This is a genomic window from Bradyrhizobium sp. AZCC 1678 (assembly GCF_036924765.1).
GTDB lineage: Bacteria > Pseudomonadota > Alphaproteobacteria > Rhizobiales > Xanthobacteraceae > Bradyrhizobium > Bradyrhizobium algeriense.
Map to the genome: position 1 here is coordinate 2,038,492 of NZ_JAZHSE010000001.1, position 225,142 is coordinate 2,263,633.

Annotated in this window: 219 protein-coding genes, 1 tRNA gene and 3 pseudogenes (1 of these 223 cut by a window edge); 121 read left to right on the forward strand and 102 right to left on the reverse strand. The window is 62.5% G+C overall.

Annotated elements, in window-relative coordinates:
- Positions 1 to 91: 91 nt before the first annotated feature.
- A complete protein-coding gene (locus V1294_RS09690; RefSeq protein WP_334496636.1) occupies positions 92 to 901 on the reverse strand; it encodes a DUF2927 domain-containing protein in 810 nt (269 codons plus the stop codon).
- 87 nt (positions 902 to 988) lie between these two features.
- Positions 989 to 1,585: a L,D-transpeptidase gene (locus V1294_RS09695; protein ID WP_334496639.1), complete on the reverse strand. Its 597-nt coding sequence runs from the start codon at positions 1,583 to 1,585 to the stop codon at positions 989 to 991.
- A 227-nt stretch (positions 1,586 to 1,812) separates the two neighbouring features.
- Here V1294_RS09695 and V1294_RS09700 point away from each other — a divergent pair, with 227 nt between their 5' ends.
- The 6 genes from V1294_RS09700 (at position 1,813) to V1294_RS09725 (ending at position 6,297) form a co-directional block, all read left to right on the forward strand.
- Positions 1,813 to 3,360 (forward strand): acetolactate synthase large subunit, encoded by a 1,548-nt coding sequence (locus tag V1294_RS09700; protein ID WP_334496641.1) that lies wholly within the window; start codon positions 1,813 to 1,815, stop codon positions 3,358 to 3,360.
- 131 nt (positions 3,361 to 3,491) lie between these two features.
- A complete protein-coding gene (locus tag V1294_RS09705; RefSeq protein WP_334496643.1) occupies positions 3,492 to 4,007 on the forward strand; it encodes a hypothetical protein in 516 nt (171 codons plus the stop codon).
- A gap of 23 nt (positions 4,008 to 4,030) precedes the next feature.
- Positions 4,031 to 5,353: a M20/M25/M40 family metallo-hydrolase gene (locus V1294_RS09710; protein WP_334496645.1), complete on the forward strand. Its 1,323-nt coding sequence runs from the start codon at positions 4,031 to 4,033 to the stop codon at positions 5,351 to 5,353.
- Between the two features lie 146 nt (positions 5,354 to 5,499).
- On the forward strand, positions 5,500 to 5,679 hold the full coding sequence (locus V1294_RS09715; RefSeq protein ID WP_108522933.1) for a hypothetical protein: 180 nt from the start codon (positions 5,500 to 5,502) through the stop codon (positions 5,677 to 5,679).
- Between the two features lie 102 nt (positions 5,680 to 5,781).
- Complete coding sequence (locus tag V1294_RS09720; RefSeq protein ID WP_334504999.1) at positions 5,782 to 5,922, forward strand: hypothetical protein; 141 nt, start codon at positions 5,782 to 5,784, stop codon at positions 5,920 to 5,922.
- A gap of 195 nt (positions 5,923 to 6,117) precedes the next feature.
- A complete protein-coding gene (locus V1294_RS09725) occupies positions 6,118 to 6,297 on the forward strand; it encodes a hypothetical protein (protein WP_334496647.1) in 180 nt (59 codons plus the stop codon).
- 737 nt (positions 6,298 to 7,034) lie between these two features.
- Here the strand turns inward: V1294_RS09725 and V1294_RS09730 are convergent.
- The 8 genes from V1294_RS09730 to V1294_RS09765 all read right to left on the reverse strand — a co-directional run bounded on the left by V1294_RS09730 (position 7,035) and on the right by V1294_RS09765 (position 15,683).
- A complete protein-coding gene (locus V1294_RS09730; protein WP_334496649.1) occupies positions 7,035 to 8,303 on the reverse strand; it encodes an alkaline phosphatase family protein in 1,269 nt (422 codons plus the stop codon).
- 25 nt (positions 8,304 to 8,328) lie between these two features.
- Positions 8,329 to 9,192, reverse strand: a complete 864-nt coding sequence (locus tag V1294_RS09735) for an ABC transporter permease (protein WP_334496651.1) — start codon at positions 9,190 to 9,192, stop codon at positions 8,329 to 8,331.
- Position 9,193: 1 nt separating this feature from the next.
- Positions 9,194 to 10,129, reverse strand: coding sequence for an ABC transporter permease (locus V1294_RS09740; protein ID WP_334496653.1), 936 nt, complete (start codon positions 10,127 to 10,129; stop codon positions 9,194 to 9,196).
- Entirely contained in the window at positions 10,129 to 11,130 is a 1,002-nt protein-coding gene (locus V1294_RS09745) for an ABC transporter ATP-binding protein (protein ID WP_334496655.1), read from the reverse strand. The genes V1294_RS09740 and V1294_RS09745 overlap by 1 nt, the downstream gene beginning before the upstream one ends.
- Positions 11,127 to 12,116 carry an ABC transporter ATP-binding protein gene (locus V1294_RS09750; protein ID WP_334496658.1) on the reverse strand — a complete coding sequence of 330 codons (990 nt, stop codon included), beginning with the start codon at positions 12,114 to 12,116 and terminating at the stop codon, positions 11,127 to 11,129. Before V1294_RS09750 ends, V1294_RS09745 begins: the two co-directional genes overlap by 4 nt.
- Positions 12,117 to 12,121: 5 nt before the next feature.
- Positions 12,122 to 13,759 carry an ABC transporter substrate-binding protein gene (locus V1294_RS09755; protein ID WP_334496661.1) on the reverse strand — a complete coding sequence of 546 codons (1,638 nt, stop codon included), beginning with the start codon at positions 13,757 to 13,759 and terminating at the stop codon, positions 12,122 to 12,124.
- 84 nt (positions 13,760 to 13,843) lie between these two features.
- On the reverse strand, positions 13,844 to 14,662 hold the full coding sequence (locus V1294_RS09760; RefSeq protein ID WP_334489511.1) for a sugar phosphate isomerase/epimerase family protein: 819 nt from the start codon (positions 14,660 to 14,662) through the stop codon (positions 13,844 to 13,846).
- Between the two features lie 418 nt (positions 14,663 to 15,080).
- Positions 15,081 to 15,683: a TetR/AcrR family transcriptional regulator gene (locus V1294_RS09765; protein ID WP_334496663.1), complete on the reverse strand. Its 603-nt coding sequence runs from the start codon at positions 15,681 to 15,683 to the stop codon at positions 15,081 to 15,083.
- A 200-nt stretch (positions 15,684 to 15,883) separates the two neighbouring features.
- On the opposite strand from V1294_RS09765, the gene V1294_RS09770 reads away from it, so the two are divergent.
- Together V1294_RS09770 and V1294_RS09775 are read left to right on the forward strand one after the other, a co-directional pair.
- Positions 15,884 to 17,131 (forward strand): efflux RND transporter periplasmic adaptor subunit, encoded by a 1,248-nt coding sequence (locus tag V1294_RS09770; protein ID WP_334496665.1) that lies wholly within the window; start codon positions 15,884 to 15,886, stop codon positions 17,129 to 17,131.
- A 23-nt stretch (positions 17,132 to 17,154) separates the two neighbouring features.
- Positions 17,155 to 20,346 (forward strand): efflux RND transporter permease subunit, encoded by a 3,192-nt coding sequence (locus tag V1294_RS09775; protein WP_334496667.1) that lies wholly within the window; start codon positions 17,155 to 17,157, stop codon positions 20,344 to 20,346.
- 411 nt (positions 20,347 to 20,757) lie between these two features.
- On the opposite strand, the gene V1294_RS09780 is transcribed toward V1294_RS09775, so the two are convergent.
- The 3 genes from V1294_RS09780 to V1294_RS09790 form a co-directional block, all read right to left on the reverse strand.
- Positions 20,758 to 20,832: transfer RNA gene (locus V1294_RS09780), tRNA-Val, on the reverse strand.
- Positions 20,833 to 20,984: 152 nt separating this feature from the next.
- On the reverse strand, positions 20,985 to 22,259 hold the full coding sequence (locus tag V1294_RS09785) for a hypothetical protein (protein ID WP_334496669.1): 1,275 nt from the start codon (positions 22,257 to 22,259) through the stop codon (positions 20,985 to 20,987).
- A 128-nt stretch (positions 22,260 to 22,387) separates the two neighbouring features.
- Positions 22,388 to 23,023 carry a DUF1134 domain-containing protein gene (locus tag V1294_RS09790; RefSeq protein ID WP_334496672.1) on the reverse strand — a complete coding sequence of 212 codons (636 nt, stop codon included), beginning with the start codon at positions 23,021 to 23,023 and terminating at the stop codon, positions 22,388 to 22,390.
- A 111-nt stretch (positions 23,024 to 23,134) separates the two neighbouring features.
- On the opposite strand from V1294_RS09790, the gene V1294_RS09795 reads away from it, so the two are divergent.
- Positions 23,135 to 23,641: a YHS domain-containing (seleno)protein gene (locus V1294_RS09795; RefSeq protein ID WP_334496674.1), complete on the forward strand. Its 507-nt coding sequence runs from the start codon at positions 23,135 to 23,137 to the stop codon at positions 23,639 to 23,641.
- 119 nt (positions 23,642 to 23,760) lie between these two features.
- On the opposite strand, the gene cysQ is transcribed toward V1294_RS09795, so the two are convergent.
- Positions 23,761 to 24,576 (reverse strand): 3'(2'),5'-bisphosphate nucleotidase CysQ, encoded by an 816-nt coding sequence (gene cysQ / locus V1294_RS09800; RefSeq protein WP_334496676.1) that lies wholly within the window; start codon positions 24,574 to 24,576, stop codon positions 23,761 to 23,763.
- A 150-nt stretch (positions 24,577 to 24,726) separates the two neighbouring features.
- Here cysQ and chpT point away from each other — a divergent pair, with 150 nt between their 5' ends.
- The 6 genes from chpT to V1294_RS09830 all read left to right on the forward strand — a co-directional run bounded on the left by chpT (position 24,727) and on the right by V1294_RS09830 (position 31,409).
- Positions 24,727 to 25,374 carry a histidine phosphotransferase ChpT gene (gene chpT, locus V1294_RS09805; protein ID WP_108522925.1) on the forward strand — a complete coding sequence of 216 codons (648 nt, stop codon included), beginning with the start codon at positions 24,727 to 24,729 and terminating at the stop codon, positions 25,372 to 25,374.
- Between the two features lie 217 nt (positions 25,375 to 25,591).
- A complete protein-coding gene (locus tag V1294_RS09810; protein ID WP_334496678.1) occupies positions 25,592 to 28,375 on the forward strand; it encodes a hybrid sensor histidine kinase/response regulator in 2,784 nt (927 codons plus the stop codon).
- Positions 28,376 to 28,387: 12 nt separating this feature from the next.
- Positions 28,388 to 28,858 (forward strand): chemotaxis protein CheW, encoded by a 471-nt coding sequence (locus V1294_RS09815; protein WP_334390203.1) that lies wholly within the window; start codon positions 28,388 to 28,390, stop codon positions 28,856 to 28,858.
- 57 nt (positions 28,859 to 28,915) lie between these two features.
- Positions 28,916 to 29,281: a response regulator gene (locus tag V1294_RS09820; protein WP_108517399.1), complete on the forward strand. Its 366-nt coding sequence runs from the start codon at positions 28,916 to 28,918 to the stop codon at positions 29,279 to 29,281.
- Positions 29,282 to 29,364: 83 nt separating this feature from the next.
- Positions 29,365 to 30,534, forward strand: a complete 1,170-nt coding sequence (locus V1294_RS09825) for a protein-glutamate methylesterase/protein-glutamine glutaminase (RefSeq protein ID WP_334496680.1) — start codon at positions 29,365 to 29,367, stop codon at positions 30,532 to 30,534.
- Complete coding sequence (locus V1294_RS09830; RefSeq protein WP_334477443.1) at positions 30,531 to 31,409, forward strand: CheR family methyltransferase; 879 nt, start codon at positions 30,531 to 30,533, stop codon at positions 31,407 to 31,409. Before V1294_RS09825 ends, V1294_RS09830 begins: the two co-directional genes overlap by 4 nt.
- Positions 31,410 to 31,444: 35 nt before the next feature.
- Here V1294_RS09830 and V1294_RS09835 read toward each other — a convergent pair whose 3' ends face one another.
- The 4 genes from V1294_RS09835 to V1294_RS09850 all read right to left on the reverse strand — a co-directional run bounded on the left by V1294_RS09835 (position 31,445) and on the right by V1294_RS09850 (position 34,071).
- Positions 31,445 to 32,602, reverse strand: a complete 1,158-nt coding sequence (locus tag V1294_RS09835; protein WP_334496682.1) for a glutathionylspermidine synthase family protein — start codon at positions 32,600 to 32,602, stop codon at positions 31,445 to 31,447.
- 4 nt (positions 32,603 to 32,606) lie between these two features.
- On the reverse strand, positions 32,607 to 33,011 hold the full coding sequence (locus tag V1294_RS09840; RefSeq protein WP_334496683.1) for a hypothetical protein: 405 nt from the start codon (positions 33,009 to 33,011) through the stop codon (positions 32,607 to 32,609).
- A 2-nt stretch (positions 33,012 to 33,013) separates the two neighbouring features.
- A complete protein-coding gene (locus V1294_RS09845; RefSeq protein WP_334496684.1) occupies positions 33,014 to 33,418 on the reverse strand; it encodes a DUF350 domain-containing protein in 405 nt (134 codons plus the stop codon).
- Positions 33,419 to 33,675: 257 nt separating this feature from the next.
- Positions 33,676 to 34,071, reverse strand: a complete 396-nt coding sequence (locus V1294_RS09850) for a plastocyanin/azurin family copper-binding protein (RefSeq protein WP_334496686.1) — start codon at positions 34,069 to 34,071, stop codon at positions 33,676 to 33,678.
- 165 nt (positions 34,072 to 34,236) lie between these two features.
- Between V1294_RS09850 and V1294_RS09855 the strand changes: the two genes are divergently transcribed.
- The 4 genes from V1294_RS09855 to V1294_RS09870 all read left to right on the forward strand — a co-directional run bounded on the left by V1294_RS09855 (position 34,237) and on the right by V1294_RS09870 (position 36,982).
- Positions 34,237 to 35,388 (forward strand): DUF937 domain-containing protein, encoded by a 1,152-nt coding sequence (locus V1294_RS09855; protein WP_334496688.1) that lies wholly within the window; start codon positions 34,237 to 34,239, stop codon positions 35,386 to 35,388.
- 252 nt (positions 35,389 to 35,640) lie between these two features.
- A complete protein-coding gene (locus V1294_RS09860) occupies positions 35,641 to 35,955 on the forward strand; it encodes an ArsR/SmtB family transcription factor (RefSeq protein WP_108517384.1) in 315 nt (104 codons plus the stop codon).
- On the forward strand, positions 35,952 to 36,311 hold the full coding sequence (locus V1294_RS09865; protein WP_334496690.1) for an SRPBCC family protein: 360 nt from the start codon (positions 35,952 to 35,954) through the stop codon (positions 36,309 to 36,311). The genes V1294_RS09860 and V1294_RS09865 overlap by 4 nt, the downstream gene beginning before the upstream one ends.
- Positions 36,312 to 36,358: 47 nt before the next feature.
- Positions 36,359 to 36,982, forward strand: coding sequence for an ATP-dependent Clp protease proteolytic subunit (locus V1294_RS09870; protein ID WP_334496692.1), 624 nt, complete (start codon positions 36,359 to 36,361; stop codon positions 36,980 to 36,982).
- A 154-nt stretch (positions 36,983 to 37,136) separates the two neighbouring features.
- Here the strand turns inward: V1294_RS09870 and ctrA are convergent, their stop codons facing one another.
- Positions 37,137 to 37,838 (reverse strand): response regulator transcription factor CtrA, encoded by a 702-nt coding sequence (ctrA, locus tag V1294_RS09875; protein WP_016848562.1) that lies wholly within the window; start codon positions 37,836 to 37,838, stop codon positions 37,137 to 37,139.
- A gap of 360 nt (positions 37,839 to 38,198) precedes the next feature.
- On the opposite strand from ctrA, the gene fliI reads away from it, so the two are divergent.
- The 4 genes from fliI (at position 38,199) to V1294_RS09895 (ending at position 41,699) form a co-directional block, all read left to right on the forward strand.
- Positions 38,199 to 39,524, forward strand: a complete 1,326-nt coding sequence (gene fliI / locus V1294_RS09880; RefSeq protein WP_334496694.1) for a flagellar protein export ATPase FliI — start codon at positions 38,199 to 38,201, stop codon at positions 39,522 to 39,524.
- Between the two features lie 109 nt (positions 39,525 to 39,633).
- Positions 39,634 to 40,050 (forward strand): flagellar export protein FliJ, encoded by a 417-nt coding sequence (gene fliJ, locus V1294_RS09885; RefSeq protein ID WP_028347246.1) that lies wholly within the window; start codon positions 39,634 to 39,636, stop codon positions 40,048 to 40,050.
- A 183-nt stretch (positions 40,051 to 40,233) separates the two neighbouring features.
- Entirely contained in the window at positions 40,234 to 40,779 is a 546-nt protein-coding gene (locus V1294_RS09890) for a sigma-70 family RNA polymerase sigma factor (protein ID WP_108517376.1), read from the forward strand.
- Positions 40,780 to 40,796: 17 nt separating this feature from the next.
- Positions 40,797 to 41,699, forward strand: a complete 903-nt coding sequence (locus tag V1294_RS09895) for an anti-sigma factor (RefSeq protein ID WP_334496697.1) — start codon at positions 40,797 to 40,799, stop codon at positions 41,697 to 41,699.
- 288 nt (positions 41,700 to 41,987) lie between these two features.
- Here the strand turns inward: V1294_RS09895 and V1294_RS09900 are convergent, their stop codons facing one another.
- Positions 41,988 to 42,194, reverse strand: coding sequence for a hypothetical protein (locus V1294_RS09900; protein ID WP_108517371.1), 207 nt, complete (start codon positions 42,192 to 42,194; stop codon positions 41,988 to 41,990).
- 330 nt (positions 42,195 to 42,524) lie between these two features.
- The gene (gene flhA / locus V1294_RS09905; RefSeq protein WP_334477460.1) at positions 42,525 to 44,762 is read right to left on the reverse strand and encodes a flagellar biosynthesis protein FlhA; all 2,238 of its coding nucleotides are present in this window, start codon (positions 44,760 to 44,762) and stop codon (positions 42,525 to 42,527) included.
- Positions 44,763 to 45,734: 972 nt separating this feature from the next.
- Here flhA and V1294_RS09910 point away from each other — a divergent pair.
- Positions 45,735 to 46,196: a GNAT family N-acetyltransferase gene (locus tag V1294_RS09910; protein WP_334496699.1), complete on the forward strand. Its 462-nt coding sequence runs from the start codon at positions 45,735 to 45,737 to the stop codon at positions 46,194 to 46,196.
- 76 nt (positions 46,197 to 46,272) lie between these two features.
- On the opposite strand, the gene V1294_RS09915 is transcribed toward V1294_RS09910, so the two are convergent.
- From V1294_RS09915 to V1294_RS09940, 6 genes are all read right to left on the reverse strand, one after another.
- Complete coding sequence (locus V1294_RS09915) at positions 46,273 to 46,578, reverse strand: DUF3551 domain-containing protein (protein ID WP_334496701.1); 306 nt, start codon at positions 46,576 to 46,578, stop codon at positions 46,273 to 46,275.
- A 168-nt stretch (positions 46,579 to 46,746) separates the two neighbouring features.
- On the reverse strand, positions 46,747 to 47,136 hold the full coding sequence (locus V1294_RS09920) for a VOC family protein (RefSeq protein WP_334496703.1): 390 nt from the start codon (positions 47,134 to 47,136) through the stop codon (positions 46,747 to 46,749).
- A gap of 147 nt (positions 47,137 to 47,283) precedes the next feature.
- Positions 47,284 to 48,288 carry a tripartite tricarboxylate transporter substrate binding protein gene (locus tag V1294_RS09925; protein ID WP_334496705.1) on the reverse strand — a complete coding sequence of 335 codons (1,005 nt, stop codon included), beginning with the start codon at positions 48,286 to 48,288 and terminating at the stop codon, positions 47,284 to 47,286.
- Positions 48,289 to 48,343: 55 nt separating this feature from the next.
- Positions 48,344 to 49,261 carry a VOC family protein gene (locus V1294_RS09930; protein ID WP_334496707.1) on the reverse strand — a complete coding sequence of 306 codons (918 nt, stop codon included), beginning with the start codon at positions 49,259 to 49,261 and terminating at the stop codon, positions 48,344 to 48,346.
- Positions 49,262 to 49,315: 54 nt separating this feature from the next.
- Entirely contained in the window at positions 49,316 to 49,897 is a 582-nt protein-coding gene (locus V1294_RS09935) for an amino acid synthesis family protein (RefSeq protein WP_334477467.1), read from the reverse strand.
- A 7-nt stretch (positions 49,898 to 49,904) separates the two neighbouring features.
- On the reverse strand, positions 49,905 to 50,765 hold the full coding sequence (locus V1294_RS09940) for a fumarylacetoacetate hydrolase family protein (protein ID WP_334496709.1): 861 nt from the start codon (positions 50,763 to 50,765) through the stop codon (positions 49,905 to 49,907).
- Positions 50,766 to 51,115: 350 nt separating this feature from the next.
- Here V1294_RS09940 and V1294_RS09945 point away from each other — a divergent pair, with 350 nt between their 5' ends.
- Positions 51,116 to 52,120, forward strand: coding sequence for a zinc-dependent alcohol dehydrogenase family protein (locus V1294_RS09945; RefSeq protein ID WP_334496711.1), 1,005 nt, complete (start codon positions 51,116 to 51,118; stop codon positions 52,118 to 52,120).
- 159 nt (positions 52,121 to 52,279) lie between these two features.
- Here the strand turns inward: V1294_RS09945 and V1294_RS09950 are convergent, their stop codons facing one another.
- Positions 52,280 to 52,726 (reverse strand): hypothetical protein, encoded by a 447-nt coding sequence (locus V1294_RS09950; RefSeq protein WP_334496713.1) that lies wholly within the window; start codon positions 52,724 to 52,726, stop codon positions 52,280 to 52,282.
- Positions 52,727 to 52,970: 244 nt separating this feature from the next.
- Between V1294_RS09950 and V1294_RS09955 the strand changes: the two genes are divergently transcribed.
- The gene (locus tag V1294_RS09955; RefSeq protein WP_334496715.1) at positions 52,971 to 53,813 is read left to right on the forward strand and encodes a GNAT family N-acetyltransferase; all 843 of its coding nucleotides are present in this window, start codon (positions 52,971 to 52,973) and stop codon (positions 53,811 to 53,813) included.
- Positions 53,814 to 53,930: 117 nt separating this feature from the next.
- Here V1294_RS09955 and V1294_RS09960 read toward each other — a convergent pair whose 3' ends face one another.
- The 3 genes from V1294_RS09960 to V1294_RS09970 all read right to left on the reverse strand — a co-directional run bounded on the left by V1294_RS09960 (position 53,931) and on the right by V1294_RS09970 (position 56,169).
- Positions 53,931 to 54,998, reverse strand: coding sequence for an AI-2E family transporter (locus tag V1294_RS09960; RefSeq protein ID WP_334496717.1), 1,068 nt, complete (start codon positions 54,996 to 54,998; stop codon positions 53,931 to 53,933).
- A gap of 137 nt (positions 54,999 to 55,135) precedes the next feature.
- Positions 55,136 to 55,597, reverse strand: coding sequence for a cupredoxin domain-containing protein (locus V1294_RS09965; protein ID WP_334496719.1), 462 nt, complete (start codon positions 55,595 to 55,597; stop codon positions 55,136 to 55,138).
- A gap of 140 nt (positions 55,598 to 55,737) precedes the next feature.
- Complete coding sequence (locus V1294_RS09970; RefSeq protein ID WP_334496721.1) at positions 55,738 to 56,169, reverse strand: hypothetical protein; 432 nt, start codon at positions 56,167 to 56,169, stop codon at positions 55,738 to 55,740.
- Positions 56,170 to 56,324: 155 nt separating this feature from the next.
- Between V1294_RS09970 and V1294_RS09975 the strand changes: the two genes are divergently transcribed.
- Together V1294_RS09975 and V1294_RS09980 are read left to right on the forward strand one after the other, a co-directional pair.
- Entirely contained in the window at positions 56,325 to 57,560 is a 1,236-nt protein-coding gene (locus V1294_RS09975) for an MFS transporter (RefSeq protein WP_334477477.1), read from the forward strand.
- A gap of 30 nt (positions 57,561 to 57,590) precedes the next feature.
- Positions 57,591 to 58,001 (forward strand): hypothetical protein, encoded by a 411-nt coding sequence (locus V1294_RS09980; protein WP_334496724.1) that lies wholly within the window; start codon positions 57,591 to 57,593, stop codon positions 57,999 to 58,001.
- A gap of 12 nt (positions 58,002 to 58,013) precedes the next feature.
- Here the strand turns inward: V1294_RS09980 and V1294_RS09985 are convergent, their stop codons facing one another.
- The 4 genes from V1294_RS09985 to V1294_RS10000 all read right to left on the reverse strand — a co-directional run bounded on the left by V1294_RS09985 (position 58,014) and on the right by V1294_RS10000 (position 60,740).
- On the reverse strand, positions 58,014 to 58,418 hold the full coding sequence (locus V1294_RS09985) for a DUF4864 domain-containing protein (RefSeq protein ID WP_334496726.1): 405 nt from the start codon (positions 58,416 to 58,418) through the stop codon (positions 58,014 to 58,016).
- Between the two features lie 215 nt (positions 58,419 to 58,633).
- Positions 58,634 to 59,419, reverse strand: coding sequence for a 2-keto-4-pentenoate hydratase (locus tag V1294_RS09990; protein ID WP_334496728.1), 786 nt, complete (start codon positions 59,417 to 59,419; stop codon positions 58,634 to 58,636).
- 7 nt (positions 59,420 to 59,426) lie between these two features.
- Positions 59,427 to 60,206 (reverse strand): crotonase/enoyl-CoA hydratase family protein, encoded by a 780-nt coding sequence (locus tag V1294_RS09995; protein ID WP_334496730.1) that lies wholly within the window; start codon positions 60,204 to 60,206, stop codon positions 59,427 to 59,429.
- Between the two features lie 45 nt (positions 60,207 to 60,251).
- A complete protein-coding gene (locus V1294_RS10000; protein ID WP_334496732.1) occupies positions 60,252 to 60,740 on the reverse strand; it encodes a tautomerase family protein in 489 nt (162 codons plus the stop codon).
- Positions 60,741 to 60,842: 102 nt separating this feature from the next.
- Here V1294_RS10000 and V1294_RS10005 point away from each other — a divergent pair, with 102 nt between their 5' ends.
- The gene (locus tag V1294_RS10005; protein ID WP_334496734.1) at positions 60,843 to 61,454 is read left to right on the forward strand and encodes a TetR/AcrR family transcriptional regulator; all 612 of its coding nucleotides are present in this window, start codon (positions 60,843 to 60,845) and stop codon (positions 61,452 to 61,454) included.
- A 62-nt stretch (positions 61,455 to 61,516) separates the two neighbouring features.
- Here the strand turns inward: V1294_RS10005 and V1294_RS10010 are convergent, their stop codons facing one another.
- Both V1294_RS10010 and V1294_RS10015 read right to left on the reverse strand, forming a co-directional pair.
- A complete protein-coding gene (locus V1294_RS10010) occupies positions 61,517 to 63,112 on the reverse strand; it encodes an ATP-binding protein (protein WP_334496736.1) in 1,596 nt (531 codons plus the stop codon).
- Positions 63,113 to 63,275: 163 nt separating this feature from the next.
- On the reverse strand, positions 63,276 to 63,824 hold the full coding sequence (locus V1294_RS10015) for a cupin domain-containing protein (RefSeq protein ID WP_334496738.1): 549 nt from the start codon (positions 63,822 to 63,824) through the stop codon (positions 63,276 to 63,278).
- Positions 63,825 to 63,977: 153 nt separating this feature from the next.
- On the opposite strand from V1294_RS10015, the gene V1294_RS10020 reads away from it, so the two are divergent.
- Both V1294_RS10020 and V1294_RS10025 read left to right on the forward strand, forming a co-directional pair.
- Positions 63,978 to 65,306 (forward strand): aspartate aminotransferase family protein, encoded by a 1,329-nt coding sequence (locus V1294_RS10020; protein WP_334496740.1) that lies wholly within the window; start codon positions 63,978 to 63,980, stop codon positions 65,304 to 65,306.
- Positions 65,307 to 65,470: 164 nt separating this feature from the next.
- Entirely contained in the window at positions 65,471 to 66,736 is a 1,266-nt protein-coding gene (locus tag V1294_RS10025; RefSeq protein ID WP_334496742.1) for a D-amino acid dehydrogenase, read from the forward strand.
- Between the two features lie 50 nt (positions 66,737 to 66,786).
- Here V1294_RS10025 and V1294_RS10030 read toward each other — a convergent pair whose 3' ends face one another.
- From V1294_RS10030 to V1294_RS10040, 3 genes are all read right to left on the reverse strand, one after another.
- Complete coding sequence (locus V1294_RS10030) at positions 66,787 to 67,068, reverse strand: hypothetical protein (RefSeq protein WP_334496743.1); 282 nt, start codon at positions 67,066 to 67,068, stop codon at positions 66,787 to 66,789.
- Positions 67,069 to 67,311: 243 nt separating this feature from the next.
- Positions 67,312 to 69,609: a molybdopterin-dependent oxidoreductase gene (locus V1294_RS10035; protein ID WP_334496745.1), complete on the reverse strand. Its 2,298-nt coding sequence runs from the start codon at positions 69,607 to 69,609 to the stop codon at positions 67,312 to 67,314.
- 20 nt (positions 69,610 to 69,629) lie between these two features.
- Positions 69,630 to 70,313: a cupin domain-containing protein gene (locus V1294_RS10040; protein ID WP_334496747.1), complete on the reverse strand. Its 684-nt coding sequence runs from the start codon at positions 70,311 to 70,313 to the stop codon at positions 69,630 to 69,632.
- A 153-nt stretch (positions 70,314 to 70,466) separates the two neighbouring features.
- Between V1294_RS10040 and V1294_RS10045 the strand changes: the two genes are divergently transcribed.
- The 5 genes from V1294_RS10045 to V1294_RS10065 all read left to right on the forward strand — a co-directional run bounded on the left by V1294_RS10045 (position 70,467) and on the right by V1294_RS10065 (position 75,233).
- Positions 70,467 to 71,234, forward strand: coding sequence for an ABC transporter substrate-binding protein (locus V1294_RS10045; protein ID WP_334496749.1), 768 nt, complete (start codon positions 70,467 to 70,469; stop codon positions 71,232 to 71,234).
- Positions 71,234 to 71,887, forward strand: coding sequence for an amino acid ABC transporter permease (locus tag V1294_RS10050; protein ID WP_334504578.1), 654 nt, complete (start codon positions 71,234 to 71,236; stop codon positions 71,885 to 71,887). Before V1294_RS10045 ends, V1294_RS10050 begins: the two co-directional genes overlap by 1 nt.
- Positions 71,884 to 72,615 (forward strand): amino acid ABC transporter ATP-binding protein, encoded by a 732-nt coding sequence (locus V1294_RS10055; protein ID WP_334496752.1) that lies wholly within the window; start codon positions 71,884 to 71,886, stop codon positions 72,613 to 72,615. Before V1294_RS10050 ends, V1294_RS10055 begins: the two co-directional genes overlap by 4 nt.
- 17 nt (positions 72,616 to 72,632) lie before the next feature.
- On the forward strand, positions 72,633 to 73,925 hold the full coding sequence (locus V1294_RS10060; RefSeq protein WP_334496754.1) for an NAD(P)/FAD-dependent oxidoreductase: 1,293 nt from the start codon (positions 72,633 to 72,635) through the stop codon (positions 73,923 to 73,925).
- Between the two features lie 111 nt (positions 73,926 to 74,036).
- The gene (locus V1294_RS10065) at positions 74,037 to 75,233 is read left to right on the forward strand and encodes a DUF1236 domain-containing protein (RefSeq protein WP_334496756.1); all 1,197 of its coding nucleotides are present in this window, start codon (positions 74,037 to 74,039) and stop codon (positions 75,231 to 75,233) included.
- 84 nt (positions 75,234 to 75,317) lie between these two features.
- Here the strand turns inward: V1294_RS10065 and V1294_RS10070 are convergent, their stop codons facing one another.
- Entirely contained in the window at positions 75,318 to 76,910 is a 1,593-nt protein-coding gene (locus tag V1294_RS10070) for a gamma-glutamyltransferase family protein (RefSeq protein WP_334504580.1), read from the reverse strand.
- A 198-nt stretch (positions 76,911 to 77,108) separates the two neighbouring features.
- On the opposite strand from V1294_RS10070, the gene V1294_RS10075 reads away from it, so the two are divergent.
- Together V1294_RS10075 and V1294_RS10080 are read left to right on the forward strand one after the other, a co-directional pair.
- The gene (locus V1294_RS10075) at positions 77,109 to 77,840 is read left to right on the forward strand and encodes a gamma-glutamylcyclotransferase (RefSeq protein WP_334496758.1); all 732 of its coding nucleotides are present in this window, start codon (positions 77,109 to 77,111) and stop codon (positions 77,838 to 77,840) included.
- A gap of 160 nt (positions 77,841 to 78,000) precedes the next feature.
- Positions 78,001 to 79,665: a flavin-containing monooxygenase gene (locus V1294_RS10080; RefSeq protein ID WP_334496759.1), complete on the forward strand. Its 1,665-nt coding sequence runs from the start codon at positions 78,001 to 78,003 to the stop codon at positions 79,663 to 79,665.
- 34 nt (positions 79,666 to 79,699) lie between these two features.
- On the opposite strand, the gene V1294_RS10085 is transcribed toward V1294_RS10080, so the two are convergent.
- The 3 genes from V1294_RS10085 to V1294_RS10095 all read right to left on the reverse strand — a co-directional run bounded on the left by V1294_RS10085 (position 79,700) and on the right by V1294_RS10095 (position 81,713).
- Positions 79,700 to 80,551 (reverse strand): phytanoyl-CoA dioxygenase family protein, encoded by an 852-nt coding sequence (locus tag V1294_RS10085; RefSeq protein WP_334496761.1) that lies wholly within the window; start codon positions 80,549 to 80,551, stop codon positions 79,700 to 79,702.
- A gap of 82 nt (positions 80,552 to 80,633) precedes the next feature.
- Positions 80,634 to 81,134: an L-2-amino-thiazoline-4-carboxylic acid hydrolase gene (locus V1294_RS10090; RefSeq protein ID WP_334496762.1), complete on the reverse strand. Its 501-nt coding sequence runs from the start codon at positions 81,132 to 81,134 to the stop codon at positions 80,634 to 80,636.
- 195 nt (positions 81,135 to 81,329) lie between these two features.
- Positions 81,330 to 81,713, reverse strand: a complete 384-nt coding sequence (locus tag V1294_RS10095) for a nuclear transport factor 2 family protein (protein ID WP_334496764.1) — start codon at positions 81,711 to 81,713, stop codon at positions 81,330 to 81,332.
- 184 nt (positions 81,714 to 81,897) lie between these two features.
- Here V1294_RS10095 and V1294_RS10100 point away from each other — a divergent pair, with 184 nt between their 5' ends.
- On the forward strand, positions 81,898 to 82,284 hold the full coding sequence (locus tag V1294_RS10100; protein ID WP_334496766.1) for a TfoX/Sxy family protein: 387 nt from the start codon (positions 81,898 to 81,900) through the stop codon (positions 82,282 to 82,284).
- Between the two features lie 55 nt (positions 82,285 to 82,339).
- On the opposite strand, the gene V1294_RS10105 is transcribed toward V1294_RS10100, so the two are convergent.
- The gene (locus V1294_RS10105) at positions 82,340 to 85,018 is read right to left on the reverse strand and encodes a flavin-containing monooxygenase (protein WP_334496768.1); all 2,679 of its coding nucleotides are present in this window, start codon (positions 85,016 to 85,018) and stop codon (positions 82,340 to 82,342) included.
- A 290-nt stretch (positions 85,019 to 85,308) separates the two neighbouring features.
- Entirely contained in the window at positions 85,309 to 86,253 is a 945-nt protein-coding gene (locus tag V1294_RS10110; protein ID WP_334496770.1) for a LysR family transcriptional regulator, read from the reverse strand.
- Between the two features lie 216 nt (positions 86,254 to 86,469).
- On the opposite strand from V1294_RS10110, the gene V1294_RS10115 reads away from it, so the two are divergent.
- Entirely contained in the window at positions 86,470 to 87,447 is a 978-nt protein-coding gene (locus V1294_RS10115) for a Bug family tripartite tricarboxylate transporter substrate binding protein (protein WP_334496772.1), read from the forward strand.
- A 3-nt stretch (positions 87,448 to 87,450) separates the two neighbouring features.
- Here the strand turns inward: V1294_RS10115 and V1294_RS10120 are convergent, their stop codons facing one another.
- The 25 genes from V1294_RS10120 to V1294_RS10240 all read right to left on the reverse strand — a co-directional run bounded on the left by V1294_RS10120 (position 87,451) and on the right by V1294_RS10240 (position 115,123).
- Positions 87,451 to 88,641, reverse strand: a complete 1,191-nt coding sequence (locus V1294_RS10120; protein WP_334496773.1) for an ABC transporter permease — start codon at positions 88,639 to 88,641, stop codon at positions 87,451 to 87,453.
- Between the two features lie 2 nt (positions 88,642 to 88,643).
- Positions 88,644 to 89,804, reverse strand: coding sequence for an ABC transporter permease (locus V1294_RS10125; RefSeq protein ID WP_334477517.1), 1,161 nt, complete (start codon positions 89,802 to 89,804; stop codon positions 88,644 to 88,646).
- A complete protein-coding gene (locus tag V1294_RS10130; RefSeq protein ID WP_334489516.1) occupies positions 89,801 to 90,481 on the reverse strand; it encodes an ABC transporter ATP-binding protein in 681 nt (226 codons plus the stop codon). The genes V1294_RS10125 and V1294_RS10130 overlap by 4 nt, the downstream gene beginning before the upstream one ends.
- Positions 90,482 to 90,530: 49 nt before the next feature.
- Positions 90,531 to 91,592 (reverse strand): efflux RND transporter periplasmic adaptor subunit, encoded by a 1,062-nt coding sequence (locus V1294_RS10135; RefSeq protein WP_334496774.1) that lies wholly within the window; start codon positions 91,590 to 91,592, stop codon positions 90,531 to 90,533.
- A 409-nt stretch (positions 91,593 to 92,001) separates the two neighbouring features.
- Positions 92,002 to 93,015 (reverse strand): zinc-dependent alcohol dehydrogenase family protein, encoded by a 1,014-nt coding sequence (locus V1294_RS10140; protein ID WP_334496775.1) that lies wholly within the window; start codon positions 93,013 to 93,015, stop codon positions 92,002 to 92,004.
- A 72-nt stretch (positions 93,016 to 93,087) separates the two neighbouring features.
- A complete protein-coding gene (locus tag V1294_RS10145; RefSeq protein WP_334496777.1) occupies positions 93,088 to 93,714 on the reverse strand; it encodes an FMN-dependent NADH-azoreductase in 627 nt (208 codons plus the stop codon).
- Positions 93,715 to 93,727: 13 nt separating this feature from the next.
- Positions 93,728 to 95,305: an isochorismatase family protein gene (locus tag V1294_RS10150; protein WP_334496779.1), complete on the reverse strand. Its 1,578-nt coding sequence runs from the start codon at positions 95,303 to 95,305 to the stop codon at positions 93,728 to 93,730.
- A 19-nt stretch (positions 95,306 to 95,324) separates the two neighbouring features.
- Positions 95,325 to 96,173, reverse strand: coding sequence for an MBL fold metallo-hydrolase (locus tag V1294_RS10155; RefSeq protein WP_334496781.1), 849 nt, complete (start codon positions 96,171 to 96,173; stop codon positions 95,325 to 95,327).
- Positions 96,174 to 96,203: 30 nt separating this feature from the next.
- Entirely contained in the window at positions 96,204 to 97,094 is an 891-nt protein-coding gene (locus V1294_RS10160) for an amidohydrolase family protein (protein ID WP_334496783.1), read from the reverse strand.
- Positions 97,091 to 98,209 carry a vWA domain-containing protein gene (locus tag V1294_RS10165; protein ID WP_334496785.1) on the reverse strand — a complete coding sequence of 373 codons (1,119 nt, stop codon included), beginning with the start codon at positions 98,207 to 98,209 and terminating at the stop codon, positions 97,091 to 97,093. Before V1294_RS10165 ends, V1294_RS10160 begins: the two co-directional genes overlap by 4 nt.
- Positions 98,206 to 99,087 (reverse strand): AAA family ATPase, encoded by an 882-nt coding sequence (locus V1294_RS10170; RefSeq protein ID WP_334496787.1) that lies wholly within the window; start codon positions 99,085 to 99,087, stop codon positions 98,206 to 98,208. The genes V1294_RS10165 and V1294_RS10170 overlap by 4 nt, the downstream gene beginning before the upstream one ends.
- An 8-nt stretch (positions 99,088 to 99,095) precedes the next feature.
- Positions 99,096 to 100,118, reverse strand: a complete 1,023-nt coding sequence (locus V1294_RS10175; RefSeq protein ID WP_334496790.1) for a xanthine dehydrogenase family protein molybdopterin-binding subunit — start codon at positions 100,116 to 100,118, stop codon at positions 99,096 to 99,098.
- A 2-nt stretch (positions 100,119 to 100,120) separates the two neighbouring features.
- Complete coding sequence (locus tag V1294_RS10180; protein ID WP_334496792.1) at positions 100,121 to 101,704, reverse strand: xanthine dehydrogenase family protein molybdopterin-binding subunit; 1,584 nt, start codon at positions 101,702 to 101,704, stop codon at positions 100,121 to 100,123.
- An 11-nt stretch (positions 101,705 to 101,715) separates the two neighbouring features.
- Positions 101,716 to 102,195 carry a (2Fe-2S)-binding protein gene (locus tag V1294_RS10185; protein ID WP_334477532.1) on the reverse strand — a complete coding sequence of 160 codons (480 nt, stop codon included), beginning with the start codon at positions 102,193 to 102,195 and terminating at the stop codon, positions 101,716 to 101,718.
- Positions 102,196 to 102,200: 5 nt separating this feature from the next.
- Positions 102,201 to 103,019: an FAD binding domain-containing protein gene (locus V1294_RS10190; RefSeq protein WP_334496794.1), complete on the reverse strand. Its 819-nt coding sequence runs from the start codon at positions 103,017 to 103,019 to the stop codon at positions 102,201 to 102,203.
- Positions 103,020 to 103,035: 16 nt separating this feature from the next.
- Complete coding sequence (locus V1294_RS10195; protein ID WP_334477535.1) at positions 103,036 to 103,479, reverse strand: SRPBCC family protein; 444 nt, start codon at positions 103,477 to 103,479, stop codon at positions 103,036 to 103,038.
- A gap of 1 nt (position 103,480) precedes the next feature.
- A complete protein-coding gene (locus V1294_RS10200; protein WP_108517242.1) occupies positions 103,481 to 103,918 on the reverse strand; it encodes an SRPBCC family protein in 438 nt (145 codons plus the stop codon).
- 9 nt (positions 103,919 to 103,927) lie between these two features.
- Positions 103,928 to 106,822, reverse strand: a complete 2,895-nt coding sequence (locus tag V1294_RS10205) for a flotillin family protein (RefSeq protein ID WP_334496796.1) — start codon at positions 106,820 to 106,822, stop codon at positions 103,928 to 103,930.
- 25 nt (positions 106,823 to 106,847) lie between these two features.
- Entirely contained in the window at positions 106,848 to 107,681 is an 834-nt protein-coding gene (locus V1294_RS10210) for a phosphoenolpyruvate hydrolase family protein (RefSeq protein ID WP_334496798.1), read from the reverse strand.
- A 2-nt stretch (positions 107,682 to 107,683) separates the two neighbouring features.
- Positions 107,684 to 109,921: an ABC transporter permease gene (locus tag V1294_RS10215; RefSeq protein ID WP_334496800.1), complete on the reverse strand. Its 2,238-nt coding sequence runs from the start codon at positions 109,919 to 109,921 to the stop codon at positions 107,684 to 107,686.
- Positions 109,914 to 110,696, reverse strand: coding sequence for an ABC transporter ATP-binding protein (locus V1294_RS10220; protein WP_334496802.1), 783 nt, complete (start codon positions 110,694 to 110,696; stop codon positions 109,914 to 109,916). The genes V1294_RS10215 and V1294_RS10220 overlap by 8 nt, the downstream gene beginning before the upstream one ends.
- Positions 110,689 to 111,771, reverse strand: coding sequence for a branched-chain amino acid ABC transporter permease (locus tag V1294_RS10225; protein WP_334496804.1), 1,083 nt, complete (start codon positions 111,769 to 111,771; stop codon positions 110,689 to 110,691). Before V1294_RS10225 ends, V1294_RS10220 begins: the two co-directional genes overlap by 8 nt.
- Before the next feature lies 1 nt (position 111,772).
- Entirely contained in the window at positions 111,773 to 112,783 is a 1,011-nt protein-coding gene (locus tag V1294_RS10230; protein WP_334496806.1) for a branched-chain amino acid ABC transporter permease, read from the reverse strand.
- Positions 112,784 to 112,913: 130 nt separating this feature from the next.
- Entirely contained in the window at positions 112,914 to 113,741 is an 828-nt protein-coding gene (locus V1294_RS10235) for a helix-turn-helix domain-containing protein (protein ID WP_334496808.1), read from the reverse strand.
- 131 nt (positions 113,742 to 113,872) lie between these two features.
- Positions 113,873 to 115,123 (reverse strand): ABC transporter substrate-binding protein, encoded by a 1,251-nt coding sequence (locus tag V1294_RS10240; RefSeq protein WP_334477549.1) that lies wholly within the window; start codon positions 115,121 to 115,123, stop codon positions 113,873 to 113,875.
- Between the two features lie 607 nt (positions 115,124 to 115,730).
- On the opposite strand from V1294_RS10240, the gene V1294_RS10245 reads away from it, so the two are divergent.
- Positions 115,731 to 116,558 (forward strand): DUF2066 domain-containing protein, encoded by an 828-nt coding sequence (locus V1294_RS10245; RefSeq protein ID WP_334496810.1) that lies wholly within the window; start codon positions 115,731 to 115,733, stop codon positions 116,556 to 116,558.
- Between the two features lie 119 nt (positions 116,559 to 116,677).
- Here the strand turns inward: V1294_RS10245 and V1294_RS10250 are convergent, their stop codons facing one another.
- A complete protein-coding gene (locus tag V1294_RS10250; protein WP_334496812.1) occupies positions 116,678 to 117,412 on the reverse strand; it encodes an SDR family NAD(P)-dependent oxidoreductase in 735 nt (244 codons plus the stop codon).
- Positions 117,409 to 118,464 carry a LacI family DNA-binding transcriptional regulator gene (locus tag V1294_RS10255; RefSeq protein ID WP_334496814.1) on the reverse strand — a complete coding sequence of 352 codons (1,056 nt, stop codon included), beginning with the start codon at positions 118,462 to 118,464 and terminating at the stop codon, positions 117,409 to 117,411. Before V1294_RS10255 ends, V1294_RS10250 begins: the two co-directional genes overlap by 4 nt.
- 182 nt (positions 118,465 to 118,646) lie before the next feature.
- Here V1294_RS10255 and V1294_RS10260 point away from each other — a divergent pair, with 182 nt between their 5' ends.
- From V1294_RS10260 to V1294_RS10300, 9 genes are all read left to right on the forward strand, one after another.
- Positions 118,647 to 119,948: an ABC transporter substrate-binding protein gene (locus tag V1294_RS10260; RefSeq protein WP_334496816.1), complete on the forward strand. Its 1,302-nt coding sequence runs from the start codon at positions 118,647 to 118,649 to the stop codon at positions 119,946 to 119,948.
- 120 nt (positions 119,949 to 120,068) lie between these two features.
- On the forward strand, positions 120,069 to 120,884 hold the full coding sequence (locus tag V1294_RS10265; RefSeq protein ID WP_334496819.1) for a carbohydrate ABC transporter permease: 816 nt from the start codon (positions 120,069 to 120,071) through the stop codon (positions 120,882 to 120,884).
- Positions 120,885 to 120,892: 8 nt separating this feature from the next.
- Positions 120,893 to 121,720: a carbohydrate ABC transporter permease gene (locus V1294_RS10270; RefSeq protein WP_334477556.1), complete on the forward strand. Its 828-nt coding sequence runs from the start codon at positions 120,893 to 120,895 to the stop codon at positions 121,718 to 121,720.
- Positions 121,721 to 121,728: 8 nt separating this feature from the next.
- A complete protein-coding gene (locus V1294_RS10275; RefSeq protein WP_334496821.1) occupies positions 121,729 to 122,733 on the forward strand; it encodes an alcohol dehydrogenase catalytic domain-containing protein in 1,005 nt (334 codons plus the stop codon).
- Between the two features lie 5 nt (positions 122,734 to 122,738).
- Positions 122,739 to 123,812 (forward strand): ABC transporter ATP-binding protein, encoded by a 1,074-nt coding sequence (locus V1294_RS10280; RefSeq protein WP_334496823.1) that lies wholly within the window; start codon positions 122,739 to 122,741, stop codon positions 123,810 to 123,812.
- Positions 123,809 to 124,768, forward strand: a complete 960-nt coding sequence (locus V1294_RS10285) for a sugar kinase (protein ID WP_334496825.1) — start codon at positions 123,809 to 123,811, stop codon at positions 124,766 to 124,768. Before V1294_RS10280 ends, V1294_RS10285 begins: the two co-directional genes overlap by 4 nt.
- Positions 124,765 to 125,802: a tagatose 1,6-diphosphate aldolase gene (locus tag V1294_RS10290; RefSeq protein WP_334496827.1), complete on the forward strand. Its 1,038-nt coding sequence runs from the start codon at positions 124,765 to 124,767 to the stop codon at positions 125,800 to 125,802. The genes V1294_RS10285 and V1294_RS10290 overlap by 4 nt, the downstream gene beginning before the upstream one ends.
- Before the next feature lie 47 nt (positions 125,803 to 125,849).
- Complete coding sequence (locus V1294_RS10295; protein WP_334496829.1) at positions 125,850 to 126,968, forward strand: mandelate racemase/muconate lactonizing enzyme family protein; 1,119 nt, start codon at positions 125,850 to 125,852, stop codon at positions 126,966 to 126,968.
- Between the two features lie 186 nt (positions 126,969 to 127,154).
- Positions 127,155 to 127,442, forward strand: coding sequence for a hypothetical protein (locus V1294_RS10300; protein ID WP_108517196.1), 288 nt, complete (start codon positions 127,155 to 127,157; stop codon positions 127,440 to 127,442).
- Positions 127,443 to 127,575: 133 nt separating this feature from the next.
- On the opposite strand, the gene V1294_RS10305 is transcribed toward V1294_RS10300, so the two are convergent.
- The 3 genes from V1294_RS10305 to V1294_RS10315 are packed head-to-tail and all read right to left on the reverse strand — an operon-like array spanning position 127,576 to position 130,485.
- Positions 127,576 to 128,589 (reverse strand): SIS domain-containing protein, encoded by a 1,014-nt coding sequence (locus tag V1294_RS10305; protein WP_334496835.1) that lies wholly within the window; start codon positions 128,587 to 128,589, stop codon positions 127,576 to 127,578.
- The gene (locus tag V1294_RS10310) at positions 128,586 to 129,542 is read right to left on the reverse strand and encodes an N-acetylmuramic acid 6-phosphate etherase (RefSeq protein ID WP_334496837.1); all 957 of its coding nucleotides are present in this window, start codon (positions 129,540 to 129,542) and stop codon (positions 128,586 to 128,588) included. The genes V1294_RS10305 and V1294_RS10310 overlap by 4 nt, the downstream gene beginning before the upstream one ends.
- Before the next feature lie 19 nt (positions 129,543 to 129,561).
- Complete coding sequence (locus tag V1294_RS10315; RefSeq protein ID WP_334496839.1) at positions 129,562 to 130,485, reverse strand: BadF/BadG/BcrA/BcrD ATPase family protein; 924 nt, start codon at positions 130,483 to 130,485, stop codon at positions 129,562 to 129,564.
- 117 nt (positions 130,486 to 130,602) lie between these two features.
- Between V1294_RS10315 and nagA the strand changes: the two genes are divergently transcribed.
- The gene (gene nagA, locus V1294_RS10320) at positions 130,603 to 131,784 is read left to right on the forward strand and encodes an N-acetylglucosamine-6-phosphate deacetylase (RefSeq protein ID WP_334496841.1); all 1,182 of its coding nucleotides are present in this window, start codon (positions 130,603 to 130,605) and stop codon (positions 131,782 to 131,784) included.
- Entirely contained in the window at positions 131,785 to 132,987 is a 1,203-nt protein-coding gene (locus tag V1294_RS10325; protein ID WP_334496843.1) for an aspartate kinase, read from the forward strand. It begins immediately after the preceding gene.
- Between the two features lie 143 nt (positions 132,988 to 133,130).
- Here V1294_RS10325 and V1294_RS10330 read toward each other — a convergent pair whose 3' ends face one another.
- Positions 133,131 to 137,183 carry a BTAD domain-containing putative transcriptional regulator gene (locus V1294_RS10330; protein WP_334496846.1) on the reverse strand — a complete coding sequence of 1,351 codons (4,053 nt, stop codon included), beginning with the start codon at positions 137,181 to 137,183 and terminating at the stop codon, positions 133,131 to 133,133.
- A 224-nt stretch (positions 137,184 to 137,407) separates the two neighbouring features.
- Here V1294_RS10330 and V1294_RS10335 point away from each other — a divergent pair, with 224 nt between their 5' ends.
- The 7 genes from V1294_RS10335 to V1294_RS10365 all read left to right on the forward strand — a co-directional run bounded on the left by V1294_RS10335 (position 137,408) and on the right by V1294_RS10365 (position 142,076).
- Positions 137,408 to 138,553: a helix-turn-helix transcriptional regulator gene (locus V1294_RS10335; protein WP_334496848.1), complete on the forward strand. Its 1,146-nt coding sequence runs from the start codon at positions 137,408 to 137,410 to the stop codon at positions 138,551 to 138,553.
- 232 nt (positions 138,554 to 138,785) lie between these two features.
- On the forward strand, positions 138,786 to 139,007 hold the full coding sequence (locus V1294_RS10340) for a hypothetical protein (RefSeq protein ID WP_334496850.1): 222 nt from the start codon (positions 138,786 to 138,788) through the stop codon (positions 139,005 to 139,007).
- A 130-nt stretch (positions 139,008 to 139,137) separates the two neighbouring features.
- Positions 139,138 to 139,404, forward strand: a complete 267-nt coding sequence (locus V1294_RS10345) for a hypothetical protein (RefSeq protein WP_334496852.1) — start codon at positions 139,138 to 139,140, stop codon at positions 139,402 to 139,404.
- 189 nt (positions 139,405 to 139,593) lie between these two features.
- Positions 139,594 to 139,998 carry a hypothetical protein gene (locus tag V1294_RS10350; protein WP_334496854.1) on the forward strand — a complete coding sequence of 135 codons (405 nt, stop codon included), beginning with the start codon at positions 139,594 to 139,596 and terminating at the stop codon, positions 139,996 to 139,998.
- A gap of 16 nt (positions 139,999 to 140,014) precedes the next feature.
- The gene (locus tag V1294_RS10355; RefSeq protein ID WP_334496857.1) at positions 140,015 to 140,548 is read left to right on the forward strand and encodes a DUF6647 family protein; all 534 of its coding nucleotides are present in this window, start codon (positions 140,015 to 140,017) and stop codon (positions 140,546 to 140,548) included.
- 905 nt (positions 140,549 to 141,453) lie between these two features.
- Positions 141,454 to 141,633 carry a hypothetical protein gene (locus V1294_RS10360; RefSeq protein ID WP_334496859.1) on the forward strand — a complete coding sequence of 60 codons (180 nt, stop codon included), beginning with the start codon at positions 141,454 to 141,456 and terminating at the stop codon, positions 141,631 to 141,633.
- Positions 141,633 to 142,076 carry a class I SAM-dependent methyltransferase gene (locus V1294_RS10365; RefSeq protein WP_334496860.1) on the forward strand — a complete coding sequence of 148 codons (444 nt, stop codon included), beginning with the start codon at positions 141,633 to 141,635 and terminating at the stop codon, positions 142,074 to 142,076. Before V1294_RS10360 ends, V1294_RS10365 begins: the two co-directional genes overlap by 1 nt.
- A 17-nt stretch (positions 142,077 to 142,093) precedes the next feature.
- On the opposite strand, the gene V1294_RS10370 is transcribed toward V1294_RS10365, so the two are convergent.
- The 5 genes from V1294_RS10370 to V1294_RS10390 are packed head-to-tail and all read right to left on the reverse strand — an operon-like array spanning position 142,094 to position 145,611.
- Complete coding sequence (locus V1294_RS10370; protein ID WP_334496861.1) at positions 142,094 to 142,543, reverse strand: aminotransferase class V-fold PLP-dependent enzyme; 450 nt, start codon at positions 142,541 to 142,543, stop codon at positions 142,094 to 142,096.
- Entirely contained in the window at positions 142,452 to 143,228 is a 777-nt protein-coding gene (locus V1294_RS10375) for a cysteine desulfurase family protein (RefSeq protein WP_334496863.1), read from the reverse strand. Before V1294_RS10375 ends, V1294_RS10370 begins: the two co-directional genes overlap by 92 nt.
- Complete coding sequence (locus V1294_RS10380; RefSeq protein ID WP_334496865.1) at positions 143,225 to 143,611, reverse strand: GFA family protein; 387 nt, start codon at positions 143,609 to 143,611, stop codon at positions 143,225 to 143,227. Before V1294_RS10380 ends, V1294_RS10375 begins: the two co-directional genes overlap by 4 nt.
- The gene (locus tag V1294_RS10385) at positions 143,608 to 144,867 is read right to left on the reverse strand and encodes an MFS transporter (protein ID WP_334496867.1); all 1,260 of its coding nucleotides are present in this window, start codon (positions 144,865 to 144,867) and stop codon (positions 143,608 to 143,610) included. The genes V1294_RS10380 and V1294_RS10385 overlap by 4 nt, the downstream gene beginning before the upstream one ends.
- A 3-nt stretch (positions 144,868 to 144,870) precedes the next feature.
- A complete protein-coding gene (locus V1294_RS10390; RefSeq protein WP_334496869.1) occupies positions 144,871 to 145,611 on the reverse strand; it encodes an MBL fold metallo-hydrolase in 741 nt (246 codons plus the stop codon).
- Positions 145,612 to 145,684: 73 nt separating this feature from the next.
- On the opposite strand from V1294_RS10390, the gene V1294_RS10395 reads away from it, so the two are divergent.
- The 5 genes from V1294_RS10395 to V1294_RS10415 all read left to right on the forward strand — a co-directional run bounded on the left by V1294_RS10395 (position 145,685) and on the right by V1294_RS10415 (position 148,623).
- Complete coding sequence (locus V1294_RS10395; RefSeq protein ID WP_334477586.1) at positions 145,685 to 146,353, forward strand: ArsR/SmtB family transcription factor; 669 nt, start codon at positions 145,685 to 145,687, stop codon at positions 146,351 to 146,353.
- A 21-nt stretch (positions 146,354 to 146,374) separates the two neighbouring features.
- Positions 146,375 to 147,199: a nucleoside phosphorylase gene (locus V1294_RS10400; RefSeq protein WP_442895331.1), complete on the forward strand. Its 825-nt coding sequence runs from the start codon at positions 146,375 to 146,377 to the stop codon at positions 147,197 to 147,199.
- 165 nt (positions 147,200 to 147,364) lie between these two features.
- On the forward strand, positions 147,365 to 147,682 hold the full coding sequence (locus V1294_RS10405) for an ArsR/SmtB family transcription factor (protein WP_334504582.1): 318 nt from the start codon (positions 147,365 to 147,367) through the stop codon (positions 147,680 to 147,682).
- Positions 147,679 to 148,164 carry an SRPBCC family protein gene (locus tag V1294_RS10410; RefSeq protein ID WP_334496872.1) on the forward strand — a complete coding sequence of 162 codons (486 nt, stop codon included), beginning with the start codon at positions 147,679 to 147,681 and terminating at the stop codon, positions 148,162 to 148,164. The genes V1294_RS10405 and V1294_RS10410 overlap by 4 nt, the downstream gene beginning before the upstream one ends.
- Positions 148,165 to 148,209: 45 nt before the next feature.
- On the forward strand, positions 148,210 to 148,623 hold the full coding sequence (locus V1294_RS10415; RefSeq protein ID WP_334496874.1) for an MAPEG family protein: 414 nt from the start codon (positions 148,210 to 148,212) through the stop codon (positions 148,621 to 148,623).
- A 281-nt stretch (positions 148,624 to 148,904) separates the two neighbouring features.
- Here V1294_RS10415 and V1294_RS10420 read toward each other — a convergent pair whose 3' ends face one another.
- A complete protein-coding gene (locus V1294_RS10420; RefSeq protein ID WP_334484776.1) occupies positions 148,905 to 149,183 on the reverse strand; it encodes a tyrosine-type recombinase/integrase in 279 nt (92 codons plus the stop codon).
- A gap of 145 nt (positions 149,184 to 149,328) precedes the next feature.
- Between V1294_RS10420 and V1294_RS10425 the strand changes: the two genes are divergently transcribed.
- Positions 149,329 to 149,748, forward strand: coding sequence for a hypothetical protein (locus V1294_RS10425; RefSeq protein WP_334496876.1), 420 nt, complete (start codon positions 149,329 to 149,331; stop codon positions 149,746 to 149,748).
- A 161-nt stretch (positions 149,749 to 149,909) separates the two neighbouring features.
- Here V1294_RS10425 and V1294_RS10430 read toward each other — a convergent pair.
- The 7 genes and pseudogenes from V1294_RS10430 to V1294_RS10460 all read right to left on the reverse strand — a co-directional run.
- Positions 149,910 to 150,016 (reverse strand): annotated as a pseudogene (locus V1294_RS10430) (cytochrome c); the annotation flags it as partial.
- Positions 150,017 to 150,092: 76 nt separating this feature from the next.
- Entirely contained in the window at positions 150,093 to 151,271 is a 1,179-nt protein-coding gene (gene pobA / locus V1294_RS10435; RefSeq protein WP_334496878.1) for a 4-hydroxybenzoate 3-monooxygenase, read from the reverse strand.
- A gap of 150 nt (positions 151,272 to 151,421) precedes the next feature.
- The gene (locus V1294_RS10440) at positions 151,422 to 152,546 is read right to left on the reverse strand and encodes a methyltransferase (protein WP_334496880.1); all 1,125 of its coding nucleotides are present in this window, start codon (positions 152,544 to 152,546) and stop codon (positions 151,422 to 151,424) included.
- Positions 152,547 to 152,708: 162 nt separating this feature from the next.
- Positions 152,709 to 153,341: a LysE family translocator gene (locus tag V1294_RS10445; protein ID WP_334496882.1), complete on the reverse strand. Its 633-nt coding sequence runs from the start codon at positions 153,339 to 153,341 to the stop codon at positions 152,709 to 152,711.
- Positions 153,338 to 153,475 carry a DUF1127 domain-containing protein gene (locus V1294_RS10450; protein WP_244608369.1) on the reverse strand — a complete coding sequence of 46 codons (138 nt, stop codon included), beginning with the start codon at positions 153,473 to 153,475 and terminating at the stop codon, positions 153,338 to 153,340. The genes V1294_RS10445 and V1294_RS10450 overlap by 4 nt, the downstream gene beginning before the upstream one ends.
- Before the next feature lie 534 nt (positions 153,476 to 154,009).
- The gene (pdxR, locus tag V1294_RS10455; protein WP_334496884.1) at positions 154,010 to 155,464 is read right to left on the reverse strand and encodes a MocR-like pyridoxine biosynthesis transcription factor PdxR; all 1,455 of its coding nucleotides are present in this window, start codon (positions 155,462 to 155,464) and stop codon (positions 154,010 to 154,012) included.
- Positions 155,465 to 155,684: 220 nt separating this feature from the next.
- Positions 155,685 to 156,509, reverse strand: a complete 825-nt coding sequence (locus V1294_RS10460) for an IclR family transcriptional regulator (RefSeq protein WP_334504585.1) — start codon at positions 156,507 to 156,509, stop codon at positions 155,685 to 155,687.
- Between the two features lie 214 nt (positions 156,510 to 156,723).
- Here V1294_RS10460 and V1294_RS10465 point away from each other — a divergent pair, with 214 nt between their 5' ends.
- The 5 genes from V1294_RS10465 (at position 156,724) to V1294_RS10485 (ending at position 161,174) form a co-directional block, all read left to right on the forward strand.
- Positions 156,724 to 157,884: an aminotransferase class V-fold PLP-dependent enzyme gene (locus V1294_RS10465; protein ID WP_334496885.1), complete on the forward strand. Its 1,161-nt coding sequence runs from the start codon at positions 156,724 to 156,726 to the stop codon at positions 157,882 to 157,884.
- A gap of 28 nt (positions 157,885 to 157,912) precedes the next feature.
- Entirely contained in the window at positions 157,913 to 158,815 is a 903-nt protein-coding gene (locus V1294_RS10470; RefSeq protein ID WP_334496886.1) for an amino acid ABC transporter substrate-binding protein, read from the forward strand.
- A gap of 67 nt (positions 158,816 to 158,882) precedes the next feature.
- Entirely contained in the window at positions 158,883 to 159,674 is a 792-nt protein-coding gene (locus tag V1294_RS10475; protein ID WP_334504588.1) for an amino acid ABC transporter permease, read from the forward strand.
- The gene (locus V1294_RS10480; protein ID WP_334496887.1) at positions 159,671 to 160,369 is read left to right on the forward strand and encodes an amino acid ABC transporter permease; all 699 of its coding nucleotides are present in this window, start codon (positions 159,671 to 159,673) and stop codon (positions 160,367 to 160,369) included. The genes V1294_RS10475 and V1294_RS10480 overlap by 4 nt, the downstream gene beginning before the upstream one ends.
- 34 nt (positions 160,370 to 160,403) lie before the next feature.
- A complete protein-coding gene (locus V1294_RS10485) occupies positions 160,404 to 161,174 on the forward strand; it encodes an amino acid ABC transporter ATP-binding protein (protein ID WP_334477608.1) in 771 nt (256 codons plus the stop codon).
- Between the two features lie 269 nt (positions 161,175 to 161,443).
- On the opposite strand, the pseudogene V1294_RS10490 reads toward V1294_RS10485, so the two are convergent.
- Positions 161,444 to 162,044 (reverse strand): annotated as a pseudogene (locus V1294_RS10490) (amidase family protein); the annotation flags it as partial.
- Here V1294_RS10490 and V1294_RS10495 point away from each other — a divergent pair.
- The 13 genes from V1294_RS10495 to dhaK all read left to right on the forward strand — a co-directional run bounded on the left by V1294_RS10495 (position 161,973) and on the right by dhaK (position 172,577).
- Entirely contained in the window at positions 161,973 to 162,230 is a 258-nt protein-coding gene (locus V1294_RS10495) for a hypothetical protein (protein WP_334505001.1), read from the forward strand. The pseudogene V1294_RS10490 and the gene V1294_RS10495 sit on opposite strands and share 72 nt — an antisense overlap.
- 299 nt (positions 162,231 to 162,529) lie before the next feature.
- Positions 162,530 to 163,861 (forward strand): ABC transporter substrate-binding protein, encoded by a 1,332-nt coding sequence (locus tag V1294_RS10500; RefSeq protein ID WP_334504590.1) that lies wholly within the window; start codon positions 162,530 to 162,532, stop codon positions 163,859 to 163,861.
- A gap of 109 nt (positions 163,862 to 163,970) precedes the next feature.
- Complete coding sequence (locus V1294_RS10505; RefSeq protein ID WP_334496888.1) at positions 163,971 to 164,930, forward strand: carbohydrate ABC transporter permease; 960 nt, start codon at positions 163,971 to 163,973, stop codon at positions 164,928 to 164,930.
- Positions 164,927 to 165,880, forward strand: coding sequence for a carbohydrate ABC transporter permease (locus tag V1294_RS10510; RefSeq protein WP_334496889.1), 954 nt, complete (start codon positions 164,927 to 164,929; stop codon positions 165,878 to 165,880). Before V1294_RS10505 ends, V1294_RS10510 begins: the two co-directional genes overlap by 4 nt.
- On the forward strand, positions 165,877 to 166,089 hold the full coding sequence (locus tag V1294_RS10515) for a hypothetical protein (RefSeq protein ID WP_334477613.1): 213 nt from the start codon (positions 165,877 to 165,879) through the stop codon (positions 166,087 to 166,089). The genes V1294_RS10510 and V1294_RS10515 overlap by 4 nt, the downstream gene beginning before the upstream one ends.
- Before the next feature lie 6 nt (positions 166,090 to 166,095).
- The gene (locus tag V1294_RS10520) at positions 166,096 to 167,193 is read left to right on the forward strand and encodes an ABC transporter ATP-binding protein (protein ID WP_334496890.1); all 1,098 of its coding nucleotides are present in this window, start codon (positions 166,096 to 166,098) and stop codon (positions 167,191 to 167,193) included.
- Positions 167,186 to 168,193, forward strand: a complete 1,008-nt coding sequence (locus tag V1294_RS10525; RefSeq protein ID WP_334496891.1) for an ABC transporter ATP-binding protein — start codon at positions 167,186 to 167,188, stop codon at positions 168,191 to 168,193. Before V1294_RS10520 ends, V1294_RS10525 begins: the two co-directional genes overlap by 8 nt.
- Entirely contained in the window at positions 168,190 to 168,804 is a 615-nt protein-coding gene (gene dhaL, locus V1294_RS10530) for a dihydroxyacetone kinase subunit DhaL (RefSeq protein WP_334477617.1), read from the forward strand. The genes V1294_RS10525 and dhaL overlap by 4 nt, the downstream gene beginning before the upstream one ends.
- Positions 168,801 to 169,202: a dihydroxyacetone kinase phosphoryl donor subunit DhaM gene (gene dhaM / locus V1294_RS10535; protein WP_334496892.1), complete on the forward strand. Its 402-nt coding sequence runs from the start codon at positions 168,801 to 168,803 to the stop codon at positions 169,200 to 169,202. The genes dhaL and dhaM overlap by 4 nt, the downstream gene beginning before the upstream one ends.
- Positions 169,195 to 169,509 (forward strand): HPr family phosphocarrier protein, encoded by a 315-nt coding sequence (locus V1294_RS10540; protein WP_334496893.1) that lies wholly within the window; start codon positions 169,195 to 169,197, stop codon positions 169,507 to 169,509. The genes dhaM and V1294_RS10540 overlap by 8 nt, the downstream gene beginning before the upstream one ends.
- A gap of 5 nt (positions 169,510 to 169,514) precedes the next feature.
- Positions 169,515 to 171,116 carry a phosphoenolpyruvate--protein phosphotransferase gene (gene ptsP, locus V1294_RS10545; RefSeq protein ID WP_334496894.1) on the forward strand — a complete coding sequence of 534 codons (1,602 nt, stop codon included), beginning with the start codon at positions 169,515 to 169,517 and terminating at the stop codon, positions 171,114 to 171,116.
- Positions 171,113 to 171,544, forward strand: a complete 432-nt coding sequence (locus tag V1294_RS10550; RefSeq protein WP_334496895.1) for a hypothetical protein — start codon at positions 171,113 to 171,115, stop codon at positions 171,542 to 171,544. Before ptsP ends, V1294_RS10550 begins: the two co-directional genes overlap by 4 nt.
- A gap of 43 nt (positions 171,545 to 171,587) precedes the next feature.
- Positions 171,588 to 172,577 (forward strand): dihydroxyacetone kinase subunit DhaK, encoded by a 990-nt coding sequence (dhaK, locus tag V1294_RS10555; RefSeq protein WP_334496896.1) that lies wholly within the window; start codon positions 171,588 to 171,590, stop codon positions 172,575 to 172,577.
- Between the two features lie 30 nt (positions 172,578 to 172,607).
- Here the strand turns inward: dhaK and V1294_RS10560 are convergent, their stop codons facing one another.
- The 5 genes from V1294_RS10560 to V1294_RS10580 all read right to left on the reverse strand — a co-directional run bounded on the left by V1294_RS10560 (position 172,608) and on the right by V1294_RS10580 (position 178,089).
- Complete coding sequence (locus V1294_RS10560; RefSeq protein ID WP_334496897.1) at positions 172,608 to 173,747, reverse strand: Gfo/Idh/MocA family protein; 1,140 nt, start codon at positions 173,745 to 173,747, stop codon at positions 172,608 to 172,610.
- Entirely contained in the window at positions 173,744 to 174,817 is a 1,074-nt protein-coding gene (locus V1294_RS10565) for a sugar phosphate isomerase/epimerase family protein (protein WP_334496898.1), read from the reverse strand. The genes V1294_RS10560 and V1294_RS10565 overlap by 4 nt, the downstream gene beginning before the upstream one ends.
- A gap of 130 nt (positions 174,818 to 174,947) precedes the next feature.
- Positions 174,948 to 176,429, reverse strand: a complete 1,482-nt coding sequence (locus tag V1294_RS10570; RefSeq protein ID WP_442895436.1) for an NAD-dependent succinate-semialdehyde dehydrogenase — start codon at positions 176,427 to 176,429, stop codon at positions 174,948 to 174,950.
- A gap of 23 nt (positions 176,430 to 176,452) precedes the next feature.
- Positions 176,453 to 177,679, reverse strand: a complete 1,227-nt coding sequence (locus V1294_RS10575; RefSeq protein ID WP_334496900.1) for an iron-containing alcohol dehydrogenase — start codon at positions 177,677 to 177,679, stop codon at positions 176,453 to 176,455.
- Complete coding sequence (locus V1294_RS10580; RefSeq protein ID WP_334496901.1) at positions 177,676 to 178,089, reverse strand: hypothetical protein; 414 nt, start codon at positions 178,087 to 178,089, stop codon at positions 177,676 to 177,678. The genes V1294_RS10575 and V1294_RS10580 overlap by 4 nt, the downstream gene beginning before the upstream one ends.
- 130 nt (positions 178,090 to 178,219) lie before the next feature.
- Here V1294_RS10580 and V1294_RS10585 point away from each other — a divergent pair, with 130 nt between their 5' ends.
- From V1294_RS10585 to V1294_RS10665, 17 genes are all read left to right on the forward strand, one after another.
- On the forward strand, positions 178,220 to 178,912 hold the full coding sequence (locus V1294_RS10585; RefSeq protein ID WP_334496902.1) for a GntR family transcriptional regulator: 693 nt from the start codon (positions 178,220 to 178,222) through the stop codon (positions 178,910 to 178,912).
- A gap of 176 nt (positions 178,913 to 179,088) precedes the next feature.
- On the forward strand, positions 179,089 to 180,180 hold the full coding sequence (locus V1294_RS10590) for an ABC transporter ATP-binding protein (RefSeq protein WP_334496903.1): 1,092 nt from the start codon (positions 179,089 to 179,091) through the stop codon (positions 180,178 to 180,180).
- 48 nt (positions 180,181 to 180,228) lie between these two features.
- Positions 180,229 to 181,131: an ABC transporter substrate-binding protein gene (locus tag V1294_RS10595; RefSeq protein WP_334496904.1), complete on the forward strand. Its 903-nt coding sequence runs from the start codon at positions 180,229 to 180,231 to the stop codon at positions 181,129 to 181,131.
- Positions 181,082 to 181,660 carry an ABC transporter substrate-binding protein gene (locus tag V1294_RS10600; RefSeq protein ID WP_334496905.1) on the forward strand — a complete coding sequence of 193 codons (579 nt, stop codon included), beginning with the start codon at positions 181,082 to 181,084 and terminating at the stop codon, positions 181,658 to 181,660. The genes V1294_RS10595 and V1294_RS10600 overlap by 50 nt, the downstream gene beginning before the upstream one ends.
- Before the next feature lie 160 nt (positions 181,661 to 181,820).
- Positions 181,821 to 182,891: a carbohydrate ABC transporter permease gene (locus tag V1294_RS10605; protein ID WP_334496906.1), complete on the forward strand. Its 1,071-nt coding sequence runs from the start codon at positions 181,821 to 181,823 to the stop codon at positions 182,889 to 182,891.
- Between the two features lie 3 nt (positions 182,892 to 182,894).
- The gene (locus V1294_RS10610) at positions 182,895 to 183,839 is read left to right on the forward strand and encodes a carbohydrate ABC transporter permease (RefSeq protein WP_334496907.1); all 945 of its coding nucleotides are present in this window, start codon (positions 182,895 to 182,897) and stop codon (positions 183,837 to 183,839) included.
- 2 nt (positions 183,840 to 183,841) lie between these two features.
- Positions 183,842 to 184,930, forward strand: coding sequence for an ABC transporter ATP-binding protein (locus tag V1294_RS10615; RefSeq protein WP_334496908.1), 1,089 nt, complete (start codon positions 183,842 to 183,844; stop codon positions 184,928 to 184,930).
- A complete protein-coding gene (locus V1294_RS10620) occupies positions 184,927 to 185,376 on the forward strand; it encodes a hypothetical protein (protein WP_334496909.1) in 450 nt (149 codons plus the stop codon). Before V1294_RS10615 ends, V1294_RS10620 begins: the two co-directional genes overlap by 4 nt.
- 141 nt (positions 185,377 to 185,517) lie before the next feature.
- Positions 185,518 to 186,264: a type 1 glutamine amidotransferase domain-containing protein gene (locus V1294_RS10625; RefSeq protein WP_334496910.1), complete on the forward strand. Its 747-nt coding sequence runs from the start codon at positions 185,518 to 185,520 to the stop codon at positions 186,262 to 186,264.
- 55 nt (positions 186,265 to 186,319) lie between these two features.
- Positions 186,320 to 187,171: a sugar phosphate isomerase/epimerase family protein gene (locus tag V1294_RS10630; RefSeq protein ID WP_334496911.1), complete on the forward strand. Its 852-nt coding sequence runs from the start codon at positions 186,320 to 186,322 to the stop codon at positions 187,169 to 187,171.
- 687 nt (positions 187,172 to 187,858) lie between these two features.
- The gene (locus tag V1294_RS10635; RefSeq protein ID WP_334504592.1) at positions 187,859 to 188,767 is read left to right on the forward strand and encodes an AraC family transcriptional regulator; all 909 of its coding nucleotides are present in this window, start codon (positions 187,859 to 187,861) and stop codon (positions 188,765 to 188,767) included.
- Between the two features lie 72 nt (positions 188,768 to 188,839).
- A complete protein-coding gene (locus tag V1294_RS10640) occupies positions 188,840 to 189,817 on the forward strand; it encodes a Bug family tripartite tricarboxylate transporter substrate binding protein (protein ID WP_334496912.1) in 978 nt (325 codons plus the stop codon).
- A complete protein-coding gene (locus tag V1294_RS10645; RefSeq protein ID WP_334496913.1) occupies positions 189,814 to 191,178 on the forward strand; it encodes an MmgE/PrpD family protein in 1,365 nt (454 codons plus the stop codon). Before V1294_RS10640 ends, V1294_RS10645 begins: the two co-directional genes overlap by 4 nt.
- Positions 191,175 to 191,891 (forward strand): aspartate/glutamate racemase family protein, encoded by a 717-nt coding sequence (locus V1294_RS10650; protein ID WP_334496914.1) that lies wholly within the window; start codon positions 191,175 to 191,177, stop codon positions 191,889 to 191,891. Before V1294_RS10645 ends, V1294_RS10650 begins: the two co-directional genes overlap by 4 nt.
- On the forward strand, positions 191,869 to 192,690 hold the full coding sequence (locus tag V1294_RS10655) for a VOC family protein (protein ID WP_334496915.1): 822 nt from the start codon (positions 191,869 to 191,871) through the stop codon (positions 192,688 to 192,690). Before V1294_RS10650 ends, V1294_RS10655 begins: the two co-directional genes overlap by 23 nt.
- Before the next feature lie 678 nt (positions 192,691 to 193,368).
- Positions 193,369 to 193,824, forward strand: coding sequence for a type II 3-dehydroquinate dehydratase (locus tag V1294_RS10660; protein ID WP_334496916.1), 456 nt, complete (start codon positions 193,369 to 193,371; stop codon positions 193,822 to 193,824).
- Positions 193,821 to 194,750, forward strand: coding sequence for a 2-hydroxyacid dehydrogenase (locus tag V1294_RS10665; protein ID WP_334496917.1), 930 nt, complete (start codon positions 193,821 to 193,823; stop codon positions 194,748 to 194,750). Before V1294_RS10660 ends, V1294_RS10665 begins: the two co-directional genes overlap by 4 nt.
- On the opposite strand, the gene V1294_RS10670 is transcribed toward V1294_RS10665, so the two are convergent.
- The gene (locus V1294_RS10670) at positions 194,718 to 195,665 is read right to left on the reverse strand and encodes a LysR family transcriptional regulator (RefSeq protein WP_334496918.1); all 948 of its coding nucleotides are present in this window, start codon (positions 195,663 to 195,665) and stop codon (positions 194,718 to 194,720) included. The two genes, V1294_RS10665 and V1294_RS10670, sit on opposite strands and share 33 nt — an antisense overlap.
- Before the next feature lie 91 nt (positions 195,666 to 195,756).
- Between V1294_RS10670 and V1294_RS10675 the strand changes: the two genes are divergently transcribed.
- From V1294_RS10675 to V1294_RS10705, 7 genes are all read left to right on the forward strand, one after another.
- Positions 195,757 to 197,211 carry a 4-hydroxyphenylacetate 3-hydroxylase family protein gene (locus V1294_RS10675; protein ID WP_334496919.1) on the forward strand — a complete coding sequence of 485 codons (1,455 nt, stop codon included), beginning with the start codon at positions 195,757 to 195,759 and terminating at the stop codon, positions 197,209 to 197,211.
- Positions 197,208 to 197,711, forward strand: coding sequence for a flavin reductase family protein (locus tag V1294_RS10680; RefSeq protein ID WP_334496920.1), 504 nt, complete (start codon positions 197,208 to 197,210; stop codon positions 197,709 to 197,711). Before V1294_RS10675 ends, V1294_RS10680 begins: the two co-directional genes overlap by 4 nt.
- An 11-nt stretch (positions 197,712 to 197,722) precedes the next feature.
- Complete coding sequence (locus tag V1294_RS10685; protein ID WP_108517129.1) at positions 197,723 to 198,133, forward strand: RidA family protein; 411 nt, start codon at positions 197,723 to 197,725, stop codon at positions 198,131 to 198,133.
- A 189-nt stretch (positions 198,134 to 198,322) separates the two neighbouring features.
- Entirely contained in the window at positions 198,323 to 199,348 is a 1,026-nt protein-coding gene (locus tag V1294_RS10690; RefSeq protein ID WP_334496921.1) for an ABC transporter substrate-binding protein, read from the forward strand.
- A gap of 78 nt (positions 199,349 to 199,426) precedes the next feature.
- Positions 199,427 to 200,281 carry an ABC transporter permease gene (locus tag V1294_RS10695; protein ID WP_334496922.1) on the forward strand — a complete coding sequence of 285 codons (855 nt, stop codon included), beginning with the start codon at positions 199,427 to 199,429 and terminating at the stop codon, positions 200,279 to 200,281.
- The gene (locus V1294_RS10700) at positions 200,278 to 201,093 is read left to right on the forward strand and encodes an ABC transporter permease (protein ID WP_334477658.1); all 816 of its coding nucleotides are present in this window, start codon (positions 200,278 to 200,280) and stop codon (positions 201,091 to 201,093) included. Before V1294_RS10695 ends, V1294_RS10700 begins: the two co-directional genes overlap by 4 nt.
- Complete coding sequence (locus tag V1294_RS10705) at positions 201,077 to 202,225, forward strand: ABC transporter ATP-binding protein (protein ID WP_334496923.1); 1,149 nt, start codon at positions 201,077 to 201,079, stop codon at positions 202,223 to 202,225. Before V1294_RS10700 ends, V1294_RS10705 begins: the two co-directional genes overlap by 17 nt.
- 11 nt (positions 202,226 to 202,236) lie before the next feature.
- Here V1294_RS10705 and V1294_RS10710 read toward each other — a convergent pair whose 3' ends face one another.
- On the reverse strand, positions 202,237 to 202,890 hold the full coding sequence (locus V1294_RS10710) for a DUF1028 domain-containing protein (RefSeq protein WP_334496924.1): 654 nt from the start codon (positions 202,888 to 202,890) through the stop codon (positions 202,237 to 202,239).
- A 40-nt stretch (positions 202,891 to 202,930) separates the two neighbouring features.
- On the opposite strand from V1294_RS10710, the gene V1294_RS10715 reads away from it, so the two are divergent.
- The 8 genes from V1294_RS10715 to V1294_RS10750 all read left to right on the forward strand — a co-directional run bounded on the left by V1294_RS10715 (position 202,931) and on the right by V1294_RS10750 (position 211,686).
- The gene (locus tag V1294_RS10715) at positions 202,931 to 203,605 is read left to right on the forward strand and encodes a M20/M25/M40 family metallo-hydrolase (RefSeq protein ID WP_334496925.1); all 675 of its coding nucleotides are present in this window, start codon (positions 202,931 to 202,933) and stop codon (positions 203,603 to 203,605) included.
- A gap of 48 nt (positions 203,606 to 203,653) precedes the next feature.
- Positions 203,654 to 204,079 (forward strand): GlcG/HbpS family heme-binding protein, encoded by a 426-nt coding sequence (locus V1294_RS10720; RefSeq protein ID WP_334496926.1) that lies wholly within the window; start codon positions 203,654 to 203,656, stop codon positions 204,077 to 204,079.
- Entirely contained in the window at positions 204,076 to 204,438 is a 363-nt protein-coding gene (locus V1294_RS10725; RefSeq protein ID WP_334496927.1) for a glutathione S-transferase N-terminal domain-containing protein, read from the forward strand. The genes V1294_RS10720 and V1294_RS10725 overlap by 4 nt, the downstream gene beginning before the upstream one ends.
- Positions 204,439 to 204,887: 449 nt before the next feature.
- Positions 204,888 to 206,969 carry a TonB-dependent receptor family protein gene (locus V1294_RS10730; RefSeq protein ID WP_334496928.1) on the forward strand — a complete coding sequence of 694 codons (2,082 nt, stop codon included), beginning with the start codon at positions 204,888 to 204,890 and terminating at the stop codon, positions 206,967 to 206,969.
- On the forward strand, positions 206,854 to 210,621 hold the full coding sequence (gene cobN, locus V1294_RS10735; RefSeq protein WP_334504594.1) for a cobaltochelatase subunit CobN: 3,768 nt from the start codon (positions 206,854 to 206,856) through the stop codon (positions 210,619 to 210,621). The genes V1294_RS10730 and cobN overlap by 116 nt, the downstream gene beginning before the upstream one ends.
- Positions 210,606 to 210,887, forward strand: a complete 282-nt coding sequence (locus V1294_RS10740) for a hypothetical protein (protein WP_334496929.1) — start codon at positions 210,606 to 210,608, stop codon at positions 210,885 to 210,887. Before cobN ends, V1294_RS10740 begins: the two co-directional genes overlap by 16 nt.
- Positions 210,848 to 211,363, forward strand: a complete 516-nt coding sequence (locus tag V1294_RS10745) for a MotA/TolQ/ExbB proton channel family protein (protein ID WP_334477674.1) — start codon at positions 210,848 to 210,850, stop codon at positions 211,361 to 211,363. Before V1294_RS10740 ends, V1294_RS10745 begins: the two co-directional genes overlap by 40 nt.
- A complete protein-coding gene (locus tag V1294_RS10750) occupies positions 211,363 to 211,686 on the forward strand; it encodes a DUF2149 domain-containing protein (RefSeq protein ID WP_247831473.1) in 324 nt (107 codons plus the stop codon). The genes V1294_RS10745 and V1294_RS10750 overlap by 1 nt, the downstream gene beginning before the upstream one ends.
- Positions 211,687 to 211,914: 228 nt before the next feature.
- Here the strand turns inward: V1294_RS10750 and fabF are convergent, their stop codons facing one another.
- The 3 genes from fabF to V1294_RS10765 form a co-directional block, all read right to left on the reverse strand.
- Positions 211,915 to 213,171, reverse strand: a complete 1,257-nt coding sequence (gene fabF, locus V1294_RS10755; RefSeq protein WP_334496930.1) for a beta-ketoacyl-ACP synthase II — start codon at positions 213,169 to 213,171, stop codon at positions 211,915 to 211,917.
- A gap of 227 nt (positions 213,172 to 213,398) precedes the next feature.
- On the reverse strand, positions 213,399 to 214,250 hold the full coding sequence (locus V1294_RS10760) for an alpha/beta fold hydrolase (protein ID WP_334496931.1): 852 nt from the start codon (positions 214,248 to 214,250) through the stop codon (positions 213,399 to 213,401).
- Positions 214,251 to 214,285: 35 nt separating this feature from the next.
- On the reverse strand, positions 214,286 to 214,864 hold the full coding sequence (locus V1294_RS10765) for a TetR/AcrR family transcriptional regulator (protein WP_334496932.1): 579 nt from the start codon (positions 214,862 to 214,864) through the stop codon (positions 214,286 to 214,288).
- A gap of 216 nt (positions 214,865 to 215,080) precedes the next feature.
- On the opposite strand from V1294_RS10765, the pseudogene V1294_RS10770 reads away from it, so the two are divergent.
- From V1294_RS10770 to V1294_RS10785, 4 genes and pseudogenes are all read left to right on the forward strand, one after another.
- Positions 215,081 to 216,194: pseudogene (locus V1294_RS10770) on the forward strand (efflux RND transporter periplasmic adaptor subunit).
- Complete coding sequence (locus tag V1294_RS10775; protein ID WP_334496933.1) at positions 216,194 to 219,304, forward strand: efflux RND transporter permease subunit; 3,111 nt, start codon at positions 216,194 to 216,196, stop codon at positions 219,302 to 219,304. Before V1294_RS10770 ends, V1294_RS10775 begins: the two are co-directional and overlap by 1 nt.
- 343 nt (positions 219,305 to 219,647) lie before the next feature.
- Entirely contained in the window at positions 219,648 to 220,847 is a 1,200-nt protein-coding gene (locus V1294_RS10780) for an ABC transporter substrate-binding protein (protein WP_334496934.1), read from the forward strand.
- A gap of 147 nt (positions 220,848 to 220,994) precedes the next feature.
- Positions 220,995 to 222,797, forward strand: a complete 1,803-nt coding sequence (locus V1294_RS10785) for an AMP-binding protein (protein ID WP_334496935.1) — start codon at positions 220,995 to 220,997, stop codon at positions 222,795 to 222,797.
- A 129-nt stretch (positions 222,798 to 222,926) separates the two neighbouring features.
- On the opposite strand, the gene V1294_RS10790 is transcribed toward V1294_RS10785, so the two are convergent.
- Complete coding sequence (locus V1294_RS10790; RefSeq protein WP_334496936.1) at positions 222,927 to 223,439, reverse strand: winged helix-turn-helix transcriptional regulator; 513 nt, start codon at positions 223,437 to 223,439, stop codon at positions 222,927 to 222,929.
- 243 nt (positions 223,440 to 223,682) lie between these two features.
- Here V1294_RS10790 and V1294_RS10795 point away from each other — a divergent pair, with 243 nt between their 5' ends.
- Both V1294_RS10795 and V1294_RS10800 read left to right on the forward strand, forming a co-directional pair.
- Positions 223,683 to 224,315 carry a 2-hydroxychromene-2-carboxylate isomerase gene (locus tag V1294_RS10795; RefSeq protein WP_334477686.1) on the forward strand — a complete coding sequence of 211 codons (633 nt, stop codon included), beginning with the start codon at positions 223,683 to 223,685 and terminating at the stop codon, positions 224,313 to 224,315.
- An 80-nt stretch (positions 224,316 to 224,395) separates the two neighbouring features.
- Positions 224,396 to 225,142: the 5' portion of a CaiB/BaiF CoA transferase family protein gene (locus V1294_RS10800; RefSeq protein ID WP_334496937.1), read on the forward strand. The gene runs 453 nt beyond the window's last position; 747 of the gene's 1,200 nt are visible here — the first part of the coding sequence; it begins with the start codon at positions 224,396 to 224,398; its stop codon lies off the right edge, out of view.

Sequence of the window (225,142 nt, forward strand, 5' to 3'; positions counted from 1 at the left end):
AAACATGGATTGCTTCGCTTCGCTCGCAATGACGGGGAGAGAGCGGTGGATGGCCCGAGGCCGCGTAGCAGCCGTCGCGGCGGCCCGCCACTTACGGCAGGTTGTTGACCTTGCGCACCCAGGCACGCACGTCGGCCAGCACGTCCGGCAGCACCGCCTTGACCTCCTGCACGGTCATGCCGGGCTTGATCCTGGGATCATAGAGAAGGTTGAGGAGATACTGGTCGTAGACGTCGAAATAGCCCATCGACACATTGTCGTTGAACATGGTCCAGGGCACGCTCGATGTATCGTTGATCGGTCCCAGCGATTGCAGCAATTCCTCATAGGCGCAGTCGAAGAAGACGAAGTCGCCATTGTCGACGGTGAGGATCACGTCGGAATGCTCGATTTCGAACTTCTCGTTCTTGCGAAAGCCCGACAGGCATTGCGGGTCGAGCGAGGAGCGAATCTCTTTCGCGCGTTCGTTGCCGTAGAAGGTCGCGATGGTGCGGCCGAGATCGCGGTCGCGCACCAGCTTGACCTGCACATTGGCGTCTTCGAGGCTGCCGGCCATGGCGATGTCGAGATGCTGAACGCGCGCGGCGATGTCGGCCACGATCTTCGCAAGCTGCGCCTTGCGGTCGGCCCGGTTGCCGTCGGCAAACACCCGCACCGGCCCGTCGTACTTGCGGATGCGGTCGACGCGGCCGGCGAGATGGTATTCGGCGCCGAACGCGATCTTGAGAAAGCCTTCGATGATCTCGTTGTCGGTGAAGATCTTTTTCTCGGTGCGCTGGCGCTGCGCGATGGCCGGTATGTCCGCGAAGGCCGCGCACGGCGTCAGGATTTCGCCGAGCGCTGCGGCGCTCAGGGCCGCCGCGAGCGTCCATCGGTACAGGAATCGGCGGGGCGTGCGCATTCAAATGACGCTGCAGCAATCGGCGCGCGCGTGCAAGGCTTGAAAGCCTCGATCACGCGCTTGCGTGCATGGTCACGCCGGTTCGGCCTAATTCCTGACGATGACCGGGGTGCCGACGCGGACGCGGCTGTAGAGATCGGTGACGTCCTCATTGGTCATGCGGAAGCATCCGGAGGAAACCGCCTGTCCGATCGTCTCGGGCTCGTTGGAGCCGTGGATGCGGTAGAGTGTCGATCCCAGATACATCGCCCGCGCGCCGAGCGGATTGTCGATGCCGCCCGACATGTGGCGCGGCAGGTCGGGCCGCCGCCGCAGCATCTGGGCCGGCGGCGTCCAACTCGGCCATTCCTTCTTCGCGGAAATGCGGTGGGTTCCACTCCAGCGGAAGCCGTCGCGGCCGACGCCGATGCCGTAGCGGATCGCCTGGCCATTGGAAAGCACGAGATAGAGCCGGCGCTCGGCGGTGTTGATGTAGATCGTGCCGGGCGCGTAACCGCCGTTAAACATCACGGTGGTGCGCGGGATCGGGCTCGTTCCGCTGGGCATGCCGGGCCGGAAGAAACCGGGGCCACCGCCCATGATGTCGCGTGAGTCGAAGTCTTGGAAGAAGCCTTGGGCCTGCGCCTGACTGGCCCCCGCCAGCAGGGTGAGCGCCGCAAACAGCAAAGCAAAAGCCCTGATCATCTTTTTCTTCCTCGCGAAAAAATCTCAATATGCAGGAGACAGGCCATAATTGCGGCGATCGTGCAAGCAACGAGCCCGTGACCACAGCCATTTTCAAACACTGCGGTTAAAAAAGGCAACATGCCCCAGGCGATGGCTGCATTGTGCGGCTAAACCTTTGACGAAACGTGTGAAGAATGATTGATCGTGAGCGGCTCACGAAAAGCGTCGCAAAGGGGAACGAGACCATGAACGGTGCGGAAAGTCTGGTGCGGACATTGGTCGCGGGCGGCGTGGATGTCTGCTTTACCAATCCCGGCACCTCGGAAATGCATTTCGTCGCCGCACTGGACCGGGTCGAGGGGATGCGCTGCGTACTCGGCCTGTTCGAGGGCGTGGTGACGGGCGCCGCCGACGGCTATTACCGCATGAAGGGCACGCCGGCTTCGACCCTGCTGCATCTCGGGCCCGGCCTCGCCAACGGCCTGGCCAATCTGCACAACGCCAAGAAGGCCAACTCCGGCATCGTCAACATCGTTGGCCAGCACGCGACCTATCACATCGGCTATAACGCCCCGCTGACATCAGACATCGAAGGGCTGGCGCGGCCGATGTCGTCCTGGGTGCGGACCTCGCCGGATGCGAAATCCGTTTCCGCCGACGGCGCCGCCGCGATCGCCGCGGCCAAAAGCGCACCGGCGCAGATCGCTACCCTGATCCTGCCCGCCGATACCGCCTGGAACGAGGCCGACGGTATTGCGCCGATGCCCGCGGAAAGCCAGCGCGCCAATTATTCCGCGCAGGCCGTGGACCATGCCGCGAAGGTGCTGCGCAACGGCGGCGCGTCAACGCTGCTGCTGATGACCGGCAGCGCGCTCACCGAGCACGGGCTGGCGCTGGCCACCCAGATCGCGGGCAAGACCGGCTGCAAGGTGATGGGCCAGACCTACAATCCGCGCATGGCGCGCGGCAAGGGCCGGTTCGCGATCGACCGCATCCCTTACGTGATCGAGCAGGCGCTGCCGATCCTGAAGGACTTCAAGAACATCGTGCTGGTCGAGGCCAACGATCCCGTCGCGTTCTTCGCCTATCCGAACAAGCCGAGCATGCTCAAACCCCAGGGCTGCGAAGTGCATCGCATGACCTCGGGCGCCGAAAACTCCGTAGCTGCGCTGGAAGCGCTGGCGGGCGCGCTTCACGCGCAGCCAGCCGACCGGCAGCCGCAGAAGCTGGTTGAACTCGCCAAGCCGACCGGCGCGCTGACGCATGCCTCGATCGCGCAGGCAATCGCGATGGCGATCCCGGAAAACGCTATCGTGGTCGACGAATCCGTCACCACCGGCCGCGGCTTCTTTCCGCCGACGGCTGCCGCCGCCCCGCACGACTGGCTGCAGAACATGGGCGGTTCGATCGGCTTCTCGACCCCGGTCGCGACCGGTGCTGCGGTAGCGTGTCCCGACCGTAAAGTCATCTGCATGGTCGGCGACGGCAGCGCGATGTACACGCTGCAATCGCTGTGGACGCAGGCGCGCGAAGGCCTCAACGTCGTCACGATTGTATTTGCCAATCGGATCTACCAGATCTTGCGTGGTGAGTTCGACGGCGTCGGCGCCGGCGAACCAGGCCAGCGGGCGCTCGACATGCTCAGGATCGACCGCCCGACCATCGACTTTGTTTCGCTCGCCAAGGGCATGGGCGTGCCGGGCCGCGCGGTCGACAATGTCGACGATTTCGTCAAGGCGCTGGCGGATGCCGTTGCCGAACCGGGACCGCGGCTGATCGAAGTGCAGATGTAAGGGAATCATTGTTCGACGTTTGAGCTAGCCGGAAATTCCGCTAACAATGAGATCGTTATTGCGAGCCAACGGGTCGGCGCGAAGCGCCGCCCCGTTGGCTCGCAATGACGGCGGGACTTGTGGGAGGCGTCATGCAGACCGAACTGAACAAGGTCATCACCGCACTTCACGAGTTTTACGCGTGCGAAGCCTTTCTGCTCGAAAAGGAGGCCGGCGAGCGCGCGCTGACGCACCGGCTGGCGGTGCATTTCGAAAAGCAGTTTCCGGGCTGGGAGATCGACTGCGAATACGACCGGCTGGGAGATCGCACGCTGCGGCTGCCGCACGGAACGATCGTCTCGACCGACGATCACCTCGCCAAATCCATCTATCCCGACATCGTGGTGCACCAGCGCGCCATTCCCAACAATCTGCTCGCGGTCGAGGTGCGGAAATCGGCCAATCATCAGCCGCTCGAGCATGACCAGCACAAGCTGCGGGCGCTGACCGATCCGCATCTGTGGTTCGCCTACTGGATCGGCGTGCTGCTGACGCTCGGCAAGACGCAGGTCACAACGTCGGAAGTCTATACCAGCGGCGTCTTCGACCAGGCCTTGTCCATCTGGTTCGCAGGCCGGCTGAAGGATGCGGGCTTAAGCGCAGGATGAATCCTGCAAACGGAGATTTTTTGATGACACTCACTCGATCGATCCTGGCCATCGCCTTTGCCGCCGTCGCGCAGCATGCGCTGGTGCAGCAGGCTCTCGCTCAGCCGGCTTCCGCGCCCGACCTGGAAGCCATTCTCGCCCATCCCAAAATCGTCAAGACGCTCGACGACATCAAGGCCGACGACGAGCGGGCCTTTGCCGAGCAGAAGCGCATCACCGAAATTCCGGCGCCGCCGTTCAAGGAAAAAATCCGCGCCGAATATTATCAGAAGCGGATGCAGGAACTCGGCTTCAAGGATGCGTCGATCGACAGCGAAGGCAATGTGATCGCGCTGCGCAAGGGCAGCGGCGGCGGCCGGCCGAAGCTCGTGGTGTCGGCGCATCTCGACACGGTGTTTCCCGAAGGCACCGACGTCACCGTGAAGGAAAAGGACGGCGCGATTGTAGCGCCAGGCATCGGCGACGATTCGCGCGGGCTTGCCACGATGCTGTCGCTGATCAAGGTGATGAACGAAAACCAGATCGCGACCGTCGGCGACATCATGTTCGTCGGCACGGTCGGCGAGGAAGAACTCGGCAATCTGCGCGGCGTCAAGGCGCTGTTCCGCGATCACACTGACATTGACGGCTTCATCTCGATCGACGGGCTCGGCATCACCCGCGTCGTCAACCAGGCGACCGGCAGCCATCGTTACGAATTTATCTTCAAGGGACCCGGCGGGCACTCGTTCCAGGAGTTCGGATTGCCGAGCGCGACGCACGCGATGGGCCGGGCGATCGCGAAAATCTCGGAACTGCAGCCGCCATCCAATCCCAAGACCACCTTTACCGTCGGCACCGTGACCGGCGGCACCTCGGTCAACGCCATCGCCGCCGAGGCGCGGATGGCCGTCGACATGCGCTCGAACTCGACCGACGAACTGCTCAAGCTCGAGGCGCGGCTGCTCGATCTCGTCAAGGAGGCGGTGGCGGATGAAAACGCGCGCTGGAAATCGGACAAGATGACGGTGGAGGCCAAGCTGATCGGCGACCGGCCAGCGGGCATCGTGGCGATGGATTCGCCGATCGTGCTGGCGACCCAGCGCGCGGTCTCGGCCGTCACCCGCGGGCCGCGGCCGACTTTTGCCGGCTCCTCGACCGACTCCAACATCGCGATGTCGCTCGGCATCCCGGCCGTCACCATCGGCGGCGGCGGGGAGGGCGGCAACTGGCACTCGCGCAACGAATGGTACAAGCCGGTTAACGCCTGGTACGGCCCGCAGAACGCGCTTTTGACCGTCCTGATCCTGACCGGGCTGGATGGAGTGACAAAACCGGCGCTTGACGTTCGAAAAGCCGCCAAATAGGGGCCAAAGAGGGCCCCCAAAGCCGCTTTTGCACCCTTAACCCGGCGTTAACCATGCCCCCGATTGGACAAATTGTCGGCCAATTGCGGACAAAGCGGTAACCGAACATCGTTCCCCAGTAGTTCTACGTGCGTAGGGGGTGTGGCATGGCGTACAGAATCGTGGCGGAACGCAAGGACGAGACCGTCAGGATGGAACGAAGCAGCATGCTGGTGGCGGTTGCCAAAGCTCGGGTCTGGGCCAGCGAGGGGTGGAAAGTCACCATCATTGTCGGCGACGAAAACGAAATTGCGCCTTCCGACGCACGCCGGCTTTCCTTCGCCTGATCGCACAAGAGAGCGCAGTCTCTCCGACGGCCGCCAAAATAGAACGGAACCGGGAACCCGGACCGGCGTTATCCCTGCAGGCAGGCTTCGTGGAGCAATGCCATGCAGTGGCGGTCAGCAAGCACCGGCCCCGACGCGATGCGCGGCACCGGCGACGACGACATCTCCTACGCAACCGGATGGACCATCAGCGGGCTAGCGACGCTCGGCACCATCGTCGCAATCTGGGTGTTTGGGATCTGACTTAATTTTTTTCTGCGCGACCCGCTTGCCGCCGGTCACGACAAATTACTTTGCGAACAAGGTTCACCAGCTATTGGCGGTCTACTCACAAAGAAGCCGCGCTCGTTTCACAAGTTTGCGCTGAAATCGTCTTTTTACGCTCATATCGATCTGCGATCAGGCGCGATGGCGATTGCGCGCCTTCGAGATTTTCCCGTGAACAATATTGATCCAGAGATCTCAGAGCTACTTGAGCTGCTCAATGCTCGCGAGCAGTTTGACGAGTTAGCCCAGCTGTTTGAGCACTCGTTACGACCATGGGATCAATATTCGGAGGAAGAGCGAAAGTGGCTCATTGCCAAAGCGGCCTCAATGATGTCCCAGCGACCGTCCTGAAATCTATTCGGTGTCCGTACGCCTGCTTAGGGTGGCGGGATGGCTGCGCGTTACCACAGCGGCTAGCTCGCTCCTCGGCGGCGTGGAGCACTCTCTCACGCAGAAGCCTTGGCGACCGAGGAGGCCTTCACCTGGAATCGATCCACATCCCAAACTCATTTCCGGTCCTAAAGACAGCAGGACGTGTCGCAACGACGCCCGCAAGCATAGCAGCTCGCGGACTATAGATCGTGCCGAATCTCACCGCATGGCGCCGGTAACAGTTGCGATAGGGCCGCACGGTTCCTCGCGAGGTGCGGTCTCACGATCATGATGCGAGACGATCAGCCCGCCCCAGATTTGCTTGTGCAGCTTCTGCGGCAGGACGCAATGCGGGAGCGGCGGCATTCTGAACGCAGAAAATTCCTCACCACTGTCAATGGGTGAACGGAAGAGGAAAATTCAGGAGGGCCATTGATTTTATTAGAGCATGATCCGGAAAAGTGGCCCCTCCGGCCGCAACCAGTCCTCATCGTAGAACAGGGTATTACTGCGAGTAAATCGGACAACCAATCGAAATGATGCGTTGTGCTTCGAAACAACGAGCACCGAGATTTGGTCGCGGCTACATATCTGACACGATGCCGCTAGCGAAAGCTGGTTGATCTAGGTCGGGCTAACGTGCGTTTGCGTTGGCGCAATTTGGGGGGAGCGCGCGCTTAACGGTGGCGCGAGCGTGTGCACGATGTGTGCACCGGCTACGGCCACTTCTGCAGCGCAGTTCCGTCGAGCTCGTCAAGAGGAAGATCGAGATGGGCCAGTGCTGTCGGAGCAATGTCGATGATGCGGCTCGTTTTCGTGATCGACGCACCGGCCTCAAAGCCACGTCCTACCGCGATCAGCGTCGGCTGCGTTTCGTAAGCGCCCAGGCCGCCATGCATACCGCAATCTCGACGGATCGCGTCCTCCTGCTCGGAAAACCGCACCGCCATGGCGGTCAGGCCGGGAATGCCGTTGCGGTTTGAGCCCGAGCTCTTCGCCATATCGACGGCAAGCAGATCTTCGCCGGGGATCTGGCCCAGTTCGGCAAGGTCTTCGCCGATGATGATGCGGCCTGCCCAAGGCTGTCCGCTGAGCCAGGAGGCGACCTCGGCGCGGCGCGACAGTGAGCTGCCGCCAAAATGAATGAAGGCGGATGAGCCCTGCGGCGCGACGACAATTTCGGAACTTTCGAGCGAGGTCTTGAATCCGGCCTCGAACAGTCGGCGCTCTACCGGAATTGTTTCCGTCACGGATTCATGTCCGTGATCGGAACCTATCAAAAAGAGAACGTCGTGGCCGTTGTCCCGTAGCCGTTCGACGGCTCGGGCAACCGCGCCGACATGATCATCGACCGCACGCAGGGCGAGGAAATGCTCCGGCGAACCAAGTGGGAACGCGTGCATCGTCTTGTCGGGTTCGGATAACCACAAAGTTGCGGTCGAAGGCGGATTCGAAGCGAGAACGGCAACAAAGCGATCTGCCAGCAAGGCATCGCCGATGCTTCCGGGCGGCGCATCGATTGTCTCCTTGAGAGGCTGGCGTCCCGGAGCATAAGACAGCTCACGATGCAGCAAGGTTCCATGACCGTATGAATCATGGAAGTACGCCGCTCCGGGCGAGACGTTGGAGCACAGGACGGCGCCGTTGAGAGGTGCCACGCGTTCGGCCAATGATCGGCGCGCCAACAGGCGGCCGAAGTGATCGCGATAGGCATCGTAGAACTCTGGTTTGCCGGCGTCATGGACCTCATGACCGCCGGCCATGGGCAGGGCGACGGTGTTTCCGCGCAGGCCATGCGACCGAGGCCATGAGCCGGTGGCGATCGAGGCAGACGAGGCGCGGGTGGCCGATGGAAAAATTCCTCGGTGATTCGCAAACCACGTTCCCGCACGCTTGAGGCGCGCCATGTGCGGCGTCGTCTCGTCAGAGACAAAATCTGGCCTGTGGCCGTCGCAAATGACGGTGACGACGATGGGATGGGGCATGACGATATCCGAAATGGGAGCGGGGCTATTTCATGGTTGGATCAAGCTTGTCGCGCAGCCAGTCGCCGATGATCGAGACGGCGAGGGTGGTCAGGACGATGGTCGTGGCCGGGGCAAGCATGATCCACGGCGCGCGGCCAAGATATTCGCGGGCATAGCCGACCATGTTGCCGAGGCTGGTCATCGGAGGCTGCACGCCGAGGCCCAGAAACGACAGGCCGGACTCGAGCAGAATCACTTCGGGGAATACGAGCGTCATGGAGACGATCAGGGTCGAGGCGATGTTGGGGAGAATGTGCCGGAAATAGATCCTGGAAGGCGTCGCGCCGAGTTGCCGGATCGCTCCCGCATAGCCCTGCGCCGCAGCCGAGATGGCAAGGCCGCGCGCAATCCGCGCGTACCGCTCCCAACCATAGAGCCCCATGAGACACACGAGGAGCTGCAACGAACTGCCGAAGAAGGCCAGCACGGCCAGCGCCAGGATCAGGAACGGCATGCTGGCCTGAAAGTCAGCCAGCATGAGCACGATCTGTTCGATCAGGCCGCGGAAATGCGCTGCCAGGAAGCCGAGCAATGTGCCCAGCACGGCGGAAATCGTCGTCGCGCCGAAGGCGATCAGCAACGAAATCCGAATCGAGAATAGCAGGCGCGAGAGCACGTCGCGGCCGAGTTCGTCGGTTCCAAGCCAATGCGCCGCATTGCCGGGCATCGACAGCCGGTTCTTCAGGTCCATGCGGGTCAGGCTGTAGGGCGCGATCTGGTCCGCAAGCAGTGCGACGACAAGGATTGCGAGAATCCAGACAACCGCCACCACCACCGAAGTCGGGATTTTCGGCAGCGAGAGACGTCGACGGGCGGCGCGCTGCTGCGGAAGCGACAGGTCGGCCATCTCAATGCGCTCCCGCCGGTGTTCCGGTCCGCAGCCTCGGATCGAGGAATCCGTAGAGGAAGTCGACGACGAGGTTCGAGGCGACCATCGTCGCAGCTACCAGCAGCAGAACACATTGGACCACCGCGAGATCACGGTTGGCCACCGCGACCACCAGCAGCCTGCCAACGCCGGGCCAGGAAAATACGCTTTCGACGACGACGGCTCCGGCGATCAACGTCCCCACCATGAAGCCGACGATCGTCACGGTTGGGATCGCCGCATTTGGCAGCGCATGCCGGGTGACGACCGCGCGCCATGCGACGCCCTTGGCCGACGCGGTCCGCACGTAGGGCTGACCAAGCACTTCCAGCATCGCGCTGCGGGTAAATCGCGCCAGTACCGCAGCGCCGCCGATACCGAGCGTGATGATGGGCAGGATGGCATGTCGCCAGCTGTCCTGACCGCCAGAGGGTAACCAGCCAAGCTGTACGGCGAAGATGAGAACGAGCACGAGGCCGAGAACGAAGCTCGGGACGGTGAAGCCGGCGACAGCCGCCGCCATCACCGCGCGGTCGATGACGCTGCCGCGGTGAAGCGCGGCCAGGATGCCGGCGGGAATGCCGATGCCAAGCTTGAGGAGCAGCGCTGGGATTGTGAGAACCAGCGTCGCCGGAATCCGCTCCGCGACCAGCTGGATCGCCGGTCGTCCGTCCCGCATCGAGCGGCCGAGTTCGCCTCGCGCGATCGCGCCGAAATAGTCGAGATATTGTATCCAGATCGGGTCATCTAATCCCCAGGCCTTGCGGAAGGCGGCGATCACCTCCGGCGGCGCTTCCGGTCCCATGATGATCAGCGCCGGATCACCGGAGAGGCGCAGCACGACAAAGGCAAAGGTGACGACCAGCGCGATGGTGAGCATTGCGCGGGCAACACGGACGGCGAAAAATCGTAGCATCAGGCCGCGGCCTCCGAAGCGGCGGCCGGGACGGTCCCGGCATCGATCAGATGGCAGGCGACGCTGCGATCGGGCGTGATCTCGACGAGCGTCGGCGATTCTACGCGGCAGCGCGCGAAGGCGTGAGAACAGCGCGGGTGAAAGGCACAGCCTGCTGGCCGGGCGGCGGGATTTGGCGGATCGCCGGTCAGAACGATCCGCTCGGTGCTGCGCCGTCCTGGTGCCGGCGATGCGGAGACCAGCGCGCGCGTATAGGGGTGCTGCGGGGCGGCGAAGAGGTGGTCCGCATCGCCGAGCTCAACGATACGGCCAAGATACATCACCGCGACCCGCCGGCTGATCTGTCGCACGACGCGCAAATCGTGGCTGATGAACAGCATGGTGAGCCCGAGTTCCGCCTGCAGGTCGATCAGCAGGTTGATGACCTGAGCCTGGATCGATACATCGAGCGCGCTGACTGGTTCATCGCAGACCAGGAAGTCCGGCCGCGTTGCCAGCGCTCGGGCAATCACCGCCCGTTGCCGCTGCCCGCCGGAGAGCTCGTGCGGATAGCGCAGGCCTTGATCGTGCGAGAGGCCGACCGAACGGAGCAGTTCGTCGGTGTGCGCTGCGCGGGAGGCATCGTCGCCGATGGCGTGGATGTCGAACGGCTCGCGCACTTGTCTCGCGATCGTCCAGCGGCGATCGAGTGCCCCGAGCGGGTCCTGAAATATCATTTGCATGCGGGCACGCTGTGAACGCCATGCCGGAGAGCCGGTCGTCGGCATTGCCGCCTGGTCGAAGGCGACCGAGCCGCTGTCGGGCGCTTCGAGCCCGAGAACCATCCGTCCGGTGGTCGATTTACCGGAGCCGGACTCGCCGACGAGACCCAGCGTTTCGCCGCGCCGGATGTCGAGCGAGACGCCGTCGACCGCGCGCAGGTCGGTGACACGCCCGAACATGCCGGTTCGCATCCGATAGCTGCGGACGATGGCGTCGACCTTGACGAGAGGCGCCGTCATTCCGCCGCAGCCTCCAACGGAGGCGAATACAGCGGCGCACCGCTCTCCAGCACGCAGGCGAGCCGTCGCCGTTCGCCGATTGCGCGCAAAAGCGGCGGCTTGTTTTCGCAGAGCCGGTCGGACGAAGCGCAGCGCGGCGCGAATGCGCAGCCGGGCGGCATCGCCTTCGGATTCGGTACCATGCCGGATATCGCGGTCAGTCGGCGGCGCGGACCATCGATCGGCGGCAGCGCGCCCGTCAGGCCCCGCGTATACGGATGACGCGGATCGGCGAACAGTTCGTCCGCCGCGGCTTCCTCGACGATGCGGCCCGCATACATCACGGCGACCCGGTCGCAATTTTCGGCAACGACGCCGAGGTCGTGACTGATGAGCACGAGCGCCATGCCGGTTTCCCGCCGGACACGGCCGATCAGTTCGAGAATCTGGGACTGAATTGTCGCGTCGAGCGCCGTCGTCGGTTCGTCGGCGACCAGCAGGTCCGGATTTCCGGCGAGCGCCATGGCGATCATGATGCGCTGATTCTGGCCGCCCGAGAATTCGTGCGGGTAGGCGGAGAGACGTCGCTCCGGGTCGGGAATGCCGACAAGATCGAGCAGATGCCGGGCTTCGGACCGGATCGACGCGCCGGAGACGCCCCGATGCAGCGCGAGGCTTTCACCGATCTGTCTGCCAATGGACAGCACCGGATTGAGCGCGCTTGCCGGATCCTGAAAGATCATGGCGATCTGCCCGCCGCGAACCCGGTCGAGGTCGGCCGGCGCGGCGCCGAGGATGTCGGCGCCTTCCAGCCTGACGCGGCCGCCAATCGACGCGGCCTTTGGCAGAAGACCAAGGGCGGCGAGCCAGGTGACGGACTTGCCGGATCCGGACTCGCCGACCAGGCCAAGCGCTTCGCCGCGCTCGACCTGCAGATCGATCCCGTGCAACACCGTTACGCCATCGAAGGCGACCGTGAGGCTTTCGATCGAGACCAGCGGCGCCATCGGCTTCAGACCTCGAAATTGCCGGCGCGGAAATCCATCGCGAAGGCTGGCGCAGCCTTCCATTTGATTGACTTCGGCTTGGCGGTGAATACCGCGTTCTGATGCAGCACCGTGTAAGCGGGGTCTTCGCGCTCGCAGATTTCCAGCATGCGGCGGAAGGCCTTCCTGCGTGCGGGGCGATCGGTCGAGGTTTCCAGGAATTCCGAGAGCGTATTGACTTCGGCGTTGGCGTATTCGCCGATCTGCTGCTGCTGGCCGTTCGGTCCGTGCTGCGCGACGATGGAAGAAACCGGATCGTTGAACGGCGCGGAGTTGGACCAGTCACGCACCGCGCGTGTGTTGGAGCGCTCCATGATCTGGGTCCAGTTCTCCTTGGTCTCGATCTGGACGTTGAGTCCGACGGCCTTCCACATCTCAACGAGGATCTGCGCAGTCGCCACCTGGTTGGTGTAGTAGTTGTTGAGCAACCGGTATGGAATCGCGTCGCCCTTGTAGTTCGCCTGCTTCAGGAGACCCTGTGCCAGGGCCGGATCGTATTCCGGAACCGTCCAGTCGGCCTGGAACATGTCGGCGTAGTACTCCCATTGCAGGCCACGCGGCACACGCGTGCGTCCGGACCAAAGGCTGTCGACGATTGCCTGGCGGTCGATCGCGTGGGTGAAGGCGCGGCGCACCAGCGGATTGGCGAGCTGCGGATGATTCTTGTCGAACACGGTCAGGCGGTGGTTGAGGATCGTGCCGCCCTGAACCTCGAAGCCAGCATTCTTCTCGATGTCGACAATCTGGTCCGGCGGAATGTCGCAGGCGAACTGATAGTCGCCGGAAATGAGTCCGTTGACGCGGCTCGAGACTTCCGGAACCTCGACGAACCGGATGCGCTTCAGCGGCGGCCGGCCGCCCCAGTATTCGTCGTGGGCCTCCAGCGTCAGCGACACGTCGGGTTTGAACTCGACAACCTTGTAAGGACCTGCCGTGACCGGCTTGCGCGCCCAGTCGAGGTAGCTCGCGGCCGCTTCCCAGCCGCGCCGGCTCAGGATGTTGGAGCCGTAACGGGACAGGCGGCCTTCCAGCGTTACATCCGGCGTCGCATTGACGAAGCGCACCGTGTATTTATCCACGGCGTCGACGCGCAGGAGATCCGGCCAGATGCGGCGGGCCGCGGCAGAGACTTCAGGCGGCAGTTCTTTACCGGGCCGGGGCGTCGGGATCTGTTCGAACGCCTTGATCGTTGTTCGATTCTTGGCCTCGGTGCTGCCGAACATGCGCTCACGGCCGAAGCTGAACACGACGTCCTCGGCCGTCATCTCGTCGCCATTGTGAAACTTCACGCCTGGACGCAGCTTCAACTCGACGGTCTGGTCGTCGATGCGGCGCCATTCGGTGGCGAGGCCCGGAACTGTTTCCAGGCTGCCGCGCCAGTTCTTTCCGATCAGCGCTTCCCACAGCGAGGAGAAGAACACGCGTTCCCCGACGTTGGACTGTTCGCGCAGCACATCGAGGGTGTTCGAATTGGTGACCTTCTGCACCGCGATCGTGATCGTCGGCCGGCTGTCAGTCTGGCCAATCGCGAAGCGCGGCAGCAACAGCGTGCCGGCTGCGGCGGCGCCGAGGCCGACGATCGAACGGCGGGAGGGGCGTATCATGGACTTCTCCTTCTCAGACAAAGCGAGCGGATATTCCGCGCACGAGACCCGGGTGCAACGCGCCCGGGCCGCGCGGCCGTCGCGTCAGACCACCAGTCCCAACGCTTCGAGATGCGCCGCGCCTGCGCGGATGTTGGTCTGGTCCTTCACCTCAATGATCAGGCGCGGACGGGATGAAAGACGGCCCAGCGCGCGAAAGACCGCCGGCCAGCCGATGTTGCCTTCACCGGGAAGCCAGTGCCGATCCGCATAGCCATCGGTGTCCTGGAGATGGACATGGGCAAGTGCGTCGCCGGCGGCATCGACGTAGAAATCGGCAGGCGGAGCGCCGGTGGAGCCGTGGGCGTAGTTTGCGTGGCCGGTATCCAGCGAGACGCGCACGGCCGGACTTGCGAAACTATTCGCAAGCTGAACGCGGTCCATTGGATCCTTATCCTCGATGTTTTCAATGACGAGTTCGCAGCCGAAGCCTTCGGCGCGTTTCACAACATCCCCGAGCGTCGCGTGGACCCGCTCGATGACGCGCGTGCGGGCGCCCGGATTAATATCGAGATTGTTGTAATCCCAGGTCGAGTAGGGCGAATGGATGACCATCTGTGTTGCGCCGAGTGCCTCGCAAACCTCGAGCCCCTGAAGCAAACGCTTGGTGACGACCGCGCGGATCAGCGGATCCTGGCTGTCGATCTTGAAGCCCCAGAAAGGCCCGTGAATGCCGAGCCGGCCTTCATAGCCATCGAGAAGCTTGCGGATCAACTCAACGCGTGCGCGCCAGTCGCCGTCGAGCGTCTCCGCCTCGAAGAAATCCTGGATCTCGAGGTCGCGTTGTCGTTCGAGAATCCAATTGCGGTGCAAGGCGAGAGTCGTGCTGGTCAACGCGGCGCCAACTACCGGGAGATCGGACAAGGCGGGCATCGTAAACTCCACAAGCGGCGCAATCTGCTGTCAATATGACCGGCTATAAGCAAAGCATGACGTGCGCATGACTAAATGGAGTGCTTGGGCTCTATCGGAATTCTGCGTGCGGGAGTGTCTCTTCGCAGTCGGCACGCGCGCAACGTTGCCCCCGTGTGCCTTTCGCAACTGAGCCTTCCGAGAAGGCTGCCTTCCTCATTTGGAAACAACCGCCAAGCTATTGAAATTGCTAGATGGCGTTTAATCAGCGGGTTGCCCCGTCGCAGTCGAATTAATTGCGGCGGTTCGCAAAGTTAGCCCACAGGCGAGCCTGCGGTCTGCCATCGCCGAAGCGGCTTCCGCCAACCCCAACGATAAGCGCTCGCCATCGGTGCTGTTACGTCGATAGCGCCCCGCAATCGGCCTTCCTTCAGGAGTTGGTCGACTGCTGTTCAATCGCGTTGATGGACACGGTCGCCACTTGTCGCAACGCCTCGCGATCGACGCCTGATGATGCCATCACGCCCATGCCTACGGATACTGCGGAAAGATAGCGCGCCAAGGCTACTGGATCGGCGGTTTCCTTGAGGTCACCCTCGCGCTTCGCTCGGATGAAACGCTCGCGTACCTGATCCTCGGTCAATGCGCGGCGCGCGGCGAGTTCGAAGGGGACATTCTCCGAGCCCGTCCCGCAAGCAAGACCTCCTTGCACCAGCAGACAACCGGGTGGGTTGGCAGGATCAGTTTGGGTGTCCGCGATGCCCATCAGCATCCTTTCCGCGACGTCGCGAGCGGACGGCGCCGCCAAGACCTCGTCCATCCAAGCAGCGCGTTTGGCCGAGTATCGGTCGAGGGCAGCTTTCAGCAACCCCTCCTTGTTGCCGAATGCGGCATAGAGACTTGGAGGATTGATGCCCATGGCATCGGTGAGTTGCGCGATGGTCGCGCCTTCGTAGCCGTGCCGCCAAAACACTTCCATCGCTTGATCCAACGCAGATCCGGCGTCGAACTCGCGGGGACGTCCCATGGCCATTTCGTTACTCCCTCGAACCGGACGTCTGTCTGAATCGGCGTCCTGTGGCTCTATCTATTTGTTTTTATTTGATTTATTTAAGATTTTCCACACTTCTCGAATTTAGGCTACAGTTTTCGTAGTGTCTGATACATAAGTATCTTGCGAAACCGCGTCCAGCTCCACATCTGTAGCGAACACTACAATTATGGAGCGCGCAAATGCCCCCCTTTTCCGACATCCGCCGTCCAGGTCGATTCCGAAGCATCGTCTTCGGCGTTGTGATCCTGGGCGCCGCTGTTGCTGCCGGCTCGACGCTGACCGGTCGCTACTTTCAAAATCCCGCCCAGGCGACCCAAAACGTTGCCGCGGCTGAACCCGCGGTTGCGGTCACGGTGGCAGTGGTCGAGCCGCGCCAGACCAGCCTGTGGGACGATTTCTCCGGGCGCCTGGAAGCTGTCAACCGGGTCGAGCTCCGCCCACGGGTTGCAGGTGCGATCCAATCGACCAATTTCACCGAGGGGGAACTGGTGAAGGCGGGCGATTTGCTGTTCAAGATCGATCCCGCGCCTTACGCGGCGGAGGTCGACAAGGCTCAGGCCCAGCTTGAAGCCGCCAAGGCGCGTGTGGTCTTCACCGCTGGCGAGCTCGAACGCGCCGCGCAGCTTGTCGGCAATAACGTCGTGACCCGGCGGGACTACGATCAGCGCGACAACGCAAATCGCGAAGCCATCGCCAATGTGAAGGCGGCCGAAGCGACGCTGCAAACCGCCAAGCTCAATTTTGGCTACACCGATGTGCGCGCGCCCGTCGACGGACGGGTCGGCAAGATCGAGGTGACGGTCGGCAATCTCGTTGCGGCCGGGACCTCATCGCCGGTGTTGACATCGCTGGTTTCGGTCAATCCGATCTACGCCAGTTTCGATGCCGACGAAGACGTCGTGTTGCGCGCTATCGGTTCAATCGCTGATGCCGGCGGCAAGCGCGGCAAACTCGATCAAATTCCGGTAGAGATGTCGACGTCTTCGGGCGCCACCCTCAAGGGGCGCATCCAGCTGATCGACAACCAGGTCAACGGCCAGAGCGGCACCATCCGCGTTCGCGCCACCTTCGACAATGACGATGGCCGGCTGATCCCGGGCCAGTTCGCGCGGGTGCGGATGGGCCAGCCGAAGCAGCAGACGCTTGTCATGGTCGACGAGCGCGCGATCGGCACCGATCAGGACAAGAAATTCGTGATGGTCATAAGCTCGGACAATCGTGCGCTCTATCGCCCGATCACGCTCGGCGGCAGCGTCGAAGGGCTTCGCGTCGTCACCTCAGGCCTGAAATCGGGAGATCGCGTCGTGGTCAATGGCCTGCAACGGCTGCGTCCTGGCGCGCTCGTGAAAACGGAAGTGGCCGAGATGGGCGTGCGTGGTTCGCAGCGCGCCTCCACGGACGATAACCAACACGTCGCGCAGCGCTAAACGCTTGCGCAGGGGCACAATTCATGAATTTCTCCAAATTCTTCATCGACCGGCCGATCTTCGCGGGCGTCTTGTCGGTATTGATTTTTCTTGCCGGCCTGATTTCGCTGATGGCGATGCCGATCTCGGAATATCCCGACGTCGTGCCGCCCTCGGTGGTGGTGCGCGCGACCTATCCCGGCGCCAATCCAAAAGTTATCGCCGAGACGGTTGCGACACCGATCGAGGAGCAGATCAACGGTGTCGAGGGCATGCTCTATATGGCAAGCCAGGCGACGACCGACGGCGCGATGACGCTGACGGTGACCTTCCGGCTCGGCACCGACCCGGACAAGGCCCAGCAACTGGTGCAAAACCGCGTGCAGCAGGCTGAGCCGCGGCTACCGGCCGTGGTCCGGCAGCTCGGCATCATCACCAAGAAGAGCTCGCCCGACCTGACTATGGTCGTGCATCTGCTGTCGCCGAACAACCGTTACGACATGACGTATTTGCGGAACTACGCCGTGCTCAACGTCAAGGACCGGCTGGCGCGCATCGATGGCGTCGGCGACGTCCAGCTTTACGGCGCCGGCGATTATTCGATGCGGGTCTGGGTCGACCCGCAAAAAGCTTCCGAGCACGGCCTGACTGCCAACGACATCGTCAAGGCGATCCAGGCGCAGAACGTCGAGGCGGCGGCCGGCGTGGTCGGCGGCTCGCCCAGCGTCAAGGGCCTTGATCTCCAGCTTTCTGTCAATGCCGAAGGCCGCCTCAACACCGAAGAGCAGTTCGGCGACATCGTCGTCAAAACGGGGGGGCGCGGCGAGGTGACGCGGTTGCGCGAAGTCGCGCGCATCGAACTCGGCGCATCGGAATATGGCCTGCGCTCGCTGCTTGACAACAAGCAGGCGGTGGCGATCCCAATCTTCCAGGCGCCGGGATCCAACGCGCTTCAGATATCGGACAACGTCCGCGCGACAATGGCCGAGATCAAGAAGAACATGCCGGAAGGCGTCGAATACCAGATCGTCTACGACCCGACCCAGTTCGTGCGCTCGTCGATCGAAGCGGTGATTCACACGCTGCTCGAGGCGGTCGCGCTGGTCGTGCTTGTCGTGATCCTGTTCCTGCAAACCTGGCGGGCGTCGATCATCCCGCTATTGGCGGTGCCGGTGTCGATCGTCGGCACGTTTGCGGTCATGCACGTGTTCGGCTTCTCGATCAATGCGCTCAGTCTGTTCGGCCTGGTGCTCGCGATCGGCATCGTGGTCGACGATGCCATCGTCGTGGTCGAGAACGTTGAGCGCAACATCGAAGGCGGCCTGTCGCCGCGGGACGCGACGTATCAGGCCATGAAAGAAGTGTCGGGGCCGATCATCGCAATCGCAATGGTCTTGATCGCGGTATTCGTGCCGCTGGCCTTTATCAGTGGTCTGACTGGACAGTTCTACAAGCAATTCGCGCTGACGATTGCGATCTCGACCGTGATCTCGGCGGTCAATTCGCTGACCTTGTCTCCGGCGCTTGCGGCGCTGCTCTTGAAGGGGCACAACGATCCCAAAGACAAGCTCACCCTCGTCCTCGACAAGGCGCTCGGCTGGTTCTTCCGCGGCTTCAACAAGGTCTTCACGCGTTCGTCCGACAGCTACAGTCGCAGCGTGACAAAGGTGATCTTCGGCAAGTCCGTTGTCATCGGTGTCTATATTCTGCTGGTCGGCGCCACCGCTGTGCTGTTCAAACAGGTGCCGAGCGGCTTCGTACCCGGGCAGGACAAGCAATATCTGGTCGGCTTTGCGCGGCTGCCGGACGGCGCGACGCTGGACCGGACCGAGGAAGTGATCCGCAAGATGAGCGACATCGCGCTGACCCAGCCCGGCGTGCAAAGCTCGGTGGCGTTTCCGGGACTGTCGATCTCCGGCTTCACCAACTCCTCCAATGCGGGCATCGTATTCTCGACGCTGAAGCCGTTCGAGGAGCGCAAGGATCCCTCGCTCAGCGGTAATGCGATTGCTGCCGAGCTTAATAAGAAATACGCGGGAATTCAGGAGGCGTTCATCGCCATATTCCCACCGCCGCCGGTCAACGGTCTTGGCACCATCGGTGGCTTCAAGCTCCAGATCGAGGATCGCGCGGGGCTCGGCTATGAGGCACTCAATGAGACGACCAAGGCCTTCATGGCGGCGCTCTCCAAAGCGCCCGAGATTGCCGGAGCGTTCTCAAGCTTCCAGGTCAACGTGCCGCAACTGTTCGCCGACGTTGACCGCACCAAGGCGCTGCAGCTCGGCGTTCCCGTGACGGAAGTATTCAACACCCTGCAGATCTATCTGGGCTCGTTCTACGTCAACGACTTCAACAAGTTCGGCCGGACCTATTCGGTCTATGTCCAGGCCGACGCGCCGTTCCGCGCGCGGGCGGACGACATCCGCCAATTGAAGGTTCGCTCCGCATCCGGCGACATGGTGCCATTATCGGCGCTCCTGAAGATTCGCCAAAGCGCAGGTCCTGAACGCGCCATCCGCTACAACGGCTTCCTGTCGTCGGACGTCAACGCTGCCGCGGCGCCTGGTTTTTCGTCCGGACAGGCCCAGGAAGCGGCCACGCGCATTGCGGCCGAAACGCTACCGCCCGGATTCGCCTTCGAATGGACCGACCTGACCTACCAGGAGTTCATCGCGGGCAATTCCGGCCTGTGGGTATTTCCGCTGGCGATCCTGCTGGTGTTCCTGGTGCTGGCCGCGCTCTATGAAAGCCTCACGCTGCCGCTGTCGATCCTCATGATCGTGCCGATGGGTTTGCTGGCCGCGATGTTCGGCGTCTGGCTGTCCAAGGGCGACAATAACGTGTTTACCCAGATCGGCCTGATCGTGCTGGTAGGCCTGTCGGCCAAGAACGCGATTCTGATTGTCGAATTCGCGCGCGAGCTCGAATTTGCCGGCCGTTCGCCGATCCGCGCCGCAATCGAGGCCAGCCGCCTGCGGCTGCGTCCGATCCTGATGACTTCGATGGCGTTCATCATGGGCGTGCTGCCGCTGGTGCTGTCTACCGGTGCGGGCTCGGAGATGCGACGTGCCATGGGCGTCGCTGTGTTCTCGGGCATGATCGGCGTCACTATCTTCGGCCTGTTCTTGACGCCGGTGTTCTACGTGCTGCTGCGTACCCTTACGGGCATGAAGCCACTGACTCATCACGGCGCCGAAGCAAGCGGTGCACACGCCGAGGGATTGGGGCACGGGTAGCCCAGCGCCTCCTCGTTGGGCGAGCCGTGGTCATAGAGGAGGGAAGGGATCAAGAGGAGCCGAAGCTCACCGTGCCTTTGTCTTCATGGCTTCGGCTGGTTGAAATCCATAACGCGACAGAAACCTTCCAATGGTCTCCGACAACGAGATTCTCGGAGGCAATTTCGAAGTGGCCGAACCGATCGCCGTCAGGTGGAGCGAACTCTCCAGTTCTATTAGTCGTGTCGCATTACGATGTTGCCGAAACGGATGTCGCCGTAATGGATCAGCCAAGTTTCTTAAGTGGCGTCGGGATCGCATCGGCGGTGAGCGATTTTTGGCGACCGTGCTGAAGTGCCCCCATTGTGCCCCAGGTTGTTCGGGGCACACCCTAGGGAGTTGATCCATTACATCGTTGATTATAAAGGAGAATGGTGGACGCACAAGGGATCGAACCTTGGACCTCTCCCGTGTGAAGGGAACGCTCTCCCGCTGAGCTATGCGTCCGGGAACGGCGAAAACGAGGGCCGTCAGAGCCCGCGATTTACGAAGGGCGGGCCCTCAGTGTCAAGCGATAGTCAGGCCGCGCCGTAGCGTTTTCAAGCGAAGTGGGCACCGGTTCGCGACAAGAAAACGCGTCAGAACAAAAATTGGGCGAATTACGCCCCCTGCTGGCGGGCCCGCGAAGCGTGTGACTGTAGCGCGCGGATGCGCTCTGCCAGCGTCCCGCCGCCTTCCGAGGCGGCTGCGGCCCCGGTGACGTCGTTGGCGGGCTTGGCCGGGGTTTTTGGCGGTTCCGCGGCCAGCATGGCCTCGATCGCCGAATTCGGGCCCTCGAGCTGCATGGCGAGTTTTGCGACCTCGGCGGCGATGTCGTTGATGCGCTCACGCAGCAGCGCGTTTTCCATCCGCTCGGTCTGCCACGAGCTTTCGGCCTGCTGCTGGATGGCGTTGATGTCACGCTGCAGTTTGGCGCGCTCGTCGCGGGCGATACGAAGCTGCTCCTCGACGGCGGCCTTCTCGCTGCGCAATTTCTCGACGACCGGCGACTTGCCGCCATTCGTCGCCGCGATCTCCGCGCGCAGTTCGCGTGCCGCGCGTTCGGCGTTTTCGTTCGTCTGCCTGAGCTGATTGTTTTCGTATTCCCGTTCGGCCAGGATCTTGCCTTGCGTCGCCAGCCGCGCTTCGAGGTCGTTGACGCGGTTGCCGAGCATCTCGGCTTCCTTGATCTGGACGATCAATTGCCGGTCGAGGTCGGTGACGCGCTGGCTCAAATTTTCGACGCGGCTGCGCGCTTCGCTCAGTTCGTGCGTCGCGCGCTCGGAGTCGGCGCGCTCCTGGGCGAGGCGGGTCTGCGTCGTCGAAAATTCCTTTTCGGCGTCGCCGACGCGGCCCTTCAGTTGCTCGATCTGCGTGCGCACCGCGACCAACTCGACCTGGCGGCTGTCCGCCGTCATCGCACGATCATTCAATTCGTGATTGATCCTGGCGAGCTCGGCCTGCTTGTCGGTCAGCGCCTGTTCGGCGCTGCGCAAGAGCTCGGTCTTGGCCGCGAATTCCTCTTCGGTGGCGCGCAACTGCTCCTTCACCGCCTTCTCGCGCGCTTCGAGCGAAAAGATCGTGGCGTTCTTTTCGCCGAGCTCGATCTTCATGCGGTTGATCGCGTCGCTCTTCTTGCCGAGTTCGGCGAGCTGGCTCGTGGTCTTGTTCTTGAGCTGCTCGACGTTCATTTCGAGCCGTCGCGCCGACATCGCGAATTCCGCGCGCAGCTGATCCTTGTCGGCCTGGATCTCGGCCATCGACAGCGGGGTTGCCGCCTCGAGCCGCCGCGTCGTCAGGCGCACCGCACGGTTATGCACCAGCGGCACGATCATCAGACCGAACAGCATGGAGACCAGAAAACCGATCGCCAGATACATGATCGGCTCGATCATGGATGGTCACTCCACACAGACAAGGATTCGTTAATCACAATGCCACGCCGCGCCGGGGCAACACCAGCCCATTGCCGCGTTAACCTGAATCGGCAGGACGAGTTGCGTGTGGATATCCGGCAACCGGCTCAGAATGGGTTCCAGGTCGCGCGCGGGGTATATTTGAGATAGCCGACGTTGGCGCCGAGCCTAAGGCCGATGCCAGAGCGGATCGGCACCAGCACGATGTTGTTGGCGGTGAGCGCGGTCATGCCGAAGCCGCCGACGATATAGGCGGAGCCGTCGATGCCGACGAAGCGCTGATAGATCGCGTTGGTGGCGGGCAGGTTGTAGACCAGCGTCATGGTGCGCGCGCCGTCGCCACCCCAGTCGAAGCCGACCGACGGCCCCTGCCAGTAGACCCGCAGATCGCCGGCGTTCTTGGTGTAGAGCGTGCCTTCGCCATACCGCAGGCCTGCCACAAAAGCGCCCGAGCCTTCCTCGCCGAGCACATAGCCGTTGGGAAGGCCCCATTGGCTGACCGCGCGCTCGATGACCGAGGCAAGCCCGCGCGAGACGTTGCCGAAGAACTTGTGCCCGGCCGAAACCAGTTCGTCGGGTCCAAAGGTCTCGGGCCCCGCCTGGCGTTGCGGCGGCGGATAGGATCCCGGCGGCGGCTGCTGTTGCGGATATGGTGCCTGCTGCGGCTGCTGTGCGGAAGCCTGCACGGTCCAGCACATCAGCGCGGCGAACGTCACCGCGGCAAGGCGTGAAGCAAACGTCATGAAAGAACCCCTGGCATCGAAATTCTGGCCGCCGCCTTAACCTGACGCCAACAGCATGGCTCTAGGTTGCGCCCAGTGTCCCCTCGACTCGCAATGTTATCGGCACCAACTATGACGGCACAACGGCAGGAAAGATACGGTTCACGCCTCGGAATAGCCCTTTTTGCCTTATTGGCAGGCTTTTTTGCTGCGCTCAGCCTTGATTCCGCCGTGTGGGCCGCGACCACCGAGCGGGTGGTCGTAAACCGCTATTCCGGACTCGCCATCGAGGGCTTCGATCCCGTCGCCTATTTCACCGAATCCATGGCAGCCCAGGGGGTGCCCGATTTCGAGGCCCGCGAAGCCGGCGCCGTCTGGCGTTTCCGCAACGAGGGCAATCGCGCTTCTTTCGTGGCGCATCCGGAAATCTACGGGCCCCAGTTCGGCGGCTATGACCCGGTCGATCTGGGACGAGGGGTCACCTATGCGGGCAACCCGCGCTTTTGGGTGGTCGCGGGCCAGCGGCTCTATCTATTCGGCCGCGAGGAGAACCGCGATGCGTTCGCCGCCGAGCCGGCGCGCTTCCTGAAAGACGCCACGGCGCGCTGGCCAGCGCTGGAGCGCGGGCTCGCGCAGTAGCGAGCTGCCGTAGCCCGGGCGAGCGCAGCGACCCCGGGGCGGTGCCGGCCAAATCGAATATCCGTTGGTTTTTGTTACCACCGCTCCCGGGGTCGCTTCGCTCGCCCGGGCTACGAAACTCAAACCGCCTTCGGATCGCCCCAGGCGATGAATTCCGGAACGATAAAGCCCTTTCGCGCCGTGCCGAATACCAGCGCCGCACCGTTTGAATCCGTGATCCTGCCGCCGGCCGCCGTAACGACCGCATGGCCCGCCGCCACGTCCCATTCCGAAGTCGGCGACAGCCGGGGATAGATATCGACGCAGCCTTCGGCGACCCGGCCGAATTTGACCGCCGAGCCAAGCTCGCACCGTACTGCACCCGGCCTTGCCGCAATGAAGGATTCGGTCCTGGCATCGCCATGCGAGCGGCTGACCGCGACCGTCCATGGCTGGCCGCGCGGCGGGCAGAGGCGGGTGCGAACCGGCTCGATCAGCGGCTTGCCCTTGCCAACCGTCAGCCGTTCCGCGCCACGGCCGACAATGCCGCGCCAGATCAGCCCGAGCGCGGGCGCGCTGATGATGCCGAGCAGCGGCGTCCCGTGGGTTACCAGCGCCAGATTGACGGTGAATTCGTTGCGACCGGCGACGAATTCCTTGGTGCCGTCCAGCGGGTCGATCAGGAAGAAACCTTCCTGATAGGGCAAGGTGGCCTGCTCGGCGCGCTCTTCCGACAGCGACGGTATGTCGGGCGCCACCTGGGCAAGGCCTTCGGCGATGATTCGGTCGGCCGCCAGATCGGCCTCCGTTACCGGCGAGCCGTCGGTCTTGCCGTCGACCTTCATGGCGGAACGGTTGACGGCGAGGATGGCCGCACCCGCCCGGATCACGATGTCGGTCAGCGGCTCGATCAGCGTCGCGGCGGTATCGCGGTCGTGTGGACGTGCCTCATTCATGGCTTAAGCCTATTTGCCGTTCGTCCTGCCTTACCATTGCCGCCCCGTGCTGGCAGCACGGGCCTGCGCAGTGTATCAAATCGATAAGCACGCGTGATTCGTAACTGCCCGCCAGCAATTTGCGACCAGGCGGCTTTCCAGGAACCCATGATGTCTGGCACTTCGTCTCCCGGTCCTGCTCCCGATGCCCTCGAACTTGCGGCGCTGTTGTGTTCGCGAGTCTGTCACGATCTCATCAGCCCGGTTGGCGCCATCGTCAATGGGCTTGAGGTGCTGGACGACAACCCGAAGCCCGAAGACCGCGATTTCGCGCTCGATCTGATCCGCAAGAGCGCCAAGACCGCCTCCGCACGGTTGCAGTTCTGCCGCCTGGCGTTTGGAGCGGCGGGATCGGCGGGCGCGCAGATCGATCTCGGCGATGCCCAGACCATGGCGCGCGGCCACATCGAGGACGGCAAGATCACCATCACATGGAATCTGCCGCGGCTGTTGCTGCCGAAGAACCGCGTCAAGCTGCTGTTGAACATGCTGATCATTGCGCAGCAGACGATCCCGCGCGGCGGTACGCTGACGATCGATCCGATCGGCGACGGCGAGACGATGAGTTTTCGCGTGACCTCGGCCGGCCTGAACGCCCGCCTGCCGCAGAACATCGCCGATCTCTTGAGCGTGAATTCGACGGCATCCGTCGATGCGCATGCGGTGCAGCCTTACTATACGCGGCTGCTGGCGCAGGCCTGCGGGCTCAGCGTGACGCTTGCGCCCGACGGGGAAAAAGTGGTCGTCACCGCGGCCTGAAGCGTGGCCTAGGCGCAAACCCTGAACGCGTTTAGGCGCGATCATGGTTAACCAAGTGTTGAAATCAGGCGGCAGATTTCATTTCTGCCGCCTTATCTCTTTGTTGATCCCGTTCTTTTCCATTTGAGCAACCAATATTAAACGCTTTGCATAGAAGCTGGCCTTGTTCCGTAAGGCACGTCGATGTCGCGTGCCGGTGCGTACGAAGGCCAGTTTCATGGATGACTTGTTGCGGGAGTTTTTGACCGAGACCAGCGAGAGCCTGGATACGGTCGATAATCAGTTGGTACGGTTCGAGCAGGACCCGAGCGACGCGAAGATCCTCGATAACATCTTCCGGCTGGTCCACACCATCAAGGGCACCTGCGGCTTCCTGGGTCTGCCGCGGCTGGAAGCGCTGGCCCATGCCGGCGAAACGCTGATGGGCAAATTCCGCGACGGCATGCCGGTCAAGGCCGAAGCCGTGACGCTGATCCTGTCCTCGATCGACCGCATCAAGGAAATCCTCGCTGGCCTCGAGGCCACCGAGACCGAACCCGAAGGCACCGACGAAGACCTGATCGAGAAGCTGCATGCGATGGCCGAAGGCGCCAAGCATGCGGCGGCCGAAGCGCCCGCTCAACCCGCACCTGTCCCCGTGGTCGCCGCACCGCCGGTGCAGCCCGCAATGACGGCGGGCACCCTGGTGGACCAGGTGCTGGAGCGCCCCTTGCGTCCCGGCGAGGTCTCGCTCGACGACCTCGAACGCGCCTTCCGCGAGACCGAGATCGAGGCCGCGCCCGCGCCCAAACCCGCGCCGGCCCCCGTCGCCAAGCCGGCCGCACCGGCGCCCACCGCCGCCAAGCCGGCCGCGCCGGAAGCCAAGGAAGTTGCCAAGGAAACCGCCAAGGAAGCCACGAAGGCAAAGCCGGCCAAGCGCGCCGCTGTCGCCGACACCGACGTCCAGGAAGCCGACAAGATCGCCAACCAGTCGATCCGCGTCAACGTCGACACGCTCGAACATCTGATGACCATGGTCTCCGAGCTGGTGTTGACCCGCAACCAGCTTTTGGAAATCTCCCGCCGCAACGAGGACACCGAGTTCAAGGTGCCGCTGCAGCGTTTGTCGAACGTCACCGCCGAGCTGCAGGAAGGCGTCATGAAGACGCGGATGCAGCCGATCGGCAATGCCTGGCAGAAGCTGCCGCGCATCGTCCGCGACCTCTCCGGCGAACTCGGCAAGCAGATCGAACTCGAGATGCACGGCGCCGATACCGAACTCGATCGCCAGGTGCTCGACCTGATCAAGGATCCGTTGACGCACATGGTGCGCAACTCCGCCGACCACGGCCTGGAGACCCCGGCCGAGCGGCTCGCCTCAGGCAAGGGCGAGCAGGGCACCATCAGGCTTTCCGCCTATCACGAGGGCGGCCACATCATCATCTGCATCGCCGATAATGGCCGCGGGTTGAACACCGAGCGGATCAAGGCCAAGGCGCTGCAGAACGGTCTCGTCACCGAGACCGAGCTGGAGAAGATGACCGAAGCCCAGATCCACAAGTTCATCTTTGCGCCGGGCTTCTCCACCGCGGCCGCCGTCACCTCGGTCTCCGGCCGCGGCGTCGGCATGGACGTGGTGCGCACCAATATCGACCAGATCGGCGGCACCATCGACATCAAGAGCGTGGCCGGCGAGGGCTCAAGTGTCACCATCAAGATCCCGCTGACGCTGGCCATCGTCTCGGCCCTGATCGTGGAAGCCGCCGGCGACCGCTTTGCGATCCCGCAATTGTCCGTGGTCGAGCTGGTGCGGGCGCGCGCCAACTCCGAACACCGCATCGAGCGCATCAAGGACACCGCGGTCCTCAGGTTGCGCAACAAGCTGTTGCCGCTGATGCACCTGAAGAAGCTCTTGAAGATCGACGACGGCTCGTCGTCCGATCCCGAGAACGGTTTCATCGTGGTGACGCAGGTCGGCAGCCAGACCTTTGGCATCGTGGTCGACGGCGTGTTCCACACCGAAGAAATCGTGGTCAAGCCGATGTCCACAAAACTGCGGCACATCGACATGTTCTCCGGCAACACCATCCTGGGCGATGGCGCCGTGATCATGATCATCGACCCCAACGGCATTGCGAAAGCGCTCGGCGCCTCCGGCTCCTCGGCCCATGAGCTGGCCGACGAGGCCTCGGCCGCGCATGCGATCGGCGGCGAACAGCTGACCTCGCTGCTGGTGTTCCGCGCCGGCTCGAGCCAGCCCAAGGCGGTGCCGCTCGGGCTCGTCACCCGGCTGGAGGAGATCGCCACCGACAAGATCGAGCTCTCCAACGGCCGCCACATGGTGCAATACCGCGACCAGCTGATGCCGCTGGTGCAGATGGTCGGGGTCACCGTCCAGACCCAAGGCTCGCAGCCGATCCTGGTGTTCGCCGACGACGGCCGCTCGATGGGGCTCGTGGTCGACGAGATCATCGACATCGTCGAGGAGCGGCTGCACATCGAGGTCGCCGGCCAGCAGGACGGCATTCTGGGTTCGGCCGTGATCAAGGGCCAGGCGACGGAAGTGATCGACGTCGGCCACTTCCTGCCGATGGCGTTTGCCGACTGGTTCTCGCGCAAGGAGATGCGGGAGTCATCGACGGCGCGATCGGTGCTGCTGGTCGACGACTCAGCGTTCTTCCGCAACATGCTGGCCCCGGTGCTGAAGGCCGCCGGCTACAAGGTGCGGGTCGCCGTCAACGCGCAGGAGGGGCTGTCGGCGCTGCGCTCGGGCCACACCTACGACGTGGTGCTGACCGACATCGAAATGCCGGACATGAACGGCTTCGAGTTCGCCGAAGTGATCCGCGCCGACCACAATCTGAGCACGATGCCGATCATCGCTTTGTCCTCGCTGGTGTCGCCGGCGGCGATCGAGCGCGGGCGGCAGGCCGGCTTCCACGATTACGTCGCCAAGTTCGACCGTCCCGGCCTGATCGCGGCGCTCAAGGAACAGACCGCCGAGACCAGTCGCGCGGCCTAGGGGTAAACAGTGATGACAACCAAGACCGAGACCATCGAGGGCACCGTGGCCGAATACGTCACCGCCGTGATCGGCGGGCAATTGTTCGGCCTGCCGATCTCGCGGGTGCAGGACGTGTTCATGCCGGAACGGCTGACGCGCGTTCCCCTGTCGTCGGCCGAGATCGCCGGCGTGCTCAACCTGCGCGGCCGCATCGTCACCGTGGTCGACATGCGCGCTCGCTTAGGCCTACCCAAGAACGACGACGGCAAGCCGCCGATGGCGGTCGGCGTCGATCTGCGCGGCGAATCCTACGGCCTCTTGATCGACCAGATCGGCGAGGTCTTGAAACTCCACGATAACGGCCGCGAGGAAAACCCCGTCAACCTCGACCCCCGCATGGCCAAGCTCGCCGGCGGTGTTCACCGTCTCGACGGCCAGCTCATGGTCGTCCTCGACGTCGATCGCGTTCTCGAAATCGTGCCGGACCTGATGGCGGCATGAAGACCGAAGCTGGAATGAAAACATCCCTCTTGGGATCTGGTGTAAGTGGAGCCTAAAATGAAAACATGTCTGGTGGTCGATGACTCGAGCGTCATCCGAAAAGTCGCACGCCGCATCCTCGAAGGTCTCGACTTTCAGATCGTCGAAGCCGAGGACGGCCAAAAGGCGCTTGAAGTCTGCAAGCGCGCCATGCCCGAAGCGGTTCTGCTCGACTGGAACATGCCGGTCATGGACGGCTACGAATTCCTCGGCAATCTGCGCCGCATGCCCGGCGGCGACGCGCCCAAGGTGGTGTTCTGCACCACTGAAAACGACGTTGCACACATTGCGCGTGCGCTGCATGCCGGCGCCAATGAGTACATCATGAAGCCGTTCGACAAGGACATCGTCACCGCGAAGTTCCAGGAAGTCGGCCTGCTCTGATTTCGAGTAGGTGATCCCGGCGGCTCGACGGCCTTCGGCGTTGTTTTGTAAGTGTGCCGCTTGAGTTGGGGTCGGGTGAATTAATGAGTGTTGCGTTAACGAGGTCTCCACCGCCAATCTCGACACGGCAAGACAAGCTGCGCGTCATGGTGGTCGACGACTCCGTCGTGATCCGCGGGATGATCTCCCGCTGGATCGGCGCCGAGCCGGACATGGAGGTCTCGGCCTCCCTGCGCACCGGTCTCGACGCCGTCAACCAGATCGAACGCATCAAGCCCGACGTTGCCGTGCTTGATATCGAAATGCCGGAGCTCGACGGCATTTCGGCGCTGCCGCAACTCCTGGCGAAAAAACGCGACCTCGTCATCATCATGGCGTCGACGCTGACCCGCCGCAATGCGGAGATCAGCTTCAAGGCGCTTTCGCTCGGCGCGTCCGACTACATTCCAAAGCCGGAGAGCACGCGCGAGGCCACCGCGGCCGAGACCTTCCACCACGATCTGATTCAGAAGATTCGTCATCTGGGCGCCAGGGCCCGCCGGCGCGCGCAGCCTGCCGCGAGCCCGTCGATGGCGCCGGCCCCTGAGCGGGCACGCGGAGTATTGGCCCAGCCGGTCGCCGCGCCGGTTGCGCAGCTGCAGCTGGCGCGCCAGCCCTTCAGCATGCTGGCGCCGCGGGTGCTCCTGATCGGCTCGTCGACCGGTGGCCCGCAGGCCCTGATGACGCTGGTTGCCGACATCGGCCCGGTGATCGATCGTTTTCCGGTGCTGATCACCCAGCACATGCCGCCGACCTTCACCACGATTCTCGCCGAGCATCTGGCGCGCGCGAGCCGCCGGCCGGCGCATGAAGCCGTCGATGGCGAGATCGTCAAGCCCGGCCGGATCTATCTTGCGCCGGGCGGCCGCCACATGCGCGTGGTGCGCCATGGCGCCGAGACTGCAATCGCGCTTGACGACGGGCCGCCGGTGAATTTCTGCAAACCCGCGGTGGACCCGCTGTTCAACTCCGCCATCGACGTCTGGCAGGGCGGCATCATGTCGGTGATTCTGACCGGCATGGGCTCCGACGGCATGCGCGGCGGCAAGGACATCGTCGCCGCCGGCGGCAGCGTGATTGCTCAGGACGAAGCGACCAGCGTGGTGTGGGGTATGCCGGGCGCGGCCACCAATGCAGGTATTTGTGCGGCAGTTCTGCCGCTCAATCAGATCGCGCCAAAACTGGTTCGGTTGTTTTCGGGAGATCGTTCGTGACGCCTTCAGACTATGAGTATCTGCGTAAGCTTCTGAAAGAGCGCTCCGGGCTCGATCTTTCGGCCGACAAGCAATATCTGGTCGAAAGCCGGTTGTTGCCGCTGGCGCGCAAGTCCAGCCTGCCGGGCATTTCCGAACTCGTCGAGAAGATGAAGGGCGGAGCCAACGTGCTGACGGCGGAGGTGGTCGAAGCGATGACCACCAACGAGACGTTCTTCTTCCGCGACAAGATTCCGTTCGATCATTTGCGGGAGACGGTCATCCCGGCGATGGCGCAGGCGCGCGCGGCCCGCCGCTCCTTGCGCATCTGGTGCGCCGCTTCCTCCACCGGGCAGGAGCCGTATTCGATCGCGATGTGCCTGAAGGAAGCAGGTTCCCTGCTGTCGGGCTGGCGCACCGAGATCGTCGCGACCGACCTGTCGCAGGCGGTGCTGGAAAAATCGAAGGCCGGAATCTTCAGCCAGTTCGAGGTGCAGCGCGGATTGCCGATCGGGTTGCTGGTGAAATATTTCACCCAGAACGGCGAACTCTGGCAGATCAATGCCGAGCTCCGCAGCATGGTGCAGCATCGTCAGCTCAACCTTCTGCAGGACTTCTCCCATCTCGGCGTGTTCGACATCGTCTTCTGCCGCAACGTGCTGATCTATTTCGATCAGAATACCAAGACCAACATCTTCGAGCGGCTCTCCCGGATGCTGGAGCCCGATGGCGTGCTGGCGCTGGGCGCGGCCGAATCCGTTGTCGGCATCACCAACACCTTCAAGCCCTATCCGGAGCGCCGCGGACTTTATCGTCCGAACATCGCGCCGGTGATACGGGTGGGGGCGTCGACACTGGTGCCGCAAACCCTGCGGGCCGTCGCCGCGGCGCGCTGAGCCTGGTCTTCACCTCGTCCGCTTGCCATGCCGCGCTATACGATCGCGTGCGGCAGGAAGCGTGACGTGTTGCCGGTGATCGGGTTCGCGTCCTCGCGGATCGACAGGCCGCATGGCGTGTGATCGACCAGCCAGCTTCCAAGCACCGGGTATTGGTCGGTGAAGCTCGGCAGCGGCGCTAAAGCCTGCCGGATGAATCCTTCCGCCCCGTACGGGCCTTGCTGTTCCATCAGCGTGGTGCCGGCGCTGACGAGCGCGACATTGGCGCCTTCGCGCGAATAGAGCGGCTTGCGCACGAACGAGGAGCCGAGCATCGACGCCTTCGGATCGTCCTCGAAATAGGCAGGCAGCAAATTGGGGTGCTTCGGAAACATCTCCCAGAGCAGCGGAAGTATGCCCTTGTTGGAGAGGATCGCCTTCCAGGGCGGCTCGATCCAGCGTGTCGGCGCGCTCGACAGTTTTGCGCCGAACGCGTCTTGAAACATCCATTCCCAGGGATAGAGTTTGAAGGCGAGCTCAATTCCGCGATCGTCGACATCGACGAAGCGGCCATCGCCGCCCAGTCCGACATCCCTGATATCCATCAGCGTCGTCTTCAATCCGGCCTGGCTCGCGGTGTCCTGCAGATAGGCCAGCGTGCCGGCATCCTCGGTATTGTCGGTCATCCCGGCGAGATGCAGATGCTTGGCGCCGCCGTGTTTCTTCCAGGCGTCGATCAGGCGCTCATGGATTGAATTGAACTGGTCGGCGCGCTTCGGGATGATGTTGCGCTCCATCGCCTGTTCGAGCCAGGTCCACTGAAAAACCGCCGCTTCGAAAATCGAGGTCGGTGTATCCGCGTTGTACTCCAGGAGTTTCGCCGGGCTCCAGCCGTCGTAGCTCAGGTCCAGCCGGCCATAGAGGCTGGCGTCGCGGCGCCGCCAGCTCTCGGACAGCAGCGGCCAGAAGGCTTCGGGTATTTTCAACCGGCGCAGATATTTTTCGTCCTTGATCGCGCGGCCGACCAGTTCGAGGCACATCGCATCGATCTCGCCGGTAGGCGCCTCGATCCGCCGTTCGATCTCGTTCAGCGTGAAGGCGTAATAGGCGCTTTCGTCCCAATAGCGCTCGCCGTTGATGGTGTGAAAAGTGAACCCGACGCCTTCGGCGGTGGCACGCCAGTCGTCGCGTTCTGGGCAGGGGATGCGCTGCATGAATTCAGCCGCCTGAGAAGCCGACGGCGTGGCCGAATGAGCCGAAGCCGCCGCGCTGCGCGCTGTGCGAGCCGGAATCGGAAGTGCCCGAGGACGAATGGCTCGATGACGAATCGCTCGAGTAGTAGCTGCTGCGCGACGAGCTGCCGCTGGAGCCGCTACTGGATGAAGAGCTGCGCGACGAGCACTCGGTATTGCTTTGCTGGTATGGCGGCGAAGCCGCATTCGGCAATGGCTCGCAATTGCGGCTCGGCATCAACGTGTAGGCGGCGCTGCCGACCGCGAAGGTGCCCATCAGCAGCAGCGCAACGTGGCCCGAACGTTTCGCCGGTGCCTGAGCGGGGCGCGGCGATGCCGGCACCGAGACCGGTTTGCGCGTGCGGAAATCCTGGTCTGATTTGTTCGCCATGGTCAGTAGATCATCGAGGCGGCGTTCAGTGCGCCGGCGGCCAGCGAGGCCAGCCCGAGCCAGATCGCGGCGGCGAGTTCGCCGGTCGCAATCCGCTTCGACAGGTTCGGCACCGGAACCCTGACGAGGAAATAGACTGTTATCTGCACGACCAGGGCGATCGCGGCCCAGATCATGCAATCCCAGACATTGGCGGAATGGGCGATGGCGCTGACCAGCGGCAGCACAAAGCCGAGCAGGCTCAGGCCCAGCGCGATCGCGGCTGCCGGCTCGTTGGCGCGGATCAGGTCGAACTCATTGTGCGCCGTGACGCGGGTGTAGACGAAGAGGTAGGCGACTACGGCTACGATCGCCGTACAGAAATACACCAGGAACGCCGGAAGCCCGGCAAGGGATTGCAGAACCATTTAATTCGCCCCGACTCGTGCGCTCGATAAGGTTCGCACGATCTGTCAGTCGGCGCATAGGCGCGGCGGGTTCAATCCCAATAAAAACTCCGCCTGGAGCCCGGTTCTGATTGGATCAGAACCGGGCTCCAGATTCTTGTTTTGACGCGTTTTCTTGACGCGAGCTGGTGTCCACTTCGCTGGAAAACGCTGTAAACAAAACCCCGCCATTTGCGGCGGGGGTCGCAGATCTTCCATCGCGGCCTTGACGCAGTCGGTTATTCCCTGACCTCAATCTTGCCCTTCATCGCCGGGTGCAGGCCGCAGATGTAATCGTAGATTCCTGCATCGGCGAGGGTCAGCTGGGTGGTCTGGCCTTTCAGCGCGATCGACGAGCGCTGCGCCTTGGGGCCGGTGATTGTCACCTGGTGCGGCGAGGAATCAGTATTGTGCCAGGTGATGGTCTGGCCCTTGCTGACCACGACGGTCTCCGGCCCGAACTTGAAGTCGGAGATCGAGACCACGCCGGGGCCCGGCGTGGGCTTTGCCATGGCGCCTTCGGGCGTGCCCTTCAGGCCCGCTAGTGAGATAACAAAATCCTGTCCGGCATGCGGCTTGTGGCAGGTGAAGTCTCGACGGCGGCGATGCTTCCTCGATACGACATCGCCTGCCATGAACGCCGTTTCAAGTCGTTCGCCGGCTCCCAAATCGTAGCAGCTTTTGTGGAACTCGGATTAATCCGGGGAGGTAGTAATATAAGGTGATTAAACTTTGGAGACGTAATCCGGATTGCGGACCTACCTGAGTAAGCAACTGCACCCTTGCTTGGGAGGATCGCCATGGCGACGAATTTGATCTCTCTAGTGATGCAATGCCTCACGCCGGACATGATAGCGAAGATCGCTTCTGCTCTGGACCTTGATCGCAATGTTGCGCAAAAAGCCATCGCGGGTGCGATTCCTGCGCTTCTTGCAAGCTTCGCTGACGTTGCCTCCACGCCCAATGGGGCACGCCAGCTCACCAACACGCTGACACAGCAATCCGGGTCGCTTGAGAGCCTCAAGAATCTCATCGGCGGTTCCGGCCAGAACTCGCTGGCGGAAACGGGGTCGAACATGCTTTCGGGCCTGTTCGGTGGCGGAACGCTGGACACAATGGCGCAGACGATAGGCAAGTTCGCGGGGATCGGCGAGGGTACCAGCAAGTCGATGCTCAGCATGCTTGGCCCTGTGGTCCTTGGTGCGTTGGCTCAGCAGCAACGCAGCACGGGTCTCGACGCAAGCGGGCTGGTGTCTCTTCTCACTTCACAGAAGGATCAGATCGCCGCGGCAATACCGTCGGGTCTCGCCGGTCAGTTGAGTGCCGCCGGTCTCATCGACAGAGCGACTGGAGGCTTGCGCAGCGGCGCGGAGGCGGCCAGCGCGGCTGGCCGAATTGCAGAGGCTTCTGAGCGGACCGTTTACCAGGCTGGTCAGGCGGCCTCTACGGCGGCCCGTTCAACCGCGGTTTCACAATGGCCGTACTGGCTGGTCGCCGCGGCGGTATTGGGTGGTCTCGCCTGGTTCGCCTTTGGTCGTTCAGGGGAGGACACGGTCGCTCAGGTGTCGCCTCCCACCACGACGCCGAACGCGACCGGAACCGTGGGCCTGGCGCCGACGGATTTGACGGTCGGAGGGATGAATTTGGCGAACCAGATCAACTCGTCGGTTGGTTCCATCAGGACCGTGCTTCCCGGTATCACCGATGCCGCTTCAGCCGAGGCTGCCCTGCCCAAACTAAGGGAAGCAACGGCTCAATTGAATGAGGTGCGTTCCCGCGCAACGCAGCTCTCTCCGGAAGGAAGGAGCACCCTCGTAAAGCTGATTGTGGTCGCGACACCCACGATCAACCAGATGTGTGACAAGGTACTGGCGACGCCCGGCGCCGGCGATGTTGCGAAGCCGGCGATTGAAGAGCTTCGCGGCAAGCTCGACGCGCTCGCACGCTCCTGAATTTCAGAACGTCGTGCCGTCCGGCCTGTGGGGCCGCGCGTGATGGCCTGAAAACAAAATTCGCGAACAGCAAACCGGCTGAAATGAAAGGCATCGCCTCCGATCGGGGAGGCGATCGCATCCGTATTAACGGGCGTGGGCACCGCGCGAATGGCGGTCGAGGCGCAGGCGGTCAAAGCGTGCTCATCAGTCAATCCAACCGACCATTTCTTGGTGCTTGCGAATTAGATAAGTGTGTGCTTATGTGTTGGCATGATCCAGAACGACATCTTCAAGGCTCTGGCCGATCCGACCCGCTGCGCAATCTTCGAGAAACTGGCGAATGGCAGCATGAACGCCAGTGCCTTGCGGGAGGGTATGACGATCAGCCAACCAGCCATGTCCCAACACCTCTCGGTTCTGCGCAACGCAAGGCTGGTGCGGGAACAACGGCAGGGCCGTTTCGTGAACTACGAGGTCGATCCAGACGGCTTGGCGCTCATAGCCGGATGGCTGGCGAAGTATCGCTCCTACTGGCCCGCGCGCATCGACGCTTTGAAAGCCTTGCTGAAGGATATGGACCAATGAACGACATGGAGGCCGAGGCGCAGACGAAAGACCTGGTGCTCGAATACGAACTCGACGCGCCACCTGAAAAAGTCTGGCGGGCGATTAGCATTCCCGCGTTTCGTGAGAAATGGCTGCCGAAAGGACAACTGGCTGATACCGAACCAGTCTCTTCGGCGCCGGGTGAGGAAATTTGCTACATAATGCGGGACGACGAACCGCCCTTTCTCGAAAGCGTGGTGACGTTTCAGGTCACGCCTAATGCCGTGGGCGGCACCAGGCTGAAAATTATTCACGGGCTGGCAGACGCACGACTGGAGCGTCATCTGCCAAGGGCGGCGAACAACAACTGGACCCGCCTCATGCTCGCCGCCTGACGCCTCCGCCCCGCCAAAGACATTTCTGGAAGAAAAGGAATTCGCCGATGCGCGAAGCGATGCAACTCGTCCCTATGGTTATCGAGCAATCCAGCCGTGGCGAGCGTTCTTTCGATATCTATTCTCGCCTGCTTCGCGAGAGGATCATCTTCGTGAACGGTGAGGTGAACGACACTGTGTCTGCTCTGGTCTGCGCGCAGTTGTTGTTCTTGGAGGCCGAAAATCCCAAGAAACCGATCCAACTCTATATCAATTCGCCCGGTGGTGTCGTTACCAGCGGGCTCGCGATGTATGATACTATGCAATATATCCGCGCGCCGGTTCATACGCTCTGCATGGGGACGGCCCGCTCAATGGGGTCGTTCCTGTTGATGGCAGGCGAACCCGGCGAGCGTGCCGCCTTGCCCAACGCCAGCATCCTTGTCCACCAACCGTCGGGCGGTTTCCAGGGGCAGGCGTCGGACATGCTCATCCATGCCGAAGAAATCCTGCGAACCAAGCAGCGTATGACGCGGCTCTACGCCGAGCATTGCGGACGGACCTATGAGGAGTTCGAGCGTGCGATGGACCGCGACCGTTTCATGACGGCGGAAGAAGCTTTGGAATGGGGTCTGATCGACCGGCTTCTCACGGAGCGGGAGGCCAGCACGGAGCGCGAGGTCAGCGCTTGAGTCCCCGGTTGCGCCGCAGGGCCAACAACGCAACGGCCTTCGCGGGATCATTCCCGCCAGGCCACAGAGCCAACTGCCCAAACAAAACCCCGCCGTTTCGGGCGGGGTTCGGTCGGGATGAGTGAGCCTGTCGACTCGCTGTAAAACCCTGGTGTCAGGCGGGGATGCGCTCGTCCGCCTCGTGCGGCTCGCGCAGCACGTAGCCGCGGCCCCACACGGTTTCGATAAAGTTGCGGCCTTCGGAGGCGTTGGCGAGCTTCTTGCGCAGCTTGCAGATGAAGACGTCGATGATCTTCAGCTCGGGCTCGTCCATGCCGCCATAGAGATGGTTGAGGAACATTTCCTTGGTCAGGGTGGTTCCCTTGCGGAGCGAGAGCAGCTCCAGCATCTGGTATTCCTTGCCCGTCAGGTGTACGCGCTGGCCGCCGACTTCGACCGTCTTGGTGTCGAGATTGACGACGAGATCGCCGGTCTGGATGACCGACTGGGCGTGGCCCTTGGAACGGCGCACGATCGCATGGATGCGGGCAACCAGTTCGTCCTTGTGGAAGGGCTTGGTCATGTAGTCATCGGCACCGACGCCGAGGCCCTTGACCTTATCCTCGATGCCGGCGAGGCCGGAGAGGATCAGAATAGGGGTCTTGATCTTCGAAACCCGGAGCTGCTTGAGCACGTCGTAGCCGGACATGTCGGGCAGGTTAAGGTCGAGAAGGATAATGTCGTAGTCATAGAGCTTACCGAGATCGACGCCTTCTTCCCCGAGGTCCGTCGTATAGACGTTGAAACTCTCGGATTTGAGCATCAGCTCGATCGACTGCGCGACAGCGCTGTCATCTTCAATCAGCAGAACGCGCATGCCAGTCCCCTTTAGTCCGCCGCTCCGGGCGTCAGGTCGGCCGCACTTGCGGCACTCAAAACGCCTTTAACAACTGATTCGGATCCTGACAGACACATGGTTAACAAATCCTGATTCCGGTTCGCAAGCTCTTTAAGTGCAATTTTTAGCGAATCGCCCTAAGATATTGCTCAGAAGCAGCTTTTCTCAACCGTGCCTACTCAAACTCCAGATTAAGAGACGGACCTAACCGACTCCAACGTTTCGCCCTTCTGGGCGAGCGCTCTCAGTCACCAAAGACAGTGACGCAATGATTAATGATGCGGGTAAACACGAGGTTAAGCGCCGGGCGCAAATGCGCGGAAACTTAAGGTTTTCGCAATGAAAGCGCTCGCGGAACAGATCGGCGATATCGACGGCGTCAATATATATGGCCGTGTTGTGGGCGTGCGCGGACTGATGGTCGAGATCGCGGGGCCCATTCATGCGATGTCGGTCGGTGCGAGGATCGTCATCGATACCGGCGGGGGCCGCTTCATCCCGGCCGAGGTGATCGGCTTTTCCGGCAGCAATGCGGTCGTGATGCCATTCGGTGGGCTCGACGGTGTCAGGCGTGGTTGCCGCGCGGTCATTGCCACCGCGGCCAGCCAGGTGCGGCCGTCACCGGCCTGGCTCGGCCGCGTCATCAACGCCATGGGGGAACCGATCGACGGCAAGGGGCCGCTGTTGCAGGGGCCGTCGCCGATGCCCTACCGCAATTCGCCGCCGCCGGCGCATTCGCGCAAGCGCGTGGGCGCGCCGCTCGATCTGGGCGTCCGTGCGCTCAATACATTCCTGACCTGCTGCCGCGGCCAGCGGCTCGGCATCTTTGCAGGTTCCGGCGTCGGCAAATCGGTGCTGCTGTCGATGCTGGCGCGCAATGTCGATGCCGACATCACCGTCATCGGCCTGATCGGCGAACGCGGCCGCGAGGTGCAGGAATTTCTGCAGGAGGATCTCGGCGACGAGGGTCTTGCGCGCTCGGTCGTGGTGGTGGCGACATCGGATGAGCCCGCCCTGATGCGGCGGCAGGCGGCCTATCTGACGCTGGCGATTGCGGAGTATTTCCGCGATGAGGAAAAGGACGTGCTGTGCCTGATGGACTCGGTCACGCGCTTTGCGATGGCGCAACGCGAGATCGGGTTGTCGGCCGGCGAGCCGCCGACGGCCAAGGGCTATACGCCGACCGTGTTCACCGAATTGCCGAAACTTCTGGAGCGGGCAGGGCCGGGCACCGGCATTGGCACTATCACCGGCATTTTTACCGTGCTGGTCGACGGCGACGATCATAACGAGCCGATTGCGGACGCGGTCCGCGGCATTCTGGACGGCCACGTCGTGATGCAACGCTCGATTGCGGAACGTGGGCGGTTTCCCGCGATCAATATCCTCAAATCGGTCTCCCGCACCATGCCGAGATCGGCCAACCCGGACTATCTGTCCGTGATCATGCGAGGCCGCCAGGTGATGGCGACCTACGCCGACATGGAGGAACTGATCCGGCTCGGCGCCTATCGGGCGGGTTCAAGCCCCGAAGTCGACGAGGCGATCCGCCTGCACGAGCCGCTGGAAGCCTTCCTGCGCCAGGCCAAGGACGAAAAATCGAGCCTCGATGACGGCTATCGCCAGTTGGCGCAAATCCTCGCCAATTTGGAAACGGAACGCTAACTTTGTCAGGCCATCATCTCCGGCACATGATTAATGAGGCCGGTGGGGCCCCCCGGGGGAGCCGGCTCCGTCCCGCGTTCAGATTGGGACTTCTGGGGAGTATGAGTCGATGAAGTCACGCGAAACGCTGATCCGCCTGAAGAAATTTCAGGTCGACGAGAAGCGCCGAAGGGTTACCCAGATCGAAGGCATGATCGCCGACTTCCAGCGCATGTCGGTCGATCTCGAGCGCGAAATCCAGACCGAGCAGGAGCGGGCCGGGATCAACGATCCCTCCCATTTCGCCTACCCAACCTACGCCAAGGCCGCGATCCAGCGCCGGGAGAACCTGACCCGTTCCGCCGACGAACTGCGCATCCAGCTCGAGGACGCCAAGGGCCTGCTCAGCGAAGCGTTCGAGGAGCTGAAGAAGGTGGAACTGCTCGACGAGCGCGACCAGGCGCGCGAGCGCGCCGAGGAGAGCGCCCGGGAGCAGGCCGACATGGACTCCATCGGCCTGATGCGCGCCCGGCTTGGCGTCGCCTGACGCCGCTCACCCTCATCGGTTGCACGATCAAAAACCCCGGGCGGCAAGGCCCGGGTTTTTTCTGTTCCAGAATCCCCGAAACCGGCGACTTGGTGGCCCCCTTATCGCAGGGTATGCTACGAAACTTCTCGATTGCTCCGGCGTAAGACGCGATGGAGAAAATCGCGATTTGGGGGACGCTGAATGCTGACGCCAGCGGAGCTGGTCTGGCTGATTGCCGCGGTTGCGAAGGGGGATGAGGCTGCTTTTGAGCGCCTTTACGCCGCCACGCGCGCGAAACTCTTCGGCGTCGTGCTCCGTATCTTGCGCCGTCAGGACCTCGCGGAGGAGGTCATTCAGGAGGCTTACGTCAAGATCTGGAAAAGCGCCGGACAGTTCAACCCGGCGCTCGCTTCGCCGATTACCTGGATGGCGTCGATCGCGCGCAACCGGGCGATCGACGTGGTGCGCAAGAAGAGCGAAATCTCGATCGAGGAGGAGCCGACCGCGATGGAAGTCGCGGCCGATTCGCCCGACCCGCTGGCGCGGCGCGAGATGACGGAAGAGTTGAAGCGGTTGCTGGAATGCGTCGGCCGTCTCGAGCCGGATCGGCAGAAGCTGGTGCTCTTGGCCTATTACAACGGCTGGAGCCGCGAGCAGCTCGCCGCCAAGTTCGAGACGCCGGTGAATACAGTGAAGACGTGGCTGCGCCGCAGCATGATGGACATAAGGGAGTGTCTCGGGCTTTGATGCCCGGATCTTGAACGATGGCCCATAGCGAAGACCATATCGCGCTCGCCGCGGAATATGCGCTCGGCACCCTCGATGCCGATGAGCGCGCGCAGGTCGAGACCATGATGGCCGTCGACGCCGAATACACCGCGCTGGTCCATGCCTGGGAATACCGGCTCGGCGTCTTGAACCAGATGGTCGGCTCGGTCGAGCCGCGGCCGATCGTGTGGGAGAACATCAAGGCCGCGATCGGACATTCCACCGAACAGCAGGCGCCGCTGGTGCTGCCCGAGGCGTCGCCGCCTCCGGAGCCTGCACCACCACCGGCCGAGGAGCCTGTGGTCGCCGCGGCTCCTCCCGTCGCCGTCGACCATGTGAGCGACAATTCGAACGTCATCCAGTTGGCGGGCCGGGTCCGGCGCTTGCGCAGCGTCGCGTCGATGGCCACCGCGCTTGCCGCAGCCCTGGTCGCGATGCTGGCGGTGCAGGTCTATCGGCCGGAACTGCTGCCGGAAGCGCTGCGGCCGAAGCCGCGCATCCAGACGGTCGAGGTCAAGACGCCGGCGCCATCGCCTGTGCCCTCGGCGCAATATGTTGCGCTATTGCAGCGTGACGGCGGCTCGCCCGCCTTCATCCTGACGGTCGACGCCGCGACCAAAAATTTCACCGTCCGCAAAGTTGGCGCCGATGCCGAGCCCGGCAAGAGTTTTGAGCTCTGGCTGATCTCCGACAAGCTGCCGCAGCCGCGCTCGCTCGGCGTGATCGGCGGCAGCGATTTCACCGCGCGTCCGGTGCTCGCCGGCTACGACGCCGGTACGATCAATGCAGCGACCTACGCGGTGACCGTGGAGCCGGCCGGCGGATCTCCGACCGGCCAGCCGACCTCGGCGCCGATCTATGTCGGCAAACTGATCGAGACGGTGCCGGCTACTCGCTAGCAGCTCCTCATGGTGAGGAGGCGCGAAAGCCCGTAGCCTGGGTGAAGCGAAAGCGAAACCCGGGACCGTCGCCGAATGTCGCAAGAATCCCGGATTACGCTTCGCTCCATCCCGGCTACGAACTGAGGTCTGTGGGTGCGGTGGCGGACTCCGCGACAGCCCCGACAAAAAGAAAACGCCCGTGGGGAGCGGGCGTTTTCGTAGTCAACTTGGGGGTAGTTGGGGTCTTAATTATCCACGTGGCCTTTGGGGGCTGTAAAGAGCCGCGTGAATTCCGTGAATTCTCCTTTAGCGTACGACAGAGTTGCCTGAACTCGTAATCACAACCGGCTTACCGGCCTTCATGACGCGCGTGCTCGCGGTCTGGGTCAGGCCTTCATCCGAGGTTGTGCGCGCGGAGATGCTGAAACCGGCGACCACGACACCCGCAACCAAAGCCACGACCACGATCTTGAGATGGGTCGTGCGATCTGCGCTGTAGATCGAGTGGTTCATGGAAGTCTCCTGCCGCCTTCCGTCCTGTAAATTCGTCGATGCCGTTCACAGGGCGGTTCAACGTCTCGCGTCGGGAAACGTAGGAATCCGCAGATTAGTTCCCAAGTGGCGATCACAAGGCGGTGAAAAGACTTGAACGGCCGCGATCAAAAGGTCGCTCCGCGAGGGCAAAAATAGAAGATTTCCTAAATTTTACAATGGTTTAAAATATCCCCCGCGACGCGCGCGGCAAATGCCTGCCGATTGGTGCGATGTTAACAAATTGTTTGCATGTGACGAAAAAGCTTCGCCTTTTTCGCCGCTGATTTGCGCCGCGCGCAGGCTTCCGACCTACACGCTTCCCACCGTCTTCAGCCGCGCGCGCGGGTGAATTTCGGCCTGAGATAATACGGTGGTCTGCGAGCGGAAGCGCTCGACCAGCGAGCGGACGAACGGGCGGATCGCAGCCGAGGTGACCAGCACCGGCGCCTCGCCTTCGCGGGCGGCCTGCTCGAAGGCGTTGCGGACCGAGGTCATGAACTCCGATAGCTTTGAGGGCTGCATGGCAAGGCTGCGGTCCTCGCCGGTGCCCACGATCGATTCCGCAAACGCCATCTCCCAGCGCGCCGACAGCGCGATCAGCGGCAGGTAGCCGTTGTAGGTGGTGTTCTGCGCGCAGATCTGCCGCGCCAGCCGGGCGCGGACGTGCTCGACCATGGTGGCGGGGTGGCGCGAGAAGGCGAGCGCGTCGGCGATGCCTTCGAGAATGGTGGAGAGATCGCGGATCGAGATCCGCTCGGCCAGCAGCAACTGCAGCACGCGCTGGATGCCCGAGACCGTGACCGAACTCGGCACGATGTCCTTGACCAGCTCGCCCTGTTCCTTCGGCAGGTCCTTCAACAGCTTCTGCACCTCGCCGTAGGACAAAAGATCGCTCATGTTGTTCTTGAGCAGCTCGGTCAGATGCGTCGACAGCACGGTGGCGGCATCGACCACCGTGTAGCCCTTCAGCGATGCTTCTTCCTTGAGCGCGGCGTCGACCCAGGTCGCAGGGAGACCAAAGGTCGGCTCGACGGTGTGGATGCCGGGCACGCCGACCTGGTTGCCGGCGGGATCCATGACCATGAACTGGTTCGGCCAGATCTTGCCGGAGCCGGCGTCCACTTCCTTGATCTTGATGACATAGGTGTTGGCCTCGAGCTGGACGTTGTCGAGGATGCGCACCGCCGGCATCACAAAGCCCATTTCGATCGCAAGCGAGCGGCGCAGCGCCTTGATCTGCTCGGTCAAACGGTCGGTGCCGTCGGGGCCGTTGACCAGCGGCAGCAGCGCGTAGCCGAGTTCGATCTTGAGGTCGTCGATCTTGAGCGCGGTCGCGATCGGCTCTTCGGCTGAGGCCTGGGCGGCTGCGGCCGCCAGTTCGGGCGCCGCGGCTGCGGCCGCTTCCGCCGCCTTGGCGACGCCGTTGCGGTTCTTCGCCTTCCAGGCCAGCACGGCGGCGCCGCCGCCGAGCGCGAGGAAGGGCAGCATTGGAATGCCCGGCAACAGCGCCAGCACCAGCATCACGCCGGCCGACATGCCGAGCGCCTGCGGATAACCCGAGAGTTGCTTCATCATCGCCTTGTCGGCCGAACCGGTGATGCCGGCTTTCGAGACCAGCAGGCCCGCCGCGGTCGAGACGATCAGCGCCGGCACCTGCGTTACCAGGCCGTCGCCGACCGTCAGGATGGTGTAGGTGCGGGCGGCGTCGCCAAAGCTCATGCCCTGCTGCGCCACGCCGATGATGATGCCGCCGATCACGTTGATGAAGACGATCAAAAGCCCCGCGATGGCGTCGCCGCGGACGAATTTCGAGGCGCCGTCCATCGCGCCGAAGAAGCCGCTTTCGTCCTCCAGCGCCTTGCGGCGTGCCTTGGCGGTGGCTTCGTCGATCAGGCCGGCGGAAAGATCAGCGTCGATCGCCATCTGCTTGCCGGGCATCGAGTCCAACTGGAAGCGCGCGGCGACTTCGGCGATGCGGCCCGAACCCTTGGTGATGACGACGAAGTTCACGATCACCAGGATCGCGAACACGATAATTCCGATGACGAAATTACCGCTCATCACGAAATTGCCGAACGCCTCGATGACGTGGCCGGCCGCGGCCGTGCCCTCATGGCCGTGCGACAGGATCAGCCGGGTGGAGGCCATGTTCAGCGACAGCCGCAGCATGGTCGAGATCAGTAGCACGGTCGGAAACGCCGAGAATTCCAGCGGCGCCTGGATGAACAGCGCCGTCATCAGGATCAGGATCGACACCGTGATCGAGATCGCCAGGAACAGATCCAGCACGATCGCGGGCAGCGGCAGGATCAGCACCACCAGGATGGTGAGGACGCCGAACGCGAGCGCCAGATCGCCGCGCCTCAGCATATCTCCGATTTCGCTTAAGGATGGAAACTTGCCGCTGGCGCCTGCGCCGCCCTGACCCGCCGTGACATCGACCATGGTAGCCGCATCCCCCCGCGATTGACGCCCGCGGGCGCCAAACGTCTGCGCGGCGGCCGAAGGGCCGCCGGTCCGAAAGTGAGGTACCGCACTGGCGTCCACGGGGTTCCTCCCGTTCTACGCGGCCGACGACACTCGACTTCACTCGGCAATTCTTGCCTGGTGTATGGTTAGCAAAGGGTTAACGGGGGCTCAGACCGTCATTCCGGGCACCAACGGCCACCCGCTACCACCCGCCGGCAGAGCCGTCATTGCGAGCGAAGCGAAGCAATCCATCGTGCCGCAAAGAAAGTATGGATTGCTTCGCTGCGCTCGCAATGACGGGGAGAGAGCATGCCTCCGCATTCCCGCAGCGCGTTTTCGCCCGGGCTTGCCAACCGTTTCGCCCAAAGAGAAGAGGGCGCAGGGAATGCCGAGTGCTTGCTGCACCCGCGGTCCCGTTTGCAAGAGTTGGGGTAGAGGCGCACACGAGCATACAGGTACAGCCGGAGCACTCCGGCATCCCCTGCGCAATGGTTTTACGATGTCCGGGCCGGAGAACTACGGGGGTTCTCGTCGCCTACTTGGCACCCGCTTTGCTCTACGCAGGAATGGGCGTGAGCGCGTCCCAAAACTGACCGGCGCAGAGGTACCAATGGCAAACTCATCTCTAATTGAAACGCTCCGGGGAACCGCAGCGGCGAACAGGTTTCAAATCGCGACACTGATCGAAAGCCTATCGCGATCGGTCGAGTTGCTCACCGTCGACATCGAGCACGAAGAGACGCGCGCGGGTGTTCGCGACCTGTCTGAACCAACGTACCCGGTGTTGGCGCGGAGCCTCAGGTCGCGGAGAGATAACATTCGGGCTACCTTGGCATCGTTGGGGGCGGTGGTTCATGTATCCGAGGCGGCCTAAGACTGCGTAACGGCAGTCGCTGAAGCAGTTTGTAGGATGGGTAGCGCCAACGGGTCCGGCCTTCGGCCGGCCCGATGATAAACTCCGCGAAACCCATCATCTTTTGTTGATTGGAATGTAGAGGACGGGTTTCGTTTTCGCTTCACCGATCGTACGCGCTACCTGGGACTGCGCTCATGGCCATCACGGCAAGACCCGTTGCAACGCATGATCTCACGCTGATTTGCGAGCACCGCGAGCGGATGTTTGCCGAGTCCGGCCGCACGCGCGAAGCCTTGCGGCCGATGACTTCGGCTTTCGAGCAATGGCTTTCGCCGCGACTGGCAGACGGGAGCTATTTTGGATGGATGCTCGAGGAGGCCGGCGTCGTGATCGCGGGCCTCGGCATGATGGTGATCGACTGGCCGCCGCATCCGAGCCATCCGGCCGACCATCGCCGCGCCTACATCCTCAACGTGTTCGTGGAGCCTGAGCACCGGAGCAAGGGACTGGCCAAGCGGTTGATGGCGCTGGCCGAAGAGAGGGCCCGCGAACTCGGCATTTCCTATGCAATCCTTCATTCGACCCGGCAGGGCCGCCCGCTGTATGAAAAGCTTGTGTGGCAGCCGACGAGCGAGATGGCGATCCGCTGGGAGTAGCCCGTAGGCGATATTCTTGTGCGTCGAAGCGGTCGCTCGGCGGGTTCGCCGGCAGGTGTGCTGCCGCGGCGGTCCTTTATGGTCTGGGGGTTGCTTTGCTTCCGCGTGGATGCGCGCGGTTCTTTGGGTGAGGTGGGTTTGGTTGATAGGCGAAGGCGTTGTGGTTGTCCTTCAGGAACGGATCGCGGAAGCAGTCGCCGCCGATACCCGCCGACATCGCCTTGCATTGATCCATCGTGTCAAATCCGCAGCTGGTCATGTGGCCGGTGACATCCTGCCGGCAAAACTCCTTTGCGTTTGCCGGATTTCCGGTCATCGCGCCGAGTGCAGCAACGGCGATGGCTACCGCAGCGGGCGCGCCGACTTTCAAGAATGCTTTCATCATCGTCTCTTCATGCTGTTGGTTTGGCGTAGCCCCTGGCCGCGAGCTATGTCGTCAGAGACGGCTGTGCGAGTGCGTTCAACGGGTCTTGAAGGCATGACAGTCATGTGAAGCGTCGCTCGCAATGACGCAAAGATCCGGGCTACGAAGAGGCGTGTCTCGCCGCCTTCACGGATTCCATCCGCCGCTGCCGTACGGGCGGGTGATGATTTCGAGGAGGTGACCGTTGAGATCCTCGAAGTAGACGCCGCGTCCGCCGTCGTGGTGATTGATCTCGCCCGGTTGCTTCCGCGCCGGATCGGCCCACCAGGCCAGCTTGCGTTGCCGAACGCGGCCAAAAATCTCGTCGAATTCAGCTTCGCTGACCAGAAAGGCGTAATGCTGCGGCGCGATTTTGTCGGTGTCCATGTAATCGAGATAGGCCCCGTTCTCGGTGACGACCATCTCGAATGGCCCCCAGTGCTTCGGGGCCGGAAGGTTCAATATCTCGGTCAGGAATTTCGCCGAGGCCTTGCTGTCGCGTGCCGACAGGATCGTGTGGTTGAAATGGACCGCCATGTCGCTTCTCCCTGGATAAGCGTTCTCGCCCAACGGCTCCAACGCTTAACCAGCGCCACTTCGGTTGAGTTCCATTTTTTGGAAATGCACTCAAATCGCTTTCGGCTGCCGGGGCAGTCGCGGAATTTCCGGGACGCGATCAGAGACTCACTCGATCCGCGCGATCTTCGCCTCGTCGATCACCTTCGACCATTTCGCGATCTCGGAGCGGATCAGGACACGCATTTGCTCCGGCGTGCTGCCGCGCACTTCGCCGCCGGTTGCGGTTTCCAGCGCCTTCTTGACCGCGGGATCGGCGAGCATCGAGGCGGTTTCCGCGTTCAGCTTTTGCACGATGTCGGCCGGCGTGCCTTTCGGGGCGACAAGTCCGGCCCAGGTGCGGACGTCGTATCCCTTGAGTCCGGCTTCCTCGGCCGAAGGCACGTTCGGCAGCAAGGGCGTGCGGGTGGGCGAGGTCACCGCGAGGCCGCGGATGGCGCCGCTTTCGATCTGGCCTGCGAGCAGCACCGTGGTGCCGACGATCACAGGTACGTCGCCGCCGAGCAGCGAGGTGACGCTCGGCGCGTCGCCGCGGTAGGGGACGTGGACCATCTTGATCCCGGCGGTAGTGGTTAACAATTCGCCGGCGAGATGATGGGTGCTGCCGAAACCGACCGAGCCGAAAGACAGCTCGTTCGGCTTCGCCTTCGCCATCGCGATCAGGTCAGGCAGCGTCTTCGCAGGCGAATCTGCGCGCACGGCAATGACGAGGGCGTAATAGACCAGCGTCGAAACCATCTCGAAACTGTCGGTCGGCTCGTAAGCCAGTTTCTTGTAGAGCGTGCCCGAGATCGCGTGTGCGCCGGTCACGAGTCCCAACGTATAGCCGTCGGACGCCGCATTGGCGATCGCTGCGGCGGCGATGTTTCCGCCGGCGCCCGGCTTGGCTTCCACGATGACCGGTTGTCCCAATCGCTTCGAAAGGCCGTCGGAAACAATGCGGGCGAGCGCGTCGGCGGCGCCTCCGGGCGAAAATCCGTGCAGCAAACGTATCGGGCGGTTCGGATAGGTTTGCGCATCCGCCGGCGACGGCGCGAGAGCGAACAGGGCTGCGATTGCAAACAGCGCCGATCGCCCCCATCGACCTCTCGATTGACCGGAAATCCCAGGCATCGTGTTTCTCTCCCTCTGTTTTGTTTTTTGCGCGTGTTTTTTATGAGCGCCGCGCTCAGGGCGGCTTCACCGCGCCGCGCATTTCCGGCGAAAATTCCAGCGCTGCCTTGTCGGGCCCGACGCCCCAGACGTCGCGCGGCAGGCCGACCCATGTCTTGGGCCGCTGCGGACGGTCACGGTGCCAGGGTCTTGGTTCGAAATAGCCGAGCTCTTCGTCAGCCATCATGTCCATGTCGTAGAACAATTCGATCAGGCAGCCGTCCGGACTGCGGTGATAGACCGCGACGTTGTGGCCCGGACCATGCCGCACCGGTCCCCACAGGATCGGAATCTTTCGGCGGCCGAGCAGGTCGCAGGCCTGGTGCATGTGCGAGGCATCGCGCAGCTCGAACGCCAGATGATGCAGCCGGCCGTCGGTGCCGCGGGCGAAATTCATCGAATGGTGCTCGAAGCCGCAGCGCATGAAGACGAAATTCTCCTCGATGCGGTCGGAGACCCGAAAGCCGAGGACGTCCTGATAGAACCGCGCGATCGCTTGCGGGTCGGGCGCGCGCAGCGCGACGTGGCCGAGCTTGTTGACGACCAGGCCACGGAGCGGATCGATCGATTTGCAGAACTGCCACTGTGCAAACAGGTCGATGCGATGTCCGTCCGGATCGTTGAAGGTCAGCGTCTCTGGAACACCGGGCAGGCTGTCGCTTCTGATTTCCGATGCGATACCGCGATCGGCCAGCGAGCGCTGCAATTCGGCGAGGTCGGAATCGGGAGCAATTTCGAATGCGATCGCGCCGAGATGATTGTCGGTGCCCTGCTCGATGACCGTGGTGAGCTGGTCGGAGTCGCTGCCGAGATAGACACGCTCGCCGTCGCGGTTGATGACGCCGAGCCCGATCACGGATTGATAATATTCCAGCAGGTGCTCCAGATCGGAGGTTGCCAGCGCCGTGTGCCTGACCCGCTTCACCCTGATCATCGCGTCCCCCTATCGAATTGAAACGACTGCTTGTCGGCTGGAGCAGCAATGCTATCAGCGCTGGCCGTCGTGCACGGAGATATCTGAGGCGGCCAATCCGCCGATGCGCGCATGCGGACGCCCGCCGGTCGCCATCACAAGCCCGAACGCGATCTCGTCGCGCCGCGGCGCGTCCCACACCGTCATCTCGGCGGTGCCAAAATGGCTGCGCACATAGGCCGCGTGGACGTGGCCGAGCGGAACCATCAGCCGCGTGCCGGGTCCGCCGATGGTTTTTGACGCCGGCACGATGGCCTTGGGATTGCCGAGCGCCTCGCGCGCCGCCCAGCCGCCGGCTTCGTGCCACACCGCGCCATGCTCGAGCTCGCCATCCTCGCCGACCACGATGCCCTTGCCGTAGGCTTCGATCCTCTCGGCGCCACCCAGCCGCGCAATGAGCGCGGCCGCGAGTTCGCGCCCAAGCTCGCGCAACGAAGCCTGGAACGGCATCAAGTCTGCCTCGTAGCGTCCCGCAAAGGGGTTGCGGATCACGGCGATGGACGTGCCGACGAGCAGGGGAGTAGCCAGCCGCGGCCCGCGCTCGTGCCAGACCGTCTCGACGGTCAGCGCGGTCTTGCGAATGTCGTAAGCGGACATCGGCGCCTCACTCGTCGACGACGGGATTGCGCAGCACGCCGATATTCTCGATCTCGACCTCGACGACGTCGCCGGGCTTGAGAAACTCCGGCGGCTTGCGCGTGAAGCCAACACCGGCCGGCGTTCCCGTCGCGATCACGTCGCCCGGCACCAGGTCGAAAATGGTCGAGCAGTAATTGATCAGCCGCGGGATCGAGAAAATCAGCATCGAGGTGTCGGACTTCTGCTCGACCTTGCCGTTGACGCGGGTCTCGAGCCTGAGTTTCGTCGGATCGCCGATCTCGTCCGGCGTCACCAGCCACGGACCGAACGGACCAGTGCCGACGAAATTCTTGCCGGAAGCGATCTGCTGGGCGTGGCGCTGCCAGTCGCGAACGCTGACGTCGTTGTAGATCGAATAGCCGGCGACGTGGTCGAACGCTGCCGCTTCCGGAATATGCCGGCCGCCTTTTCCGATCACGACCGCGAGTTCGCCTTCCCAATCAAGATTATCGGAAACTTTCGGCCGCACCACCGGCGCGTTGTGGGCGACCTGGGACCGCCACACGCGCAGGAAGATCGGCGGAAATTCGGTGATCTCGCGCTTCATGCCGAACGCCACCGCCTCGTTGTGGTGGTCGAGATAGTTGCGCACCGCGCAGACGATCTTTTCCGGCCGTGGAATGACGGGGAGAAAAGTTATGTCGGCCAGCTTCGGGCCCGGCTTTTCGCTAGCTGCGAGCGCATCCCGGCGGGCGAAATCGGCACTCCCGACGAAGTCCGCCAGCGACGGATATTGCGGCAAGGCGCGGCCGAGGTCGGCGACGCGGTCGCCGACCACCGCCCCCCAGCTTTCCCGACCATCCATGGCGAACGACAACAGCTTCATTGGCGGGCTCCCTCCGGAACGTTGGATCTTTTTCGATAAAACTACTATTTTCGAAAATTGATGAAAATGCAAGCCGCCTGTTCAGGGGAAACGGTCAGGATTCGGAAAGGCCGGCCGGAGGGAGGCGTTGCTGCCGTCAATCGTTGACGCGCGGATGGGCCGTGTTCGCGTTCGGTGTTGGTGCGGATGTGCCGCGCGATCGATTTCGCAGCGAGATCGCTGTTGCGCGCGACGCCGCCGGCATGATCGCGCGGTGTTCACAGGCCTTGTCGCGCGAACAGGGCGAACCAACTCCGCTATTGCAATAAATTTCGCAAACAATAATATTTTCGAAAATATGGAGGAATCGCGTGACCGCGCTAATGAAAACCGTTCTCGTTCGCCAGGTCGGCGGCCCCGAAGCCCTTGAATATGTCGACGTGCCGCGTCCGGATCCGGGCCCGCACGACGTCGTGATCCGCGCCGAGGCGTTCGGCGTCGGCCAGCCGGATGTCCTGATCCGCCGCGGCGTCTACAAATGGATGCCGCCGCTGCCCGTGAACCCCGGCAATGATGTCGCCGGCATCGTGCACGCGGTCGGATCCGAGGTGAGCGGGATCGCAACCGGCCGGAAGGTGTTGCTGAGCGCCCGCGACCTCGCTCAGCGTGGCGGCTGTTACTCCGAGTTCGTCGCGGCGCCGGCCGACGCGGTGCATCTGCTCGCCGACAGCGTCGATCTGCAGGAAGCGGTGTGCCTCGCCAACTACCAGGTCGCCTGGGCGTTGCTGCATCAATGCGCGTCGACGCAGCGGCCGGACAGCGCGCTGGTGATCGGCGCGGCCGGCGGTGTCGGCACGGCACTGGTGCAACTCGGAAAGCTGGCCGGGATGACCATCATCGGCACGGTCAGCTCTGAAGAGAAAGCGGAGTTCGCGCGCCGCAATGGCGCCGACCACGTCATCCATTATCGCAACGAGGACGTCATCGCCCGCACCCGCGAGCTGACGGAGGGGCGCGGCGTCGGTCTCGTTCTCGACCATGTCGGCGGGCCCGATTTCGTCGGCTATATCCGCGCGCTCGGCAAGTGGGGCACGCTGGTGTCCTACAATGCCTTCGCCGGCCTGCCGCAGGAGAACCTCGTGGCGGCGATGCGCGATCATCTCGACACCTGCCCGGCGGTGCGCTGCTTCTCGTTCCACATTTATGACCACGACCGCGAAGGCCGCCGCGCGCTGATGCGCGAAGTGATCGGCGCGCTCGAGCGCGGCGCGATCCGCCCGGCCATCTCGGCGCGGTTGAAGCTTTCCGACGTCCGCAACGCCCATTCCCTGCTCGAACAGGGATCGGCGCTGGGCAAGATCGTGATGACGCCGTGAGACAGGGATTGGACGCGTCGGGATCCTCGCAACGGCAGCAATCGCCGCGCCCTGTCCGTACTGCGCGCTGATCGAGCACAGCGCGCAGCGCTTCGTCAAATGCGCGGTCGCCTCAATACCGCAATCAGCGGCAACGAGAACCGCGCCATGCCGGCGGCTTTAATCGCAGTAGACCGACCTGCCATAGCCGTCGTCGCATCGCGCCCGCGCGCGATAGGGCACCGGCAGAGGCGGCCTCGGCGCATATTCCGGCGCGTAGTCGTATTCCTGCGCGTAATAGCGCTCCCGAGCGTAGTAACGTTCGGGATAGGCGGGCGCGCGTTCGACATAGGCCGGCTGCGCGGGGTAGGGCGATCCGTACTCGCCATAGACCACTGCCGGTGCACGGTAAGCAGGGGCCGGCGTTCCGTAATAGGAGGGTTGCCGATATCCGTAACCGGGTTCCGCGTAGGGCGGTTGCCGATAGGCCGGTCCCGGACGCACATAGACATCTGCGGAAGGCGCGTAGATTCCGCCCGGCGCCACGTAAACGGATGACAGATCGCTGGCCGCGCCGGCTGCCGAGTACAGCACAACAAAGGCCAGCGTGAGTGATGATCGGTACATGTGTGTCGCCTCCAACAATGCAGCCCCGCACCCAGCATATGATTAATTTTCGCTAAACAAATCGCGAGGTGCAATGATATTCTGCGCGAAGAAGTGTGCCATTTCTGGACTGCTCACAGCGCAGTTCGTATCGTGAGTTGAGGAACTGCGCAGCGCGATCGAGTGCGCAGTCCAGCAATCGTCGTGATTGTAATTTCCGTCATTGCTGTCGAATGACGGTCGAACATCTGCAGGATCGCCCACGATGAGTGACTTCAGCATCCGCAGCATGCGGGCGGACGAAATTCGGTTGGCCGTGGATTGGGCCGCGGCTGAAGGCTGGAATCCGGGGCTTGCCGACGACGCGTGCTTTGCTTCCGTCGATCCGGACGGCTTCTTCATCGCAGAGATCGATGGGCTGCCTGCCGCGACGGTCTCCTGCGTCAATTACGGCGCGAGCTTTTCCTTTCTCGGCTTTTACATGGTGCGGGCGGATCTGCGCGGCCATGGCTACGGCCTGCGCATATGGAATGCAGCCATCGCGCACGCCGGCCCGCGCGTGATCGGGCTCGATGGCGTGACGGCGCAGCAGGATAACTACCGAAAGTCCGGCTTTCAGCTTGCTTACGCCAATGTCCGTTACGGCGGCACAGTTGTCGCGCCCGCCGCGCCGCGGGCTGAAATCATAGCGTTGTCCGATGTCCCGATAGCGGCAGTGGAAGCGGACGACGCCACCGTGTTTCCGGCGCGGCGGCCCGCGTTCCTGCGGGCCTGGATCGGCGCGCCCGGCCATATCGGTTGCGCGGTCGTGCGGGATGGCAGGCCCGCCGGCTGGGGCGTGATCCGTCCCTGCCGGAAGGGTTTCAAGATCGGTCCGCTGGTGGCCGACGACCGCGCCACCGCCGAAGCGGTGCTGTCCGCCTTGCTCGCCAGGGTGGGCGGCGGCGAGATTTTTCTGGATGTGCCCGGCATCAACCGCGAGGCCGTCGCTCTCGCGCAGGATTTTGGACTCGCGCCGGTGTTCGAGACGGCCCGCATGTATACCGGCGCGATTCCGCAGCTGCGGCTGGAGCGGGTGTTCGGCGTCACCAGCTTTGAGCTGGGGTAGGTGAGCAGGATGGGTATAGCCAACGGGTCCGGCCTTCGGCCGGCCCGATGATAAACTCCGCGAAACCCATCATCTTTGTTGACGGCGGTTGATGGGTTTCGCTTCGCTCTACCCGTCCTACGGATTTGCGTCTCCAGCCGGGTCGTCCCGCCGTGATACGGCGAATATCTCCCAGCTCACCATGAACATCGCGGCAATCAACGGGCCGATGACAAAGCCGTTGAGGCCGAACGCTTCGATGCCGCCGAGCGTCGAGATCAGCACGATGTAGTCCGGCAGCTTGGAGCCCTTGCCGACCAGGAAGGGACGCAGCAGATTGTCCACCAATCCGATGACGAGCACGCCATAGACGATCAGCCCGATGCCCTGCCAGATGGCGCCGGTGGCCAGGAAGTAGATCGCGACCGGAAGCCAGACCAGCGCGGCGCCGACCGCCGGGATCAGCGACAGGAACGCCATCAGCACGGCCCATAGCAGGGCTGCGTGGATTCCCAAGAACCAGAACGCGATGCCGCCGAGCATGCCTTGCGTCATCGCGACGAGGATGCCGCCCTTCACGGTGGCGCGGACGACGTCGGCGAACCGGGCGAACAGCGCCGCCTTCTGCTCGCCGCGCAGCGGAATGGCTTCCCTGATCCGTTCGGCCAGCGCCCTGCCGTCACGCAACAGGAAGAACAACAAATAAAGCATGATGCCGAGGCGGATCACGAAATCGAACGTGTTCATGCCGATGCTGAGCGCCTGCGGGGCGAGAACCTGCCCGCCCGTCATGAGGCCGGAAGCGAGCTTTTCGCGCAGGGCTGAAAAATCGGTGAGGTTGAGCCGCTCGAGCAATCCGGTTGCCCAGGCCGGCAGGGCGTCGAATATCCGCTGCAGGTAGCTGCCGAAATTGTACTCTCCGGACTGGATTTTCGCGAACAGGCTTGACGCTTCCTGCGCCAGCGAAGCCGCGATCATCGCCAGCGGCAGCAGGACGATGGCGATGATGATCAGGACGGTGACGGCGGCCGCGAGGCTTGGCCTGCCCTGCATCGATTGCAGCAGCCTTCGATAGACGGGTGCGAAAAGGACCGCCACGACGACGGCCCAGAGAACAGCGCCATAGAACGGATACAGCACCCAGGCAAAGGCCAGCGTGACGGCGACAAGCAGCAGCAGGAAGCCTTGGTGTTCGATCCTTTGCACGGCGGTCTCGCTTTCCCAGCTTTCGGATTGGGCCCGGTTGTAGTGGATCGGGGCCGACGAAAACAGGAAACTTTTGCCGGCTTGCCGCCTTCGCTTTACCTATGGCTCATTTCACCAGGACTTATTTCACCAAGACCTTATTTCACCAGGACTTGGCCGACCATGCCGGCCTCGCGATGGCCGGGGATCAGGCACGAATATTCGAACGTGCCGGCGTGAGTGAACCTCCAGAGGATCTCGGCCGATTTCTTCGGTGCAAGCCGAACGCCGTTCGGTTCGTCATGCTCCATATGCGGGTTCTCCATCATCGCCTTGGCGTGTTTCAGATTTTCTGCCGTGGTGGCGAGCAGGAATTCGTGATCGTCGGTGCCGGTGTTGCGGATCACAAAGCGGATCTGTTCGCCGCGGCTCACCTCGATGCGGGCGGGCGCGTAGGCCATCTCGCTCATCCCGACCTCGATGGTGCGAGAAGGCTTTTTGGGGTCGCCGGGCTCGCCCGCCGCATAGCTTTGGTGGGCGTGCTGCTCATGGCTGTGTGCTGGAGGCGGCAGGGCTGAAAGCGCTGTTAGCGCCAGCAGGATTGTCACAATGGTTTTCATTCGATGTTCCTTCTCGTGTTTTCGAAATGCGCTGTGCATGGCGCGAGACGCCGCAAACTGCGCAGACATGATTGAATTCTCCGACGACCATGGGCATGCGCGCGCTCGTGGCGCGGCTGCCCACGTCGTTACGTCAGAGATCAGGCGATGGGGGGACGATAGAGCAGCGGGGGCGCCTTGCCCGGCAGACGCTGAAAGTTCTCGGAGACGCAGAGCGAGATCGGCGGCGAGGGCTTTGCGATGGCGGGCAGATCGGCCGCGATCGCCGAAACGCAGAGCATGGCGCAGCACGGTTCCATAGCGCCCTTGCCGTCGTGCTGATGCTTGGCCGGCTCGGGCATAGCGTGACCGGCATCGGCCTGATGCACAGCATGCTGATCCGCCTGCATCTCATGATGCTGGTGCGAGGCGGCATGCTCCGGCTGCGCGTCTTCATGGACATGTGCAGCGGTAGCGGTTCCGGGCTGATGCATGAGACACGATGCGGCATCGCCAAGCGCCAGCGCCACGCCGGGCGCAAGCACGCAAAACAGATAAAGCAGGGCGATAAACCACCCCGCCTTGGCGCGCATCGGCCTCGTCAAGCGAACGAACATGGCGGGGAAACTAATACCCGCGGCCGATTCAGCCAAGGTGCCGACAGGCGCTGCCCCTTCACATCTGCATGCCCAATATCGCGGCAATGTGGCTTGACGTTAGGCAAATAGCCTAGGAAATTGCGTCGGCCGTGGCAATTTCTTCTGAGCTCACCGGAGATTCCGATCTGTTCGTTCCCGACTCGCGCCGGGCATGGATCCGGCTTGCCGTCGCCGTCCTGATCGGCTCGCTCGGCAGCGTCGGCATGTGGTCGGTGGTGGTCGCACTTCCCGTGGTGCAGACCGAGTTCGCCGCGAGCCGCGGCACCGCCTCGCTGGCGTTCACGATGATCATGCTCGGATTCGGTTCCGGCGGGGTGCTGACCGGCAAGATCACCGACCGCTACGGCATCGTCACCGCCATCGGGCTCGGCATCGGCATTTTGGGCTTAGGCTATGTCGTCGCGGGAATGTCATCCTCGATCTGGCAATTCATCTTGGTGCATTTCGCGATCGGGCTTTCCTCCTCGGCCACTTTCGGCCCGCTGATGGCGGAGGCCTCGCACTGGTTCGACCGCTACCGCGGGCTCGCGGTCGCCATCGCCGCCAGCGGCAATTACATCGGCGGTGCGATCTGGCCGCCGCTGGTGAACTGGGGCATCCAGACCTATCAGTGGCGCGCCACCCACATCGCGATCGGCATCTTCACGGCGGTGGCGATGGCCCTGGCGCTGATCGCCTTGCGGATGCTGATGGGGGCGGCGACCCAGCGCGACCACGAGAATGCGCCGCCGCCGCGCGTCGACCTGCGCCTTTCCACCAATGCGCTGACCGCGATCCTGGGGCTCGCCAGCATTGCTTGCTGCGTGGCAATGGCGATGCCGCAGGTTCATATCGTGGCCTATTGCGGCGATCTCGGCTATGGCGTGGCGCGCGGCGCCGAAATGCTGTCGCTGATGCTGGGCTTTGGTATCATCAGCCGGATCGGCTCGGGCTTCCTCGCCGACAAGATCGGCGGCATCCGCACGCTGCTGATTGGCTCGGTCGCGCAGGGCACCGCGCTGCTGTTCTACTTGTTCTTCGACGGCCTGACCTCGCTCTACATCATCTCCGCGATGTTCGGCCTGTTCCAGGGCGGCATCGTGCCGAGCTACGCCATCATCGTGCGCGAGGCGATGCCGGCGTCGGAAGCTGCCACCCGCGTGGGCATCGTGATCTTCGCCTCCGTGTTCGGCATGTCGTTCGGCGGCTGGGTCTCGGGCGCGATCTTCGACGCCTACGGCTCCTACGGCGCGGCCTTCGCCAACGGGCTGGCGTGGAACGCGCTCAACATCGGCATCATGCTGCTGCTGTTGATGCGCGCGCGGCAGCGGCTGGCGATGGCGTGAGGGCCGATCCCGGAACCTGGCAGGGAAATCATGCCGTTCGCGATCAAAGCCGAAATCCACGATCCGCGCGCCAAGTCGTTCTCGTTCATCGCGCAAAAGACGATGTATGGCGGCAAACATATCGCCGAAGGCGACACGGTCTTTGTGTTCGCAAGCGAGAACGAGGGCGGACAAGGCCTCATCGCACGCGGCATTGTCACCTCAGCCCAGGCGATTGCAAAGAGGCGCGGCATCGTCAGGCAAACTCCACGTGTGAGCATCGCCATCAGACGCACTGCACTCGCGAAGCGGCCGCTCGGGCGGAGCGAACTCAAACGATTCAGCGAGTGGGATGACGGTCGACCCCAGACCGAACTCAGCTTCAAATTCTATCGTCAGGCAACGAACAAGATCGTCGGCGTCTCGGACCAGGCCGCGGAGTTCCTGGGCGAATTCTTCTAGCCGCGATGGAGATCAGGCCGACTGCCCGGCCTTCAGCAGCGAACATCCTGTGATCTTCAAACTGCCATCCGGCTGCTGCTCCAGCGTGTACATCGCCTCCCACGCTTCGCCATTGTCGTCGACGATGTGGACGCGCTGGGCGATCCGCCCCTGGGCCGCGCGCGCCTCGCCGAATTCGAAACTCTTGTGGCGATAGACCGGCGGATAGGCTTGCTGGACCATTTGCAGGAAGATGTCGGCCTGCGGGAAGAGCTGTTTGATCTCGGGCGCGGCGTGCGAATAGGCTGCTGCGGCGTCATCGCGGCTGAGCGCCTGCTCCTGTGCGCGGATCACGCTCTGCGCGGCGGAAACGTCGTCGGCGGTGGCGGGCGCGGCGAGGCCGAACAGAAACACGAGAAGCAGGACGATGGCGCGCATGGGGTTGCTCCGTTGGCGATGCCCATGAGCTACGTTTTACATCGCAACTGGTTTCCTGTCCGCGCCATTCTCGCTACGAATCCCGGGCATGCCATATCACCCGGGCGTTCGCCGGCCTACCGGATCGATCCGCCAAAATTGTCGATATCGGGCGAGCGGCGGGCGGGAAACAGTTTTGCGCTGCATCGGTTCAGTTCAGCGTCCCGCCGGGACCGTCAGAGATCGATCGTGATCTCGATGGTTGCGACGTCGCCGAAGCGGGCGCGAACATGCTGGCCGGCGCGGATCGGCAGCATGCCGGTCATCGAGCCGGTGGAGATCGTCTCGCCGGCGCGAAGTCCGTCGCCCCATTGGCGGCGCTGCTCGGCCAGCCACCATAGCGGCCGCAGCGGATCGCCCATGACGTCGGCGCCGATGCCCTCGCGGCGCAGCGCGCCGTCGACCTCAAGCCGCACGGGTACGGACGCAAGTCCCTCGCGCCAGGTCTCGATGCGATCGCCAAAAACGTAGTGGCCCGATGCGCTGCCATCAGCGAGAATGCCGGGCAGCGGCGGCAGGGCCTTTCTCGGATAGCGGCATTCCGCCACTTCGATGCCCGCATGAACCTCGGCGATCGCCTCGATGGTTTCGGGAAACGTCCAGGGCGCGTCTCTCGGCGGCAGGCCGCGCGCGAGCGTGACGAAGAATTCGCATTCGATCAGCGGGTCGAGCAACTCGGCGGCCCTGAAATGCGCAGGCGAAGCGCAGGCAAAGCGGCGGAACGTCCTGCCGTAGATCGGTCCGTCCAGTTGCAACTTGCCGCGCACCGCATCCGTCGTGCCGGCGATCTTCCAGCCCAGCGGCTCCCAGCCGAGACGTTCCGCCACGGTCTGGTTGACGGCATAGGCTTCCAGGGCCGTGTCCGGCACGAGATCATCGGGCAAGGAGAATTGGCTGACGTTGCGCCGCGCCCGCACGAGCAGGTTCGCCAGTTCTTCCTGTTTTCCGGAGATTGATTTCACGTTCGTCTCACCGCCCCTGAAATACCGCGGCGCGGCGCTCGATGAAGGATTGAATGCCCTCGCGGGCGTCGGCGCTGTTCAATACGCGTTCGCGCACGGTCGGAATGTAGGCGATGGCGGCCTTCTCGCCATGCTCGACATATTTCGCGGCAGCCTCCTTGGTGACCTGAATGCCAAGCGGCGCATTGTTAGCAATGATCGCGGCGAGCGCCATCGCGCGCTCGACCTGCTGGCCCGCCGGCACCACTTCCTGAACCAGCCCGATCTCGCGGGCGCGGGCCGCCGTGAATTCATCGCACAGGAACAGATGATACATCGCGTTGCCCCAGCCGGTGCGCGACAGGAAGCGGAAATGCGCGCCGCCGAACGGCGCAATGCCGCGTTTGGATTCCATCTGGCAGAAGCGCGCGTCATCAGCGGCGACGACGATGTCGCCCGCCAGCATCAGTTCGATGCCGATGGTGAAGACGATGCCCTGCACGGCGGTGACGATCGGCTTTTTGCAGCGCTTTTGCAGGCCGAATACGTCGACATTGCCTTCTTTGAAGTCTCGCTTCTCGGCATTGGGGCCGAAGAATTTCGGCATGTCGAGGCCGGCGGTGAAATCCTTGCCCTCGGCGCAGATGACGCCGACCCAAAGGCTGTCGTTGTTGTGCAGTTCGGTCAGGGCGTCCGACAACTGCTCCATCATGGCCGGCGAGAACGCGTTCTTCTTCGCGGGGTTGTCGATGATGATCTTGAAAATGCGATCATGCGTCTCGGTGCGGATTGTTCCTTCGGCACTCATGATGTTCGTTTCCTCTCCTGGATGTCTCAAAATGCTGCCGCGCGGTTATCGCTCGTATTTGACGGCAAGCGCGGTGCGGATCGCAGCAGTGCGTTCCGGCGAAAAGTGCGATGCGCCGTGCTCAAGCAGGTCGAGGAACGACAGCACGCCGCCGCGCGAGCCCCAGCTGCCTTCCTCGATGATGCGGAAATTGATCCACCAGCCCGGCGACGGCGCCTTCATCCCGCAGGCCTCCGCAAGCGCGGAATGAATGTTGCGGATGACGGTCGCGCGGTCCTCGCGCGTCCAGCAGCAGTCCATCACCACCACATCGAGCAGCATGACGTCGCTTGGCTTGTCCGAAAGCAGTTCGCCGCCGTGCGCGATCATGTCCAGCGGCCGCTCGGCAAAATGCACCTGATAACCGCGGCGGGCCTCCGGCGTGAGCTTGCCGACCTCCGGCACCAGCACGGCGTCCGTCAAGGTTTTTGCCAGCACGCGGCGCTGATCGGCAGTCAACCGCCCCTGCGGCGTCATCACGTGGATAAACGTCATCGATCGTTACCTCCCGCCGCCTATGACGAGTGGCATAGTGCGAGCGGGCTGGCTATGTCAATCGTCATATTCTATGATGGGGCGACTCAAGGGGGAGTTCCGATGTCGTCCAATACCCGCGCAAAAATGGTGGCAGGCGCCGCCGACCTGATGAGCCGGCGTGGCGTCAATGCCACCAGCATGCGCGAGGTGGTCCGCCATACCGGCACGCCGCGGGGCTCGATCGGCCATCACTTTCCGCGCGGCAAGCAGCAGCTGATCGAGGACGCGCTGGTGTTTGCGGGCAAGCAGGTCAGCGGACCGCTGGAGCACCTGACGCAGTCGCGCGGCGCCGTTGCAGGCCTGCGCGCCTTCATTGCCTTGTGGCGGCAGACGCTGGAGAGGACGAAATACCAGGCCGGTTGTCCAGTGCTTGCGGTGTCGGTCGAACAATATGTCAACGATGCGACGGAGAAGGACGGCGAGCCGGACGAGGCTGCGCAACAGCGCCTGCTCGATCTGGCGAACGGCGTATTCGCCGACTGGCAGCGCATCATGTTCGCAGCGCTGCGGCGCGAGGGCGTAGCTCCCGCGCGCGCGCGGCGGCTGGCAGCGCTCGTCATTGCATCGACGGAAGGAACGGTCGCGATGTGCCGCGCCGCGCGCAGCGCCCAGCCGCTCGATGACGTCAGGCAGGAGCTCGAACTGGTGCTTTCAAGCGCGCTGGACAAGTGATCGAAGGCAGCGCTTGCTGCCGGGTCAGGTCATGGCTGCTTCGTGACTCTATCCAGGAGAACTCACGCTGCCAGCGCGGTCAGAAGCATCCGCGCGAGGTCGGCACTGACGTAAGGCTTCGGCAGCAGCAGCACACCGGCCTCGAGACGGCCATGATGGATGAGGGCATTCTCGGCATAACCGGAGGTATAAAGCACTTTAAGCTCCGGCCGCCTTTTGACGGCCTCGGTCGCGAGCTGGCGGCCATTCACTCCCCTGGGGAGCATGACGTCGGTGAACAGCAGGTCGATGCGTTCCGGTCCATCGATGATGGCCAGCGCCTCGGCCGCATTGCCTGCGGCGAGCGTGTGGAATCCGAAACGGGTGATTTGCGCCAGAACGTATTCGCGGACCAGCGGGTCGTCCTCGACAATCAGGATCGTCTGGTCGCCATGTTCTCCTGCATATCCGCCCGTCTCACCGGCGGGCTCCTCCGGGCCGCCGCCCGTGGCCTGCGGCAGGTAAAGCTTCACGGTCGTGCCGTGACCCTCTTCGCTGTAGATCTTGATATGTCCATTCGACTGTCTGGCGAAGCCGTACACCATGCTGAGGCCGAGCCCCGAGCCCTTGCCGGCTTCCTTGGTGGTAAAGAACGGCTCAAACACCTTTTCGAGCAGGTTGCCCGGAATTCCTTCCCCGGTGTCGCTCACGGCAATCATGACGTAGTCGCCAGGTCTGACTTCGCTGTTCAGGCGAGCGTAGTTCTCATCGAGCGCCACGTTCTTGGTTTCCAACGTCAGCTTGCCGCCGTTAGGCATGGCGTCCCGCGCATTAAGGGCGAGGTTCAGGATTGCGGTCGAGAGCTGACTGGGATCGATCAGAGCCGGCGCGGAATCGTGCGCCAGCATCGATTCAATTTCGATGTGCTCGCCGAGGGTCGGCCGCAGCAGCTGCGCTGAATCGATGATCAACGCGTTGACGTCGGTATTGCGCGGCTGCAGCGGCTGTCGACGGGAGAAGGCCAACAAGTGCTTCGTCAGCTCAGCGCCCCTTGTCGCGGCTCCGTTGATCAGATCGGTGATCTGGGCAAGATGCGGACGATCCTTGACGGCATCGCTCAGGATTTCGATGGTTCCGGTGATAACAGTCAGAATGTTGTTGAAGTCGTGCGCGACGCCACCGGTGAGCTGGCCGATGGCTTCCATCTTCTGCGCTTGCCGGACCTTGGATTCGGTAGCCTCTTTCTCCTCAAAACGTTTGACCATGGCCTCGGCCTCGCGGCGCTGCCTGACCTCCTCCTCAAGCGCGGCATTGGCATTGGCAAGCTGAATGCGCGTCGGCAGCACCAGGATCCGCGGCAGCAGCAGCAGGAGTGCTGCCGTGATCGGGACCGAGATCAGGGTCAGGAAAGCTTTCGCCACGGCCTCGATTTCATAGGCCGGCACCCATACGGTGTAGATCGACAGCAGACGGGTCACTCCGCAGACCGCGACGAAGATCGCGAATATCAGGAATACGCCCCAGAACATCAGCTCACGGTGGCGTCGCCACACGAAGAACGCGAGAACGAACGCCGTCGTAAAGAAGGCGACGGCGACCATCGCGTCGGAAACGACATTCAGCCAGATCAATTCCGGCTTCCACAGCAGGCACGCGCCATGCTCGGTGAGCTTCGACATGCGAAAAAGCTCCAACAAGCGGCTGCATGCGTGCAGCCGCACGCTTCCGATCTCTCCGTCGGATGACGGAAACTATTCAGCTTTTTTGCCCCCCACGCAAGCGCAGCGCTGGATCGTGACCATCACCGCGCTACAGTGGATTTATTGAAAATGCCCTCGCTGCTCAAAACGTCGGCGGCGTGCAGGCCGAGATCACTTCGCACGCCTTGCCCCCGACGCAGCGAAACCGATGCGGGCGGCGGCTCTCGAAATAATAGGCGTCGCCGGGATCGAGGATACGGCGTTCGTCGTCGACGGTCACTTCGAGCCGGCCCGAGACCACGATGCCGCCTTCCTCGCCGTCATGGGTCAGCGGCACCCGGCCGGTGTCGCTGCCCGGCTCGTAGCGTTCTTTCAGGATTTGCAAGCTTCGGCCGAACAGATTGTCACCGACCTGGCGGAAGGAGATCGGCTTCTTGCCGATCTCGGTTAGTTCGTCGGAGCGGTAGAACGCCTTGCGCGGCCGCTCCGGCTCGATCGCGAAGAATTCGGCGAGCCCCATCGGCAGCCCGTCGAGGATGCGCTTGAGCGCACCGACGGAGGGGTTCATCTGGTTCGATTCGATCAGCGAGATCGTCGAATTGGTCACGCCGGAGCGTTTTGCGAGCTCGCGCTGCGACAGCTTGTGACGGGCGCGAACGAAGCGGAGTCGCCCACCGATATCGACGCTCATCGAAAATCCCTGTTGCAAGTGTTTCGGATCGAACAAATATGCCCTAGCCGGGCCAGTAAAATCAATGGGTTGCAGGAGTGAAGAAAAGGACTTGTTGTGCCTTCCCGAGCGTGGCCCGGTGGTACCTTGAGCTGCCAGCACAGGAGCTACGCCGTGACCCTTCATCAGAAGCCGAACACCCTGCAAACCGATTCGTTCTGGATGCCGTTCACGGCCAACCGGCAGTTCAAGAAAGCGCCGCGGCTGTTCGCTTCCGCCGAGGGCATGCACTACACGACGGTCGACGGCCGCAAGGTGATCGACGGCTCGGCCGGCCTCTGGTGCGTCAATGCCGGCCATGGCCGCCGCCAGATCGCCGCCGCCGTCGAGCGGCAGTTGATGAACCTCGACTTCGCGCCCTCGTTCAACATGGGCCATCCGCTGGCGTTCGATTTCGCCGAGCGGCTGGCCGAGATCGCGCCCAAAGGTCTCGATCGCATCTTCTTCACCAATTCGGGCTCGGAGTCGGTCGACACTGCGCTGAAGATCGCGCTCGCCTATCAGCGCGCCATCGGACAGGGGACGCGGACGCGCCTGATCGGTCGCGAGCGCGGCTATCACGGCGTCGGCTTCGGCGGCATGTCGGTCGGCGGCATGGTGGCGAACCGCCGTGCGTTTGCGACCCATCTGCCCGGCGTCGACCACATCCGTCACACCCATGATCTCGCCCGCAACGCCTTTGCAAAGGATCAGCCTGATCACGGCGCCGAACTCGCCGACGATGTTGAGCGGATGGTGGCGCTGCATGGCGCTGACACGATCGCCGCCGTCATTGTCGAACCGGTGCCGGGTTCGACCGCGGTGCTGCCGCCGCCGAAGGGCTATCTGCAGCGGCTGCGCGAGCTCTGCACCAAGCACGGCATCCTCTTGATCTTCGACGAGGTCATCACCGGCTTCGGCCGCCTCGGCGCGCCGTTCGCGGCGGATTATTTCGGCGTCACGCCTGATATGATGACGACGGCTAAGGGCATCACCAACGGCACCGTGCCCTGCGGCGCGGTTTTCGCCAGCCGCAAGATCCATGACGCGCTGATGAACGGCCCCGAGGGCACGATCGAGCTGTTCCACGGCTACACTTATTCCGCGCATCCGGTTGCCTGCGCGGCGGGCCTTGCGACGCTTGACATCTACAAGGACGAGGGGCTGCTCACGCGTGGAGCGTCACTGGCTGAATATTGGCGCGATGCGCTGCATTCGCTCAAGGGCCTGCCGAACGTCATCGACATCCGCAATGTCGGCCTGATGGGCGCAATCGAGCTGTCGCCGCGCGGCGACGGCGTCGGGGCACGCGGTTATGACGTGATGGTGGATTGCTTCAATCGCGGGCTTTATTTCCGCATGAGCGGCGACTCCTTCGCGATGTCGCCGCCGCTGATCGTCGAGAAAAGCCATATCGACGACATGGTTTCGATCCTCGGCGACGCCATCAAGCGCGTGGCCTGATCCTTGCTCGCAAGGAAGGCATAGCGTTTTCAAGCGAAGTGGACCCCCGGTTCGCGTGAAGAAAACGCGTCAAGATAAAAACCTGGAGCACGGTTCCGATTCAATCGGAGCCGGGCTTCAGAGCGGCCGCGGCGCGAACGCCGCGGCGAATTGCGTGAGGGATCGTGAAAGTCATCGTTCTCGGCAGTGGCGTCATCGGCGTCACGACAGCCTATTATCTGGCACGCGCCGGCCATGAGGTAACGGTCGTCGACCGCCAGTCCGAGCCCGCGCAGGAAACCTCTTTCGCCAATGCCGGCGAAGTCTCGCCCGGCTATTCCTCGCCCTGGGCCGGCCCCGGCGTGCCGGTGAAAGCCATCAAATGGCTGTTGATGCGGCACGGGCCGCTTGTGATCTGGCCCAAGCTCGATCCCGTGATGTGGATCTGGGGCATGAAGATGCTGCGCAACTGCACGGCAGAGCGCTACGCCGTCAACAAGCGTCGGATGATCCCGATCGCCGAATACAGCCGCGATTCCTTGCGCGCGCTGCGCGCCGAGATCGGTATCAAATATGACGAGCGCAGCCGCGGCACGCTGCAGCTTTTCCGCAAGCAGAAGCAGCTCGACAGTACCGGCGGCGATATCGCGGTGCTCAAGCAATATGGTGTCCCTTACGAGGTGCTCGATCGCGAAGGCTGCATCGGTGCGGAGCCGGCGCTGGCGGCGGTGAAGGAAAGATTCGTCGGCGGACTGCGGCTGCCGCAGGACGAGACCGGCGATTGCCATATGTTTACGCAGGCGCTCGCCAAGGAAGCAGCAAAGCTCGGCGTGCAGTTCAGGTTCAATACCAGCATCGATCGCGTGGTCGCGGACGGCGACAGGATCACGGGCGTCGTCACCAGCGTCGGGCTGTTGCAGGCCGATGCCTACGTCGCGGCACTCGGCAGCTGGACGCCGCGGTTGCTCAAGCCCATCGGTATTCCGGTTCCTGTCTATCCCGTGAAGGGCTATTCGATCACGGTCCCGGTCATCGATGACGACGGCGCGCCTGTATCCACCGTGATGGACGAAAGCTACAAGGTCGCAATCACGCGGCTCGGCGACCGCATCCGCGTCGGCGGCACCGCGGAAATCTCAGGCTATTCGAACCGGCTCGATGCGGCGCGGCGCGCGACGCTCGATCATTCCCTCACCGAGATGTTTCCACGCGGCGGGGACTTGCGCAAAGCCAGCTTCTGGAGCGGTCTGCGCCCGATGACGCCGGACGGGCCGCCGGTCATCGGCGCCACGCGCTACAGCAATCTGCATCTCAACACCGGCCACGGCACGCTTGGCTGGACCATGGCCTGTGGCTCGGGGAGGGTGCTGGCGGACCTGATGTCGGGGCGGAAGCCTGAGATCGACGTGAGCGAACTCACGGTGAGCCGCTACGATCACCGGTTTGGGTGAGGGGCGGACGAGCACAACTGGCAGGAGGCGCGGGACGCGCGGAGTTTCACTCAATGCAGTGCCTGTTCGCGGGCGCTTAGCGCCGTCTTCATCAGCTTCGGTAAGGTCCTGGCGTAGACCTCAATGAATGTGGCGTCGCCATTGGAGCGAGGGGCGCGCGCGGCCTGCGCGGCGATACGTGCGGCCTTGGCTTCGCACTTCGCGAACAGGTGCCAGAACCATTCCGGCTCTTCGTCCATTGGCTCCTTGTGCAGCTTGATGACGGCGGCGCCTACTGCCGCCATGGCATTTACGGCGCCCGCGCTCATGGTGCTTAAGGCCGCCGAGCTCATGATATCTTCTCTGGTCTCGGCGGCTGCGGCTCGTGCTTTCCCGTGTTTCCCTCGGTTCGGCATGCTCAGCTCCTGACGTATCCATACGAACTCCCGGGAAGCGTAGACCTCGGGTGTTGACGGCGTCTGAATCGACAGTCCTAAGTTCGGATTTTCGATTTCATTCGGGTATGTCTAAATTCTTTCACGATGTTCCCTGGTGGGCGGGACAGTCGGTATGCGGGTGTCGTCGTTGCCTCTGCATCAATCCTGTTCGGGAGGATCAAAGGCGTGGATGGCAGGCAGCGCTCCCGTATATTTCTCGCACTCGACCACCGTCACCTGACCGCAGCAGCCTTGCGCGAGCCGCGATGTGCCGATGTCGCGGGTGAGCACGTTCGGATTGCCGTGGACGCAGAGCGGATGTTCGGCCGCACCTGGCTCCGGATCGTACCAGGCGCCGGTGGACAATTGCACCACGCCGGGCATGACGTCGTCTGTAATAGCGGCGGCAGCCAGGCAGGCGCCCCGATCATTGAACAGGCGGACGATGTCGCCGTCGGCGATACCGCGGCGCGCCGCATCAACGGGGTTGAGACGGACGGGTTCGCGGCCGGCAATTTTCTTCGACTGGCTGTAGGCGCCGAAGTCGAGCTGGCTGTGCAGCCTCGTCGCCGGCTGGTTGGCGATCAGCGTCAACGGGTGGCGCGAATCCGGCGGTTCGGTCGAGGGCAGCCAGGCCGGGTGGGGAGGGCAATCGTCGTAACCGAAGCCCGCGATGGCTTTCGAATAGATCTCGATCTTGCCGCTTGGCGTCGGCAGCTTGTTGTTGAGGGGATCGTTGCGGAAGGCGCGCAGAAAACCGCCGTCATCGGGGGCCGACGGCAGCGCGAGTTCGCCGCGCCGCCAGAACGCGTCGAAGTCAGGCGCATCGCAGCCGGCCTCGGCAAGCGCCTTCCGCGTCGGCTCGTAAAGGTGCGCCAGCCATTGCCTGGTGTCGCGTCCTTCGGTGAAGGCCTGTTCAACGCCTAATCGCAGCGACAGCGCGGCAAAAATATCGAAATCGTCGCGCGCTTCGCCGACCGGGTCCATGGCCCTGCGCATTGCGATCAGCCTTGGATCGGTGCCCGCGGCGCCGATGTCGTCGCGCTCCAGCGTCATCGTCGCCGGCAATACGATGTCGGCAAATTTCGCCATCGGCGTCCAGGCGCTCTCGTGCACGACGATGGTTTGCGGAACATTGAAGGCGCGCCGCAGCCGGTTGATGTCCTGGTGATGATGGAAAGGGTTGCCGCCCGCCCAATAGACCAGTTTGATGTCGGGATACCGCATCGACCGGCCGTTATACTCGAACGGCTTTCCCGGATTAAGCAGCATGTCGGCGACGCGCGCGACCGGGATGAATTCACTGACGCTATTGTTGCCTTGCGACAGCGTCGGAATCGAAACCGCGTTGAAGCGGCGGCCGGTGTGGCCGAGCGCACCGAGCGCGTAATTATATCCGCCGCCGGGCAGGCCGATCTGGCCGAGTATGGCCGCAAGCACCGCGCCCATCCACACCGGCTGCTCGCCATATTGCGCCCGCTGCAGCGAATGCGAGACCGTGATCAGAGTGCGCCCGCGCGGCAGCCGGCGGGCGAGGTCTACGATGGTGGCGGCGGGAATGCCGGTGATACCGGCCGCCCATGCCGCGTCCTTTGGCGTATTGTCGTCGCGGCCGAGCAGATAGCGTTCGAAGATTTCGAAGCCGGTGCAATAGCGCGCGACAAAGGTGCTGTCCCACAGGTTTTCGACGAGCAGCGTGTGCGCGAGCGCCAGCATCAGCGCCACGTCGGTGCCGACCTTGATCGGCAGCCACCGGGCGCCGGCTGCTTCCGGCAGGTCATCGCGCAACGGCGCGATGCCGTAGAACACCGCGCCGCGGCGCGCGGCCTTTTGCATCGCGTCGCGCTCGATGTGGCGGCTGATGCCGCCGCTGGCGACGTCCGAGTTCTTCAGCGCCATGCCGCCGAAGGCCAGCACCGTATCGGTATGCTCGGCGACCTGATCCCACGTTACGTTTCGGCGCGAGACGTCTTCGTAGCCGCCAAGGACATGAGGCAGGATCACGGCCGAGGCGCCGGCGCTATAGCTGTTCACCGAACGCACATAGCCGCCGAATGCCATGTTCAGGAAGCGATGAACCTGGCTCTGCGCGTGGTGGAAACGTCCTGCGCTGGACCAGCCATAGGAGCCGCCGTAGACCGCGGCGGCGCCATATTCGGTTCGGACCCGCGATAATTCATTCGCAAGCAAATCGAGAACTTCGTCCCAGGGGCAGGCGACGAATTTCTGGTCGAACGTGCGCTCGCTGCGTGCGCTCCGGTCCAGCCATGCCTTGCGCACCATCGGCCGCAGGATGCGGGCCTTGTGGCGCATCGCGGTGGTGAAGTTCTGTAAAATCGAGGACGGCGCAGGATCCTCCTCGTAAGGCCTGATATCCAGCGTCGCGCCGTTCCATCGCGCGGAAAATGCGCCCCAATGTGCGCTGTGCGGGCTCCAATCCTCCCAGGCTTGATCCATTCGTTGTTCCAGACCGTCGCTCATGACGCCGCCGTTATGCAGTTCACCCACAACACGACCGCTTTCGCATCTTCCGCCGGATTTGAAAAGCGGTGAGGGCGGCGGCTAGCGAAGCGAAAACTGTCCCCTCGCTTGAGGGACCAGGTCTCGGCATCCACGGTCAGCGTCATCTCGCCTTCCAGCACCAGGCCGGCCTCTTCGCCGTCATGGGTGTAGAGTTCGTCGCCGGTGTTGCCGCCGGGCTCCAGGTGCACGAGAAACAGGTTGAGGCGGTTTTCCGTTCCGGCCGGGCTCAGCAATTGTTTCGATATGCCGGTGCGCCACAATTTCAGTTCGGCGCGCTGCAACTGGCGCGTCACCACGCCGCCTGAAGCCGCATCGTCGCTGGGCCGCGAGCCGAACAGCGCGGCGATGCCGACGCCGAGCACGTCGGCAAGCGTTGCGAGCACGCGCAGCGAAGGCGACGACAGGCCGCGCTCGATCTGGCTGAGGAAGCCGATCGACAGATCGGTGCGCGCGGCGATCGTCTCCAGCGACAGTTTGTGTTCACGGCGCAGGTCGCGAATGCGCCGGCCGACGGCGAGGTCCATCGCCGGTTCGGCCGGTCTGGCCGCAGCCTTCGCCTTCGGCCTGCGCGCCGTCTTTGCCGCGGCCCTTGCCTTGGCCTTGGGCGCCGGCTTCCTAATTCTCTTGCCACCGCTCACGTCAGCCTGCTTCCTTCATGTGCATGAAAATTGCTTGCAATGCCGCGGCAAGTGTGGCCACAATTTCATAATGGTGAAAATAGGCCGGAACGGCGTTTCCCGCAACTCTTTGGTCTGACGCGGGCGGCGGTGTTCGATCCAGGAGGTGGTGCCATGGCTCTCAAACGTCTCGTCCAGGCCGCGATGGCGGCTGTTGTTCTGACCGCCGCGATGCCGGCATCAGCGCAAAAGGTGCTGAAAGTGGGCTCGACGCCGACCGGCGTGCCCTTCACCTTCCTCGACACCAAGACCAACAGCATTCAGGGCATCATGGTCGATCTCATCACCGAGATCGGCAAGGACGCCGGCTTCCAGGTCCAGATCGAGCCGATGCAGTTCTCGACGCTGATCGCCTCGCTCACCTCGAACAAGATCGACATCATCTCGGCGGCGATGTTCGTTACGCCAGCACGCAAGGAAGTGATCGATTTCTCAGAACCGTTCTACAGCTATGGCGAGGGACTTCTGGTGCCGAAGAGCGACACCAGGACCTATGCCAAGCAGGACGACCTGAAGGGCGAGGTGGTCGGTGCACAGGTCGGAACGGCGTTCGTCGATGCGCTGAAGAAGTCCGGACTGTTCAGCGAGGTGAAGGCGTACGACACCATTCCGGATATCCTGCGCGATGTGAACGCCGGACGATTGAAAGCAGGCTTCGCCGATTACCCGATCCTCGCCTACAATTTAAAGCAGGGCGGTTTCCCCGAAGCGCGCATTGTCGAGAGCTACAAGCCTGCGACGATCGGCTCGGTCGGCATCGGCGTGCGTAAGGGCGATACCGAACTGCTCGCCAAGATCAATGCCTCGCTGGCGAAGCTGAAAGCGGACGGCACGGTGGAAAAAATTCTCGATAAATGGGGCCTGAAGGCGCAGGCTTCCTGATGCAGGCCTTTTGGCGCGATACGACCGAGTTCCTGCCGATCCTGATGAGCGGTGTGGCGCTGACGATTATCGTCACGCTGGGATCGCTGGTCTTGTCGACCATGCTCGGCCTTGTCTGGGCGCTGATGCGCGTATCGGGCATCGGCTTTCTCACGGGACTCAGCGCCGGCGTGATCAACGTGATCCGTGGCATCCCGATCATCGTGCTGCTGTTCTATCTCTACTTCGTGATGCCGGAATTCGGCCTGACACTGACGGCGCTGCAGGCGGCGATTCTAGGTCTCGGCATCGCTTACTCGGCCTACCAGGCCGAGAATTTCCGCGCCGGCATCGAAGCCATCGACAAGGGCCAGATCGAGGCGGCGCAGGCGATCGGCATGAGCTGGTGGCTGACCATGCGCCGCGTGGTGTTGCCGCAGGCGGTTAGAATCGTGCTGCCGCCCTATGGCAACGTGATGATCATGATGCTGAAGGATTCGTCCCAGGCCTCGACCATCACGGTCGCCGAACTCGCCTTGCAAGGCAAGCTGATCGCGTCATCCACCTTCAAGAACACCAGCGTGTTCACGCTGGTCGCGCTGATGTATCTCACCATGAGCATCCCGCTTATCCTTCTGGTCCGTCACTTCGAAAAGCGGGCAGGCCAGAAATGATCGAGCTCTCCAACGTCCACAAGAGTTTTGGCAGGGTCGAGGTGCTGAAGGGCATCACGGCGTCGGTCGAGAAGGGCGAGGTGGTCTGCATCATCGGCCCCTCCGGTTCGGGCAAGTCCACCATCCTGCGCTGTATCAACGGACTGGAAAGCTATGACAGCGGCGATATCCTTGTCGAAGGCGCGAAGGTCGATCGCAATGCGCCTTCGATCGTTTCGGTCCGCACCCAGGTCTCGATGGTGTTCCAGCGCTTCAACCTGTTTCCGCACCGGACCGCGCTCGAGAACGTCATCGAGGGCCCCGTTTATGTGAAGAAGGAGCCCCGCGCCGAGGCGCTGGAGCGCGGCCGCGCGCTGCTGGCGCGGGTTGGGCTGGCCGAGAAAGCCGATGTCCACCCGCCGCAACTGTCGGGCGGACAGCAGCAGCGCGTCGCGATCGCGCGGGCGCTCGCGATGCAGCCGAAGGCGATATTATTTGACGAGCCGACCTCGGCGCTCGATCCCGAACTGGTCGGCGATGTGTTGGGCGTGATGCGCAAGCTCGCCGATGACGGCATGACCATGGTCGTCGTCACCCATGAAATGGCATTTGCCAAGGACGTTGCCGACCGCGTGCTGTTCATCGACGGCGGCGTGATCGTCGAGCAGGGGCCGGCGAAGTCAGTCCTCAACCAGCCGCAGCATGCGCGCACGCAGGACTTTCTGCGGCGTGTGCTGCATCCGCTCTAAACTTCGGTCGTTTGTCCATGAACTCGCCTGTCTCGCTGCCACTGCCGCCAAGTCTCTATGCCGATACGGCCGTGGCGCCGCCGCCTGCGCCGCCGCTCGATGCCAACAAGAATGTCCCGGTCGCGATCATCGGCGGCGGTTTTACCGGGCTGTCGACGGCGCTGCACCTGGCCGAGCAGGGCGCGAACGCAATCGTGCTGGAGGCGCAACAGCCGGGCTGGGGCGCATCGGGCAACAATGGCGGCCAGGTCAATCCGGGGCTGAAGCACGACCCTGACCGGATCGAAGCGGATTTCGGCACTGATCTCGGCGGCCGTATGATCGCGTTTTCCTACGGCACTACCAACTACACGTTCGACCTGATCCGCCGCTACCAGATTCCCTGCGAGGCGCGGCAGAACGGCACGCTGCGCGCGGCCTACAATGAAGCAAGCGCGGCGGGAATCGAAAACACCGCAAAACAATGCATCCGCCGCGGCATGCCGGTGACGCTGCTGAACCGCGAACAGATGCGGGAGATGACCGGGACCGACCGCTATCTCTGCGCCATGCTGGACAATCGCGGCGGCGATCTGCATCCGCTGAGCTACGCGCGCGGTCTGGCACGTGCGGCGATCGCGGCGGGCGCTGCCGTCCATGGCGAAACCCCGGCGCTCTCTCTGTCGCGTGAAGGCGCCGGCTGGCGCATTGAGACGCCACGCGGAATCGTGCGCGCCGAAAAGGTGCTGCTGGCGACCAATGGCTTTACGGACGATCTATGGCCGGGCTTGCGCCGCACCATCGTGCCGGTGTTCTCCTCGATCGCCGCCACCGCGCCGCTGTCCGATGCGGTCGCGCGCGAGATCATGCCGACGCGCCCGGTGCTGTACGAGAGCGGCCACATCACGGTCTATTACCGCATCGATGCGCATAATCGCTTGTTGATGGGCGGCCGCGGGCCGATGCGCTGGATCAGCAAGCCAGCCGACGTCGCCTATCTCATCCGCTATGCGGAACGGCTATGGCCGGGCGTGAAGGGCGCGACCTGGACGCACGGCTGGAACAGCCGGCTCGCGATCACGCCCGATCACTATCCCCATGTGCACGAGCCCGCGAAGAACCTCCTGATCTCGCTCGGCTGCAACGGCCGCGGCGTCGCGCTCTCGACCGCGATGGGCGCGCAGCTCGCACGTCGGCTGATCGGCGGCGGAAGCGCAGCACTCGACATGCCGATTACCAGCATCAAGCCGATGGCGCTGCACGCGTTCTGGCCGATCGGCGTCACTGCCGCTGTCGTGGCAGGGCGGGTGCGGGACCGGCTGGGCATGTAGCGGCGCGGCGGCCGCTTCGATCGACTAAAGAGTCATACCACTCGCTTTGGACGGAACCTTCCATCCCCGGCCAGCGTTCGCTTGCGCAGGGCCAAGTTTGAGGAGGTCGGGATGCGCAAGCAGCTATTGTTGTCGACTGGAATTGTTTGCCTGATGCTGGCACCGGGTCTGTCGTATGGGCAGGCCCCAACGGGAAGAAGCGAGGAGCCGAAGCAGATGCAGCCGAGCGGCGCCGGCAAAGGTGCTGCATCGCAAGAACGCGGCGCCGAGCGCGCGCAAGAACGCGCGAAGGGTGGGGAACAGAAGGCTCAAGGCGCGATAGGTCGCGAAGAAAGGGGAACCGGTTCCCGGCAGGCCGGGGAAAAGGGCAAGGCTGCGACGCCCGGGGCGGATCGTCCGACGGCTGCGAGCGACGACAGCAAGCGTGGACGCGGTGAAGACGCAAGGCCAGCAGCGCGCGCGCAGGACTCACGTCAAGGAGGTCGAGAAGGTAAGGACGCCAAGGGCAGCGCCGAGATGAAGCGCGACGGTGCCGGCGGCAAGTCCAGCGTCGAATCCGAGAAGACCAAGGGCGGAACTGCGGCGTCGCAGAAGGAGCGCGAGGGCACGGCCACCACGCAGAAAGAGCCAAGCCGCGATCAGCGAGGCGAAACCTCAAAGGATGCCGCTCAGCAGAGCAAGGACCGGCCGGCCGCCGCGAGCGAAACCACGCGCACACAGACCCAGACCAGCCAGACGCAGAGCCAGCAGTCGGGGATCTCGACCGACAAGCAGGTTCGCATTTCCGAGACGTTGACCCGCGAGCGGCTCGCGCCGCCGCAGCGCAATCTCAATGTCGCGATCCGGGTCGGCGAACGGATTCCGCGGAACGTGCGCGTCCAACGGCTGCCGGCTGCCATCGTCGCGATTGAGCCGGCGTATCGCGGTTATGATTACTTCACGACCGAAGAGGAAATCGTGATCATCGAACCCGGCACGCAGCGGATCGTAAGCCATGTCCCGCGAGATGCGTCGCGCATTCGCGCCGCGGGCGGTGAGACCGGCAGTGGACGTGCGGCCGACGCTATGGCCCAGGCCGGCGGTGCGCCTTGCCGTATCATGCGCCGGGATACCGCGGGCAATATCACCGAAGTCTCGCCCACGACAGTTGGTTCGACCGCACCGCAAGATTCGATCAGCGTCACCGTTCGTGCGCCGGGCGGCGGAGGGGCGACAAACCCGATTGCATTGGGTGCATCCGATGGACAAATCGTGGTCGCAATGCAAGGCGGCGACTGCACCGTAACGATCGAGCCGCAGACGCGATAGTGAAGCGAAACGGCATCATCACGCCGATCATCGTCGAGCAAGAGAAAGTGCGGCACACGTGCCGCATTTTCTTCAGATGCAGCTTCACCCCTCCGCCACCGCCTCGCTCCACGGCTGGAACACCTCGGTCGCGCCGCTGTTGGTGTCGCCGTCGCGCAGCACGATGCTGGGGCAGGCGAATTTCATCGGCAGGGTCTGGATGCGGGCTTCCTCGTAGTCGAAGCGCTCGCGCAACGCTTCGCGTGCGGCCTGCGGCAGGCGAATGTCGCCGATCACGACGGGGCCTTCGCTGGCGTCGATGCGGGGCTGGTGAATCGCCGCGTCGAGATCCATGCCGTAATCCATCACAAAGGACAGCAGTTGGCTCACCGCCGGCAGGATGCGCCGGCCGCCGGACGCGCCGATGGCGGCGCGGCGGCCATCACTGGCCTGCGCCAGCACCGGTGTGTAATTGGTCAGGCAGCGCTTGCCGGGCGCCAGTGAGTTCGGCGCGCCCGGGCTCGGGTCGAACCACATGATGCCGTTGTTCATGGTGATGCCGGTCTGGCTGGATACGAATTTGGAGCCGAAGGACGACAGCAGCGTCTGTGTCACCGCGGCCATGTTGCCGTCGCGATCGACCGCCGAGAAATGCGTGGTGCAGGCCGGCGCCAGCGCTTCCGCGCCGAGCGAACGCCTGCCGTCTTCATCGCCCATGTCCTTCAGCCGCTCGCGATAAGCCGCCTGCAGCGCCGAGGCATAGGTGACATAGGCCGCCGCATCCGGTCCGCCGCGCGCGGGCTTGAGATCGTTCTGCAACAGACCGAGCGTGCGCGAAAGCGTTGGGCCTGCGGTGAGTTCTGGTGTCGCGAACACTTTGCCGCCGCGATAGGGGATCGCCAGTGGCTCACGCAGATGCGCGCGGAACGGCTTGAGGTCTTCGACCGACAGCGCGCCGCCGGCGGCCTGGATGTCGGCAGCAAGGCTGTTCGCCAGATCGCCCTCGTAGAAGTCGCGCGGGCCGGCGCTGGCGAGTTGCGTCATCGTGGCCTTGAGCCGGTCCTGCGGCATGCGAATTTTGGCCTTGATAGCCCATTGCGGATTCGGCGGCAGACCATCCTGCAGATAGGCGGCGGCGCTGGCGGGATAACGCCGCAGATCCGCAGCCGCGCTCGAAATCATCAGCGTTGTCCACCAGTCGACTGCAAGGCCCGCATCGGCGAGCTTGACGCTCGGCGCCAGCAATTCCTTCCACGGCAGTTTTGCGTGACGGCGGTGCGCTTCCTCCATGCCGGCCACCACGCCGGGCACGGCGATCGAGCCGGGACCATGGATATTGCGGTCGCCTTTTACGCGCGGCCAGGGAAAAATATCGGATGCCGCACCGTCGCCGGTCAGCGGATAATCCGCAAGCCGGAGGCTGACGGGAGCGCGCATGCCGTAGTCGATCACTTCATAGCGGTCTTCCCGCGCCCGGTAGAGCACCATCGCGCCGCCGCCACCGAGCCCGCTCATCCAGGGCTCCAGCACGCCCAGCGCAAAGGTGGTCGCGATGACAGCGTCGACGCAGTCGCCGCCCGCGGCCAGCACCTCGGCGCCGACTTGCGCCGCCCTGCCGGATTGCGCGGCGACGATGCCGCCTTTGGAGGAGACGGCGGGCTTGCGGATCGCTTGCGTGTTGGAAAACTGGTCGCGCATCGGATGGCCTTCGATATCGGGGGGAAGTTTTGCGGGGGGCGGGGTGGGGATGAGCTTCATACACCCTAAAAATCCCGGGCGAGCCATGACAGAATAACATGCAGGGGGACCACATTCGTTCGTCTTCACGGTTGGCGCCGGACGGCCGACAATGGCACATTGCGGAGGATTGTCGCATCACCAAAGGGGCATGCCGGCTTGACCGCGGACGCATTCATTCATTTGCCCGAGCTTCGAACCCGGGTGACGCATCCGGAAAAATCGCGGCTGCGGCTGACGCCCGAGATGTTTGCGATGTGGGAGCAGCGTGTGCGGGAAGCGGGATGGCCCGCTGACTGGCGGCTGTCGGACGAGGTGATCGAGGCGTCGCGGCTTGCGGTGCTCGGCGATCACAGCGCGGGCTGCGACCTCTGGATCTATTGCTACGGCTCGCTGATGTGGGATCCAGGATTTCATTTCGCCGAAGTCCGGCTTGCCGACGTCGAGGGCTATCAGCGCCGCTTCACGCTGAAGATCAATCTCGGCCGGGGATCGCACGACTATCCGGCGCTGATGCTTTCGCTGGAGCCACAGCAAGGTCGTTGTCACGGGCTGGCGTTCCGCATCGCCGCCGCCTCCGTCCAAACAGAGACCGCGATCCTGTGGCGCCGCGAGATGCTGCGCGGCGGCTACGCGCCGGCGATGGTGCCGATGCTCACTCCGCAGGGGCCGATCGAGGCGCTTGCCTTTGTCTCGAACCCTTCGCACCCGAGCTATGTCGGTGAGCTGCCGCTGGCGGAGACCGCGCGCTTGATCGCAAGCGGGAAGGGCATCCTCGGCACCAACAGGGAATACCTCGTGCAACTGGCGATGCAACTCGACGCGCTGGGGATACAGGATCCTTATGTCGAGCAACTCCACGCCGAGATCGGCGCCACGCCGGGTACCTGATACGGTCAAAACGCGAACGCGCCCACTTTCAAACAATCTGAGCGCCGTTTCCGCAACCCAACCCAACCCGGCAGCCTGACGCAAGTGCACGGCACGAATAATTCGGTATAGTCGACCCCGCGCCAAAATCGTCCAAGAAACAACAACGGGGAGGCCGCGCATGACCGGGGACATCAAGCCGCATTACGAGGTCGTCGTCGTTGGCGCGGGCGTGTCGGGCATTTACCAGATCAAGCGGCTGGCCGATCTCGGGGTGGACGCGCTGGTGCTGGATGCCGCTCCCGATCTCGGCGGCACCTGGTACTGGAACCGCTACCCGGGCGCGCGTTTTGATTCCGAGAGCTACACCTACGGCTATTCGTTTTCCAAGGAGCTGCTCAACGAGTGGCACTGGAAGGAGCGGTTTTCGGCGCAGCCGGAGAATCTCCGCTACCTCAACTACGTCACCGACAAGTTCGATCTGCGCAAATATATGCGGTTCAATCTTAAGGTGGAGGCGGCGGCCTTCGACGAGGCAAATCATCTGTGGCAGCTCAGGCTCGACGACGGCTTTGAGCTGACCTGCCGGTTCGTCGTTCTTGCGGTCGGGTTGCTGGCGATACCGACGCTGCCGCGGCTGGAAGGCATGGAGACGTTCAAGGGGCGCTCGTTCCACACTTTTTATTGGCCGCATGAGCCGGTCGAACTGGCCGGCAAGAAGGTCGGCATCATCGGCACTGGTGCGACAGCAATCCAGGTGATCGGCGAGATCGCGGACAAGGTCGGCGAGTTGACCGTGTTTCAGCGCCGTCCGAACTGGAGCGCGCCGCTCAACAACAGCCCGCTCTCCGAAGCTGATATGGCCGACATTCGCGCGCGCTACGATGAGATTTTCGCGGCCTGCAAGCGCACGCCCGGCGGGTTCGAGCATGAACCGGATCGGCGCGGCTTCTATGAGGTCACGGCTGAGGAGCGGATCGCGCTGTGGGACAAGCTCTATGACGAGCCCGGCTTCGGCATTTGGCTGAGCAACTTTCGCGAGATTTTTACCGATGAGGTGGCCAACGCCGAGTTTTCCGCCTACATCGCCGGCCGCATCCGCCGACGCGTCAAGGATCCGGCGACGGCGGAGAAACTGATTCCGAAGGATCACGGCTTTGGCGTGCAGCGGGTGCCGCTGGAGACCAATTACTTCGAGGCCTATAACCGCGACAATGTGCACCTCGTCGACATCAGCGAGACCCCGATCGAGCGGGTGACCGAGACCGGCCTGCGCACCGCTGCACGCGACTACGAGCTCGATATTCTCGTCTATTCCACCGGCTTCGATGCCATCACCGGCTCATTCGATGCGATCGACATCACCGGTGTCGGTGGCGTGAAACTGGCCGACCAGTGGCGCGACGGGCCCTCGACCTTTCTCGGCATGATGGCCCATGGTTTTCCGAACCTGTTGATGCCGACCGGCCCGCAGAGCGGCTCGGCCTCGACGAATTTTCCGCGCGGCATCGAGAACGGTGTCGGCTGGTGCATGGGCCTGCTTGAGCACATCTGGCGCCGCGGCTATACGCGGGCGGAGCCAACGGCCGAAGCGCAGGCGCGCTGGACCGCGCATGTGACGAAGATGTACGCCATCATGCTGATGCGCAAAGCCAAGTCATGGTTCACCGGCTACAATTCCAACATCCCCGGCCGTGAACACGGCAAGACGCGATATCTCGTTTATAATGGCGGTACGCCGAAATATGTCGCGGCCATCACCGACGTTGCCGAGAGGGGCTATGAGGGCATCGCGTTCGATGCGGGTGCGCAGGTTTCGGCGAGGTCGGCGACCGCCGCAGAGTAAGGCGCGCGTGGAGGCCCCGGCGCCCTTGCACCACTCAGTACGGCCGCAGCAGGCGCCTGGGGTGAACGCCGTCGACATATCCCATGAACGGCGGATGGATCGAGTAGCCGATCAGCTCGCGGGCGCGCTCCGGCAATTGGCTCGCCACTTCAGCGGGGACGGCGAGCGCCATGTTCTCGAGTTGCCGCACCCAGCCGACGCAATATTGCGGCGTGACGATCAGGCGCGGCCGGTCTGACCGGTTGGCGCCGCCACGGTGCCACAGCGTTCCCTTGGTGATCGCCAGCGATCCCGATGGCATGATTAGCTTGATGGCATCGGCCCTGTTGCCCTCATCGTGATCGGCTGTGTTGGTGAAATGAGCAGGCTGCAGCGCGCCCTCGATATATTGCCCGTCCCACAGATGGCTTCCCGGAATGATTTCGGTGGCGCCGTTCTGCTCGGTCGTGTCGTCGATCGCCCAGAACGTAGAGATGCCGAGCGCGGGACGGGGCCGCGGAATCTTCGCGGCGCCGTCGTCAAAATGCCAGGGCTGCACCGTCTCGCCAGGATGCAGATTGATCGCGAGCATGGCGGACAGCAGGCAGCTCTCGCCGAGTTCGGCTTCGACAAAGGCCATGGCGAGCGGATGGATCGCGACTTCTGCGAAGACCGGCGATTTCGCCAGCAGGGCATAGACCCGGTTGGTCCTGGTGCCTTCGAAATCGTTGCGGCCGAGCAGATCGCGCGCCAGGTGCGGCGCCAGCGCCGCGCGGATTTCAGCGACGCGATCGGGCGCAAGAACGCGTTCGAAGATCAGGTAACCGCTGCGGTCGAACTCTTCCCTTAAGGAGGCGAATGACCGTCCCTTGAGCCAGGGCGATGCTTGCTCCGCTGTCGTTGCCATCGGCGCTCTCCCTTGCGAGCCCGGTCAAGCCGGGCTTCTTGGGGGACATCATACTCGATTGAGAGCGTTTTTCACGAGGCAATTACGTTCGCGGCGCGAACCTGTAGCGGAACGTGCAGCTCGGCGCGCCCTGCATCAGGGTCTGGTCGCGCGTGAGGCCGACGTCGCTGCCGCCGGCCGCGACGATATCGAAATCGGTGGCGCATACCAGCAGCGCGCCGAGCTCCGGTTCGCCGAGCGCGCGAAAGAATTCCGCGAAACGGCAGTGCGTGACGTCGAATTCCAGTGCCTCCTCGTCGTGACGGCGCATCTCCACCGTCACTTCCCGTTCGGTGACTTCGGCCAGCGCGGTGTGCATGGCCGCCCATTTGCGCCGCGCGCTGCCCTGAACGCTTTCGCCCACGGCGGCGAATAGTTGCTTCGACCAGTCGCGCAGCGCGTCCTTTACGATCGCATCGGCCCTTTCCTTGCCCAGTTCAGCGCGCAACGCCCGCAGCACGGGCACCAGGACCTGGGCCTGGATCCGCGTCTTGTTCAGGAGGGACAGGCGCGGATCGACCATGTAGTTGTCGAGTACGTTCATGGCAGGCTCTTTCCATGTCGCGATGTGCGGGCTTCTTCAACCTCGCCCCGCTTGCGGGGAGAGGTCGCCGCGCTCTTGCGTGGCGGGTGAGGGGGTACAGGTCCATCGGCAATCTCATATGCGGAGAGAGGCCCCTCACCCCAACCCTCTCCCCGTAAAGGACGGGGAGAGGGAGTGGAGAGAGCCTGCGGCGGACTATTCGCGCATCTCGGTCATGAAGACTTTTTGCGCGATCTGCCAGCGGCCGTCGATCTTCAATAGCGACAGTTGATCGGTAAAGAAGCGCGGCGGGATCGCGCATTTGAGCTTGACGTAGGCCATCGTCGGACCGACGAGATCGATCGACAGCACCTGATCGTGGCGCGGCAGCCCGCGCTGCTTCGGCGATGGCCTGTTCCGGACGTTGTTCAGCCAGACGTCGCGGGGCGTGATCGCCAGTTCGCCCGCCTCCGAGATGCTGGTCAGCGCGCTGGTCGGATGAAAGGCGCTGGCAATCTTGCCAGCGTCACCCTCGTGGAGCCCGTCGAGGTAGGACTGGATCACGCTTTCGATGGCTTTTGTATCGTCTGTACTGGTCATGAGATCTGAATTTCCGATGCTTTCGTTTTACCGGGAGATCGTGAGCGATCTGGCAGGATAGTGCTGATGTCTCGGCGATAATAAGCGAAATTCATTGAGCGATTGACCTAGAAAATCTATTGCAAGACAGTCTGCCGGGTCCCTGTCATCGGTGGCGGTGAATGAAACGCAAGCGGGATTGAGCATGGTTGCCAGCGAAACCTATGCCGAGTTTCTGCGCGAGCAACTCGCGCCGCTTGGCCGCATCACCCTGCGGCGCATGTTCGGCAAGACCGGCGTGTTTTGCGACGGAGTGATGCTTGGCATGGTGACGGACAACACGCTTTATTTCCGGGTGGATGAAGAGAACCGGGAGACATTCAGGGAAGCCGAGGCGTTTCCGCCGCTCAATTACGCGAAGAAGGGCCAGTTGATAGATCTCGCATTTTGGCGCGTGCCGGAACGGCTGTTCGACGAACCCGATGAACTTGCCATTTGGGCGCGCGCCGCGCTGGCGGCGGCACACCGGGTTGCGGCGAAGCGGCCGGCGCCGAAGCAGCCCAACGCGTCAAGGCAACACAAGCGCGCATGAGCAACCAGAGCTGAGAGATACTCAAATCAGTTGCCAGCCATGCCTGCCTTGCGCGCTACCCCGCGGCAGCATTCACCGCGATCGGCGAGGCATCCTCGCCGCTCGTTTCCAACTGTCGCGGCAATCCCACAAAGCCGCGCAAGGCTTCGGCCATCTTCGCACGGCCGCTGACGCCGGTGATCACCACGTCCACCATCATCAGGGACGTGTGGATGTGGCCGCGCGCCTGCAATTGCTCGACCGGGACACCGGCGGCAGCGAGCGCCTCGGCATATTCGATGCCCTCGTCACGCAGCGGATCGAACTCGCAGGTGGCCACGAACGCCGGAGGCAAGTTCGCCAAATTGCCGCGCAGCGGCGACACGCGGGGATCGGTGCGGTCGGCGGGAGAGCAATAGATGTCCCAGAACCAGAACATCAGCGATCGCGTCAGGAAATAACCGATCGCATTGTCGGTGTAGGACGGACGGTCGAACCTGCAATCGGTGACCGGGCACACCAGCAACTGGCCCGCGATTGGCGGGCCGCCGCGGTCGCGCGCCAACTGACAGGTGACGGCGGCGATGTTGGCGCCGGCGCTCCAGCCCGCGACCAGCAGCGGGCCCGGTTTGCCGCCGAGTTCGGCCGCATGTTCGGCGATCCAGCGCGTTGCCGCATAGCCATCCTCGGCCGCCGCCGGGAAGCGATGCTCGGGCGCGTGGCGGTAACCGACGCTGACGACGATCATTCCGCTGCGGCGGCAGATGTCGCGGCAAAACGGATCGTCGGATTGCTCGTCGCCGAACACCCAGCCGCCGCCGTGGAAATAAACCACGATCGGGTGCGGCCCCGGCGTTGCCGGCCGATAGAGACGGTAGGACAATAGACCATCGGCGCCGTGCAGCACGCCGTCGCCGACCTCGCCGACCGGGCGGCCGGCGGGACGACCCTTGTTGAATTCGGTAACGAAATCGCGCGCGCCTTGCGCGCCAAGTGATTCGATCTGCGGCAGGTTCATCTCCGCCAGCATGCCTAGCACCAGCCGCACGTCCGGCTGCAGGCGAACCACTTCGCCGTCGTTGCATTGCTCGGCAACATTGGGACCGGTGAGCTTGAAGCCCAGCATGCCGCGGCCGACGACTTCGTTGCAGATGCTGCGGTAGGGGCCGACGCCGCCGGTATAGGGCATCACGCCCTGCGCCTTGCCGGGAACGTTGGCGCCCGTGTACCAGGTGTTGGCGAGCCGGTGCAGCGTGATCATCGAGCAGTCGGCCATGTGCCGCGCCCAGCCCGCCTGCGCCGTTTCGGTCGCGTCGATTGTCGTGAAGCCGGCCTCGCGCATCGCGGCCAGCCGCTCGACCACCCAGTCGACGTGCTGCTCGATCGAGACCGCCATGTTCGACAGCACCGACGGGCTGCCCGGGCCCGTGATCAGGAACAGGTTGGGGAAGCCTGAAACCGTGAGCCCGAGATAGGTCTGCGGGCCGTTGGCCCAGACATCCGACAGCGATTTGCCGTCGCGGCCCGTGATCGGATGCACCGCCTTGATGGCGCCGGTCATGGCGTCGAAGCCGGTGGCGAACACGATCACGTCGACGTCGAAATTGCGCTTGTCGGTCGTGATGCCGGTGGCCGTGATCTCAGTGATCGGCTCCTGCCGCAGGTTCACCAGCGTGACGTTGGGGCGGTTGTAGGTGGCGTAGTAGTTGGTATCAAGGCAGGGACGCTTGGCGCCGAACGGATGGTCGTGCGGGGTCAACGCTTCAGCTATCTCCGGGTCCTTGACGATGGTCCGGATTTTCTCGCGGATCAGGTCGGCGAGCAGCGCATTGCCGTCGACGTCGACGCCCTGATCGGCCCAAAGCTGCGTCAGGATGTGGACGAGATCGCCGGTTGCCCAGGCCTGCTCGAACCGCTCGCGGCGCTCGGCATCGCTCAACTGCCAGCTCACCGCCATCTGTTGTGGATAGGGGACGCCCGCAAGCGACCAGCGCGCCTGCTCGCGGTAGCCGGCGCGGTCAGTTTCGAAGTAGGTCTTGCGATCGTCGGGCTGCGGACCGTTATGCGCGGGCAGCGCGAAATTCGGCGTGCGCTGGAACACGGTGAGACGCTCGGCCTGCTCGGCGAGCAGCGGGATCGACTGGATGCCCGATGATCCCGTGCCGATGACGGCGATGCGCTTGCCGGCGAGCTTGACCTCTTCATGCGGCCAGCGGCCGGTGAAATAGATCTCGCCCTTGAAATCCTTGACGCCATCGATCTCCGGCGGTTTTGGCGCGGAGAGGCAGCCGGTCGCCATGATATAGTAGCGGCAGGAAATATCAGCGCCATTGTCGGTGGTGAGACGCCAGCGCTCGGCGGTCTGGTCCCAATTCGCCGCCGTGACCTTGGTGCCGAAACGGATGTCGCGCCGCAGCTCGTATCTGTCGGCGACGAAGCCGAGATAGCGCAGGATTTCGGGTTGCGTTGCGTATTTCTCCGACCATTGCCACGCGCTCTCCAGCTCGGAATCGAACGTGTAGCTGTAGTCGATGGTTTGGATGTCGCAGCGTGCGCCGGGATAGCGGTTCCAGTACCAGGTGCCGCCGACGTCGCCGGCCTCCTCGATCACGACGGCCGAGAAGCCGGCCTTGCGCAGGCGATGCAGGAGATAGAGACCGGCAAATCCGGCGCCAACGACGGCAACATCGACCTGTTGCGTCGTGCCGCTGTTTGCCGATTCAGAAGAACGTGCTGCGACCGCTGCGTCTGGCATGCCACTCCTCCCGTGTGTTTTATATTTTGGGGTAGGCTACTGCCGGGTGTCCGGTTTGTCATCAGGACAAATGCAATCGCTGGATGTTCCTTCGAGATACGATCTGCAGAGGCGTCCGATCCGCGATTTCTCGAATTCTTCGTGTGAAGCAGCGAGTTACCCGTGACGCTCCTGCGCGGGGCATGACAAATCGTAGGATGGGTGGAGCGAAGCGATCCCCATCATTCGTGAGGCGGGCTCGCGTGATGGGTTTCGCTTCGCTCTACCCATCCTACTGGACCGCTCGTTCGCTACACGCGCTTGCGCCGTTCGCTGGTGCGGCGACGCTCGCTTCCTGCGGCCGCCCAGTTCGGACTGAAATCCAGCGTGAAGTCGCGAAAGCTCTCCACTGCCGGCGAGAGCGATGCGCTGTTTCGCACGAACATCGCGATCTTCCATTTGACGGCTGGCTGCAGCAGCGGCAGGAACGTCAGCCCGAAGCCGCGTACCAGCGGCTCCGCCATCGAGGGGCAGATCACGGCGCCTTGTCTGACCCGCAGCATCGACAGCGCGGTGTTTACCCGGTGCACCGGCACCAATTCCTTTGGATGATGCCGGGACGGGACGTTGCTCAACACGTTGATGGCGATGTTGGGCATGTAGTTGAGCAGCGGCCGCTCGCGCAAATCCTTCCAGCTGACCGACTTGGCCTTTGTCAGCGGGTCATCGCTGCGCAACGCCACAAAGAGCGGGTCGGCGCAGATCATGTGCACTTCGACCGATTGGTCCGGAACGACGCCGGCCGGGCCGAAGCCGATGTCGGTAGAGCCGTTCTGCAGGCCGGCCAGCACCTCCTGGATCGGCACGTCGTCGAAGCGGACGTCCACGCCCGGATGGCTGTTGTTGTATCCGGCGATCAGTTTCGGCAGCAGCGTGCATGACAACGTTTCGGGGGCAGCTACACGCACCAGCCCGCGGCGAAGCTCCTTGAGATTGGTCAAATTGTCGAGCGCCTCGTCCAGGTTTGAAAGCACGCGCCGCGCCATCGGCGCGAAGGTCTCGCCCACCGCAGACGCCGAAACTTTTCGCGTCGTGCGGTCCAGCAGGCGGACGCCGACGCGGTTCTCCAGTTCCTTGATCAGGCCCGAGAGCGCCGCCTGCGACAGGTGCATGGCCTTGGCGGCTTCCGAGAAGCTCGCGCTCTCCAGCACGGCCACGTAGGCGCGCAACTGCCGCAGCGTTACATCCATCGCCATGTCGCGCCTCCCGAGTGTCGCCGTTCGGTATTCATAGGCCAGGCTTATCAATCGGTCAAAAAATACACATTGTTCGATAGAAGTCGCCTCTCTATCGTTGGCCTCGACAAGACGAAGGCCCGGCGATCCAGCAATGCGATCGCGCCAAACGCGGCCCGATGAAAACGGGACGGACTAGCCGCCACTCCAGGTGGCTCTTCTTTCCAGGAGGCATTCATGAAAGTCACGCGCCGAACCCTGCTGGGGACCATCGCCGCCGGCTTCACCGCTGGTCCGCACTTTCCTGCGTCCGCCGAGGGCGATTGGCCGTCGCGGGTCGTGCGGCTGGTGTCGCCCTACGGGGCGGGCGGGGCGAGCGACATCTCGTTGCGTATCCTGGCCGAGCAGTTCGGGCGCAGCCTCAACCAGCAGTTCATCGTCGAGAACAAGCCGGGCGCGGGCACCCGCGTCGCCAACGAGCTGGTCTCGCGCGCAACACCGGACGGATACACCTTCCTTTATGCGGCCGCGCCGTTTGCGACGGCTGAAGCCCTGTTCGAGAAACTGAACTACAACCGCAAGGATCTGCAGCCGGTGGCGATGGCCATGATGGCGCCGTTGTTCCTGGTGGTGAACGCGCAGGCCCCCTTCAAGACCCTTCAGGAAATGATCGACTACGGCAGGTCGAAGCCCGAGGGCCTGACCTTCGGTTCGCCGGGCGCAGGCTCGCAGCCTCACCTGGCCGCCGAATTGCTGTTCAGGGATGCCGGCGTCAAGGGTCTCATCGTTCCCTTCCGCGGCGACAACATGGCCTACACGGAGCTGCTCGCGAGCCGTCTTGACGCCACGTTGACCGCGATCAGCACGGCCCTGCCGCACATCCAGAGCGGCGCGTTGCGTGTGCTGGGTGTGGCGTCGGCCGAGCGCAGCCCGATTTACCCCGAGGCTTTCACCCTGGTTGAGCAGGGCCTTTCCAAGGTGATCGCCTCCGGCTGGTACGGCTTCATGGCGCCGGCGGCAACGCCGCAGCCGATCGTCGATCGCTTGCAGGGGGAGGTCATTCGCGTGCTCGCCGATCCCGAGGTGAAGCAGAAACTGCTCGCACAGGGACTGGAAGCGCGCCCCGGCACGGCGGGCGAGTTCGGCAAGTTCATCGACGACGAGACGCGCAAGTGGGGCGAGGTAATCCGCGCGGCAGGCCTCAAGGGAGAGTAAGATTCAGTTCGCGTACAGGCCCTCGACGATCGGCAACCGCGCGGCCCGCAGCGCCGGAAACAATCCGCCGATCAGGCCCACGATCAGCGCAAGCGCAACGCCCTCGGCGATCAGCCAGGGACTGAGCTTGAAGTCGAACACCACCTGGGTGAAGTTGCCGCCAAGGGTCGAGGCCGTGACGCCATCGAATATCAGATAGGTGGCGGCGGCACCTAACACGCCGCCGATGACAGCGAGCAACAGCGATTCGGCGAGCGTTCCGACAAAGGCGGGGAAACCGCCGAAGCCGATGGCGCGCAGCGTTGCGATTTCCGTCGCACGCGCTGCGACCGACGAATACATCGTGTTGAGCGCGCCGGCGACCGCGCCCAGCGCCATCGCGATCGCCAAGGGCCAGCCGAGTTTCTGGATCAGGTCCGAGGTCTGCGAGGCCTGCTCGGCGAAGTAGGCCGCTTCGGATTTGACATCGAGCTTCAGCCGCGGATCGTTGTCGCTATAGCTCTTGAGCTCATTGAGTGCGGCCGGCCCGGTGAGGCGCGCACGCACGGTCTGAACGATGTTGTTGCGGTTGAACAGGCTCTGCACCACGTTGAGATCGGCCCAGATCTCGGATTCGAACACGCTGCCACCGGCCTCGAACACGCCGACGACGGTCCAGCGCGTGGCGCCGAACGACACGGTGCTGCCGAGGTCGAATCCCTCGAACTCCCGCAGCAATGCCTTGCCGACCACCACTTCGTTGCTGCCGCGGTTGAACATGCGGCCCGAGGTGATGGTAATGTCCTTGCGCAGCGTGCTGCCCTGTTCGCCGATCCCGCGCAGCGGCAGGTTGGCCTTGGTCTTGGTCGAACGCTTGATGCCGTCGACCACCAGATATAGCTCTGGCGAGATCAGCGGCTTGCCGTCGCTGCCGCGCGCGATGCCGGGACCGTCCTCGATCAGCCGCACCTGATCGCGGCTCACCGTGCTGTTGATTTCGGCCTGTGAGCCGGCCCGCAGCACGATTGCGATATCATCGGCGCCCGATCCCGCGATGGTGCGCTGAAAACCGTTGGCCATCGCCAGGAATGCGAGCAGCACGATCACCACCAGTGCAATCGCGATCACCGTCGAGAGCGAGAGCCAGCGCCGCTGCGCGATGCTCCTGAGATTGATGGCGGTGACCGCCGCGACTTGAAGCCAGAGCGAACGCATGCCTATCCCCGTCCGAGCGCGGTTGCAATTCTAAGCCGCATGGCGTTGAGCGCCGGGATGATCCCCGTGATCAGCCCCAGCGCGATCATCAGCGCCAGCCCTTGCAGGATGATGGTCGGCGATACCGCAAAAGCGGGCGCGATGCTGGCGAGGCTGTTGCGAAGCGCCATGGCGATCAGCGCCGCGATCGCCAGCCCGGGAATGCCGCCGAGCAGCGCCAGCAGCACGGATTCGCCAAGCACCATTTTAAGAATTCGCGGGCCCGAAAAGCCGAGCGTCTTCAGCACGCCGATTTCGCGGGTGCGCTCCCGGATCGACAGCGCCATGGTATTGCCGACGATCATCAGGATGGTAACGAAGGCCGCGCCCACCACCAGCAATACGATCAGCGCGATGTTGCCGAATTGAGCGGCGAACGCCTTGCCGAACGCCTTTTCGGTGTCGGTCGAGGTCTCGGCGGTGGAATTGGCAAACATCGCGTCGATCGCCTTTGCCACGCGATCGTTGTTTTCGGGCGAGGTGGTCTGGAGGATCATCCAGCCGATGGTGTCCTTGCCGAAACTGCGGGTCTCGTCGAAATAGGCGTACTGGAACAGGAGGAAGTTGGTGTCGACGTGCTCGACCTTGCCCTTGACGATGCCGGCAATGGTGAGGTCCCAGGTATGTCCGCCGCTCTTCTGGCTGAAGATGTTACTATTGAGAGGGATGCGATCGCCGATCTTCCAGCCCCACTTCTGCGCCAGGCTTTCACCGACCACCGCGCTGCCACGGTCACGCATGAAGGCTTGAAGCTGCTCGGGCGGAACTTCGAACTCGCTGCGGTAAACGTCGAAATAGGTGTTCGGCTCGATCGTGAGCGCCATGATGAAGTTTTTCGGGTCCTGATAATATCCGCCGAACCAGTTGGCGAAGGTCACCTGCCGGACCCCTTCGATCGCACGCACGCGATTGTAGTAGGCGATCGGCATCGGCTGGGTGAAGTTGATCTTGTTGACGGTGATCATCCGATCCGCGGCGGCGGCATCCTCGCCGGCCGTGAAGGCGCGATAGAATCCGGCGAGCACGCCGAAGATCATGAAGGCGATCAGGATCGACACGATCATCAGGCTGGCGCGCAATTTGCGGCGGAACAGGTTTTTCCGGATGAGGTCGAAGTCGTTCACGCGGCAAGCTCCCGTTCGACGAAGCGGCCCTTGTCGAGATGAAGCACGCGCTTGGCGTAGTTTGCCGCCGCGGGGTCATGCGTGACCATCACGATGGTCTTGCCGAGCTCGCCGTTGAGCAGTTGCAGGATCGAAAGGATCTCGTCGGCGGATTGCCGGTCGAGATCGCCGGTCGGTTCGTCGCACAGCAGCAGGTTCGGATCCGAGACGATGGCGCGCGCAATCGCCACGCGCTGCTGCTGGCCGCCCGACATTTCGCGCGGTCGGTGCTTGATGCGATCGGCAAGCCCGACCACGGAAAGCGCGGTGTGAACGCGCTCCGCGCGTTCCTTGCTGCGCAATCTGGTGAGCAGCAGCGGCAGTTCGACGTTCTGCGCCGCGGTCAGCATCGGCATCAGATTGTAAAACTGGAAGATGAAGCCGATATTGGCGGCCCGCCAGGCGGCGAGTTCACCCTCGGAGAGACCATCGATACGGTGGTCCGCAACCGCAATCTCGCCGGCGTCGGCGCGATCGATACCGCCCAGCAAATTGAGCAGCGTCGTCTTGCCCGAACCGGACGGCCCCATGACGGCAATGAAATCCCCTCGGGGGATCGCAAGATCAAGATGATCGAAGATCGAGATCGTTTCCTTGCCCTTGGTGAAACGCTTAGCTACGCCGGTAAGGCGAACCATCGGATGCTCGGCTGTCACGCTTGTCTCCTCCAGGGATTCCGGCTGGATGCTAGTTCGCGGCGGTGGTCTCAGTGGCGCCCTTTGTCTTGGCGTCGCCTAGGAAGTTCACCTTCACCGCCATGTCGGGCAGGATGCGCGGGTCTTTCTTTTCGAAGCGGATGCGAACCTTCACCGTGGCCTTCTCGCGGTTCGCGGTCGGCACGATTGCGATGACAGAGGCGGGAATTGTCCAGTCCGGATAGGCATCCAGCATCGCGTTCACGGCGCCGCCGGGAGCGACGCGGCCGATGAAGGCCTCGTTGACGTCGACTTCGATTTCGATCGAATCCATGTCGACGATGGTGCAGATGCCGGTGCGGGTGTAGCCGCCGACCGACATCGGTGAAATCATCTCGCCGGGCTGTGCGCTGCGGTCGATGACGACGCCGGCGAACGGCGCGCGGATTTGATGCTTGTCGAGCATCGAGGCGCTGCGCTTGGCGTCGATCCTGGCGGTCTCGAATTGCGACTGCGCCTGGCGCAATTGCGCGCTGAGCACGCCGACCCGGGCCTGTGCCTTGGTCAGGTCGGCCTCGGTCGCGAAATTCTTTTGCGACAGGGTTTGCACGCGCGACATAATCCGGGTCGCATCCTCCAGATCGGCGGTGATCGCGGCGACCGCGGCGTCGGCCGTCTCGACGCGGGAGCGGGCCAGCTCATAATCCCTTTCGGCAAGCACGCTATCGAGCCGGGCGACCACCTGACCGTCGGTCACGGTCATGCCTTCGTCGATGAAGACCTCGACCACCTTGCCGGTGATCTCGGCCGCAACGGTCGCCTTGCGGCGCGCCACCACATAGCCGGAAGCCGCCAGATTGCCGGCCGCCTTGCTATTCGGTGCAGGCGGCTGAGGTGTCTGTGGCTGCGCGGCGGACTGCTGTGCGATCTGTGGTGCGGTCTCCTTTGGCGGGTCCTGCCTGCGGAACTCGTAAGCGCCAAAGGCCGCGAATGCGACGACGCAGGCGACAATCGTAGCCGAGATCGGCAGCCAGCGGCGTTTCGGCCGCTCCACCTTGCTGGCGCTTCGATCGATGGTCAGCGATCTCAGCAATTTGCTCTTGTCGTCGGTCATCTTCATTTCCATCCGGCTGCTCGCTGCAACTTCCGCGCGGGCGGCATCATTTCTCGCGCTGGTGGTCTCGCTTACAGCCGGTTCACATGTCTCGCCATAGAAGGGGGCAGGCCTCAGGCTTCCCGTAAGGCAGCGACCCCAGCTCGGTCAAAATTCCCGTTGAGCTCTCGCGAGCGCCAGGCGGCGCCCGTTTTTCGACGAGGCGAATGACACGTATTTAAAGCCTAATGGTGACGGAGGCAATTCCCGGAACCAGCAAGAGTTGTATGCTCCGTGTTGCCAGTTGTGGCCATGAGCATGGAGTATCCTTCGTAAACGCCCGTCGATCCCCAAATGCGCTCAAAACTCGGCAAAATCTTGCGGCGGGAACCAGTCGTTGCAATTGGCAGTCGCCGGCGAAATGTCGCGTTCAGCCGATCTCGATCGCCACCTTCCCGAAATGCGCGCCACTCTCCATGTAGGAAAACGCCTGTTTCACCTGATCGAACGAAAAGGTCCTGTCGATCACGGGCTTCATGCGGCTTGCCGCGATGGCATCCGCCATCGCCTTGAGGTCCTCGACCGATCCGACGGTGACGCCCTGTAGCCGTTGCTGTTGCATGACCATCAATGGCAGCCGCGAGTCTGACGGCGGCGGGCCGGCGAGCACGCCGATGAAGGCGATCGTGCCGCCGATCCTGGTCGCCCTGATCGATTCGTTCAGCGTCCCGACCCCGCCCACCTCGACGACCAGGTCGACGCCGTGGCCGCTCCATTCGCGGGCTTTCTTTCCCCAGTCGGGTATCGCCTTGTAGTTCAATGTAAAGTCTGCGCCGAGCTGCTTGAGACGTTCGATCTTGGCATCGCTGGACGAGGTTGCGATGACGCGCGCACCGCACATCTTCGCAAACTGAATGGCAAACAGGGATACCCCGCCGGTGCCTTGTGTCAGAACGGTCTGGCCGGGTTTCAAGCCGCCGAGCTTGACGACCGCGCTCCATGCCGTGACCCCGGCGCAGGGAAGTGCTGCGGCTTCGATGTCGCTGAGGTGCTCTGGCGTTCGGACCAGCGCGTGCTTCGGAAATATCCGATATTCGGTGAGGACGCCGTCCACCGAGCCGCCGAGGGCTGCGCGCATCTTTGCTTCGCTCGGTTCGCCGCCGATCCAGCTTTCGAAGAAACTGCCGATGGCGCGGTCGCCGGCTGCGAATTCCCGCACGCCCGGGCCGACCCGCTCGATTACGCCCGCGCCGTCCGAAACCGGCACGAGTGGAAATTTCTGACGCGAACCGTAACCGCCCTTGACGGTGAGAAGATCGCGATAGTTCAGCGTTGCCGCCTTGAGCCGAACCAGCACCTCGCCCTCACCGGGCTCCGGCACGGGCTTGTCGACGAGGGCAAGTCCATCGATTCCGCTCGGTCCCTGTAGCTCGTAGCACTTCAACGGGGTTCTCCTTCGGCGCAGCCGGGTAAGCGACTATAGCCGGAAATGTTCCGGTTGCGCCAAGCCTAAGGATCAGAATCGCGCGGCCAGCTCGGCCAGCCGCCGATGTGCGCCTTCGCGTGCGGTGCGGATCGGTTCGAGCGGCCCGGTGGTCGGTCCGATCGGCACGAAACGCACGTCGCTTATGCCGATGAAGCGGAGCGCCTCGCGCAGATAGGGAGTCGCCATATCGATGCGGCCGCGATTCATGCCGGTGATGAAATCGCTGCCGCTCGCCAGGATCACGATTGTCGGCCTGTCCTTGAACAGCGGCAGGTACCCTTGCGCTGGATCGTAGCGGAACGCCAGCCCGGGCTGTGTGATGACGTCGATCCATTGCTTCAGCTTGTAGGGAATACCAAAATTCCACATCGGCGTCGAAATCAGCACGCGGTCGGCGAGCGCGAAGCGGAGCGCGATGCGCTCGGTGACCGCAAACGCGTCGCGCTGCGAATCCGTGAACGCGCGCCCGCCGAGGCGGGCATATTTGGCCTCCAGTACATAACCCTCGAATTCCGGCATGTGATCCCGCCACAGGTTCATCACGTCGATGTCCCAGTCCGGCCGTGCCTCGCGGAAACGATCGATGAAGACGCGCGCGCCGGCGGAGGATTCCGAGTCTGCGCGCGGCGAGCAGCTCAGGTGAAAGAGTTTTGGCATGGCCGGACTCTGTTCACCCCAATCCCCTGATAACCGCATCGGCGTTGGTGACGACGGCCACATTTTGCATCGCAAAATTGATGGAGGCGTTGTGCCAGTCGGCGTTCATGGTCGAGCAGCAGTCTTCAGGGACGATCATGAAGTAGCCCTTGTCGGCGCCGGTGCGGGCGGTGTGCTCGATCGACATATTGGTCCAGGCGCCGGTATTGATGATCATGTCGCGGCCGGTCGCCTTGAGGATGGTCTCCAGCCGCGTGCCTTCCCAGGCGCTCATCCGCATTTTCTCGACGATGAAATCGCCGGCGCGCGGCTCCAGCCCTGAAACCGGCGCGGCGCCCCAGCTTCCGCGCACCATCGCATTACTATCGACCAGCCCTTCGAACAGCGGCGCGTTGAGCGTGACGCCGGGCGCGCCCGGCTCGACGATGAACCAGACGTGGATGATGATGACGCCGCGCGCCCGCGCCGCCTCGGCGAGGCGGCGGACATTGTCGACCACGCGTTGCTGGCGCGCGTGCGCAGGCGAGCCGGAATCGGCGAACGCGCCACCCTCCATGATGACGTCGTTCTGCAGATCCTGAATGATCATCGCGCAGCGCCGCGGGTCGAGCTGCATGTCGCCGCCGGCCAATTGAGGTGCAGCGGGTGGCGTGGATCCGGTCTCGGGGCCGGTCGAAGCGCGGCCGCTCATATAGGGCTCGTGGCGCGGTCCGGCCTTGACCGGGATCGCATAGACCGAATGGGTGGCGGTCAGATAGAGCGTGCGAAAGTCAGCGCCGCCCCAGGCGAGATTGGCAACGAGTTCGGGAACGCGAACCTTGCCGAGCAACTCGCCGGCGGGAGAATAGACCCAGACGCCGCCGGGCGCCGTGACCCAGACATCGCCGCGCTGGTCGCACTTCATGCCGTCGGGCAGGCCGGGTTCGAGCTCTGAGCGAATGCCGCTGGCGAAAACGCGCGCATTGGAGAGCGAGCCATCGGCCTCGACGTCGAAGACGCGGATCAGCGCCTGCGTCGTGTCGTTGACGTAGAGCAGGCGTTCATCAGGCGAGAAGCATAGGCCGTTCGGCTGGTCGAACAGATGACGGTCGACCACGAGCTTTGGCGGGCCGCCGCCGGACGGGACGCGGTAGACGCCCTGGAATCCAAGCTGGCGTGGCCGCTCGACACCGTAGACCGGCATGCGGCCATACCAGGGATCGCTGAAATAGATCGCGCCGTTCGAATGCACGCAGACATCGTTCGGGCTGTTGAGTTCCTGATTTTCGAAGTGCGAGGCGATCACCTCGCGCCGGCCGTCGGGCCGCTCGCGGATCAATGACGAGGTGGCGTGCTCGCAGACAATGAGATTGAGCTCCGCGTCATAGGTCATGCCGTTGCATTTGTTCGACGGACGCTTGACCTCGACGACGCCGCGCTTGGCGTCCCATCGCCGCCGCACATCGCCGGGCATATCCGAGAACAGCAGATAGTGATGGACCGGATGCCAGATCGGCCCTTCTGTGAAATCGAAGCCCGTGCCGACCTGGCCGACCGGCGCATAGGGATCGATCAGGATTTCGAATTCCGGGCGCAGCGTGACATGCGTCATCGGTCCGTCCTTTCGGCGCTCAGGCCGGGAACCAGTTGCGCTGGGGCAGGCTCTGAACCACGGGGCCGGGCACTTGGTCGTGCAGCCGGCCGACCACCACGCCGCCTTCGATCTTGGCCGGGCGGTCATGAACGGGGAGCAGGTAGCGCGAATTGCTCAGGAGTTTTTTGATCGCTGCTTTTTCGGCGCGCTTGCTGGTGCCGTGATTGCCTGTCGTGCGCGGCTCGGCGTCGTGGATCTCGTTGAAGGGCGTGACGATCTGGTCGTTGAAATCGTAGATCACGTCGCCGCAGATGGTGGCGATGCCGTCGGCGGTGTGAACGTGTATGTTCATCGAGCCTTCGGTGTGGGCGTTGGCGGCGTCGCAATAGACGCCCGGCATCAGCTCGATCGGGCCGGTCACCTCGAGATCGAGGAAGCGCAGCGCGCTCCTGGTGTGCAGGCGGTCGATCAGATGCTTGATATCGGGCGCCGGATATTGCGGATGCATCAAGCCGGAGACGGAATATTCCAGCTCCTTGCGGTTGAGCACGACCGTCGTGTTCATCGGAAACAAATCGTCCTTGCCGGCATGGTCGATATGCAAATGCGTGTGGCAGACATAGCGGACATCGCCCATGCGCACGCCGTGGCGCGCGAGCTGGTTCTCGATCATGTTCTCGTGGAACTGAAGCCCGCGCATGCCCAGCGTTTCCATGATCTGGTTGGAGCGGTAGCCGGTGTCGACCACGACCGGGTAGGGGCCGCCGACGATCAGGAAGCCGAGCGTCAGGACACGGCGGGTCCGGCCGCAGTCGCGGCCAAGCACGAGGAAGCTCGATTCCAGTTCGATATCGCCATAGTCCAGAATCTTGATTTCAAGCGGCATATGTCTCTCTCCCCGAATTCTCTTGTTCGCTTAAATTCCCAACCGATAAACGCGCATCGCGGTTGTTCGCAGAACGGCATCGCGCTGGTCCGCGCGAAGATGTGCGGTCGCGGCGAGATAGGCGTCCACCAGTTCGCGATAGCTGGTCCAAAGTTTTTCGATCGGAAAATTGGAGCCGAACAGGCAGCGATCGGCACCGAAGATCGTCACCGTGTCGGCGAGGACGCCGGCGACGTGGGCCGGATCGTTGCGGTGCATGAAGGTGCCGAGGCCGGAAAGCTTTGAGACGACGTTCGGGCAGGCCGCAAGCCGCATCATTCCACCGCGCCAGGCGGATTGGCCCTGCGGCGAAAGGTCTTCCAGCATGCCGGCATGCTGCAGGATGAAGGTCACGTCAGGACAAGCTTCGGCGAGCCCGGCGGCATCCGCCATCTGCGGCGCGAACACTTGCAGGTCGAAGCTGAAGCCATACTCGGCGAGCCGCGCGACGTTGCGCCGGATCTTTGGATCGGCGCAGAGGTCCGGCCGGGCCGCAAAGCGATAGAGCGGGTTTTCGTGCCAGTGCAATTGCATGCGCACGCCACGCACCAGGGGATAGTGCGCCAGACGATCGAGTTGCGGGCGGACGTCATCGACGTTGAAGTCAGCATAGGAGACAATGGCGTGCGGCCAGCCGTGATCCTTCGCGGTCTGCTGCACCCAGGCGGTTTCGTCCTCGAAGCGATCATTGGCCCAGTTGGTTTGCACATAGACCGACCGCGTCACGCCGGAGCCTGCGAGATCATCGAGATATTCCTGGATCGGATAGTCGCGCCGGATCGGCTCATAGGGGCCGAAGATGCGCGGCTGCATCGGGCCGCTCAGCCAGGGCAGGTCGGCCTGACGCCAGATATGATGATGGGCATCGACGATTTCGGTCACGCGGCCTTCCTTTGTCCAAGCGAGAGAACGTGCGAAACGATCGCGGCTGACGATCCGCCGTCGACCAGATCATCTACGAAGCGCCGGATCGCGATCAGCGCTTCGGTCTGCGGCTGAAAGCCGGGACCGGTGGCGAGCGGTGTCAGCCAGCTCAGGCGCCAGGCACGTCGCGACAATTTTGCGACGGCGTCACGCAACGCAGAAGGATCGCCGCGCTCAAGGCCGTCGGAGACGATGACGACCGCGGCGCCGCGCGCATAGCTGCCGAATCTTGGCACCGCCAGGAACGCCTGCAGCGCATCGCCGATCCGGGTGCCGCCGTCCCAATCGCTGACCAGATGCGCGGCCGCCGACAGCGCCTGCTCGCGGCGCTTGAGGCGGAGCGCGCGGGTGACGCGGGTGAGGCGGGTGCCGAAGGTGAACACCTCGACATTGGGAGCCGCGTGCGACAGCGCATGCGCGAGCTTCATGTTGTCGTCGGTGCGCCCCTTCATCGAGCCGGAGACGTCGATCAGCAACAAAACCTTGCGCGGCCGGGCACGCCGTTTCAGCCGCCCGAGCCGCAGCACCTCGCCGTCGTTGCGCACGCTCTCGCGCAGGGTGCGGCGCAGATCCGCCCAAGGGCCGCGGCGGGCGCGCATCCGGCGATGGCCGCGTCGCCGCGGCAGCCGCGCGGGGGCCTCTCGTGACAGTCTTCGCAAGGCATCGCCGGTTTGGCTCGGCGCGAAGCGGCGTTCGACCAGCGCCTCGGCGCGAGCGGCAGCAAGACCGGATTCGTTGGCCTCGTCGGCCAGCAGCGTTTCGTCCTCGCCGCGTCCTTCCTCCTGCAGGCGAATCACTTCCTCATCTTCTGCGCCTGCGCGATCCACCGCTTCGCTGCCGAGGAAATGAATGTCGAACAGGCGGTCGTAGGTCGCGCGCCGCTCGGGCGGCGGGGCGAGCGTCGCCAAGCCGGCCTGCCGAATGGCGTCGAGGCTGCGCGGGCCCAGCAGCTCTATCGCCGCGAGGAATGCCGTTGTCTGTTCCGGTGCCACGGCAAAACCGTTGACGCGCAGCAGCGCGACAAAGGATACGAACACGCGCGCCGCGTGAGGTAGCTGAAGTTCGTCGCTCACGCGGCAGCCTCCGCAATGAGGGCATCGAGCCGGCCGGAGATGAAGGTGAGGTCTTCCTCGTCCTTCAACGCGACACCGATGGAGCGCTTGAAGGCGTCCGGCCAGCGCGCGCCGCGTGCGTGCAGCAGCGTGGCTGCTTCGGCCCAGTCCACCGCTTCGGCAATTCCCGGCGCCTTGCTCAGCGGCTCGCGCCGCAGCCGGCCGACAGCGGCGACAACAGCGCGCGCGGTTGCTTCGGCGACGCTTGACGCCCGCATCATCACGATGCGCGCCTCGCGCTCGGCCGTCGGATAATCGATCCAGTGATAGACGCAGCGGCGGCGCAACGCCTCGTGCAGGTCGCGGGTGCGGTTCGAGGTCAGCACGACGACGGGGCGTTCGGTAGCGCGAACTGTGCCGCGCTCGGGAATGGAAATCTGGAAGTCGGAGAGGAACTCGAGCAGGAACGCCTCGAACTCCTGGTCAGCGCGGTCGATTTCGTCGATCAGCAGGACGGTGGAGTCAGGCGCGCGCAAGGACGCGAGCATCGGCCGTTCGATCAGAAAAGTCTCGCCATAGATGTCGATGCTCTCTTCGCCGGCCTGGCGGATCGCGAGCATCTGGCGCGGATAGTTCCACTCGTAAAGCGCGGCCGATGCGTCGATGCCCTCATAGCATTGCAGGCGGATCAGGCGGCGGCCGAGCACGGCGGCGATGGCTTTTGCGGCTTCGGTCTTGCCGACGCCCGGCGCGCCTTCCAGTAGCAGCGGCTTGCCGAGCGCGAGCCCGAGATAGGCCGCCGTCGCGAGGCCGTCGTCCGCAAGGTAATATGCGGTCCGCAACGCCCGTTCGAGCGCCTCCGGACTGTCGATGCCAACGATGTTGCTGCGGACCGCCATGTTGTGCCTCAGCGCCGCACCTGGGGCCGCGCGCCACCCTGTGCCTTGATCGCCCGCAACACCTTTTCCGGCGTGATCGGCAGTTCATCCATCCGCACGCCGACGGCGTTGAAGATGGCGTTGGCGACCGCCGGCAGTACGGGATTGGCGCACATCTCGCCGGGGCCTTTGGCGCCGAACGGTCCATCGGCCGCGGGGCGTTCCAGCACCGCGATATCGTGCGGGCAGATATCGCCGGGGCCGGGCATCAGATACTCGACGAAATCGCGCGGGCCATGCGCGGGGTCGGGATAATAGGGCTCGGGCGTTTCAAACAGCGCGTGGCTGATCCCCATCCACGCGCCGCCGACGAGCTGCTGCTCCACCAGCCGCGGATTGAGCGCGCGGCCCAATTCATACGCGCTGTCCATCCGCACCATGGCGACCTCGCCGGTTTCGTCGTCGACCTCGACCTCGGCGACAAGGCAGGCGTGCGCGTAGCAGGTGGCGGGCGACATCTCGCCGGTCTCGGGATTAACCTCGGACAACGGCACCAGAAAGATGCCGCGTCCGGATATCGTCTTGCCCTGCTTGAACTGCGCGGCGATGGCGACGTCCTTGGTGGAGATCGAGCGGTGCGGCGCGCCCTTGACGTGGATGTTGCCGCGCCCGTCGGTATCGAGATCGGCGGCGTTGACCTCCAGTTCCTCGGCGGCGGCTTCCATCATGACGCCGCGCGCTTCCTTGGCCGCCGCCATGACAGCATTGCCGACGCGATGGGTGCCGCGCGAGGCGAACGAGCCCATGCAGTGCGGCCCGGTGTCGGAGTCAGCGGTGTCGACATAGACGTCTTCTACGGGCACGCCGAGCGTCTCCGCGCAGATTTGCCGCGTCACCGACTTCATGCCCTGGCCGAGGTCGATCGACGACAGGGACACCGTGAACTTGCCGCTGGGGTTGGAATGAACCAGCGCCTGGCTGGGGTCGCCGCCGAGGTTCATGCCGATGGGATAGTTGATCGAGGCGATGCCGCGTCCGCGATGCTTGGCCATGGTCAGCGCCTCCTGGTACCGAAGACAGAAGAAAATCGGGTGGCGCCATGTGATGGCGACGGAGCCGGCGGCCGCGGGGGAGGAGGCGTCGGCGCGGGCGGCGGTGGCTGGACCGTTGCAGCGGGCGCGCGATCGTAGGTGGTTCGCTGCTGCGAAGCCGCGGCGCGTTGCGGAACGGGTTCAAGCGGCGTCGGCGAAATCGCCGCCCGGCTGCCGCCGCCGTCCGTGCGCGACGACATGCGCTTGGCCTCTTCGCGAAGCGGCCATTTTGCTTTCTCGGCGGCGACCTGGACGCATTCGATCAGGGCCGTGTTCTTGGCCTCACGCCGGTGCGCCTTCATGTCGCCGTCGCGATAGGCGTTGAGGATGCGGAATTCCATCGGGTCGATGCCGACGAGATGCGCGAGCTTGTCCATCTGGCATTCAAGCGCAAAGTCCATCGCGGTGACGCCGAAGCCGCGCATGGCGGTCGCAGGCGTGCGGTTGGTGAACACGCAGTAGACGTCGCCATGGACGTTCGGGATCGTGTAGGGGCCGGGCAGGTGAGCCACGCATTTGACGACGGCGTAGCTGGAAAGCCGGGTATAGGCGCCGCTGTCGAAATAGGCACGAATTTTGCGCGCGACGATGCGCCCGTCGCGCATCACGCCGTCCTTGATGTAGATGCGCTCGGCGCCGCGCGGCGAGCCGAACTGCATCTCCTCTTCGCGCCCGAGCTGATAGCGCACCGGACGCCCTGTCAGCATCGCGCCGAGAATGGCGAGCGGTTCGGTCAGCGTGTCCACCTTGCCGCCGAAACCGCCGCCGACGGTGCCGCCGATGAAGTGGAAGGTGTTGGAGGGCACGTCGAGGATTTTTGCGCAGGTATCTAGCGAGAAGAACAAAGCCTGCGTCGAGGTGTAGACGACGTAGCGGCCGTTGGTGTCGGGGGCTGCGATCGAGCCGTTGGTTTCGGTCGGCGCGTGCTCGATCGGCGACATCTGGTAACGCTGCTCGAGAACATGGTCGGCCTCGGCAAAACCGCGCTCGACATCACCGAAGCGCAGTTTTTGGTGATCGTAGACGTCGTGATAGATGAAGGTGTTCTTGGGGTAGGTCTCGTTGACGACAGGCGCGCCCGGCTTCAGCGCTTCCTCGACGTCGAATATCGCGGGCAGCGGCTCGTAATCGACCCGTACTTTCGCGATGGCTTCAAAGGCTTCCCGCGGGCTGTCGGCGACGATGGCGACGATCGGCTCGCCCTTGTAGCGGACCTTGTCGACGGCGAGCGACGGCTCGTCGTCCTTGCCGAAGTTGATCAGGCTGAGCAACGTGTTGAGATTGACCGGCACGTCGGCCCCGCGGATGATGCGCCGCACGCCGGGGGAGCGTTCCGCCTCCATCGTGTCGATGTGGCGCAGGCGGGCGTGGGCGTGCGGGCTGCGTAGTACCTTGAGATGGAGCATGCCCTGCAGCTTGTGATCGTCGAAATAGGTCGAGGTGCCCGTGACATGGCCGAGCATGTCCTGGCGCTGCGTGCCCTTGCCGATTTCCTTTAAGTTGTCGTCGCGCTCGTCGGCGAAGATGTCCTTGCGCAGTTCCAGCATGGTCGTTCCCTTTAGGCGCGGGCGCGTCCGCTCGTGGCGGCGGCGAGGACGGCGTTGATGATCGGCTCGTAGCCGGTACAGCGGCAGATATTGCCCGAGATCGCCTCAATGACCTCGGCACGGGTCGGCGAAGGATTGCGATCGAGCAGTGCCTTCGCCGCCATCAGCATGCCCGGAGTGCAGTAGCCGCACTGGGCCGCGAATTGTTCCATGAAGGCGCGCTGCAGCGGATGCAGGTTGGGGCCATCCTTCAGCCCGTCGAGCGTTTCTATCGAGCGGCCGTTCACGGTTTCCGCCAGCGTCAGGCAGGAGAGATGGAGTTCGCCGTCGATCAGCACGCTGCAGGCGCCGCAGCCGCCCTGGCCGCAGCCGAATTTCGGCGTCATGTCGCCGATCAATTCGCGGAGCGCGACCAGCAAATTGACGCCGCCGTCGACGAACACGGCGACATCGCGGCCATTGTGACGAAACTGGAGCGGGGTCTTGGTCATGATACTTACTCCAGGCCGGACAGCAGGCGGCGCAGATGAACGCCGACGATCTCGCGGCGATACCAGGCGCTGCCGAGCGCGTTGTCCGTGGGCGATACGCCCTCCGTTGCGGCCGCAGCCGCAGCGCTGATCGCCGCATCGTCGAGTGCGCGTCCCTCCAGCGCGCGTTCGGCGGCCCTTGCGCGAATCTGCGTCGCGGCCATCGAGCCGAGCGCGATGCGGGCTCCCGATATGCGGCCACCGCTGACAGGCAGGTGCGCGGCAATCGTGATCACCGAGCCGCCCTTCGGCTTGATGCGGGCGATCTTGCGATAGCGGAAGGCGTCGGCGCTCGCGGGCCGCGGACAGGAGACGGCCAGCACCAGCGCGCCGCTCTGGCGTTCGCGGGATTGCAAAAATTCCTCGATTGCCATGTCGCGGGCACCGAGCCCGCCCTGGACGGAGACGGTCGCGTCGAGCGCCAGCAGTGCGACGGTGAAGTCGCCATAGGGGCTGGGTGCAAACAAATTGCCGCCGACCGTGCCCATGTTGCGCACCGCCGGTCCGCCGATCGAACGCGCCGGCGCGTGCAGAAAGGCAAGATCGCGCTCGGCCAGAATTTTGGCGAAGGTGACGCCGGCGCCGAGTGTGATGCGTGAGCTCGCCACATCGATGCGAGACAGCGCCCCGTCGGTCGCGCGCACGACGGTCGAGATCGAGATATCGCCTTCATTGAGGGCGCGCATCACCAGCGTGCCGCCGCCGAGATAGCGCGCGCCGCGGTCGGACGACAGCGCCGACGCCGCCTCGCCAAAACTCGCGAATGTCTTCACCGTCACAGGCATGGTTTCGCCTCCGCGTTCATGCGGCCTCCTTCAGGTGCCGGCGAATGGCTTCGAAGCCGGCTTGATAGATCTGTTCCGCGACCATCTGCGTCAGCCGCTCGGCATCCGCGGGCCGCGTGGTGAACCTGGATTCCCAATGCCAGAAGGTGCGGTCGCCGTCGGTGACCGGCAGCAGGCGGACATGGGCGACATAGTTGAACATCGGGATCGGCGTATCGAGCAGGCAATAGCTGAAGGTCTGTTCGAGGTCGGACAGCGCAAGTAATTGTTCGCGCAATTCCGAACCGTCCTGCAGCTTGAAGCGGCGCACGCAGCCGATCTTGTCGGAAGCCTGCGCGCGCTCGATGGTGCTGGTCGCCACCGCGGGATGCCAGCGGTCGTGGCCGTTGAAATCGCGCAGCACGTTCCAGACCGCGCCGGTCGGCGCGTCGAGGATCGTGCTTTTGACGATATGCGGCACACTAGCCTCCGAAGGCACGCTTGAGGGCGTCGAATCCGCCCTGAAACACGCCGGTCCCGATATTGCTGACAAGCTCGTTCTCGCGCTCGGGCGCACAGTCGAATTCGGCGGTCCATTCGAGAAAGGTCTGGTCGCCGTCGGTTACCGGCGTGAGCCGCAGGGTCGCTACGTAGTTCTCCACCCCCATCGGCGACTCCAGGATGGAGTAGGTGCAGAACATGTCGTAGTCGGAGAGGCCGAGTAGTTTTTCGCGGATGCGATCGCCGTTGCGCAGGCGAAAGTCGCGCACGCATCCGATCTTGTCCGCGGGCTCTCCGCCCTCAATGCGGCTTTCCGCAATCGCCGGATGCCAGTTCGGCATGCCGTTGAAGTCGCGCACGCGCGCCCAGACGCGGTCGTTGCGGGCGTTGACGACGGTGGAGACGTAGACGCGGGCCATGGCGTGATCTCAACCTTTCTTGCGCGGTCCGCGTTCTGGGGCCGTCTCGCCGGGGGTGTCAGGGGCAGGCGGTGCGTCGGATTTGCCTGGACCGCCCTTGCGCGTCGATTCCTTGATGCCCTGCATGTCGCGCGCCTCGCGGATCAGGCCAGGCATCCTGGCGAGGCTGCCGCCCTCGACGCCGATATCGGCGAGGAGCGAGTCGATCAGCGGCGCCTGCATTCGATAACGCAGCGCCGAGTCGATCACCTCGTCGGTGGCGCTGCGGCCGCCATTGCCGCCGCCACCACCGTTGAGCCCGTCCACCTGAAGGATGCGGATGCCTTCGATCTTCTCCATCGGCTTGACACTCTCGCGCACGATGCCCTCGATGCGGTCGAGCAGCTTGCGGCGGAACAGCGAGTAGCGCGCCTGGTCGGTGAGCACGTTCTCGGCTTCGTTGAGCAGCCGCTGTGCTTCGGCCTCGACGGCGGCGCGCACGCGCTCGGCGTCGGCCGCGATCTTCGTCTCCTCGGCCCGCTTCTCCGCCAGCAGCACCTCGATGGTCTTCTGTCGTTTGGCGATCTCGCTGTCGCGGGCGGTGACGACGCGCTCGGCCGCCTCAGTCGCTCCCGCGCGCGCATCCTCGGCCGCCACCTTGGCCGCGGACTCTTCCAGTGACTTTTGGTAAAGAGCGATGGCCTTATCCATCAGCGCCGTTTCGACTTCCTTCTCGCGATTGACCTCCAGCTTGCGCAGATCGCGCTCGCGGCCGATGCGGGCTTCGTCGAGGCCGCGGTCGGAGGCGATGCGGGCCCGCTCGACTTCCTCGCGGGAGGCAATCTCGGCTTCCTGCAGCGCCTGGACGCGGCCGACCTCGAGCTGCTCGATCGCGCGCCGGCGAGCGAGCCGGGCGGCCTCGAGCGCCTGTTCGCGCGAGACATCTGTTGTCTCGACTTCCTTGCGCGCGATGATCTCGGCCTGCTTGACCTGGCGATCGGCGTCGATCCGTTCGGAGCGCTTGGCGGCGAGCGCGATTACGCGCTCCTCGTCGGCGATCTCGACCGCCTTCTTCTGGTCGATGTTGAGGACCTCGCGGGTCTTCGACGAGGCAATGCGCTCCGCCTCCAGCGCCAGTTCGACCTCGACGCGCCGCCGTTCGATCGCATCGCGCCGCTTGAGTTCGGCAGCCTCGATCGATTCGGTGCGGTCGATCTCGAGCCCCCTGGTTTCCTTCTCCGCCCGGATACGCTGGGCGGCGATCACCTTCTCCTGGGCAATGCGCGCGGCCTCGATCGCTTCGCGCGAGGCGATGTCGGCCTCCTCGATGGCACGGTTGCGCGCGATTTCGAGCGAGCGAACGCGCTCTTCCTGGGCGATGCGGGAGGATTCGGTCGCCTCGCGCGCGGTGATTCCGGCGACTTCCAGCGCCTGGTTGCGCTCGATTTCCAGCTTGCGCGTAGCGTGCTCGGCGCCGATCCGCTCCGCCGCCAGCGTCCGCTCTCGCGCGATCCGTGCGGCTTCCACGGCCTTCTGCGCCTCGATCTCCGCTTCCTGAATGGTGCGAACCTGCGCAATCTCCAGCGACCGGGTGCGCTCGTCGGAGGCGATGCGTTCGACGTTGACGATGGTAGTTTGGGCGATGCGGGCCTTTTCGATCGCCTCGCGCGCCGCGATTTCGGCTTCCTCGACCGCGCGGGTACGCTCGATCTCGCGCCTTCGGGTTTCTTCCTCGTTGGCGATCCGCGCGTCGGTGATGGAGCGATCCTGCTGGATGCGCGCCTTCTCGACCGCCTCGCGGGCTGTGATCTCGGCTTCCTCGACCGACCGCGTGCGCTCGATGTCGCGCTGGCGCACCTCGCGTTCGGAGGCGATGCGGGCGGTATCGACCGCGCGCTGGTTGGCGATCTTGGCCTTTTCGATTTCCTCGCGCGCGAGCAATTCCTTCTCTTCCACCGCGCGCGTGCGCTCGATCTCGCGGTGACGGGTCTCGCGCTCGGAGAAGATGCGGGCCTCGGCGATCGCCTGTTCGTTGGCGATGCGGGCCTTCTCGATGGCTTCACGGGCGGAAATCTGCGCCTGTTCGGCCTCGGTCTCGCGCAAGGCGCGCTCGCGCGCCACCTCGGTGCGCTGCAGCGCCCGGCGCATCTCGATGTCGCGTTCCTGTTCGAGGCGGGCGGTCTCGCTTTCGCGCTCGATCTCCAGCGCCTGGCGCTCGGCGTCGAGGTTGCGGGTCCGGATCTTGATCATCGAATCCTGTTCGATGTCGTTGCGCAGCTTGCGCTTGGCCTCGATGTCCTCCATCAGGCGGGTCAGGCCCTCGGCGTCGAATCGGTTCGATGGATTAAAGTATTCCAGATCGGTCTGGTCGAGGTCGGTGATGGCGACGGATTCGAGTTCGAGGCCGTTCTGGGCCAACGCCTCGGCGGCGGCGGCCTTGAGCCGCGTGACGTATTCGCCGCGCTGCTCGTGCATCTGTTCCATGGTCATTTCGGCGGCGACCGAACGTATGGCGGAGACGAACTTGCCGGAAAGCAGGGCGTGCAACTGCTCAGGCTCGAGCGTGCGCCGCCCGAGCGTGGCGGCGGCGATCGCGACCGCCTCGCGCGTCGGCTGCACCCGCACGTAAAAGTCGGCCTCGATGTCGATACGCATGCGGTCGCGGGTAATCACCGCGTCATGCTTGGCCCGCACGATGCCCATCGGAAGCACGTTCATGTTGACGGGCGTAAAGTCGTGGATGAAAGGCAGCACGAAGGCGCCGCCGTTGATCACGACGCGTTCGCCGAGCAGGCCGGTTCGGACGAAGGAGACTTCCTTCGACGAACGGTGGTAGAGCCAGTTCACGATGTAGACGACGATGGCGATCACGACGATCGCAACGATCAGCCAGAGAATCAATTCGCCAACCAGAGTCCCCGACATCTTTTCCTCCCTTTGCTCCCGGCGTTTACCGCGCGCCGATCGCCTTGAATTTACGAACCTGTTCCGTGAGCGCCCGCTCCACCGGCAGGCGCTCCATCGAGGAGGCGCCGTAGAAGCCGTGGCACTTGCGCGTGTGTTTCATGATGAAGTCGGCATCATCAGGCTCGGCGATAGGACCGCCATGGGCCAGCACCAATATGTCCGGATTGACGCAGAGCGCCGCTGCCGCCCAGGTGTCGATCTGTTCCGGGCAGTCTTCGAGCCTTAGCGCGGTCTGCGCACCGATCGCACCGCCGGTGGTCAGGCCGAGATGGCAGACAATGATATCAGCGCCTGCGATGGCCATCGCGGTCGCCTGGCTTTCGCTGAACACGTAAGGCGTCGTCAGCATGTCCTTGTCACGCGCCTTGGCGATCATGTCGATCTCCAGCGCGTAGGACATTCCGGTTTCCTCGAGATTGGCGCGAAATACGCCGTCGATCAGCCCGACGGTTGGAAAGTTCTGCACGCCGGCAAAGCCCAGCGCCTTCAACTGGTCCAGAAAGTTATCCATATCGCGGAACGGGTCGGTGCCGTTGACGCCGGCCAGCACCGGCGTCCTTGTGACGACGGGCAGCACTTCGCCGGCCATTTCCACGACGATGGCGTTAGCATCGCCATACGGCATCATTCCGGCAAGCGAGCCGCGCCCGGCCATGCGATAGCGGCCGGAATTATAGATGACGATCAGGTCGACGCCGCCGGCTTCCTCGCACTTGGCTGATAATCCAGTGCCGGCGCCGCCGCCGACGATCGGCTCGCCCTTGGCGGCCATGGTGCGAAACTTCTTCAGGATGGCTGAACGTTCGAACTTCGCCATGGTCACCTCGCGACTTTCCGACGGGTCCCCGGGCGTCCGACCAGAGGACGGAGCGCGTTGACGATGGCGGATGCAAATTCGGGTTCGTTGATGTGGCGCTTGACGCGGATAACCTGGCGGTTGCTGGTCTGGCGCAGGCTGCGCTCCAGTGCGGTAAATAACGCGGCGTCCGCTTCCGGATCCCAGAACGGCTGGCCCGGGGCGTCGAGCGCGGAGACGCCGCCTTCCGGCAGGAAGAAGCGCACCGGCCCATCCATCCGGTTGAGCTTGTCGCCGATCCAGCGCCCGATGCGCTCGTTCTCCTCCGGCGTGGTGCGCATCAAGGTCACCTGCGGATTGTGAACGTGGAATTTGCGCTGGCGATAGCGCTCAGGGATCGTGTCGGGCGCGCCGAAATTGACCATATCCAGCGCGCCGGCAGAGCCGATGAAGGGCAGGCGGCTGCGGATGATCGAGCCAAAGCGGTCGTCGGTCGCCGGAAACACGCCGCCCATCAGGAGATCGCAGACTTCTGTCGTCGTGAGATCGATGACGGCGGCCAGCATTCCGGAATCGACCAGCTTTTCCATCGAGCGGCCGCCGACGCCGGTGGCGTGGAAGACGAGGCATTCGAAATCGTTGCGCAGGTCGGCCGCGATCTTCTGCACGGCCGGCGTCGTCACGCCGAACATGGTGATGCCGACCGCCGGCAGATCGGCCGGCGCGTTGCGCTCCAGCCTGGCCTGATTGTCCAGACGCGCCTTCACCATGCCGGCGATGGCGTTGGCGCCGTTGGCGAGCACGGCGCGCGAGATCGAATTGAGACCCTGTACGTCGGTGACCGAATACATCATCGTGATATCGGCGGGGCCCACGTAGGGACCGACATCTCCCGAGGCGACCGAGGAGATGATGAGCTTCGGCACGCCGACGGGGAGGGTGCGCATGGCGGGCGCGACCAGCGAAGCACCGCCAGAGCCGCCTGCTGAAATGATGCCTGCGACATTGCCCTGGCGGCGCAGCCAGTTGGCGAACGCGTCCGCCATCGCCGTCACCGACGCGCCGCGGTCGGACCCGAACACAGCAGATCCGCCGCGCCCGTGGTTCAGCGCGATTTCCTGGGCGGAGACGTCGCAGGTGGAAAGCTTGCCGCTGGTTGATACGTCGACCAGGCGCGTCCGCAAGCCCTGTCCGGCGATCACGTCGCGAATGAAGCGCAGTTCCTCGCCCTTGGTATCGAGCGTGCCGGCGACGAGGACGACAGGTGGCCCGGATGCGCTTTGTACAGAAGCCCCGGCCGGGCGTTTTTGCCGGGCAACGTCTTCGATACGCGTAACGCCCGTCGAAAGCGTGCGCGCTGCGGCCTCGATGCGCGCAATCGGCGCCGGCTGCGACCACCGCGTCGGCAGGGTGGGATTGGAGATATAGACGCGGATTGGGGCTGCGCCCGCGGCGCGCGGCGGCGCAGGACGCGCCTCAGCCGCGGTGCTCGCATCGGCGGCTTCGATATCCGTGTCCAGCTCGGCGTGGACTCCAACGACGCCAACACCAAGCAGCCGTTGCTGCAGCTCGCGGTCGGCCGCAAGGCGCGCGGAGTCGATGATGCGATTGATGCGGCCATTGACCATGATCGCGACATTTTTCGAGATCGCGGTAGCGACGCCGATATTCTGCTCGATCACGAGCACCGACATGTCGCCGTCTTCACCGAGGCGCACCAGCATTTCCTCGACCTGGGCGACGATGACCGGTGCGAGGCCTTCGGTCGGCTCGTCCATGATGAGCAGATGCGGGTTGGTCAGAAGCGCGCGCGAGATCGCCAGCATCTGCTGTTCGCCGCCCGAGAGCTGGCCGCCACCATGATCCTTGCGTTCGGCAAGACGGGGGAACGTCTCGTAGATGCGATCGATGGTCCACGGCCCGCGCCGCATCCCGGCGGCGAGGCTCAAATGCTCGGCGACGCTGAGCGAGCGCCACAGCCGTCGCCCTTGCGGCACGTAGCCGACGCCTGCCTGCGCGATCCGCGCCGGGCTGAGACGGGTGATATCCTCGCCGCGGACTCGAACCGAACCGCCGCTCGCCCGCAACAGGCCCATGATGGTCTTGCACAGCGTGGTCTTGCCCATGCCGTTGCGGCCGACCACCGAGAACACGCCCGAGTCCAAAGTCAGGTCGACGCCCTGCAGGGCATGGGAATGGCCGTAATAGACGTCGAGGCCCCTGACTTCGAGGGCAGGCGCGGCGCGGCGGACCTCACTCATGACCGGCCCCCAGATAGAGTTCCTGGACCTCGGGATCGGCTTCGATCTCGTGCGGCAGGCCTTCCTTGAAGACGCGGCCGTTGTGCATCATCGTGACGCTTTCGACGACGCGCAACGCGACATCCATGTCGTGCTCGATGATGATGTAGCCGATATGGGCAGGCAGCGACGTCAGGATTTCGATCAGCTCGCGTCGCTCGGTGGGGGAGAGGCCCGCGGCCGGTTCGTCGAACAGGATGAATCGCGGGGCGCCGGCAAGCGCGAGCGCGATCTCGAGCTGCCGCTGCTGGCCATGCGCGAGTTCCGCGACCAACTGTTCCCTGACCGGCGTCAGATGCACCGCCTGGATCAGCGCTTCGGCTGCATGCATGAGGGCGTCGTTCGCGCCCGGACGCAGCGGCGAAAATCGACCGCGGGATACGCCGCGGCAGGCGAGGTAGACATTGTCCCGCGCGGTGAGGCCGGGGAACAGCGCCGATATCTGGTAGGTGCGGCGCAAGCCGCGGCGGATCCGCTCATAGGGCGGAAAGTGAGTGATGTCCTCGCCGAAGAAGCGGATGGTGCCGGAGGAGGGCGGAAAGTCGCCGGTCACGCAATTGAACAGCGTGGTCTTGCCGGCGCCGTTGGAGCCGAGCACGGCGCGGCGTTCCCCCGGGCGAACCGTGATGGTGACGTCGGTCAGCGCCGCGAGCGCGCCGAACAGCCGCGTCACGCCACGCAGCTCGAGCGCGGCGCCGGAACCGACCGCTGAAAAGCGTGGCGCGGCGCTATCCATGACCGTGGCCTCCGCTTGCGCGTTTGTCGGGCGCGGTTGCGCGGCGGCGCCATCGCTCCCAGAGCCCGATCACGCCGTCCGACGACCAGAACACGATGGCTAGGAATCCGAGACCGATCAGCAACCGGAAGCGGTTGCCGTCGAGCCCGAACTTGACCAGGAGATCGAGCGCGAAGGTGCGCAGGATGACGAAGATGAAGGCGCCGATGAAGGGGCCGACGGGACGGGTGATGCCGCCGACCACGGCGATGATCAGGATATCGATACAGGCGCCGACGCTGACCGAGCCGGGCGAGATCTGCCGGTAGTTCCAGACCTGCAGCACGCCGCCGAGCGCGGCGATGAAGGATGCGAAGGCGTAGGCTGCCACGCGGTGTGCGTTGACATTGAAGCCGAGCGCCGCCATGCGGCGGGGATTGTCCCGCACGCCCTGCAGTGCGAGGCCGAACGGGGCGCGCGAGACATATTGAACCGCGAAATAGCAAAACGCCGCGACGCCCAGCGTGATGTAGTAGTAGGGGACGTCGGCGCGCCAGTCGACGCCCCAGAATTTCGGCGTGGCGATGGTGTTGATGCCGGTATGGCCGCCGAAGATCGGCCAGTTCTGATTGGTGAAATAGTAGAAGGCCGCACCGATCGCGAGCGTGATCATGATGGTGTAGATGCCCTCGGTGCGAACCGCGAGCGCACCACCGAGCGTGCCGAAGATGGTCGCGAGCACCAGCGCCATCGGTGTGGCGAGCCACCACGGCCAGCCGAGGCTGATATTGGTGTTGGCGCTCATGCCGAACACCGCGACCATGTAGGCGGCAAAGCCGGCGATGGTGAGCTGCATCAGGCTGACCATGCCGCCATAGCCCGCCAGGAACATCAGGCTGAGGGCGATGGTCCCGAGGATCAGCGTCGTGGCGAAGATCTCGATCAGGAAGAAGCCGCTGGCGATGAACGGCATGATCAGGAGGATCACCGCCACCAACCAGACGGCCGGATTGTTGAATTCCGGCCACGCCAGCAACGCCGCCCGCGCTGATGCTACCCGACTGGTCTCTTGATGCGCGCCCTGGACCAGCGACATGTCAGCGCCTCGCCAACAGGCCCTGCGGCCGCAGCGCCAGCACCAGCACCATGATGAGGAAGGTCACCACGATCGCGTAGGTCGGGATGTAGACGGAGCCGAGCTGCTCGGCGAGGCCAATGATAACGGCGCCGAGCGCCGCGCCCGGGATCGATCCCATGCCGCCGACGATGACGACGACGAGGGAAGCCAGCAGAAAGCGGGTGTCTTCGCTGGGCGAAAGCGACTGGAAGGTTCCGCCGACCACGCCCGCGATGCCGGCAAGCCCGGCGCCGAGCGCGAACACGACGACGAAGACGAGCTGGATGGGCACGCCGGTCGCGGCCAGCATGTCGCGGTCATCGACGCCGGCACGCACCATCATCCCGACGCGGGTTCGATTGAGCGCCAGCCACATCGCGATGCCGATCACCACCGCGGCTGCGAAGATCACGAGCCGCACCATCGGGTACCGCAGATAGACCGCCTCGCCCGACGATTTGACCGCGGTAACCAGCGGCAATTCGATCGGGCCGACCAGCCAGCTCGGGGTCTGGATCTGATAGAAATCGCCGCCGAATACCCACAGCATCAGGTCCGCAAATACGATCGAAAGCCCGATCGTGACCATGGTCTGGCGCAGATCCTCGCCCTCCATGCGGCGGAAGACGACGATTTGCAGGACGACGCCGACCAGCGCCACACCGATAAACGCGATGATGAAACCGAGCACCCAGGAGCCGGTCCAGGTGCTGATGGCGTAACCGATGTAGCCGCCGAACAGATAGAGCGAACCATGCGCCAGATTGACGTTGCGCATCAGGCCGAAAATCAGGGTGAAGCCGCTCGCCACCAGGAAGTAGAGGCTGCCGAGCGTGATGCCGTTGAAGACGGCGTTGAGAAAGACGCGCTTTCGGCCGATTGCCTCTTCGAGGCCGGGCGGCCACACGGCAAGGATCAGCCACAGCAAGACCGCGACCGCGATCAAGAGGATCAGCGCCCATGCCGGATGGCGTTCGATGAATCCTGTCACGGTAAAAGCCCGGCGGTCGCCATACCGTCCTCCCAGACGCCGCGGCCGTTTCGGCTCGCGTTTTCAGGGCATCCTAACGGCGCCGCAAACCTTGCACTTGATTGTCAGTATCTTTTCGCGCCTGATACGCTCAGGGTCGCAAGACTTTGGCGGCGCGGCGGTATTCCGTCGGTGCCATCCCGACATTGGCAGCGAAGAAGCGTGTGAAACCGCTTTGGGAGGAGAAGCCGAGATCGAAGCCGATATCGGCGATCGGCACCTCGGTCGCGACCAAGGCGTCCAGTGCCTGTTCCATGATCAGTGTATTGAGATAGAGGTTCGGGGTGACGCCGGTCTGGGTGCGGAACAGCCTGTAGAAATGCGGACGCGACAGGCCGGCCTCCCGCGCGATCGAATCCAGTTCGATTTCCGCGCCCGGGCTTTCGGACATCAGCTTGATGGATTTGCGGACGCGAAAATCAGTAACGGCGGCGGCGGTGCGCGCCTCCTGCACCGGCTCGGGCCTTTGCCAGCTTTCCTCATGGCAACCGTCGATCAACTGCCTTAGTTCGCAATCGAGGCTGCTTAGCGAAGGCGCACCGCAGACCAGCGCGGCGGTTCGCCTGATATGCCTGTCGAGGGGAACCGTCCGCTTGAAGCATGTTCGGCCGAACCGCAGGCTGTGGGCCCGCGCCGCATCGGGAGCGAACCATTCGGCGTTGACGTAGAGGACGAAGAAGATTGCCCCGTTCTCCATATCCGTCGGGACAAAATTGTGTGGTTCCCAAGGGTTGATCGCAACAATGGAGTCTTCTGTGAGAAGCCATCGCTCATCGCACACATCGATGCCGGCTGGCGTTCCACCGACATGAAAAATCAGATGCCCTTCACGATGCGCGTGCATGTTGAAGGGGCGGTTCAACTGATAGACCGTCGCGCGACCGAACCGGCCGTGGAAGACGGCCAGAGCCTTGCTCATGCCTTCCCTCCCGCGGGGATGTTCTTGTCTTTTCAATCAGCGTTCAACATCCGCCGCGAGAATGCAAGGGTAGATCACATTCCGTCCGGGCCCCGGGGCGCGACCGGGGCCCGTTCGCAAATGCGAAGAACTCAGTACTTCTTGCACTCCGGAACCGTTCGGCTCGGCAGGCCGATCTTGGAGAAAACCGCCGGATCGTAGCCCAGGGTCTGGTTCACGTTGGGAATGACCTTCACGACCTTGCTGAACAAGGCGCCCTTGCCGTCGTCCACCACCTCGGTGACGAAGTTGGTTCCGATCGCCTGGCGGTTGGAGTCGAGCTTGATCTTGCCGTTGGGCGCGTCGAGCTCGATCTTGGCGAGGGCTTCCTTGAGTTTCGCCTGGTTGTTGCTGAGATCGCCGTTGACCTGACGCAGCCCAAGGATCAGCGCCATCGTCGAGTTGTAGTAGTTGGTGGCGAGCAGCGAGGGGCTCGGGAACCGCTTGTTCGGCGGGAAAGCATCCTGATAGGCCTTCACGAACTTCTGCCAGCCTGGATCCTCCCAGGTATCGGCCTGGCCGCTCGCTGCAATGGTGCCGAGCAGCGCATTCTTGGCGTTGCCCTTGGCGGAGAGGATGGTCTGGTCGACCATGATCGAGCCGCCCATCAGATGCGCCTTGCCGCCGGCCTGTTGATACTGATTCAGGAAGTTGACGGCATCGGCGCCGCCAAGGCCGAGATAGATCGCATCGACATCGTCGGGCAGCGCGGCAATGACGGACGCAAAGTCCTTCGTACCGAGCGGCACCCATTGCCGATTGGTGACCTGTCCGCCGGCGCCGCAGAACTCCAGCACCAGTCCGAACACCTGGGTGTAGATGAACGAATAGTCTTCGCCGACGGTTGCGATCTTTCGGTAACGCTTGGTGTCGTAAGCGTATTTGCCGAGGCCGACCTGCCACTGGGCGCCGTCCATGTTGTAGCGGAAGAAGTTCGGCGCCGGGTCGACATACGTCGTTTCCTGCGCGCCGGAAGCGGCGTTCACAAAGGTCAGTTCGGGGCGTGTCTTGGCGAAATTTTTCACCGCAATGCCTTCGTCACCGGACAATGGCGAGAGCAGGATCTGCACCTTGTCCTGTTCGATCAGCTTGCGCACGGCGCGAACCGCGGAGTCCGGCGTGGCATCCGTGGAGGCGATGATGAATTCGATTTCCTTGTCGCCGACCTTCTTGCCGAGCGTATTGATCGCCGTCTGGTGGCCGCGTATTCCGTCCTCGCCGAGCACGGTATAGGTGCCTTCGAGCGTCGCGGTGACGCCGACCTTGATCTTCTCTTGAGCTAAGGCGGCGCCGGAAAGCAACAGGCTGCTCAGCGCGACCAGTCCCGCACAGCTTCTAAACATCGAACCCCTCCCTTGTATCGCCAGTTTTTGTATTGCCAGGTCGTGTATCGTCAGGTCGTTCCAAGGAATCGCCATGCAGTCGATGCCGGCTGCGTATCGTACAGCCGGAATGCATTGCGCCGGAACCGCCAGACGAAAACCTAGCTGATGACTGGGCCGGCGCGCGCAACTACACCCGCCGCAACTTGACCGGTAGTCTCATTTTGCATGTTGCGCCGCGACGAGACTTGCAGTGATTTGCGAGCAGCGATTCCGCATCGCGGGCCGTGAAGACGAAGCAATAAGTCTCTGATTTCACTGACGACGTCGCATGACTCGAACCCATGACCGGAATGCGCTTCACGTGCCAGCTTGAACCTTTGCAAGAACCGCCATCTCGACGGGGCCGCCCGCGCCTCGATCCGGACGGCAGCGAGCTTTGCTGTTTCCGTGATGCGGCCCTGCACTTCGAAAGTTTGCGCTTCCGCAAAAACGAACGAATGTTCGATGAGAAGAGCATCCTTGATACGGAACCGCGGGAGGTATCGTCGTGGCCGATCTGCATAGGACGAGGCGCCGGTCTACCAGAACAGGCCGCGGTACAGTCCGCGCGATTGTCCGGATATTTATGGCAGCCGCCCTGACCTGGTGCGCCGGCACCATGTCAGCCACGGGAGCTGATCTTTATCGAACAAAAGTCACCGTGACGGGCCAGGGCGAGGCGAACCGCATGACCGGCTTTGCCGCGTGTCTGGAGGACGTCCTCATCAAGGCATCCGGCGCGCTGAAGCTGGCCGGTGACCGGCGATTGGCCGCATACAAGTCGAAGGCAAAAGATTTCGTCCGGGCATTCAGCTATCGCGACCAGTTTTTTGGCAAGCCCATTCGTGACGAGCAGGGCACCCGCGACCGGCCCTACGATCTCACCGTGGAGTTCGAGGAAAGCAAGATCGACGACATTCTCAAGACGCTTGGCCTCAAGCCCTGGCTTTCACATCGTCCGCGCCTTGCCGTCTTTGTCGAGATGGAACAAGGCGTAAGGAACTATATCGTGACAACAGATGGAACCCAGTCCGACTTGCAGCGCGACGCGTTGCTCGCCGCGGCTGACAAGCGCGGCATGGACATTGTGCTGCCGGGCACGGCGGCGTTGGCGAAATCGAACATCACGGGCGCGGAGCTCAGGACGGCGCCATTCCCGGCGCTGGCGCCGATTGCGGCCCAGCAGGGTGGCGAAGTCGTTCTGGTTGGGCGATTGGTCTGGAACGATCGGGATCTCGGCTGGGCCACGCAGTGGCAGATGGACTGGGGCGGCCGGACGCACCGTTGGCAGGTTCGCGGCGTCACCTTCGATGAGGCGTTCCGGCACGGCATCGGCGGCGCGGCCCAGGTCTTGTCCGGCAACGGCGATCCGGTAACCCGGTCGTCGTCGGCGGGAGGAAACAAGCTTCATTGACTCCCGTGGGCGCCTGATTAAAGCGTTTTCCAGCGAAGTGGAAACCGGTTCGCGTCAAGAAAGCGCGTCAAAACAAGAATCTAGAGCCCCGTTCCGATTCAATCGGAACGGAAAAGGCTCTAGCCGGCGAGAAAGCCGCCATCGATTGCGACCACCGTTCCGGTCGCATATTGCGACGCCGGCATGCAGAGGAAAGCTACGGCGCCGGCGACATCTTCCGGCTGCCCCCATCGTTTGAAGGCGGTGCGGTCGGCGATGCGCTGGTAATGCGCGCGGTCGGACCGGCCGGCGGCATTGATCGAGGTCTCGATATAGCCCGGCGCCACGGCATTGACGCGGATGCCTTCCTCGGCCCAGGCCAGAGCGAGCGCCTTGGTCAGCATCACGACGCCGCCTTTGCTGGCGCAATAGGCGGGAATGCGCGGCAGCGCCAGCGTTGCGTTCATCGAGGCGATGTTGACGATCGAGCCCTTGCTGTTGGCCAGCAGCGGGCGGAAAGCCATGCAGGTCCGGAACGTGCCGGTCAGATTGACATCGAGCACCTTGGTAAAGGTCTCGATCTCAAATTCCTTGTCGCGCGCCAAAATGCCGGCGCAATTGACCAGCGCGTCGACGCGGTCATGCCGTTGCGCAAGCGCTGCGACCGCGGCGTCGTCGGTGACATCAAGCGTTGTCAGCTCAAGTCCTGCCTGAGGCTGCAGCGGCGTCCGGGCAAGATCGGCATCATTGACGGCGGTGGCGGTGACCGTCGCGCCGAGCTCGCGGAACACGCTGCTGATGGCGGCGCCGATATCGCCGGCGCCGCCGATCACAACGGCATGAAAACCCTGGGCCAGCGAGAAGGTGGAGGTCATCGTGATCGTCCGTGTCGTTTCAGGGGTGCAGGCGGGGCCGTCGACTCGCGAACGACGAGCGAGTAGTCGATTTCGTGATGCATGATGGCCTGTTCGCCGGCCAGCCGCCGGACCAGATATTCGCCGGCGCGCTGCCAGGTCTCGCCGGTGGGGACATGAATGGTGGTCAGGCTCGGCCGCAAATGCCGGCTCCAGTCGAGATCGTCGAAGCCGACGACGGAGAGGTCACGCGGCACCGAGAAACCGCTGCGCTCAGCTTCCAGCAGCACGCCGTAGGCGATGACGTCGTTGCCGCAGACCACCGCGGTCGGGCGGTCATCGAGGCTGAGCAGATAGCGCGCCGCCTCGCGCGCATCGTCGAGCGTATAGGGCACCTCGACATGCCACTTATCCGGCAGTTCGACGCCGCCCACGGCAAGGGCGCGGCGGAAGCCGGCGACGCGGGCGCTGGCGCGGTCGTTGTTGCGCTGGAGCGCGGAGACGACCCCGATCCTGACATGTCCGAGTTCAACGACATGCGCGGCGGCGCGGTAGGCCGCGGCCTCGTTGTCGGTGCCGACGCAGGGGTAGGGACGATCGGGCCGATAGATGCCGACATTGATGAAGGGCACCGAATTGTCGGCGAGCATCTTGCGCAAGGCGTCGTGATGGCAATCGCCGCGCAGCACCAGGCCATCGACGCCGCGACTGATCAGGTTGCGCGCCTGCTCCAGCTCGGCGTCGAGGTCGTAGCCGCTGGTGGTCAGCAGCAGCATGTAGCCGACCGAGGAAAGATATTTCTGCAGCGAGGCGATACCGCGCGCGAACATGGTGTTGTCGATGGTCGGCACGATTGCGCCGAGCGTGCGCGAGCGGCGCGACGACAGGATGCGGGCCGGCGCATGCGGGATGTAGCCGACCGCATCGATCGCTTGCGAGATGCGTGCGCGCAAGTCGGGGCTCACCGCTTCGGGATTGTTGATCGCGCGCGAGACAGATGCCGTCGATACGCCGGCCCGCGCCGCGACGGCACGAATGCCTTGTTTCAATGATTTGGTGGCGGGCGGATTCATGGCGTGATGGATGTAACGTTACACAAATGGCTGATCAACAAAATACGCAAGTTTGGAAATTCTGCAAATTCATCGATGGATTGTCCGTTCTCTTGACAGGCGAGAGGTGGCGCCTAGGATGTAACCGGTTTCAGAATGGCGCTGCCGAGCAGGCGGGACAGGCCAGGTCAGGGAGGAGTTCAATGAACGCCAGGATGTTTGCGGCGCGCGTCGCGTTGCCGGTTCTCGCGGTGGCCGCCGTCAGCGCGCAGGCAAATGCGGCCGACTTCGACTGGAAGAAGTTCCAGGGCAAGACCGTCACATTCCTCGCGAACAACAATCCCGTGGGGCAGGCGCTGCTGACCTACAAGGCCGATTTCGAGAAGCTCACGGGGATAACGCTCAAGGTTGACGGCTACCAGGAGCAGCAGATGCGCCAGCGGCTGGTCACCGTCATGAATGCGCGCAGCGACGAGGTCGACGTGTTCATGACGCTACCGTCGCGCGAGGGTGAGCAGTTCGCCGTCTCCGGCTGGTATGCCGATCTCTCCGCCATGTCGAAGAACGAGGTGGCAACGGACTACGACTTTGCCGGGCTGAGTCAGGCGCTGCTCAAGGCCGGGACGTTCAACGGCAAGCTGACCAGCATGCCCATGAACATCGAGGGGCCCATTCTTTATTATCGCACCGACATCCTCAAGAAATGCGGCGTCGAGAAGCCGGCGACCATCAAGGATCTCGAAGCCGCAGCACAGAAGATCAAGGCCTGCGACAGTACCGTCACGCCGTTTGTTTCGCGCGGGCTGAAGCCCGCGGTCGCCTACACTTTCAGCAACATGCTGCACAATATCGGCGGCAGCTACATGGCCAACGGAAAATCCAATCTTTGCTCGGCGAAGGGCAAGGAGACGCTGGATACCTACAGTCGGCTGCTGCGCGAATATGGCCCGCCCGGCGTGGTCAACTACAGCTTCCAGCAGATATCGGCGCTCTATCGCGGTGGCCGCGCCGCGATGTCGTTCGAATCTTCCAATGAACTGCGCACCGTGATGGACGGCGGCGAGCGGCTCAAGGATACCGGCCTGACGCCGTTCCCGGCGGGCGAGGCCGGGCAGGTGCCGACCGCGATCGGCTGGGGCATGGCGGTGTCCGCCTACAGCAAGGAGCCGAGTGCGGCCTGGTATTTCGTGCAATGGGCCACGAGTCCGGAGATTCAAAAGCGCACGGCGCTGCAGGGAATCGCGCCGCCGCGGCCGGCGGTCGCCAACGATCCTGAATACCGCAAGTGGATCGATGCCGAGCCGGTGCGCAAGGAATGGCAGGCCGCGCTCGACGTGCTCGCCACCAAGGGATCCTCCGAGGTCGGCTACCCGATCGTCGCCAATCCGCAATCGCGCGAATTCATCGGCCAGGCGGTGCAGGATCTGATCCTGAAGCAGAAGACCGTCGATCAGGCCTGTGCCGATGCGGACAAGGCGCTCGATGCGCTGATCGCGCAAAAGTAGCGGTCGGCGTCACATCGACGACTGCAATCTGAAAGGAAGCGCAAGCATGTCGGATGCCGCTGCGACATTGTCACGCAGGACCGGCAAAAGCTGGAACTGTCGGCGCTCTCGGCGCCGGCGGTGATCTTCACTGTCGCGATGATCGCGTTCCCGGTCGTCTACACGATCTGGCTCGGCTTCCAGAGCTTTTCGTCGACCGGCCAGCAGTCCTTTGCAGGTCTTTCGAACTACGCCAAGCTCGCCTCCGATTACGAGTTCTGGCACGGGCTGTGGGTCACCATCGCGCTCTATGTGCTCTCGCTGGTCCTGCAACTTGTGTTCGGCGTCTGGCTGGCGCTGGTTCTGTTTCACGCCAAGCGCCTGCCCGGGATCGTGCGGTCGATGTTCATCTCGCCGTTCATGATGCCGCCGGTGGTCGCCGGCATGATGTGGCTCGTGATCCTCGATCCGTCGCTCGGGGCGGCAAACTACATCCTGCAATCGCTCGGCCTGCCGCCGTCGGAGTGGCTGGCCTCGCCGAGGTGGGTCATTCCGACCGTCGCGCTGATCGACAGCTGGCAATGGACGCCCTATGTCGCGCTGATCGTGCTTGGTGGGCTGCAGTCGTTGCCGCCGAGCGTCTATGAAGCCGCCCAGATCGACGGCGCCTCGGCGTTCAAGACCTTCCAGCGCATCACGCTGCCGCTGTTGCTGCCGACTATCGTCACCGCAGCCATCCTGCGCAGCGTCGATCTCTTGCGCTTCTTCGACATCATCTACATCACGACCCAGGGTGGTCCCGGCAACGCCTCGAACACGCTCAACATCTACGGCTTCCGGGTCGGGTTTGAGTTCTTCAACATCGGCTATGCCAGCGCATTGATGCTGACGCTGACCGCGATCGTGTTCGGCGCGGTGCTCGCGTTCAACCGCCTGCGCGGCGCGGTCGCCTGGTAGATGCCGCGATGACCGACGCACCGACCGCCGATCGCTGGATCCGCCACCTCAACCTGCTGCAGCTCGTGCTCGCGGGCATCATCATCATGACGCCGACGGTATGGATGGTGCTGTCGTCGCTAAAGCCTTCGTTCGAGGTGACGGCCTATCCGCCGACGCTTGTTTTCTCACCGACGCTGGAGAACTACGTCGAGCTGATGAAGACGACGCCGTTCGTCAGCTACGCGGTCAACAGCCTGATCGTCACCATCGGCTCGACCAGCCTCGGATTGCTGTTTGGGATTCCCGCGGCCTTCGCCGTGTCGTGGACCCGGATTTCATGGCCGGCCATCCTGACATTGGCAGCGCGCATGGCGCCCGGCACGCTGTTCCTGCTGCCGTGGTACGTCATGTTCCGCCAGGTCGGCATGATCGGCTCCTATACGGCGCTCATTCTCAGCCACGCCGTCATCACGCTGCCGATCGTGATCTGGGTGCTGCTGCCATCCTTCGATGGCATCCCGCGCAGCGTGTTCGAAGCAGCTCAGGTCGACGGTTGCAGCATCACGCGCATTCTCTGGCGCATCGCGCTCCCGCTGGTCGGCTCGGGCATCGCGGTTGCGGCGATCCTGGCCTTCGTATTTTCCTGGAATTATTTCCTGTTCGCGCTGGTGCTGTCGAACGGCGACAGCAAGACGCTGATCGCGGCCGCCTTCAACTTCATCGGCGAAGGCTCGACGCAATGGGGCGCGCTGATGGCTGCGGCAACGCTGATAGCACTGCCGCCGCTCGTTCTCGCCGCGCTGGTTCAGCGCTGGCTGGTCTCCGGGCTGACGCTCGGCGCGGTAAAGGGTTAGGTGCTCCGATGAATGTCTCTCCGCACGCCAATTCGATCATGCGTGCCGCCGTCTTCCACGGCCACGAACGCATCACCATCGAGCGGGTGGCGATGCCGGAAGTCGCTGTTGGCGAGGTGCTGGTGCGAATCTCGCGCACGGCGCTATGCGGCTCCGACTTCAAGCTCTGGCACAAGGGCGCGGAATTCACGGCTGGCCACGAAATCTTCGGCGTGGTCGAGCAGCCGGGCCATCGCCTGCATGGCCGTCGCTGCGCGATCTATATCCCGCTGCATTGCGACCGTTGCGCCGCCTGCAAGCGCGGCGACACGCAGATGTGCCTGGAAGTGTCGAGCCTGATCGGCTGGAACCGGCCGGGCGGCTATGCCGAATATGTGCCGGTGCCGGAGAACTGCCTGCTGGAGGTGCCCGACGACATCGAGGACAGTATCGCGCCGCTGCTGCTTGACGTGATCGGCACCTCGGGCCACGCCGTGCGGTTCGTCAGCCGCGTGGTGCCGCCGCACGAGGCTGGCCCTGTTCTGGTGATGGGCGCGGGGCCGGTCGGGCTTGGTGTCGTGCTGGCGCTGCGCAGTCTCGGCTATGACGATATCCATGTCTCCGATCCGAACGCGACACGGCTTGCCATCGCGCAATCCTTCGGCGCAAGAGCGCACCCGGTCGGCGGTACCTCGAAACGCTTTGCGCTGATCATGGAGTGCTCGGGCGCGCATGCGGCGCGCAACCTCGGCATCGAGCTCGTCCTGCCTCGCGGCGCGCTGGTGCTGGTCGGCGAGAATGCCGCGCCATGGACCATCGAGGAAGGCAAGGTGTTCCGCCGCAAGGACTTTTATATGATCCGCACCTTCTATTTCCCGATCGCCGATTTCGAGCCGAACGTCGCGCTGCTGCGCCGCTACAAGGACGAATACCGCGTCCTCGTCGACGGCGAGTTCGGACTTTCGAGTTTGCCGGAAAATTTCGCACGCTTCGCCAAAGGCGAGTTGATCAAGCCCGTGCTGGCGCTGGACTGACGATTATGGCCTCTATCTCGATCCGCAATCTCGTCAAGCGCTACGGCAACTTTGCCGTGATCCCCGATCTCAACCTCGAGATATCAGATCACGAGTTTGTCGTTTTTGTCGGCCCTTCCGGTTGCGGCAAGTCCACGCTTCTCCGCATCATCGCAGGGCTCGAGCCGATCACGGCGGGCGAGGTCTATATCGGCGACAAACGCGTCAACGGCATCCCGGCGGCGCAGCGCGATATCGCCATGGTGTTCCAGGACTACGCGCTCTATCCGCACATGCGCGTCTACGAAAACATGTCCTTTGCGCTCGAACTGCGGGGGACGCCGAAGGCCGAGATCGACGCGCGGGTGAAACGCGCCGCGGCGCTGCTGCATATCGAACCCTATCTCGACCGCAAGCCGAAGGAATTGTCCGGCGGCCAGCGCCAGCGCGTGGCGATGGGGCGCGCCATCGTGCGCAATCCCAAGGCTTTTCTGTTCGATGAGCCGCTTTCCAATCTCGATGCAAAGCTGCGCGGGCAGGTGCGGGCCGAAATCAAGGCATTGTCGCAGGAATTGAAGACCACGATGGTCTTCGTCACCCATGACCAGATCGAGGCCATGACCATGGCCGACCGTATCGTGGTGCTGCAGAGCGGCGCGGTGCAGCAATACGACACGCCGGAGGCGGTCTATGAGCGGCCGGCCAACCAGTTCGTGGCAGGCTTTATCGGCTCGCCGGCGATGAATTTCTTTCCGGTCGAGTGGCGCGCCGACGGCGTGGTGTTTTCGAAAGACGGCGCGGCGGTGCCGCTCGGCGCGGAAAGTTGCGGTCCGCTGCGCAAGGCCGGCAATGGCGTGCTCGGAATCCGTCCCGAGCACTTCGCACTGGCGGCAGATCCGGCCGACGGTATGGCGGTGACGATCAAGCTGGTCGAGCCGCTCGGCTCGGATACGCTGATCCATTTCGACCTCGCAGGCGCCTCGGCGATTGCGCGCGTCGATCCGTCGCTGCGGCCGAAGGTCGGCGAGATACTCAGCCTTCGCCCGCAGCCGGGAAAAACCCATCTGTTCGACAGCACCGACGGCCGGGTGCTGCAGTGACCGCGCGCGAGGCGACCGAAGATCGGGAGGCGATCGCGGATATCGCGTCGAGCGCGGAGCGGGTCCGTATTGTCTGCCTCGGGCTCTCCGCGCTTGATCAGGTCTGGCGTGTTGATCAATTTTTTTCAGGGCAGAGCGAGAAGATCAGGAGCCTGGACTACTCGACGCTCGGCGGCGGAATGGCGGCAAACGCCGCCGTGACGGGTGCGCGGCTCGGCGGCTCCATCGCGTTCTGGGGCCGCGCTGGAGACGATGCCGCAGGGCGCGAAATGCGGTCGGCGCTGGCTTCCGAAGGAATCGACGTCGCAAACTTCAGATTATTTCCGGATGGACGCTCCTCGGTTTCGGGGATCATCGTCGACAGATCAGGCGAGCGGCAGATCGTGAATTTTCGCGGGGCCTTTCCCGAGGCGGCCGATTGGCTGCCGCTGGATGAAGTGGCGCAAGCATCTGCGGTGCTTGCCGATCCGCGTTGGGTCGAAGGCGCAATCGCGCTGTTCGGCAAGGCGCGCGCGCTTGGCATTCCAACTGTGCTCGACGGCGATGTCGCCGACGCCGAGGTGTTCGAGCGCCTGCTGCCGCTTACCGATCACGCTGTTTTCTCCGAGCCTGCGCTCGCTTCTTTTGCCGGATCGGCGGATGATGCGGCCCTGAACAAGCTGGCGCGGTTCAATTGCCGTGTCGTCGCCGTCACGCGCGGCAGCGAAGGGGTGAGTTGGCACGAGAACGGCCGCCTGCAGCGGCGCGCCGCATATCCTGTTTCCGTCGTCGATACGACAGGCGCCGGCGACGTCTTCCACGGCGCCTATGTCTTTGCGATCGGCGCGGGCCTTAAGGTGCAGGATGCCATGGCGTTCGCCGCTGCGGCCGCCGCGCTGAAATGCACCCGTTCGGGCGGTCGCGCCGGAATTCCTTCCATCAATGACTGTCTTGCCTTCACGAGGACGCACCAATGAGAACGATCGGAAAAAACCGGGGCATCGCGCGCCTGGCGGATGCGGATGGCCACTTTCGCATGGTTGCGCTGGACCAGCGGCCGCCACTGTTCGACGCCATCGCGCAGGCAAAGGGCATCACGCGCGAGCAGGTCGAATACGCAGACGTAACCGCCGCCAAGCGGCTGCTGGTGGAAAGCCTCTCGCCGCATTGCAGCTCGATGCTGTTCGATCCGAACTTTGCGGTGCCCGCCGCCATCGACCTGCTGCCCGCGCGCTGCGGTCTCATCATGACGCTCGAGGAGCACCGCGTCGAGGAGACTGCGGGCGGCCGCAAATCGCGCGCCATTGCCAACTGGAGCGTGGAGAAGATCCGTGCGATCGGCGGTGACGCGGTCAAGGTGCTTGCCTGGTACCGGCCCGATGCCGACCCTGGTGTCAACGAACATCAGAAGCGGTTCGTGCGCGAGATCGGACAGGAATGTGCGCGCTACGACATTCCCTATGTGCTGGAGCTTTTGGTCTATCCGTTCCTGGGTAGCGCCAATCACACTGCTGATTATGTGGAATCGCCTGGCAAGCTGCCGGGGCTTGTGATCGACAGCGTGCGCGAGTTCGCCAAGCCGGAATATGGCGTCGACCTGCTGAAGCTGGAGAGCCCGCTCGCCGCCAACAGCCTGCCGCCGCGGGACGGCAGCGCGGCGGCGCAAGCCGCGCAGAAGGAGTTCGACGCCATCGGCGTGATCTGCCGCGAGCGGAACATTCCCTGGGTGCTGCTGTCGGGTGGTGCTGCGCCAGAGAAATTCGAGCGGGTGCTGGAGTTTGCCTATGCGGCGGGCGCCGGCGGCTTTCTTGCGGGACGCACGATCTGGCTTGACGCCGTTCGCAAGCATTTCCCGGATCGCGCGGCGGTCGCGGCAAGCCTGCGCAAGGACGGCGTCGCGGTGCTGGAAAGCCTCAATGCGCTGACAAAGGCAAAGGGCACGCGGTGGAAGGCGCGCTTTCCCGCCTTTGGCGAGATCAAGCAGGAAGGCGATTTCGCGCGCGCATACTAACTGCGTCGCGACCTGATCGTTACCAAGTGAAATCGCTGGATCCAAAGATGGCCTTCTCCATTCGCACAATCCAGGCGTTTTGCTACCGCTACCCGCTGTCGACGCCGGTGGTGACCTCGTTCGGCCGCATGCTGAACCGTCCCGCGGTGTTCGTTCGCGCCGAAGACCAGGACGGCGTTGTCGGCTGGGGCGAGGTCTGGTCGAACTTTCCTTCGACGGGCGCCGAACATCGGGCGCGGCTCGTCAATGAGGTGCTCGCGCCTGCGCTGATCGGGCGCGAGCTCGATGGTCCCGCGCAGGCTTTCGAGACCCTGACGCAGGGCACTTCGGTGCTGGCGCTGCAGTGCGGGGAGCCCGGGCCGTTCGCCCAGGCCATCGCAGGAATAGATCTTGCGCTGTGGGATCTCCACGCGCGCCGGCACAGGCAGCCGCTGTGGCGATTGCTGGGCGGCCGTTCCGGCAAGATCAAGGTGTACGCCAGCGGCATCAATCCCGGCGGGGCGCGGCAGACCGCCGAGGCGGCCATGAGGCGCGGGCATCGCGCGCTGAAGCTCAAGATCGGATTCGATATGGCGACGGACCTCGCCAATCTGGCGGCGCTGCGCACTGTGGTTGGCGACGGCATGCTGGCGGCGGATGTCAATCAGGGTTGGTCGATCGATCAGGCGCTGGAGATCGTGCCGCGGCTCGGCGAGTTCGGTCTGCGTTGGCTGGAAGAACCGCTTCGTGCCGATCGTCCCCGGCAGGAGTGGCGGAGGCTGCGCACGAGCGCCGGCATGCCGCTTGCGGCCGGCGAAAATATTGCAAGCCGCGAAGGCTTCGAACAGGTTCTTGCAGAGGATGTGCTTGATGTCGTTCAGCCTGACATCGCCAAATGGGGCGGGCTGACGATTTGCCGTGGACTGGCGGACGACATCCTGAAAGCGGGCAAGACCTTTTGCCCGCATTACCTCGGTGGCGGAATAGGATTGCTTGCGTCCGCACATCTGCTTGCCGGCGCCGGAGGCGACGGCTGGCTGGAATTGGACGTCAACGACAATCCGCTCCGCGATCAATTCTGCGGACCGGTCTTCGACGTCTCCGAGGGCCTGGTCGCTCTGAACGAGGAGCCGGGCCTTGGAATAGCGCCCGATTTTTCATCGATCGAGCGCTACCGCACGCTATAGGGCGCTCAGAAGGCTGCGGGTGCCGCCGGACCGGGTGGGTGCGTCAAGACCCGATCGGGCAAGCACCTGAAGGCGAGCGGAATCCTGTCGGTATTGTAACGATCTGCTCGCGCAATCGTGTGCGGCCAGGCGGCGCGCCGGACCTAGCTTTAAGTGCAGGTCGTTGCAACGCGTGGAGTGTGAACCATGAAACCGCTTTCGCTTCTCTTGTTCGCCGTTTGCCTTGTGCTCTCGGATGCCGCGTTTGCCCGTGGCGGCATGGGATCGCACATGTCGATGCCGATGACAGGCGGCGGAGCGCTCGGCACGAGTGCTGCTGCACCGGGGACGAATTCTCTGGGTACCGCGCTGCCATCGTCCGGCATTGCTGGCCACGTCATGAAGGGGCCGTTGCTTGGTACAGACCCCACCATCGACAAGGAAGACGCGCGGCTCGAGAAGATGCTTCAAGGATCAATCTGCCGCGGCTGTTGAGGAAAGCCCGGCGCGCTCGGTGCAGCGTTAGCCTGGCTCTGGACGGCTTCGTCGTTCCGGTCCTGGCTTGCCGAGCCGTAGCTCGCAGCCCGAGCAGCCCGCCTTCGGCCGCCAGCCAGCGAACAGCCAGCTGTCAAAACGTCTCGGTAATCTTGCTCAGGCGAGGGGGACGATCCGGGTCAAATCCGAAGGTGCGCGCCGTCTGTTCGATCATCCGATAGGCCGGAACGAGCATGGTGATCGGGTCGGTGGCGGGGTCATCCTCGGCCAACCAGGGCAGCGAGCCACGTGGTCCGCCGCATAGATGCAGCGCGATCTTTTGCTCGCGCAATTCTTCTGCCAGTGCGTCCACCGTCGCTGCCGTTTCATCCATGAGGCGCATCATGACAACCGGCGTGCGCGATGATAACGCGGCGCGCGGCCCATGCTGCAGCTCGGCGGCGCTCAGACCGATGGAAGGCAGGCGCAGGATTTCCGAAAGTTTGAGAGCGATCTCCCGCGCCGAGCCCAGGCCCAGGCCCCGCGCCGCCACAAACACGGCTGACGCCTTGACGAGATCATCGGCAATCCCGGACCAGTCGAGCGCCAGCGCACGGTGCAAACGCTCGGGCAGCCTGTCCAGGGCTGACCGCAGCGCACGATCTCCCGCCAACTCGGCAACAAGTCCGGCGCCAGCGGCCATCGAGCCGATCACCGTCTTGGTCGCCGCTACAGAGTGCTCTCTGCCGGCTTCGATCGGAACGACGAACTCCGCTTCGTCAGCCACCGGCGACGACGTCGCATTGACGATGGCGATGGTGCGGGCGCCCGCGGCGCGCGCCGATCTGGTCGCCGCGATAAGATCCGGGCTGCGCCCGGATTGCGAGATCACGATGAACAGCGCATGGCGCAGCATCAACGGCGTGCGAAATGCCGTGATCACCGAAGGAGCGCTGGCTGAAACGGGAAGGCGAAGCCGCGTCTCGACAAGGTATCTCAAGAAAACCCCGGCATGCCCGGAGCTTCCCCGGCCGCACACGACGCACAGGGGAGCGGAGCCAATCCCAATTCGCTGTGCGATATCGCGCGTGGCGGGGCGGTTACGAACAATTTTGGCGACAACATCCGCGCTTTCCCCGATTTCGCTCGCCATCGCGGATGTCGTCACGGCTCAACCGCTCCGCCTTGCTTGCGCGCCGCCGCTCCCTTGGGATGCCGGTCACGATGCGAGTCACGATCCTTGGCGAGTTCGGCAAACACGCGCCGAAGGTTGCCGTCACAGTTTTTCAGAATGGTCTCGGCATCAACCCTGTCGAGACCCAACGCCAGAAGGCTTGCCGTCTTGATGTCTCCCTCGGCCTGCTCAAGCCAGCGTGCCGCGTGCGACGGATCACAGTGCGCGATTTGCGCCACCATGGCCTCGGCGCGCCGCTTCAGCTTGGCGTTGGTCGGCGGCATGTTCACCATCATGCCGCGGTACACCCGGCCAAGGCGCAGCATGATCCCTGAGGAGATCAGGTTGAGCACAACCTTCTGCGCGGTGCCCGCCTTCATCCGCGTGGAGCCCGCGATCAGCTCGCGGCCGGTCTCGATCAAGATCGGAAATTTTGCCGACGCCAGCAGTGCGGTGCCGGGATTGTTGGCAACACCGATCGTCACTGCACCGAAAGAGCCTGCCTGCTGCAGCGCCGCGACCGTGAATGGCGTTGTCCCGCTGGCGGCAACGGCGATCACCACATCGTGCGCGGTGAGCTGCGCGGCATTGATCTGCATGACTGCATCATCGACATCATCCTCCGCGCCCTCGATGCTGGTGACGAACGCGCTGTCGCCGCCGGCGACGATGAAGCGGACGCGCTCGCTGGGCCAGGCGAAAGTCGGCGTCAGCTCGGCGCCGTCCTGGACCGCCACGCGGGCCGAGGTGCCGGCGCCGACATACACAATGCGTCCGTGATCACCCAGCGCCGCTTTGGCCGCTTCGGTCGCCGCAGTGATCGCGGGAAGGGCATGGCCGATCGCCGCGACTGCCGCAACCTGGCCTTCCCACATCGCTTCCATCGCTGACGTCAGCGACCATGCATCAAGATCGGCAAAGCGGGGATCGACTTCTTCGGTGGCCATATAGTTGATCCATGCGCCATCAAACGCGGAACTTTGAAGCCTGTTCATGGTCAGTTTCTCTCTTGGGCAGCTCAAGCCGCCCTCGCGCCACCAGTAACGCCCCGGCGGCCGCGTCGGCGTCAGGACACCTGAGGCGGGCGCGCAGGTCAGGCGTCAGCCAGGGCGTAATGGCATCCGCCAGCCCGCCTACCAGCGAGAGCCGGTCGATTCCTCTAGCCAGGAACAGATCGAGCAGATCGCCGATGGCATCGGCCGCGCGTTCGACAATGCGACGGCCGACCGGGTCGCCCTGATTGGCGTGCCGCATCACGATCGGCGCGAACGCAGCATAGTCTGCGGCCCTGGCTTCTTCAGACCAGGCCACCGCCTGATAAGGATCATGATCGAATGCGCCCAGCACCTCTGAAAGCAACGGGGTCAGCTCGCCGCGGCGATCCGCGGCCCGCAGCGCCAGTCGAACAACCTGCAGGCCGATGTCGGCACCGCTGCCTTCGTCCGACACAGGGAAGCCATAACCGGCGAGACGGATCTCGCGGCCGTCGATCAGGCCGACACCCACCGAGCCTGTGCCGGCTACCACGATGGCCCCGTCCGCGCCGCTATGGGCGCCGAGACAGGCCGCCAAGCCGTCGCTGATGAAGATGACGGACGCAAAGGGATGCGCGATCTTGTTGAGCGCCGCTTCCGCACCCCGGCGACCGAGACCGGCCAGGCCAATTCCGGCGTGCATCCGCGCGAAATCCTCGCGCGTCAGCCCGGCCTGCGCGGCTGCCGCTTCGGTGGCCTCCATGATGGACCGCCAGGCCTTCTCGAAGCCAATCCGCGTCGTGGCAGGCCCCGAGCTCGCCGCACCGAGTACCTTGCCGTTTTCGTCCTCGATCCGGGCACGGCAGCGGGTTCCGCCGCCATCAATGCCGAGATACGTGGTACCTTTTGTTCCCATGGAAAGTTAACGCGAAGGTTTCGCTCGGGGTCCTCCCAAAGCTCCTTGGTGTACATATGAAGTCTTGTAGGTGACTCGCCTCACGAGTCCGTGACTGCTATTCTCGGATCAATACCGATGGGCGACGCTAATCCTTCCTCTCTCACGATTGCCGCGCAGCACATCTTTGACGGTGCCGCCATGCGCGGGCCGGGATCGGTCAGGATCTCGCAGGGGCGGATTGAAAGCATGACCTTCGGCGAGGCGAAGGTGCGCGCCTCAATCCACCTTCCCGCAGACGCGATCCTTGCACCCGGATTCATCGACATCCAGGTGAACGGAGGCGGGGGCGTTCTTCTCAACGACCAGCCCACGGAGGCTGGCGTTCGACGCATCGTTGAGGCGCACCGCAAGGAGGGGACCACGGGCTGCTTGCCGACCCTCATCACCGATCGCAGCGAGGTCATCGAGCGATTGGCTGCAGTCGCCCAGGATTGTCTGAAGATTCCCGGCGTTCTCGGCTTTCATCTGGAAGGGCCGGCCCTCAACAGGTCTCGCAAGGGCATTCATCCCGAAGCCGAGATCCGCGTGCCCGATCGGCGCGATCTCGCCGCGATCAAAAGTTTTGGGGGCCGCGGCCGCTCCATTGTGACCTTGGCCCCGGAATGCGTGCCCGCGTCCATGATCGATGAACTGATCGGCGCCGGATTGCGTATCGCGGCCGGCCACAGCGACGCCACCGCAGCCGAAATCGGGCAGGCGGTCGATCGCGGTGTCTTGGGGGTGACCCATCTGTTCAATGCCATGTCACAGTTGAACGCGCGGGAGCCGGGCCTGGTGGGCGCCGCGCTGAGCGATGACCGGCTGTTTGCAGGGATCATCTGCGACGGCATCCACGTTGACCGCGCCGGTTTGCGGGTTGCCTTCCGCTGCAAGGGACGCGATCGATTGATGCTGGTCACCGATGCCATGCCATTGGTGGGCACGACGGACCGGCAATTCATGCTGCAGGGAAGGCCGATCACGTTGCACGAAAATCGCCTGACTGGCCCCGATGGCACACTCGCGGGCGCTCACCTCACCATGATCGAGGCGGTGGGCAACGCTGTTGCGCTGCTCGGAATCTCGCTTGCAGATGCCCTCATTATGGCCTCGCGGACATCAGCGGCATTTCTGGGCCTTGAGTCCGAGCTTGGACGGATCGCGCCCGGGTACCGCGCGGACCTTGTCGCCTTTAATCCGAACTTTGAAATCGTCAGCACATGGATAGGTGGTGTCGGTTCGATGGGCGAGGCGAGCGAGGCTTCTCACCGAGGTTAGATGCGCAACCATCCCATCATCGTTCAAAAATATGGCGGTGTCTGTCTTGAAACACCGGCGAAAATTCGCGCGGTTGCGCGCAGTCTCGCCGACCTGCATGGCCGTGGTCATCGTGTCGTGGCGATCGTCTCCGCCATGGGCAAGACCACCGACCAATTGATCGAGATGGCTTATCAGGTCAGCCCTGCTCCCAATCGCCGTGAACTTGACATGCTGCTAACGACCGGTGAGCGCATCAGCATGTCCCTGATGAGCATGGCACTTGCCGATCTCGGCGTGCCCGCGATCAGCTTCACCGGCAGCCAGGCCGGCGTGATGACCGACGACTCCCATTCCTCGGCACGCATCCTGGATGTAAGGCCCATTCGCGTGCACGAGGAACTTGATCGTGGGCGCGTTGTAGTGCTGGCAGGATTTCAGGGCGTGAACCCGGTGACCCGGGAAATCACCACGCTCGGCCGGGGCGGCAGCGACACCACGGCCGTTGCGATGGCCGCGGCGCTGAAGGCCGAACGCTGTGAAATCATCAAAGAGGTCGACGGAATTTGTTCGGCCGATCCGCGCATCGTGCCTGACGCAAAGCCCCTGCGGCGAGTGGACTTCGCATCCCTGTCCGAAATGTGCTTCTGGGGCGCAAAGATCCTGCACTTTCGCAGCGTAGAGCTGGCGCAAAGTCAGGATGTGCCTCTGGTTCTCAAGCAGTGGGGCGGCGTTAAACGCAGCACGCAAGTGAAGAAAGAGGTTGCAGGCATGGAAAACGGAAAGGTTCTGGCCGTCAACTCGATGGCTCGCATTGAGCATGTGGAAATCGATTCCAACGATCTCAATCACGGTTTCGAGAAATTCGCGCAGCATCTCAAGCAAAACAGCCTGTCCTGGCCGCAGCTCCTTGCATCACACTTCACCGCGGGAAAAACCAGCATGACCGTGGCCTGTGATTCAGAGTGGCTCGACGCCCTGTTGCGTACGCTGGAGCAATGCTCGGATCTGCGCAGGCAGCGCGAGGCTTCAAGCTCGGTGAGTCTCACCTGCTTCGGCGGCGTTTCGTCGGAATTGCCGTTCAGGGCGTTGCAGGTTCTCGGACATCACGGGATTGTCCCCGACAAGTACGTGTTGTCGCCGCATTCGGTCAGTCTGTTTGTCCCTGTGGAGAACCGGGAGGCCGCGGTCAGGGCGTTGCATTCGCTTGTCCAGCAAGCGTAGGTTCGAGGAGCGTCAGGGATCGCTTCAAAATGTTTTCGCAGGGAAAGCATCCATGCCAGCGACCCCCTGTTACTTTGCATGGCGGCCGGCGTCCGAAACACCTCTCACAAGTGGCCATTCAGCAATGGGCCATCCAGTCAGACCTATGCTCTCAATTGAGCAAGGAGCGCTTTGGCATCTTTCAGGTCGGCAGTGTCGAAACCCTCGGTGAACCAGCCATAGATAGGCAGAAGTAGACCACGGGCTTCAACATGCCTCCCCTGGTCGCGCCATAGCCGCGCGAGGCTCGTGGCGGCGCGGAGTTCGAACATCCTGGCGCCCTGCGCGCGGCTCACGTCGAGCGCCTTACCAAAACATTCTTCCACATCGGTCAATGAATGTCCCGCGGCGCGCCGCACGTCGCCTTCATTCCGGTGAAGCTCTGCCTCCCAAATGTATTGTTCGGAGCGCTGTGATCTTTCTCGCGCATCGATGCACAGAGCCAAGGCTGACTGGAAGTCGCCAGCGCGACCACGAACCTGGGCCAACAGGCTCGTGAAAAGCGGAACAAGAAATGTCAGGTTCTTGGCGTCGACATCGGCAATGCCCTTTTGCATCAGGGAAATGCCGCTCTCCGGTCCACCAGTCAATGAGAGGGCCCAGCCCTCAAAAATGATCCCACTGCTCCGCCATGCCAACACGCCGTGCTCCGTCGCAAGAGCACTCAAGGTTTGTGTATGAGTTAGCACTGCGGCCACATTTCCGAAAAGCTGCTCGAGCGCGGCTCCCGCTAAAAAGTGAACGAAACCAATTGTGTTGACGTGATTGAGTTCGGCAGCGTAGCTGAGAGCTTGTATCTGCATTTTTGCTGCACGATCGGGGAAGCCTGAAATCCATGCGATTGAAGCTAACAATGCCGATGCAGACGCGAATGGATCAGTGAGGTACCGAGCCGCAAGGGATCGGTCACGCTTGGGATCATATAGCGCAAGAGATTGCTCGAGTTCTTTCCGAGCCAGTCCAAATTTTCCAAGCTGATACAACACAATCCCGGTTCCACGGTGTGCCATCAGCTGCATCGCCCGGTCGCCTTGGCGGATGCCTAGCGTCCGGCAGCGTTCTGCGAATTCCAGTGCCTTGTAAGTGTTGCCGGTCGTGTTGCAGTAAGAGAACTGGGCATAGAGCGCCGCAAACAGGTGTCCGACATCATCCAGCTTCTCGGAGAGGAGAATTGCGCGCTCGCTCGCAGCCCCGACCTCAGGACTTGAGTATCCACTCACTGCCACCAAAGGTGTGCCTAAGGTGATCTGGAAATCGAGCTCATGGCGATCGCGGTCCTCCGACTCCGGGAGCGTCCTCAGAAGCGCCAATCCTCGCTCAAGATGGCGGACTGCTTCCTGATCAGCCGAGCGCTCGGTGGCGCGTTGGCCCGCCTTGAACCAATGGCCGATCGCCTCCGTTGCAAGCCCGGCCTCGGTGAAATGGTGGGCGACAATCTCAGGCAGGGTTTCGGCCAGCGCCGGGAACCGCTCGACCAGCACATTGGCGATGCTCGCATGCAACTGCCGCCGCCGACTCTTGAGCATCGTGGTGTAGGCGGCGTCCTGCACCAGCGCGTGCTTGAAGGCGTAGGTCGCGATCGGCGGCGTTCCGCGCCGGGAGATGAGGCCGGAGACCGTCAGCCGCTCGAGCGCCGCGTCGAGGTCCTCCGGACTCAAAGATGCCACCGCGCCAATCAGCTCGTGGGAGAACTCCCGTCCGATCGCAGAGCCGATCAGCGCCACATCCTTGCCCGAGCCAAGCCGGTCGAGGCGGGCCACCAGCGAGGCCTGCAGCGTCGTCGGTATGGCGAACTCTGGCAGCGGTCCGTCGAGCAGGTAGCGGTCCGTTGTCTCCCGCAACAGCCCGCTCTCGAGCAGCGCGCTGGTCAGCTCCTCGATGAACAGCGGCACGCCATCCGTGTGCGCAAGGACCTGATCGACGACCGCGGCGGGCAGCGCCTTGCCCTTGGTGACACCGGCAACAATGCCGGCGCTGTCGCGACGGCCGAGGCGGCTCAAGGGCAGCATCGTCACATGCGACTGGCCGACGCACGTTGGCTGGAGCTCCGGCCGGACCGTGACGACCAGCAGCACCGGCAGGCTGGCGGCGCGGGCAACCATTCGATCGAGCAAATCCTGGGATGTCGGATCAATCCAGTGGGCGTCCTCGACCACGATCAGGACGGCGCCCTGCGCCGCTGCGCCGTCGAGCTGATCGAGAAGCGCGGTGAGAGTCAGCTCCCGCTTCTGCTGCGGGCTGAGCGCCAACGCCGGGTAGCGCCAGTCCGCCGGCACCCCCAACAGCTCGGCAACGAGCGCCACGTCGCGTAGCACATTTTTCGTCGTCGGCTTGAGCAAGGCCTCCAATTTGTCGAGTTTCACACTGGCGCTGCTCCCCGGTTCGAAGCCCGCGGCCCGCTCGAGCTGCGCGATGAACGGGTAGAGCGGGCTCTGCACATGGTAGGGCGAGCAGAAATATCGAATGCGAGCATGCGGCTCGCCCTCGCGCGCGGCCAGCAGGCTTTCAGCGATACGGGACTTGCCGATGCCGGGCTCTCCCGTGAGCAGCACGACCCGACCCTCGCCGAGCTTGGCTTGATCCCAACGGCGCAGCAGCAGCTCAATCTCTTCCTGCCGGCCAACGAGCGGGGTCAGCGCGCCCGCGCGCCGCACCTCGAAGCGGCTAACGCCGGCCGTCTCGCCGCGCACCTGCCACGCCTCCACCGGTTGCGGCAGCCCCTTCACGTCGATGGCAGCAAGCGCACGGCAGTCGAACATCCGCCCCGCCAGCCGATGCGTGCTGGCGGCGATCACGACCTCGCCGGGCGCGGCCGCGGCCTGCAGCTGCGCCGCCACGTTTGGCGCCTCGCCGATCGCAACGCACTGCTGTGTGTCGCCGGTCCCTGACCGCTCGCCGATGACAACGAGCCCGGTGGCGATGCCAACGCTCACCTGAACAGTCACGCATGGAGACGCTTTCAACGTGCCGATCGTGTCAAGGATGGCAAGGCCCGCACGCATGGCTTGCTCGGCGTCATGCTCGCCAGCAGCGGGGTAGCCAAAATAGATGAGCACGCCATCGCCCAGGTACTGGGCGACAAATCCATCGAAGCGCGAAACAACATCGGCGATCGATTTGTGGAAGGCGGCGATGAGATCGTGCATGTCTTCAGGGTCGAGGCGCGCCGAAAGCAGCATCGACCCGACCATATTGCAAACCATGATCGTCAGCTGTCGCCGCTCGGGGCTTCCGGAGCCGACTGCCACCGCAGACGATGCTTCATCGCCGTCCGCTGCGGGATTGTCAGCGTTCTCGTGGTCTCTCCTCATATTGCCAAAGGGCAACGCCACAATCGATGACCGGTCGGGTTGCGGCAGCGTGGGCTTGGCGATCTCCCTTTCAGCGGACGACCTGCCCGGCGGCTCCGTGGCGCGAAGCTCGGCGGCGAGCGATCTGGTCGCAGCATCGGGCTCCGTGTTCAGTTCGCGCTTGAGCAACGCAACGAGGTCCTGGTAGTGCGTGAGAGCCTCGGCCTTGCGTCCCGTAGCGGCCAGCGCCCGTACCATCAACCGGTGGGCGTCCTCGCGCATGTTGTTAAGCGCGATGGCGCGCTGGCCGGCCTTCAGCGCTTGTTCGGCGCGGCCGGCGGCCAGATCCTGTTCGCCGAGCCCCATCATGGCGCCAAGGGCAAGATCCAGCAATCTCTCGCGTTCACCAGTCAGCCATTCGTTCCAGCCCTCCTCGCCTACGCTAACGTCGTCGATCAGCCGACCCCGGTAGAGATCGGCTGCCGCGCTCAGCGCATCCCGGCTACCGTCACGTACCAGGGCCTCGAACTGGCTGACGTCGCATCGGACGGCCGCCGCATTGAGCGATACGACCTCACCATCGCTCTCCAGAGCGTCCTCGCCGAGCACTTTGCGCAGCCGGAACAAAGCCTGGCGCAGGTTCTGCCTGGCCTGCGCGTCGAAGCGGGAGCCCCACAACAGGGCCGACAGCTTCTCACGCGACTGCGGCCGGGGCGCGTTGCAGGCCAGATAGGCCAACAAGCCTGCAAGCTTCTTGCTTGGCAGGTCGACCACGCCATCCGGTCCGGTCAGCTCAAAGCCTCCCAGCAGCGAAAGACCAAATCTTGGAAAAAGCACGCCGTCCATTGGCGCACGCGGAATTTGCACGATGAAGCTCCTCCTAGGACGCAATTTCTACGCTTTTCTTGGCCCTCCGAGCAAGATTAACGCCGCTGTCACGCCGAACTGACGCCGGCGACGACGGCGGCAGGGCTCAATTGGCGAAGTACCGGGCATCCCGGCCGCAAGAATCGGAGGACCACCATGCGCTCCGTCGGGATCATTGCATCCCTCGGCGCACTATCGAGTGGCGCTGCCAGGGAGGGCTCTACGTGATCGGTTTGGACGGTGTCTCCGCCCAGCAGCTATCCGACACAATCGGCGCGATCTACGACTGCGCGCTCGATCCACATCAGTGGCCGGACACTTGCCGGGAAATTGCCGATCTGTGTGAAAGCACAGCGGGCGGAATATGCGTTCACGATATGCGGCACGTGCAAAATGATCAGTTATTCGTGTTCGGATACCAGCCGGAATTCCTTGAAAAGCTGGGAAGCCACTATGCACAAAGTCCAATGGCAGCAGCGGATATCGTCTCGAAGATCGGCGACGTTAGTGCTCTCTCAATGATGCGCCTCGAATTGTTGGGAAGCCGTTTCGCTCGAGAAGTGCTGGAGCCGTTCGGACTACTGGACATAATCTGGTTCCCGGCGTTGCGGACTGGCGGTCGCATGGCCTCCATGCATGCCTCACGGAGCGAGAAGGCGCCGCATTACCAACAGCTCGAGATCGGCCTGCTCAAGCTTCTTTCCCCGCACGTCTGCCGTGCCCTCGCCATCTCGGATGCGCTCGATATCAGGGCGCTGAGGTCGGAGATGTTGGAAAAGACGCTTGATGCACTCGTCACAGGTGTTTTTCTCACGTCACGCGATGGCCGCGTCGTCTACATGAATGCCGCTGCCGAGAGGCAGGTCAAAACCGGCAGCTCCATTCGCATCGTGAACAATCGGATTTCTCCCACCGATCCCGCCACGCGCGCTGCGCTGTCGAAGGCCATTGACAAGGCGTCGCGCGACGATATCGACTTGGATACAAGCGAGCATTCCCTTGCGATCCCCGATGTCGATGGCGCCGGCTATGTCGCAACCCTCCTTCCGGTCGATCGCGGTCAGCGCAGCGGCATTATCGCGCCGTTTGCAGCATCGGTAGCTGTGTTCACAAAGGATCCTGCTGAGGCGCCGCTGATGCCGGGTGAGGCTTTTGCCAGGCTTTACAGGCTGACCGGCGGCGAACTCCGCGTGCTGCTGGCGCTTACTCAGGGGTTGGGCGCCAAGGAGGCAGCCGACATGCTCGGCATCAGCGAGCCGACGGCGCGCACCCACCTGCAGCACATCTTCTCCAAGACCGATACGACCCGGCAGGCCGATCTCCTGCACCTGTTGCAGAACTCGACGCCTCAGGTTCGGGCCCCACAGTAGCCGGTTCATTAATTCCTGAGGCGGCCTGTCTCTTGATCGGCACCGCGTCCTATGGGCGACGGGACCGGTGCAATTGCGATCTGGGCTGGGGCCGACGGGCCAGGGCAGACGATTGGAAGGCAGCACACAACAGCAGTACCAGCCTCATTGGTTCCGATGATGCGGCGGCGGCGGTCGATTGCATAACATCAAGCATCGCCAATCCCAGGCACGTGCAACCGAAGGAACCGTCATGCGCGCACATCCCGTTGTCGCGGTCGCCACATTTATCCTGGTCGGGGTCGGGGTTAAGCTCACCTTCTTTTCCGCGCCGATGGCTGCGGCGGACGTACGCTCCACCAAAAGCGCGAGCATCGACGTCGCCGAGATTCACCGAGAGATCAAAGATCTTCCGGTGGAGAATCTTCACGACATGACGTTCGTATTTCCAGTGGCGATTGATCGCACGATCTAGCGCCTCCGAGACGCGGGCGTTGCCTTTCTTATTACTCACACCCGGAGCGGCAATCGATATTGAGCGGTGAATATTTAAGCGCCTTCTTTTCAAAAAATCATCGCGGACCGAACTGCCTCAGGAGGTTTTCTTGCAAATTTACAGAAATAGACTTGGTCGCGCCGATCATGCCATTGCGGTAGGCGCAGGATTTGCCTCAGGCGACTATGATCTGCGCATCCCGGCGATCTTGGGGCTGCCTTTGACATGGTGGGAGCGCGCCTGCTTCCGGTCAAAGCTGCGCGCGGATATCAGGGACAGATCTGATTTTCTACGCGATATCGGCATCGACGTGCTGGAAGCGCATGCTGAAGCGTGCCGCTTTTTCTGGCAACCGATCACGCTGAAGCGGCCATAATCGGTTCCGCGGCATCAGCGAGTCCGATGATGCGGCTACTGCGATCTATTGCCTGACATCATGCACTGCCAATCCTGGAGCTTATGCCCCTGCAACTGCCGCCATCGCTCGGTCAGCCGTCGAGGCCATTGGTTCCAGACATTGTGCTGACAACGCATCGAATCATCAATCTACCGTGGTGTCCTGATAATGAAAAACACTTCGCGCCCTTCGGCCGTACTGCCGCCTCTCGCTTCGTTTCACGTCGAAAAGGAAAGGCGAAGCTTCTTCGCTTTTATCACGTCGGCGCTGCACAGCTCACGGCGCCTTCAGGCGGGTCGAATCCTGCGTCAATACCAACACTTGATCGCGCCTTCCGAGCAATCCGCTTCGCGCCAATCCAGCCAGGATTCCGAAACTCGGGAAATGCTCGTCACCGGCAGGCCGGCTCAACCGAGGTTGCCTGCTCAGCCTTCTGCCCGAAATGAGATGGGCTGGCTCGTGGCCGTGGCCGCGGCATTTTTAATCATTCACATCGTCGCCGGGACGATCTGGCTGCGCGCTTCCGTGAATGAGACCACAGCCTCTCAGGCAATATCCTCGTTGTACGACTAGCGAAGCACGACGCAGCTTGCGCGATGGTGCAGGCCGTTGCGCTTCATCATTCGAACTCGCCGATGGTCCTGATTCATCCGCGGCATTGCATCGCGCGGGGATTGCGATCTTGCCGCAGGAGGTCGTTCCCTTGAATAGCCTGATCGCAATCTACATCGCATGGATCGTTGCCCAGACCGGTTTGTCGGCTCCCGATCATCCGCCGATCCACTTCGTGACACCGGCGGAAATGGGAATGCGACATGGCTCGCCGGAAAATAGCGGGCTGGAGTTGCAAGCGCTCTATAATCGCAACGAGGGCTCTATTTACCTGCCGCAGGAGTGGCGACCCAATGATCTGCGGCAGAAGAGCGCCCTGTTGCATGAATTGGTGCATCATGTGCAGCGGTTCAACAAGATAGAGTTGCCCTGTCTCGGCGCGCTTGAGCGCCAGGCCTACGACCTACAAATCAAATGGCTGCGCGAACAAGGGGTGGACGATCCCTATGATCTGATCAAGACAAACGAGCTCAGCATCTACTTGGTGAGCACTTGTCGTGACGGATCATAGCCACCTACGACAAGAGCTGGTTCTCAACGATTTCGGCAGGGTGAATTGAGTGATCGACCGCGCGCGAGCCGGTGCGACTTCAATTGTCCGGGTTTTGCCTGCAATCGGCCGAACGGCCCGTTGGTCGGGCAGGGCCAGGGGCATTTTACAAATGGCGCAATGATCTAGTAGTGCCCCTGATTTGCCCGACGTGTCAAAATGTTTTCGCGGAATTCGCTCAAAGCATCCATGCCGGCGGCCACCTTGCTACTTTGCATGGGGTTGTTTTCGATATTTTAGTTGGGAGTAGCCCGCCTTCGCCCGTAGCCTTCAGTTCGGCTTCGCTCAGCTACGCCGGACACCACGCTTCGCCCTCAGGCCCCGCGTGGCTGCGCCGCGCGTAGCCCGAAGGGTGAAGCGTGGTGGGCCCGGCAGGACTCGAACCTGCAACCAGACCGTTATAAGCGGTCTGGATCAGCAGAACGCCCTTGGTTTCTCGGGGTTTTTTACGTCGGCAATTTGCGATCATCTGCGTTCGTTCACGTTCATGCGGGACCCAACCGGGACCCCGACAGGACCCGAAGAACAACAGCTGATTCCGTCATATGAGGGCTACCCGCCATGCCTATGCGTTACCGCCAATGCTCTGAATCTACTTCTTCGGCGGCATAGCGGACATGGCCGGACTTGCTATTGCCGCGACCCGGTCGCGATTGACCCAAAAACGGAAATACCTGCGACGCAGAAAGGCCTTTCAAATCGCGCCTTTCGAATGTGAAGGCGGCCCGCCTGGTGCGCACCGCCTTGGTCCACCCCTTTGATATGTTTTGACATCTTCGAAAATGGCCAGCCACGTTTCATTTTCGGCGAGCATATCCTGACGAGTTGCAGCACCCTGCTGCGGGTTGGGTGCCACAGGAGTAAGAATGCGTCGTCCTCAATTCATTTCAGAACATGCTCGTAACGCGCGTGACATCTTGGGCCGGCTGATTGCGTTCATCATGGCCCGGGAAACCTGGAGCGAAAACATGCGCGCCATGGAAGCGCTCGGCATAGGACAGACCGATCTGGTCCTCGACGTTGATGCGGTCATGGGCGCAGTCTGATGGAAATAGCTGCGCGGGCCCCTCGCGGGCGGAGTGTCGGCATAGACCCCTCCAAGCTGATGGTAGAGATCGCGGCCAAACGAAACCGAACGCTCATCGAAGCCGGTCGCATCGATGTAGTTCTTTCGGGTGTGGAATCGTTGCCTTTCCCCGATGACATGTTCGACAAGGCGCTTTGCGTCCACGTGCTTTATTTTTGGAAGGACATCGAGATGTCGCTGCGCGAGATCGGGCGCGTGCTGAAGCCGGGGGGTCGTCTGGCATTGTTGTTCCGCACGAATGCCGACCTGAAGGCCATCGCGTCTTTTCCGGCAGAAATCTACAGCTTTCCAAGACTGGCCGACGTTCAGACAGTGCTCGAACGAGCGGGCATGGACGTCCATGCTGCAGGGTATGGCGCGAACGAGCCTGCCCTTCTGTTAGCGACGAAACGATTTGCCTGACTGGCGGCCGGTCGCAATCAAGACAACGAGATCGTGGCCAGGCGCGCCACGACGGCCTCAATCTCGTCGGCTGTGGTGTGCCTTCCCAGGCTGAAGCGGATCGCTCCCATTCCGATCCGTTCCGGCACGCGCATCGCCGCGAGAACGGGCGAGAGCTCAATCTGCCCCGAATGGCACGCCGAACCCGTCGATGCCGCCACATTGCGCAACTGGCCCAATATGTCAGCGCCGATTCTACCGACGAATGACACGTTGAGAGTGTTCGGCAAACGATGCGTGGGATGGCCGTTGAGCGCGACGCCTTCGTTGAACCTCTCTTGCAGCGCCTTCCACAGGCGATCGCGCAGGGCCTCTACGTGCCTCATTGATGCAAGGTCAGCCGCCAGCGCGCAAGCCGTTCCAAGTCCAGTGGCAAGCAGGACGCTCTCGGTTCCGGCGCGTCGGGCCCGATTCATGGCCGGCGCCATGGATAAGCGGCTCAAGCTCGAGGCCCGACCTGACATACAGCGCGCCGACGCCCTTTGGGGCGTAGAGCTTGTGACCGGCGATCGTCAGCATATCGACGCCGAGCTCGTCCACCTTGGTCGGGATTTTTCCGACCGATTGGGCTGCATCGGTATGAAAACGGATCCCGTGCTTCCGCGCGATCGCGCCGATTTCCGCGATCGGCTGGATGGTGCCGACTTCGTTGTTGGCGTGCATGATGCTGATCAGCAGCGTCTGCGGAGTAATGGCGCGGCGCACGTCCTCCGGATCGATCAGGCCCGTCCGATCCACCGGAAGGTATGTGACCGAACCGCCGAGCCGTTCGAGAAACCGGCAGGGCGCAAGAACCGCGGGATGCTCGATGGCCGAGGTGATGATGTGTGCCCCACGTCGGTTCGGTGCGTAGAACGTGCCCTTGATTGCCAGATTGTTTGCTTCGCTGCCGCCGCTGGTGAATACGACCTCGTAAGGTGCAGCGCCGAGGAGTGCGGCGACCTGGCTGCGAGCCCGATCCAGCGCGGCCTTCGCCGGCGCGCTGGCCCAATGGCCGCTGGACGGATTGCCGAACGCGTCGTCCAAAAATGGCCGCATCGCCTCCGCCACGGCTGGATCAACCGGTGTGCTCGCGTTGTAATCGAGATAGATCGGCCGCATCGTCGCAGTCATTTGCCTTGCTCGTTGTGGTTAAGCTGCAGCCAGGGCAATTGCTCGTTGGCGAAGAAATGCTTCCCCGGTTGGAGCTCCGCCGCCCGGTCGAAGGCGCCGACGTGATAGTGCGTCTCCGTCGGAAAATGCATGGTAGCGCAGGTCAGTGTCGAGCCGCAGCGGGCACAGAAGCCGCGCGTCGTTCCCGGCGATGATTTGTACGTCGTGATGGCGCCTTCGGTCACTGTGACGGAGTCGTTCTCGAACCCGACGAATACGCTGACTGGGGCTCCGGAATGGCGACGGCAGCTACCGCAGTGACACCAGAAAACCCCCTTTGGCCGGCCGCGTGCTTCGAAACGGACCGCGCCGCAGAGGCAACGTCCTGAAAAGGTTTCGCTCATGTTCGCGCTCCGGGTCTGCCCTCCATGGCGACGGCGACGACCACCCCGGACAGGAAGGTGACCGCGCCGATCGTTCCGATCGCCCAGACCATGCCGAACAGGTCGGCGATAAGGCCGGCCGACAGCGCCCCGATCGCGTAACCGAGATCGCGCCAGAAGCGGTAGACGCTGAGCGATCGTGCGCGCCAGCTTGGATGCGAAGCGTCGGACACCGCGGCGATCAGGCTCGGGTACACCATGGCCGTGCCGACACCGAGCAGCAGGCTGCCGACCAGCCACCACTCGAAATGAGTTGTTGCTGCAGTCAGGAACAAGCCCGCGGCCTGCACCCACATGCCGGCGACGATCAGGCCCATACGGCCCCAACGATCGGAGAGGGGGCCCGTGGCAATCTGCAGGATGCCCCAAGTGGCCGGATAGACGGCCTTCAATATGCCGATCCGATCGATGTGGAGACCGAACGAGGCAAAGAACAGCGGGAAGATTCCCCAGCTCATTCCGTCATTGAGATTGTTGACGAGCCCGGCCTGTGACGCGGCAAACAGGTTGCGATCCCTGAAGGAGGTGAGAAGAAATATCTCGCGGAAGCTGATCGGGGCCGATTGCTGCGGATGGGCCGCCGTTTCCAGTCGGACATGCTCTCGCGTATCTTGCACCAGCAGGATTGAGAGCGCTGTGCCGAGAACCGCATAGGCAACACCGAGATAGATTGGCGTCGGCCGCAGCCCATATTTAGAGGCGAGATATCCGGTGAGGAAGGCGGTCACGCCCACCGCGAGATAGCCGGCGAACTCGTTGAGGCCGACGGCAAGTCCACGCGACTTCGGCCCGACGAGATCGATTTTCATGATCACCGTCATCGACCAGGCAAGACCCTGGTTGATGCCGAGAAGGGCGTTCGCTGCGATGATCCATCCCCAACTCGGCGCCCAGACGATCATGAACGGCACCGGCAGGCCGACGAGCCAGCCGAGGACCAGAACCCGCTTGCGCCCCCAAGCATCGGCGAGCTGACCGGAGACCAAGTTGGCGCACGCCTTCACGACTCCGAAGCTGACGATGAAGGAAACGACGAGCGTCGTCGAACTGATCCTGAACTCCTCGGAGCCGATCAGCGGCACGACTGTTCGTTCGATTCCGACCATGCCGCCGACGAAGGCGTTGATCAGGACGAGCAAGGCGAACTGTGGCCAGTTCTCCCTGAGACCCAGGCGAATCGGGGAGGTTGGCTGTTGTGTCGTTGCCGCTTCGCTCATGGATCAGGCTGCGGCGGCGGCCGCGCCCGAATTGGCCGCCCTGATCTTCGCGGCTTCCGGTGGCGCCGGCGGAATCTCGGCGACCATGAATCGAACAAACTCGGCTTCGTCCTCGATCGTGAACGCCTGATTGTGCCGTTTCTCGAAGCCGATCGCCGACGATGGTTTGCCGCTTAGTCGCCGGCCGCAGACCGAGCCCGCATAGGCGCCCGGCAGCACCTCGACGTAGTCAGGCAGCTCCTTCAGCTTTCGCACGCTCTTGAACAATTGCCTCGCGCCTTCCTCCGCGCTCGCGGCGAGTTCGGTGCGGCCGAGATCGCCGACCATGAGCGTGTGTCCGGTGAAGACGAACCACGGCTCGTCCGCGCGCGTTCGATCCGTCACAAGGATGCAGATGTGCTCGGGCGTGTGTCCGGGCGTGTGCAGCACGGTGGCAGAGACGTTGCCGAGGGGAAGAACGTCGCCGTCGCGCACGCCCTTGTGCGGAAACGATACGCCGGCCTCCGCCGAGAGCACGTACTCCGCTCCCGCTGCGGCCGCGAGTGCCCGGCCGACCGATAGGTGGTCGGCATGGACATGCGTGTCGATGACGAAATGTATCCGCATGCCGGCATTGTCGGCGGCCTGCAGGTAGGGCTGAATATCGCCGACTGGGTCAACGACCGCCCCGGCAGCCTGGCCGCCGCAGCCGAAGAGGTAGGAAATACCGACCGGATCGCTATGCAAGAACTGGCGGAGAATCATGGACTTGCACTCCCTCGTGAGAAACGCTAGATACATTCAATCGATCTGCTGAATGATATATGGAAGGAGCGCCGTGTCAAGCTCGGGACCGAAACAGGCGATTTATGAGAATCTTGCCCAGGTGGCGCAGGCGCTCGGCCACGCTCACCGGCTTGAACTTTTGGAACATCTTGCGCAGGGAATACGCACCGTCGAGGAACTGTCGGCTCGCGCACATCTATCGTTCGCCAATACGTCGCGGCACTTACAGATCCTGAGGCGCGCACGGCTTGTTGAGACCGAGCGTCGCGGCAAACACATTCTCTATCGTCTGGCCGGCGATGCCGAAGTGATCACGCTGATCAAAGCGCTAGGGCGCGTCGGTGAACGGAACGTTGCCGAGATCGGGCGCTTGGTCACCGATTATTTTCACGCGCGTGACGCGCTTGAGCCTGTATCGCGTGATGACCTGGTCGCGCGATTGCGGGACGATCTGGTGACGGTCCTCGACGTGCGGCCCGAAGATGAGTTCGCCCTGGGCCATCTCCCGGGCGCGCTCAACATTCCTCTGGCCGAACTGGAAAGGCGTTTGGGCGAACTGTCAAAATGCCGTGAGGTGATTGCTTATTGTCGCGGGCCCTATTGCGTTCTTTCGTTCGAAGCCGTGTCAGCCCTGAGGGCGCGCGGCTATCGCGTTCGCCGTCTTGAGGACGGTTACCCCGAATGGAAAGCCGCCGGCCTGCCGGTCGAATCCGTGGCTTGAGACAGGTCGATCAGGTGCGTCATGGATGATAAGCCTCATCGCGCGGAATCCGCGTGGCCGATCGTCGGTGTCAAGGATCACAAAGCGCCCTCGGTATTCCGCCCTGAATCCCTGTTGAGGGAGGCGCGCCGGCAGAGGCAGTTGCCACTCCTCAACGTGCCCGAAATCTGCGTGCTCGATCCGGACGGTGACGTTGTCCGCCACCTCAAGCGGACCGGCGCTGGCCGCATCCATGAAGGTTGGGCCTGCTATCACACCGAGCTTCTTGCCTTCGATCTCGACGGCATCGGCGAGATCGGCATCGTCGGTTGCGCCGTTGGTGCGCCGTTCGCCGTGCTCGTGGCAGAGCAGCTCTTCGCGTCCGGCTGCCGACTTCTCGTCAGCGTCACGTCCGCCGGACAAATCACCGCAATCGGGCCGACGCCGTACTTCGTCCTGATTGACCGAGCGCTGCGCGATGAGGGGACAAGTTATCACTACCAGCCGGGCTCGACTTTCGCCGAAGCACCCGACTCATCGCTTCTGGACCGCGTCGAGCGGGCGTGCCGATCGCTGCCCGAGAAACTGCATCGCGGCTCGACCTGGACGACGGACGCTCCGTATCGCGAGACGGAAGCGGCCATCGCGCGGGCGCTCGATCTGGGAACGCTTGCAGTCGAGATGGAAGCGGCCGCTCTCTATGCCTTCAGCGCGACGAGCGGCCATTCCATCGTCTGCTTCGCGCACGTCACAAATTCGATGGCGCAAACGGAGGGCGATTTTGAGAAGGGTGAGGCTGACGGCGCCAAGGCAACCCTTGCTGTCGTCGCAGCAGCCGCGCGCGGCTGGCGACGCTATGACCCATGACCAGTTATGGCCGTAGCTGAAAGTTTCGCCCACATCTCCATACGTTTGACTTAATCATCAGTGCGTGCTAATCATTAGCTATGACTAATGATACGCTGAGAACCCTGTGTCATGACCGAATTGAAAGGTCCCGTTGGCACTCCCGGCTTCGGACGTCGGCCAGCCATGGCTAAAGACAACGCGCAACTGGCCGCTCTGGGCGATTCGACTCGCAGACGAATATTCGAACTTGTGGGCGCGCGGCCTCGCACTGTCGTTGAAATCACCCGAGAACTGACAGTCTCCCAGTCAGCCGTCTCCCAGCATCTGAAGGTGCTGCGCGAATCTCGTTTGGTTCGTGCCGAGCCAAAGGGGGCCAGCAACATTTATCACATCGATCCTGCGGGACTCGGCCAGATGCGCGTCTGGCTTGACCGGTTCTGGAGCAGCACACTGGCAGCTTACAAAGTGGCCGTCGAAAAATCAGTGGAGGACCAGCCATGAGCATACGTATAACGGCCGCGCCCATCAAACAATCTATCGTGGTTGAGGCGCCTATTGAGCGTGCGTTCAAGGTCTTCACCGAAGATTTCGGCAGCTTCAAGCCACGCGAGCACAATCTGCTCTCCGTTCCCATCGCAGAGACCGTGTTCGAGCCCCGGGTCGGGGGTCACGTTTATGATCGAGGTGTCGATGGCAGCGAATGCCGCTGGGCGCGTGTGTTGGCCTTTGAGCCGCCAACTCGCGTGCTTCTAAGCTGGGACATCAGCCCGCGTTGGCAAATCGAAACTGATCCCGACAAGACGAGTGAATGGGAGGTTCGGTTCATCGCCGAGACGCCAAGTCGGACTCGGTTGGAGCTCGAGCACCGTCACCTCGAACGTCATGGTCAAGGTTGGGAAGGCGTACGTGAAGGCGTTGAGGGCGATCAGGGTTGGCCACTCTATCTGAAACGGTTCGCCGAGCGGATTGGCCGCGAGGCATAATACTCGCGCATTCCATGCGACGTGATCGCAATTGCGGAGGTCCGTATGGCAGCCTACTCGCTTAGCATTGTGGGAGTGCTTGTCCTTTGCTTGCTGTCAATTTTGCTGGCGGTCTATTCAGGATCCTCCAAAGGCAGGGCCGGGGCACTCTCCGGACCTGTCCTTCCAGCGGATGAAGACAATCTGCTGTACCGGATCGATCGCGTTCACATGAACGCGGTGGAGGCGCTGACTCCTTTTGTCGTCCCGTCTGTACTGGCTATGTTGATGGGGGTAAGACCCGCTACGCTTGCAACGCTCGTATGGATCTATATCGCAATTCGTCTGACCCACGTTGCGGTCTATTTGCGCGGAGGCAACGCCGCCAAAGGCGGCAGCATCAGAACCGTTCTCTATGTTTCAGGTGCGCTCGTAACTATCATTCTCATTGCCGTAACCACCGTGGCGGCCATCCATTAGGGTATCAACACCGGGCCGCCTGACGACGGTGATCATTTCGGCTGTTGGCACATCGCGCCATTTCGCTGCGCTGCGGAATTTGGTCGCTATCCGGGCATAGCGGACTTTGGCAAGCCGTCCGCCCGGCAGATTTATAGTTTCATGGCCTAGATTGCTCGAATGCTGCGAGTGCGGACGGCTGGCTTGGTAGTCTGGGTGGTGCCAACCACGCGCTTGGTCGTCTCCCTCTTGCGAGTGATCGCCCCGGACGCTTCCTTCATGTAATCGGGATGGTGATGGCCCTAGGTGTCGATTAGAACCTTCACCGACATGCCGAGATAACCAGCCGCTTCCCACGGGTCAGTGCCCAGCTGCATGAGCCAGGTCGCTGCCGTATGGCGTAGCGTGTGCGGCGTGACGTTGCCGTCCGAGAGGTCGAGCTTCGCCACCTCCACCGCCCGCGCGAAGCCGTTCTTCACCGACTTGACGCCAGCGCCCTGCCACTCGACGAAGTGGTTGGCGATGATCTTCTTGTCGTACCAGCGCCGCATGTGGACCAGCAGACGGTCCGGCAGCGGCACGGTGGGCTGACGCTTGTTCGTAGCGCGCCGCCGATCGCCAGACGGTGATAGAGGCCGCTCAAGAGGCACGTGACAGCTTGCCCGCAACCAATGTATCAAGCCCGGCAGCGGGCTCTGTCGGGAAACCAAGCAAAATCAGCGGTTCTTGATCGAGATCATGCACGTTTGGACAGGTTTTGCCTGCAATCGCGCCGAAGAGCCTGCTGTGGGTGGGGCCATGGGCTTTAACGAATTGCGCGACGATGCAATCATGCTGCTGATTTGCCCGACGTGTCAAAATGTTTTCGCAGGATTCGCTCTAGGCATCCATGCCCGCGACCACCTGCTACTTTGCATGGGGTTGTTTTCGATATTTTGGTTGGGAGCGCAGCGCGGTCCGCCCTTCGCCGCTCCAGTCCGTCTTCGCTTTCGCTTTGCTCAAGCTACGCCGGACACCACGCTTCACCCTTCGGCCCCGCGTGGCTGCGCCACGCGTAGCCCGAAGGGCGAAGCGTGGTGGGCCCGGCAGGACTCGAACCTGCAACCAGACCGTTATGAGCGGCAGAATATCGATCAGCTTCGTTGATTTTGCCGCGTTTTTGTTCGATTTCGATCGCGTTCGTTGCGTTCTGATGAGTTGTTTCTGGTGCGAAACTGGTGCGGCGTCCTTCTCAGACATTGGCGCACGAGCCCGCGACGTCCGCTTACGCTAAACAAATGCGGAGTATTGTTTGGATCAGACCCGGACTACTTGGCCGCAGCCGCTGCGGTTTCGCCCGGTGGCACAATCCGGAACATGAAGGTCGAAACCTTTCCCCGGGTTTGAACGGACCGGGAATCTGGTTGCTGACCGGTCCAGAGTTCGTGCGGGCCCCGCTGCCGATAAGGCGCTGCGAGCGATTGCGGCAGCGAAGCGTAGCGCTCGCGGCATCAGCTCTCAAATGGCAGGCCGACATACTGCTCGGCGAGCGATGCCTGCGCACGCTCCGACGCAAGAAGGTAATCGAACTGGTTCTCGCGCATGCGCCGGTCGAACGGCGCTTCATTAGGGAACTGGTGGATCAACGTGGTCAGCCACCACGACATGCGCTCGGCGCTCCACACCCGGTGCAGCGCCATATCGGAGTAGCCGTCGAGATAGTGGGTGCGGCCGGCCTTCAAGGCCTCGGTCAACGCGCGCGAGAGGTAGAACACATCGGAGACCGCGAGGTTGAGACCTTTCGCTCCTGTGGGAGGGACAATGTGCGCTGCGTCGCCCGCCAGAAACAGGCGACCATAGCGCATCGGCTCGGCGACAAAGCTCCGTAGCGGCGCGATCGATTTCTCGATCGAGGGACCGGTCACGATGCTGTCGGCCATGTCCTTCGGGCAGCGCGCCTTCAACTCCTCCCAGAAGCGGTCGTCCGGCCAGTCCTCGATGCGGGCGTCGAGATCGCACTGGATGTAGTAGCGGCTCAGCATCGGGCTGCGCTGCGAGGCGAGCGCGAAGCCGCGCGAATGATAGCAATAGCAGATCTCCGGATAGGGCGGCGTCTCCGACATGATGCCGAGCCAGCCGAACGGATAGCCGCGCTCGAACGTGCGCAGCACCGACGCCGGGATCGATTGCCGGCTCACGCCATGGTGGCCGTCGCAGCCAGCGACATAGTCGCAATCGATCCGGCGGGTCTGCCCGCCCTTTTCGTAGGTCACGTGCGGGCGGTCCGACGTCAGTTCGTGCAGCGCGACGTTTGCCGCGTCATCGATCACGACGCCGCCAGCCGCGTCGCGCGCGGCATAGAGATCCTCGGTGATCGCGGTCTGGCCATAGGACATCATCGGTCGGCCGGTGAACTTGCGGGTGTCGATGAAGAAGTGCGGCTTGCCTTCCCACGCGATGCCCGAGCCGTCATGGACACGTCCCTCCCGATCCATGCGCGCGCCGAGGCCGACCTCGCGCAAGAGTTCGATCGTTCCCGCTTCCAGCACCCCGGCGCGGATGCGCTCGAGCACATGGCCGCGGCTCTGCCGCTCCAGCACGATGCTGTCGACGCCGTTGCGGGCGAGCATGTGGGAGAGCAGTAGACCGGCGGGACCGCCGCCGATGATGGCAACCTGCGTTCGCGTCATCGCCGCATGAGGCCTCCCTTGAGTTCACAAAAAGGCGCGCAACATCGGCCTTTGTGTGAGAGGACAGCTACCGGTTCACCTGCGCGCGATCGAAGCCTGCCATCCTGGCGTAGCCCGCGCGGCGCGTCACGTGCGAGGGCACTTTACGCCCTACGGCTTGCGGCCGATCACGGCGCCGTTCGCGGCGGGTGCGTCGAACCAGACCGTCTCGACGTGCCGGAAGCCGGCTTCCTCGAGCCACGCCGAATATTCGGCCGGCGTGTAGTTCCGCCCTTCCGTCTCGATCAGCATGTTGAGGCTCATCAGCGCGGCCGGCGCCGGCCCGGTCTTTTCGTCATTGACGAGAAGCTCGCTGATGACGACTGCGCCGCCGCTCGACAAAGCCTCGAAGGACCGGCGCAGCAGCGCGCGGTTCTTCGCCTCATCCCAATCGTGCAGGATCATCGACAGGAGATGCACGTCGTGATCCTCGGGAAGCTGTTCGAAGAAGTTGCCGCCGGCGGTCTCGATGCGGTCGGTCAAGCCGGCCTCGGTAATTTTTCCTGCGGCGATCGCGGCCACATGCGGCAGATCAAATACGGTCGCGCGCAGCTCCCCAGACAGTTTGCAAAGCTCGATGTCGTACGCGCCCGATCCGCCGCCGATGTCCAGAAGGCGACGGAAATGATCGAGATCCACGGCTTCGCCGAGCTTGCGCGCGGTCATCGTGGAGAGCGAATGCATCGCCTCCCAGAAGAGTGCCAGCACCGTCGGATCCTCGCCGTCGAACATCGAGGATTGCACTGCCGGGTCCCACGTGGTTGGCCGGTTCGTGCGCAGCGCTTCGGCAAGTTTGCCCCAGCCCGCGTAGAGCCGCTTGTCGGCCATCTGCACGAAGCCGCCGAAGTAATACGGCTTCCCGCGCACGAGAAAGGCTTCGCTTAAGGGCGTATTGCGATAACGGCCGTCCGTTTTCTCCAGAAGCCCGAGTGCAGCGCAGCCGGTCAACAGCATCTCGGCCGGGCGTGGATGCAGACCGAGCGCTTCCGCCAGCTCCGCAACCGTGGTGCCGGCGCCGCCTGCAAGGTGACTGAACAGGCCCTCCTCGTGTGCTGCAGCCAGGGTCTTGAAAGCCCAGAAGCCGGTCGAAAGTGCCATTAGCGGGACGGCGGAAGGAAGCTCCTGCGTGGTGACGATCGGTTGATCGGCCGCGCGCAGCCTTGTCTCGCCCGAGATCGAACCGGGCTGGCGGGCAAGCGTTGTCCTGTGCGCAGCAGCGTGCTGATGGTTGGGCATCGTGCTCTCCTCAGGTGTTGACGGTTAATTCGCAGCTCTTAAGCCGCGCGGTGGTATGCGCGCCGAGGCCGACCCATGCACTGTGGAGGCAGCTGGAGCGCGAATGCGCTGGCGAGCCCGAGCAGAGCGGCCGGTGCCAGGATGGCCGGCGCGGCCTGCCGGTCAGACGATGCGGGCGCATAGCGAAGCTCCCAGGGCCATCAGGAGAATCCCGGTGAGCCTGTTGAACCGATCCAGCGCGGCTTTCTGCAAGCTCCGAAACATGGTGTTCGTGCTGAGGGCGAGGAAGAGATACCAGGATGCACTGCCCAGCATCACACCGATGGGCGATGCCAGCGCGCGATCCATGATCAGCGGCTTGCCGGTTTCCAGCGCCGACGTGACGCCCAGATACGGCAGTGCCGTCATCGGGTTGGCGGCCGCGATCAACAGGGTCGATGTATAGGCCGAAATCAAACCTCCGCATGTAAGCAAATCTCCGCATGTCGCGCCGTGCGCCGCGCGGGTGGGCACGAGAATGGTTCTGAGGCCCATCAAGACCAGGACGATCCCTCCAGTGATGCGCAGCGGCGTGTGCAGGGCGAGCGTCATCTGCGTCAACACGGTCCCGCTCACCGTGGCCAGGCAACTGAACATGCCGTGCGCTGTTGCCGCACCCATGCCGCTCGCGATCCCAAACCAGATTCCGAATGTCAGCGTCCGCTGCACGCACATCAAGCCGATCGGGCCGAACGGGATAGCGACGCACAGGCCCAGCGCCGCCGCCGGCAGCAAGTGCGCGATGAACGGCGTCATTTCCAGAACGGCTTGGCCGCTTCGGCCATTGCCTCTTGCCGCGTCTTGCCGATGTCCTTGAGATGGTGGTCATCGAGCTCCGCCAGGGCTTGCCGCTGCCGCGACCGCTCCGAACACTGGGCACACCAGCTCAAGAACCGCGTTCCCCATCCAAGTCGACGTGTCTCGGCGCTGTCGTGACGGGACGCCGCGGCTGTTTTCCGACTCGTGAACGAATTGACGCCTGCGATTGCAAGAATCATCGGATGCTTCATGTGAAACCTCCTGTTCGATTTCGATAGGTCAGCTTGCAGTGGCTGATTAGGTCGAGCTGCAACCCGTGGCCGTGAATTGCTTCACAACTCACGCGCTCGTGTCTCCAAGTTGTGAGTTCGCGATTTGCAGGTCGGCGGACGTCCGCTTTAATGCGATTTGCGGTGATGATTGATCTGCGATTTAGAAAGTGCGTGCGGGTGCGAAATGGAACGCGCCCGCCCTGCATCGGTCCGTCGACCTTTTCAACGATCCGACACTAGAAAGCGAAGCGGTATGACGGAAGGTCCAATTTGCGGAAGATCAATCAGTCCAATTCAGGCGGCGGCTCGGGGCTGTTGTTGATCGGATTGACCTGAGCGTCTGGCTCTCGTCCGGTCTTAATTCGCCGCTTGCCGTCACCTCAGCGACATCGCTCACGCCGCTTCCCGTCGAGGCACACGTTCATCGAAGCATCTGCGCAGCCGCCTCAGCCCTTCGGCAATCCGTGCCGTCTCGATCGCCCCGTATCCCAGGACGAGGCCGGCCGGAGGCTTTCTGTCCACCCGGTTGCGCGACATCGTATCGATGGCAACGCCGAGATCAAAGGCTCGTGATACGATCGCATCGATATGATCAACCGACGCTCCTCGTGCGCAGGCGGTGATATGCAGCCCGGTGCTCGATGGAACAAGGTCGAGGTAATCGCCGAAGTTCCTCTTGATCTCCGCGGTCAGCATCGCATGCCGTTCGCTATAGATGCGGCCCACCCTGCGAATGTGGCGTGCAAACGCCCCTTCGTCGATGAACTGCGCCAGCGCGCTCTGCGCTGTTGTCGCTGTATGCCAATCGGTGACGAACTTCGCCTTGTGCGCCGCCTCTCGCAGCGACGGCGGCACGACCATGAAGGCCAGCCGGAGAGCCGGCAGCAACGTCTTTGAGAACGTGCCGACATACACAACGCGACCGGTCGAATCGAGGGTCTGAAGCGGCTCGAGCGGACGTCCGCCGAAGCGAAACTCGCTGTCATAGTCGTCCTCGACGACAACCGCGTTGTTGCGCTCGGCCCAGGCAAGCAGCGCCCGTCGACGCGACAGGCTCATGGCCACGCCAAGGGGAAACTGATGCGACGGCGTCACGTAGACCGCCCTGGCCTCGGCCGGCAGCGCCTCAACGACCAGGCCTTCGCTGTCGACCGGCACACCGATCACGCGCGCGCCCAGCGCCTTGAGCAACTCCTTTAGAGGCCGATAGCCCGGATCCTCCATCGCAACGATATCGCCGGGCCCGAGAAGCACGCGAGCGACGATGTCGAGTGCCTGTTGGGTGCCGTTGGTCACGATGACGTCGTCGGGCGATCCGGAAACGCTGCGTGAGATGCCGATGTGGCGAGCGATCGCCGCGCGCAGGTCCCAATTGCCGGCAGGATTCTCGTAGACGCCTGCCGCCATCTCGCTCGAGCGCAGCGCACGGGCGACGACTCGCCGCCAGGCTCGGTGTGGAAATAACGAAGTGTCCGGAAGCCCGGTTCTGAAATCGAAACGTGCTGTGCGGTCAAAGCCTATCGGAAGGGGTATCGTCTCCCAAACTCCACGCACCCGAATTGCGCGGACCGTCGACCGCCTTGTTTTCGATGCCGGTCGTTTCGTCTCAAGATGATGGTTGACGAACGTACCGGAGCCGGTATGGGATGTCGCAAATCCTTCTGCGAGAAGGCTTTCATACGCGACCGTCACAGTCGATCGTGAGACCCTCAGCATGGTGGCCAGTTCTCGCGTGGGTGGCAAACGCTCTCCAGGTCGAAGGCGCCGGTCCAGAATTGCTTGCCGGATCTGACGGTAGATCTCGCCACTGAGGTCAGTTCGACCAACAAGACTGACGTGAAAAGCCACAATCCTGGTCCATGTTCCTTTGCAATGGACCGGCAACCCTGCACAACGGTGAACGTTCCATCATACCGCTTCACAGATGTGGAGATGGCAACCGACAGTTTTGTTAATTTTGCTGTGGTTTTGTTTGATTTTGATCGCGTTCGTTATGTCTTGAAGACATCGTTTCCGGTGCGGAACTGGTGCGGCGCCCTGCGACTTCTGCTTCCAGACCAAAAGCCGACTATTTGCGAGAGCGACGCTGGGTTTTTTCCAGTACAGCGCTTCCGCCATCTTCGTCAGCTTGGAGAATTGTCTCCGAGAGGAGCGCGGCCGCTTTCTGAAGCGGCGCAATGAAGCGGTCCAGCTCGGCATAGCTCACGCGCGCAACCGGGACGGAGACGCCCAGGCAGGCGATCAATTCGCCGCGTGGCGACAGGATCGGAACCGCGCATCCAACGACCCCCTTCACATATTCCTCGTTCGTTTTGGCCCAGCCGCGCTTGCGGGTCTCCCCGAGAACCTCCATCAGGATGTCGAAATCCACGATCGTGGTTTCCGTGTACCTGGTCAAAGTGAGTGCGCGACATAGCTTCTCCCGTGCCCGCTCGGACAGCCGGCTCATGTAGATCTTTCCGGTCGACGTGCAGTGTAACGGCGCGGCTTCACCTGGATTGAATTGCAGGCCCTGTGGTTGCGAGACGCGGACGCTGTCCACATAGGCAACGACATTGTCGCGCACGACTCCGATCTCGCATTGCTCACCGATTTCAGCCGCGACCGCCCGCAGCACCGCATGGCGGCGCGCGGTACGGAAGGCTGCACCGATGACCTTCGCCGACAGCGTGACCAACCGATTGCCCACAACGTATCGCTTGGTTCCAAGCGCCTTCTGCAGCAGGCCGCGCTCCTCCAGATTTCCAATGAGCCGATGCGCGGTCGGAAGCGGGAGCGAAAGCGCCTTGGCGATTTCCGCGATCGAGACGGCTTTGGTTTCTCCGGCGACGTGGCCCACGATCTCGAAAGCGCGGTCGAGCGGTCCGTCATTTTTTTTGTCTTGTTCGTTCATCAGCAACTCCTACCAAAAAATTATCATTTTTCGGAATAAAAACTACTGAAATATGAAAATTAGTTGGACGGGCGGCCGCGGATGCTCATACCGTTGGCGTTGCCGGCGGATGCGCATGGCTTATGCAGCGCGCACCGGACTTCGACCGGCATTCGCGCTGCTTCAGCTGGCATTTCCCGGCCGTCGCCAAGGGGGTGCTCAACAGGAGACCGAGATGTCTCGTCACTACGACGTGGATGCCGTCCGCAGGGAATTCCCTGTCGCCGATCGGATGGTCTATCTCGACTCGGGATTCCAGACGCCCTTGGCGCGCCCGGTGAAGGCCGCGATCGACCTGTTTCTGCGCGAGGGGCTGGAAGCGGCCGGACCGAAGAGCGTCTGGCTCGATCGCGTTGAGCAGACGCGGGCCAGGGTCGCGCGCTTCCTGGGCGTTTCAGCCGACGAGATCGCCTTCACGAAGAATACGTCGGAGAGCATGAACATCGCGGCCAACGCGCTGCCGCTGCGTGCCGGCGACAACGTGCTGATGATCCGTGGCGATCATCCGAACAACGCCTATGCGTTCCTCAATCTGCAGAAGAGGGGCGTCGAGGTGCGCTTCCTTGCGATGTCTGATGTCGTCAACGCGGAAAGCTTTCTACCCCACATCGATGAGCGCACGCGGGCGATTTCGATGTCGCACGTCACCTTCCATGCGGGCCACCGCTTCGATATCGAGAGTGTTGGTGCCCTGTGCCGGGAAAGGAAACTCTACTTCATCGTCGACGTGATGCAGGCGATCGGTGTCGTGCCGATCGATGCCAGGGCGGCCGGAGCGACCTTCGTGGGATCGGGAAGTCACAAGGGCTTGCTCGTCCCTCAGGGATTGGGGCTGCTCTATTGGGACAAAGCCCTGAAGGATCTGGAGCCAACCTATCTGGCCGCCGCGAGTCTTGCGGAAATACCCGTTGATCTGATCGCGCGTCCGAACAGCCTCGCGCCTTCGCCGACGGCCCGGCGCTTTGAGCTCGGTAACTTCAATCTTCCGGCGATCCATGCGCTCGGTGCGGCGCTTGACATGATCGAGCAAATCGGGGTGGCCAACATCCAGAACCACTGCTTCGAACTCGGCGACCATCTCATCGCTCAACTCGATGAGCTCGATATTCGCCTCGTCGGCCCACGTGCTCGCCTGCATCGCGCGCCGCACATCTACGTTCTTGATCTGCCGGCCACAGACTGGTTCGGCTATTTCGACGAGAACAATGTGCGCGTTTCGCCGGAGCGCGACGGCATCAGGGTGTCGTTCGGAATGTTCAACACGGTCGCCGATGTCGACCGCCTGATCGAACTGATTCGCAAGCGCGGGCTGAAGCAGGCAACGGCAGCAGCGTAGTTTTCGTTTACAGGAGAGGATGCACGACATGAAGAACGTCGTACGGCTACTGGGAGTTCTTCCGGGCCTCTTTGCGGTCGGAGCGATGGTGAATTCGTCTGCCGCGGCAGAGAGCCCAACGCTGAGCAAGATCAAATCGAGCGGCGCCATCACGATCGGTTATCGCGAGGCTTCCATCCCGTTCTCCTACCTGGGACCGGATCAAAAGCCCGTCGGCTTCTCGCTGGACCTCTGCGCGGCGATCGTCGAGCGCATCAAGGCGGACCTTAACCTGCCGAAGGTGACCGTCAACTACACGCCGGTGAATTCGTCGAACAGGATTCCCCTGATACAGAACGGCACCGTGGACATTGAGTGCGGAGGCACGGCGAACGACAGGAAGCGCCAGGAGCAGGTCTCGTTTTCGATTGCGACGTTCGTCAGCCAGCCCCGCTGGCTCGTCAAGACCGAAGGCGGTGCCAAGAGCGCTGCCGACCTGAAGGGCAAGACGATTGTCGTTACGCAAGGCTCCAACGCGGTTGGATTTGCTCAGGGCGTGAATGCGAAGGAACAGCTTGGTCTGAACATCGTGCAGGCGAAGGATCATGCGGAATCATTCCTCATGCTGAACACCGGCCGCGCAGCGGCTTTCATGGAGGACGACATCCTTCTCGCCGGCCTCAAGGCCGCGGCACCAAATCCGAACGCCTTGACGTTCCTTCCCGAAGGATACGCAAGGATCTATTACGGGCTGATGTTCACGAAAGGCGATGCCGGATTCAAGGCGCTCGTCGATGATATCCTCGCCAAGCAGATGGCATCGGGGCAATTCGAGAAGACATATGCGAAGTGGTTCACCAGCCCAATTCCGCCGAGGGGCGAGAATCTCGCTTTTCCGCTGACCGAAACCCTGAAGGAGCGGATTGCGCATCCAAGCGACGCGGTCGACTAGTCGCGGTGTGGTCGGCGCGGCCGTCTCGCGCCAGCAGGTCGATATCCATGTAGTCGTGAGGCTCGCGATGTTCGGAGTTGAACAGACGGCGGATGGCCAACGGTATATCGATTGGCTGCTGTCGGGTCTTGGCTGGACGCTGGCGCTCGCGTTCTTCGGCTGGTGGATCGCGTTCGCCGTCGGAGTCCTCGTCGGCATCGGCCGAACGGTGAAAAATCGATTCGTCGCGGCACTGGCTCGCCTGTATGTGGAGATTTTCCGGAACATCCCCGTACTCGTGCAGATGTTCCTCTGGTATTTCGTCCTGCCGGAGGTGCTGCCGGGTACACTCGGAAACGCAATCAAGCAGATCCCGCCGCCCTGGGGATCGTTTTTCCCGGCGCTGCTGTGCCTGGGCTTGTACACCGCCGCCCGCATCGCCGAACAGGTTCGCGCCGGGATCGAGGCGTTGCCGAAGGGGCAGGCCGAAGCCGCCAATGCGTTGGGCCTGAGCGCATACCTCACCTATCGACACGTCATTGTCCCGCAGGCGCTGCGCCTCATCGTGCCGAGCCTGACCAGCGAGGTGATGGGCGTTTACAAGAATACATCCGTAGCCCTGACGATCGGCTTGATGGAGTTGACCGCGCAGGCGCGCCAGATCAGCGAAGCAACCTTCCAGACCTTCACCGCATTCGGCGCGGCGACGCTCATCTATCTGGCGCTCGCCCTGATCGCCTACCAGTCGATGATGCTCATCGACAAGGCCCTTCATATCCCGGGCACTGCGCCTGCCCGAGATGATATCACGGTGGAGGCCCCGGCCAGCGAACTGCAGCAAGGCGGCGCACTGCGGGAGGCGATGGAGATCGCGAAATGAATAGCCTCGATTTTTCGATCGTCCAGCAGGCGTGGCCCTATCTCTGGTCGGGATTGCTGTTCTCGCTGACGCTGACGGCGGCTGCCTTCGTCATTGGCATGGTGTTGGGGACATGCTTTGCGCTGGCGCAGCATTTCGAGGTGCCGGTCATCAGCCAGATCGTCCGCGGCTATATCGCCTTGATCCGCTCGATCCCTCTCATCCTTGTCCTGTTCTGGTTCTTCTTTCTGGTGCCGATCGTGCTAGGACACCTGAGCGGCAATGGGCGTCCGATTCCGATTGGCGCCACCTATACTGCATTCATCACATTCGGCCTGTTCGAGGCGGCCTACTATTCGGAAATCATCCGCGTCGGGCTGCGTGCAGTGAACAAGGGCCAGTTCGAGGCATGCCAGGCCCTTTCGTTGTCCGCGTTCGACACCTACCGCTGCGTGATCCTGCCGCAAGTGATCCGCGTGGCTAGCCCGATCATCCTGAGCCAGACCATCATCCTGTTCCAGGATACGTCGCTGGTTTACGTGTTGTCGCTGACCGATCTTCTTGGGGCTGCCTCGAAGCTTGCGCAGCTCAACGGACGGTTGGTTGAAATGTACCTCGCGGTCGCAGTGGTTTATCTCGTCATCAGTTCGGCCGCTTCGCAGTGTGTCGCGTCGCTGCGGAAGCGGTACGCGGTCCCCGGGACGTTCCGCAACTGATCAGTCAATCGAAGCCTACTTCATGGAGACGAGCATGCCGCAGGAAAGCCCAGGCGGTCAGACCAGGCGGCCAGCCTCGATCGTCATTGTGGAAAATCTGGTGAAGCGGTTCGGAAACTTCACAGCCTTGAGCGACATCAGTCTCAATGTCGCGAAGGGCGAAAAGATCGTTCTGTGCGGGCCCTCGGGCTCCGGAAAATCCACGCTGATCCGGTGCATCAATCATATCGAGAAGCCCGATGAAGGCCTTGTCGTCATCGATGGTGTCGAGCTCGCCGGCCGCATGGCCGACATCAACAGCGTGCGCCGCGAAGTCGGCATGGTATTTCAGAGCTTCAATCTGTTCCCGCACCTCTCGGTGGTCGAGAATTGCATGCTGGCTCCAATCAGGGTTCGCGGCCTTTCCCGATCCGAAGCGCATGACCGCGCGATAGGTCTGCTCAGGAAGGTCCGCATACACGATCAGGCGAACAAGTATCCGGCGCAGCTATCGGGAGGTCAGCAGCAGCGTGTCGCGATCGCGCGGGCCCTGTGCATGCAACCCAAGATCATGCTGTTTGACGAACCGACATCCGCGCTCGATCCGGAGATGGTCAAGGAGGTGCTCGAAACGATGGTGGACCTCGCGCAGGAGGGAATGACCATGGTTTGCGTCACCCACGAGATGGGCTTTGCGCGCCAAGTTGCCGATCGGGTGGTCTTCATGGATCGGGGCGCCATCGTCGAAGAAAGCGACCCGGACACATTCTTCCGCGCGCCCCGCACGGAACGGGCGCGGAGTTTCCTGAACCAGATCATTCACTAGCAACCGAAGTTTACTCACGCTCAAAAGCCGAGTTCGCGGAAGACGCTATCGGTTCAGAGCAAACACTTTCGAAGCATAGGCGACCGTTGATGGGTAGTTCGATGAAATTGCGCACGGCGTTGTTTGGCCTTTTCTTGCGATAAGGGCGCCGAATCTACGATCGAATGTGACTGGAATGGCCATCGACCAAGCGCCAGCGTGTGTGTCCACCTCCAGGAACGAAGAGAGCCGCCCACGTCCGCCTTCGCCCAGACGCTTACAGTTTCGTACTCAATGCGCTTCGCTGCGCGCAGCGAGAGCCTGTCTTGTCCTCTTCGTGCGATAATCTGAATCCCGAACGGAAGGCCGCTTGCGTCTCGGCCGCACGGGATTGAAATCGCTGGAAGTCGTGCGTGATTTACGAAAGGTGTGAAGGCGGCATGAGCTCGGGGACTCGCTTCCTTCCCTCCGATCATTTTTGGGCCAAGTTGTACCAGGGGCCAGGCGACACAGGGAACGGTCGGTGCCAGAAGGAGGTCAAATTCGCAAAGAATGCTGCGAAAGCGGCGCTGATAGCAGAGCTTGCGCCAAGCGCCGCAGCTACTTCTACACCCCGCCAGGAAAGACCGCGTTCGATCTGCATGGCCACGTCCGAATCGAATTGCCCCGGATCCTTGTGGAAGTCTGGGCCGTAGAGCGCAGCTAGTCCCACATGCTGCAGTGGCATCAACGCTTCCTCTGTCACGCCGAGCGGCCATCAATGGGTGTATCGAGTGCCAGCGTAGGCGAAAACGCGATGCGCAGATCCGTCGCATCGACGTGATCGCTTTCAACCGTGGCGGAGTCAGGATCCCGCGGATCGAAACCAGTCATCGCCTCGAACGCGAGCGCGGTAGCAACTCGGAGCCTCATCAAGGAAACGGCGCTGTGCCCGATTTGCGCAGCGCGCTTTCGATCTTCGTCAAAAGCTCAAACATGCAGAACGACTCGTTCGAGCGACGCCATCCCGAAATTGAATTGGCGAAGCAAAATGAAATTGCTTTGAAATTGGAGCGCCAACAGGACGCGCGCAGTTGATCCGCCGCTATAGCGTCCGAGCTGATTGTTTTGTGAGTTGTGTCCGGCCGCCACGAGCTTGCTGGGAAACCACATGAGAGCCCCGGCGACAGGTCGCTTGCAATGTTTAGTAACTTATGTCTTACTAAACAAATCGAGCTTTGCCGGTCCTTAAGAATCCGGGTAGCGCGAGGGAACGTCAGTTTAGTCACTTAGCCCGTCAGGACTGTGTCGCACTGCTCGAAGCATTCGAGCGGGCAGGAACGCCGCGCCATGTCGATGGCCGGTTCAACAGGAGGGAAATGCGCATGAACAATAGCATGAAGGCGCTCTTTGCTGCAGGCGGCGCACTTGCCGCCGCGCTCTGCATCGGAGCGGCGACCACGCCCGCACAAGCGCAGGGCAAAACCATCACGCTGTGTTGGGCCGCATGGGACCCGGCCAACGCGCTGGTCGAACTGTCGAAGGACTTTACCGCCAAGACCGGGATCGGCATGAAGTTCGAATTCGTGCCCTGGACCAATTATGCCGATCGCTTTCTGAACGAACTCAATTCACGGGGGTCGCTGTGCGATCTCATCATCGGCGATTCACAATGGATCGGCGGCGCCGCGGAGAACGGCCAGTACGTCAAGCTGAACGACTTCTTCAAGAAGGAAGGAATCAGCATGGACGACTACATGCCGGCCACCGTGGTCGGTTATTCGCAGTGGCCGAAGAACACGCCGAACTATTGGGCGCTGCCGGCCATGGGCGACGCGGTGGGCTGGACCTATCGCAGGGACTGGTTTGCGCGCCCCGCCGTGCAGAAGGATTTCAAGGCCAAATATGGTCGCGATCTCGCTGTCCCGAAGACGCTCGATGAGCTGCGCGACATCGCACAGTTCTTCCAGGGCCGCGAGATCGACGGCAAGAAGGTCTATGGTGCATCGATCTATACCGAGCGCGGTTCGGAAGGCATCACCATGGGCGTTTCGAACTATCTCTACGACTATGGCTTCAAATATCAGGACCCCAACAAGCCGTATGCAATGGATGGCTTCGTCAACTCGGCGGGTGCCGTCAAGGGCCTCGAAGCCTACAAGGAACTCTACAAATGCTGCACGCCCCCCGGTGCTTCCAACTCCTACATGTCGGAAGGTCTTGATGCGTTCAAGTCCGGCCAGGTGGCGCTGCAGATGAACTTCTTCGCCTTCTTCCCGGGCCTCTACAAGGACCCCAATGTCGGCGGCGACAAGATCGGCTTCTTCTCCAATCCCGCCGCTACCACCCAGGCAACCCAACTCGGCGGACAGGGTATCTCCGTGGTTTCCTATTCCAAGAACCAGGGTGAAGCGCTGCAATACATCAAATGGTTCGCTGGCGGGGATGTGCAGAAGAAATGGTGGGCGCTGGGCGGCTATTCCTGCGCCAAATCCGTGCTGAACGACCCGGGCTTCCCGGACAGCGCGCCGTTCGCCAAGGAGTTCCTGAAGTCGATGGGTATGGTGGTCGATTTCTGGGCGGAGCCCTCCTACGCGCAACTCCTGCAGGCCGAGCAGAAGCGCGTGCATGACTACGTGGTCGCCGACAAGGGGACTGCTCAGGAAGCGCTCGACGGGCTGGTGAAAGATTGGAAAGCCATCTTCAAGGAAGAGGGCAAGAAGTTCTAGGATAGCGGCCTGGAGCGCGGTTCGCTCGCGCTCCAGGCCATTCTTTTCCGCAATACCAGGCCTCTCCTCCGAAGCCGACAATCGCGGCGCATCAGGACCAGCCGACGCCATGAATGATTTGAGTGCCTCATCGCGGATCACATACGGCGCTGTGCCCCTGCAGCCGGGCTTGGCGCGCCGTGTCCGGGGCTTGTCCGACAAGGCTCTCGCATGGCTCTTCATTACCCCGACGATCGTGCTGCTGCTGGCGATTAATATCTTCCCGCTAGTCTGGACCATCTGTCTGTCGTTCACCAACTATCGGGCCAACCGGTCGAACGCACCGGTGAAGTGGCTGGGGATCGATTGGTACCAGACGATCCTGACCGATCCGGACATCTGGGCGGCGATGCAGGTGACGGCACATTTCGTGTTCTGGACCGTCGTCATCGAGACCGTGCTTGGCTTTGGTCTTGCCTTCCTGATTGACAAAAAATTCCGCGGCCACGGCATGTGGACCACGATCATTCTGCTGCCGATGATGCTTTCACCGGCCGTGGTCGGCAATTTCTGGACATTTCTCTACCAGCCGCAGATCGGGCTTTTCAACTATGTGGTCGCTTTCCTCACCGGCCGCTCCGCATCGTCGTTCCAGATGCTGGGCGACGTGACACTCAGTCCCTGGGCGATCGTCATCGTGGACGCCTGGATGTGGACGCCTTATGTGATGCTGATCTGCCTTGCCGGCCTGCGATCGATCCCGGATTACATCTATGAGGCGGCGGAGGTCGACCGCGCCTCGAAATGGCGGCAGTTCTGGTCGATCACTCTGCCGATGGCATTGCCGTTCATCATGCTCGCCGTCCTTTTCCGCGGCATCGAGAACTTCAAGATGTTCGACATGGTCAACCTACTCACCGGGGGCGGGCCGGGGTCGACCACCGAGGTTGCCTCGATCACGCTGAAGCGCGCGGCGTTCGAGAGCTGGAGGACGGGCTATTCCTCGGCATTCGCGATCATCCTGTTCGTGACGGTGTTTGGACTAGCCAACATCTACGTCAAGGCGCTGAACCGGGTGAAGAGCCGATGAGCATCGCCAACACGGCCCATTCCGTCGTCGAACCATCGCTCAATACCAGGCGATTGGCGGGTTCGCTCGTGGTTCTCTATGCCGTAATCACGATGATTCCGTTGGTCTGGATCGTTCTTACCTCATTCAAGTCGCCGGACGATGCGATCTCCTATCCGCCCAAAATCGTCTTTACCCCATCGCTCGAAGGTTACTGCAATCTTTTCACCACGCGATCGCGCCAGACGCCGGACTTCATCCGCACGCTTGGACCGCCGCAGGGGCTTTGCGACGACATTGCGCGCAGTCGCAATATGGTCGTCGCCGGACCGTCGAACTACGTACCGCGTTTCGTCAATTCGCTGATCATCGCGTTCGGCTCGACCGTGCTCGCGGTCGCGCTCGGCACGTTGTCCGCCTACGGCTTCTCGCGATTCCGCGTGCCCCTGAAGGACGACCTGCTGTTCTTCATCCTGTCAACGAGGATGATGCCGCCGATTGCTGTCGCGATCCCGATCTACCTGATGTACCGTACCATCGGGCTGTCGGACACCCGGCTCGGCATGATCCTGCTCTACACCTCGGTCAACGTCTCGCTCGCGGTCTGGCTGCTCAAGGGCTTCATCGACGAGATCCCGCGCGAGTACGAGGAAGCGGCCATGATCGACGGCTATACGCGCTTTCAGGCCTTTGTGAAGGTGGTGCTGCCGCAGGCAACGACGGGAATCGCGGCAACGGCGATCTTCTGCCTGATCTTCGCCTGGAACGAATACGCGTTCGCGGTGCTCTTGACCTCCGGCAACGCGCAGACGGCGCCACCCTTCATTCCGATCATTATCGGGGAGGGCGGGCAGGACTGGCCTGCGGTAGCCGCCGGCACGACGCTTTTTCTGGTGCCGATCGTCGTCTTCACGGTGCTTTTGCGCAAGCATTTGCTGCGCGGCATTACCTTTGGAGCCGTTCGCAAATGAGCCTCGATGCAAATTCCTCAATGCCGGGTCGGAGCTTCGCGGACAGAATTCTGCGACGCGGTCCGCTGGAGGCCGTCGCGACGACGATCATCGCCGCGGGCGTCGTGATGCTGATGCAGCCATTTTCGCTGACGCTCTATTCCTGGTCGTTCGCGACCACTCTGTTCGGGACGGTGATGTTCATCGTTGTCTCGAAGGTCAGGGAGTAGGGCGGGATGGCACAGATCAGGGTCGAAGCGCTCGACAAATCCTTCGGGGACTTCCATGCCGTCAAGGCTGCCAGCTTCACGGTCGAGGACGGCGAGTTCCTCTGTCTGCTGGGTCCTTCCGGCTGCGGCAAGACGACAACGCTCCGCATGATTGCAGGACTGGAATTGCCGACGGCCGGCACCATTCGGTTGGACGGCGAGGACGTCACGATGAACCGCGCATCGGCTCGCGATATCGCTTTCGTGTTCCAGCTGTTCGCCCTCTATCCGCATATGAATGTCCGGCGAAACATCGGTTTCCCCTTGAAATGCGAGGGCATTGGCGCGGCGGAGTCCGACCGGCGGGTCGTGGAGGCCGCGCGTATCCTGCGCATTTCGCATCTTCTCGATCGGCCGGTGTCGGGCCTTGCCGGCGGCGATCGCCAGCGCGTCGCGCTGGGACGGGCGATCGTGCGCAAGCCAAAATGTTTCCTGATGGATGAGCCGCTCGGAGCGCTCGATACCGAAATGCGCGAGGCGATGATCCGTGAATTGCGTGCGCTGCACGACCGGCTCGAAGCAACCACGGTCTACGTCACGCATGACCAGCTCGAGGCCATGGCGATGGCCGATATGATCGCCGTGATGAACAACGGCGTCGTCGAGCAGGTCGCGAGCCCGCGCGACATTTATGACCGGCCTGCGTCGCTGTTCGTTGCGGATTTCATTGGCTCGCCGCCGATGAACTTCCTGCCGTTCCGCGGCAGCCTGCAAGCCGGCGCGCAGGCGATCAGGCTCGGCGAGCGCGACGTCGCCATTCCAGCTGCGCGCCAAGCGCTGCCGGAAAGCGACCTGGTCCTTGGGGTCAGGCCCGAGCACGTGCGCTTCACCGATCGCGGCGCCGTACGGGGCGAGGTCTATGGGTCGGAGTATCTCGGCACGACACAGATCGTGACCGTGACGACGCGCTATGGCGCACTCAAGGCCCGGTCGCCCGCCAGCGTGTCGTTTCGGACCGGAGAGAATGTCGGGCTCGACTTCCGGCCCGATACGCTGTCGATCTTCGACAAGGAGTCCGGCCGGGCGATCCGCACCGTGTTGCATGAGGGAGGCGTGCATGGCTGAGGTCGAGATCAGGGCGGTCTCCAAGGCGTTCAAGAAAACGCAGGCTGTCAGCGACCTGTCGCTGACCATCGGAGACGGCGAGTTCGTCGCTTTGCTCGGGCCGACGGGTGCCGGCAAGACGACGACCTTGCGCCTCATCGCCGGATTGGAGATGCCGGACCATGGTTCGATCCGGATCGGCGGACGCGACGTGACCGGCGATGCGCCGGCCGATCGCGACATCGCTTTCGTGTTCCAGCAATATTCGTTGTATCCGCATCTTACCGTGTTCGAGAACATGGCTTTTGCGTTACGTGCGCCGATCCGCCGCGTACCGGAGGCGGAGATCCGCGCCAAGGTGCGGGAAGTCGCGCGTCTGCTCCACATCGAAACCAAGCTCGATAACAAGGCAACCCAATTGTCGGGTGGACAGATGCAGCGCGTCGCGATCGGCCGGGCTCTGGTGCGCTCGCCCGCGATCTATCTCATGGACGAACCGCTCTCTTCGCTGGATGCCAAGCTGCGCGGCGAAATGCGTCTTGAACTCAAGCGCATTCAGACCGATCTCGGCGCGACCATACTCTATGTTACCCATGATCAGACGGAAGCGATGACGATGGCTTCGCGCATCGGCGTGATCGAGGCCGGGCGGCTGATGCAGATAGGTACGCCGCGCGAGGTTTACGAGAACCCGATCAACGCTCATGTCGCCGCGCGGCTTGGGCAACCGACGATCAACCTCCTGCCGGCGGGTCTCTTTGCCGGCGCGCCGCGCGGGACCAAGACCATCGGCGCGCGCACCGAGCACCTGACGATCGCGCGCGACGGCGGCGACGTGTCGGCGACCGTCACGCGGATCGAGCATCTCGGCGATCAGAGCCACCTCCACCTCGATCTTGGCGGCCAACCCGTCGTGACGTTGTCCGACCCTGAAGCAAGGCTCGGCCCTGGGGATATCGTGTCGCTTCGGCTCAACAAGCCGCTGTTCTTTGATGCGGCCGGCGGGAGGGTCGCGGCATGAGTCTCGATCGGGGAGCCAGGGAAAAACTGGTGCGGGCGCTCGCCGCGTCAATGATCGAGCACGCCGAAGAATTGACCAGCCTGGATCAGGCGATCGGCGACGGCGATCACGGATTGAACATGAAGCGGGGTTTCGAGGCCGTGCTCGCGACGCTACCCGGCCTTGCGGACAAAGCATTGCCGGAGATGCTGAAGGCGATAGGAATGACGCTGGTCATGAAGGTCGGCGGCGCCTCCGGGCCACTGGTCGGCACCTTCTTCATGGAACTTGGCAAGGCGCTTCCGGAGCAGCCGGCGCGTACCGATCTCGTCGCGGCGGCGGATAAGGCGATCGACGCGGTCAAGATGCGCGGGCGATCCGAAGCGGGGCAGAAAACCTTGCTGGATGTTCTGGTGCCGGTGCAAGCCGTGTTTGCGGGGGGCGGTGATGCCAAGGCGATTGCGGCCGAGGCGGCGCAAGCCGCCGATCGCACGACGCCGATGCTTGCGACCCGCGGCCGGGCATCCTTCCTCGGCGAAAGATCCATCGGCCATATGGACCCGGGGTCGCGCTCGGCGTCCCTTCTGATCAGTGCAGCAATTGCGGCACTGGAATTCGAGGCAACTTCATGAGCAATTCAAGTTCCGGCAATGTCGGCATCGTCATCGTTTCGCATTCCTCCAAAATCGCGGAAGGCGCAGCGGACATGGTGCGTCAGATGGTAGGCAATGCCGTGCCGCTCGCCTGGACCGGCGGCGATGCCGATGGAGGGCTCGGCACCAATGTCGCCGGTATCCTCAAGGCAATCGAGGCTGCCTGGTCGTCGGCCGGCGTGGCGATCCTGGTCGATCTTGGCGGGGCGGAGACGAATTCGGAGATGGCGGTAGAGATGCTGGCCGAAGATCGACGTGCGCGCGTCGTTGTCTGCAATGCGCCGGTGGTGGAGGGCGCCGTGATCGCAGCGACCGAGTCCTCGGGCGGTTCGTCACTTGCTGCCGTCAAACGTAGCGCGGAGGAATTCTATGCATGATGTCAACGCTAGCCGGGCGTCTAACGCCTTCGTGCCGCTGATAGCCTCGGCGGTTCTCGTCAATGCCGTCGGTCTTCATGCGCGGCCGTCGGTCAAGCTCACGCAGTGCGCGAAACGCTTTGCGGCGAAGATCGAACTCGCGCTTGCGCCGGACGGTCCCTGGACGGATGCGAAGAGCCCGGTAAAGGTGATGCGCGTCAAGGCCCCGCAGGGAGCGACGTTGCACTTCCGCATCACCGGCCCCGATGGCACGGCAGCGCTTGCTGCCGTGCTTGCGCTTGTGCATGACGGTTTCGGCGAGGCCTGATCGCGGTGGCAGAGATCCATCTTATCGGCCGTGCTGCCTCGCCGGGTCTCGCGATCGGGCCGGTCACCATGCTGACTGCGGCTGTGGTGGTCAGGCGGGCGGCGAGCGACGATCCCGCGCAGGAGGCGGCGGCACTGCGGGCGGCAATTGAAGGCGCGAGGGCGGAGATCGCCGAGCAGATCAAGACGATTCAGGGCGAGGTGGCCGACATTCTGGAATTCCAGGTCGCCATGCTTGAAGATGATGCGCTGGCGGATGCGGCATATGAGGTCATCTCGGAGGGGATCACTGCCCATCATGCCTGGCGCTTGGCACTCGACGTGGAGATCGCTGGCTATCGCGCGGCTGAAGATGAATATTTCCGTGCTCGTGCCGCCGATATCGTCGACATCCGGGATCGCGTGCTCGCGCATTTGAGCGGCGTGGACACCGTCGCCAGGATTACCGGTGGCTCGATCGTGGCGGCTGACGACATCACGCCTTCCGCTTTTCTTGCCGCCGACTGGTCACACGGCGGCGCCATCGCGCTGGCCGGGGGCTCACCTTCCTCGCATGTCGCGATGTTGGCGCGGGCGCGCGGGGCGCCCATGGTCGTCGGGCTCGGTCCGTTGTCGTGGAACGGGCAGCCGCCGGCGTTGGCACTGGTCGATGGCGATGCAGGAAGCGTGATCTTCGATCCCGAGCCGGAAACGCGTCGCCGGTTCGAGCAGCGCATGGCGGCTGCGAACGCTGCGCTGGCCGCCGCCGAGAGCGCCAGGCTTGCGCCTGCCTATACGGCCGACGGCCGGCGGATCGCGGTTCTGCTCAACATCGCCGCCCCTGAAGACCTTGCAGGCCTCGATCCCGCAATCTGCGACGGCATTGGTCTTGTGCGCACCGAATTTCTGTTCGAGACGTCTCTTGGCCTGCCCGACGAGGACACGCAATATGCAGTCTATCGGCGCATTCTCGACTGGGCCCAGGGAAGGCCGGTGACGATCCGCACCCTCGATGCCGGCGGCGACAAGCCAATCAAGGGCTTGACGATCGATGGTGAGAGCAATCCGTTTCTCGGTCTTCGCGGCATTCGCCTCTCGCTTGCGCGACCGGAGGTGTTTCGCGTGCAACTGCGGGCGCTGTCGCGCGCGGCGGTGCACGGGGTACTGAAAGTGATGCTGCCGATGATCGCCGTTCCCGGAGAGCTCGATCGTGCCGGTGTCATGCTTGACGCCGAGTTCGCGGCGCTCAGGGCGGAAGGGACCGCTTGCGCCCGGCCGCCGCTGGGTATCATGATCGAGGTTCCGGCGGCCGCGCTCTGCGCCGAGGATTTCGACGCTGCGTTCTATTCGATCGGATCGAACGATCTGACCCAGTATACGATGGCTGCGGCGCGCGATATCGGTTCGGTCGCCGACCTCAACGATGCGGGCCATCCGGCGGTGCTGGCGCTGATCGCCCGCACTGTTGAGGCCGCGCGCAAGCGCGATGTCGAAGTCTCGCTCTGCGGCGACGCTGCCGCCGACACCCGCCTGACGAAGGCGCTGCTTGCAACCGGACTGACGAGCCTTTCGGTGGCGCCGGTTGCGGTAGCGCGGCTCAAGGCGGCGATCGCAAAGGTAGGGTCATGACGAACGAAGCACACGAAGATACCCGCGGGCCTGGTGACAGCAATGTCGCCGACTACAAGCTCATCCTGCGGCGGGTACTCGACAACCGACCTTCCGGGACCCGGCTCAAGCTCGCGGCGGCGCTGGGCAAGAACCGCTCCTTCGTGACCCAGATCACCAATCCGGCCTATCTGGTGCCAATTCCGGCGAAACATGTCGCGATTATCTTCGATGTCTGCCATCTGTCCGGCGCCGAGCGCGCGGCATTCCTGGAAGCCTACGGACGCGCGCATCCCGGCCGCCTGCGCACATCCCATCGCGAAGCGCGCACGCGCACCATCGCGGTGACGGTGCCGGATCTCGGCGACGACAAGAAGAACCGCGCGCTCGAACAACTCATCATCGATTTTGCGGCGCAACTCGCGCGCTACGCCGAGAGCGTCGGCTGACGGATTGATCCGGACCGAAAAAATGAGGCACGGGAGGGCGTTTATGAAAAAGCTGATCAACGGCGCCGAGACAGTACTCGAGGAAAGTCTCGACGGCTTTGCCGCCGCGCATGCGGATATTCTGCTTCTTGGTGCCGAACGCAAATTCGTGCGCCGCCGCACGTTGAAGTCCGGCAAGGTTGCCCTGATTTCAGGTGGCGGTTCAGGGCATGAGCCATTGCATGCGGGCTTTGTCGGCCACGGCATGCTCGATGCCGCCTGTCCCGGCCAGGTCTTCACCTCGCCGACACCGGACCAGATGATCGAGGCCGCCGAGGCCGTCGACACCGGCGCAGGCGTGCTCTTCATCGTCAAGAACTACGAAGGCGATGTCATGAACTTCACTATGGCCGCCGAGATGGCCGGGCGGGAAGTGGCGAGCGTGGTGACCAACGACGACGTGGCGGTGGAGAAATCGACCTACACGACCGGCCGCCGCGGTGTCGCGGGAACGCTAATCGTGGAAAAGATGGTCGGCGCCGCGGCCGAGGCCGGAATGCCGCTTGCCGCTCTCAAGGCGCTCGGCGATGAAATCAACCGGCGTACGCGCTCGATGGGCGTGGCGCTGTTGCCGTGCACCGTGCCGGCGGCGGGGCGGCCGAACTTCACGCTGGCCGACGACGAAATGGAAATGGGGGTCGGTATTCATGGCGAGCCTGGCCGACGCCGGGTACGGCTGGCTTCCGCCGATGCGATTGCCGAGGAACTCGTTGGCGCGATCCTCAAGGACCTTGCGCCGGAGCCGGGCAGTGAAGTTCTGCTTCTCGTCAACGGGTTCGGCGCAACGCCGCTGATCGAGCTTTATTTGATGGTCAACAGCGCCAAGCGAATTCTGGAAGGTGCAGGGATCACGGCAGCGCGGTTCCTGACCGGATCCTACGTCACATCCCTCGACATGGCTGGCGTGTCGATCACCGTGTCCGTGCTTGATGGCCAAGCAAAGGAATTGTGGGACGCTCCCGTCCACACGGCGGCGCTGCGCTGGGGCACATGATCCACCTCCCGCGGCATCTAGCCGCGCGCCTTACACGTCGCTGAGGCTTGTCCACATGCTCTGATTGTCACTCGATCGGACCGCGGCGGCGATGAATTCCATTCCTTCAATCCCGTCAGCGAGCGATGGCAGGTCGGGACAGGCAGTGTCTCCGGAGCGGATCAGTTGAGCAAACTGACTGTAAAGTGTGGCGAACGCCTCGAGATAACCTTCGGGGTGCCCGCTCGGCAGTCGAACCTGAATCGGAGGGGCGTCACCGGAAATCGCGCCGCCTCGCGTAAGAAGTTGCTTGGGCCTGCCAAATTCGGTGAACCACATCTGGTTTGGATTCTCCTGGCGCCACTCAAGCCCGGCCTTTTCGCCGTAAACGCGAAGCTGCAGACCATTTTCGCAGCCTACGGCAACTTGGCTGGCCCACAGCATCCCGCGTGCATTGCCTTCAAACCGCAGCAGTATGTGCACGTTGTCGTCGAGCCGTCTGCCCTCCACGAAAGTCGACAGGTCCGCACTTACGGCCGCCGTTTTTAAGCCCGTGACAAATCGTGCAAGGTTATGGGCGTGCGTACCGATGTCTCCGATAGCACCGCCTGGTCCTGAACGAGCAGGATCCGTGCGCCAATCCGCCTGCTTGTTTGAAAGAGGGCGAGTTAGCCAATCTTGCGGATACTCGACTTGAACTACCCGAATCTTGCCCAGATCACCATTCGCCACCATGGCACGCGCCTGTCGTACCAAGGGATAACCCGTGTAATTGTGCGTCAACAGAAACTTCGCGCCGTTCTTGGGCTTGATTTTGGCCAGCGCACGAGCCTCATCGAGCGTTGACGTAAGGGGCTTGTCGCAAATCACATGAATTCCAGCCTCAAGAAATGCCTTGGCCGGCGCAAAATGCAGGTGATTTGGCGTGACGATTGAGACGGCCTGAATGCCGTCTTCGCGGGCAGCCTCTTTAGCCGCCATCTCGGCAAAGCTGGTATATATCCGGTCTTCGGCCAGCCCAATCTTTCTACCGGATTCCTGAGCCAGGGCAGGATCGGAGGACAGCGCTCCCGCAACCAGTTCATAATCGTCGTCAATTCGCGATGCAATTCGGTGCACGTAGCCAATGAAGGCTCCGATCCCACCACCGACCATTCCCAATCGGATGCGCGACGCCTCGCTGTCTCTCATGACATGCCCTCATCTGACCGCAGACCAAGCATTCTCAGATTTGCTTCCCTATTTGTGCCGGAGCCCGCAAAGTCGTCAAAAGCTCGCTCGGTTACCCGTATGATGTAATCGGAGATCAACCGGGCTCCTTCCCGAGCGCCATCTTCCGGATGCTTTAGTGCGCATTCCCACTCCAGCACGGCCCACCCCGCGTAATCGTAGGCCGTGAGCTTCGAAAAGATCGATCGAAAATCAACCTGACCGTCTCCAATCGATCGGAAACGTCCGGCGCGGTTGACCCACGACTGAAAACCTCCGTAGACACCCTGCCTGCCGGTTGGATTGAATTCGGCATCCTTGACGTGGAATGCCTTGATGCGCTGGTGATAGATATCGATGAAATCGAGATACTTGAGTTGCTGCAGCACAAAATGACTTGGGTCGTAAAGAATATTGGCGCGAACGTGGTTCTTCACTTGATCGAGGAACATTTCGAAAGTTGCACCGTCATGCAGATCCTCGCCCGGATGTAACTCATAGCAAACGTCTACGCCGTAGTGATCGAACTCATCCAGAATTGGTAACCATCGGCGGCCAAGCTCACTAAAGGCATCGTCGATCAGGCCCTCGGGGCGTTGGGGCCAGGGGTAGATGAAAGGCCACGCAAACGCGCCCGAAAAAGTTGCATGGGCATTCAGACCAAGGTTGCTCGAAGCCCTTGCGGCCCATTTCAATTGTTGAACTGCCCACGCCGTCCGGGCGGAGGAATTGCCATGGACTGCAACCGGCGCGAAACCATCAAAAGCACTGGAGTAGGCTGGATGCACTGCCACCAGTTGCCCCTGAAGGTGCGTCGACAATTCAGAAATCTCGAGTCCATGACGATTGACTGTGCCACGCAGTTCATCCGCATATGTTTTCGACGTCGCAGCCTTTTCCAGGTCAATAAAGCTGGAAACCCAGCTAGGTATCTGCACGCCCTTGTATCCAAGACCCGCTGCCCAGGCGCATATGTTATCCAAGGTATCAAACGGAGCAGCTTCAGCGGCGAACTGAGCCAGGAATATTGCCGGTCCCTTGATGGTGCGCACAATTAATCTCCTCTCTCTTGTCTTCGAAGGGCCTGAGCCTGATGGCTCTGGACCCCACCGCAGTTCTGCTTCTTACGCCACGGCGCGACATGGTCACGGTTGAAGGGATCGCGCTGCACTTGTCCTCCGTCTACATCGTGACGGCGAGATATTTCGCCTCCATGAACTCGGCGATGCCATGCCCCCGTCCGCCTTCGCGTCCAATGCCGCTCTGCTTGACGCCGCCGAACGGGGCGGCCGGATCTGACATGAGGCCGCGATTGAGCGCGATCATACCCGTTTCAATCTTCGCGGCTACACGCATGCCGCGGGCAAGATCGCGGGTGTAGATGTAGGCGGCGAGCCCGTATTCCGTGTCGTTCGCCCGCTCGATCGCCTCGCTCTCCCGTTCGAAGCGCGAGATCGGCGCCACAGGACCGAAGATTTCCTCTTGCGCCATCGCGGCGTCGGCCGGCACGTCGCAGAGGACTGTCGGAGGATAGTAAAATCCCGTCCCGCTCCCGACCGAGCCCCCGCACAGAACGCGCGCGCCACGCGCGACGGCGTTCTGAACCAGCCGATCGATCTTATCGACGGCCTTTTTCGTGATCATAGGACCGCATTCGGTGGTGGCTTCGACGCCCGCGCCCACTTTGAGCGCCGTCATGCGCTCTCGAAGCCCTTCGGCGAAGGCGTCGTGGATGCCGGATTGCACATAGACGCGGTTTGCGGCGGTGCAGGCTTCGCCGGCGTTGCGCATTTTCGCTACCATCGCGCCGTCGAGCGCGGCCTCGAGATCGGCGTCGTCGAAGACGATGAACGGCGCGTTGCCGCCGAGTTCCATCGAGCACGAGATGACGTGCTTGGCCGCTTCGGCGAGGAGGAGGCGGCCAACTCCGGTCGAGCCGGTGAACGACAGTTTCCGCACCCGTGGATCCGCCAGCATGGCGGCGGTGGCCGGAGCAGGATTGGAAACCGTAAGGACGTTGACGACGCCCGGGGGAACGCCGGCTTCTTCATACAGCGCAGCGAGCGCGTAGGCCGTGAGCGGCGTCTCGCTCGCGGGCTTGAGAACAACCGTGCAGCCCGCTGCCAGGGCGGGAGCGATCTTGCGCGTCGCCATGGCCGCCGGGAAGTTCCAGGGCGTGATCAAAACGCAGACGCCGATCGGCTGATAGTCGACGATGATGCGGTTCGTGCCCGAAGGAGCGAGGCCGAACTCGCCGATGATTCGCACGGCTTCCTCGGCGTTCCAGCGGAAGAACTCGGCGGCATAGGCGACCTCGCCGCGCGCATCGCGCAAAGCCTTGCCGTTCTCGATTGATATCAGCTCGGCGAGCGTTTCCGAACGCTGGGTCATCAATTCGAAGCAGCGCCTCAAAATCTCGGATCGCTTGCGCGGCGGCGTCTCCCTCCAGCCGGCCGCTGCCCGGGCGGCGGCCTCCACCGCTGCCTCGACGTCGACCATGGCCGCATCGGGAACCTCGGCGATCACGCGCTCGGTGGACGGATCGACCACCTCGATAAGCCGGCCGTCAGCGGCCTGCCGCCATTGGCCGTCGATATAGAGGCCGCGCGAATAAGCGCGGAGGTCGAGGGTTTCGTGGTCGGTCTTGAACGTGTGCTGGGGCATGCTCATGACGGGGTCCTGTCAGCTCAGATGGCGCTGCCGGCGAGATCGCCGTCGTAGGCGGCTTTCACCAGTCGTTTCATCGCGGGAAGGTCGAACGGGCGGGGATTGTTCTTGATCAGCCGATCGATGCCGAGGGCGAGTTCTGCGGTCCAATCAATCTTGTCGGCGGGAAGTCCAAGACCGGCCAATGTCGGAGTGATCCCAATCGCCGCGAACATGCGGCTGATTTCTTCAATCGTCGTGCGGGCCATCTCGCCGTCGCTCCGGCTCGAGCGCTCGAGGCCGAGAGCGACTCCGACTTTGGCGATTTCGGTTGTCGCCGCGGAGCAATTATAATTCATCACATAAGGCAGCATGGTCGCGACGCCGAGCCCGTGCGGCGTGTGGGTTAAGGCGCCGATCGGATATTGCACCGCGTGCGCGGCCGCTGTTCCCGCGGTTCCGAACGCGCAGCCGGCCGCCAGAGCTCCCATCATCACATCCGCCCGCGCGTCCTCGTCGGCACCATCGCGGCAGGCCTTCTCGAGACTGCGTCCCAGTAGCTTGATGGCGAGCAGAGCGAAGTGATCGGTAAGCGCCGTCTTGCCGATGAAAACATGTTTCTGCGGCAGGTCGGAAGCGACATCGCGTCTAACCGCAGTGAAGGCCTCGATCGCGTGGGTCAAGGCGTCGGCCCCTGCGATTGCAGTCAGGGACGGCGGACACGTCATCGTCAGTTCCGGGTCGCAGATCGCAGCGGTGGCAATCAGGTGGGGGCTCGAAATGCCGACCTTTAAAATTCGATCAGAATCGGAGATCACCGCGACCGGCGTCACTTCCGAACCGGTGCCTGCTGTGGTCGGCGCGGCGATCACTGGCAGGATCGGACCCGGCACCTTGAACTCACCATAGTAGTCCTGAAGCTTGCCGCCATGGCTGATCAGCAAGGCTGCGCATTTCGCAAGATCGAGACAGCTGCCGCCGCCGATGCCGATCACCATATCGGGCATGAAGCTGCGAGCCTCCTCAACGCAGACGCCGACCGTGTCGACCGGCACGTCCGGCTGCACGCGATCATGAACGAAAATCTCAACCGACGACGCTTTTAAGCCCGCGACGATTTCGGAAAAAACGGCCGTGCCGGCGAACCGCTCGTCGGTGCACAGGAGCGCTCGACGCCCATGTTTGGCTGCGACGGTGGAAAGCGCGTGGCGCTGACCCTTGCCAAATAAAATCTCGCGGGGCAGCCTCAGGGCGGCGAACAGGGTCATAATGCATATCCTCTGGCGACGGACGAATTGGATTGTGCGCGACCGAGTTCGCTCCAGAGGCGAGGTTCAATCTCAGAGCCGTTCTCGGCGCGAAGGCGACCCGCGCTGTCGCCGGGACTGCCGACAGGCGCGCCGGCCTGCATGGGCGGCGCAGCGCGAACCAGATCCATATAGCCGGAGAGTCTCGGTACCGATTCCGGAGCGGAGCTCAGATCTATCGCAAGGATGACGTCGCCCTTGCAGGTGGCGTCGGATCGCCAGCGCCCGACGCTGCGCGTGCGGGATTCGGTCAAACCGCGTTGAACACGATGGAGTTGTTGCAGGCCATGCGACGGGTGCCCCGTCAGTTCGGCATCAAAGAGCACGTCGGCTTGGTGAAGTTCATTTTCTTCCAAAGCATCACGCTCCATGAGCAAGCCCGCGCCTGCGCCCGAGTTTGCACCGTTCAATCTTCGTCGATTAAATCCTATATGATATAGGATTGAATATTGCGCAAGATCCTGCTAGAAGCGACTTGTGTCAAGAGGCAGACCGAAATCGATGAACGTCACCAATCCTTCTCAAACCGGGGCCGCCAGCGGGCAGATCGATCGCCCCACCAGTCTGGCGGGCGACGTGTATGAGGCGATTTTTGCGCAGCTCATGTCGCTCAAGATCGCGCCCGGCGCGCGCATCACGGTCGATAGCCTGGTCCGCGAATTCAACGTGTCGCAAACGCCTATCCGTGAGGCGCTAGGTCGGCTCGAGGGTGAAGGGTTGGTGCTGAAGACGCACTTGATCGGCTATCGCGCGGCGCCGCAGATCACGAAGCGCCAGCTTGACGAAATCTATGAGCTTCGATTGCGTCTCGAGCCCTACAGCGCCGCGAAGGCGGCGGCGCGCATGGACGACACGAAGCTGGCGATGCTTCGCGAAGCGGCCGGCATGATGGCCCGCCGGGAAGGCAAGGACGAACGCCTGCGGTACTCGAACTTCGCGCGGCAGGACGCCGACTTTCACGACAAGATCTTGGCCTGCGCTGAGAACGAACTCATTCGTCAAGCCATCGCTTTCCAGCACACTCACTTTCACATTTTTCGTCTCATGTTCCATTCGCGCGTCACCGAAGAGGCTCTCGACGAGCACGAAGCCATACTGGCAGCCTTCGCGGCTGCGGACCCCTTGGCCGCCGAAGAAGCGATGCGCGTTCATATAGAACGCTCTCGCGATCGCCTGCTGTTAGCGTTCGATTGAGCCGCCCCCGATGTCGATGAATGTCACAACGGACAGAGTAAAAGTGGTCATGCGGCTCGGAAGCGGCGAAGCGAAGGCAGTTGAGCCTGTCCTGCAGGCGACGAACCTCTCGAAGCAACACGGCTCAGTGACCGTGCTTGCGGAGGTCACGCTCGGCGGTGGTCTGGGAGATGGCAATGGGGCAGTCTGAGAAATCTGCACTGCGTTTGACAAATGTAAGCAAGTCATACGGCCGCGTGCGGGCCCTTGAAAACCTGTCCTTCAGGGTGGCGGAAGGTCGTTTCTTCGTATTGTTTGGGCCGAGCTCAGTTGGCAAGACGACGACGCTTCGCACCATCGCTGGTCTCATCGCTCCGGAACGCGGGCACGTCGAGATTTTTGGCAAGGATTGGACGCATGAGCCGATTGCGGGCCGGGGCGTGTCAATGGTGTTCCAGTCCTTCGCGCTCTATCCGCACCTCACCGTTTACGACAACCTCGCCTATCCGCTGATCGAAGAAAAGCGCCCACGTGAGGAGATCGATCGCCGCGTGAAGGAGACGGCGGCGATGCTCCGGCTCGACACGAAGGTCAATCGAAAGCCCAATACGCTTTCGGGGGGCGAACAGCAGCGCGTGGCCTTGGGTCGCTCCTTAATACGCCGCCCCAGGATCCTGTTGCTGGACGAGCCTTTGACCAATCTCGACGCGAAGCTCCGCCATGAGATGCGGGCGGAACTGAAGCGCCTTCACCGCCAGTTTGGTCTTACCATCGTCTACGCCACACCCGATGAGCTCGAAGCCCTCTCGATGGGTGAGGAAATCGCAGTGATGCGCGACGGCGGCGTGGTGCAGATCGGAACGCCGGACGAGCTCTTCGAAGCGCCGTGTGATCTGTATGTGGCAAGCAAGATCGGCTCGCCCCACATGAACATGATCAAAGGCAGGCTGGCCACAGACAACGCCGCCCTCGAATCCGCAATTGGGCCACTACCTTTCGTGAAAAAGCTGCAAGCCGCAGAAGCGGGCGAAGCGGCCGTGGTCGGCATCCGCCCGAGCGACGTGCGCTTTGCCGGGAAGGGCGAGCAAGGCCTCAAGACCAATATTTCCATGCTTGAGCCGCTGGGGGACGTCACGATCGTGTCCGTGGAAACCGGCGGCGAAACGCTGCGCATGGTGTTGCCGGAATCTGCCGCCTCGGGTTTGCAGCCCGGCCAACAGGCGGCAGTTATTCTCGATCCAAGCAAATTCTACATCTTCCGCGCTTCGAGTGGACGGACGATGGCCTGAGGCGAGCGATTTAAAAGAAAAAATGAAACCCAAACGGAGGAGACCAGGATGACCGCGACAAGGGAGATCAACGGGATAGTGATGGCGGCCGGGCTTGCCGCTTCGCTGGTGCTGGGAGCGACGGTTGCTTTCGCCGGTGATGTGACGCTGACGATGGCTGTGCCGGATTGGCCACCAACGCGCATCATGAAGAAGTTCTTCGACGAGCAGTACAAGCCAAAGTCCGGCAACACGGTGAAGCTCCAGGTGGATTTCATTCCGTGGCCAGATTTCTATACCCGCGTGAATGCGTCGCTCACATCAGGCGAAAAGAAGTATAACTTCATCGTGTCGGACTCGCAGTGGCTGGGCGCGTTCGTCGAGGGCGGCTATTTCCGGAAGATCAACGATCTGCTCAACGCAGATCCCGAGTTCATGAAGACGTTCAAGGACATCCATCCGAACGCACTGAACTCCTACTCAACTTATCCGCACAAGTCGGAAAATTACTACGGCTTTCCGCAGTTTCCCGATGTGCTGGTGAACTTCGCGCGAAAGGACATTATCTGCCACGAAGCAGAACAGAAGAACTTCATGGCGAAATTCAACCAGAAACTTCCCTGCACGAGCGAAGAGCTCGACGCCATGACTTGGGACGACTTCAAGAACGTCGGCGAATTCTTTCGGCGCAAGAAGGGCGAGATGCTGGCCGGCAAGCCCGCCGAAGACGATTTTTACGGCATCGCGTTTCAGGCGGGCAAGAGCTACGACTTCTCGTCTATGCAGATCAACGGCTTTATTTGGCAAATGGGTGGTGACATCTGGGATGAGACCCAGGCACCCACCAGCAAAGCGGAGGGTTGTTGTGAACTCGCCGGCGGCCGTGAAGGCGCTGGAGAAGTATCTGAGCCTGATCGCATACATGCCACCTCTCGCCAAGACGGGCACGATGGACATCTTCAAGTCGGATGAGCTGTTCCGCCAAGGTAAGGTGGCCATGAGCGTCAACTGGATCGGCCTTGCCGAAGCCTCGCTTGATCCGAAAACTTCGAGGGTCTCAGACAGCCTGGTGTTCGGCATGATGCCGGGAACCAAAGGTGCTGACGGCAAGCTGGTCCGCTGGTCCAATATTGGCGGCCAGCCCTTCGTGCTGACCACCTGGACGACCGACGCACAGATCAAGGAGGCCGTGGAATTCGTGAAGTGGTGGCTGTCGTCGAACATTCAGCACCAGTTTGCGGCGGCCGGCGGTCAGTCTGCCATTAAGTCCGTGTACTCGGATCCGAAGTACGTAACTTACCGCCCCTGGAACAGGGCTTGGGCTCCTTCGCTGGATTGGCAGAAGGACGTGTGGCACGTGCCGCAGTTCTTCGAGTTACTAACCCAGCAGCAAGACCAGTACGATCTCGCCATTACTGGCAGGCAGGATGCCAAGACGACTCAGGACAATATCGCCAAGTTCCAGCAGCGCCTGCTCAAGGAGGTGGGGCTGATCAAGTGACATGACGCGTGAGCTCTGCGAGCGGCGCAATTGCGAGGCTTGGCCGGGGAAGAGACTTCGTCCTCCTTCCCCGGCCAATTGAAAGACATGGCCAGACGCCGACCGGGGTCGCACGAGGCCGCTCAGCAACGCACAGGAATTGCTTTTCCACGGAAGCTTCATGCAACTGATGTCAACCATACAATCTGCCAAGACTGCACCGGCTCTTCTTGAGCTTTCGGCCGGCAATTGGCGGCTTGCAGTTCTCGTGGGGCTTGTTGTCTCCGCACTTGCGGTGGTGGCGCTGCCAGCGTCCGGTTCCTTCTGGGTCGTTGGCGCCATGTCGGCTTTGGTCGCCGCGACATTCGCGGTGAATGCCTACCGCCGTCGCTATTATGGCGGGCTCCTGGTCGCGCCCGCCATCGCCGTTCTATTTGTGATGAACATCTTTCCGCTGCTTTGGTCCCTGGGGCTTTCATTTTTTGCCTACCAGTCGAACCTGCAATCCATCCGCTTCGTCGGCCTCAACAACTACATCAAGGTTCTGACCGACGAGGTCGCGGCGCCGGCCAACTGGAACGCCCTTATCAACACTGCCATGTTCGCGGTGTGCACAGTTTCTGTACAGATGATCGTGGGGTTTCTCCTGGCGATGCTTTTTGCCAAGCAGTTCCCGCTGCGGAAATATCTGCTGATTCTGGTTCTCACACCGATGATGCTGTCGGTCGTGGCCTCAGGTGTCTTCTTCACCTACTATTATGACCCTACCTTCGGCATCCTGAGCTATGTGATCAATAGCCTCGCGGGCGGCCAGTTCATTGTCATGGACAGCAAGGCGGGCGCTGTGGCCGGTATCGTTTTTGCCGACGCCTGGATGTGGTCGCCTTTCGTCATGCTGCTCGTGTTGGCGGGCCTCGTGTCCGTGCCGAAATATCTCTACGAGGCAGCCGCCATCGACAGGGTCTCCGCCTGGCGGCGCTTCTGGAGCATCACCTTCCCCTATATCCGCGGGCTCCTGATGTTGGCGCTGCTGTTCCGCACCATCGAAGCTTTCAAGCTGGCAGACCTTGTGATTGTGCTGACCAAGGGCGGAAACGACACAATGACGATCTCCTACCACTTGATCCGCATTGCCAACGAACAGAACAAGACAAGCGAGGGAGCCGCCATCTCCTACATCATCCTCTTCATAGTGATCGTGCTCACGAACCTTTATCTCTACGTTGCCAATCCCAAGAACAGGGAGGCCTGAGCCATGACAGACAGAGTTTCTTTCTGGGAGCGGATTGGCTTTCGTAGCGTCGGCGGCATCGCGGAGGCGGGTTGGGGCCGCACGCTCGTCGTGGCGGTTGTTAGCTTCATCTACTTCCTGCCGGTCCTCTTCATCATCTTCACGGCGATCAAGCCGCAGGGGCTGGCGCTTTCAGTACCCCCAACGCTTTCGCCTACCTCATTCTTTGGCCTCATCCCCGATCAGTTTGTCTTCACGCCGACATTGGACAACTTTGCCTCGGTCTTTTCCCGCGTCATGACGGCGGGTGGTCAGCCGGAGTCCACCGGGTTTGACCGATTCTTCTTCAACTCCATCGTGATCGCGTCGGCATCTGTCCTGCTTGCCCTCGTTATCGGCACGTTGGCCGCCTATGGCTTCTCGCGCTATCCGCTCAAGGGCAACGATACCTATCTCTTCATCATTTTGACGACCCGTATGCTGCCTGCGATCGTCGTCATCATTCCGGTGATCTTGATGTTCCGCGCCGTGGGCCTTTCTGGATCCTATCTCGGCATCATCATGCTCTATACGGCTTTCAATCTCGCATTTACCGTCTGGATGATGAAGAGCTTCTTCGATGAGTTGTCGACAGACGTCGAGGATGCAGCCCGTATCGATGGGTCGTCAGAAATCAAAGTGTTTTTCAAGATCTGTCTGCCGCAGGTTATTGCGGGTCTTGCCGCAACATTCGTTTTCGGCCTCATCCTCACCTGGAACGAGTTCCTGTTCGCGCTGCTCCTGACGGGTCCTGATACACGCACCGTGCCTGTAGCCATGAACCAGGCCGTGTCTTCCGGCGGGCGCGGAACCGACTGGACGCTGCTGGCTGCCATTGAAACCCTGTTTCTTGTGCCCGTTTTCCTTGCCACCTTCTTTTTGCAGGATCACCTGCTGCGTGGCGTCACGTTCGGCACGGTCAGGAAGTGATCATGTCGACCATCGAAATACGTGACCTCACCAAGAAGTTCGGCACATTTGTTGCCGTCAAGGATGCCAACCTGTCCGTGGCCGCGGGTGAAATTGTTTGTCTGCTCGGTCCTTCGGGCTGTGGCAAGACGACTACGCTGCGCACGATTGCCGGCCTCGAACGCGCCACGGCAGGGGACGTCGTCATTGCGGGGCAGCGCGTGAACCACCTGCCGCCGGAGAAGCGCGACATCGCAATGGTCTTCCAGTTCTATGCTCTCTATCCGGCGCTGAGTGTTGGGCAGAACATTGCAATGCCTCTTCACCGCGAAGCAATTGGGAGCGCGGAAGTGGCAACTCGCGTCAGGAAGGTGGCTGACATCTTGCATCTTCGCGATATCCTGGACCGACTGCCGGGACAGATTTCGGAGGGCGAGAAGCAACGCGCCGCCGTTGCCCGCGCCATTGTTCGGGATCCCAAATGCTTTCTGTTCGACGAACCTCTCTCGCGGCTCGATGTGGAGCTGCGTCACTCCATGCGCGGCCAGATCAAGGCCGTGCTGTCAAATCTCACGAAAGCCACTGTCATAGTCACCCACGACCAGCTTGAGGCCCTGACCATGGCAGACCGTATTGCCATCATGCGCGACGGGCTCATCGAGCAGGTGGGGAGCCCACATGAGGTCTTCGCAAAACCCGCCAACGTCTTTGTTGCGAGCTTCATCGGCACGCCGCAGATGAACCTGATCGACGCACAATTCAAGAGCTACGGCAACGGTAAGGCGAAAGTGGTCTTCGACGAGCAGGATGTCGATCTGAGCGTCCATCCCGCGGTCGCAAACCTGAAGGCTGGAAAGGTCACCGTGGGAATTCGCCCGCGAGCATTCACTGTTGTCTCCAAGGACACCAGGGACACGATCGACGCCATGGCCGAGCTCATTGAGCCGATGGGTGCCGAGACGCTTATTCACGCGCGCACCAAGACGGGCAGCGACATCCGGGTCGTCGTGCCGCGTGACAAAAGGGTGAAGATTGGCGAGGCGCTCCACCTCGTTCCAGATCCGGCGCAAACCCACGTGTTCGCAGACGACGGAAGGGCGGTGCGCGCATGAGAAATGGCGAGCAAGGCAATGGCGGACTGACGCCGACGGCGGCGCGGACGTTGGAATACAGCATCATCGGGCTTGGCGTATTCGCGCTTCTGATGATTTTTCAGCCGTTCAGCATCTCGCTTTTCACAGTTGGCTGCGCGCTGATCGTTCTGGCGGGGCTTGTCAACAACCTCCTGCCTCTGGCGCAATCTGGCGTACCCAAGCGCTCGCTGGTAACGGTGGCCATGATCGTCGCCATGATCTTCTGCATTGTGCTGCTCGCTTCCATCGTTGTCGCACATCTCTACGGCGCATTCTTCCTCAAGTCGCCGGATCCCAACACCGTGCTGGGCAGAGTTCAGCTCAACGCAACGCCTTGGTACATGCATGGCTTCACTTGGACTGTTGCGGTTATCGCTGCTGCTTTAGCTGGCCTCATCACGCTGCAGAGTCGCCGCAAGGAGTGAACCTGCACCTTCAAGACTTCCACGGATTCTATGCCTGCGGATAAAACGCTTCAATCAACAGACCCGTGCATTTAGGGCGGATCGTTTTCTGATACCTTTAGTCGCGAATGTGCCAATCAACCTCGTTCAGGAGCATGAAAGATGAGCACGTCTCCCCAAGCCACTGCCTTCAACCGCATGCAGCAGCTAATGTCTTCTTCGCCGGTCCCATCTATTTCGACGGAATTGTTGGTCACGGCTGACGGCGACTTGAACCGAGAGCTCAAGAGCTTCCTGCTTGATCCGCCCACAAATCCAGGTCTGCTCAAGGACAAGCGCATCGCCATCTGCTGCACCAATGGCGTGGAGGAAGTGGAGATTCTGGGTGCTCATCGCTGGCTCACCGAACACGGCGCCACTGTTCATGTTGTCTCGCCCCGCATAGGTGAGTTTCATCCCACGCTCGGCCTCCGCTTCCCGCCGCAATGCGCCACCCATGTCCTCGCCATCCGTCTCATGGAAAACGCAGGTTGGCTGAAGATCGACCGCTACACGGACGAAGCCAGGGCGGAGGATTACGACGCCATGCTCCTGCCGGGCGGATGCTGGAACCCTGACGCGCTGCGCATGGACCAGCATGCGCGCGCGTTTGTGAGCGCCATGTATGAAGCAGGCAAGCCCACATGCGCCATCTGTCATGGCCAGTGGGTTATGGTGAGTGCCAAGATCCTCAAAGGCAAGCGCGCCACGGCTGTGTGGAACATACAGATCGACCTCGAAAACGCTGGCGCTACGGTCCTGGACGAACCCTGCGTGGTCGACGGCAATCTGATTACGGCCCGCTTCCCTTATGACCTGCCGCGCCTGATTGACGCGATGGTGAAGCAACTGGTGCCTGCAAGGGGCTAAGCCGCGGAACTGGCCCGGATCGCCTGCTGTAGGAGAGCTCAATGGGAAGGCGCGGATGAAGTACGGATTCAATCTGCTGCTCTGGACAGGGCATGTCACCGACGAACACGCGCCTGTGCTGAAGGCGCTCAAGAGGACGGGTTACGACAGCGTGGAGGTTCCGATCTTCGAAGGCACGATCGATTCCTACGCAAGGCTCGGAGAGCAACTTGCCAAGATGGACCTCGACGTCACAACCGTGAGCGTGCTGGGGGCGGGGCACGATCCACTCTCGGACGACAAGATGGAGCGGCAGGCTGCGGTCGAACGGACCAATTGGGTCATCGACTGCACCAAGGCGCTTGGAGGATCGATCATCGCCGGCCCGATGCACTCCGAACTCGGTCGCTTCACCGGAAAGGGGCCCACGGCGGATGAGCGCAAGCGCGGGATCGAATTTCATCGCCGCGCTGGCGATCATGCCGGAAAGCACGGCATGAGCTTTGCCCTTGAGGCGGTGAACCGCTTCGAATGCTACTTCCTCAACACGATGGATCAGTTGGCCAGCTATCTGGACGAAGTCGATCATCCCGCAATCAAAGGGATGTACGATACATTCCATGCCAATATCGAGGAGAAGGACCCGGTCGCCGCCATAAATACGATCAAGCGACACATGATCCATGTCCATATCTCTGAGAATGATCGCGGCACCCCGGGGAAGGGCCATGTGCCGTGGGGTCCCACCTATAAGGCGCTGAAGGCCGCAAAATATGATGGCAGGTTGACGATCGAAGCCTTCGGCCGCGCCGTTCCGGCGCTCGCCGCCGCCACCCGCGTGTGGCGCGACTTCTCCCCCAATGAGGAGGAGGTTTATGAGTTCGGGCTCAAGGGCATGCGGCAAGGCTGGGCCGAGGCCGGGTCCTGAATGTCAAGGTCTACCTCATCGGCACCTGTGACCGCTGACAAAAGCCCGAAACGTCAGCTTCGCTGAATCTCTCGGGCGGACCATTTTCTCAGCAATCCGGACGACGCGTCGGCGTTTCCGAGACTCGAATCCGAGAAGGCGTAACTTGAAGCAAGTCTTAGCAGGCTAACCGCTGCTCGGGAGACCAGGGATAGCCCGCCGCCTGTCAGTGGTGCGCCGGTGACCAATGCATCGAGTCCCGCCGCCGGCGATGGCGCCGAACGCCATCTGCTGCACGGCAACCTCCTGTTCGGCCGCTTCGACCTTCTCGTTTCACAGCTGCAGGCCGCCTGATCCCGCCAATCGGCTGCTGATGGGCGGGATGTGTCACCTCACCGCGGTTTGGCTGTTCTACCGACGGCCCTATGATCTGGTGCACCGAGGCGAAGAGTTGTTCGATCGCATCGAATTATCTTTTCTGGCGGGTGGCGGCTCCCGTGGGGTCGAAGCAAGCAGACGTCCCGCGCGAAGCGGCGGGCTGTCCTCATTCGTTCGGCGCCGATACCATGAGCGGCAAGAAGCTGATAGGTTGCAGGCTCGCTTACGAAGGAGAGCGTGATGCAGCTATCGAAGCAAGCGGTCGGCGAAGCGGCCTTCATCCAGCGATTGTCCGGTCGGCGGACGGCTCATGCGCCGTCCTTGCCGCTCGTGACGGACGAGTTCGTCTACCGTTCGGAAGACCGACAGAACATCTTTCTGCGCACCACTATCGATGACGAAATCTCTGCGGTATATGGAAGGTTCAAACTCGATCGACCGGCGGTCGTCCACCTTCAGCCCGGCTCACGCTTCCTTCTGACATTCTATCTGGCCGGCAACATAGCCGGCGAGGCGATCGGCCGACGTTCGAAGCCGCTGGACCTCAGAACGGGATACGCGCACCTGCGCGCGTCCAACCAACGAGGGGGATTCCTCGTTGGGCTACCGGCAGGTCCAGCCTCGTTCTTTCAGATCAGGCTGACGCCGGACGCCTTGATGCGTGTTGCCCGCGACCTGCAGCTCGACCTCGACAGTGAACGGCCGCCCGCCCTGGGTGCGCATGATGGGAGCGTCATCGTCAATGCGCCGTGGTCGGGGCGGGAGCAGTCGATCCTGGAGGGCTTCGCGCCTTGGGAAGCCAGTGAACGGATGATGCTCCGCGCGCTTGCCGGCCGCGGTGCCGAACTCACCTGCGCGTTCATGCGCCACACCTTTCACGATATCGTTGCTGACACGCGTCCGGGATCCGCCGAGTTGTTCCAGCGTATTCTCGCGGGGCGATCCGCTTCTGCCGTTCCCGCTCGTCTCAAGGCCGTGGAGGATAAGACCGGACTTGCGCGCTCGACCTTGTGGCGGGCCAGCAAAGCCCGGCATGGAGAGTCGCCGGCACGAATAATGCGCAACCGGCGGCTCGATCGGGCATTCCTGGCCCTGCAATCGACCGATGACACGGTCGCTGCCATTGCCCTCGATGCGGGATGGGCCTGCCCGTCCAAATTTGCCGCCGCGTTCCGCCGGCAGTTCGGACGGTCGCCCGGTGCGACGCGACGTGCTCTGGCTGTGCAACAAAAGGCCTGAACGTCCGCAACGTTCGGCACCGCGAGCGGCTTCGGCGGACGCTAAGCTTTCCCTCATCGTAAGGAGGGTATGATGAACCGCCGTCAATTCGTCGCTGCGATGATCGGCTCGGTCGCCGCGGGACCGGCGGCGCGGGCCCAGACCTATCCAGCCCGTCCGATCACCTTCATCGTTCCCTATTCAGCCGGCGGGCCGCTGGACGCGACCGCGCGTTTGGTCGGCGAAGGATTGTCCCGACGCGTCGGGCAGGCCGTGGTCGTGGAGAATCGGACCGGCGCGAGCGGCATGCTTGGCGCGAACGCGGTCGCCAAAGCGCAGCCCGACGGCTACACGCTCCTGTTCACGGTCATCGACACGCAAGTCAACAATGTCGCGCTGTTCAAGACCATCGCCTATGATCCCGTGAAGGATTTTGCACCCATAACCCAAGCCTTCCTGGCGCCGATGATTTTGGTGGCAGGCGGGAAGTTCAGTGCGCGCACGCCTCAAGAATTTGCCGAACAGGTCAAGACCTCAGGTCAGCCGCTCGCTTACGGGTCGTGGGGCATCGGCGGATCGGCCCATCTCGCCGGCGAAGCATTATGGAACCGGCATTTCAGGCTTGGGATGACGCACGTTCCCTATCGAGGTGAGGCGCCGATCGTCAACGATCTGCTCAGCGGTCAGATTCCGGTATCGTTCGCATCCATCGCCAATACGCGGCAGCATATCGAGGCCGGCGCGCTGAAGGCGCTAGCTGTCTCCGGCACCAAGAGATCGTCGGCGCTGCCTGACCTGCCGACCTTGACCGAGCTTGGCTTCACCGATCCGGTGTTCAAGATCGGAGTCTGGCTCGGCGCGTTCGCCCCTGGACAAACGCCGCCGCCAATCGTCGACCGGCTATCGCAGGAGATGCGGGCGGTCGTCCGCAGCCCCGAAATCTCGAACCGGATGGTGCGGCTCGGCTTCGAACCTGTCGCGTCGACCCCGGAGGAATTTGCCCGCAGTTTGGAAACCGAGATTGCCACGATCAAGGCCGTCTTCCGCGACCTCGGGATCGAACAGCAGTGAGCGATCCGCTCGATGCGCTTCTGGATCACGCGTTTTTCGTCGAGGCAACAAAAATCCCGACGGAGACGATGAATTTCCAACTGCGTCGCGTTCTCGACAATCTTGGCTGTCTCGTCGCAGGCTATGATCAAGCTGGCACAAGCATGGCGTTATCGCTCGCGCGGCGCTGGAGCGGTGCGCAGGAGGCCACGGTAATTGGATCGATCGAAAAGCTTGCCGCGCCCCAGGCGGCTTTTGTCAATGCGGTGAGGGCGCGAGCCCTTGATTTCTGCGATGTGCTGTCGCCCGGATGGCATCCGAGTTCGTCGGATGTGCCGGTCGCTCTCGCTGCGGCGGAAATGTCCGGTGCCGGCGGCGAAGCCGTGCTTGCCGCCCTGGCCGTCGGACAGGATGTGGGCCAGAGGATCAATCGGGCCGCGCAGGCAAACGGCTTCTTTTATCGAGGCTTCGACAGCAACGTGCTTGGGCTGTTTTCGGGCGCCATCATCGCGAGCCGGCTCCTTGGGCTGACACGCGCGCAGATGAGCGATGCCATCGGGCTTGCCTTCGATTTCGGTATCGGCACCTTCCAGCACTATCAAGACAAGGTGCTTGCCGTGAGGATCAGCCAAGGACTCGTGGCCCGCCACGCGCTTGAGGCCGTGTTCCTGGCTCGAGCGGGGATCAGCGGACCGAAGCGGACTCTTGCGGGTGAATGCGGCTTCTTTCGGCTCTACGGGCCTGCTGCGCCGGATCTGGCGGTTCTCGGCGGAAACCTCGGAGAGAGGTTACTTAGTGAGGAGGCCACCTGCGTCAAACTCTACCCGAGTTGCGGAGTGACCCTGGCGCTGACCGAGGCGTTGCTCGCCGCACGAGGGCGCGGCGAGATCCCGCCCGATCAGATCGCCGGCCTGTCGCTGCGCATCTCGCCGGCCATGAACGTAATCTGCGGCGGCCACTACGCGCCGGCGGAGACACCCGAAGTCGATGCGCAGTTCAACGTCCGCTACGTCGCCGCCAATGCCATATTACGCGGCCGCGCAACGCTGGACGAGTTCACTGCAAGCGCTGCGACTGCGCCAGACATTGTAGCCTTCGCGCAGCGCATCGATGTCGCAGAAGAACCTGCTTTCGGTCATTTCGACCAGTGTGAGGCAATCATCTCCAACAAGGACGGCGCCAGGCGCGTCATCCCGGCACAGTTCGGACGAGGCTGGCCTGAGAACCCGCCAACACAGGACGATCTCATTGCGAAATTTCTCCAGTGTGCGGCCTTTTCAGGAAGGCCTGGCTGGCGTGACGGTGACGCCCTGATTGCGGCGATCAAGACTCTGCGCTCGGCAGCGTCCGTCGAACCGCTTATCGCGGCTTTTGCTGCATGAGAGCCCATCGCACTGAGCTGATCGGCCTCGTCGGCGGCATGACGTGGCATTCGACCGCTCGATATTATCGTATGCTGAATGAGCGGGGCGAGGCCTTGCGGGGCGCACGCTCGACGCCGGAAAGTCTTGTCGTGACACTCGATTTTGCGCCGTTGTTTCAGATGGCCCTGAAGGACGAATGGCAGGCGATCGGAGACCGGCTCGTGGGCGCTGTCGCAACGCTTGCCGCTGGCGGTGCGGGCCTGGTCGCGCTCACAGCCGTGACCGCGCACCGGGTGTTTGCATCCATCGCTGCCAGCACGAGCCTTCCGTGTATTCACGTCCTCGATCCGGCCGGGGTGCTTCTGCAGCGACGCGGAGTGAAACGCATCGGCGTGTTGGCAACGCGTTTCGCTGCCAGCCAGGATTTCATCGACGCGCGTCTTGAGCGGGCCGGCGTGACCGGTGTCTTGCGGCCCGATGCCGCCGACCAGGCCGCGGTCGATGCGATTATCGAGGATCAGCTCGCGCACGGCCTGATCACGCCCGCCGCACGCCGCAAGATTGACGATATAGCCGACGGTCTGCGGCGTCGCGGTGCCGACGCACTCCTTCTGGCATGCACGGAGCTGCCGTTGCTCTACCCGAACGGCAACATGCCGAACGATGTTGTCGATGCCGTCACCCTGCACGTTGATGCGCTTCTAGATCATGATCGAGGACACCGTGACTGAAAACCCCGTCAAAGCCATCGATCATCTGCTCACTTTCGTCCGCGATCTGGATGAGGCCGCCCGCTTTTATGATCAGCTTGGCTTCACGTTGACGCCCGAGAGCCGAATTGAGGCCATGGGCATCGTCAACCGGCTAATCCTGTTTCCCGACGCGAGCGAAGGGTCGGCGAACTTCATTGAGTTGATGAGCGTATTCGATACGGACCGGCTGCCTCCGGCTATGGCCGCGCTGCTGTCCGGTGACGAAGGAATCAAGTCGATGGTTCTTTCGCTCGGTGATGTCGAGGGGGCCCGCGCTCATTTCGTCGAGCTCGGCTGTCCGTTCGGCCCGCCCATGCATGTCCGGCGCGAGTGGAGGCTCTCCGCCACCGAGTCCGTCTGGCCGGAATTCGACGTGTTGCTGCCGGTCGACGATGTCGTAACCTTCAACGGTTGCCGATACTACAATGTCGAGCTGTACCGCCTTCCTGCTTGGACTACGCATCGCAACGGCGCTCGTGCGTTCGACCGGGTCGACTGCGCTGCTGCGGATCCGCAAACGGCCGCGTCCCGCTTGGCGAATGTTCTCGGTACGACGGCGACCGGCGGTACCGTTGCGCATCGCGACATGACGATAGAAATCCGCGATGGCGCCGCCGCGACCTGGCCGATCCGTATCGCGGGATATCGCGTAATCGGGCTCAACGAAAATTATCTGGCGCAAGCACTGAGTACCCACCGCGACATCGGGCAAGTAAATCAGGTCACGGCTTTCGGGCAAACAATCGAGCTTTCATCCCAAGCGCCACGCGCATCATGAGCCGCGACTCTCGGTAGCAAAGGGAGACCTCCGCGATAGGACTGACTTTAGCCCTCGACAAACCCACTCGACGGAAAAGCACCGGCTGACTCAGCGCTCAGCAGGGTGGCGGCACAATTTTTGCTTGTGACACGGAAGCGATAAAGGCAGATAGCGAGGGCTGAACTTGAAGAACGTTCTGATCCGGTGTGCGAAAGTCTGGCGCGAAATAAGGGACTCCGTAAAGCATGCGCCAATGCACTAGCTAGAGGCGGACCATATGCAGTGCAGCTAGTAGCTCGGAGCAGCTTGCACTTCTGGCTGCAAATAGTTCGGTCCACTTGGGTGTTTGCCGCCGATCTTCTTCGATTGCTTGTCTCGTACCTCTCCTGCGGCGATTGTTGGTTCTGGGTTAGGCGGTACTTTTCAGGCGTTTCGCTCGGGACAAGATCGATCCTTGAACCATATCGAAATCCGTCGAAGCGCATAGTTTCTTTTTATTTCTGCTCCGAGGAAAGGCTCTTTAAACTTTTGGTCGCGCGCGGGCCGGCGTTATGCAGGGTTGCGTGTACTTCACTTCGGGGAAAATCTGCACATCTGGGATCATTGAGAGCATTCCATCCGTGCGATACTTCGGACGGTGCTGATTGGTTTCGATGCGATGCCTGACTTCTCTGCGAACAGATATGAAAGCGCGGAATGACGTCTCCCACCATCTATTTCCTGAACGGCCCCAATGCCAATCTCTACGGGCTCGACAAGAGCGGCACCTATGGCCGCGAGAGTTTTGTCTCGATCAAGAAGCGCTGTGAGGATCACGCTGCGTCGCTCGGGCTGGTGATTGAATTCCGTCAGTCCAATCATGAAGGTGTTCTGGTTGACTGGATACAGGAGGCGAGGGAGAAGGCGGAGGGGATCGTCATCAATGCTGCCGGGCTCACTTACACCTCCATTGCGATCCTCGACGCGCTACTCGCTTTCGAGGGGCCGATCATTGAGGCGCACATGAGCAATATCTGGAAGCGCGAGCCGTTTCGCCATCACTCTTACGTCTCGCGGGCAGCCACGGGCGTGATCGCAGGTCTCGGCGCGCTCGGCTACGAACTCGCGTTGACAGCGGTGTCGCGTCTGATCTCTGAACGGGCCGCTCAATGACGTCGGAGGTCATGGCGTTCTATAGCGCCTTCGATGACCACGAGACGTGGCGCGCTGCCCTTGCAGTCGAGGGGATCGATCTTCGCCAGGCGGATGACATCGGCGATCCGGATATCGTGCGGCATGCGCTGGTCTGGAAGCCGCCCCATGGGTTTTTCGCGCGCTACTCAAATCTCGGGCTCGTCGTCAATCTCGGCGCCGGCGTCGATGCGCTGGTCGGACGCGATGATCTGCCGGACGTGCCGATCACCCGCCTGTCCGATCCGAAGATGGCGCGGATGATGGCCGGCTATGTGCTGTTCGCGGTGACGCGTCACGCCCGCGATATTCCGGCCTTCGAGCGCGCGCAGCGTGAACGCCGCTGGCACTATATCCATCCGCGCGATCCCGAAACCATCCGGGTCGGCGTGCTCGGTCTCGGTGAGTTGGGGTTGACCGCGGCGCTGGAATGCGCGCGGCAGGGCTATCGGGTGCGCGGCTGGTCCAACACATTGAAGTCAGTGGATGGCATCGAGACCTCTGCCGGCCTGCCGGCATTAGCGGAGATCCTGGGTGAGAGCGATATTCTCGTCAGCATGCTGCCGCAGACGCCGCAGACCTGTGGCCTGCTCGATGCCGAGCGCCTGGCGCAGATGAAGCGGGGCGCGGCCTTCATCAATGTCTCCCGCGGCAGCATCATCGATGAACCGGCTTTGATCGAAGCGCTCCGCTCGGGTCATATCGCGGAAGCGACGCTGGATGTGTTTGCCTCCGAACCTTTGTCGCCGGAGAGTCCCTTATGGGCGATGGACAATGTTCTGGTGACGCCGCATCTGGCCTCGGTCGCGCTACCGGGATCTGCGGCGCGACAGATCGGCGAGAATGTGCGCCGGCTTCGTGCCGGGCAGCCGCTGCTAAGCTGCGTCGATCCCGGCCGGGGCTATTGAGCCGGGCGCGAACTGACCGCCAACGGCGAAGGCCTCGCGCGCGTAATCGGCAAATGTCTGCACCGCCGGCCGCAGCGCATGGCGCTTCAGGCGGAGCGCCATGACATGCGTTGGCGGCAGCCGTTCGGTGATGGGCACCACGGCGACGCGGCTTCCGTCATAGCCGATGGTGGTGCGCGGAACGGCATTATGGATGGAGTATCCCTGCCTATGCCCGATCAGCCCGCGGATCATTTCGGATGACCGGGTGCGGAACGAGATGCGCGGCTCAATGCCGGATGCCGTGAAAAGGCTGGAGAAGTAATCGCGCGAATGCGGCAAATCCAGCAGGATGAATGGTTCGTCGCGCATTTCGGTCAGGCTGATCGAAGACCGGGTCGCCAAAGGATGATCGGCCGACAGCAAGATATAGGGCGGCAGTTCGCAGAACTTTTCACCGACGATCTCGTCAGGGACGGCAAAGGAATAGGACAGTGCCAGTTCCGTGCGTCCGGAAATCAAGGCGTCGATGATCTCCTGCTGGTCGCCTTCTTCCAGTTTTACTGAGATGCCCGGTTGGCGCTCGCGAAAGCCTGACAGCAGCCCCGGCATGAAGCGCGTGGCAAGCGTCAGGAAGCTGCCAACCACGATCTCGCCGTGCAAGGTGCTGCCGAGCGACTGGGCGCTTTGGGCGAAGTCGCGGGCATGGTTGAGCAGCAGTCTCGCGTCATTCACCAGCCGCTGGCCGGCCGGGGACAGTGTCACGCCTTTGGCGAGATGGCGGATGAAGATCTGGATACCAAGTTCTGCCTCTATCTGGCTGAGCGCGGCCGAGATCGAGGGCTGGGAGACATTCAGCCGCTTGGCCGCCTCCGTCACGCTGCCCGCGTCGGCCGTCTCAACAACGTAACGCAACGCCCGGAGCGAGAACCTCATCGCATTTTCCTATGTATCTCCAAACATAAAAATATTTTCCTTATGATAGGCGCTCCGGCACCCTGTCGTCCAGTCGAACAGGAGCCAATGAATGATCCGCACGGGTGAAGAGTACAAACAGGGCATTCGCGATGGCCGCGAGGTTTGGGTCGACGGCGATCGCGTCAAGGACGTGACCAGTCACCCGGCGCTGAAGCCGATCATCGATATCAGGGCCCGCATTTACGACATGGCGCATGAAGAGCGCTACAGCGGCGATCTAACCTATGTCGAAGGCAATGAGCGGCATTCGACCTTCTATCGGCCGCCGCAGGAACAGAAGGACTGGCACGACAAGATCAAGGCCGTCGATCATGTGATGAAGGATATCGGTGGTGTCGTCACCCGCGTGGGCGACGAGACCATCGGGGAGATGTGGTCGCTCACCGATGGTCGCGACGTGCTGGCGGAGATCGATCCGCGCTTCGCCGCCAATATCGACCGGCATATCCGCGCCGTGATCGAGAAGGACATCTTCCACGTGTCGGCCAATACCGACCCGAAGGGCGATCGCTCGCTGCCGCCGCAGCAGCAGGATCCCGACCTGATGGTCCACGTCACCCGTGAGACCGATGCCGGCATCATCATCCGTGGCGCAAAATATGAGACCGCGGCGGCTTACGCCGATCAGGCCTATCTGAAGCCAACCGTCGGCGCCTGGGCCAATGAAAAATTGTCCGACTATGCGGTGGGCTGCATCGTCAAGATGGGCGCGCCCGGCGTCAAACATATCTGCCGTGGTGGCTTCGCCAACCGCAGCAGTGCCAGGGATTATCCGCTCGCAAACCGCTTCGACGAAGTCGAGGCGCTCGTCGTGTTCGACGACGTTCTGATCCCTTGGGAAGACGTGTTCTTCTATCGCCATACCCGCGCGGCACAATTCGTGCGCTCGACGCTGCATCGCTATTCGGCATTCCCTTACGTTCTGCGTCTGCTCTACACCGCGGACATGATGATCGGCGCGGCGATGTGGAACGCCAAGCAGACCGGTCTAGATAAGCTGCAGTCGGTGCGTGAGAAGCTGGCCGATCTCGTTTGCTACCGCGAAGGCATCAACGCACATCTCACCGCCTCAATCGCTATGGCGGAGAAGAGCCCGGGCGGCCTTCTGATGCCGCAACAGTCGATGCTTTATGCCGGTCGCGTGTTCGCCTGTTCGCAGCTTCCTGCGATGATGCATATCGCCCGCGAACTCTGCGGCGGCCAGATCTGCATTACGCCGAACGCGGATGCATTTGATGCCGAGGGCAGCGGCAAATGGCTGAACAAGTTCTATTCGCTCAATGACCAGTGGCAGGCCGACGATCGCCGCAAGCTGCTCGCATTTGCGCGCGATTTGTTGAACTCTGACTATGCCGGTCATCGCCTGACCTTCGTGCAGTTCGCACAGGCGCCGCACTTCAATCATCTGGCGGCCGTCTATAACAGCTTCGACTTTGCCGGCCCGCTGGACTTTGTGAAGAAGTCGGCCGGATTGTCGGATCGTATCGACGGGACGAAGTCGTGAGCACAGCGGCGCATCCCCTGGTCGAGGTCGATACCTTCCGCGACGCCATGCGGATGACGGCCTCGGGCGTGGCGGTGGTGACCACGGATGGCGAGGGGGGGCGCGCGGGCATCACGGTGTCGTCGCTGTGTTCACTGTCGATGGAGCCGCCATCGGTGGTGTTCAGCGTTCACCGCGACAATCGCGGGCTCGAAAAGCTGCTCGCCAATGGCGTGTTCGTCGCCAACGTCCTGTCCGATGCGCAGGAGCGTGTCGCCAGCAGCTTCGCCGGGCTGATCCCCGAATTGCGTGACAACCGCTTTCTCGCCGGCGACTGGTCGGAACTGCTCACCGGCGCGCCGGCGCTCAACGGCGCGCTGTGCAATTTCGATTGCCGTGTCGCCAGCGTGTTCGATTTCGGCTCGCATCGCATCGTCGCGGGGGAGGTGCTGAATGTTCGCAACCAAGCTGCACTGCCCTTGATCTTCTCCGATCGCACATTCCGTCGTCTCGCCGCCTGAGGATCTGCTCTATGATCACCCACCAGCGTTTCCGCAAGTTCAACACCAAGGATGCCTATCCCGAGCAGTCGCTCGACAACGACGTCTGCATGGTCGTGCGCGCCAACAACACCGTTTATGTGCGCGGCCAGACGGCGATGGATCTCGAGGGCAAAATCGTCGGCATCGGCGATGCTGCCGCGCAGACTGAAAATGCCATGGCTTGCGCCAAGGTGCTCTTAGAAGAGGCAGGTTCATCCCTGCAGGATGTGGTGAAGATCGTCATCTACATCACTGACCGCGCCTATCGCGAGCCCGTCTATCGTGTGGTCGGCAAATGGTTGAAGGGCGTCTATCCGGTTTCGACCGGGATCATCGTTCAGGGGCTCGCCAAGCCTGAATACATGATGGAAATCGACATCATCGCAGAAATTCCGGCGTAATACCGCGCCGGTTTTCGACGTCGAAGGTTAGCTGCGATCACTCTGGAGTCAGACCTTTCGAACGGAAGGTCAATGAAGCTTCATGTGCTGTAAATGCTTGATAAATATCGCTAAATTCGTCCGTTTGGCATGATGTTTGCTTTTCTTTCGGTGTCGTAATCCTTGTGAGGTTTCGAGATGAAGCGCGCCTTGAAGTTTACTGCCTTGATGTTGCTGTCGACGCTTGCGATCGGCGGGCAGGCATCTGCCCAGGGGAAGCTGGTCGTCAGCACCTGGGGTGGAAGTTTCCGCGATCTGATTGATGAAGCGATCGCGAAGAAGTTCACCGCCGAGACCGGCGTGAAAGTCGAGTACATCACCGGCGGCACGATTGATCGCCTCAATCAGGCCAAGCTCGCCGCCGCCAAGCCCGAAAGCGACGTCACCTTCACGACGGCCCATGTCGGTTGGCTCTATGCCAACGACAATCTGTTCGAGAAGCTCGACATGGCGAAGATTCCGAACGCCAGCCATCTGGTCGAGCAGGCCAAGATCAGCCCGTATCACATTGGCGCCTGGGCTTATGTCTACACCATCGGCTATCTGCCCGATCGTCTGCCCAAGGGCGTCAGCTTCGACAGCTGGGAAGGCCTGTGGAATCCCGCGCTCAAAGGCATGATCTCGTCGCCCGATTTCGATCCGAGCCATGTCATGGTCGTGGCCGCCAAGCTGTCCGGTGGCGACGCTGCGAATTGGGAAGTCGGCGAAGCCAAGCTGAAGGCGCTGAAGGCGAACTACAAGGCGTTCTACACCAACGACGCCAACAGTCAGCAGCTGTTCGCCACCGGTGAAACGCCGGTTCAGGTCGTGCTGTCAATGAACGCCTATTACATGCAGGCTCAGGGCGTGCCGATCAAGCTCGTCATCCCGAAGGAGGGCGCGGTGCTCGGTGTCGATACGATGGGTATCACCAAGGGCTCGACCAAGGCCGAACTGGCCTACAAGTTCATGAACATGGCCCTCGATCCGGACGTACAGGCGAAGATCGCTGAACTGAAGAAGGGTAGCCCGGTGGTCGACAACGCCAAGCTCAAGCCCGAGATTGCAGCATTGCCTGGCGTCTTCTCCACGCCGGATCAGTGGGCGAAGCAGTCTCTGGTGATCGACGCCAAGCTGCGGGCCGAGAAGACCGGCACCTGGCGCAAGTGGTTCACCGAGAACATCATGGCTCCGTAACATAGTCGGGGTCGCGATCCGGTCGATACCGCCGGATCGCGCTCGATTGCGCCAGGTTTTCCCAACTCGAGTTTGTCCATGAACGCGCGTCCATTCCTGGGATGGTTCGTTTCGCCGGCCGGCCTCGTCGCCGTGGGGCTGCTCGCAGCGATGCTTGCCGTGTTCCAGTACAGCGTGCGGGCTTATATCCCTGGTACGCTGGAGGTCGGTGGGTACACCTGGGCGAATTTCGAGGCCATGCTGCGGCCGCTCTATGCCCTGGCATTCTGGAATACGGTGCTCATCTGTTTCGAAACGGCGGTGTTCACACTGCTTCTGGCCTATCCGCTGGCCTATGCGTTGACGCGCACCAGCAACTCGGCGCTGCGCTCCTTCATCCTGATCGTGTCAGTCACGCCGCTGTTTCTGGGAGAGGTGGTGCGGACCTATTCCTGGATGATCGTGCTCGGCAATAACGGCTTCTTGAATACGCTGCTGCTCAAGCTCGGCGTACTGGATCGCCCGGTTCAGATGATGTTCACCGGCGGCGGCGTGGTCGCCGCACTGGTGCATGTGACGATGCCGATCGTGGTCATCATGCTGGCGGCGGCGCTGTCGCATATCGACCGCAACTACGAGAAGGCCGCCGAAAGCCTCGGCGCCGGCCCGATCCGCATCTTCATGACCATCACGCTGCCGCTATCGATGCCCGGAATTGTTGCCGGCTTCTCGACGGCATTCGCCTGGACCTTCAGCGCCTTCGCGACACCGCAGCTGATTGGCGGTGGCCGCGTCAGTACGGTGTCGACGCTGATCTATCAGCTCGGCTTCTCGTCGTTCAATTTCCCCTTCGCCGCCAGCCTCTCCATCATCGGCCTCGCGCTGTCGCTGGCCGTGATCGCGCTGCTGACGAAGGCCGCGAGCCCACTCGAGCGCATGGCGGGCACGAAATGAAGCGCTCGCCCGGTGCCTTGCTGTTGCGATGGTCGGGACGCGTCCTCGTCGCCGCCATTCTTCTGTTCGTTCTGCTGCCGGGCGTCGTGGTGGCGATCTCGGCCTTCAACGATCGCGCGATCCTGCAATTTCCGCCGCAGTCCTGGTCGCTGCGCTGGTTCTGGCGCGCCTTCTCCTATGCCGATTTCGCCAAGGGCTTCTGGAACGGCCTGACGGTGACTGTGTGGGCGTCCAGCATTGCCGTCGTGGTGGGCTCGGCCTTTGCCTTCGCCATTCATCGCTACAAATTCGCGCTCAGGGATTTTCTCGAAGGCATTCTGCTGTCTCCGCTGATCATTCCGCATTACACGATCGGTCTCGGCGTGCTCATCCTCGCCTCGCAGACGGGTATCGGACGTGGCTTTCCGCTCGTCATCTTCGCCCACGTGGTAATGGTGCTGCCCTTCGTGATGCGCAGCACGTATATTTCACTGGAGAATCTCGACACCCGGCTCGAACTGGCGGCGTCCAGCCTTGGCGCGACGCCGCTGCGGATCCTCTTCACCGTGACGATTCCGCTCCTGATTCCGGGCCTGCTGAGCGGCTGGCTGTTCGCGGCAATCCTGTCGTTCAACGAATTCACGGCAACTTTGTTCGTAAGCAGCCAGGCCACCCAGACGCTGCCGGTCGCCATGTACAATTACGTCCGCGAATTCGCGGATCCGACCCTCGCCGCACTGTCGGTCATTTACATCGTTGTGACCGCAACTTTGCTCACGATTGCCAATTCCTTCCTGGGCCTCGGAAAAATTCTGAATGTTGATGCGCACTGATCAGATGACTGCGAGCACGCCAGCCCCGGCAAGCGACAAGATCCGGCCGGCCGTGCAGCTCGATGGCGTCACCAAGCGCTTCGGCGATTCCGTCGCGCTGCATGAGGCCTGGCTCAAGATCCAACCGAGCGAGTTCATGACCTTGCTGGGACCGTCCGGCTGCGGAAAGACGACGCTGCTCAATCTCGTCGCCGGTTTTCTTGGAGCCGACAATGGCGAGATCTTCATCGAAGGCGCTCTGGTGACCGAGACCCCCGCGCATATGCGCGAGATCGGCATTGTTTTCCAGAACTATGCGCTGTTTCCGCATATGAGCGTCGCCCACAACGTCGCTTACGGCTTGAAGACCCGCGGCATCGAGAAGAAGGAAATCGCTCGCCGGGTCGACGAGGCGCTTGCGCTCGTCAAGCTCACAGGCTTCGCCGACCGCAAGCCAAGACAGCTGTCTGGCGGCCAGCAGCAGCGTGTCGCGCTCGCACGCGCGCTCGTGATCAAGCCGAAAGTCCTGCTGCTTGATGAACCGTTCTCGGCGCTCGACAAGAACCTTCGCGGTTCCATGCAGGTCGAGCTCAAGCAGATCCAGCGCGAGCTCGGCGTCACTACGATCTTCGTCACCCACGATCAGGGCGAGGCGCTGTCGATGTCAGATCGCATCGCGGTGATGTCGGCCGGGCGCATTCGCCAGATCGCCGCACCGGACGATATCTATCGTCGGCCCGCCGATCGCTTCGTCGCCTCCTTCGTCGGTGATGCTAATCTTCTCAACGGTCGGCTCGTTGAGCGGCGCGGCGATGTCGCGATGGTTTCGATTGGTGATGTGCGCGCCAGTGTTCCTGCAGCGTCCATTGCTGAAATATCTGTTGGCGATGTCGTGGACGTCTTCGTACGGCCGGAACATCTTTCCGTGACGTGGCGCGGAGCATCCGGTTCGCTGCCTGGTACCGTGATGACACAGGTCTTTCAGGGCGGTCATGTGGATCTCCATATCGACGCGCCGGGAAGCGCGCATGATCGCATTCTGGTGCGCGTGCCGGGAATTGCCGCGCTGTCGTCATGTCCCGTCGGAGCCGAGATCGGATTGACGATTGGTTCCGACGATATCGTGGCGTTTCCGCCGGGCGAGGCGCCGTGAGGCGAGCCCGTTTAGAAAGATGGCGCTGCGCCCGGATTCATCGCGCGTGCGATATAGTCTTTCTGCTGCGGCCGGTAGCGTTCCCACAGCGCGCGCAATTCGCCGATCGGCGTATCGTGCCAGTCGACACGCAGATCGACCACCGGCCAATCGAAGATGTGAGCCACATGCAGGCCTGCGGCATGTTCGTCGTCGGTTTCGCCGCCGGCATCGAGGCCGGCTTCCAGCGCCGACATCAATCGCTCCGCCAGCAACTGGCCGGCGGTCTCCTCAAAACGTGCGATCATCACGCTGGGCACCTTCTCATCAACAAGCAGATTGCCGAGCGCGAGGCAGCCGGTGCCTTGTGCGATCGCTGCGGTTGGCAGCGCCTGCGTGCCGGAATGCCATGCCACCTGACCATAGCGGTCGATCACGCCGACCTGCCGCCACGTCGGCTGCGGCGTACCGAGCGTCAAGTTGTTGAGCACTGCAGCCGCACCAAAACCCTGACGCAACTGCGCGAGACCGGTCGGGCCAAGCGCCGGGTCGGTCGCATTCTGCGACACCACGAGGCCCAGAGGTCCTACCCAGGCGCAACGCGCCGGCACGGCAATGCTGGACGAGGTGATGGCAATGCCGAACGCGCCGGTCTCCGGACAGCGCGCCGAGATGGAATAGGTCATCGTGATGCTCCCGCAATTGTAAAAAGTATTGGGACTATAGATGATCAATAAGATAGCTCAAATACTTTGCGAGCTGATCAGTATTGAAAGTATAAGTGAGAATTCGAATCTCGATATCATCGCATATATCGAGAAGATACTTGCGTCGTCCGGTGTGTCCGCGCGGTGTGTGCTATCGTCCGATGGACGCAAGGCGTCGTTGCTCGCGACCATTGGTCCGGCGGATAGGCCGGGACTTGTTCTCTCAGCGCATACAGATGTGGTGCCGGTGGAGGGCCAGGCCTGGACCATGCCGCCATTCGCGGGCGTCATTCGCGATCAACGCATCTATGGCCGCGGCGCCACCGATATGAAGGGCTTTCTGGCGGTGGTGCTCGCCAACGTGCCGCGTCTCAAAGAGGTGGCGTCTGTCGCGCCGGTGCATCTGGCATTCTCCTATGACGAAGAGGTGGGATGCCGCGGCGCCCCGGATCTCGTGCGTGTGCTCATGCAATCGGTCGCGCCGCCGGCACTCGCCATCGTCGGCGACGGGGAAAAGACGGCGATCGCTGTTGCACTCCGTGCCGAGGTGCTGCCACTGGTCGCGTCCAGTGCGGTGAGGCCCCCGATCTGGCGCCAGTTACCACTCAGTGACGCGCCGCAAGCCCATCGCATTCTGGAAGCCAATGAGAATATCGGCAAAGTCCTGCTACTGCCGGCCGGTGCTACCTCGTGAGCGGCAACGTCGAATTCAAGCGCTGCAATTCGATACTGGAGCTGTCCAATGGCGACGACTAACCCCTCTCTCAAACTGACACACGAGGGTGCGCTCAAGGCGCTGGCTGGTGCCATAGCCAAAGCGGAAGAGCTGAGTGTGGCACAGAACATCACGATCGTCGACGACGGCGGCAATCTTCTGGCTTTTGTTCGGATGGACGGCGCCAAATTGCTGTCGCGCGAAACATCGATGTCTAAGGCCGTCACTGCCGCGTCGCACCGTCAACCGACTTCGCGGCTCGATCCAACCAACGAGATCAAACTTGCCATCGCGGGTGGAGGCCGGCTCACCAACCTCGAAGGCGGACTGCCGATCGTGATTGCAGGCCAATGCGTCGGAGCGGTCGGCGTCGGGTCGGGCACCGGCGCGCAAGATGTCGAAGTAGCGCGCGCGGCGCTGGCGGCCATCGAAGCGGAGGATCAGAAGCCATGAGTGACAAGATCGAACTGTTCTATGCGCCGACGTCGCCTTATGTCCGCAAGGTCATGGCCTGTGCGATTGAGCTCGGCATTGCCGACAGTATCGTCAAACTGCCGAGTGCGGCACATCCGTTGAATCGTGACGAACGCATCGCAGCCTTCAACCCGCTGGCGAAGGCACCGGCGGCTAAGCTCGCGGACGGTGCCTTGCTGTTCGATAGCCGTGTGGTCTGTGAATATCTCGACGATCTCGCGCATGGCGCGCTGTTTCCCGCGGGCCGGAGCGCTGGCAGGTTCTCACCGAGCAGGCCCTCGGTGACGGCCTGCTCGATGCTGCGCTGCTCACGCGCTACACCGAGCGATGCTTCCTAGACCTTCATAGCCCATCGTCCCACTCCCTGATGTGTAACAATGTACGTTGACCTTGACATCGTCGCCCGATACAGGAATGTTATGTTATAACATTACAATGCCGGGGACTGATCTTGAAGTTGTGGGGCGATTTGAGGGGGCGTCGGCCGAAAAAAGGGCGGGCGGGTCGATTTAGTGCGGGTTTGGTTGCACATTTGGTGGGTTTTGGTGCCGGTTCCATTCAGGCACAAGAGGCGGCCGCTCCCCCCGCAAATACTGTTCTTCTTGAGACGATCACCGTACAGGCGCCCGCGCGACGTCCCGCGCCCCGGACGACTGCGGCTCGCAGCCGCCCCGCCGGCCGCGCGGCTGACTCCGCACTGCCAATTCCGCGGGGTGAGATCCCGAACAATCCGGCCCCTTTCGAAGCCCAGCGCGAGCGTTTCCTGCGCAGGCCGGGCGCCGAGGCGGTGGTTTCCGTTACACGACAGGACCCCGGCAATCAGGCGAACATTCGCGAAGCGCTCGAGCAAACGCCTGGAGTCTATGTCACCGACAAGGGCGAAAACGGGCAGGGCACGATTTCGATGCGTGGCAGTGACTCGTCGCAAACGGGCCCGCGCAGCGGTCGCGGCGTGCGCGCCTTCATCGACGGCGTACCGCTAGGCCGCATCGAAAGCGGCAATACACCGTCGATCTTCGATCTCAAGGCGGCGGATTACATCGAGGTCTATCGTGGCGCGAACAGCCTGCGCTATGGCGCGCTCGCCACCGGCGGCGCGATCAATCTCGTCTCCAAGACGGGCCTCACTGCTCCAGGTGCAGCGATCTCCGGCGCGTTCGGAAGCTACGGAAATCTGCAGGGCCAGCTTGAATACGGCGGAGCCAAAGACAATTTCGACTACTATCTTCAGACGAACGCCTATCACAACAGGGGATACGAGTACTTTTCTCAGAACGATTCGAAGCGCTTCAGCGGCAACATTGGCTGGCGTCCCAACGACATCGTCGACAGTCGCACCTATGTTGCGATCGGAAGCAACAAGCAGGAATTGCCGACCAGTATTCCACTCAATCAACTGTCGACCTATCGCCAAAGCGGATACGACCCCGGCAACACGTCGTTCCCTTACAATTTGCGCGCCGATTTCGATTACGCCCGCATAGTCAACAAGACCGTGTTTCGGGTCGGATCGACGTCGATCGAGATCGCGCCGTACTACATCGCAACAGCCTTCGATCATCTACCGTCGCCGCGCGCCGGCATCGTCGATGTGGCGTGGAAGGATCATGGTGTCTCGTTCCGCCTGGAACAGAAGGGGGAAATCGCCGGCAAGCCGCTGGAGTTGGTTGCCGGCTACCGCCCGACCTATGAAACCGCCCGATATCGGGACTTCCAGTGGGTGCCCGGATCGTCGGGCAATCAGAAGGCCGCGCTCGTCTACAACGACGCCTTCACGTCATGGCTGCACGAAAGTTACGCGGAAGCAGCACTCGAAGTCTTGCCGCGCGTGCGCCTCTTCACCGGTTTGCAGGCCTTCTGGACCAATCGCACGCTGAAGGACGAGTACAGCGGTCCCGTCATCGCCGGTGGCCTGTTTGGCCCGGGCAGTTCGAACGGCCGCCGCAACTACGATCGCGAATTTGATGCCGTCAATCCGAAGTTTGGCGCAAACTGGGAGTACCTCTCCAACCATTTCCTTTACGGCAATATCTCGCGAAGCACCGAGGTGCCTAACAGCGGTGACATCTTCTCGCTGCTCGGCATCGAGCAGACCGTGAACGGATTCAACAATCCGAACGTGCAACTCGCCCTGACGGATCGGCTTCGCATGCAGAAAGCGTGGACGACGGAGGTCGGTGTGCGCGGCGGGTGGGACCGCTTCAATTACGACGTAACGCTCTATCACATGCAGCTACGCGACGAGATTCTGTCGCAATGCGCGCTTGGCCTCATCCCGCTTTCCCGCCTGACCCCCGGCCAGCGAGCGCAAGTGAACGGACAATACGCTTGCGGCCTCTCGGGAAGTCAGGCGGCCTTCAACGCCGACCGCACCATCCACGACGGGATCGAGACAGCTTTCCGCACCCGCCCGTTCGTGGATGTCTTCAATCCCGGCGACCACGTCTTCCTGAATGCCGTCTACAACTTCAGCCACTTCCGTTTCGACAATGATGCGGTGTTCGGGAGCAGCGCGCTTCCCGTCATTCCGAAGCATCAGGCCTTCGGCGAATTAGGCTACCGTCACCCCTCCGGATTCTATGTATCGGGCAACATCCGCTACATCGGTGAGCGCTACACCACCTTCGACAATTCGGGCGGCAATGCCTTCATCGTGCCGGCTTATGCGCTCTATGGCGCGAAGCTGGGATGGAAAGCGCCCGATAATTCACTCACGCTATGGTTCGAGGCACGCAATCTCACCGATGTGGCCTATGTGGGCGACTTCACACCGAGCTTGCGGGCAGCAGACATCGTCGCCGGAACACCGTCGGTTTATCCCGGCACCGGTCGCGCCTTCTACGCAGGCTTCACCAAGCGTTTCTATTGAGGGTATTCCCGTGGGACGCCATTTCGCTTCAGCGTTGCTCCTGGCCTTTGTCCTCGTCGCCGGGGCGGGAGAGGCCTTTTCGCGGGATGTACGTCCGAACGCTTCAGCACGCACGAACGTGGTGCGAATCATCACCGATGACTTTGTGCTTCCCGGAAAGCTCGACAAGCTGGCGGGTTTCGCGCGGGCGCAGGGACTGGCGCTGGAAAGTGTCTTTGTCGCCCGCACACCGGGCTCGCCTGCCGATTGGATCGGCGGCGCGGGTCTGGTCATTCTCGACACGCCGCGCCCGATGGACCTGGCGCGCGTCCAGGAAAGCGTCGGCTCAGCATTGAAAGACACGACGGTACCGTGGATACGGGTCGGTGGAGGACCTCCGGCCTTCGGCAATCTCCCGCCGCTGATCGCGCGTCGCCTGATGGCCTATTACAGCCACGGCGGCGAGGACAATCTCAAAGCGCTTTTCGAATTCTGGGCCGCCTTACGCGATGGCCGCGATCCAACGCATATTGCATCGCCGACCCCTCTTCCTTCGACCGGCATTTATCACCCCGACGCGCCTACGGCCTTTATGTCCGTCGCAGATTACCTGCGTTGGGCAGAAGGCCGGGTCACCAGACCCAAAGGGCGTATCGGTATCGCGATCTATCCGGGCTTGATCGCGAACATGGAAACGAAAGTCGTCGATGCGATGATCCGCCAGAGTGAGAGTCGCGGATTGGTGCCGATGGCGTTCTGGTTCGAGGCGGCCGACCCGCAAGGACTGGAAAAGCTGCTCGTCCCCGCCAAAGCCGACACGCTTGTCATCGCAACTCACATGCAAAACGGCTCAGCGCGCAGTGCGGAATTCCTCAAGCTCGGAATTCCCGTCGTCCAGGTCGTCAATTACCGCGAAGGCGACGCAGATGCATGGGAACGGGCCGAAAGCGGCATGGCGGCGCCGCTCGTCGCAGCGTTCCTTGCCGTTCCCGAAGGATGGGGTGCGAGCGATCCGCTGGTGGTCGACGCGCTACACAATGGCGAGCCCGCTCCCATTCAAAAGCAGATCGAAGCGCTTCTCGGCAAGCTCGAACGGCTTGTCGCCCTGCGTCACACGCCGGCTGATCAAAAGAAGCTCGCGGCCATGTTCTGGAACTACCCGCCGGGAGAGAAGAACTTCTCCGCCTCCAACCTCAATATTCCAAGGAGCCTTGAGAAGGTAACGGCTGCGCTTGCGAAGGCGGGTTATGCCGTCAAGCCGACAAGTGAGGCCGATTTGATCGAAGCCGGGCAAGCCATGCTGGCAGGCTACTACCGGCCCGAGACCCTGGATGCCTTGCGCGAGCGTGGGTTGACCGGAACGTTGCCCGTTCGAGCCTACCGTTCGTGGCTGGACGCGCTGCCCGCACAGCGAAAATCAGAGCTCTTGGCAAAATGGGGAGAGCCCGAGCAGCACTCCGCCGTGCGCGATATCGGAGGCGAAAAGCAATTCGTCATTCCGCGCTTCGAGATGGGGAAGCTCACCATCATGCCGCAGCCGCCGCGCGGCGGAAGGCCAGGCGAAAATTATCACGACACGAAGCAGCCGCCCGATCACGCCTATCTCGCAACATATCTCTATGTGCGAGAGACGCTGGGCGCGGACGCACTTATCCATCTCGGTACTCATGGAACGCAGGAATGGACACCCGGGAAAGATCGCGGTCTTTCGGTTCACGATTATCCCATGCTGGCCGTCGGCAACATGCCGGTGATCTATCCCTACATTCAAGACAATGTTGCCGAAGCCATCCAGGCCAAACGCCGCGGCCGCGCCGTCACGGTCAGTCACCAGACGCCGGCCTTCGCGCCCGCTGGCCTCTATGACGAGCTGCGCGACCTGCATACGAAGATCCACGAATTCATGCAGCTCGAGAACGGCGCGGTGAAAGAACAGACCGGCGAAGACATCCGAAAGGCCGTCGTCAAACATAACTATCATCGCGACATGGGCTGGGACGAGAAAGCCGTCGACGGTGACTTCCCGAAATTCCTGTCGGAACTACACGATCATCTGCACGAATTGGCCCAACACGCCATGCCGCTCGGGCTTCACACCTTCGGCGAGCCGTCTTCGCCGGATGAGCGTCTTTCGACGGTCATGCAGCAACTCGGGCAGCCCTTCTACAAAAAGCTCGGCACGGAGCCTGAAGAGTTTTTCGCCGTCGACTTCAAGGCGCTGCAAGATAGCGCGCCTTACAAGCTCCTCCGCCGCCACCTTCGCGAAGGGGTGCCGGTTGAAACCCTTGCCGACCCGGAGCTTGCCGACGCCATCAAACGAGCGGTCGGCCTCGATCTCAATCTTCAGCATCCCGCGGAGATCGAAGGACTCCTCCTGGCGCTTGGCGGCGGCTTTGTTCCTCCCGGTGCGGGCGGCGACCCAATCCGCAATCCCGATATGGCAAGCGGACGCAACCTGTTTGCCTTCGAGCCTGACAAGGTGCCGACCCGTGTGGCCCACGAAGCCGGGGCGAAAGCCTTGCAGCAGCTAATCGATGCCTATCGCAAGGATCACCAAGGCGAGACACCGCGCAAACTCGCCTTCAGCATGTGGGGCTCCGAGACGATGCGGCATCTCGGCATCGTCGAGAGCCAGATACTTCACGCGCTTGGACTCAGGCCGGTCTGGAATAGCGGTGGCCGCCTGACGGCGCTCGCCATCATCCCGCGGCAGGAACTCGGACGTCCGCGCATTGACGTCGTGATGCAGATCACCAGCGTCTATCGCGACCAGTTTGACAGTTTCATGCGGAAGCTGGCGGACGCGATCGAACAGCTCGCGCAACTCGACGAGGGCGACAATCCCTTGTTCCAGAACACCCGCGCATCGGCTGAGCGCCTGGTCGCTCAAGGCCAGCCCAGGGAACGGGCGCTTCAACTGGCCAGGCTGCGCATGTTCAGCAACGCCATGGGCGACTACGGCACGGGCCTGCCGGAGGCCGTGTTGAAATCGGCGTCGTGGGAGAAGGATTCAAGCCTCGCCGAAGCGTTCCTTGGCCGCACGCAATATGCCTACGGCTCGAAGCTCTGGGGCATCCGTGGAGATGGGGAAACCAACCTGTTCGCCGAGCAGCTCAAAGGCGTCCAGGCCGCCGTTCTGTCGCGTTCCTCCAAACTGCACGGCATTCTCTCGACAGACCATCCGTTCGAATTTCTCGGTGGCTTGTCGCTGGCGATCCGGCACCTCGATGGCGCTTCACCGTCGCTCTACATCGCGGACCTTCGCGAAAAGACCACGCGCATCACATCGGCGGCACGTTTTCTCTCCGATGAAACCCGTTCGCGGTATTTCAACCCGCACTGGATCTCGACGATGCAGAAAGAAGGCTATGCCGGCACGCTCGAAATCCTCAATGCCGTGAACAATCTCTGGGGTTGGCAAGTCGTCGACCCCACTATGGTGCGCGCCGATCAATGGCAAACCGTACACGACACGTTCATACGCGACATTCGCGATCTCAAGCTCGGAGCGTGGTTTGAACAGCACAATCCGACGGCGCAGCTCCAGATCATAGAACGCATGATCGAAGCTATTCGGAAAGGCTATTGGATGCACCGGAACACACTCGCCGCGAATTGGTCGCGCGCGTCGACGAGTTGGCCCAAAAGAATGTCCTCATGGGCGAGAAGCTGACAAAAGCCTTCGTCGACCAGATGGGGGCCGGGTTTGGTATCGCGCGCCCGTCACAACAGCCGCCGCCGGCCGCTGCCAAGCAGGCCGAGATCAATCCCCCACAGACCGTGACCGGTCCTGTACTTGAGCCGGTCGTCGCCGGGGCCGGGGAGAGCCGATCATGGTGGCACAGTGCTATGGCGCTTCTCATGATGCTGGCCTGCTTCGGCGCAGGCCTCTACGTGCAATGGCGCCGGAACAGCTTGGCAGCTTTAGGAAATGCCTGATGTCGACGTTTGAATCCGCTCTTTACGAGATCGCGAAGCTCTTCCTCTTTCCCGTTCTAGTCTTGATCGTCAGCGCGCTGCTTTACGCCTTGGTCGCGCTGGGCGCGTTCGTAATGGAAGCGTGGCAACGGTGGCGCGGCACTTACCGGTCGCAGCTTGCGGCGCACCAGAGCAAGACGAACGCCGTCAGCGACGATCTCGAAATCTGGATTCTCCGGCGGCTGGAATGGCTGCGCGTGGTGTCCCGAAGTGCGCCCATGCTCGGACTTGTCGCGACCATGATCCCGATGGGGCCTGCGCTGCTGGCGCTGACGCGGAACGATGCGCGCGGCGTCGGCGAGAATTTCGTGGTGGCCTTCTCTGCGGTCATCCTGGCGCTCATCAGCGCCTCCATAACCTATTTTATCCTGACGGTGCGCCGCCGCTGGCTGCTCGAGGAGTTGCGTGCTTTCGAGCGCGAGAAGGGAATGTCTTAATGCGTTTCCTTGAAGAGGGCGAAAGCGACGATCCGATCCTCTCGCTGGTCAACCTGATCGACGTCTTTCTCGTCGTCGTGGCGATGCTGATGATTATCATCGTCCGCAATCCGCTCAATCCGTTCTCGAACCAGAGCGTCGTTGTCGTCGAGAACCCTGGCAAGGCCGACATGAAGATAACTGTGAAGGAGGGTCGCGAGCTGACCCGCTACCAAACCAACGGCTCCATCGGCGAGGGCGAGGGCATCCGCGCCGGCATCACCTACCGGCTGCCGGATGGCCGTATGATTTATGTACCGGAAGGTAAGGATGACATGCGTTGAGGCGGGGAGGCATCCAGTCTGGCCACGCGTCCGCGGCGCATTGCTCGATAGCTGCCCTTGAACGAGGCAAGCTACAAATTTGCGCCGATCACTGGTCGGAGATTCAATTCGCGAAATGAGCGATATGGAATGAGCTAGTGGCCGACCGACAGGCAAGCGATGCGAAAGATACTCGTCCCAAGCGTTCGAAGGAGGCGTTGGCGTGGAGCTACCGGCAGTTCTTCATTGCTAACGTCGAAAGATGATGCTGGCGTTGACGCCTCCGAAGCCGAATCCATTCGAAATCGCATGCTCTATCGTCATGCGCCTGGCCTCACGAGAGACGAGGTCGACGCCTTCGGCGGCCGCGTCGCTATTCTCAAGATTGAGAGTGGGCGGCGCGACCTGGTCGCGTAACGCGAGGATCGTGAAGATCGCTTCCGCTCCCCCGGCTGCGCCGAGCAGATGACCGGTCGCTGATTTGGTGGCGCTCACGGCAATTTTTCGGTCGCGGCCGAACACGGATTTGATCGCTTCCAGTTCGGAAACGTCGCCGACTGGCGTCGAAGTTGAATGGGCGTTGAGATGCTGGATGTCGCCGGGCTTGAGGCCGGCCTGCCTCAAGGCGCCTTCCATCGCACGTCGCGCGCCGTCGCCGTCCTCGGGCCCTGACGTGATGTGGTAGGCATCAGCGGTCGTCCCATAGCCAACGATTTCGGCGATCGGCTCGGCGCCGCGGCGGATCGCGTGTTCCAACTCTTCAATGACGAGGATACCGGCACCTTCGCCCATGACGAAGCCGTCGCGGTCGCGGTCGAAGGGCCGGGACGCGCGCGCCGGCGTTTCGTTAAAGCCGGTCGAAAGGGCGCGGGCGGCGGCGAAGCCACCGAGGCTCACGAGATCGATGCAGGCTTCCGAGCCACCGCAAATCGCGACATCCGCTTCGTCGGTTCGAATGAGGCGTGCGGCATCGCCGATCGCCTGCACGCTCGCAGCGCAAGCGGTGACCGGCGTCCCGATGGGACCCTTGAAGCCGTAGCGGATGGAGATATGACCGGCCGCGAGATTTGCCAGAAAGGACGGCACGGTGAAGGGCGAGAGGCGCTTAACTCCGCGCTGATCGGTGGTGCGAACCGCCTCGACGATGGCGGGAAAGCCTCCGATGCCCGATGCGATCACGGTCGCCGTGCGCTCGAGCGAGTGTGCGTCGGAAGGCGTCCACGCCGCTTGCGCTATGGCCTCGGCCGTGGCGGCCAGTGCGAACAGGATGAAGCGATCCATCCTTCGTTGATCTTTGGGGGCAACGATCACATCCGGATCGAAATCACCGTACGGGTCGTCGGCTTTCATTGGGACGATTCCGGCAACTCGTGCGGGAAGGGTGGCCGCCCACTCCGGGAGTGCGGCAAGTCCTGAGCGGGCCGAGAGCAGCCGGGACCATGCCAATTCGCTGCCGCAACCCAGCGGTGATACCAATCCCAATCCAGTAACGACGACGCGACGCATGATCAGTGACTTTCGAATTCGGCTTGGCGACCGGTTAAGCCCGCAATCCCATCTGCTTGCGAAGGCGCTTGTCGAACATCCGTTCAGGGACGAACTACGTTCGCAACACGCTATTCCAGCTCAAACATGTATTCGCCGCGCGGATCATTATGCCTGGACTTCAGCCCAGTGATTCAAGCTCTCAGGGGCTTGAACGTGATGGCACACTCTTGTGTTGATCATTGCGGTCATTCTGTCTCCATTATCACGCGGGCCAGCTCCGACGGATTTTCAACAGCTGAGAAGTGGCCGGTATTTTTGAGCGTCACCATCTGCGAGGCCGGAATCAGCGACCGTGTGCGTTCGCGTTCGTTTGGCCGAGACCAATCGCTATCGCCATAAATGAGGGTCACAGGCGCCGAGATTTGCCGATAGTAATCGCGTGCCTTGCTCCAGGATCGCCAGCCTGCCAGCACTTTGCGTGCGATCCGCTTGTATCCCGGGCGGTGAGCTACTTCATCGAACTCGGCTAGCAAATCGGTCGGCAGTTTGCGCGGGTCGTGATATCCGCCGCCCATGATCTTGCCGAGGACCATCTTGTTTTCGAGCGCTGCATTTATCGCGCCGAGCACCGGGATCTGCAAACTTCCGATGATAAAATTCGCGAACCAGTTGCCGCGTCGAATGCCGTCCCCGTAGCGGGTCTCGTAGTCGTAGGGGTTGATCGCATAGACTCGCTTCACGCGCTGCGGAAGCGACGCCGACACTGTGAGGGCCAATGTCCCGCCGATCGACTCGCCAACAACCGTGACGGCCGAGAGGTTTAGCTCCTCGATGAAGCGAATGACGGCCTGCCTGAAGTAGGGCTCGTCGAAGCTCGCGCCTGGATCTATCGGTGAGTGTCCGTGGCCTGGGAGGTCAATGGCGTACACCGTGTGCGATCCCGCGAGCAGGGGCGCCAGACTGCGGAAATATTCGAGCTGCGTCCGGATCGTATGTATGAGAAGTAGCGGAGGCCCGCTGCCGATCTTTTGGAAACGCAGGCTAAGCGTATCCGATATTTTGAGCAAACTTGGTTTGGCTTTTGTCACGCTAAGCATTCGATCTCTCCTGTGCTCTGAATGGGGGCGATCTTTCAAGCGGCGGCGGCTTCTCGGACCTGTTTGACTGCTGCATCCAGAATCGCCCGAGCCAAATCCGGATCGTTGACCACTCGCGATAGCGTCACCGCACCGACCATCGTCGTGAGAATGGCCATGGCCTTGCCACTGGACTCCTCGCCGCCGGTCTCGGCAATGAACTGGCCGAGCACTTCGAGATGCGCCTTGATTCCGGCTTCGAATGCCGCCTTCACGTCGGATCCCTGTCTGGCGGCATCTGAGCCGAGCGCCACGATCGGGCAGCCGTCCATCTTTTCTTCGCGATGGTCACCACTGAGGTAAAACGCAATCACCGCGCCGAGCGGATCATCAGGATTTTTCTCGGCCGCATCCGACCATCGGCCGGAAGCACTCTCCAATGCGCGCTTGGACGCCTCTACCGCCAGATCCTCTTTTGAGGCGAACTGCTTGTAGAAGGCACCTTGGGTTAGGCCGGCCGCCTTCATCAGATCCTTGAGCCCGATGCCATCAAAGCCGCGCTCCCTGAAGAGGCGACTCGCCACATTGATCACGGTTTGGCGGTTCTCCGCGGCTTGAATGCGACTCACCCGCATCTTGGACCTCCATTTGGATTTTGGTCGAACTCTATAACTCAGATAGAGTTCGAACGCAATCTATCAAGTGGGGCATGGTGGAATCTGAGGCCCCCCGGGGGTCGAAGTGGCCTATTTCGCGGGATCACGTTTTCGTCAGCGCTCCAATTTAGATTGCGATCGAACTCTAATGTGGTTATAGAGTTCGAATGAAATCTAAGTGGCTTGGAGATGGCAATGAGAAAGAGCAGACTTTTGGTCTTGGCAGGTGTCCTGATCGCGGCGTCCGGAGCGGCCGTCTTCGCTACTCTTGCTATTCCCGCCCAAGAAGCTTCCGCGGCGCGTGACCCGAGGCAGGAACCGCCGATGGTCAGACTGGCGACGGCAGCGCGGGTGAATGGATCCGAACGCGGTTTCACGGGCATCATCGGGGCGAGGGTGCAGAGCAACCTCGGGTTTCGCGTCGCCGGCAAGATTGTGGAACGGCTTGTGAATACCGGTCAGCAGGTCAAAGCCGGTGAGCCGCTGATGCGGATCGACGAAACCGACCTTCGCCTTGCGGTCACGGCAAAGCGCAACGCCGTTGCAGCGGCGCGTGCATCTGTCGTTCAGACCGATGCGGATGAACAGCGATACGCCAAACTGGTCAGCAACGGATGGGCTTCGCGACAGCGCTACGAGCAAGCGAAGGCCGCGTTGGACACGGCCGAGGCGCAACTCGCCACCGCCGAAGCTGATGCGCGGGTCGCCGAGAATGAGGCGACCTACTCGGTCCTCGTCGCGGATGCGGACGGAACGGTGGTTGAAACGCTTGGCGAGCCCGGACAGGTCGTCTCTGCCGGCCAGACAGTCGTTCGGATCGCAAAGGCCGGTCCCCGCGAAGCTGTGGTCGCGCTTCCCGAAACGATCCGGCCCGCAATCGGCTCCGTGGCTGAGGCCAGCGTGTACGGGGCGGCCGATGGGCGACGCTATACGGCGCATCTGCGGCAGTTGTCGGATTCCGCCGATGCTCAGACCCGTACCTATGAGGCCCGTTACGTGCTCGACGGTGAAGCCGCGGCAGCACCGCTTGGCGCGACGGTAACCATTCGGCTCGCTAGCCAGGCTATTCAGCCGGAAGTTCAGGTGCCGCTGGGAGCCGTGCTCGATGACGGCCGGAAGACCGGTGTGTGGGTCCCTGGATAGCGCCACCTCAACCGTACGCTTTCAGCCGGTCAAGCTTGTTCGGGTGAGCGACGAAACCGCCGTGATTTCTGGATTGAGCTCTGGTGACTCGATTGTTTCCCTTGGCGCTCATCTCCTGCACGAGGGTGCGCGCGTCAGAACTGCCTCTGAAAGCGGGAGCAACTGATGAGCCTCAATCTTTCCGCGATTGCCGTTCGCGAACGGGCGGTCACCCTGTTCTTCATCGTCCTGCTGGCGGCCGCAGGCGCATACGCCTTCCTCATGCTCGGGCGTGCGGAGGACCCGTCCTTCACCATCAAGACCCTGACGGTCACGACGGTATGGCCAGGCGCGACGGCGCGCGAGATGCAGGACCAGGTCGCCGAACCGTTGGAGAAGCGGATTCAGGAGCTGACCTGGTACGACCGGGTGGAGACGACCACACGGCCAGGTTATGCGTACATGACGGTTACGCTGAAGGACAGCACGCCGCCATCCAGCGTGCAGGAGGAGTTCTACCAGGCCCGCAAGAAGCTTGGGGATGAAGCGCGCAAGCTGCCCTCTGGTGTGCTCGGCCCCTTCGTCAACGACGAATATTCGGACGTGAGCTTCGCCCTTTATGCCCTCAAGGCGAAGGGCATGCCGATGCGGGAACTCGCCAGGCAAGCCGAGACTATTCGCCAGGATCTCCTGCACGTGCCCGGCGTCAAGAAGATCAACATCCTCGGTGAACGTCCCGAACAGATATTCATCGAATTTTCCTATGCCAAACTGGCAACCCTCGGCGTGTCGGCACAGGACATTGTTGCCGCCTTGCAGCGGCAGAACACCGTCACGCCGGCAGGCTCGATCGACACCAAGGGGCCGCAGGTCTTCATCCGGGTCGACGGCGCTTATGACAGCGTTCAGGCAATCGCCGACACGCCGATCGTCGCTGCGGGGAGGACGCTGAAACTCTCCGACATCGCCGAAGTCCGCCGCGGCTACGAGGATCCTCCCACCTACCTCATCCGCCACCAGGGTGAGCCCTCCGTCATGCTCGCGGCGGTTATGCAAGAGGGCTGGGATGGCCTCGCGCTCGGCAAGGCGCTGGAGGAGAGGTCCGCAGCTATCGCTCGGACGCTGCCGCTCGGGATGAGTCTGGCCAAGGTCAGCGACCAGGCCGTCAACATCACCTCGGCGGTTGACGAATTCATGATGAAGTTTGCGATGGCGCTCGGCGTGGTGCTGCTGGTGAGCCTGCTCAGCCTCGGCTGGCGCGTCGGCATCGTCGTGGCGGCTGCCGTCCCTCTGACGCTTGCCGTCGTGTTCCTCATCATGCTGGAAACCGGCCGGTTCTTCGACCGCATCACGCTCGGCGCCCTCATCCTGGCGCTTGGTCTTCTCGTGGACGACGCCATCATCGCCATCGAGGTGATGGTGGTGAAAATGGAAGAGGGCATGGGCCGCATCAAGGCGGCGGCCTACGCGTGGAGCCACACGGCGGCGCCAATGTTGTCGGGCACGCTCGTGACAGTCGCCGGGTTCCTGCCGGTGGGCTTCGCGCGCTCGACGGCCGGCGAATACGCCGGCAACATCTTCTGGGTCGTGGGGTTCGCCCTCATCGTCTCCTGGATCGTCGCGGTGGTCTTCACGCCCTATCTCGGCGTCAAGATGCTGCCCGCGATCAAGCCGATCGAAGGCGGTCACCACGCGATCTACGGCACGCCGAACTATCGGCGCCTGCGAAGCCTCATCACCTTCGCTGTGCGCCACAAGTTCGTAACCAGCGGCATCGTCGCCATCGCTTTCGCGCTTTCCGTCGTCGGCATGGGCGCGGTCAAACAGCAGTTCTTCCCGACGTCCGACCGGCCCGAAGTGTTGGTGGAGGTTCGCCTGCCGGAAGGCACCAGTATTGAGACGACGACCGCCACAGTCGAGAAACTCGAACACTGGCTGGACCACCAGTCGGAGGCCAAGATCGTCACGAGCTATGTCGGTCAGGGCGCTCCTCGCTTTTTCTTCGCGATGGCGCCGGAGCTGCCCGATCCGGCCTTCGCCAAGATCGTCGTGCTCACGCCGGACGCGGAGGCGCGCGAGACTTTGAAGCACCGTCTGCGACAGGCGGTGTCAAATGGGCTTGCACCTGAGGCCAATGTGCGCGTCACTCAGCTCGTGTTCGGACCCTACACGCCGTTCCCGGTCGAGTTTCGCGTCATGGGTCCTGATCCTGCGCAATTGTACGCCATATCTGAAAAAGCCCTCGATATCATGCGTGGCGTTCCCGATGTGCGGCAAGCGAACCGCGATTGGGGCAATCGCACACCCGTGCTCCGCTTCATCCCGGATCAGGATCGACTGAACCTCATCGGCCTTTCGCCATCGGAGGTGGGCCGGCAGCTGCAGTTCCTCCTCACGGGCATCGCCGTTACGCAGGTCCGCGAGGACATCCGCAATGTCCCCATCGTGGCACGCAGCGCCGGCGGCGAGCGGCTGGATCCGACGCGTTTGGCGGATTTCTCACTGATGAGCCGGGACGGCCGCCCGATTCCGCTCGACCAGATCGGCCATTCGGAAATCCGTCTGGAAGAGCCGATTATGAAGCGCCGCGATCGCACACCCGTCGTGACGATTCGCTCGGACATCAATGAGGCCACCCAGCCTCCAGAGGTCTCCAAGGAGATCAAGACAGCCCTTCGGCCGCTGATCGCATCGCTTCCGGCCGGCTATCGCATCGAATTGGGCGGATCGATCGAGGAGGCAACCAAGGCCAATGACGCGTTGGCGACGGTCTTTCCCGCCATGATCGCCGCCATGCTGATCGTCATCATGCTGCAGGTGCGATCGTTCTCGACGATGGCCATGGTCATGCTAACGGCACCGCTTGGCCTCGTCGGCGTCGTGCCGATGTTGCTCGCCTTTAACCAGCCCTTCGGATTCAACGCCATTCTGGGCCTGATAGGACTGGCGGGCATCCTGATGCGCAATACTCTGATCCTGACCGAACAAATCAAGGAGAACCGTGCTGCCGGCCTTGATGACTATCACGCCGTCATCGAGGCCACGGTGCAACGCACGAGGCCAGTGATCCTGACCGCACTTGCCGCCGTGCTGGCCTTCATCCCTCTCACTCACTCCGTCTTCTGGGGATCGATGGCCTATACGCTGATCGGCGGCACGGCGGTCGGCACGGTGCTGATCCTGCTGTTCCTTCCTGCGCTTTATGCCGCGTGGTTTCGGATCAAGCCGACTGAAGATGAGAGCCACGAGGATTCGACGGCGGAACCGGAATTGCGAACAGCAATGGCCGCCGAGTAGGGCCTGTTGGCGGACGAGACACCTCTGGTTCTCGCCCACCAGCTCCCAGATGCGTCAAAGTTAGTTCGATAACAGAATGGATGTGCGCGCTGGCCGAGACGGTGTTCCGTGACTTGCCTGGCGGGCATTCGGCGTCCGATCGCGCGTGGTCTCCATTGGCGGCGATGGCCCGCAAGACGCAGATTCTCCGGAATAGTTTAACTCTTAAGTTTCAGCCCGCACCCGCGAGACCGCGCGAGCGGGCCGGGGAGTGATAATCTAAAGTGCTTGACGAGTTCTGAAAAAGAACTGTAGGCTGCAGCAGCGACGTACCCCGGAAGGTGCGCGTTTGGGAGGACGAGCAATGTTGATGAAATGGAAGGCCGTGGCGGCTCTGGCTTTTCTTTTGAGCGGGCCTGCATTCGCGGCTGAAGAGCCCGGAATTTCAGCGACGGAGATTAAGGTCGGCGGCGTTTTTCCCTTCAGCGGACCGGCGTCATCGATCGGTCTCGTGGGCAAGGGACTTATCGCCTACATTCAGTTGGTGAACGACCGCGGCGGCATTAACGGACGCAAGATCAACTACATCGCATACGACGATGCATACAGCCCTCCCAAGGCGGTTGAGCACGTTCGCAAACTGGTCGAGAGCGATGAAGTGTCGTTCATGTTCGGCCAGCTCGGCACCCCGGGCATCTCGGCTACGGCAAAATACCTGCGGTCGAAAGGGGTGCCTAGCATCGCAATTATCAGCGGGTCATCCAAGTTCACGGACGTCGCCAATTACCCGATGACCACGACAGGTCTCGTCAGCTACGACACCGAAGGCAAAATCTATGCAAAGTATCTGACGAAGGCACTGCCAAACGCCAAGTATGCGATCCTCTATCAGAACGACGACCTTGGCAAAGACTATGTCAGCGCCTTCAAGGCGTTTCTCGGAAAGGATTTCGACCGAAAGGTCGTGACTGCTTCCTATGAGGTCACCGAACCGACGGTTGATTCCCAGGTCGTCAACCTGAAGAGTTCCGGTGCCGACGCTCTTGTGATCGCCGGCACGCCGAAGTTCGCAGCCCAGGCCATCCGGCAAGCCGCGGTGATCGGCTGGAAGGCGACCGTAATCCTCAATTTCCCATCCGGGTCTGTCGGAGGCACGCTCGCACCGGCCGGCCTCGACAAATCGGTCGGCGCGATTGTTGGCACGACCAACAAGGATATTCTGGATCCGACCTGGAAAGACGACCCTGCCATGCAGGCCTACCGGTCATTTCTGGACAAGTATTTGCCGGGTGTCGATATCACCAATGGCAGCTATCTGACCGGCTATCAGCAAGGCATCCTGCTCGAGCAGATTCTGAAGCAGTGCGGCAACGACCCGTCTCGCAAAAATATTCTGGTGCAGGCCAAGAACCTGAAGGATTTCGTCGTTCCAACGGCACTGCCCGGCATCAAGGTCAACACAAGCGACACCGAGAACATGATCTGGACGCAGATGCGGTTGCAGCGATGGACGGGCACAAGTTGGGAAGGCTTCGGGGAAGTGCTGGACGCCAGGTCCGAGTGACCTCGCATTAGCGAAGCGACGGGCGCGGTAGTTAGCCGGGGCGAACTGCCGACCGGTCCGGCCGGGCACAGCAGCGATGGGCATCAGGGTTGAACCGCGTCTCGCGCGCTCATCGGACCATCACAGCAATTCAGGAGGTCGTTTTCGATGTCGACGAAGGCACTGACGTTCGCGGCGAGGGAGCTTTCCATCGAGCGTCGAACCGACGGAACGCTCGTGTTGAGCTCGCCCCTCGAATTGGGGAAGTGTGACTGGCGCATCACGGATTTTCTTCCGAGCTGGGCAGGTTCCGTTCCGGATAGAATTTTTCTCGCGCAACGCAATGCGAATGGGGGGTGGGACGAGATCACCTATAGCGAAGCATGGTTGCAGGTTCAGGCGGTAGGCCAAAGCCTGATCGGTATGGGCGCAAAGCCGGCTGACAAGCTGGCGGTACTTTCAGGAAACTCGATTGAGAACGCGGTGATCTCGTTTGCTGCGATGTCGATGGGCGTAATCCTGGCGCCGATATCGCCAAACTACACGCTGATGCCCGGCGGGCTGGCTCGTCTCCAGGATATCGCGGAAGCGCTGCGCCCGAAGTTCGTTTTCGTCCAGAGCGGACGCGACTTTTCCGCGGGGCGCTCGATTCCCGAACTGGCAGCCGCAACCTGGATCAGTGTCGATGGGGCGCCGGACACCGTGCCTTTCGGCGCACTGACAACCCGAACGGAGAGTGAAAGTTTCGCGGGTGCATCACGTGCGGTATCTTGCGATGACGTCGCAAAGATTCTCTTCACGTCCGGTTCGACCGGCTTCCCCAAAGGCGTGCTCAACACGCACCGCATGATGGCGAGCTCCCTGCAAATGGGGAGTCTGCTGGTGTCTCCCCCGGACGCACCGGTGCAGGTTGAGTGGCTGCCCTGGCATCATACGATGGGCAGTAACGTAATACTTCACAGCATTCTCAAGAATGGCGGGACGCTCTACATCGACGATGGCCGGCCGCTGCCTCAGCTCTTCCACAAGACGATCGCGAATCTCAAGGAGATTTCGCCGACTGCCATGTTCAACGTGCCTGCCGGCTATAATCTCTTGTGTGACGCGATTGAGAACGACCTCGATCTTGGCGCCAGCGTGTTCAAGCGGCTGGATCGATTGAGCTATGCCGGAGCTGCAATCTCGCAGGGCACGCTTGAAAAGCTCAATCGGCTGACATGGTCGATTACCGGCCGGCGAATTCCGGTCATGTCGGGCTACGGCACCACCGAAACCGCCCCGACAATCAGTACGACCCATTGGGCGACCGACCAGCCGGGCGAGATCGGTCTTCCCGCACCCGGTCTGCGGCTAAAACTGATCCCTGTTTCCGATACTTACGAAGCAAGGGTCAAGGGACCCAACGTTACTCCAGGTTATCTCGGAAGGCCGGATTTGACGGAAAAGGCCTTCGATGACGAAGGGTTCTATCGCATCGGCGACACCGTCTCATTTATGGATCCTCAGAAGCCGGAGCTTGGGCTGCGCTTTACAGGCAGAATTTCCGAGAACTTCAAGCTCGCGAACGGCACATGGGTCCCGATCGGGAATATGCGTGCGGCGATTTTGGCGGCAACGCGCGGCGTATTGCTGGACATTGTCGTCGCGGGGGAAAATCGTGAATCGTGCGCGCTGCTCTGCTGGCTGAACCCGACCGAGGCAGCGCGGATTTCCAAGGCTCCAGCCGCGGATTTGACCTGCGACCCTTTCGTGATTCAATTTCTGAAGGATCGTTTTCAGGAATACAACGAAACTGTTGGGAGTAGCGAAAAAATTTGTTCGTTCTTCCTGCTAAAGGATCCGCCGTCATTGGCGGCAGGAGAAATCACCGACAAGGCCTACGTCAATCAACGTGCTGTGCTGAAACATCGCTCTGACCAGGTGGAACGTCTCTACTGCAACGAAGCAAATCGAGATGTGATCCAGATCTGAGGGCGAGTTCAACCGTCCGCGACCGTTGCCGGACATCTCGTGTCCGCCAGGTGGCGCCTGCGGACATTTCGCTCGCGGTGCGATCTACCGAGCGAGACCTTCGATGCAGCATCCGGGTGAGCGGCCACCTCAAGCGACTTGGCGGCGCGGCTTTGCCTTCGGTTTCTCTGGCGCCTTTGCCGCCGGGGTGCTTCGGGCACCGGGGCCGGGGTGGGTATGAACCTCCTTGGCCGAAAGCGGCTCGCCGCATTCGGAGCACACCATGACCGGATCGAAGTCCTTGCCGCATTTGCGGTGCTGGTGCAGCAAAGGTCGCCCGCGTTCGTCGACCATGTGCGTGTCGCCCCAATGCACAATCGCCATCATGATCGGATAGAGATCGAGTCCTTTTTGGGTGAGAATATATTCATGCCGTTTGGGCGATTCCTGATAGGGAATGCGGCGCAGCACGCCTTGCCGGACCAGTTTCTTCAGCCGTTCGGCGAGCAAATGCCGTGTAATCCCGAGCGCGGACTGAAATCCTTCGAAGCGGCGGGTGCGCAGGAAGCATTCGCGCAGAATAAGGAGGGTCCAACGGTCACCGATCACGCCGATGGTGCGGGCCATCGAACACGGCTCTTCTTCAAGGGCATCCCATCGCATTTTCCTGCTCTCCAGTCATCCGGCGCCCCTATTCCGCTCGAATCGTCCAGGGAACCTCAACTTTGCTACCATTCTAGATAGGTACTCAGCTCCAAACAATCCCCTATTGGGGACGCAAAAATCAGCAGAAATTCGCAGAAGTTTGACAGTTCGTTTTTAGAACTGTAAAGGTAGGCGGTAGCCGGATTTCGGCTATTCTACATCAAACCTGATCATTCAATGCACGCTCCGGGAGAAGCCGACATGCCCCTGAAGGTAGAATTCCAGTTCGATTTCGGCAGCCCCAACGCCTATCTGGCGGAAGTTGCCATTCCGGGGATCGAGCGGCGTACCGGCGTGAAGTTCGAGTATGTCCCGGTTTTGCTCGGCGGCATCTACAAGGCGACCGGCAACATGTCGCCGTTCGAATCGCTTCGCGGCATCAAGAACAAGCCGGAATACCAGGCACTCGAGACCCAACGGTTTATCCGACGCCACAACGTCACGAAATTCCGTCAGAATCCCTTCTTTCCGGTCAATACGCTGATGCTGATGCGTGGCGCCGTCGCCGCCCAGTTCGAGGGCGTGTTCGAGCCCTATTTCCGCGCCGCCTACCATCATATGTGGGAAGAGCCGAAGAAGATGGACGACCTCGAAATCTTCCGGAACGCATTCATCTCCTCGGGGATCGATATCGACCGGTTGACCGCGCGTGCACAACAGGATGATGTCAAGAAGAGGCTGATCGACCTGACCAACGATGCAGTCAGCCGGGGAGCATTCGGCTCGCCGACTTTCTTCGTTGGAAAGGAAATGTTCTTCGGCAAGGATCAGCTTCGTGACGTCGAGGAGTCGATCGTCGAACAGATCAGGCAACCTGTTCCCAAGACGGCCTGACAGCAGCGACTGTCCCGGGTTAAGTGGCGAAAGCCAAATCTCTCGGACCCAAAGCAAAAGTAAACTGAGGGAGAATTCCCATGCCTGGCCCGCTTAGCGGTGTTCGTGTCCTCGATTTGACTGGCGTTGTGTCGGGCCCGTTCGCCACCATGTTTCTGGCCGATCAGGGCGCCGACGTCCTGAAGATCGAGCCGATCGGCGGCGACATCACCCGCCGCAGCCGTGCCACCATCGACAAGGACGGCGAGTTCTCCGCGCTGTTCATCTCTTCGAACCGCGGCAAGCGTTCGCTGTCGATCGACGTCAAAAGCGCGGCCGGCCGCGAGGTGCTCGCCAAACTGGTCGCGCAGGCCGACGTGCTGGTGCAGAACTTCCGGCCCGGCACCATGGAGCGCCTCGGTCTCGGCGTCGATGAGTTGCGCCAGCGCCATCCGCGCCTGATCTACGTCTCGATCAGCGGCGTCGGCGATACCGGCCCATACGTGAAGAAGCGCGTCTATGACCCGATCATTCAGGGCCTGTCCGGCTTCGCCGATATCCAGTCGCAGCCGGTCACCAACCGTCCGCAGATGATCCGCACCATCGTTTGCGACAAGACCACCGCCGTGTTCACCGCACAGGCGGTGGCGGCGGCGCTCTACGCCCGCGAGAAAACCGGGCAGGGCGATCATATTCAGGTCGCGATGCTGGATGCGATGATTTCCTACCTGTGGCCGGAAGGCATGATGCAGTACACGGTGGTAGGAGCCGAGGCCACCGCCGCAGATCCCAACGACCGGCCGGATCTCGTGTTCAAGACCAGCGATGGCTACATCACGGCCGGTACC

What these genes read in the sequence shown, in the direction of transcription:
- V1294_RS10575 (WP_334496900.1), bottom strand. Translation starts at nt 177,679, where the DNA reads ATGACCCTGTTCGCCGCCCTGAGGCTGCCCCGCGAGATTTTATTTGGC.
- V1294_RS10505 (WP_334496888.1), top strand. Translation starts at nt 163,971, where the DNA reads ATGAATGATTTGAGTGCCTCATCGCGGATCACATACGGCGCTGTGCCC.
- V1294_RS10065 (WP_334496756.1), top strand. Translation starts at nt 74,037, where the DNA reads ATGCGCAAGCAGCTATTGTTGTCGACTGGAATTGTTTGCCTGATGCTG.
- V1294_RS09815 (WP_334390203.1), top strand. Translation starts at nt 28,388, where the DNA reads ATGACAACCAAGACCGAGACCATCGAGGGCACCGTGGCCGAATACGTC.
- V1294_RS10315 (WP_334496839.1), bottom strand. Translation starts at nt 130,485, where the DNA reads ATGGGAACAAAAGGTACCACGTATCTCGGCATTGATGGCGGCGGAACC.
- fabF (WP_334496930.1), bottom strand. Translation starts at nt 213,171, where the DNA reads ATGCGTCGCGTCGTCGTTACTGGATTGGGATTGGTATCACCGCTGGGT.
- V1294_RS10400 (WP_442895331.1), top strand. Translation starts at nt 146,375, where the DNA reads ATGGATGATAAGCCTCATCGCGCGGAATCCGCGTGGCCGATCGTCGGT.
- V1294_RS09810 (WP_334496678.1), top strand. Translation starts at nt 25,592, where the DNA reads ATGGATGACTTGTTGCGGGAGTTTTTGACCGAGACCAGCGAGAGCCTG.
- V1294_RS10055 (WP_334496752.1), top strand. Translation starts at nt 71,884, where the DNA reads ATGATCGAGCTCTCCAACGTCCACAAGAGTTTTGGCAGGGTCGAGGTG.
- V1294_RS10035 (WP_334496745.1), bottom strand. Translation starts at nt 69,609, where the DNA reads ATGGATCAAGCCTGGGAGGATTGGAGCCCGCACAGCGCACATTGGGGC.
- V1294_RS10275 (WP_334496821.1), top strand. Translation starts at nt 121,729, where the DNA reads ATGAATGTCTCTCCGCACGCCAATTCGATCATGCGTGCCGCCGTCTTC.
- V1294_RS10410 (WP_334496872.1), top strand. Translation starts at nt 147,679, where the DNA reads ATGAGCATACGTATAACGGCCGCGCCCATCAAACAATCTATCGTGGTT.
- V1294_RS10515 (WP_334477613.1), top strand. Translation starts at nt 165,877, where the DNA reads ATGAGCCTCGATGCAAATTCCTCAATGCCGGGTCGGAGCTTCGCGGAC.
- V1294_RS10615 (WP_334496908.1), top strand. Translation starts at nt 183,842, where the DNA reads ATGTCGACCATCGAAATACGTGACCTCACCAAGAAGTTCGGCACATTT.
- V1294_RS10100 (WP_334496766.1), top strand. Translation starts at nt 81,898, where the DNA reads ATGGTTGCCAGCGAAACCTATGCCGAGTTTCTGCGCGAGCAACTCGCG.
- V1294_RS10560 (WP_334496897.1), bottom strand. Translation starts at nt 173,747, where the DNA reads ATGAGAGACAGCGAGGCGTCGCGCATCCGATTGGGAATGGTCGGTGGT.
- V1294_RS09955 (WP_334496715.1), top strand. Translation starts at nt 52,971, where the DNA reads ATGAGTGACTTCAGCATCCGCAGCATGCGGGCGGACGAAATTCGGTTG.
- V1294_RS10300 (WP_108517196.1), top strand. Translation starts at nt 127,155, where the DNA reads ATGAAACCGCTTTCGCTTCTCTTGTTCGCCGTTTGCCTTGTGCTCTCG.
- V1294_RS10375 (WP_334496863.1), bottom strand. Translation starts at nt 143,228, where the DNA reads ATGACTGCGACGATGCGGCCGATCTATCTCGATTACAACGCGAGCACA.
- V1294_RS10550 (WP_334496895.1), top strand. Translation starts at nt 171,113, where the DNA reads ATGACGAACGAAGCACACGAAGATACCCGCGGGCCTGGTGACAGCAAT.
- V1294_RS09855 (WP_334496688.1), top strand. Translation starts at nt 34,237, where the DNA reads ATGGCGACGAATTTGATCTCTCTAGTGATGCAATGCCTCACGCCGGAC.
- V1294_RS10475 (WP_334504588.1), top strand. Translation starts at nt 158,883, where the DNA reads ATGTTCGGAGTTGAACAGACGGCGGATGGCCAACGGTATATCGATTGG.
- V1294_RS10085 (WP_334496761.1), bottom strand. Translation starts at nt 80,551, where the DNA reads ATGGCAACGACAGCGGAGCAAGCATCGCCCTGGCTCAAGGGACGGTCA.
- V1294_RS10325 (WP_334496843.1), top strand. Translation starts at nt 131,785, where the DNA reads ATGCGCAACCATCCCATCATCGTTCAAAAATATGGCGGTGTCTGTCTT.
- V1294_RS09920 (WP_334496703.1), bottom strand. Translation starts at nt 47,136, where the DNA reads ATGGCGGTCCATTTCAACCACACGATCCTGTCGGCACGCGACAGCAAG.
- cysQ (WP_334496676.1), bottom strand. Translation starts at nt 24,576, where the DNA reads ATGAATGAGGCACGTCCACACGACCGCGATACCGCCGCGACGCTGATC.
- V1294_RS10280 (WP_334496823.1), top strand. Translation starts at nt 122,739, where the DNA reads ATGGCCTCTATCTCGATCCGCAATCTCGTCAAGCGCTACGGCAACTTT.
- V1294_RS09740 (WP_334496653.1), bottom strand. Translation starts at nt 10,129, where the DNA reads ATGCTACGATTTTTCGCCGTCCGTGTTGCCCGCGCAATGCTCACCATC.
- V1294_RS10705 (WP_334496923.1), top strand. Translation starts at nt 201,077, where the DNA reads ATGTTGATGCGCACTGATCAGATGACTGCGAGCACGCCAGCCCCGGCA.
- V1294_RS10350 (WP_334496854.1), top strand. Translation starts at nt 139,594, where the DNA reads ATGAAAAACACTTCGCGCCCTTCGGCCGTACTGCCGCCTCTCGCTTCG.
- V1294_RS10090 (WP_334496762.1), bottom strand. Translation starts at nt 81,134, where the DNA reads ATGAACGTACTCGACAACTACATGGTCGATCCGCGCCTGTCCCTCCTG.
- V1294_RS10070 (WP_334504580.1), bottom strand. Translation starts at nt 76,910, where the DNA reads ATGCGCGACCAGTTTTCCAACACGCAAGCGATCCGCAAGCCCGCCGTC.
- V1294_RS09770 (WP_334496665.1), top strand. Translation starts at nt 15,884, where the DNA reads ATGCCCCCCTTTTCCGACATCCGCCGTCCAGGTCGATTCCGAAGCATC.
- pobA (WP_334496878.1), bottom strand. Translation starts at nt 151,271, where the DNA reads ATGACGCGAACGCAGGTTGCCATCATCGGCGGCGGTCCCGCCGGTCTA.
- V1294_RS10200 (WP_108517242.1), bottom strand. Translation starts at nt 103,918, where the DNA reads ATGGCCCGCGTCTACGTCTCCACCGTCGTCAACGCCCGCAACGACCGC.
- V1294_RS10585 (WP_334496902.1), top strand. Translation starts at nt 178,220, where the DNA reads ATGAACGTCACCAATCCTTCTCAAACCGGGGCCGCCAGCGGGCAGATC.
- V1294_RS10660 (WP_334496916.1), top strand. Translation starts at nt 193,369, where the DNA reads ATGACGTCTCCCACCATCTATTTCCTGAACGGCCCCAATGCCAATCTC.
- V1294_RS09765 (WP_334496663.1), bottom strand. Translation starts at nt 15,683, where the DNA reads ATGGCCATGGGACGTCCCCGCGAGTTCGACGCCGGATCTGCGTTGGAT.
- dhaM (WP_334496892.1), top strand. Translation starts at nt 168,801, where the DNA reads ATGAGCAATTCAAGTTCCGGCAATGTCGGCATCGTCATCGTTTCGCAT.
- V1294_RS09695 (WP_334496639.1), bottom strand. Translation starts at nt 1,585, where the DNA reads ATGATCAGGGCTTTTGCTTTGCTGTTTGCGGCGCTCACCCTGCTGGCG.
- V1294_RS09995 (WP_334496730.1), bottom strand. Translation starts at nt 60,206, where the DNA reads ATGAGTGCCGAAGGAACAATCCGCACCGAGACGCATGATCGCATTTTC.
- V1294_RS09775 (WP_334496667.1), top strand. Translation starts at nt 17,155, where the DNA reads ATGAATTTCTCCAAATTCTTCATCGACCGGCCGATCTTCGCGGGCGTC.
- V1294_RS10220 (WP_334496802.1), bottom strand. Translation starts at nt 110,696, where the DNA reads ATGGATAGCGCCGCGCCACGCTTTTCAGCGGTCGGTTCCGGCGCCGCG.
- V1294_RS10710 (WP_334496924.1), bottom strand. Translation starts at nt 202,890, where the DNA reads ATGACCTATTCCATCTCGGCGCGCTGTCCGGAGACCGGCGCGTTCGGC.
- V1294_RS10470 (WP_334496886.1), top strand. Translation starts at nt 157,913, where the DNA reads ATGAAGAACGTCGTACGGCTACTGGGAGTTCTTCCGGGCCTCTTTGCG.
- V1294_RS10670 (WP_334496918.1), bottom strand. Translation starts at nt 195,665, where the DNA reads ATGAGGTTCTCGCTCCGGGCGTTGCGTTACGTTGTTGAGACGGCCGAC.
- V1294_RS10510 (WP_334496889.1), top strand. Translation starts at nt 164,927, where the DNA reads ATGAGCATCGCCAACACGGCCCATTCCGTCGTCGAACCATCGCTCAAT.
- V1294_RS10440 (WP_334496880.1), bottom strand. Translation starts at nt 152,546, where the DNA reads ATGCCCAACCATCAGCACGCTGCTGCGCACAGGACAACGCTTGCCCGC.
- V1294_RS10460 (WP_334504585.1), bottom strand. Translation starts at nt 156,509, where the DNA reads ATGAACGAACAAGACAAAAAAAATGACGGACCGCTCGACCGCGCTTTC.
- V1294_RS10175 (WP_334496790.1), bottom strand. Translation starts at nt 100,118, where the DNA reads ATGGCCAAGCATCGCGGACGCGGCATCGCCTCGATCAACTATCCCATC.
- V1294_RS10045 (WP_334496749.1), top strand. Translation starts at nt 70,467, where the DNA reads ATGGCTCTCAAACGTCTCGTCCAGGCCGCGATGGCGGCTGTTGTTCTG.
- V1294_RS10380 (WP_334496865.1), bottom strand. Translation starts at nt 143,611, where the DNA reads ATGAGCGAAACCTTTTCAGGACGTTGCCTCTGCGGCGCGGTCCGTTTC.
- V1294_RS09940 (WP_334496709.1), bottom strand. Translation starts at nt 50,765, where the DNA reads ATGAAGCTGTTGTCGTTCGCCATGGATGGTCGGGAAAGCTGGGGGGCG.
- V1294_RS10370 (WP_334496861.1), bottom strand. Translation starts at nt 142,543, where the DNA reads ATGGCGCCGGCCATGAATCGGGCCCGACGCGCCGGAACCGAGAGCGTC.
- V1294_RS10405 (WP_334504582.1), top strand. Translation starts at nt 147,365, where the DNA reads ATGGCTAAAGACAACGCGCAACTGGCCGCTCTGGGCGATTCGACTCGC.
- V1294_RS10245 (WP_334496810.1), top strand. Translation starts at nt 115,731, where the DNA reads ATGGCAGCCGCCCTGACCTGGTGCGCCGGCACCATGTCAGCCACGGGA.
- V1294_RS10190 (WP_334496794.1), bottom strand. Translation starts at nt 103,019, where the DNA reads ATGCCTGTGACGGTGAAGACATTCGCGAGTTTTGGCGAGGCGGCGTCG.
- V1294_RS10415 (WP_334496874.1), top strand. Translation starts at nt 148,210, where the DNA reads ATGGCAGCCTACTCGCTTAGCATTGTGGGAGTGCTTGTCCTTTGCTTG.
- V1294_RS10115 (WP_334496772.1), top strand. Translation starts at nt 86,470, where the DNA reads ATGAAAGTCACGCGCCGAACCCTGCTGGGGACCATCGCCGCCGGCTTC.
- V1294_RS10790 (WP_334496936.1), bottom strand. Translation starts at nt 223,439, where the DNA reads ATGCGATGGGATGCCCTTGAAGAAGAGCCGTGTTCGATGGCCCGCACC.
- V1294_RS10745 (WP_334477674.1), top strand. Translation starts at nt 210,848, where the DNA reads ATGGCGCCGGAACAGCTTGGCAGCTTTAGGAAATGCCTGATGTCGACG.
- V1294_RS10465 (WP_334496885.1), top strand. Translation starts at nt 156,724, where the DNA reads ATGTCTCGTCACTACGACGTGGATGCCGTCCGCAGGGAATTCCCTGTC.
- V1294_RS10740 (WP_334496929.1), top strand. Translation starts at nt 210,606, where the DNA reads ATGGGCGAGAAGCTGACAAAAGCCTTCGTCGACCAGATGGGGGCCGGG.
- V1294_RS10270 (WP_334477556.1), top strand. Translation starts at nt 120,893, where the DNA reads ATGACCGACGCACCGACCGCCGATCGCTGGATCCGCCACCTCAACCTG.
- V1294_RS09790 (WP_334496672.1), bottom strand. Translation starts at nt 23,023, where the DNA reads ATGACGTTTGCTTCACGCCTTGCCGCGGTGACGTTCGCCGCGCTGATG.
- V1294_RS10765 (WP_334496932.1), bottom strand. Translation starts at nt 214,864, where the DNA reads ATGCGGGTGAGTCGCATTCAAGCCGCGGAGAACCGCCAAACCGTGATC.
- V1294_RS09870 (WP_334496692.1), top strand. Translation starts at nt 36,359, where the DNA reads ATGCGCGAAGCGATGCAACTCGTCCCTATGGTTATCGAGCAATCCAGC.
- V1294_RS10340 (WP_334496850.1), top strand. Translation starts at nt 138,786, where the DNA reads ATGCGCGCACATCCCGTTGTCGCGGTCGCCACATTTATCCTGGTCGGG.
- V1294_RS10485 (WP_334477608.1), top strand. Translation starts at nt 160,404, where the DNA reads ATGCCGCAGGAAAGCCCAGGCGGTCAGACCAGGCGGCCAGCCTCGATC.
- V1294_RS10235 (WP_334496808.1), bottom strand. Translation starts at nt 113,741, where the DNA reads ATGAGCAAGGCTCTGGCCGTCTTCCACGGCCGGTTCGGTCGCGCGACG.
- V1294_RS10620 (WP_334496909.1), top strand. Translation starts at nt 184,927, where the DNA reads ATGAGAAATGGCGAGCAAGGCAATGGCGGACTGACGCCGACGGCGGCG.
- V1294_RS09715 (WP_108522933.1), top strand. Translation starts at nt 5,500, where the DNA reads ATGGCGTACAGAATCGTGGCGGAACGCAAGGACGAGACCGTCAGGATG.
- dhaL (WP_334477617.1), top strand. Translation starts at nt 168,190, where the DNA reads ATGAGTCTCGATCGGGGAGCCAGGGAAAAACTGGTGCGGGCGCTCGCC.
- V1294_RS10590 (WP_334496903.1), top strand. Translation starts at nt 179,089, where the DNA reads ATGGGGCAGTCTGAGAAATCTGCACTGCGTTTGACAAATGTAAGCAAG.
- V1294_RS09925 (WP_334496705.1), bottom strand. Translation starts at nt 48,288, where the DNA reads ATGCCTGGGATTTCCGGTCAATCGAGAGGTCGATGGGGGCGATCGGCG.
- V1294_RS10095 (WP_334496764.1), bottom strand. Translation starts at nt 81,713, where the DNA reads ATGACCAGTACAGACGATACAAAAGCCATCGAAAGCGTGATCCAGTCC.
- V1294_RS09850 (WP_334496686.1), bottom strand. Translation starts at nt 34,071, where the DNA reads ATGGCAGGCGATGTCGTATCGAGGAAGCATCGCCGCCGTCGAGACTTC.
- V1294_RS10290 (WP_334496827.1), top strand. Translation starts at nt 124,765, where the DNA reads ATGAGAACGATCGGAAAAAACCGGGGCATCGCGCGCCTGGCGGATGCG.
- V1294_RS10610 (WP_334496907.1), top strand. Translation starts at nt 182,895, where the DNA reads ATGACAGACAGAGTTTCTTTCTGGGAGCGGATTGGCTTTCGTAGCGTC.
- V1294_RS09930 (WP_334496707.1), bottom strand. Translation starts at nt 49,261, where the DNA reads ATGATCAGGGTGAAGCGGGTCAGGCACACGGCGCTGGCAACCTCCGAT.
- V1294_RS09860 (WP_108517384.1), top strand. Translation starts at nt 35,641, where the DNA reads ATGATCCAGAACGACATCTTCAAGGCTCTGGCCGATCCGACCCGCTGC.
- V1294_RS09895 (WP_334496697.1), top strand. Translation starts at nt 40,797, where the DNA reads ATGGCCCATAGCGAAGACCATATCGCGCTCGCCGCGGAATATGCGCTC.
- V1294_RS10365 (WP_334496860.1), top strand. Translation starts at nt 141,633, where the DNA reads ATGGAAATAGCTGCGCGGGCCCCTCGCGGGCGGAGTGTCGGCATAGAC.
- fliI (WP_334496694.1), top strand. Translation starts at nt 38,199, where the DNA reads ATGAAAGCGCTCGCGGAACAGATCGGCGATATCGACGGCGTCAATATA.
- V1294_RS09755 (WP_334496661.1), bottom strand. Translation starts at nt 13,759, where the DNA reads ATGATACGCCCCTCCCGCCGTTCGATCGTCGGCCTCGGCGCCGCCGCA.
- V1294_RS10700 (WP_334477658.1), top strand. Translation starts at nt 200,278, where the DNA reads ATGAAGCGCTCGCCCGGTGCCTTGCTGTTGCGATGGTCGGGACGCGTC.
- V1294_RS10720 (WP_334496926.1), top strand. Translation starts at nt 203,654, where the DNA reads ATGGCGACGACTAACCCCTCTCTCAAACTGACACACGAGGGTGCGCTC.
- V1294_RS09865 (WP_334496690.1), top strand. Translation starts at nt 35,952, where the DNA reads ATGAACGACATGGAGGCCGAGGCGCAGACGAAAGACCTGGTGCTCGAA.
- V1294_RS10310 (WP_334496837.1), bottom strand. Translation starts at nt 129,542, where the DNA reads ATGGCCACCGAAGAAGTCGATCCCCGCTTTGCCGATCTTGATGCATGG.
- V1294_RS10655 (WP_334496915.1), top strand. Translation starts at nt 191,869, where the DNA reads ATGATCGAGGACACCGTGACTGAAAACCCCGTCAAAGCCATCGATCAT.
- V1294_RS09970 (WP_334496721.1), bottom strand. Translation starts at nt 56,169, where the DNA reads ATGCGCGCCAAGGCGGGGTGGTTTATCGCCCTGCTTTATCTGTTTTGC.
- V1294_RS10625 (WP_334496910.1), top strand. Translation starts at nt 185,518, where the DNA reads ATGAGCACGTCTCCCCAAGCCACTGCCTTCAACCGCATGCAGCAGCTA.
- V1294_RS10135 (WP_334496774.1), bottom strand. Translation starts at nt 91,592, where the DNA reads ATGACCGACGACAAGAGCAAATTGCTGAGATCGCTGACCATCGATCGA.
- V1294_RS10105 (WP_334496768.1), bottom strand. Translation starts at nt 85,018, where the DNA reads ATGCCAGACGCAGCGGTCGCAGCACGTTCTTCTGAATCGGCAAACAGC.
- V1294_RS09785 (WP_334496669.1), bottom strand. Translation starts at nt 22,259, where the DNA reads ATGATCGAGCCGATCATGTATCTGGCGATCGGTTTTCTGGTCTCCATG.
- V1294_RS09935 (WP_334477467.1), bottom strand. Translation starts at nt 49,897, where the DNA reads ATGTCCGCTTACGACATTCGCAAGACCGCGCTGACCGTCGAGACGGTC.
- V1294_RS10360 (WP_334496859.1), top strand. Translation starts at nt 141,454, where the DNA reads ATGCGTCGTCCTCAATTCATTTCAGAACATGCTCGTAACGCGCGTGAC.
- V1294_RS09730 (WP_334496649.1), bottom strand. Translation starts at nt 8,303, where the DNA reads ATGCCCCATCCCATCGTCGTCACCGTCATTTGCGACGGCCACAGGCCA.
- V1294_RS09820 (WP_108517399.1), top strand. Translation starts at nt 28,916, where the DNA reads ATGAAAACATGTCTGGTGGTCGATGACTCGAGCGTCATCCGAAAAGTC.
- V1294_RS09950 (WP_334496713.1), bottom strand. Translation starts at nt 52,726, where the DNA reads ATGTACCGATCATCACTCACGCTGGCCTTTGTTGTGCTGTACTCGGCA.
- V1294_RS10775 (WP_334496933.1), top strand. Translation starts at nt 216,194, where the DNA reads ATGAGCCTCAATCTTTCCGCGATTGCCGTTCGCGAACGGGCGGTCACC.
- V1294_RS10685 (WP_108517129.1), top strand. Translation starts at nt 197,723, where the DNA reads ATGATCACCCACCAGCGTTTCCGCAAGTTCAACACCAAGGATGCCTAT.
- V1294_RS10180 (WP_334496792.1), bottom strand. Translation starts at nt 101,704, where the DNA reads ATGCTGGAACTGCGCAAGGACATCTTCGCCGACGAGCGCGACGACAAC.
- V1294_RS10520 (WP_334496890.1), top strand. Translation starts at nt 166,096, where the DNA reads ATGGCACAGATCAGGGTCGAAGCGCTCGACAAATCCTTCGGGGACTTC.
- V1294_RS10240 (WP_334477549.1), bottom strand. Translation starts at nt 115,123, where the DNA reads ATGTTTAGAAGCTGTGCGGGACTGGTCGCGCTGAGCAGCCTGTTGCTT.
- V1294_RS10130 (WP_334489516.1), bottom strand. Translation starts at nt 90,481, where the DNA reads ATGGTTCGCCTTACCGGCGTAGCTAAGCGTTTCACCAAGGGCAAGGAA.
- V1294_RS10480 (WP_334496887.1), top strand. Translation starts at nt 159,671, where the DNA reads ATGAATAGCCTCGATTTTTCGATCGTCCAGCAGGCGTGGCCCTATCTC.
- V1294_RS10080 (WP_334496759.1), top strand. Translation starts at nt 78,001, where the DNA reads ATGACCGGGGACATCAAGCCGCATTACGAGGTCGTCGTCGTTGGCGCG.
- V1294_RS09840 (WP_334496683.1), bottom strand. Translation starts at nt 33,011, where the DNA reads ATGGCGAACAAATCAGACCAGGATTTCCGCACGCGCAAACCGGTCTCG.
- V1294_RS10570 (WP_442895436.1), bottom strand. Translation starts at nt 176,429, where the DNA reads ATGCCCCAGCACACGTTCAAGACCGACCACGAAACCCTCGACCTCCGC.
- V1294_RS10210 (WP_334496798.1), bottom strand. Translation starts at nt 107,681, where the DNA reads ATGGCGAAGTTCGAACGTTCAGCCATCCTGAAGAAGTTTCGCACCATG.
- V1294_RS09900 (WP_108517371.1), bottom strand. Translation starts at nt 42,194, where the DNA reads ATGAACCACTCGATCTACAGCGCAGATCGCACGACCCATCTCAAGATC.
- V1294_RS10205 (WP_334496796.1), bottom strand. Translation starts at nt 106,822, where the DNA reads ATGTCGGGGACTCTGGTTGGCGAATTGATTCTCTGGCTGATCGTTGCG.
- V1294_RS09825 (WP_334496680.1), top strand. Translation starts at nt 29,365, where the DNA reads ATGAGTGTTGCGTTAACGAGGTCTCCACCGCCAATCTCGACACGGCAA.
- V1294_RS10675 (WP_334496919.1), top strand. Translation starts at nt 195,757, where the DNA reads ATGATCCGCACGGGTGAAGAGTACAAACAGGGCATTCGCGATGGCCGC.
- V1294_RS10010 (WP_334496736.1), bottom strand. Translation starts at nt 63,112, where the DNA reads ATGTCGAAGCTCACCGAGCATGGCGCGTGCCTGCTGTGGAAGCCGGAA.
- V1294_RS10445 (WP_334496882.1), bottom strand. Translation starts at nt 153,341, where the DNA reads ATGACGCCGTTCATCGCGCACTTGCTGCCGGCGGCGGCGCTGGGCCTG.
- V1294_RS10120 (WP_334496773.1), bottom strand. Translation starts at nt 88,641, where the DNA reads ATGCGTTCGCTCTGGCTTCAAGTCGCGGCGGTCACCGCCATCAATCTC.
- V1294_RS09745 (WP_334496655.1), bottom strand. Translation starts at nt 11,130, where the DNA reads ATGACGGCGCCTCTCGTCAAGGTCGACGCCATCGTCCGCAGCTATCGG.
- V1294_RS10500 (WP_334504590.1), top strand. Translation starts at nt 162,530, where the DNA reads ATGAAGGCGCTCTTTGCTGCAGGCGGCGCACTTGCCGCCGCGCTCTGC.
- V1294_RS10225 (WP_334496804.1), bottom strand. Translation starts at nt 111,771, where the DNA reads ATGTCGCTGGTCCAGGGCGCGCATCAAGAGACCAGTCGGGTAGCATCA.
- V1294_RS10780 (WP_334496934.1), top strand. Translation starts at nt 219,648, where the DNA reads ATGTTGATGAAATGGAAGGCCGTGGCGGCTCTGGCTTTTCTTTTGAGC.
- V1294_RS10715 (WP_334496925.1), top strand. Translation starts at nt 202,931, where the DNA reads ATGATCAATAAGATAGCTCAAATACTTTGCGAGCTGATCAGTATTGAA.
- V1294_RS10250 (WP_334496812.1), bottom strand. Translation starts at nt 117,412, where the DNA reads ATGACCTCCACCTTCTCGCTGGCCCAGGGTTTTCATGCCGTTGTGATC.
- V1294_RS09735 (WP_334496651.1), bottom strand. Translation starts at nt 9,192, where the DNA reads ATGGCCGACCTGTCGCTTCCGCAGCAGCGCGCCGCCCGTCGACGTCTC.
- ctrA (WP_016848562.1), bottom strand. Translation starts at nt 37,838, where the DNA reads ATGCGCGTTCTGCTGATTGAAGATGACAGCGCTGTCGCGCAGTCGATC.
- V1294_RS09890 (WP_108517376.1), top strand. Translation starts at nt 40,234, where the DNA reads ATGCTGACGCCAGCGGAGCTGGTCTGGCTGATTGCCGCGGTTGCGAAG.
- V1294_RS10110 (WP_334496770.1), bottom strand. Translation starts at nt 86,253, where the DNA reads ATGGCGATGGATGTAACGCTGCGGCAGTTGCGCGCCTACGTGGCCGTG.
- V1294_RS10215 (WP_334496800.1), bottom strand. Translation starts at nt 109,921, where the DNA reads ATGAGTGAGGTCCGCCGCGCCGCGCCTGCCCTCGAAGTCAGGGGCCTC.
- V1294_RS10155 (WP_334496781.1), bottom strand. Translation starts at nt 96,173, where the DNA reads ATGCCGCTTGAAATCAAGATTCTGGACTATGGCGATATCGAACTGGAA.
- V1294_RS10695 (WP_334496922.1), top strand. Translation starts at nt 199,427, where the DNA reads ATGAACGCGCGTCCATTCCTGGGATGGTTCGTTTCGCCGGCCGGCCTC.
- V1294_RS09910 (WP_334496699.1), top strand. Translation starts at nt 45,735, where the DNA reads ATGGCCATCACGGCAAGACCCGTTGCAACGCATGATCTCACGCTGATT.
- V1294_RS10390 (WP_334496869.1), bottom strand. Translation starts at nt 145,611, where the DNA reads ATGATTCTCCGCCAGTTCTTGCATAGCGATCCGGTCGGTATTTCCTAC.
- V1294_RS09845 (WP_334496684.1), bottom strand. Translation starts at nt 33,418, where the DNA reads ATGGTTCTGCAATCCCTTGCCGGGCTTCCGGCGTTCCTGGTGTATTTC.
- V1294_RS10260 (WP_334496816.1), top strand. Translation starts at nt 118,647, where the DNA reads ATGAACGCCAGGATGTTTGCGGCGCGCGTCGCGTTGCCGGTTCTCGCG.
- V1294_RS10060 (WP_334496754.1), top strand. Translation starts at nt 72,633, where the DNA reads ATGAACTCGCCTGTCTCGCTGCCACTGCCGCCAAGTCTCTATGCCGAT.
- V1294_RS09705 (WP_334496643.1), top strand. Translation starts at nt 3,492, where the DNA reads ATGCAGACCGAACTGAACAAGGTCATCACCGCACTTCACGAGTTTTAC.
- V1294_RS09720 (WP_334504999.1), top strand. Translation starts at nt 5,782, where the DNA reads ATGCAGTGGCGGTCAGCAAGCACCGGCCCCGACGCGATGCGCGGCACC.
- cobN (WP_334504594.1), top strand. Translation starts at nt 206,854, where the DNA reads ATGTGGGCGACTTCACACCGAGCTTGCGGGCAGCAGACATCGTCGCCG.
- V1294_RS10030 (WP_334496743.1), bottom strand. Translation starts at nt 67,068, where the DNA reads ATGAGCTCGGCGGCCTTAAGCACCATGAGCGCGGGCGCCGTAAATGCC.
- V1294_RS10665 (WP_334496917.1), top strand. Translation starts at nt 193,821, where the DNA reads ATGACGTCGGAGGTCATGGCGTTCTATAGCGCCTTCGATGACCACGAG.
- V1294_RS09980 (WP_334496724.1), top strand. Translation starts at nt 57,591, where the DNA reads ATGCCGTTCGCGATCAAAGCCGAAATCCACGATCCGCGCGCCAAGTCG.
- V1294_RS09690 (WP_334496636.1), bottom strand. Translation starts at nt 901, where the DNA reads ATGCGCACGCCCCGCCGATTCCTGTACCGATGGACGCTCGCGGCGGCC.
- V1294_RS10255 (WP_334496814.1), bottom strand. Translation starts at nt 118,464, where the DNA reads ATGAATCCGCCCGCCACCAAATCATTGAAACAAGGCATTCGTGCCGTC.
- V1294_RS10185 (WP_334477532.1), bottom strand. Translation starts at nt 102,195, where the DNA reads ATGACCAAGACCCCGCTCCAGTTTCGTCACAATGGCCGCGATGTCGCC.
- V1294_RS09700 (WP_334496641.1), top strand. Translation starts at nt 1,813, where the DNA reads ATGAACGGTGCGGAAAGTCTGGTGCGGACATTGGTCGCGGGCGGCGTG.
- V1294_RS10295 (WP_334496829.1), top strand. Translation starts at nt 125,850, where the DNA reads ATGGCCTTCTCCATTCGCACAATCCAGGCGTTTTGCTACCGCTACCCG.
- V1294_RS09965 (WP_334496719.1), bottom strand. Translation starts at nt 55,597, where the DNA reads ATGAAAACCATTGTGACAATCCTGCTGGCGCTAACAGCGCTTTCAGCC.
- V1294_RS10785 (WP_334496935.1), top strand. Translation starts at nt 220,995, where the DNA reads ATGTCGACGAAGGCACTGACGTTCGCGGCGAGGGAGCTTTCCATCGAG.
- fliJ (WP_028347246.1), top strand. Translation starts at nt 39,634, where the DNA reads ATGAAGTCACGCGAAACGCTGATCCGCCTGAAGAAATTTCAGGTCGAC.
- V1294_RS10600 (WP_334496905.1), top strand. Translation starts at nt 181,082, where the DNA reads ATGCCACCTCTCGCCAAGACGGGCACGATGGACATCTTCAAGTCGGAT.
- V1294_RS10015 (WP_334496738.1), bottom strand. Translation starts at nt 63,824, where the DNA reads ATGAGCGTCGATATCGGTGGGCGACTCCGCTTCGTTCGCGCCCGTCAC.
- V1294_RS10760 (WP_334496931.1), bottom strand. Translation starts at nt 214,250, where the DNA reads ATGCTTAGCGTGACAAAAGCCAAACCAAGTTTGCTCAAAATATCGGAT.
- V1294_RS10385 (WP_334496867.1), bottom strand. Translation starts at nt 144,867, where the DNA reads ATGAGCGAAGCGGCAACGACACAACAGCCAACCTCCCCGATTCGCCTG.
- V1294_RS10750 (WP_247831473.1), top strand. Translation starts at nt 211,363, where the DNA reads ATGCGTTTCCTTGAAGAGGGCGAAAGCGACGATCCGATCCTCTCGCTG.
- V1294_RS10595 (WP_334496904.1), top strand. Translation starts at nt 180,229, where the DNA reads ATGACCGCGACAAGGGAGATCAACGGGATAGTGATGGCGGCCGGGCTT.
- V1294_RS10795 (WP_334477686.1), top strand. Translation starts at nt 223,683, where the DNA reads ATGCCCCTGAAGGTAGAATTCCAGTTCGATTTCGGCAGCCCCAACGCC.
- V1294_RS09710 (WP_334496645.1), top strand. Translation starts at nt 4,031, where the DNA reads ATGACACTCACTCGATCGATCCTGGCCATCGCCTTTGCCGCCGTCGCG.
- V1294_RS10525 (WP_334496891.1), top strand. Translation starts at nt 167,186, where the DNA reads ATGGCTGAGGTCGAGATCAGGGCGGTCTCCAAGGCGTTCAAGAAAACG.
- V1294_RS10630 (WP_334496911.1), top strand. Translation starts at nt 186,320, where the DNA reads ATGAAGTACGGATTCAATCTGCTGCTCTGGACAGGGCATGTCACCGAC.
- V1294_RS10540 (WP_334496893.1), top strand. Translation starts at nt 169,195, where the DNA reads ATGCATGATGTCAACGCTAGCCGGGCGTCTAACGCCTTCGTGCCGCTG.
- V1294_RS09985 (WP_334496726.1), bottom strand. Translation starts at nt 58,418, where the DNA reads ATGCGCGCCATCGTCCTGCTTCTCGTGTTTCTGTTCGGCCTCGCCGCG.
- V1294_RS10580 (WP_334496901.1), bottom strand. Translation starts at nt 178,089, where the DNA reads ATGGAGCGTGATGCTTTGGAAGAAAATGAACTTCACCAAGCCGACGTG.
- V1294_RS10050 (WP_334504578.1), top strand. Translation starts at nt 71,234, where the DNA reads ATGCAGGCCTTTTGGCGCGATACGACCGAGTTCCTGCCGATCCTGATG.
- V1294_RS10145 (WP_334496777.1), bottom strand. Translation starts at nt 93,714, where the DNA reads ATGCCAAAACTCTTTCACCTGAGCTGCTCGCCGCGCGCAGACTCGGAA.
- V1294_RS10000 (WP_334496732.1), bottom strand. Translation starts at nt 60,740, where the DNA reads ATGACGTTTATCCACGTGATGACGCCGCAGGGGCGGTTGACTGCCGAT.
- V1294_RS09835 (WP_334496682.1), bottom strand. Translation starts at nt 32,602, where the DNA reads ATGCAGCGCATCCCCTGCCCAGAACGCGACGACTGGCGTGCCACCGCC.
- V1294_RS10640 (WP_334496912.1), top strand. Translation starts at nt 188,840, where the DNA reads ATGAACCGCCGTCAATTCGTCGCTGCGATGATCGGCTCGGTCGCCGCG.
- V1294_RS10725 (WP_334496927.1), top strand. Translation starts at nt 204,076, where the DNA reads ATGAGTGACAAGATCGAACTGTTCTATGCGCCGACGTCGCCTTATGTC.
- V1294_RS10170 (WP_334496787.1), bottom strand. Translation starts at nt 99,087, where the DNA reads ATGGCGGTCCGCAGCAACATCGTTGGCATCGACAGTCCGGAGGCGCTC.
- dhaK (WP_334496896.1), top strand. Translation starts at nt 171,588, where the DNA reads ATGAAAAAGCTGATCAACGGCGCCGAGACAGTACTCGAGGAAAGTCTC.
- V1294_RS10005 (WP_334496734.1), top strand. Translation starts at nt 60,843, where the DNA reads ATGTCGTCCAATACCCGCGCAAAAATGGTGGCAGGCGCCGCCGACCTG.
- V1294_RS10650 (WP_334496914.1), top strand. Translation starts at nt 191,175, where the DNA reads ATGAGAGCCCATCGCACTGAGCTGATCGGCCTCGTCGGCGGCATGACG.
- nagA (WP_334496841.1), top strand. Translation starts at nt 130,603, where the DNA reads ATGGGCGACGCTAATCCTTCCTCTCTCACGATTGCCGCGCAGCACATC.
- V1294_RS10150 (WP_334496779.1), bottom strand. Translation starts at nt 95,305, where the DNA reads ATGACGCATGTCACGCTGCGCCCGGAATTCGAAATCCTGATCGATCCC.
- V1294_RS09795 (WP_334496674.1), top strand. Translation starts at nt 23,135, where the DNA reads ATGACGGCACAACGGCAGGAAAGATACGGTTCACGCCTCGGAATAGCC.
- V1294_RS10605 (WP_334496906.1), top strand. Translation starts at nt 181,821, where the DNA reads ATGCAACTGATGTCAACCATACAATCTGCCAAGACTGCACCGGCTCTT.
- V1294_RS09750 (WP_334496658.1), bottom strand. Translation starts at nt 12,116, where the DNA reads ATGGCGCCGCTGGTCTCGATCGAAAGCCTCACGGTCGCCTTCGATGGC.
- chpT (WP_108522925.1), top strand. Translation starts at nt 24,727, where the DNA reads ATGTCTGGCACTTCGTCTCCCGGTCCTGCTCCCGATGCCCTCGAACTT.
- V1294_RS09915 (WP_334496701.1), bottom strand. Translation starts at nt 46,578, where the DNA reads ATGAAAGCATTCTTGAAAGTCGGCGCGCCCGCTGCGGTAGCCATCGCC.